186 protein-coding genes, 7 tRNA genes, 5 pseudogenes and 1 riboswitch are annotated in these 217,324 nt (G+C 65.6%); of the genes and pseudogenes, 92 read left to right on the top strand and 106 right to left on the bottom strand.

Annotated features, from left to right (window positions below; all coding sequences use genetic code 11):
- From aspA to AC1DDH_RS11825, 3 genes and pseudogenes are all read left to right on the top strand, one after another.
- Positions 1-342, top strand: a pseudogene (aspA, locus tag AC1DDH_RS11835) (aspartate ammonia-lyase); the annotation flags it as partial.
- A 150-nt stretch (positions 343-492) separates the two neighbouring features.
- The gene (locus tag AC1DDH_RS11830; RefSeq protein WP_476858237.1) at positions 493-1,794 is read left to right on the top strand and encodes a dicarboxylate/amino acid:cation symporter; all 1,302 of its coding nucleotides are present in this window, start codon (positions 493-495) and stop codon (positions 1,792-1,794) included.
- A gap of 69 nt (positions 1,795-1,863) precedes the next feature.
- Positions 1,864-2,157 carry a winged helix-turn-helix domain-containing protein gene (locus tag AC1DDH_RS11825; RefSeq protein ID WP_374208328.1) on the top strand — a complete coding sequence of 98 codons (294 nt, stop codon included), beginning with the start codon at positions 1,864-1,866 and terminating at the stop codon, positions 2,155-2,157.
- A gap of 461 nt (positions 2,158-2,618) precedes the next feature.
- Here AC1DDH_RS11825 and AC1DDH_RS11820 read toward each other — a convergent pair whose 3' ends face one another.
- The 3 genes from AC1DDH_RS11820 to AC1DDH_RS11810 all read right to left on the bottom strand — a co-directional run bounded on the left by AC1DDH_RS11820 (position 2,619) and on the right by AC1DDH_RS11810 (position 6,876).
- Entirely contained in the window at positions 2,619-5,243 is a 2,625-nt protein-coding gene (locus AC1DDH_RS11820; RefSeq protein WP_476860507.1) for a GH32 C-terminal domain-containing protein, read from the bottom strand.
- 286 nt (positions 5,244-5,529) lie between these two features.
- Entirely contained in the window at positions 5,530-5,823 is a 294-nt protein-coding gene (locus AC1DDH_RS11815) for a putative quinol monooxygenase (RefSeq protein ID WP_028275207.1), read from the bottom strand.
- Between the two features lie 54 nt (positions 5,824-5,877).
- The gene (locus AC1DDH_RS11810) at positions 5,878-6,876 is read right to left on the bottom strand and encodes a LacI family DNA-binding transcriptional regulator (protein ID WP_476850951.1); all 999 of its coding nucleotides are present in this window, start codon (positions 6,874-6,876) and stop codon (positions 5,878-5,880) included.
- A 164-nt stretch (positions 6,877-7,040) separates the two neighbouring features.
- On the opposite strand from AC1DDH_RS11810, the gene AC1DDH_RS11805 reads away from it, so the two are divergent.
- From AC1DDH_RS11805 to AC1DDH_RS11790, 4 genes are all read left to right on the top strand, one after another.
- On the top strand, positions 7,041-8,159 hold the full coding sequence (locus tag AC1DDH_RS11805) for a substrate-binding domain-containing protein (protein WP_223917292.1): 1,119 nt from the start codon (positions 7,041-7,043) through the stop codon (positions 8,157-8,159).
- 114 nt (positions 8,160-8,273) lie between these two features.
- Entirely contained in the window at positions 8,274-9,320 is a 1,047-nt protein-coding gene (locus tag AC1DDH_RS11800) for an ABC transporter permease (protein WP_476850804.1), read from the top strand.
- Complete coding sequence (locus AC1DDH_RS11795) at positions 9,317-10,111, top strand: ATP-binding cassette domain-containing protein (RefSeq protein ID WP_230011630.1); 795 nt, start codon at positions 9,317-9,319, stop codon at positions 10,109-10,111. The genes AC1DDH_RS11800 and AC1DDH_RS11795 overlap by 4 nt, the downstream gene beginning before the upstream one ends.
- Before the next feature lie 121 nt (positions 10,112-10,232).
- Positions 10,233-11,192, top strand: coding sequence for a carbohydrate kinase family protein (locus AC1DDH_RS11790; RefSeq protein WP_476955485.1), 960 nt, complete (start codon positions 10,233-10,235; stop codon positions 11,190-11,192).
- A gap of 939 nt (positions 11,193-12,131) precedes the next feature.
- Here AC1DDH_RS11790 and mmuM read toward each other — a convergent pair.
- On the bottom strand, positions 12,132-13,136 hold the full coding sequence (gene mmuM / locus AC1DDH_RS11785) for a homocysteine S-methyltransferase (RefSeq protein ID WP_476955484.1): 1,005 nt from the start codon (positions 13,134-13,136) through the stop codon (positions 12,132-12,134).
- A gap of 336 nt (positions 13,137-13,472) precedes the next feature.
- Between mmuM and AC1DDH_RS11780 the strand changes: the two genes are divergently transcribed.
- Genes AC1DDH_RS11780 through AC1DDH_RS11770 form a run of 3 tightly spaced genes read left to right on the top strand, consistent with a single transcriptional unit; the run spans position 13,473 to position 15,468 of the window.
- Entirely contained in the window at positions 13,473-13,910 is a 438-nt protein-coding gene (locus AC1DDH_RS11780) for a hypothetical protein (protein WP_476955483.1), read from the top strand.
- The gene (locus AC1DDH_RS11775) at positions 13,907-14,659 is read left to right on the top strand and encodes a cyclase family protein (protein ID WP_476932013.1); all 753 of its coding nucleotides are present in this window, start codon (positions 13,907-13,909) and stop codon (positions 14,657-14,659) included. The genes AC1DDH_RS11780 and AC1DDH_RS11775 overlap by 4 nt, the downstream gene beginning before the upstream one ends.
- Before the next feature lie 32 nt (positions 14,660-14,691).
- Positions 14,692-15,468: an IclR family transcriptional regulator gene (locus tag AC1DDH_RS11770; RefSeq protein ID WP_476955482.1), complete on the top strand. Its 777-nt coding sequence runs from the start codon at positions 14,692-14,694 to the stop codon at positions 15,466-15,468.
- Here AC1DDH_RS11770 and AC1DDH_RS11765 read toward each other — a convergent pair.
- The 3 genes from AC1DDH_RS11765 to AC1DDH_RS11755 form a co-directional block, all read right to left on the bottom strand.
- Positions 15,465-16,265, bottom strand: coding sequence for an IclR family transcriptional regulator (locus AC1DDH_RS11765; RefSeq protein ID WP_476955481.1), 801 nt, complete (start codon positions 16,263-16,265; stop codon positions 15,465-15,467). The genes AC1DDH_RS11770 and AC1DDH_RS11765 overlap by 4 nt on opposite strands.
- Positions 16,266-16,302: 37 nt before the next feature.
- Positions 16,303-17,466: an alanine racemase gene (alr, locus tag AC1DDH_RS11760; protein ID WP_476872152.1), complete on the bottom strand. Its 1,164-nt coding sequence runs from the start codon at positions 17,464-17,466 to the stop codon at positions 16,303-16,305.
- An 81-nt stretch (positions 17,467-17,547) separates the two neighbouring features.
- Positions 17,548-18,987: an amino acid permease gene (locus tag AC1DDH_RS11755; RefSeq protein ID WP_476850812.1), complete on the bottom strand. Its 1,440-nt coding sequence runs from the start codon at positions 18,985-18,987 to the stop codon at positions 17,548-17,550.
- A gap of 301 nt (positions 18,988-19,288) precedes the next feature.
- On the opposite strand from AC1DDH_RS11755, the gene AC1DDH_RS11750 reads away from it, so the two are divergent.
- The 3 genes and pseudogenes from AC1DDH_RS11750 to AC1DDH_RS11740 all read left to right on the top strand — a co-directional run.
- Positions 19,289-20,341, top strand: a complete 1,053-nt coding sequence (locus tag AC1DDH_RS11750) for a homoserine dehydrogenase (protein ID WP_476860515.1) — start codon at positions 19,289-19,291, stop codon at positions 20,339-20,341.
- Complete coding sequence (locus AC1DDH_RS11745; protein ID WP_476872153.1) at positions 20,334-21,746, top strand: aldehyde dehydrogenase family protein; 1,413 nt, start codon at positions 20,334-20,336, stop codon at positions 21,744-21,746. Before AC1DDH_RS11750 ends, AC1DDH_RS11745 begins: the two co-directional genes overlap by 8 nt.
- Positions 21,747-21,851: 105 nt before the next feature.
- A pseudogene (locus AC1DDH_RS11740) lies at positions 21,852-21,956 on the top strand (lyase family protein); the annotation flags it as partial.
- Positions 21,957-21,966: 10 nt separating this feature from the next.
- On the opposite strand, the gene AC1DDH_RS11735 reads toward AC1DDH_RS11740, so the two are convergent.
- A complete protein-coding gene (locus AC1DDH_RS11735; RefSeq protein WP_476850815.1) occupies positions 21,967-22,434 on the bottom strand; it encodes an Lrp/AsnC family transcriptional regulator in 468 nt (155 codons plus the stop codon).
- Positions 22,435-22,508: 74 nt separating this feature from the next.
- Between AC1DDH_RS11735 and AC1DDH_RS11730 the strand changes: the two genes are divergently transcribed.
- Positions 22,509-23,270: an HAD hydrolase-like protein gene (locus AC1DDH_RS11730; protein WP_476850816.1), complete on the top strand. Its 762-nt coding sequence runs from the start codon at positions 22,509-22,511 to the stop codon at positions 23,268-23,270.
- 134 nt (positions 23,271-23,404) lie between these two features.
- On the opposite strand, the gene AC1DDH_RS11725 is transcribed toward AC1DDH_RS11730, so the two are convergent.
- Positions 23,405-24,928, bottom strand: coding sequence for a glycoside hydrolase family 43 protein (locus tag AC1DDH_RS11725; RefSeq protein WP_476955480.1), 1,524 nt, complete (start codon positions 24,926-24,928; stop codon positions 23,405-23,407).
- A 297-nt stretch (positions 24,929-25,225) separates the two neighbouring features.
- On the opposite strand from AC1DDH_RS11725, the gene AC1DDH_RS11720 reads away from it, so the two are divergent.
- The 3 genes from AC1DDH_RS11720 (at position 25,226) to AC1DDH_RS11710 (ending at position 26,995) form a co-directional block, all read left to right on the top strand.
- A complete protein-coding gene (locus AC1DDH_RS11720) occupies positions 25,226-25,675 on the top strand; it encodes a hypothetical protein (RefSeq protein WP_476955479.1) in 450 nt (149 codons plus the stop codon).
- A gap of 317 nt (positions 25,676-25,992) precedes the next feature.
- Positions 25,993-26,532 carry a hypothetical protein gene (locus AC1DDH_RS11715; RefSeq protein WP_476955478.1) on the top strand — a complete coding sequence of 180 codons (540 nt, stop codon included), beginning with the start codon at positions 25,993-25,995 and terminating at the stop codon, positions 26,530-26,532.
- A complete protein-coding gene (locus tag AC1DDH_RS11710; RefSeq protein ID WP_476955477.1) occupies positions 26,525-26,995 on the top strand; it encodes a hypothetical protein in 471 nt (156 codons plus the stop codon). Before AC1DDH_RS11715 ends, AC1DDH_RS11710 begins: the two co-directional genes overlap by 8 nt.
- A gap of 358 nt (positions 26,996-27,353) precedes the next feature.
- Here the strand turns inward: AC1DDH_RS11710 and AC1DDH_RS11705 are convergent, their stop codons facing one another.
- The 4 genes from AC1DDH_RS11705 to AC1DDH_RS11690 form a co-directional block, all read right to left on the bottom strand.
- Complete coding sequence (locus AC1DDH_RS11705) at positions 27,354-28,043, bottom strand: nucleoside/nucleotide kinase family protein (RefSeq protein ID WP_476955476.1); 690 nt, start codon at positions 28,041-28,043, stop codon at positions 27,354-27,356.
- 752 nt (positions 28,044-28,795) lie between these two features.
- Positions 28,796-30,034, bottom strand: a complete 1,239-nt coding sequence (locus AC1DDH_RS11700) for an NAD(P)/FAD-dependent oxidoreductase (protein WP_476955475.1) — start codon at positions 30,032-30,034, stop codon at positions 28,796-28,798.
- 15 nt (positions 30,035-30,049) lie between these two features.
- A complete protein-coding gene (locus AC1DDH_RS11695) occupies positions 30,050-30,373 on the bottom strand; it encodes a 2Fe-2S iron-sulfur cluster-binding protein (RefSeq protein WP_476858214.1) in 324 nt (107 codons plus the stop codon).
- A gap of 27 nt (positions 30,374-30,400) precedes the next feature.
- Positions 30,401-31,696: a cytochrome P450 gene (locus tag AC1DDH_RS11690; RefSeq protein ID WP_476955474.1), complete on the bottom strand. Its 1,296-nt coding sequence runs from the start codon at positions 31,694-31,696 to the stop codon at positions 30,401-30,403.
- Positions 31,697-31,839: 143 nt separating this feature from the next.
- On the opposite strand from AC1DDH_RS11690, the gene AC1DDH_RS11685 reads away from it, so the two are divergent.
- Positions 31,840-32,754 carry a LysR substrate-binding domain-containing protein gene (locus AC1DDH_RS11685; RefSeq protein ID WP_230009662.1) on the top strand — a complete coding sequence of 305 codons (915 nt, stop codon included), beginning with the start codon at positions 31,840-31,842 and terminating at the stop codon, positions 32,752-32,754.
- Positions 32,755-33,495: 741 nt separating this feature from the next.
- Here AC1DDH_RS11685 and hxlA read toward each other — a convergent pair.
- The 10 genes from hxlA to AC1DDH_RS11635 all read right to left on the bottom strand — a co-directional run bounded on the left by hxlA (position 33,496) and on the right by AC1DDH_RS11635 (position 44,519).
- Entirely contained in the window at positions 33,496-34,119 is a 624-nt protein-coding gene (hxlA, locus tag AC1DDH_RS11680) for a 3-hexulose-6-phosphate synthase (protein ID WP_459384524.1), read from the bottom strand.
- A gap of 111 nt (positions 34,120-34,230) precedes the next feature.
- Positions 34,231-34,821 carry a 6-phospho-3-hexuloisomerase gene (gene hxlB / locus AC1DDH_RS11675; protein WP_476955473.1) on the bottom strand — a complete coding sequence of 197 codons (591 nt, stop codon included), beginning with the start codon at positions 34,819-34,821 and terminating at the stop codon, positions 34,231-34,233.
- A gap of 141 nt (positions 34,822-34,962) precedes the next feature.
- Positions 34,963-36,933 (bottom strand): acetoacetate--CoA ligase, encoded by a 1,971-nt coding sequence (locus tag AC1DDH_RS11670; protein WP_476955472.1) that lies wholly within the window; start codon positions 36,931-36,933, stop codon positions 34,963-34,965.
- Positions 36,930-37,538, bottom strand: a complete 609-nt coding sequence (locus AC1DDH_RS11665) for a cupin domain-containing protein (protein WP_476858218.1) — start codon at positions 37,536-37,538, stop codon at positions 36,930-36,932. Before AC1DDH_RS11665 ends, AC1DDH_RS11670 begins: the two co-directional genes overlap by 4 nt.
- Positions 37,538-38,554: a fumarylacetoacetate hydrolase family protein gene (locus AC1DDH_RS11660; protein WP_476858219.1), complete on the bottom strand. Its 1,017-nt coding sequence runs from the start codon at positions 38,552-38,554 to the stop codon at positions 37,538-37,540. Before AC1DDH_RS11660 ends, AC1DDH_RS11665 begins: the two co-directional genes overlap by 1 nt.
- Before the next feature lie 89 nt (positions 38,555-38,643).
- Positions 38,644-39,495 carry an ABC transporter substrate-binding protein gene (locus AC1DDH_RS11655; RefSeq protein WP_476858220.1) on the bottom strand — a complete coding sequence of 284 codons (852 nt, stop codon included), beginning with the start codon at positions 39,493-39,495 and terminating at the stop codon, positions 38,644-38,646.
- On the bottom strand, positions 39,492-40,523 hold the full coding sequence (locus tag AC1DDH_RS11650; protein WP_476955471.1) for a fumarylacetoacetate hydrolase family protein: 1,032 nt from the start codon (positions 40,521-40,523) through the stop codon (positions 39,492-39,494). Before AC1DDH_RS11650 ends, AC1DDH_RS11655 begins: the two co-directional genes overlap by 4 nt.
- A 30-nt stretch (positions 40,524-40,553) precedes the next feature.
- Positions 40,554-41,492, bottom strand: coding sequence for a VOC family protein (locus AC1DDH_RS11645; RefSeq protein WP_364744927.1), 939 nt, complete (start codon positions 41,490-41,492; stop codon positions 40,554-40,556).
- Positions 41,493-41,533: 41 nt separating this feature from the next.
- Entirely contained in the window at positions 41,534-43,036 is a 1,503-nt protein-coding gene (locus AC1DDH_RS11640) for a bifunctional 3-(3-hydroxy-phenyl)propionate/3-hydroxycinnamic acid hydroxylase (RefSeq protein ID WP_476858222.1), read from the bottom strand.
- A 106-nt stretch (positions 43,037-43,142) separates the two neighbouring features.
- The gene (locus AC1DDH_RS11635) at positions 43,143-44,519 is read right to left on the bottom strand and encodes an aldehyde dehydrogenase family protein (protein ID WP_476858223.1); all 1,377 of its coding nucleotides are present in this window, start codon (positions 44,517-44,519) and stop codon (positions 43,143-43,145) included.
- Between the two features lie 144 nt (positions 44,520-44,663).
- On the opposite strand from AC1DDH_RS11635, the gene AC1DDH_RS11630 reads away from it, so the two are divergent.
- Positions 44,664-45,677, top strand: coding sequence for an ornithine cyclodeaminase family protein (locus AC1DDH_RS11630; RefSeq protein ID WP_476955470.1), 1,014 nt, complete (start codon positions 44,664-44,666; stop codon positions 45,675-45,677).
- A 27-nt stretch (positions 45,678-45,704) separates the two neighbouring features.
- The gene (locus AC1DDH_RS11625) at positions 45,705-46,724 is read left to right on the top strand and encodes a dihydrodipicolinate synthase family protein (RefSeq protein WP_476955469.1); all 1,020 of its coding nucleotides are present in this window, start codon (positions 45,705-45,707) and stop codon (positions 46,722-46,724) included.
- A 564-nt stretch (positions 46,725-47,288) separates the two neighbouring features.
- Here AC1DDH_RS11625 and AC1DDH_RS11620 read toward each other — a convergent pair.
- Positions 47,289-48,548, bottom strand: coding sequence for a substrate-binding domain-containing protein (locus AC1DDH_RS11620; protein ID WP_476946721.1), 1,260 nt, complete (start codon positions 48,546-48,548; stop codon positions 47,289-47,291).
- Positions 48,549-48,674: 126 nt separating this feature from the next.
- On the opposite strand from AC1DDH_RS11620, the gene AC1DDH_RS11615 reads away from it, so the two are divergent.
- Genes AC1DDH_RS11615 through AC1DDH_RS11605 form a run of 3 tightly spaced genes read left to right on the top strand, consistent with a single transcriptional unit; the run spans position 48,675 to position 52,164 of the window.
- Positions 48,675-50,183 (top strand): sugar ABC transporter ATP-binding protein, encoded by a 1,509-nt coding sequence (locus AC1DDH_RS11615; protein WP_476955468.1) that lies wholly within the window; start codon positions 48,675-48,677, stop codon positions 50,181-50,183.
- On the top strand, positions 50,180-51,139 hold the full coding sequence (locus AC1DDH_RS11610; protein WP_476955467.1) for an ABC transporter permease: 960 nt from the start codon (positions 50,180-50,182) through the stop codon (positions 51,137-51,139). The genes AC1DDH_RS11615 and AC1DDH_RS11610 overlap by 4 nt, the downstream gene beginning before the upstream one ends.
- Positions 51,136-52,164 carry an ABC transporter permease gene (locus AC1DDH_RS11605; RefSeq protein ID WP_476955466.1) on the top strand — a complete coding sequence of 343 codons (1,029 nt, stop codon included), beginning with the start codon at positions 51,136-51,138 and terminating at the stop codon, positions 52,162-52,164. The genes AC1DDH_RS11610 and AC1DDH_RS11605 overlap by 4 nt, the downstream gene beginning before the upstream one ends.
- Positions 52,165-52,174: 10 nt before the next feature.
- Here the strand turns inward: AC1DDH_RS11605 and AC1DDH_RS11600 are convergent, their stop codons facing one another.
- On the bottom strand, positions 52,175-52,552 hold the full coding sequence (locus tag AC1DDH_RS11600) for a hypothetical protein (protein WP_476955465.1): 378 nt from the start codon (positions 52,550-52,552) through the stop codon (positions 52,175-52,177).
- A gap of 603 nt (positions 52,553-53,155) precedes the next feature.
- Here AC1DDH_RS11600 and AC1DDH_RS11595 point away from each other — a divergent pair.
- The gene (locus AC1DDH_RS11595; RefSeq protein WP_476868219.1) at positions 53,156-54,475 is read left to right on the top strand and encodes an NADH:flavin oxidoreductase; all 1,320 of its coding nucleotides are present in this window, start codon (positions 53,156-53,158) and stop codon (positions 54,473-54,475) included.
- Between the two features lie 142 nt (positions 54,476-54,617).
- On the opposite strand, the gene AC1DDH_RS11590 is transcribed toward AC1DDH_RS11595, so the two are convergent.
- The 3 genes from AC1DDH_RS11590 to AC1DDH_RS11580 all read right to left on the bottom strand — a co-directional run bounded on the left by AC1DDH_RS11590 (position 54,618) and on the right by AC1DDH_RS11580 (position 57,173).
- Positions 54,618-55,031 (bottom strand): hotdog fold thioesterase, encoded by a 414-nt coding sequence (locus AC1DDH_RS11590; RefSeq protein ID WP_476868218.1) that lies wholly within the window; start codon positions 55,029-55,031, stop codon positions 54,618-54,620.
- Positions 55,028-56,248, bottom strand: a complete 1,221-nt coding sequence (locus tag AC1DDH_RS11585) for an acetyl-CoA C-acyltransferase (protein ID WP_476955464.1) — start codon at positions 56,246-56,248, stop codon at positions 55,028-55,030. The genes AC1DDH_RS11590 and AC1DDH_RS11585 overlap by 4 nt, the downstream gene beginning before the upstream one ends.
- A 346-nt stretch (positions 56,249-56,594) precedes the next feature.
- Entirely contained in the window at positions 56,595-57,173 is a 579-nt protein-coding gene (locus AC1DDH_RS11580; RefSeq protein WP_476955463.1) for a TetR/AcrR family transcriptional regulator, read from the bottom strand.
- Positions 57,174-57,482: 309 nt separating this feature from the next.
- On the opposite strand from AC1DDH_RS11580, the gene AC1DDH_RS11575 reads away from it, so the two are divergent.
- Positions 57,483-58,457 (top strand): helix-turn-helix domain-containing protein, encoded by a 975-nt coding sequence (locus AC1DDH_RS11575; protein WP_476955462.1) that lies wholly within the window; start codon positions 57,483-57,485, stop codon positions 58,455-58,457.
- A gap of 27 nt (positions 58,458-58,484) precedes the next feature.
- Here AC1DDH_RS11575 and AC1DDH_RS11570 read toward each other — a convergent pair whose 3' ends face one another.
- Positions 58,485-60,101 carry an FAD-binding oxidoreductase gene (locus tag AC1DDH_RS11570; RefSeq protein WP_476955461.1) on the bottom strand — a complete coding sequence of 539 codons (1,617 nt, stop codon included), beginning with the start codon at positions 60,099-60,101 and terminating at the stop codon, positions 58,485-58,487.
- A gap of 213 nt (positions 60,102-60,314) precedes the next feature.
- Between AC1DDH_RS11570 and AC1DDH_RS11565 the strand changes: the two genes are divergently transcribed.
- From AC1DDH_RS11565 to AC1DDH_RS11515, 11 genes and pseudogenes are all read left to right on the top strand, one after another.
- Positions 60,315-61,091, top strand: coding sequence for an SDR family NAD(P)-dependent oxidoreductase (locus AC1DDH_RS11565; protein ID WP_476955460.1), 777 nt, complete (start codon positions 60,315-60,317; stop codon positions 61,089-61,091).
- A 1,019-nt stretch (positions 61,092-62,110) separates the two neighbouring features.
- The gene (locus AC1DDH_RS11560; protein ID WP_476860278.1) at positions 62,111-63,160 is read left to right on the top strand and encodes a LacI family DNA-binding transcriptional regulator; all 1,050 of its coding nucleotides are present in this window, start codon (positions 62,111-62,113) and stop codon (positions 63,158-63,160) included.
- A gap of 36 nt (positions 63,161-63,196) precedes the next feature.
- Positions 63,197-64,873 carry an ABC transporter substrate-binding protein gene (locus AC1DDH_RS11555; RefSeq protein WP_476948610.1) on the top strand — a complete coding sequence of 559 codons (1,677 nt, stop codon included), beginning with the start codon at positions 63,197-63,199 and terminating at the stop codon, positions 64,871-64,873.
- A 139-nt stretch (positions 64,874-65,012) separates the two neighbouring features.
- On the top strand, positions 65,013-65,990 hold the full coding sequence (locus tag AC1DDH_RS11550) for an ABC transporter permease (protein ID WP_364746433.1): 978 nt from the start codon (positions 65,013-65,015) through the stop codon (positions 65,988-65,990).
- A gap of 12 nt (positions 65,991-66,002) precedes the next feature.
- Positions 66,003-66,941 (top strand): ABC transporter permease, encoded by a 939-nt coding sequence (locus AC1DDH_RS11545; RefSeq protein ID WP_476858057.1) that lies wholly within the window; start codon positions 66,003-66,005, stop codon positions 66,939-66,941.
- Positions 66,942-66,944: 3 nt separating this feature from the next.
- Positions 66,945-67,982: an ABC transporter ATP-binding protein gene (locus AC1DDH_RS11540; protein WP_476955459.1), complete on the top strand. Its 1,038-nt coding sequence runs from the start codon at positions 66,945-66,947 to the stop codon at positions 67,980-67,982.
- Positions 67,979-68,929, top strand: coding sequence for an ATP-binding cassette domain-containing protein (locus AC1DDH_RS11535; RefSeq protein ID WP_476860275.1), 951 nt, complete (start codon positions 67,979-67,981; stop codon positions 68,927-68,929). The genes AC1DDH_RS11540 and AC1DDH_RS11535 overlap by 4 nt, the downstream gene beginning before the upstream one ends.
- A gap of 245 nt (positions 68,930-69,174) precedes the next feature.
- Positions 69,175-69,396 (top strand): annotated as a pseudogene (locus tag AC1DDH_RS11530) (PfkB family carbohydrate kinase); the annotation flags it as partial.
- Between the two features lie 100 nt (positions 69,397-69,496).
- Entirely contained in the window at positions 69,497-71,002 is a 1,506-nt protein-coding gene (locus tag AC1DDH_RS11525; protein ID WP_476858054.1) for a glycoside hydrolase family 32 protein, read from the top strand.
- Positions 71,003-71,073: 71 nt separating this feature from the next.
- Positions 71,074-72,072 carry an aldo/keto reductase family protein gene (locus AC1DDH_RS11520; protein ID WP_476858053.1) on the top strand — a complete coding sequence of 333 codons (999 nt, stop codon included), beginning with the start codon at positions 71,074-71,076 and terminating at the stop codon, positions 72,070-72,072.
- Between the two features lie 400 nt (positions 72,073-72,472).
- Positions 72,473-72,679: pseudogene (locus AC1DDH_RS11515) on the top strand (transposase); the annotation flags it as partial.
- 50 nt (positions 72,680-72,729) lie between these two features.
- On the opposite strand, the gene AC1DDH_RS11510 reads toward AC1DDH_RS11515, so the two are convergent.
- The 3 genes from AC1DDH_RS11510 to AC1DDH_RS11500 all read right to left on the bottom strand — a co-directional run bounded on the left by AC1DDH_RS11510 (position 72,730) and on the right by AC1DDH_RS11500 (position 75,667).
- On the bottom strand, positions 72,730-72,966 hold the full coding sequence (locus AC1DDH_RS11510) for a hypothetical protein (RefSeq protein ID WP_230012749.1): 237 nt from the start codon (positions 72,964-72,966) through the stop codon (positions 72,730-72,732).
- Between the two features lie 360 nt (positions 72,967-73,326).
- Positions 73,327-74,757 (bottom strand): APC family permease, encoded by a 1,431-nt coding sequence (locus AC1DDH_RS11505; protein ID WP_476955458.1) that lies wholly within the window; start codon positions 74,755-74,757, stop codon positions 73,327-73,329.
- A complete protein-coding gene (locus tag AC1DDH_RS11500) occupies positions 74,747-75,667 on the bottom strand; it encodes a carbon-nitrogen hydrolase family protein (RefSeq protein WP_476858051.1) in 921 nt (306 codons plus the stop codon). Before AC1DDH_RS11500 ends, AC1DDH_RS11505 begins: the two co-directional genes overlap by 11 nt.
- 115 nt (positions 75,668-75,782) lie before the next feature.
- Between AC1DDH_RS11500 and AC1DDH_RS11495 the strand changes: the two genes are divergently transcribed.
- Positions 75,783-76,400 carry a TetR/AcrR family transcriptional regulator gene (locus AC1DDH_RS11495; protein WP_476860271.1) on the top strand — a complete coding sequence of 206 codons (618 nt, stop codon included), beginning with the start codon at positions 75,783-75,785 and terminating at the stop codon, positions 76,398-76,400.
- Positions 76,401-76,502: 102 nt separating this feature from the next.
- The gene (locus AC1DDH_RS11490; RefSeq protein WP_476858049.1) at positions 76,503-76,667 is read left to right on the top strand and encodes a hypothetical protein; all 165 of its coding nucleotides are present in this window, start codon (positions 76,503-76,505) and stop codon (positions 76,665-76,667) included.
- Positions 76,668-76,918: 251 nt separating this feature from the next.
- Here the strand turns inward: AC1DDH_RS11490 and AC1DDH_RS11485 are convergent, their stop codons facing one another.
- The gene (locus tag AC1DDH_RS11485) at positions 76,919-77,806 is read right to left on the bottom strand and encodes a LysR family transcriptional regulator (protein ID WP_476860270.1); all 888 of its coding nucleotides are present in this window, start codon (positions 77,804-77,806) and stop codon (positions 76,919-76,921) included.
- Positions 77,807-78,038: 232 nt separating this feature from the next.
- Here AC1DDH_RS11485 and AC1DDH_RS11480 point away from each other — a divergent pair, with 232 nt between their 5' ends.
- From AC1DDH_RS11480 to AC1DDH_RS11430, 11 genes are all read left to right on the top strand, one after another.
- Positions 78,039-79,505 (top strand): ABC transporter substrate-binding protein, encoded by a 1,467-nt coding sequence (locus AC1DDH_RS11480; RefSeq protein WP_476858047.1) that lies wholly within the window; start codon positions 78,039-78,041, stop codon positions 79,503-79,505.
- A 97-nt stretch (positions 79,506-79,602) separates the two neighbouring features.
- On the top strand, positions 79,603-80,619 hold the full coding sequence (locus AC1DDH_RS11475; protein ID WP_476858046.1) for an ABC transporter permease: 1,017 nt from the start codon (positions 79,603-79,605) through the stop codon (positions 80,617-80,619).
- The gene (locus AC1DDH_RS11470) at positions 80,616-81,530 is read left to right on the top strand and encodes an ABC transporter permease (RefSeq protein WP_476860268.1); all 915 of its coding nucleotides are present in this window, start codon (positions 80,616-80,618) and stop codon (positions 81,528-81,530) included. Before AC1DDH_RS11475 ends, AC1DDH_RS11470 begins: the two co-directional genes overlap by 4 nt.
- On the top strand, positions 81,527-82,477 hold the full coding sequence (locus tag AC1DDH_RS11465; protein ID WP_476860267.1) for an ABC transporter ATP-binding protein: 951 nt from the start codon (positions 81,527-81,529) through the stop codon (positions 82,475-82,477). The genes AC1DDH_RS11470 and AC1DDH_RS11465 overlap by 4 nt, the downstream gene beginning before the upstream one ends.
- Positions 82,474-83,298 (top strand): ABC transporter ATP-binding protein, encoded by an 825-nt coding sequence (locus AC1DDH_RS11460; protein WP_476858043.1) that lies wholly within the window; start codon positions 82,474-82,476, stop codon positions 83,296-83,298. Before AC1DDH_RS11465 ends, AC1DDH_RS11460 begins: the two co-directional genes overlap by 4 nt.
- Positions 83,299-83,300: 2 nt before the next feature.
- Positions 83,301-84,512: a serine hydrolase domain-containing protein gene (locus AC1DDH_RS11455; RefSeq protein ID WP_476955457.1), complete on the top strand. Its 1,212-nt coding sequence runs from the start codon at positions 83,301-83,303 to the stop codon at positions 84,510-84,512.
- Between the two features lie 408 nt (positions 84,513-84,920).
- Positions 84,921-85,064, top strand: coding sequence for a hypothetical protein (locus AC1DDH_RS11450; protein ID WP_230008577.1), 144 nt, complete (start codon positions 84,921-84,923; stop codon positions 85,062-85,064).
- A gap of 2 nt (positions 85,065-85,066) precedes the next feature.
- Positions 85,067-86,032, top strand: a complete 966-nt coding sequence (locus AC1DDH_RS11445) for an SDR family NAD(P)-dependent oxidoreductase (protein ID WP_308288904.1) — start codon at positions 85,067-85,069, stop codon at positions 86,030-86,032.
- Between the two features lie 18 nt (positions 86,033-86,050).
- Positions 86,051-86,344 (top strand): aminotransferase class I/II-fold pyridoxal phosphate-dependent enzyme, encoded by a 294-nt coding sequence (locus AC1DDH_RS11440; protein WP_308288903.1) that lies wholly within the window; start codon positions 86,051-86,053, stop codon positions 86,342-86,344.
- 1,218 nt (positions 86,345-87,562) lie between these two features.
- Positions 87,563-87,715: a hypothetical protein gene (locus tag AC1DDH_RS11435; protein WP_230008575.1), complete on the top strand. Its 153-nt coding sequence runs from the start codon at positions 87,563-87,565 to the stop codon at positions 87,713-87,715.
- A 270-nt stretch (positions 87,716-87,985) separates the two neighbouring features.
- Positions 87,986-88,312 (top strand): hypothetical protein, encoded by a 327-nt coding sequence (locus tag AC1DDH_RS11430; RefSeq protein WP_230008574.1) that lies wholly within the window; start codon positions 87,986-87,988, stop codon positions 88,310-88,312.
- Between the two features lie 162 nt (positions 88,313-88,474).
- On the opposite strand, the gene AC1DDH_RS11425 is transcribed toward AC1DDH_RS11430, so the two are convergent.
- Positions 88,475-88,777 (bottom strand): DUF4193 domain-containing protein, encoded by a 303-nt coding sequence (locus AC1DDH_RS11425; RefSeq protein ID WP_476858068.1) that lies wholly within the window; start codon positions 88,775-88,777, stop codon positions 88,475-88,477.
- Positions 88,778-89,267: 490 nt separating this feature from the next.
- Here AC1DDH_RS11425 and AC1DDH_RS11420 point away from each other — a divergent pair, with 490 nt between their 5' ends.
- Positions 89,268-91,187 (top strand): transketolase, encoded by a 1,920-nt coding sequence (locus AC1DDH_RS11420; protein ID WP_476955456.1) that lies wholly within the window; start codon positions 89,268-89,270, stop codon positions 91,185-91,187.
- A 45-nt stretch (positions 91,188-91,232) separates the two neighbouring features.
- Positions 91,233-91,493 (top strand): annotated as a pseudogene (locus AC1DDH_RS11415) (putative quinol monooxygenase); the annotation flags it as partial.
- Positions 91,494-92,301: 808 nt separating this feature from the next.
- Here the strand turns inward: AC1DDH_RS11415 and AC1DDH_RS11410 are convergent.
- The 3 genes from AC1DDH_RS11410 to AC1DDH_RS11400 all read right to left on the bottom strand — a co-directional run bounded on the left by AC1DDH_RS11410 (position 92,302) and on the right by AC1DDH_RS11400 (position 94,482).
- The gene (locus AC1DDH_RS11410; protein ID WP_476955455.1) at positions 92,302-92,901 is read right to left on the bottom strand and encodes a DUF1254 domain-containing protein; all 600 of its coding nucleotides are present in this window, start codon (positions 92,899-92,901) and stop codon (positions 92,302-92,304) included.
- Positions 92,898-93,503, bottom strand: coding sequence for a DUF1214 domain-containing protein (locus tag AC1DDH_RS11405; RefSeq protein ID WP_476955454.1), 606 nt, complete (start codon positions 93,501-93,503; stop codon positions 92,898-92,900). Before AC1DDH_RS11405 ends, AC1DDH_RS11410 begins: the two co-directional genes overlap by 4 nt.
- 897 nt (positions 93,504-94,400) lie before the next feature.
- A tRNA-Leu gene (locus AC1DDH_RS11400) sits at positions 94,401-94,482 on the bottom strand.
- Between the two features lie 205 nt (positions 94,483-94,687).
- Between AC1DDH_RS11400 and AC1DDH_RS11395 the strand changes: the two genes are divergently transcribed.
- Positions 94,688-95,293 carry an ANTAR domain-containing response regulator gene (locus tag AC1DDH_RS11395; protein ID WP_018772478.1) on the top strand — a complete coding sequence of 202 codons (606 nt, stop codon included), beginning with the start codon at positions 94,688-94,690 and terminating at the stop codon, positions 95,291-95,293.
- Between the two features lie 122 nt (positions 95,294-95,415).
- Here AC1DDH_RS11395 and pyk read toward each other — a convergent pair whose 3' ends face one another.
- The 11 genes from pyk to hisI all read right to left on the bottom strand — a co-directional run bounded on the left by pyk (position 95,416) and on the right by hisI (position 111,004).
- Positions 95,416-96,918 (bottom strand): pyruvate kinase, encoded by a 1,503-nt coding sequence (pyk, locus tag AC1DDH_RS11390; protein ID WP_043436173.1) that lies wholly within the window; start codon positions 96,916-96,918, stop codon positions 95,416-95,418.
- 69 nt (positions 96,919-96,987) lie between these two features.
- Entirely contained in the window at positions 96,988-98,445 is a 1,458-nt protein-coding gene (locus AC1DDH_RS11385) for a glutamate synthase subunit beta (protein WP_028277049.1), read from the bottom strand.
- Positions 98,438-103,054: a glutamate synthase large subunit gene (gene gltB / locus AC1DDH_RS11380; protein WP_476955453.1), complete on the bottom strand. Its 4,617-nt coding sequence runs from the start codon at positions 103,052-103,054 to the stop codon at positions 98,438-98,440. Before gltB ends, AC1DDH_RS11385 begins: the two co-directional genes overlap by 8 nt.
- Positions 103,055-103,322: 268 nt before the next feature.
- Complete coding sequence (gene lgt / locus AC1DDH_RS11375) at positions 103,323-104,633, bottom strand: prolipoprotein diacylglyceryl transferase (RefSeq protein ID WP_476955452.1); 1,311 nt, start codon at positions 104,631-104,633, stop codon at positions 103,323-103,325.
- 3 nt (positions 104,634-104,636) lie between these two features.
- Positions 104,637-105,458, bottom strand: coding sequence for a tryptophan synthase subunit alpha (gene trpA, locus AC1DDH_RS11370; RefSeq protein WP_476955451.1), 822 nt, complete (start codon positions 105,456-105,458; stop codon positions 104,637-104,639).
- Entirely contained in the window at positions 105,455-106,819 is a 1,365-nt protein-coding gene (gene trpB / locus AC1DDH_RS11365) for a tryptophan synthase subunit beta (RefSeq protein ID WP_476955450.1), read from the bottom strand. Before trpB ends, trpA begins: the two co-directional genes overlap by 4 nt.
- Positions 106,820-106,946: 127 nt before the next feature.
- Entirely contained in the window at positions 106,947-107,765 is an 819-nt protein-coding gene (gene trpC, locus AC1DDH_RS11360; RefSeq protein ID WP_476955449.1) for an indole-3-glycerol phosphate synthase TrpC, read from the bottom strand.
- A gap of 2 nt (positions 107,766-107,767) precedes the next feature.
- Positions 107,768-108,055, bottom strand: coding sequence for an HGxxPAAW family protein (locus tag AC1DDH_RS11355; protein WP_476851523.1), 288 nt, complete (start codon positions 108,053-108,055; stop codon positions 107,768-107,770).
- Between the two features lie 113 nt (positions 108,056-108,168).
- Positions 108,169-108,861, bottom strand: a complete 693-nt coding sequence (locus tag AC1DDH_RS11350) for a Trp biosynthesis-associated membrane protein (protein ID WP_476955448.1) — start codon at positions 108,859-108,861, stop codon at positions 108,169-108,171.
- Positions 108,861-110,438 (bottom strand): anthranilate synthase component I, encoded by a 1,578-nt coding sequence (locus AC1DDH_RS11345; RefSeq protein ID WP_476870626.1) that lies wholly within the window; start codon positions 110,436-110,438, stop codon positions 108,861-108,863. Before AC1DDH_RS11345 ends, AC1DDH_RS11350 begins: the two co-directional genes overlap by 1 nt.
- A 122-nt stretch (positions 110,439-110,560) precedes the next feature.
- The gene (gene hisI / locus AC1DDH_RS11340) at positions 110,561-111,004 is read right to left on the bottom strand and encodes a phosphoribosyl-AMP cyclohydrolase (RefSeq protein WP_476857172.1); all 444 of its coding nucleotides are present in this window, start codon (positions 111,002-111,004) and stop codon (positions 110,561-110,563) included.
- 177 nt (positions 111,005-111,181) lie between these two features.
- Here hisI and AC1DDH_RS11335 point away from each other — a divergent pair, with 177 nt between their 5' ends.
- Positions 111,182-111,826: a TIGR03085 family metal-binding protein gene (locus AC1DDH_RS11335; RefSeq protein ID WP_028277041.1), complete on the top strand. Its 645-nt coding sequence runs from the start codon at positions 111,182-111,184 to the stop codon at positions 111,824-111,826.
- Positions 111,827-111,933: 107 nt separating this feature from the next.
- On the opposite strand, the gene hisF is transcribed toward AC1DDH_RS11335, so the two are convergent.
- The 15 genes from hisF to AC1DDH_RS11260 form a co-directional block, all read right to left on the bottom strand.
- Positions 111,934-112,710 carry an imidazole glycerol phosphate synthase subunit HisF gene (hisF, locus tag AC1DDH_RS11330; protein WP_026536975.1) on the bottom strand — a complete coding sequence of 259 codons (777 nt, stop codon included), beginning with the start codon at positions 112,708-112,710 and terminating at the stop codon, positions 111,934-111,936.
- 86 nt (positions 112,711-112,796) lie between these two features.
- Positions 112,797-113,639 (bottom strand): ATP phosphoribosyltransferase, encoded by an 843-nt coding sequence (gene hisG, locus AC1DDH_RS11325; RefSeq protein WP_028277039.1) that lies wholly within the window; start codon positions 113,637-113,639, stop codon positions 112,797-112,799.
- A 104-nt stretch (positions 113,640-113,743) separates the two neighbouring features.
- Positions 113,744-114,007, bottom strand: a complete 264-nt coding sequence (locus AC1DDH_RS11320; RefSeq protein ID WP_018772463.1) for a phosphoribosyl-ATP diphosphatase — start codon at positions 114,005-114,007, stop codon at positions 113,744-113,746.
- 166 nt (positions 114,008-114,173) lie between these two features.
- Entirely contained in the window at positions 114,174-114,659 is a 486-nt protein-coding gene (gene ribH / locus AC1DDH_RS11315; RefSeq protein ID WP_018772462.1) for a 6,7-dimethyl-8-ribityllumazine synthase, read from the bottom strand.
- A gap of 45 nt (positions 114,660-114,704) precedes the next feature.
- Positions 114,705-115,367 (bottom strand): GTP cyclohydrolase II, encoded by a 663-nt coding sequence (ribA, locus tag AC1DDH_RS11310; RefSeq protein WP_476873133.1) that lies wholly within the window; start codon positions 115,365-115,367, stop codon positions 114,705-114,707.
- 46 nt (positions 115,368-115,413) lie between these two features.
- Positions 115,414-116,127, bottom strand: coding sequence for a 3,4-dihydroxy-2-butanone-4-phosphate synthase (gene ribB, locus AC1DDH_RS11305; RefSeq protein WP_476955447.1), 714 nt, complete (start codon positions 116,125-116,127; stop codon positions 115,414-115,416).
- Entirely contained in the window at positions 116,124-116,810 is a 687-nt protein-coding gene (locus tag AC1DDH_RS11300; RefSeq protein WP_230008401.1) for a riboflavin synthase, read from the bottom strand. Before AC1DDH_RS11300 ends, ribB begins: the two co-directional genes overlap by 4 nt.
- A complete protein-coding gene (gene ribD / locus AC1DDH_RS11295) occupies positions 116,810-117,907 on the bottom strand; it encodes a bifunctional diaminohydroxyphosphoribosylaminopyrimidine deaminase/5-amino-6-(5-phosphoribosylamino)uracil reductase RibD (RefSeq protein WP_476955486.1) in 1,098 nt (365 codons plus the stop codon). Before ribD ends, AC1DDH_RS11300 begins: the two co-directional genes overlap by 1 nt.
- A gap of 86 nt (positions 117,908-117,993) precedes the next feature.
- Positions 117,994-118,692 carry a nicotinamide riboside transporter PnuC gene (gene pnuC / locus AC1DDH_RS11290; protein ID WP_476955446.1) on the bottom strand — a complete coding sequence of 233 codons (699 nt, stop codon included), beginning with the start codon at positions 118,690-118,692 and terminating at the stop codon, positions 117,994-117,996.
- A gap of 94 nt (positions 118,693-118,786) precedes the next feature.
- Positions 118,787-118,937, bottom strand: a riboswitch (FMN riboswitch).
- A 106-nt stretch (positions 118,938-119,043) separates the two neighbouring features.
- Positions 119,044-119,700 (bottom strand): ribulose-phosphate 3-epimerase, encoded by a 657-nt coding sequence (gene rpe / locus AC1DDH_RS11285; RefSeq protein WP_476860255.1) that lies wholly within the window; start codon positions 119,698-119,700, stop codon positions 119,044-119,046.
- 66 nt (positions 119,701-119,766) lie between these two features.
- On the bottom strand, positions 119,767-121,365 hold the full coding sequence (locus AC1DDH_RS11280) for an RsmB/NOP family class I SAM-dependent RNA methyltransferase (protein WP_476860254.1): 1,599 nt from the start codon (positions 121,363-121,365) through the stop codon (positions 119,767-119,769).
- Positions 121,362-122,282 carry a methionyl-tRNA formyltransferase gene (gene fmt / locus AC1DDH_RS11275; RefSeq protein WP_476857165.1) on the bottom strand — a complete coding sequence of 307 codons (921 nt, stop codon included), beginning with the start codon at positions 122,280-122,282 and terminating at the stop codon, positions 121,362-121,364. The genes AC1DDH_RS11280 and fmt overlap by 4 nt, the downstream gene beginning before the upstream one ends.
- On the bottom strand, positions 122,279-122,851 hold the full coding sequence (def, locus tag AC1DDH_RS11270; protein ID WP_230011447.1) for a peptide deformylase: 573 nt from the start codon (positions 122,849-122,851) through the stop codon (positions 122,279-122,281). Before def ends, fmt begins: the two co-directional genes overlap by 4 nt.
- A gap of 121 nt (positions 122,852-122,972) precedes the next feature.
- Positions 122,973-123,818 carry a cytochrome gene (locus AC1DDH_RS11265; protein WP_476851510.1) on the bottom strand — a complete coding sequence of 282 codons (846 nt, stop codon included), beginning with the start codon at positions 123,816-123,818 and terminating at the stop codon, positions 122,973-122,975.
- Positions 123,819-123,904: 86 nt separating this feature from the next.
- Positions 123,905-123,976: transfer RNA gene (locus tag AC1DDH_RS11260), tRNA-Val, on the bottom strand.
- Between the two features lie 380 nt (positions 123,977-124,356).
- On the opposite strand from AC1DDH_RS11260, the gene AC1DDH_RS11255 reads away from it, so the two are divergent.
- From AC1DDH_RS11255 to AC1DDH_RS11230, 6 genes are all read left to right on the top strand, one after another.
- Positions 124,357-124,429 (top strand) — tRNA-Gly (locus AC1DDH_RS11255).
- Positions 124,430-124,475: 46 nt separating this feature from the next.
- Positions 124,476-124,546: transfer RNA gene (locus AC1DDH_RS11250), tRNA-Cys, on the top strand.
- 39 nt (positions 124,547-124,585) lie between these two features.
- A tRNA-Val gene (locus tag AC1DDH_RS11245) sits at positions 124,586-124,660 on the top strand.
- Between the two features lie 56 nt (positions 124,661-124,716).
- Positions 124,717-124,789: transfer RNA gene (locus AC1DDH_RS11240), tRNA-Gly, on the top strand.
- A gap of 38 nt (positions 124,790-124,827) precedes the next feature.
- Positions 124,828-124,902, top strand: a tRNA-Val gene (locus AC1DDH_RS11235).
- A gap of 234 nt (positions 124,903-125,136) precedes the next feature.
- Positions 125,137-125,406 carry an antitoxin gene (locus AC1DDH_RS11230; protein ID WP_028277028.1) on the top strand — a complete coding sequence of 90 codons (270 nt, stop codon included), beginning with the start codon at positions 125,137-125,139 and terminating at the stop codon, positions 125,404-125,406.
- Positions 125,407-125,580: 174 nt separating this feature from the next.
- Here AC1DDH_RS11230 and zapE read toward each other — a convergent pair whose 3' ends face one another.
- The gene (gene zapE, locus AC1DDH_RS11225) at positions 125,581-126,618 is read right to left on the bottom strand and encodes a cell division protein ZapE (protein ID WP_476851509.1); all 1,038 of its coding nucleotides are present in this window, start codon (positions 126,616-126,618) and stop codon (positions 125,581-125,583) included.
- 226 nt (positions 126,619-126,844) lie between these two features.
- Here zapE and AC1DDH_RS11220 point away from each other — a divergent pair, with 226 nt between their 5' ends.
- From AC1DDH_RS11220 to ybaK, 3 genes are all read left to right on the top strand, one after another.
- Positions 126,845-127,762 (top strand): sulfurtransferase, encoded by a 918-nt coding sequence (locus AC1DDH_RS11220; protein WP_476860253.1) that lies wholly within the window; start codon positions 126,845-126,847, stop codon positions 127,760-127,762.
- 70 nt (positions 127,763-127,832) lie between these two features.
- Entirely contained in the window at positions 127,833-128,306 is a 474-nt protein-coding gene (locus AC1DDH_RS11215; protein WP_476860252.1) for a SufE family protein, read from the top strand.
- A gap of 27 nt (positions 128,307-128,333) precedes the next feature.
- The gene (gene ybaK / locus AC1DDH_RS11210; RefSeq protein WP_476851506.1) at positions 128,334-128,831 is read left to right on the top strand and encodes a Cys-tRNA(Pro) deacylase; all 498 of its coding nucleotides are present in this window, start codon (positions 128,334-128,336) and stop codon (positions 128,829-128,831) included.
- 75 nt (positions 128,832-128,906) lie between these two features.
- On the opposite strand, the gene AC1DDH_RS11205 is transcribed toward ybaK, so the two are convergent.
- Positions 128,907-130,274, bottom strand: a complete 1,368-nt coding sequence (locus tag AC1DDH_RS11205; protein WP_476870620.1) for an alpha/beta hydrolase family protein — start codon at positions 130,272-130,274, stop codon at positions 128,907-128,909.
- Between the two features lie 137 nt (positions 130,275-130,411).
- Between AC1DDH_RS11205 and AC1DDH_RS11200 the strand changes: the two genes are divergently transcribed.
- From AC1DDH_RS11200 to AC1DDH_RS11160, 9 genes are all read left to right on the top strand, one after another.
- A complete protein-coding gene (locus AC1DDH_RS11200; RefSeq protein WP_230007972.1) occupies positions 130,412-130,900 on the top strand; it encodes a hypothetical protein in 489 nt (162 codons plus the stop codon).
- A gap of 14 nt (positions 130,901-130,914) precedes the next feature.
- Positions 130,915-131,427, top strand: a complete 513-nt coding sequence (gene msrB / locus AC1DDH_RS11195; protein ID WP_476870619.1) for a peptide-methionine (R)-S-oxide reductase MsrB — start codon at positions 130,915-130,917, stop codon at positions 131,425-131,427.
- A gap of 164 nt (positions 131,428-131,591) precedes the next feature.
- Positions 131,592-133,022, top strand: coding sequence for a DUF6421 family protein (locus AC1DDH_RS11190; RefSeq protein ID WP_476955445.1), 1,431 nt, complete (start codon positions 131,592-131,594; stop codon positions 133,020-133,022).
- On the top strand, positions 133,019-133,807 hold the full coding sequence (locus AC1DDH_RS11185; RefSeq protein WP_476955444.1) for an SDR family oxidoreductase: 789 nt from the start codon (positions 133,019-133,021) through the stop codon (positions 133,805-133,807). The genes AC1DDH_RS11190 and AC1DDH_RS11185 overlap by 4 nt, the downstream gene beginning before the upstream one ends.
- A gap of 141 nt (positions 133,808-133,948) precedes the next feature.
- A complete protein-coding gene (locus AC1DDH_RS11180; RefSeq protein WP_028277018.1) occupies positions 133,949-135,037 on the top strand; it encodes a threonine aldolase family protein in 1,089 nt (362 codons plus the stop codon).
- A 72-nt stretch (positions 135,038-135,109) separates the two neighbouring features.
- Complete coding sequence (locus AC1DDH_RS11175; RefSeq protein ID WP_018772438.1) at positions 135,110-135,757, top strand: DUF3000 domain-containing protein; 648 nt, start codon at positions 135,110-135,112, stop codon at positions 135,755-135,757.
- Positions 135,758-135,818: 61 nt separating this feature from the next.
- Positions 135,819-137,177 carry an HRDC domain-containing protein gene (locus AC1DDH_RS11170; protein ID WP_243179289.1) on the top strand — a complete coding sequence of 453 codons (1,359 nt, stop codon included), beginning with the start codon at positions 135,819-135,821 and terminating at the stop codon, positions 137,175-137,177.
- Positions 137,178-137,325: 148 nt separating this feature from the next.
- The gene (locus AC1DDH_RS11165) at positions 137,326-138,663 is read left to right on the top strand and encodes a thiolase family protein (protein WP_476955443.1); all 1,338 of its coding nucleotides are present in this window, start codon (positions 137,326-137,328) and stop codon (positions 138,661-138,663) included.
- Positions 138,660-140,855, top strand: coding sequence for a 3-hydroxyacyl-CoA dehydrogenase NAD-binding domain-containing protein (locus AC1DDH_RS11160; protein WP_476851498.1), 2,196 nt, complete (start codon positions 138,660-138,662; stop codon positions 140,853-140,855). The genes AC1DDH_RS11165 and AC1DDH_RS11160 overlap by 4 nt, the downstream gene beginning before the upstream one ends.
- A gap of 158 nt (positions 140,856-141,013) precedes the next feature.
- On the opposite strand, the gene AC1DDH_RS11155 is transcribed toward AC1DDH_RS11160, so the two are convergent.
- The 11 genes from AC1DDH_RS11155 to AC1DDH_RS11105 form a co-directional block, all read right to left on the bottom strand.
- Positions 141,014-142,663, bottom strand: a complete 1,650-nt coding sequence (locus tag AC1DDH_RS11155) for an ABC transporter ATP-binding protein (protein WP_476886934.1) — start codon at positions 142,661-142,663, stop codon at positions 141,014-141,016.
- A complete protein-coding gene (locus AC1DDH_RS11150; protein WP_476886935.1) occupies positions 142,660-143,418 on the bottom strand; it encodes an energy-coupling factor transporter transmembrane component T in 759 nt (252 codons plus the stop codon). The genes AC1DDH_RS11155 and AC1DDH_RS11150 overlap by 4 nt, the downstream gene beginning before the upstream one ends.
- Positions 143,419-143,496: 78 nt before the next feature.
- The gene (locus AC1DDH_RS11145; RefSeq protein ID WP_476886936.1) at positions 143,497-144,318 is read right to left on the bottom strand and encodes an ECF transporter S component; all 822 of its coding nucleotides are present in this window, start codon (positions 144,316-144,318) and stop codon (positions 143,497-143,499) included.
- 144 nt (positions 144,319-144,462) lie between these two features.
- Positions 144,463-145,491 carry a nucleoside hydrolase gene (locus AC1DDH_RS11140; RefSeq protein ID WP_230009738.1) on the bottom strand — a complete coding sequence of 343 codons (1,029 nt, stop codon included), beginning with the start codon at positions 145,489-145,491 and terminating at the stop codon, positions 144,463-144,465.
- A 128-nt stretch (positions 145,492-145,619) separates the two neighbouring features.
- Entirely contained in the window at positions 145,620-146,597 is a 978-nt protein-coding gene (locus AC1DDH_RS11135) for an aldo/keto reductase (protein ID WP_476886937.1), read from the bottom strand.
- 71 nt (positions 146,598-146,668) lie between these two features.
- A complete protein-coding gene (locus tag AC1DDH_RS11130) occupies positions 146,669-146,887 on the bottom strand; it encodes a helix-hairpin-helix domain-containing protein (protein WP_026537002.1) in 219 nt (72 codons plus the stop codon).
- Between the two features lie 66 nt (positions 146,888-146,953).
- Positions 146,954-147,511 (bottom strand): hypothetical protein, encoded by a 558-nt coding sequence (locus tag AC1DDH_RS11125; RefSeq protein WP_476886938.1) that lies wholly within the window; start codon positions 147,509-147,511, stop codon positions 146,954-146,956.
- Between the two features lie 74 nt (positions 147,512-147,585).
- A complete protein-coding gene (gene dxs, locus AC1DDH_RS11120) occupies positions 147,586-149,559 on the bottom strand; it encodes a 1-deoxy-D-xylulose-5-phosphate synthase (protein WP_476860243.1) in 1,974 nt (657 codons plus the stop codon).
- Positions 149,560-149,779: 220 nt separating this feature from the next.
- Positions 149,780-152,593, bottom strand: coding sequence for an aconitate hydratase (locus AC1DDH_RS11115; protein ID WP_476886939.1), 2,814 nt, complete (start codon positions 152,591-152,593; stop codon positions 149,780-149,782).
- Between the two features lie 208 nt (positions 152,594-152,801).
- Positions 152,802-154,214, bottom strand: a complete 1,413-nt coding sequence (locus tag AC1DDH_RS11110) for a class I SAM-dependent RNA methyltransferase (RefSeq protein ID WP_476886940.1) — start codon at positions 154,212-154,214, stop codon at positions 152,802-152,804.
- Complete coding sequence (locus AC1DDH_RS11105) at positions 154,211-156,187, bottom strand: APC family permease (protein ID WP_476851489.1); 1,977 nt, start codon at positions 156,185-156,187, stop codon at positions 154,211-154,213. The genes AC1DDH_RS11110 and AC1DDH_RS11105 overlap by 4 nt, the downstream gene beginning before the upstream one ends.
- 154 nt (positions 156,188-156,341) lie before the next feature.
- On the opposite strand from AC1DDH_RS11105, the gene AC1DDH_RS11100 reads away from it, so the two are divergent.
- The gene (locus AC1DDH_RS11100) at positions 156,342-157,013 is read left to right on the top strand and encodes a potassium channel family protein (protein WP_079553719.1); all 672 of its coding nucleotides are present in this window, start codon (positions 156,342-156,344) and stop codon (positions 157,011-157,013) included.
- Positions 157,014-157,757: a potassium channel family protein gene (locus AC1DDH_RS11095; protein ID WP_018772421.1), complete on the top strand. Its 744-nt coding sequence runs from the start codon at positions 157,014-157,016 to the stop codon at positions 157,755-157,757. It begins immediately after the preceding gene.
- 83 nt (positions 157,758-157,840) lie between these two features.
- Here the strand turns inward: AC1DDH_RS11095 and AC1DDH_RS11090 are convergent, their stop codons facing one another.
- The 4 genes from AC1DDH_RS11090 to dut all read right to left on the bottom strand — a co-directional run bounded on the left by AC1DDH_RS11090 (position 157,841) and on the right by dut (position 160,581).
- Positions 157,841-158,674, bottom strand: coding sequence for a DUF3159 domain-containing protein (locus AC1DDH_RS11090; protein ID WP_476886941.1), 834 nt, complete (start codon positions 158,672-158,674; stop codon positions 157,841-157,843).
- Entirely contained in the window at positions 158,671-159,141 is a 471-nt protein-coding gene (locus tag AC1DDH_RS11085) for a hypothetical protein (protein ID WP_476850470.1), read from the bottom strand. The genes AC1DDH_RS11090 and AC1DDH_RS11085 overlap by 4 nt, the downstream gene beginning before the upstream one ends.
- The gene (locus AC1DDH_RS11080; protein WP_476886942.1) at positions 159,134-159,880 is read right to left on the bottom strand and encodes a DUF3710 domain-containing protein; all 747 of its coding nucleotides are present in this window, start codon (positions 159,878-159,880) and stop codon (positions 159,134-159,136) included. Before AC1DDH_RS11080 ends, AC1DDH_RS11085 begins: the two co-directional genes overlap by 8 nt.
- Positions 159,881-160,062: 182 nt before the next feature.
- The gene (gene dut / locus AC1DDH_RS11075) at positions 160,063-160,581 is read right to left on the bottom strand and encodes a dUTP diphosphatase (protein ID WP_230010969.1); all 519 of its coding nucleotides are present in this window, start codon (positions 160,579-160,581) and stop codon (positions 160,063-160,065) included.
- Between the two features lie 183 nt (positions 160,582-160,764).
- On the opposite strand from dut, the gene AC1DDH_RS11070 reads away from it, so the two are divergent.
- Positions 160,765-161,250, top strand: a complete 486-nt coding sequence (locus AC1DDH_RS11070) for a DUF3093 domain-containing protein (RefSeq protein WP_223917074.1) — start codon at positions 160,765-160,767, stop codon at positions 161,248-161,250.
- 117 nt (positions 161,251-161,367) lie between these two features.
- Here the strand turns inward: AC1DDH_RS11070 and AC1DDH_RS11065 are convergent, their stop codons facing one another.
- Complete coding sequence (locus AC1DDH_RS11065; RefSeq protein ID WP_018772415.1) at positions 161,368-161,667, bottom strand: DUF4193 domain-containing protein; 300 nt, start codon at positions 161,665-161,667, stop codon at positions 161,368-161,370.
- Positions 161,668-161,999: 332 nt separating this feature from the next.
- Here AC1DDH_RS11065 and sepH point away from each other — a divergent pair, with 332 nt between their 5' ends.
- Entirely contained in the window at positions 162,000-163,427 is a 1,428-nt protein-coding gene (gene sepH, locus AC1DDH_RS11060; RefSeq protein ID WP_476886943.1) for a septation protein SepH, read from the top strand.
- 121 nt (positions 163,428-163,548) lie between these two features.
- Here sepH and AC1DDH_RS11055 read toward each other — a convergent pair whose 3' ends face one another.
- From AC1DDH_RS11055 to AC1DDH_RS11045, 3 genes are all read right to left on the bottom strand, one after another.
- The gene (locus AC1DDH_RS11055) at positions 163,549-164,775 is read right to left on the bottom strand and encodes an alkaline phosphatase family protein (protein WP_476850477.1); all 1,227 of its coding nucleotides are present in this window, start codon (positions 164,773-164,775) and stop codon (positions 163,549-163,551) included.
- A gap of 67 nt (positions 164,776-164,842) precedes the next feature.
- A complete protein-coding gene (locus AC1DDH_RS11050; protein WP_223917079.1) occupies positions 164,843-165,586 on the bottom strand; it encodes a DUF5998 family protein in 744 nt (247 codons plus the stop codon).
- 80 nt (positions 165,587-165,666) lie between these two features.
- Positions 165,667-168,378, bottom strand: coding sequence for a bifunctional acetate--CoA ligase family protein/GNAT family N-acetyltransferase (locus tag AC1DDH_RS11045; protein ID WP_476886944.1), 2,712 nt, complete (start codon positions 168,376-168,378; stop codon positions 165,667-165,669).
- A 67-nt stretch (positions 168,379-168,445) separates the two neighbouring features.
- Between AC1DDH_RS11045 and AC1DDH_RS11040 the strand changes: the two genes are divergently transcribed.
- Positions 168,446-170,986 carry a DNA gyrase/topoisomerase IV subunit A gene (locus AC1DDH_RS11040; protein ID WP_476886945.1) on the top strand — a complete coding sequence of 847 codons (2,541 nt, stop codon included), beginning with the start codon at positions 168,446-168,448 and terminating at the stop codon, positions 170,984-170,986.
- A 120-nt stretch (positions 170,987-171,106) separates the two neighbouring features.
- On the opposite strand, the gene AC1DDH_RS11035 is transcribed toward AC1DDH_RS11040, so the two are convergent.
- Complete coding sequence (locus AC1DDH_RS11035) at positions 171,107-171,490, bottom strand: VOC family protein (RefSeq protein WP_223917085.1); 384 nt, start codon at positions 171,488-171,490, stop codon at positions 171,107-171,109.
- Between the two features lie 263 nt (positions 171,491-171,753).
- On the opposite strand from AC1DDH_RS11035, the gene AC1DDH_RS11030 reads away from it, so the two are divergent.
- From AC1DDH_RS11030 to AC1DDH_RS11010, 5 genes are all read left to right on the top strand, one after another.
- Positions 171,754-171,993, top strand: a complete 240-nt coding sequence (locus tag AC1DDH_RS11030) for an SHOCT domain-containing protein (protein WP_476948104.1) — start codon at positions 171,754-171,756, stop codon at positions 171,991-171,993.
- Positions 171,994-172,001: 8 nt separating this feature from the next.
- Positions 172,002-173,447: a multicopper oxidase family protein gene (locus AC1DDH_RS11025; RefSeq protein ID WP_476886946.1), complete on the top strand. Its 1,446-nt coding sequence runs from the start codon at positions 172,002-172,004 to the stop codon at positions 173,445-173,447.
- A gap of 99 nt (positions 173,448-173,546) precedes the next feature.
- Entirely contained in the window at positions 173,547-174,077 is a 531-nt protein-coding gene (locus tag AC1DDH_RS11020; RefSeq protein ID WP_476955442.1) for a hypothetical protein, read from the top strand.
- Between the two features lie 131 nt (positions 174,078-174,208).
- Positions 174,209-174,832, top strand: a complete 624-nt coding sequence (locus AC1DDH_RS11015; protein WP_476859814.1) for a DUF305 domain-containing protein — start codon at positions 174,209-174,211, stop codon at positions 174,830-174,832.
- A gap of 175 nt (positions 174,833-175,007) precedes the next feature.
- On the top strand, positions 175,008-175,526 hold the full coding sequence (locus AC1DDH_RS11010) for a DinB family protein (RefSeq protein ID WP_476850461.1): 519 nt from the start codon (positions 175,008-175,010) through the stop codon (positions 175,524-175,526).
- Between the two features lie 65 nt (positions 175,527-175,591).
- On the opposite strand, the gene AC1DDH_RS11005 is transcribed toward AC1DDH_RS11010, so the two are convergent.
- The 4 genes from AC1DDH_RS11005 to AC1DDH_RS10990 form a co-directional block, all read right to left on the bottom strand.
- A complete protein-coding gene (locus AC1DDH_RS11005; protein WP_476955441.1) occupies positions 175,592-176,668 on the bottom strand; it encodes a GNAT family N-acetyltransferase in 1,077 nt (358 codons plus the stop codon).
- 21 nt (positions 176,669-176,689) lie between these two features.
- The gene (gene cydD, locus AC1DDH_RS11000) at positions 176,690-180,325 is read right to left on the bottom strand and encodes a thiol reductant ABC exporter subunit CydD (RefSeq protein ID WP_476955440.1); all 3,636 of its coding nucleotides are present in this window, start codon (positions 180,323-180,325) and stop codon (positions 176,690-176,692) included.
- 8 nt (positions 180,326-180,333) lie between these two features.
- Positions 180,334-181,383 carry a cytochrome d ubiquinol oxidase subunit II gene (gene cydB / locus AC1DDH_RS10995; RefSeq protein ID WP_476955439.1) on the bottom strand — a complete coding sequence of 350 codons (1,050 nt, stop codon included), beginning with the start codon at positions 181,381-181,383 and terminating at the stop codon, positions 180,334-180,336.
- 62 nt (positions 181,384-181,445) lie between these two features.
- A complete protein-coding gene (locus AC1DDH_RS10990) occupies positions 181,446-183,041 on the bottom strand; it encodes a cytochrome ubiquinol oxidase subunit I (RefSeq protein WP_476955438.1) in 1,596 nt (531 codons plus the stop codon).
- 319 nt (positions 183,042-183,360) lie between these two features.
- On the opposite strand from AC1DDH_RS10990, the gene AC1DDH_RS10985 reads away from it, so the two are divergent.
- Both AC1DDH_RS10985 and AC1DDH_RS10980 read left to right on the top strand, forming a co-directional pair.
- Positions 183,361-183,747: a BlaI/MecI/CopY family transcriptional regulator gene (locus tag AC1DDH_RS10985; RefSeq protein ID WP_018772400.1), complete on the top strand. Its 387-nt coding sequence runs from the start codon at positions 183,361-183,363 to the stop codon at positions 183,745-183,747.
- 6 nt (positions 183,748-183,753) lie between these two features.
- Positions 183,754-184,743: a M56 family metallopeptidase gene (locus tag AC1DDH_RS10980; protein ID WP_223917105.1), complete on the top strand. Its 990-nt coding sequence runs from the start codon at positions 183,754-183,756 to the stop codon at positions 184,741-184,743.
- Between the two features lie 103 nt (positions 184,744-184,846).
- Here the strand turns inward: AC1DDH_RS10980 and AC1DDH_RS10975 are convergent, their stop codons facing one another.
- Positions 184,847-186,373 carry a M28 family peptidase gene (locus AC1DDH_RS10975; RefSeq protein WP_476955437.1) on the bottom strand — a complete coding sequence of 509 codons (1,527 nt, stop codon included), beginning with the start codon at positions 186,371-186,373 and terminating at the stop codon, positions 184,847-184,849.
- A gap of 169 nt (positions 186,374-186,542) precedes the next feature.
- A complete protein-coding gene (locus AC1DDH_RS10970; RefSeq protein WP_018772397.1) occupies positions 186,543-188,651 on the bottom strand; it encodes a DNA gyrase/topoisomerase IV subunit B in 2,109 nt (702 codons plus the stop codon).
- A 250-nt stretch (positions 188,652-188,901) separates the two neighbouring features.
- Between AC1DDH_RS10970 and AC1DDH_RS10965 the strand changes: the two genes are divergently transcribed.
- The gene (locus tag AC1DDH_RS10965; protein WP_026266251.1) at positions 188,902-189,123 is read left to right on the top strand and encodes a DUF7455 domain-containing protein; all 222 of its coding nucleotides are present in this window, start codon (positions 188,902-188,904) and stop codon (positions 189,121-189,123) included.
- Between the two features lie 257 nt (positions 189,124-189,380).
- Here AC1DDH_RS10965 and AC1DDH_RS10960 read toward each other — a convergent pair whose 3' ends face one another.
- The 7 genes from AC1DDH_RS10960 to AC1DDH_RS10930 form a co-directional block, all read right to left on the bottom strand.
- A complete protein-coding gene (locus AC1DDH_RS10960; protein WP_018772396.1) occupies positions 189,381-190,718 on the bottom strand; it encodes an RNA polymerase sigma factor in 1,338 nt (445 codons plus the stop codon).
- Between the two features lie 284 nt (positions 190,719-191,002).
- Positions 191,003-192,502 (bottom strand): DUF4192 family protein, encoded by a 1,500-nt coding sequence (locus tag AC1DDH_RS10955; RefSeq protein ID WP_476955436.1) that lies wholly within the window; start codon positions 192,500-192,502, stop codon positions 191,003-191,005.
- Between the two features lie 175 nt (positions 192,503-192,677).
- Complete coding sequence (locus tag AC1DDH_RS10950; RefSeq protein ID WP_476955435.1) at positions 192,678-193,556, bottom strand: hypothetical protein; 879 nt, start codon at positions 193,554-193,556, stop codon at positions 192,678-192,680.
- Between the two features lie 90 nt (positions 193,557-193,646).
- On the bottom strand, positions 193,647-194,303 hold the full coding sequence (locus tag AC1DDH_RS10945; protein WP_476859821.1) for a response regulator: 657 nt from the start codon (positions 194,301-194,303) through the stop codon (positions 193,647-193,649).
- The gene (locus tag AC1DDH_RS10940; protein WP_476870602.1) at positions 194,300-195,559 is read right to left on the bottom strand and encodes a sensor histidine kinase; all 1,260 of its coding nucleotides are present in this window, start codon (positions 195,557-195,559) and stop codon (positions 194,300-194,302) included. Before AC1DDH_RS10940 ends, AC1DDH_RS10945 begins: the two co-directional genes overlap by 4 nt.
- A gap of 114 nt (positions 195,560-195,673) precedes the next feature.
- Positions 195,674-197,005 carry an MFS transporter gene (locus AC1DDH_RS10935; protein WP_476955434.1) on the bottom strand — a complete coding sequence of 444 codons (1,332 nt, stop codon included), beginning with the start codon at positions 197,003-197,005 and terminating at the stop codon, positions 195,674-195,676.
- A gap of 34 nt (positions 197,006-197,039) precedes the next feature.
- The gene (locus AC1DDH_RS10930) at positions 197,040-197,978 is read right to left on the bottom strand and encodes a proteasome assembly chaperone family protein (protein ID WP_476850450.1); all 939 of its coding nucleotides are present in this window, start codon (positions 197,976-197,978) and stop codon (positions 197,040-197,042) included.
- 375 nt (positions 197,979-198,353) lie between these two features.
- On the opposite strand from AC1DDH_RS10930, the gene AC1DDH_RS10925 reads away from it, so the two are divergent.
- From AC1DDH_RS10925 to AC1DDH_RS10910, 4 genes are all read left to right on the top strand, one after another.
- The gene (locus AC1DDH_RS10925) at positions 198,354-199,880 is read left to right on the top strand and encodes a leucyl aminopeptidase (RefSeq protein WP_476955433.1); all 1,527 of its coding nucleotides are present in this window, start codon (positions 198,354-198,356) and stop codon (positions 199,878-199,880) included.
- Between the two features lie 267 nt (positions 199,881-200,147).
- Positions 200,148-201,533: a dihydrolipoyl dehydrogenase gene (gene lpdA, locus AC1DDH_RS10920; protein WP_018772391.1), complete on the top strand. Its 1,386-nt coding sequence runs from the start codon at positions 200,148-200,150 to the stop codon at positions 201,531-201,533.
- A gap of 126 nt (positions 201,534-201,659) precedes the next feature.
- Positions 201,660-203,420 carry a 2-oxoglutarate dehydrogenase, E2 component, dihydrolipoamide succinyltransferase gene (sucB, locus tag AC1DDH_RS10915; protein WP_476955432.1) on the top strand — a complete coding sequence of 587 codons (1,761 nt, stop codon included), beginning with the start codon at positions 201,660-201,662 and terminating at the stop codon, positions 203,418-203,420.
- A gap of 152 nt (positions 203,421-203,572) precedes the next feature.
- Entirely contained in the window at positions 203,573-203,923 is a 351-nt protein-coding gene (locus tag AC1DDH_RS10910) for a hypothetical protein (protein WP_018772389.1), read from the top strand.
- A gap of 89 nt (positions 203,924-204,012) precedes the next feature.
- On the opposite strand, the gene AC1DDH_RS10905 is transcribed toward AC1DDH_RS10910, so the two are convergent.
- Positions 204,013-204,396, bottom strand: coding sequence for a VOC family protein (locus AC1DDH_RS10905; protein WP_230011753.1), 384 nt, complete (start codon positions 204,394-204,396; stop codon positions 204,013-204,015).
- 134 nt (positions 204,397-204,530) lie between these two features.
- On the opposite strand from AC1DDH_RS10905, the gene AC1DDH_RS10900 reads away from it, so the two are divergent.
- Entirely contained in the window at positions 204,531-204,959 is a 429-nt protein-coding gene (locus AC1DDH_RS10900) for an OsmC family protein (RefSeq protein ID WP_476955431.1), read from the top strand.
- 108 nt (positions 204,960-205,067) lie between these two features.
- Here AC1DDH_RS10900 and AC1DDH_RS10895 read toward each other — a convergent pair whose 3' ends face one another.
- Complete coding sequence (locus AC1DDH_RS10895) at positions 205,068-208,661, bottom strand: S41 family peptidase (protein WP_476870597.1); 3,594 nt, start codon at positions 208,659-208,661, stop codon at positions 205,068-205,070.
- Positions 208,662-208,735: 74 nt separating this feature from the next.
- On the opposite strand from AC1DDH_RS10895, the gene AC1DDH_RS10890 reads away from it, so the two are divergent.
- The gene (locus AC1DDH_RS10890) at positions 208,736-209,629 is read left to right on the top strand and encodes a TIGR01777 family oxidoreductase (protein ID WP_476870596.1); all 894 of its coding nucleotides are present in this window, start codon (positions 208,736-208,738) and stop codon (positions 209,627-209,629) included.
- 9 nt (positions 209,630-209,638) lie between these two features.
- Here AC1DDH_RS10890 and AC1DDH_RS10885 read toward each other — a convergent pair whose 3' ends face one another.
- From AC1DDH_RS10885 to AC1DDH_RS10860, 6 genes are all read right to left on the bottom strand, one after another.
- The gene (locus AC1DDH_RS10885; RefSeq protein WP_476955430.1) at positions 209,639-210,985 is read right to left on the bottom strand and encodes a M20/M25/M40 family metallo-hydrolase; all 1,347 of its coding nucleotides are present in this window, start codon (positions 210,983-210,985) and stop codon (positions 209,639-209,641) included.
- A gap of 3 nt (positions 210,986-210,988) precedes the next feature.
- Positions 210,989-211,435 carry a hypothetical protein gene (locus AC1DDH_RS10880; protein WP_476870594.1) on the bottom strand — a complete coding sequence of 149 codons (447 nt, stop codon included), beginning with the start codon at positions 211,433-211,435 and terminating at the stop codon, positions 210,989-210,991.
- Positions 211,432-211,728 (bottom strand): hypothetical protein, encoded by a 297-nt coding sequence (locus tag AC1DDH_RS10875; RefSeq protein ID WP_476955429.1) that lies wholly within the window; start codon positions 211,726-211,728, stop codon positions 211,432-211,434. Before AC1DDH_RS10875 ends, AC1DDH_RS10880 begins: the two co-directional genes overlap by 4 nt.
- 6 nt (positions 211,729-211,734) lie before the next feature.
- Positions 211,735-212,874 (bottom strand): APC family permease, encoded by a 1,140-nt coding sequence (locus AC1DDH_RS10870; protein ID WP_476955428.1) that lies wholly within the window; start codon positions 212,872-212,874, stop codon positions 211,735-211,737.
- Between the two features lie 195 nt (positions 212,875-213,069).
- The gene (locus AC1DDH_RS10865; RefSeq protein WP_476955427.1) at positions 213,070-214,329 is read right to left on the bottom strand and encodes an APC family permease; all 1,260 of its coding nucleotides are present in this window, start codon (positions 214,327-214,329) and stop codon (positions 213,070-213,072) included.
- Between the two features lie 106 nt (positions 214,330-214,435).
- Positions 214,436-216,061, bottom strand: a complete 1,626-nt coding sequence (locus AC1DDH_RS10860; protein WP_476870592.1) for a serine/threonine-protein kinase — start codon at positions 216,059-216,061, stop codon at positions 214,436-214,438.
- 107 nt (positions 216,062-216,168) lie between these two features.
- Between AC1DDH_RS10860 and lipB the strand changes: the two genes are divergently transcribed.
- Together lipB and AC1DDH_RS10850 are read left to right on the top strand one after the other, a co-directional pair.
- Positions 216,169-216,837 (top strand): lipoyl(octanoyl) transferase LipB, encoded by a 669-nt coding sequence (gene lipB, locus AC1DDH_RS10855; RefSeq protein ID WP_230007918.1) that lies wholly within the window; start codon positions 216,169-216,171, stop codon positions 216,835-216,837.
- The coding region (locus AC1DDH_RS10850) for a lipoyl synthase (RefSeq protein ID WP_476955426.1) at positions 216,834-217,324 on the top strand (491 nt) is incomplete at its 3' end. The genes lipB and AC1DDH_RS10850, both read left to right, overlap by 4 nt.

The following is a 217,324-nucleotide window of genomic DNA, read 5'->3' as shown; positions in this document are numbered from 1 at the left end:
GAGGCCGGCCAGCTCCAGCTCAACGCCTTCGAACCCATCATCGTCCACAGCCTCCACAAGAGCATCTCCCACCTCGAAGCCGCGTGCCGCACCCTCACGGCCCGCTGCGTCCGGGGCATCACCGCCAACACCGAACACCTTCGCCTCACAGTGGAACAATCCATCGGCCTCGTCACCGCCCTGAACCCGCAACTGGGCTACGCCACAGCCACGGCCATCGCCCAGGAAGCCCTCGCCACCGGCAAGGGCGTCGCGGAACTAGTGCTCGAACACGGCCTGCTCACCGACGAGCAGCTCACCGAGCTCCTCAGCCCGCACCGCCTGGCCAACCTCACCCAATAGCCTCCGCAGACCGACGACCCCGCCCGACCAGGGAGCAAGGGGCACGCCGTCGTGCCCAAAATCCCGACCGACTACAGAGAAAACGGAACTCGATGACGAGGACCGTTCCAGCACCGGGCCACCAACCCGGCCTCTACCCAAGGACTGACTATGAAAAACAAATCAACGATGTGGATCCTGGCAGCGCTCCTGTTCGGAATCCTCAGCGGTCTGCTCTTCCACTGGCTGCTGCCGGTGGACACACGCGAATCCGTCGTGGCGGTCCTCGACACCGTGACGCACATGTTCCTGAACCTCATCAAAATGATCATTGCCCCTCTGATCTTCGCCACCCTCGTCTCCGGCATCGCAGGAGCAGCCAAATCCGCCGGGGTGGGCAAGCTCTTTGGCCGCTCAATGATCTGGTTCCTGACCGCCTCCGTCCTGGTGGGCGCGTTCGGCTTCATCACGGCCCATGTACTCAACGTCGGTGACGGGCTCCACCTGATGCCGGGAGGCGACGCGGGGATGGAAACGAAGCCCCTCGATTACCAAGCGTTCATCACCCACATCATCCCCACGAGCGTCTTCGCCGCACTGACCGAAAACAACCCCCTTCAGATCCTCGTATTCGGCGCCCTCTTCGGCATCGCCCTGCTGAACCTCCGGAAGAAGGGCCGCTCCTCCATAGCCGATGCCATCGACGAACTGATGGGCGTCATGCTGAAGGTCACCGGGTATGTGATGCTGGCGGCACCCGTCGGCGTTTTCGCCGGCATCGCAGCGGCCTTCACCTCCCAAGGTCTCGATGCGTTTGCCACCTACGCGTCGTTCATCGGCGGGTTCTATGTGTCTCTCTCGGCCCTGTGGGTCATCATGGTCGGCGTCGCCGTCGCCTTCCTCGGACGGGCCGCCTTCCGACTGGTACGGATAGTGCGCGAACCCATGGTCATCGCGTTCGCCACCTCCAGCAGTGAAGCCGCCCTGCCCAAGCTCATTGAAGGCCTGACCAAGTTCGGCATCGAGAAGCGCACCACCGGTTTCGTGCTGCCCCTGGGTTACTCGTTCAACGTGGACGGTTCCATGATGTACATGACCTTCGCGTCGGTCTTCCTGATCAACGCCTACGGCATCGACATGGACCTTGGCCAGCAGATCGCGATGACCGCAATGCTCCTGCTCAGCAGCAAGGGCATGGCCGGCGTTCCACGCGGGTCACTCGTCGTCGTAGCCGCCGTGGTCCCTGCCTTCGGCATCCCGGCCGCCGGAATTGGTGTCCTGCTGGTGATCGACCAACTCCTGGACATGGGACGCACCGCCACCAACATCTTGGGAAATGCCATCGCCACCGCGGTCATCGGCCGGAACCACGACAAGTCCACGTCCCTCCTCGAAGCGTCACGCCCGGAAGCCTCCCAGGATGCGCAGGTCACTGAAGATAGCAGGGAGTTTGAGCGTGTTCCGATGCACTAACCGGATCCCGCTCGGCCAAATTTTCAAACCTGCGAACCTACCCTCACACCGGATGAAAGGCCATGGCCAATGACCGCTGACTTTGACCTCCAGAGCCCGATGGACGTGCACCGCATTCAGCGGACGAAAAGAGCGAGAAACACTCCGATCAGATCAAAAATCATCGACTACCTGGCAAGCCATGGGGCAAGCAAAGTAGCTGACATCAGCGACGGCATCGCGTCCTCGCGCGGCGCAGTCAGATATCATCTGGCAGCGCTGGAGAGCGCTTCGATCGTCCGTTCCAACATTTCCCCCGGTGCCAGGAGTCGTTTCACGCCCTTCTACGGTCTCGCCCCTGGAAAGACGGAGCCCGCCTCCTAGCCGGACAGCGCTGACTGCAACTCTTGCGGACGACGGCGGGACCTCCCGCCGTCGTCCGCCGTGTCCTTACGGCCGGAATCTCATGTCCTCGCCCCCAACCAACCTCGCAGTTTGGGCGGGCGCCACGTCCTGGGCGAACACCCGGACGCCCCCGGCGAAGACTGGCACCTTCCCAACGACCCGAAACCCGCAGCACCAAGAACTGGTTGACGCTATATACCGCCAAGCCGGACAGCAGCACACCAAGCTTCGCTCCGTCCCGGCACTGCTCCTGCTCGCCATGGCACTCACCAACCCCGCAGTGCGTGAACTCCTCCAAATGAGCGCGCTGCTCTGGGGCTTTCCCTTGATGTTTCGGCCGCCGGGGTATAGACGAGCTGAAGGGATTGTGCCCGTGGCAATACCGGGCGCAATCCCTTCAGTTCCAGCTCCTTGGGGAGCCCGTCAGGCGGCGGGTGGGGTCACTTCTTTTCAGCCAGGAACATTGCCCTTTCAAGCGGTGTCACGGTGAGTGATTTGAGTTGGGCGGTACCGCCTTCTGCAAAGAGGGCCATCTTGTCGGCTCCGGCGTTGGGGAATACCTGGTCGGTGATGGTCCGCAGACCGTTCTGGGCGAAGACCTCTACTGAGGAGCGGTCGAGGTAGATCCGCATGGTGATGTTGCCGTCCTTGTCCAGGGTGACGGGGGCGTCCTCGATGGAAGCGAAGGCCGGGTGGAACGCGGTGTTGCCGGAGTTAGTGCGGTCAACGAAGAGCTTCCCGGTCGTGGCGTCGTAGCCGATGACGGTGGATGCGGCTCCATCGCCCAGTACGGTGATGCCGGATTTCTTGGCCGAGCCCGGCGCGAAGGCGATGTCGACTCGTTGGACCTGGCCCGATGCTGAAGCCGACAACTGGTGTGTCCCGGCGGGAATCGGTCCGCCCTTCTTATCCTGATAGGAGACCTTCCCGCCCAACTGTTCCACTTGCTTGACAGCGCTTTGGGTGAGGCGAGGGCCGTCAGGAGTCGTGGTCAGGTTGACCTCGCGGGGAAGTGCCATGGCGCTGCGCCAGGGGCTGGTGGGGATGTCATTGGCGTAGTCCCAGTTGTTCATCCAGCCGAGCATGACCCGCTTGTTATCGGGCATGTTGCCGAAGGACACGGAGGCGTAGTAGTCGCGTCCGTAGTCCAGCCAGTCATAGGTCTCCAGGGCCGACTGTGCCGGTTTCGAGGAGAGCATGAAGTCGTCCGCGAGAATGTGGCCCCAACCGAATCGGTTATTGTCGACCACTTTGATATGTGCCTGTTGGCCAACGAATTCTTTGACATTCCATGATGCCCAGTCGAGCTTTTCACTGTCGTTTCCGGTGGCCGTGCGGACCACTTGTCCGTTGACCACGAGGTTTACCGATTCCTCGTCAGACCGGGGAACGGCCGGGCCGTCAGTCAGCATGACGTGGTCAAGGGTCAGGTGTCCCCACCCGCCGGTGGCCTGGTCAACTACACGCAACTGTGCATTCTGTCCCGCGAACTCGGCGACATCCCAGCCTTTCCAGTTCAGGATTCCGGAATTGTCTCCTGCGAGGGAGCGGACCACCTTGCCGTTGACGAGCAACTGGGCGGCCAGGATCTGTCCGGAGTCCGCGGAGCGGTTGCCGCCGCCGACCAGCATGCTCATGAAATTCTTGGTGATGGGGAATTCCGGTGATGTCAGGGTGCCCTGCCGGTCATCGCCCGGTGCGGTGCCGGTCTCGAAGGTGTTGATCCGTTTGGCCCCGAGGTAGAAGTCCCCGCCGCTGGTGGAGGGCTGGAAGTTGGGGGTGAGGTCGCCGGTCCCGGTCCAGCCGGTGTCGGCCAGCGATGTCCCGGCGGGAACCTCGAAGCCGTCAAACTTGAGCTCCCCTTCGGGCGGGGTGTTGTCCAGCTTGTCGGAGACGCGGGGGTGCTTGCCACCGCCCACGAGGAAGTTCAGGTAGTCGTCGGTCACGGTGAAGTTAGGTGACTGCATGGACCCGAGCGGCCAGTCGCCGTCGTTGAAGGAGTTGATCAGGCCACTGCCGTCAAAGCCGGTCACGGGGCTCTGGCCGGGAAGGGCTCCGTTTGCCGGAGTGCTGCCGAATGGGCCGTTCTTCCAGTTTCCTGGCTCGTTGTTGACGGTCCAGCCGTTGTAAGTTCCGTCGTTGAATCCGGCCAGGACCTTCCCGGGAGGGGGCGTGGCCACGGGTTTGGTGGTTTCGGAGGTGAAGGTGGTGCCGTCGAAGTTGCCCACGAAGTACTGGCCAGCGGAGCCGCCGGCCACGCCTCCGGGGTTGATGTTGACGACCATGACCCATTTAACGTTCTTCGGGTCGCCGTCCACGGCGAGGGGAAACAGGTCGGGGCATTCCCACTGCCCGCCGGTGGCATTGGCTGGTCCGAATTCACTCAGGGCGGTCCAGTCCTTGAGATTGGCGGACTTGTAGAGGACGACCTTGTGATCCTGGGCTTCGACCGCGGTCATGAGCCAGTAGCCTCCGCCGCCGGGTTTGTTGTACCAGGAGACCTTAGGGTCACGGAAGTTGGCGGAGTTTCGGTTCAGTACAGGATTGCCGGAGTACTTGGTCCAGGTCTGGCCGTCATCGAGGCTGTAGGCCAGGGACTGCGCCTGCAGGCCGCGGTGGGGCGAGGCGTCCTTGTAGGCGCTGGTGAAGATCGCGATCAGCGGTGGGTTCTCTTTCGTACCGAAACCGGTCGTGTTGTCCTTGTCCACGACGACGCTGCCGGAGAAGATGTCCTGCTCTGCATCGGTGGAGATCGCCAGCGGCTGCTCCTGCCAGTGAACAAGGTCCTTCGATGTGGCGTGGCCCCAGGACATGTTCCCCCAGGTGTTACCGGAGGGGTTGTGCTGGTAGTACATGTGGTAGACGCCCTTGTAGAAGACGAGCCCGTTGGGGTCGTTCATCCAGTTCTTTGCCGGCGTGTAGTGAATGGCCGGCCGGTAGGGTTCGTCCCCGGGGCCCGTCGCGGCCGACGCCGGCAGGGAACCTGCCAGTGCCGCGGCCAGCGTCAGTCCCGCGAGCGTCAGTGCAGAAACGGCATGCGTCCTGCGGGTGGTCGTGTTCTTCATTCGTTTGATTCGCCCTTCGTTGCGCGCGTCGTCGGTAGACAACGTTGTCAGTGCGAAGGACACTAAGTGATGTCCGTCAGACAAGTCAACGGTTTTGGCGGCGCGGGAATGAGGCCGCCCGCCGCGCGGCTGAGCCGGGCGAAGCGATGGGCGGGCAGCAGAAAATTCCCTCCCAGCGGCAGGGCTGGAAGGGTTATTTCCGGCAGGCGGCTCCGTTCAGCCGTCTCCGCGGGTCCTGGACGCAGCAGCTCCCGCCGACCGTGGATCGGCTGGATTTGGCTGAGGGCTATTCCAGCGGCAGAAGCCAGGTCAGTTCCGAGGCGTCGCCTTCGATATGGCGGGCCAGTTCCTCGTTGAATCTGGCGCCGTAATCGGCGCCGATGTGTTCCTGGAACGCGGCTTCATCGCGGTAGACCTCAAAGACAAAGTACTCCCGGGGGTTCTCTTCCCGGGTGCAGGGAAGGAACAGCTCGTTGCCCGGTTCACGGCGCACATGCCGGGTCAGTTCGAGCATCATTTCAGCAACGCGGGCTTCGCTGCCGGGCTTGACGGTGAACTCGGCATACAGGGTCTTGGTCATCATGATCCCTTTCAGGTCGATGGGTTCGAAATATAGTTCAGGAGGCCACCCCTGTCAGGCCGGAGGGCGCAGCTCACCGGAACCTCGTTGTATGAGCTCAGACGGGACAACATAGGTATGCGGGGGCTGCTGGTCGCCATCGATCCTGGCCAGGAGCCGCTCTGCTGCCAGCTTCCCGATCCGCTCGGGGTGCTGGGCGATGACTGTCACGCCGGGATCCATCATGTCGGCAAGCGTGAAGTCATCGAACCCTATCAAGGCCACGCGTTTGCTCAGCCCGAGCTCTCCGAGAGCGCGCATGGCGCCGAACGTGATGAGGTTCTGGCTGGAGAAGATCGCCGTCGGTGGTTCGGCAGCGGTGAGAAGTTCCAACGTGGCCAATCTGGCCGATTCCTCATCGTGCAGGTTTTCACGGACGGGAATCGTGGAGGTGGGAATTCCCTGCCGGCCGATCTCCTCAATGAACCCCCGCCGGCGTTCCCGGGCGGTCTGGATGTCTGTGCGGTCCCCCAAATAGGCGAGCCTGGTGTGGCCGCGGCTGATCAGGTGAGCGGCTGCCCTCGCGGAGCCTGCGGCGTTGTCGGTCACGACGGCGTCTGCTTCCACTCCTACCGGTTCACGGTCGATGAAGACCAAAGGCAGGTCACGGGAATGCTCCGGGATCACATACGCCTGGCTCCTGGCGATGGGCGTGAGGATGAGCCCGTCGACACGCCGCCCAAGAAATGCCGCCACGATGTCCTGCTCCCGCTGGGGGTCATCGTCCAGGCTCGCCGCAAAGACCGCGATTCCCCTGGCCCCAAGAGCATCTTCTATTGCCCGGTTGATCTCACCGCTGAACGGGTTGGAAACACTCGGCAGCAACAGCCCGACCGAGAGCGTCCTTCTGCCCGCGCGGCGCAGGCTGCCGGCCGCCATGTCCAGTTGGTAGTTAAGTTGCCGGGAAGCGCTGAGCACCTTGTCGCGGGTGGCTTCCGATACGCCAGGTTCGTCATTGATCACCCGCGAGACGGTCTTAATTCCTACGCCGGCAAGTGCAGCCACATGGCGCATCGTCGGGCGGCTGGCGGAAAGGGCCGGCTGGCCACGATTGGACATCGTTGTCAAAAAAATCGCTCCTTCTCATTGCATCTATTGACTCTCCGGTGTGATGCTGATTACATCGTACATGACATCGTTGTCGAGGCCAGTGAGGGCCTCAAACACCAGGAGATTCAATGTTGAGTTCCAAAGCACCCCGTTCAACGGCCACCCGCCTGTTCGCTGCAGGAGCAGTGCTGACTCTGGGAGCGCTCAGTCTTTCTGCCTGTGGTGGCAGTTCCCCGTCCACCTCATCAACCGGTAGCTCGTCAGGGGACAAGGTCGGTGTCTCCCTGATCGTGAAGACGACGACCAACCCGTTCTTCGTCGCCATGGAGGACGGGGCGAAGAAGGCGGCCGAGGCCGGCGGCGTGGACCTTAAGCTCGCTGCGGGCAAGGCTGACGGCGACGAGGACACCCAGATCCAGGCCATTGAGAACGCGATCTCCAAGGGTGACAAGGGCATCCTGATCACCCCCAACGGCCCCTCCGTAGTGGACGCCCTGAAGAAGGCCAAGGACGCCGGGCTCTTCGTCATCGCTCTGGACACCCCGCCGGATCCCGCCGACGCAGCCGACATCACGTTCGCCACTGACAACTTCGCCGCCGGGGAGCTGATCGGCAAATGGACCGCAGCTCAGCTGGACGGGAAAAAAGCGACGATTGCCCTCGTCGATCTCTTTGATGACAAGGTCGTCTCGGTTGACTACAACCGGGACCAGGGCTTCCTGACCGGCCTCGGTATCGACACCGCGGATAAAAAGAAGAACGGCGACGAAGCCAAGACCGGCAAGTACACCGGCGGCAAGGGCGGCGACTACGAGATCGTCGGTAGCCAGGCCTCCCAGGGCGCCGAAGACGGCGGACGCACCGCCATGGAAACCCTCCTGGCCAAGAACCCGAACATCAACGTCGTCTACACCATCAACGAACCTGCGGCAGCGGGTGCCTTCGAGGCACTGAAGGCCGCCGGCAAGGAAAAGGACGTGCTGGTCGTCTCGGTGGACGGCGGTTGCACCGGCGTGAACAACGTCAAGTCCGGCGTCATCGGCGCCACGGCCCAGCAGTACCCGGTCAAGATGGCCGAACTGGGCGTCAAGGCCATCGTTGACCTCGCCAAGACCGGCCAGAAGCCGGCCAACTCACCGGGGCTGGACTTCTACAACACCGGCGTCGAGCTCGTCACAGACAAGCCTGCCGACGGCGTCAAGAGCATCACCACCACCCAAGCCTCCGACATCTGCTGGGGAAAGTAACCCACCCAGCTTCACTGCGGGGCGGGGACCCGGCGCCCGCTATCGGCCTCCCCGCCCCGCATCTCCCGAGCTAGGGCCTCCCCTAGCAACCATCACGGAAGATCAGGACCAATCGTGACCCAGCAACAGACCGCCGGCCCGCCCAGCGCCGGGCATGCCGACCTGGCGGAGGAATTCCTTGACCGCCAGACACCGCTCAGCCGGATACGCAATACCCTCCACCGCTACCCCGCCCTCAGTCCCGCCCTCGTACTTCTCATCGCGGTGGTGGTGTTCGGCCTCCTCAATGACAGGTTCCTGCGGGTTGAAAACCTCTCGCTGATTACCCAGCAGGTCTCCGTCGTCGGCACCCTGGCCATCGCCCAGACCCTCATCATCCTCACCGCTGGCATCGACCTCTCCGTCGGCGCCGTCATGATCCTCTCCTCCATGGTCATGGCCCAGCTCGCCGTCAACAACGGACTGCCCGCACCTGTTGCCCTGCTCGCAGGCCTGGTCGTAGGACTTGCCGCCGGAGCACTCAACGGATTCCTGGTCACCAGGTTCCGGCTCCCGCCGTTCATCGTCACCCTCGGCACGCTGAACATCTTCATCGCCCTGACACTGCTCTACTCCAACGGAGCGACCGTTCGCGGCTCGGCCATGCCTCCCCTGCTGACCTGGACCGGCACCACCTTCCCGCTCGGCCCCGTGCGGATCTCCACCGGCGTCGTCATGATGCTCCTGCTCTATGTCGCGGTCGCCTTCATCCTGGGCAAGACGGCCTGGGGCCGGCATGTCTACGCCGTGGGCGATGACAAGGAAGCCGCCCGCCTGGCTGGCATCCCCGTAAACCGGGTTCTCATGAGCGTCTACCTCGCCGCCGGCGCCGTCCTGGCCGCCGGCGCCTGGATCCAGATCGGGCGCACCAACGCCGCCAGCCCCAACGCCGGCGTAGACCTGAACCTGGACTCCATAACCGCCGTCGTGATCGGCGGAACCAGCCTCTTCGGCGGCCGCGGCTCCATCTGGGGTTCACTGCTTGGAGCGCTGATCGTGGGTGTCTTCCGCAACGGCCTCTCGCTCGCCGGGCTGGACGTGCTTTACCAGACGCTCGCCGTGGGCGTCCTGATCATTGTTGCTGTGTCCGTCGATCAGTGGATCCGAAAGGTCAAGTCATGACCACGACAGAATTTGAAGCCCCCCACGTAGCCACGCGCGAGCCCATCCTGCAGGCCCGGAACCTCGTCAAGACTTTCGGCCGTGTCGTGGGACTGGACGGGGTCAGTCTCGACCTCTACCCGGGCGAAGTCCTCGCGATCATCGGCGACAACGGCGCAGGCAAGTCAACCCTGATCAAATGCCTCACCGGAGCAGAAGTCCCAGACTCCGGCGAGCTCTTCATGTCAGGACAGCCCGTGCACTTCAAGCGGCCGCAGGACGCCAGGGTCCACGGCATCGAAACCGTGTACCAGAACCTCGCTGTCTCACCGGCCCTCGACGTCGCCTCGAACTTGTTCCTGGGTCGGGAGGAAAGGCGTGCGGGACTCCTCGGGAGCGTGTTCCGGATGCTTGACACCAAAGGTATGCGCCGGAAGGCCAAGGAAGAGCTGACCCGGTTGGGCATCTCCACCCTGCAGGACGTGACAGTGCCGGTGGAGAACCTCTCGGGCGGCCAGCGCCAGGCTGTCGCCGTGGCCCGCGCCGCAGCGTTCGGTTCAAAGGTCGTTGTGCTGGATGAACCGACGGCGGCACTTGGCGTCCGGGAATCGAACCAGGTGCTCCAGCTGGTCAGGGACCTTCGCGACCGCGGCCTGCCGGTCATCTTGATCAGCCACAACATGCCCCACGTCTTTGACGTAGCGGATAGGATCCACATCCAGCGCCTGGGCAAGTGCGCTGCCACCATCACTCCGCAATCACACACAATGACCGACGCAGTGGCGATCATGACCGGCGCAGCCACCGCCTGATGGCCGGCTAGTACCCTCCCGCTCTACCGGAGCTCCCTTCTCCGTCCGCGGACCTCCCCCAGGTCCGCGGACGGATCCATACCGGGAGTTCCCATCATCACCATCCCACGAGAGACAGACCATGGATTACCTCACAACAGCCCGGAACGACGCTCACCAGACGCTCGACGTCATGGTCATAGGCGAAGCGCTGATCGACGTGGTCACCACGTCGCACGACACGGTGGAGCACCCCGGCGGCTCACCGGCCAACGTGGCTTACGGACTTGGCCGCCTCGCCGTCACCACAGGTCTGCTCACGGCCATCGCCCCGGACGCGCGTGGGATTTCCATCGAAAACCACCTCAGCAGTGCAGGCGTCATACTTCTGCCCGGATCAAAATCCCTCACCAAAACGGCATCGGCCACAGCAACCCTTGGACCCGACGGCTCCGCTAAGTACGACTTCGACATCTCCTGGGACCTTGCCCCGACAGCCCCCGCCTACTTCCCAAAAATCCTGCACACCGGATCCATCGCCACTTTCCTTAATCCCGGTGCCCGCGCCGTGAAATCCCTGCTCGAACAAGCCCGCACACACTGCATGATCACCTATGACCCGAATATCCGTCCAGCCCTGCTCGGCAGCCACAGGGAAGCTTTGGCCACCTTCGAAGAGCTCGTGCCCCTAACCGACGTCGTCAAACTCAGCGACGAAGATGCCTACTGGCTGTACCCCCAAAAAAGCCTGGACGAAACCGCAGCACACATCCTCGGTCTGGGCGCCGGACTTACCGTCATCACCAAAGGCGCCGACGGCTCACAATTCACCACCCCCGCCGCTAACATCAGCATTCCCGCCGTGAAGTCCAAAGTTGCCGACACCATCGGCGCCGGGGACTCCTACATGTCCGCCCTGATCCTGGGTTTTCTCACCCGAGGAACCGAAGGTTTCGCCCCAGCTGTCTTGGAGCAGCTTGGACACACCGCAGCTGCAGCCGCGGCCATCACCGTGCAGCGCCCGGGAGCAAACCCCCCGACCCTGGAAGAACTCAACATCGCAATCGAAGCCCATTCCGGTGCCCAATACGGGGGTTCCTGAACCACCTAATCAAATGACGGTTGTCCCGGATACCGCTCCTTCAGCGCCACCCTCGCCCGCCTCCCAGACCGGAAAATCCTCTACTGACGCCGGGATTCCGGATTCGCTTATGCCCCGCCGGCCAAACTGTTCCGCTTAGGCAGCTCAAACGAAACGCAAAAACGGATACTTCGTGAATGGCAGTCCGACCAGGTCAGCTCCCCCGAGGCCCTAGGCAGACACCCCGTCGGCACCGGAACGAATCAAAAAGCACACGACGTCCGACGCCGGATATCTCCGACGACGGCGACCGGCGCCCTCGCCTCCGACCACTCACGCCCGGCCGCTCATCGCCCTCGATGCCACTGTCTGAAGACACGCCAGAGAAATAGAGACGAGCCGGGGTGGTGGTAGAGCACGCTCTGGCAGTCATGTCGAAAACCGCGAATCCAGGAATGGATGGGTATGACTGATCAACGGACCAGCACGGCCACGGAAGAAGGCCCCGGTCCCACACAAACACTGGACTCCCCCGGGAACATGCGAGGTCCGGCCCGATCCGACCCACATACGACTCGATCCGAAGGCGGAAGTGTGGACAATGTACACACACCGCAAATTCGCCGTTTCAGAGCGTTCCGGCCGCCAGCCACATCCCAGACCGCAGGGGCGCGGCCCTTCTTTGCGCGCCTCGGGCGCTGCGCAACTGCCCGTCAGACGTGTCCGCAAGCCGGTCCTGAAGCGCGACACGTTCCGTCCGCTCCCCCGCCGCGAGAACTTCCCTAGGTGTGAATCTGTGACTGTGGGCTGAGAATGGCGGGTTAATACACAGTTGGGATGGCGGTTTCGGTGCTCCGTGTGGAGAAGCATCGGTGCTGCTGCACAGATCCCGTTACATCGTTACTCAACAGGGGACATCGCCACTCAGGTTAACTGCGTAGAGGCCAAGTTCGTGACGCGTCAGAAGTTCCTTGCGCCAGCAGCACCAACCGGTCGATATCCAGGTTTGTAACTTTCTGACAGCGCCGTCACGGCGGCAATATCCTGGGGGGTCGTTCGACAGCACCCGCCAACGAGCCGGGCACCAAGTTCACGCCAGATTGGCGTTCCCTCCGCAAGGCTTGCGGGCTGTTTACTATCGGGGCCCGACGGGCTCGCCGCGGCCGGCCCCCACGTTTTGGTGACTGCGTCATAGCTTTCGCCCGAATTCGGATATGCGATCAGGGGCGTATCAGTGGCTCTGCCCAGGGCCTCCAGCGATGGGGAGACCAGCTCCAGCGGCACGCAGTTCACGCCGATAGCCGCCACGAGCGGCTCTGCCGTCAAGAGCCTTGCCGCCTGAGCCAGCGGCGTACCGTCGCTGATGTGGCCGCCATCCCGTAGCGTGAAGGAGAGCCAGGCTTCGACGTCGAACTCTTTTATGAGTGCCAACAGGGCCCCGGCCTCCGGCAATGAAGGCAGCGTCTCACAGGCAAGAAAGTCCGCTCCGGCCTCCACCAGCGCTGCGATTCGGGGCCGGTGGAACTCCAAAAACTCGTTTCGGCTGAGGACATAGTCGCCCCGGTATTCCGATCCATCGGCAAGGTACGCGCCGTAGGGCCCGACCGATCCTGCAACAAGCAGGGGGCCCGCATCCGGGTTTTCCGCCAGATACTCGCGGCGTGCCTCGTCGGCCAGGCGCACACTCAATGCCACCCGTTCCAAGGCCGCTTGCTCGCCGATGCCGCGGCGCGCGAATCCCAGGGGTGTGGCTTGATAGCTAGCCGTGATGGCGACAGTGGCTCCGGCGCGGAAGTAATCGTGGTGTACGCGCTTGACCAGTTCCGGTTGCTCCAGAAGGACTTTAGCCGACCACAAAGGGTCTTCCAGATCGCAGCCGTGCGCTTCAAGCTCGGTGGCGAGCGCACCGTCCACGGTCAGGTTCGCTCCGGCGTCGAGCATGCGGGAAAGGATGGTACTGGGCATCGTTCAGGGCTCCAAGCATTTCGGTTTGTTCTTTCCTGCGGGGCAGTTGCGGCGCCTCGTGGCCCGGCAATGCAAAGTAGCACAACGTGGAGTGCCAAAAAGAGCAGTGCAGCCCGGGGCTTGCAGGTGACGGTCAGCAGCCGCTTGCAGCAACCGGTGTTCCGTTGCTCAGTCACGCCCAAAGTCTGGCGGATGTGCCGAGTGAACGCGAACACCTCTCAAAATTGTGCGTAATAAGCATATATTCATGCTTGTAATGAACATCACTCTCTGCCAATATGGCATTCTGACACCTTTTGCGAACTGCCCAGGAAGAGGCTTCCCTTGAAAATTGCAATGAAATCAGTCCGCAAGCTGCGCGTGCATTGGCCTATAGCTTCGGAAACCTTCTCGCGGCTCGCCACGGGGGACGCAGAAGCGTTCAAAGATGAAGCCGGCATCGCGGCCCTGCTCCAGGCTTCGTCGGAATCCACCGACTTAGGGGATTTTGGCAACTACAGGCATGTATTTGAATCCGGCCTGGGTTTCGAGGGTTTCACCTGCACTGAAGGCGCCAACCCTACGTTGGGGCAGGTGGGGCAGCGGACAATTTCGCCTACCTTTGTCTTCACGACGTATTTCGATGCGGCGCTCCCTGACGCCGCCGTGGAACGCTTCCTGCAGCACATCGTGGATATCCATCCCTGGGAGGTACCGGTCATCGAACTGACCGGCCCGGTCAGCGTCTCCAGCACAGCCCTTCCCGCACTCTTTGAGAGCGAGGCCGCATCATGATTGAAGCCCCCACAGCTGGACTTTGGGACGGTCTGCAGGCGTTGCTGGCGGGCAGGTCATTCACCGACCTGACGCACGCCTTCCACCCCGGCCAGCCGCATTTCCCGGCCTTCCCCGACGAAATCAGGGAGGCGGTCTTCGACCTGGAGAAAGGCGACGGTTTCACCGCCCACCGGTATTCGATCATCGGCCAATGGGGTACGCACGTTGACCCTCCCTCGCATTTCATCCGCGGGGGACGGACCTTGGACCAGATTCCGGTGGAGGACATGGTCCTCCCACTGGTCATCCTCGACATCACCGCCCGGGCCACCGTAAATGCGGACGCCACTCCCACGATGGAGGACATTCAGGCATGGGAGCGCCGCAATGGTGCCATCGCGCCGGGGTCCTTTGTGGCGTTGCGGACAGGGTGGAGCCATCGTTGGCCCGACGCCGACGCCATGGCAAACAGGGACGATGAGGGTGTCAGCCACACACCTGGCTGGTCGCAGGAAGTCCTCTCCTTCCTGATCGAGGAGCGGTCGGTAACGGCCGTCGGCCATGAGCAGACGGACACAGACCCGGGGCGGGCTACGTCCCGCCAGGATTTCACCTTGGAGACCTATGTCCTGGCGCGGAACCGGTGGCAGATCGAGCTGATGGCGAACCTGGACGGACTTCCAGAAGCCGGCGCGATCCTCATTGCAAGCTGGCCTAAGCCACTGCAAGGCAGCGGCTTTCCAGCCCGTGTCTTCGCCATCCACTAAGACACGTTCGTGCAGTGACTAGAATCGGATCCATGTCTAAGACGTCCAGCATGGGCCGGGGAATCATGGCTGTCCTCGCTGTGGGCTCCCGCAACGCAGAAGGCCTGTCTGGCGGAACGGTCGCTGATATAGCAGCCGATCTGGGCAGGGACCGCAGCCAGGTTTCGCGCAGTCTCCGGACCGCCGAGCAGGAGGGGTTTCTGGCACGCGGAGACCATCGGTCCTACACAATGAACTGGTCGCTCCTGACAGACGCACAGCTGTTGACAGAGCAACGGCTGCAGACCGACGGCGTAACCGCTCTGGAAGGCTTGGCCGGTGAAACTAACGAAGGATGCTTCCTTGGAGTTATGAGCGGAAACAGTACTGTCACCATCGGTGAGCGTGTTCCGGCAAGTAGCAACATGGTCGGTTCGTGGCTGGGCCGGCCCTACCCGGCGTTTTGTAGCGATGCCGGCCAGGCCCTGCTGTGGGAAGCCTCGGACGCCGAGGTCCGAACCATTTTCTCCGGCGTACCTTTCGTGCGCCATGGCCCCAATACGCCGCTTGACGTCGAGGACTTCCTGTCACGACTGCGCGGGGCGCGGGCACGGGGGTACTCCATTGTCGACGAGGAAGCCGAACCAGGACTTTACTCGCTGGCCGTTCCGATACGCGACTTCAAGGGCGATGTGGTGGCAGCGCTTCAGGTCGTCGGCGCCAAGACACGCTTGGAGCCGCGCCTGGAGCTATGCGCCACGGCTCTCGTGTCCTGGGGAAAGTGGCTTGAGTCAACGCTGGGTCACGCGGCGCTGCAGAAACGGCTCTAGCTGGCAAGGCCCTTCCGGACCGCGTTGTCCCGGGGACGGCCCTCAAAGGACCCCAGCCGCTCGGCTGCTGCCGTAAGGGCCTCTGCAATGTCATTGGTGCTGGGTTTGATCTCGGCCCGGCTGCCGAGGACGCTGAGCGCGGCAAGAATCGATCCTTCAGCGTTGCGGACCGGAACGGCCAGTTCGTAGACTCCGTGCTCGAATTCTTCCTCCGCGACAATGAAGCCCCGCGCCCTGTCCCGGTCCATCAGTTCGGCGACTTCTTGCGGCGAATGGGCCGCCCCCGGACCGCCTACGCCGATAAAGTTGACATCCTGGAGAAGGACTTCCACGGCTGGCTGTTGGTCGTCCCACAGCAAGGCCCGTCCGGAGCCGGTGCACCACACGGGCGTCACCATGCCGGGTTTCACGAAGCTGCCGGGTACCGCATCGTTACTGGAGGCCCGCAGTAGAACGACCCGGAAGCCATCACGGACGGAAACTCTGGATCTAAGGCCGAAAGAAGCCACTAAAGCCTCAAGTTCGGTTTTTGATTCGCGGACCCAGCCGGTATTCAGCGCTGCGGCCAGGCTGAAAAAACGTGGACCGGTTCGGAAGGGACCGCGTTCGACTCGCTCCAGCAGTCCCAGCTCACACAATTCCTGCGTCAGCCGTGAGACGCGGCTTTGTTCCATATCCAGCTCGGATGCGAGCTGGGAAACGCCGAGAAGCCGCCTGCCCTGCTTCTCCCGGTCTGCGACCAGCCGAACTATTCGAAGTCCTTGGGCCATGGACGACGCTTCCGAGGAAGAATCCATGCTCCGTGCTCCTTCCGCCCGATGACTACGCCTATTCTCACATGTCTTCATTGTTGACCAGGACGCGGTTTCCTTGCGCCCACACAGTGTAGAGGTCAGCGAGTATCGCTGAATTCGCTGCTTCCAGTTCTGCGGGAGCGATTTCTGCCCGTCCCTGCCGCCCGAACAGCACGACTTCGTCTCCAGGGGAAACTCCCGCCACGTCGGTGACGTCGACAACCATGGAATTCATCGAAACGATGTCGACTATGGCAGCGCGCCGGCCGCGGACAAGTACGCTGCCTTGGCTGGCCAGTGCCCGCCGGTAGCCATCTCCGTAACCCGCTGTCACTGAAGCCAGCCTGGAGTTGCGGTCCAAGGTGTGGGTGAGCCCATAGCCGACCTTAGTGCCTGCTGCATAGCTATTAATGGACGCAATCCGGGCTTTGAAGGCCAAACACCGTTGGAAGTGCGCTGTTGAAGGTTCCGAATCGCCGTAGAGGACTGCCCCGGCACGGACCATGTCCAGCCACGAGCCGCGGACGTGCAGGGCGGCGTATGAATTGGCGCAGTGGAGCAGCACTTCATCCCGGGGAGTTCGGGTCAATTGAAGCAGTGTCAACGCCTGGCTTTGGAACCGCAGAAGAGTCGTTTCGATATGACCGTCGTCGTCCTTGGGAAAATGCGTCATGATCCCGGCCAGTTGAAGCCCCGGGTGGCTCACGATTCCTACCGCGGATGCCCGGCCAAGCGAGGATGAGACGTCGAGGCTGTGCCTGCTGATCCCGGAAGAGTTGATATCGAGGTGGATGCGGACCACCTTCCCAGCCACGGCAGCGATCTTGTGTATCTCCCACGCGCTCTGCGGGTCGGCGACAAGTTCCTCGATGTCGTGACGCAGGCCTGCTCTGATCTCCTGCGGCGCCGCGGCACGGACACGCAGGATCCGGCCCTCAAAACCGCAGCGGCGTGCAATGGCTGCCTCCTCGTTGCTTCCTACTCCGATGAATGGAACGCCCAGACGAACAAGGGACGGGAGTAAGAGGTCAGCTCCGTGCCCGTAGGCATGGGACTTAACCACTGCGCACAACAGTGCGCGGTCATCGATCATGGACAGGAGGGTCCGGACGTTTGATTCGAAAGCGGCGGCGTCAATCTCCAGCCAGCTGCCGGCGTCCTGGACCGAACTGCGCACGTGTTGCATCAGGCCTTGTGAGTTCATGGTTTATCCCTTGAACAGCCTCGTGGCCGGGAAAGAAAGACCCCGGCCACGAAGCTGAGAAGACGATGGTTGATGATGGCGTCAGGACAGCTGGTCTGCGCGCGCCTTACGTCCGTATTTGAAGTAGAAGAAGGCGTAGCAGGCACCAACAAAAGAGATTCCGAAATAGAGGGCTGCCACCTGATTCGGGTCAAAGGCGATGCCGATGAGCGATATTAGGCAGAGCGAAAAGGCCAGGATGGGCACCAGCGGGAACAGCGGGGCCTTGTAGGCAAGGGCGGCGACATCGCCGCCGTTCTTGACAAAGGATCTCCTGTGGAAGAAGTGCGAGGCGGTGATGGACATCCAGACCCCGACGACGGCGAAACCTGCCACTGAAACGAGAGCCAGGTAGACCGTTTCGGGCGCAACGACGCTGCTGATGAGCGACGCAAGGCCTCCGAGCATGCTGACTGAAAGCGCGATTAGGGGGATACCGCCCCGGGTCAGTTTCTTCAGCGCCCGGGGGGCATGCCCCTCGTCGGCAAGGGAGTAGAGCATCCGTGCGCAGGAGAAGAGGCCGCTGTTTCCGGCGGAGAGGAGGGCGGTGATGATGACGAAGTTCATGATGTCGGCGGCAAAAGGAATGCCTATGGATGAGAAGACAGTCACGAACGGGCTTTCATCCAGGCCTACCTGATCAAAAGGGATGGTAGCTGCGATGACAGCGATTGCCCCGACGAAGAAGATCAGCAGGCGGATCACTGTGCTGCGCATCGCTTTGGGGATGCTGGTGGCGGGGTCAGCTGTTTCGCCCGCTGCCACACCGATGAGTTCCGAGCCGGAGAAGGCGTAGAACACTGCAAGTGCAGTGACGAGGACGCCGCTGAAACCGTTGGGGAAGAGGCCGCTGGAGGTGTTGAAATTCTCAAACATGAACGGGTGGCTGCCTCCCTCACTGAGCGGGTGGATGCCGAACAACGCCGCGCCACCAAGAACGATGAGAACCACGATGGCGCCGACTTTGACGATGGCAAACCAGAACTCGGACTCGCCGAAGAACTTCGAGGAAACTGCATTGAATCCGAAGAGGACCGAGGCGAAGATGACGCACCAGACCCAGACGTCAACATCCGGGAACCAGCGCTGCATGAGGAGACCGGAGGCAGTGAACTCCGATCCGATGGCCACTGCCCAGCAGAGCCAGTAGAGCCAGGCCGTGGCGAACCCTGTGGCCGGCCCGATCGACCTCGCCGCGTAAATGTGGAAGGCGCCTGAGACCGGATACGCGATGGCAAGCTCGCCGAGGCAGGCCATAACCAGGTACACAACGAAGGCGCCGATCAGATAGGCGATGACCGCGCCGAGCGGTCCGGCCTGGGAAATGGTGTAGCCCGAGCTCAGGAACAGCCCTGAGCCGATCACCCCGCCCATGGCGATCATGACCAGATGGCGTGCCCCCATGGACCGCCGGAGCCCGGAGTCGGTCGACGGGGGCAACGTGGGTTGTGTGTCTAGCTGGACAGGTGATGAGGGTTCCATGGTTTCTCCCCGGTGAGTGGATAGGTCTGATGCGAAAGATGCGCACATCGCCCCGGCTTGGGGGACAGGGCGCCTCGGGCTGTGCAGTGGCGGTAGTGATGAAAGTAACACGAAAACGGCCTTTGGGTCATTAAAAACATTTCAACATGCTTATGTTGCACCTAAGTTACTTCGAGGCGCTCCTGCCGAATCGGCGTACAGATGGTCAGTTCGCCCTGTTGTTCGGTCACAATGACATGCGCTGACGGACATGGAATGCGGTGAGCATTGGAGGACCGATGTATCTGACTTAGGGAGCACCATGACCACCTATGACATTGCGCTGATCGGCTTCGGCGGCGTCAACAGGACGCTGGCCGAACTGGTCGCAACACGCGGTGACACACTTCGTTCCGAGCTGGGCTTCGGCCTGCGTGTCGTCGCCATCACCGACCTGCGTCTCGGTTCGCTGGTCCAGCCCGAGGGGATCGACCTCGGCATCGCACTCAATTTGGACGGTGGAAGCGAAACCTTCGCCGCCCATGGCGGGTCCGCGGACACCAATAACGAATCAGTTATCCGTGACTGCACCGCCGACATCATCTGCGAGGCCACGTTCACGAATCCCGACGACGGCGAGCCGGCAGTTTCGCACGTACGCTGGGCCCTCGAATCCGGCAAGAGCGTTTGCACGACGAACAAGGGCCCGGTTGCCCTCCGCGGCGCCGAACTGACCGCCCTGGCCGAACAGAACGGCGTGCACTTCGAATTCGAGGGTGCCGTCATGAGCGGCACTCCTGTCATCCGCCTGGCCAAGAAAATGTTCGCGGGGCTGAAGCTGAACGGGTTCGAAGGCATCCTCAACGGCACCAGCAACTATGTGCTCGGGCGGATGGAATCCGGACTGGACTTCGAAGAGGCCATCAGCGAGGCACAGGAACGCGGCTACGCCGAAGCCAATCCCGCAGCAGACATCGAGGGATACGATGTTCAGCTCAAGGTACTGATCCTCGCCAACGAGCTGCTCGACGCAGGCATCGAACTAAAGGACGTTCAGCGGGCGGGGATTTCGACAGTGACGCCGGAGAATATCCAGAAGGCAACCCGCGAGGGACGCCGCTGGAAGCTCGTGGGTTCAGCGCGGCGGAACCCGGACGGGTCAGTGACCGCAGGCGTCTCCCCCGTAGCGCTCCCCCTCGGCCATGGGCTGGCCGGCGTTTCCGGCGCAACCAATGCCGTGTCCTTCGACACCGACCTTCTGGGCCCGGTAACCGTCTCCGGACCGGGAGCCGGCCGTGTGGAGACCGCCTACGCCCTGCTTTCTGACATCATCGCAATGCACGCAGCCAGGACGGAAGTAGCCGCAAATGTCTGAATCAACGCTGTGCTCGACGGAAACGGCGCTGCCGCAGTTCCGCGACGTGATGAGCCCTTACGACGGCAGAGTGGTCGGCGCGGTTTCGCTGACCGAGGCCACCGCCGGCAAAGCCGTGATCGAAACGGCCCGCGTCGGCGCCCGGAAGGCACGGGCACTGTCCCGCAACGCCCGCGGGAAGATACTGGACGGCGCCGCAACGGAGATCGAGCAGCGCAGCGAGGAGTTCGCGCAAACGATTGTGTCCGAGGCCGGGAAAACGATCCGCCAGGCACGGAAGGAAGTGATGCGCGCGGTCAACACGCTCCGCCTCTCCGCTACCGAAGCGCGCCGGAACGCGGGCGAAGTCATACCCTTTGACTCGTACGAGGGCTCAGAGGACCGCACCGGCTGGTACTCGCGCGAACCACTGGGCATCATTGCCGCGATCACTCCTTTCAACGACCCCCTCAACCTGGTGGCACACAAGATCGGCCCGGCAATCGCCGGAGGAAACGCCGTGATCCTCAAACCCTCTGCATTGACTCCCCTGTCAGCCCAGCTGCTCACGGACGCCCTCGTGAGCTCCGGCCTCCCGCCGGAAGCCCTCACGATTGTTCACGGCGACCGGGACGTGGCCGAAAAAATCATTCGGTCCCGGGACGTACGAATGGTGTCCTTCACCGGGGGGTTCTCCACTGGGGAGAGTATCGCCCGCACCGCAGGCCTGAAGAAGCTTTCCATGGATCTCGGCGGAAACGCACCCGTGATCGTCCTGGACGATGCCCACATCGAGAAGGCCGTGGAATCCTGCGTCTCCGGAGCGTTTTGGGCTGCCGGCCAGAACTGCGTGGGGGTGCAGCGGATCCTCGTAGCCGCCCCAGTGTACGGCGCGTTCCGCCAGCGCTTCCTGGAGGCAACGGCGCGGTTGGTTGCCGGGGATCCAATGGATGAACAGACGGATGTCGGACCCATGATCAGCCCCACAGCATTGCAGGAGCTCCAGTCCAAACTGGACGTGGCCCTCGACGCCGGCGCCGTCCTGCTCTCAGGCAACGTCACGGACGGCAATGTGCTTCAGCCGACCGTCCTGGAAGCCGTCCCGGCGGACAGCAGCCTGTGGAGGGAGGAGGTTTTCGGCCCTGTGGTCATGCTTCGTAAATTCAACACCTTCGAAGAGGCCATCGACGTCGCCAATGCCATCGAGTTCAGTCTTCATGCGGGCATATTCACCGACTCCCTGGCCAGGGCCATGGATGCGGCCCGCCAGCTCGAAGCAGGCGGCGTCATGATCAATGATTCCTCTGATTACCGGTTCGACGGCATGCCATTCGGCGGGGCTAAGTACGGGAGCATGGGCAGGGAGGGCGTCCATTTCGCGTATGAGGAGATGACCCAGCCCAAAGTCATCTGCATCAAGAACTGATCGAACTGGAGGGGCGCGGCCGAGGGCCCGCGCCCCTCCAGTTCCTCCGGGCAGCCGGCACAAAACTGCGCACCACCCAAACTTCCACACGGAGGACAGAAAACCATGGCCACCCGCATCGAGACGGATTCGCTCGGGAGCGTTCCTTTTCCGGCCACAGCCTATTGGGGAGCACACACCGCCCGGGCCTTGGAGAACTTCACCATCAGCGGGATCACTTTCACTCCGTGGCGCGGGCACCTCCGGCGCCCCGCCTGATGAAACTGGAAAGCGTCATGGCCGTCACCGTGTCCGTGACTCCGGGAATAGCAGCGATCTGCTCCCAGATCTCCTGCACCCTCTCCAGCGACCGGGCCTCGAGCCTCACCAGAAGATCAAAGTCACCGCTCACGACATCGCACAGAACCACCTCGGGAATCGACCGCAACACGGAGATGACGTCCGCCCCCCGAACCCGGTCCTTCCTGTAAACCATCAGGAAGGCGGACACCGGGCCCTGGCCCGGAGGTCCGGCAACAATCGTGTACCCCTGGATATACCCTTGCCGTTCCATCCGCTCGATCCGCTGGCGCACAGCGTTCCTCGAAAGGAGGACTTTGGTCGCCAGCTCTGCATGGCTCATGCGAGCGTTCTTCGTAAGCTCCGCAAGAATCCTCTGATCAATCTGATCAAGACTCACTCGATCCATGCCTGCCCTTCACCGCAATAATCCCCCGGACCCAACCGGAACGGAAACAACTTCAAGACCGAAAGCCTCGAAAAATGACACTTCATCAAGCCCGGCCGTCTCTCACTGGCATTAGCTGCATCTTGTTCGACATGGACGGCACGCTCCTGGATTCAGCACCGGGCGTTACAACAAGTGCTGCACAGGCATTGGCAGCTGTGGGCGCGCCGGTCCCCAGCATGGACATACTGCGCCGATTCGTTGGTCCGCCCATGATCGAGTCCTTCAGAACAGTCTCACAACTGGACGAAAAGACGGCCCAAAAGGCCCTCCAACATTATCGCAAAGCGTACGCCGATCATGGCGCCGAACAGTCCAGCCCCTACGACGGGATCATCGATCTACTCGAACGCCTACATTCGGCCGGCATTCCGATGGCCGTAGCCACATCCAAGGTTGAAGATCAAGCAAAAAGACTGGCACGAATGTTCGGAATTGATTGCCACTTCATCACCGTATGCGGAGCGTCAGATAGCGAGGGAAGAGCGAGCAAGGCAGACGTCATCGCCGAATTGCTGCTTCGGCTCCATTCCACAGGCGTAGACATCTCCAGTCCCGCAATGGTCGGAGACCGAAGCTACGACGTCGCGGGAGCAGCTATACACGGAATCCCCACAATATTCGCACTCTGGGGATACGGCGAGGCCGAGGAAGCCTCGCAGGCCGCCGCCGTTGCTGCCTCCCCTGCGGCCCTTCTGCCACTGATCCTGGAGAACCGCCGGCGGTCAGCCGCGCAGCATCCCTCGTGCGATGAGTCCACGAATGCGACCAGCAGTCATTCACATTCCACTGTTTGACGAGCCGTCGAAGCCGGCGTTTAGGGTTCGCACGCATTCCTCCCCGACTGTGGAGCTCCCGCACTGGCTGGGAGAGCGCAATCGTGCCTTAAATGGGGCCGGAGACTCTCAGGGATGGACGAACTCGAGCGGCGCTAATCGTGATGGTTGTATTCGAACCGTTCGATGATAATGCTGCCGCTGGTTGCCGCCAGTCCGACAACGCGGCCGGTGAACCCGCCGGCGACCTCTGTGGACAGATACCGGCCGTCCATCCGCGCGAGCGTCGTCAGCTCGCCGTGCTCTCGAAAGCCCAATGTGACTTCGTCCGGCCCAGTATTTATGCCCGGTTGGCCCGCCAAGGGTGACTCGTTGCATGCGATTTCCAGCTGAAATGGTCCAGGTGCTGGGTCGATTTCCGCTGTCGCTACCACCTGCTGAAGGGGTCCGATCTGGGCCACGACCCGGATTTGGCGTCCGGAGACTTCGATGCCATACCAATGGAAGTCGTCCATCCTCAGGAGGAACCTGACCGCCTTGTCACCCGAGAGAAGAACCGACGCGCGTGCACCCCAAACGTGTCCGAGGACCCTGGTTGCCAAGATGGGAACGCTGCCAGTCTGGCTCTGCCCGATAAGGAGACCTTCGGGGGTTTCGGCCGTAAACGAAGCCGGGTCCTGGCCGGGTGAAATCCACCGCGGGTGAAGGCTGTCGGAGGAGAAATCATCAATAAACGAAGACCCGACGACGGGAACCTGATAACGGTCCTCATCGAACCGCGGCCAACCCTGGTCCCAGGAGATACCCGCAACATAAGTTTCTCGACCCAGGACGTGAAAGCCAGGAACAACGCCACGGGGACGAACACCGAGATAGACCGCGGCCCAATCACCATCGACCGTTTCGACCAGGTCCGCGTGGCCGACACTCTGGACGGGCGCCGCCATGCTGCGATGACTGAGGATGGGGTTGTTCGGATGCGGTTCGAAAGGACCTGCGGGACTGCTGCCACGGCTGACAGAGACGGCATGACCGCGTTCAGTGCCGCCTTCGGCCAAAACCAGATACCAGCAGCCGCCCGCCTCATACAGGTGCGGCCCCTCCGGGTAGGCCAGCCCTGTTCCCTGCCACACCTTCCTGGGAGATTCCAAGAGGCGGCCAGCGTCGGGATCCAGCCGCGCCTGGACGATACCGGACTCATGCTCGCCGGGGCCGAACCCCACCCAGGTGAGGTAACAACTTCCGTCGCTGTCCCACGCGATATCCGGGTCGATGCCCAGCGTTCCCGGTATCTGTACCGGGTCGCTCCACGGGCCGGCAGCCTCCTTGGACCGCAACAGCAAATGACCGCCACCGAAGTCGCTCATGTTCGTGGTGACGAACCAGAATTCACCGTTGTGATGCCTGAGCGTTGAGCCGAAGATCCCGCCTGAAGGACGCCCGTCCCCAACAGCGAACTGGCTCCGCCGGGTGAGGATGTTCCCGATCTGATCCCAAGTTACGAGGTCCCGGCTGTGGAAAATCGGCGCTCCGGGGAAGTACTCAAAGCTCGACGTTGCCAGGAAATAGTCGAAGCCGACCCGACAGATTGTGGGGTCAGGGTGGAAACCCGGAATGACCGGTGTGATGGCTGCGGGAGATGCTACTTGCCGAACCTGCTCGACTGCAGTGTCAACCAATGGGGCTCCGTCCGTTGCTGGCATTGACTACCCGGTCTGCGGGGGTAGAGGAATTTCAACCCTAGGATGTCCCGCCTTGCAGTCCCACCTGGACTTTCACTGGTTGGAACACCTTCCCTGCCTCACACCCGCATCACAGCCGGGGACGCCACGTCATTCAGCGCTGCCGCTGCATGGTCCAGAGCGTTGCACCAATTGGCCACGATGCCTTCAAGGGACGCGACGGTACCTGCCCGGCTGCCTTTCGATCACATGGAAACGCCCCGGACCAGCGTGGTCCGGGGCGAAGCAGACGGAATGGAAGATGCCGTGGACGGGGCGATGCGTACCGGCCTGATGGTAGCCAGCCGAATCGGCGAGCAGCTTGCCAGAATGCGCGAACTGGAACAGCGCACCATCGCCGCAGCAGAGGAGGAGAACCCCCTATCCTTGCTGCGGTGGTCCACGTGCCCTAGCCTGTGCATGCAGGCCAACACGGGCATGGGTAACCCGGAGGGCGTGGCTGAAATTAGTGCGGTGCTGGCAGGACTGACGGCAGAAGAACTCGAGGAGATCACCGTCCTGGGGCCGAAGGGACATCTTGGCCGGCATCTGATAGCCGTCATCGACAGAGCTACCGGAGGCCCGGACGCCGGACGGGGGTTTTACGTGACGGACGGAACGGTCAACGGCAACGGTGGACAGTTCCACGTCCTCCACAGCGACCTGAGTGACCGCATCTTCCGAGTCGGGACAGGCCAAAGCTAAGCCGGCAGCCCCTTGAGCTATGGTGTGCCATTACTGTCCATTTACTGAGGCCTGGCCTGATTGACCCCAAGCCTGCCAAACGGAACCGTGCAGGCAAACTCCATTTCCGGCGTGGCGCCGGCCTGAATGTCTTTACCAGACTGTAATAATTCAATTTGTTTTACATATTGCTGCTGTAGCCGCGGTCCCATAGAGTCGGGCCATCAGCTGGTCGGGGCAGCGACGCGTCAGGCCAGCGATCATTGGGGGACTATTTCACTTCACTTCGCTGTGCGCCCTGATGTCAGCTAGCGGAGTACTGAAATTGGGGGATTCAATTGAAGAAGTTTCTTGGTGCGACACTAGCTGGCATTCTCGTAACGGGGCTGATGACCCTTGCATCTCCGGCCCAGGCTGCCCCGGACACAGGGGGGGTGGTTAGTCCACAGGGGCTATGTGACAGCTCGACGGTCTACAAGACGGTCACGTCCAAGCAAAACTACTATCAGGCCATCGGCCCGGTGTACCACGCCATTAACGGGACGAGCTATGCGAACACTGTCACGTTTACGAATACCTTGTCTGGCACGATAGGAGCGTCAGTGGGCGGTTATATTGAAGGCGGCGTGAGCGGTGGAATCGCGACTGCTAAGGCACAGGTGTCCGGCAGCATCACGGCCTCCGCTTCCTATACGACCTCAATGTCGGTCCAATACACCGTGCCGGCTTTGCGGACCGGCTACGCGCAAATCGGAACCAGCAAATGGAAGGTAAACATCCGCACTTGGAAATACAACACCAATTGCGTTAGTTCGACTATTGGGACGGGGACGCTGGATGCTCCCACCAGCATCGGGTGGAAGACTTGGAATGGCTGATAGATCAGCGGGGATGATGCTGGCCGGGGCCGGGCTTGCTGCAGTGTGCCTTGCCCTGGTGGGATGCGACGCCGTGCCGCCGCTGCCCCCCGGTACTGCCACAGCTACGGCAACTCCGTCGAGCACGCCGCCCGAGTCAGTAACTTCTCCGACGACCGTGAACCACCACGTTCCCAACGGCGAAAAAGTGGTCGGATCGCTGGACAACCAGACTGCAACGATGAGCCTTGGTCAATTCAGCGTGGAATCGAAGTTCATCAAGGTTTATTTGACGTGCTTTGGCCCGGGGGAAGTACTCATAAACGTCGATGGCGTAGGTAAGTTCCCGCTGCCCTGCAATCAAAACGATGTGGTTCCTTCGGAAAACCAATTCGAGGTCAGCCACCTCAAGTCCTATTCGGTAGGCATCGAATCGGCTGTGGGCCAGCGCTGGGCAGCGACCCTGGCCATACCAAAGGCGTAGCGTTGGGATCAGCCGTTGCGTGGAGGCGGCTGATCCCAAAGGCCGGTCACCGCAGGGAGATACTCGGATCATGACGCGACTTGAGTTCTGGACGGACTACGGTCCGGGACCGCTATGGACCGATGAAGGCAAACCCGTCGATTTGAACTCGGGTCTCGGTGATTCTGCTCGTGGCCGCAGATCGGCTGCACTCAACTGATTCCAACGCCGATATCGGAGATTATGACGAGCGGCCACTCAGAAGCGGCTACGACGGCAGGTTACGTGAAAACTATCGATGAGCCTCGTCGGGCACTTGTGTCCCAGGCAGGGAATAATGCCGGGGCGCAGTGAAGCCGGCGGCTCGGTTTCTGGCCGCTTATTCGTGGCCGGGCGCCGGGACGGTCGCGGGTGTGTGCTCGATGACGAGTGTGCTCCGCTGGCTTCCTGCTGCTACCAGGCGGGCATTGCGTTCGTCATTGCCGGTTGCACGCCATTCGGCGATGGCGGCGTCGTTGTCGAACCTCAGGTGCCGGGCGGTGAGCCGGCGCAGGCGTTCGCCCTGTTCGAGTTCGACGAACCAGGTTTCATCCAGGAGGGATGCGACCTCGCTCCATGGGGCCTCGTCAAAGAGCAGGTAGTTGCCCTCGGTGATGATCAGGCGTGTTTCCGGCGGGACGGCGATGGCCCCGGCGATCGCGTCGTTGACTTCGCGGCGGAACACCGGAGCGAAGATCTCCCGCGAGGTCTCTGAGCGCAGCCGGCGGAGCAACGCGACGAAGCCGGCACCGTCGAAGGTGTCCGGAGCGCCCTTGCGGTGCTCMAGCCCGCGGGCCACGAGCAGCGACTGCGCCAGGTGATATCCGTCCATRGGGACCAGGGCGACCTGCCGGGGATGGTCGGTGAGCAGGCGCTCCAGCAGCCATTCGSAGATGGTGGATTTTCCGGCMCCGGGCGCCCCGGCAATTCCGAGCAGGCACCGGCYKCGCCGCTGGAGCAGCGCTTCAGCCCGGGCGAGGAGCTGCTGCTGGCCTGATTCGTCCCAGCGCAGGTATGGAGGGGTGTTCATCGCTTCTCCTYTCCGGCTCTCGCCTGGACCAGGGCAGGAGGTCACCGGTGTTCTACGGCATCACGTTACATCGGCGTGGACAATGTCCACACAACCTTTGCCGCACAAACGCCCGCTCACCTCTCCCCGGCCAAGAAAAGGAACGAATCGAGGACCAGAAAATCTCCCAGAAACWTCCCTCAGGTCATGTCATCACCACAACTCCGGGAGATGAACAGGTACGAGGCCGACCACGTCCGGCACAAACAGCAAGGAAGGAGGCCCGAGTGATCCCAAGTCGCAGCAAGTCAGGCCGTTCCAGGCGCTACCGGCCATGAACGCGTAAGCAGCAACAGCGCTGTCCACGCCAAGACAAGGAGCCGCCAGACCAACCGCCACTAACAAAAATGGGCCCCTGCGGGGGCCCATAAAAGGAGATTTGTACACATTCAGAGGACCACAAGCCCCTGAACAGGGAAAACACGTGCCCGAGGTGGGACTCGAACTGCATTCCCTCCCCCGCAAACACTGGGAACTCCCGGAAACATGCGGAATCCGGCTCGATCCGACCCACGTACGCCCCGAGGCGAAGCCCAAAATGTGCACAATGTACACACCCCAATTTCATCGCTTCCAGCGCCCTTAGCCTGCACACCGTATCCCGGCACGGAGGGATACGGCTCTTCTTTGTGCTGACAAAATTCGTCGACCTTGAAATCGGAATGATCACCATGTTCACGGGGGATTTGTCGGGGCGGTGACGGGCATCCGTGTCAGGCGACTACTGGGACTAACGGGGTGCTTGCGACAGCCTTCAGGGTGAACCCCTCGGTTTCTGCCCGGTCGCGGGTGATGCCCGTGCCGGCGGCGAGTAGTTTGCGGGCGGCCATATGGTCCGCGGGCGCGTTGACCGATTCCACAGCCGTGAGGACGCCGTCCCTGAAGCAGAGGACGGAGAACTTAGCTGCCGCCTGATCACCCAGGACCAGCGTGTCGTCATCGGGTCGTGCGATCCCAGCCATCTGCAGCCGGTATGGGCCCTGTGTGGACCAGAACCAAGGCAGCTCCGTGTACGGGTGGTTAGCCCCTAGGACCGTGCGGGCGGCATGACGGGCCTGATCGGTGGCATTCTGGACCGACTCCAGACGCAGACGGACCTGGGCGTGTGCGCTGGGGAAACTGGCGCAGTCGCCGACCGCCAGAACGGCAGGGTCAGCTGTGCGCAGCGTTTCATCGACAACGATGCCGTTGCTGGTTTCGAGGCCGGCGTCCGAGGCCAGGGTGTCGTTGGGCTGAACGCCGATGCCCACGAGGACCAGATCAGCAGGATAGGAAGCCCCTGTGGTGGACACTGCGGCTCCGACGCGGCCATCCGCGCCGGGCTCGAAGCGGTCAATGCCTTCGCCGAGGCGCAGGTCGACGCCTTGTGAACGGTGGGCGGCTGCGAACCACTCACCCATGACGGGGGTCAGTGCACGTCCCATCGGGCGAGGCGCGAATTCCAGTACGGTCACGCCGCATCCGTGGGCCAGGGCGGCGGCGGCGAATTCCAGTCCGATGAATCCGGCACCGATGATGACGATATTGCGGGCGGTGGGCAGCGCCGTGTGCAGCGCTTCTGCATCTGTCAGGGTTTTCAGTCCATGGATGCCGGACAGGGATGCGCCCGGGCAGCTCAGCATCCTGTTTCGGGCACCGGTCGCGAAAACGAGGTGGTCGTAATCGAGTGAACCTTTGGTGAGCTTGACCTTCCGTTCCGCCCGGTCGATAGCGAGTGCCTGGGCGCCTTCATGGAGTGTGACGTTCTTGTCCACGAAAAAGGAAGCTCCGCGCAGCGGCAAGGGAGCTGGCTCCTGGCCCGGGGCCAGGTAGTCCTTGGACAGCGGCGGGCGCTGATAGGGCAGTCCGGATTCCTCGGCGATCACATGGATCTCGCCCCCGTACCCCTCGGTCCGCAATGTATCGGCGACCTGTAGGCCGGCCTGTCCGCCGCCAATGATGACAACGCTCATGTCATTGCCCCGCTTCTAGAGTTGGCCGGCAGGGATGTCGACGACAATCCCTGTGAGTTCTGCGTCGATTTTGATCTGGCAGCCCAGCCGTGAGCTGTCCATCCGCTCCGCGGTGGTGCAGTCGAGCATTTCGTCTTCGTCGTCGCTGATCTCGGGCAACGCCTCGGCATATTCCGGCCGCACGTAGACGTGGCATGTGGCGCACATGGCCTGCCCTCCGCATTCGCCGATGATGCCGTCAATGCCGTTGCTGACGGCGGCGCGCATCAGTGTTGTGCCTTCCTCGACCTGGAGGGTTTGCTGGGTGCCGTTTGGCTGGGTGTAGGTGACGGTGGGCATCGTTGCTCCTTGTATTCGGGGGTGCTCTTAGTTCCAGGTGACGGGAAGGCTGGTCAGGCCGCGGAAGACCCAGCCGTCCCAGCTCTCATTCCGCCGCTCGTCTACACGAAGCCCTGGGAAGCGCTTGTAGGCCATCGGTACGGCAATCTGACCGATGGAGGTCTTTGCGGCCCAGTGCCCGGCGCAGAGGTGGACGCCGCTGCCGAAAGCGAGGTGGGGGCGCTTTGGCCGGTGGATATCAAAGTCTGCTGCAGAGGCGCCGAAGTGGGCGGCGTCGTGGTTGGCGGATGCAACGACCACGCCGATCCCGGCGCCGGCGGGGATCCGGACCCCTTCGAGGACGGTTTCCCGGGTCGTTTGGCGCGGGTACATGCCGATCGGTGATTGCCACCTGACGGCTTCGTCAAACACGGACGCCCACAACGAGGGGTCGGCGAGGACCTGCGCCCGCTGTTCGTGGTGGCTGCTGAGGACCCAGACCATGTTGGTGACCATGTGTTGGGGCTCGTTCAATCCGCCGGAGATGGTCAGCTTGACATTCGCTGCAACGTTGGATGTTGGCAGCCCGCTGTTTGCGAACGCGGACACCATCGAGGCATCCGGATTCTGCCGGTAGTAGGGGATCAGTTCCCTGAGTAAAGCATCGGCCTCCGCGGTCGAAGCGTCACACCGGTCCCAGATCGACTGATCGTCCAGGACGTTGCCCATGCCCGCGATGAAGTCGTGGGACCAGCGGCGGACCTGCTCCACTGATACGTCCTTCAGCCCCAGCAGGTCGATGAGGTTCTGCGAGGCCACAGGGGCGGCATAGTCCCGGTTCAGGTCCGCCTCCTCTGGGCCAAGCTCGGCGACATTCTCAAGGTAGGTTTCGGCGTTGCGCTCAAAGACCGGGCCCCAGACTTCCTTGATGGACTTGGGACGAAGCACAGGATTTACCGGTGCCCGGTCTACTGAATGCTCCGGATCATCCTTGCGCAGCATCGGCTGGGCACCGATGGCCCGGGTCATCGTGGCGCCGGAAACGTTGGCGGTGAAGATCTCCTGATCCTGTTCCACCGTGTGGCAGCCGGCGTAGTTGGTGACGAGGAACTTGTTAACCTGCGGAACCCAGGCGACCGGCGACTCTGCCCGCAGCCGGGCATAGGTCGGGTAGGGATCCGATGCAAGTTCGGCCACGTCAACCCAGTCAGCCACGACGTAGTCGGCGGCGTCCTGCGAAGCGGTGGTGCGAGCTTGATCGCTGCAGCCGGGCACCGAGGCCGCGTCATCGCTTCGGGTCTCCGAGTTCCCGTGGTAGGGGCACTGTGCGGCTTGTGTCGTCATTGTTGTCTTACTCCTACTGGCACGTCGTTGTGTAGCCGGTCCTACTGGCACTTCCTTGTGTAATCAGTGTCACAGGCAATCTTTCTCTAGTAAACTGCGAATATCAGTAGAAGTATTTCGATTCTTTAGGAGAAGTGATATTCGTGCCGAAATTCACGTTTCGTCAGCTCGAACTCTTCGCCGCACTGCCGGAACACACCACCCTGGGATCCGCGGCGCAACAGCTCCACATCTCCGAATCCGCGCTCTCGCATGCCATCAGCGAGCTGGAGGCAGCGTTGGGGGAACAACTGTGCATCCGGAGGAAGGCCCGGGGCATGCACCTGACGCCGACCGGGCGCCACTTCGCGAAGCGGGCCGGGGAACTGCTTCGCGAGGCCAGCGCACTGGCAGACGGATTGGGTGAGATCCGCGGCGAGCTGAAGGGGCCGATGTCGCTGGGCTGCTATACGGGCCTGGCAAGCAACGTCCTTCCCGCCGTGCTTGAAGGCATGGCAAGCCTGCACCCCAAAGTCGAAATCAGCATCACGGTAGGAGACCACGCCGACCTGTTGCCGGCACTTGAAGATGGAACCCTGGACACGGCCATCGTCTACGACATTAGCTTGCCAGCGGACGTGGAGCGCAGGGTCATCTACAAGACCGAAGTCATGGCCGTTCTGGGGGCCAACGATTCACTTGCTGAAGAAGACGACGTGGATCTCGCTGATCTGGCGACCAAGCCACTCATCATGCTCAACACGGCCCCCAGCACGGAATATACGCAGTTGATGTTCGCTCAGCGTGGGCTCAAGCCAAACGTGGGTGCAGTAGTCCCGCAAATCGATCTTGTCCGGGCGATGGTCGGGCGGGGGCTCGGCTACAGCCTCTTGATGTCGCGGCCCAATCAAATCCCGGTTTCCAGCGAGGGCAAGGGACTCGTGACCCGGCACCTTCGCCCCCGCGCCGGCCAGACCTCCGTCGTTGCGGTCTGGCCAAAAGAAACGATGCTGACTGCCCGGGCACTGGCTGTCATCCAATATGCAGTCGAGGTCCTGGACGCCATTGAACCCGAATAGCGACCGCCGGGCGCAAGAAGACTCAAGACCGAGGGTCGGCGCCCGCCCCATTCCTGGACGGTTTCAGGGTGCGTTGCGTGCTGACTCTCGAGTGGACGCCTGGATAATGACCACGTAGTTCCGGAAGCAGGAACGCTCTCTTACCAGGCGGACCGCTCCCGGGATTCCCCGAACGGCACTTCTTCACTGAGTTCTAGGACGTACCGGCCTGCGTGATGGCGGGTGACCAAAATGCCGGCGGGCCGGCGGCTCAGAGCCACTTCGACGAGCGACGACTCAGCCTCGTTCAGTAACTTGTCGACAAGATTTGGGTCAGCAGTGGACACCTCGCGCCACCCTTCCGAATATTCCGGGAGAGAAGGGCTTTGATCGTGTACCGCGGATCTGGTCGGAGTCGGGTTGGGGAGTAACGTCAGATGGGACATAGTGTGACGCCATCCCCGCGCAGGAACAGCCTGCGGTCAGCCGTTCCGTTCTCGATCACCCAAATCAGATGCCCGCGATCTCCGACCGCGTCTACCCATCCGGCGTACTGGAGATCCCCCAGACACACCTCGACGCCGTCGCCTGGGCTCAGGTATTCCCATTGGTGGATGGGCCGCTGGGTGGGCCGTGGCTGAAGCGTGACTCCAGCATTCATCGCATACTCACTTTTTGTCCCTCCGGTTCCTTGTGAGTGGGTTGGATGCGGCGGCCGCACGTTTTGCACGTGCGGCCGCCGCAGGTGATGGAAAAGAAGCGTCAGATGATGGCGGCCTTCAGTTCTTTGGCGGCCAGGCTGGGATCCGCGGCTCCGTAGATTGAGCCGCCCGCTACGGCCACGTCCGCCCCTGCCCGCTGGACAGCGTTGATCGTCGAGAGGTTTACTCCTCCGGCTACTGAGAAGGGGATGCGCGCTTCTTCGCCGGCGGCCAGTAGCCCCTTGAGGTCATAGCCGGGCTGTGACTGCTCATCAAGGCCGGCGTGGAATTCCACGAACTTGGCGCCAAGGGCACGCGCTTCCTTGGCGCGGGAGACTTTATTGGATACCCCAATGAGGTCCACAACGATGCCTTTGCCGTGCGCGCGGGCGGCTTTCACGGCGCCGGCGATGGTCGAGTCGTCTGCACTGCCCAAGACTGATACCAGGTCGGCGCCGGCTTTGAAGGCGATGTCAGCCTCCAATTCTCCGGCGTCCATGGTCTTCATGTCAGCGAAAACGATCTTGTCGGGGTGGGCATTCTTGATGGCGGTGACAGCGGAGAGGCCTGCAGCCTTTATCAGGGGTGTTCCGAGTTCGATGATGTCCACGTATTCGGCTACTTTGGCGGCCAATTCGAGGGCGTCTTCGACGGTGAGGAGGTCCATTGCAACTTGGAGTTTCATGATCGGCTCTTTCTTTAGGAAATGTTGGGCAAAAGGAATTCAGGGGTGAGTTGTTGACGGGTGTTTCCGCTGCATCAGTCGTCGCCTCCGTCGTCGCCATCCTGAGTCCTGCTATTCGAGATTGGCGTGCCGGGTCCAGAGCTGTTCGGAAGAAATGCTGGTTTCCTCCCAGAGGGCTTGGAACACCGCTTCGGTGGCGAGGAATAGCACCTGTTCGAAGAGGCTTCCGGAATATTGCCGGGACGCACCCGATTGGTGGTCGCTTTTCTGCGGGGCCGGGATTACCACGAGCATGTCGGATACTGCAGCCAGTGGGGAGTTTGTGTTGGCAGTGAATGCGGCCACCTTTGCACCGGCCTTTGCCGCAGTTTCTGCCGCCTTCACCACGCTTGAGGTTGTTCCGGATCCAGAGGCCACCACCAGCAGATCCCCGGCGCGGATTGCAGGAGTGGTGGTGTCCCCTGCGATGTGGACCGTGAGGCCGAGATGCATCAGGCGCATAGCGGCCATCCTGAGAACCAGTCCACTGCGGCCTGCCCCTGCGACGAACACCCGGTTAACGGTGGTGAGATGGGTGGCCAGGTGAGCAAGTTCCTGTTCATTGATGCAGTCTGCCGTCTCTCCAACCTCGCCCCGGATCAGAGTGAAGCTGTGGCCGATGGCGCCCGCGGTTTTTTGACTGACAGGTGTTGCTGTTGGCATGGTTCCCAATGTCTCTCCTTTGACGGGGTGAGCCGTATTTAGCCAGCCGTTGAGTCGCTGGATGTTTTATCCTCGATACGTCCCGGCGCCCATCACCCATTACGGCGGGCCGAACCTGTCGGAAGCCGGTAGCGGCGCCGCCTACGGTGATATCGTCTGCCGTTCAAGGGCAAACCGGGCATATTCTTCCAACAGCACGGGATCATCCACCGACCCGAGATCCGCGACCGTTTCCAACCGCGCTCCTTGAAGAAGCCGCTTGATGGGGACTTCCAGCTTCTTTCCTGTGCGGGTATGCGGAATTCCGGACATGAAGACAATCTCGTCGGGCAGGTATCGGACGGAGAGGTTCTCACGGATTGATCTTGTGATCGCCTCTTGGGTCACGTCCGGGTTGGCGCCGTCGGCCAAATGGACGAACAGCGGCATGTAGTAGTCAGTGCCCAGTTCGGCACCGACCACCAGCGCCTCGGCGACTTCCGGCAGCGATTCGACCACCGTGTAGATGTCTGCCGAACCGAGCCGCAGCCCGTTGCGGTTGAGGGTCGAGTCGGAACGGCCGTGGATGAGGATGCCCCGGTGCGTGAACTCGATGTAGTCCCCGTGCCGCCACACCCCCGGATACATCGCGAAGTAGCTCTCGTGGTACCGGCTGCCGTCGTCTCCCCAGAAACTCAGCGGCATCGAGGGCATTGCCTTGGTCACCACCAGTTCGCCCTTTCCCCGGGTGGGATTGCCGGCTTCATCCCACGACTCCACGCGCACTCCGAGGGCCGGAGCCTGGATGTAACCGACATGGACCGGCAGTGTCGGAGATCCTCCCACGAAGATGGAGGCGATGTCGGTGCCACCACTCATCGAACTCAACCAGATGTCACCCACATTGCCGTAAACCCAGCGATAACCGTCGGCCGAAAGCGGCGATCCAGTGACCTGAAGGGATTTCAGGGCACCCAGGTCGTGGTCGCGCATCGGTAGCAGTGCGGCCTTCGCGCAGGAATGGACAAATCCAGCACCGACACCTAGGACCGCGACCTGCTCGGCAGCGGCAATCTGCCACACCCTGTCGATGGACGGGAAGGTGGGGTTTCCGTCGACGAGTACCGCCGTCGCCCCCACGCCCAGTGCGGAGACGAGTGCATTCCACAGCACCCAGCTCGTCGAGGCCACATTGAGATAGCGGTCCCCGGGCCCCAGGTCGGAGTGGATGAGGAGCATCTTCATTTCCTCAAGCAGCGCCCCGCCGTGGCCATGCACAATGCCCTTGGGAATGCCCGTTGTCCCGGAGGAGAATAGGACCCACAGGGGGTGGCTGAACTCGACGTCGTCAAAGACGAGCTCCGCCCATTCGGCCACGGCCTGTGCCCAGTCCACGGCCGGGGCCCTGGTTGGGACACTCGGGACGGAGGTATGCCGTCCCACCCAGATCACGTACTCGAGGGTGGGGAGCTGGGCGAAGATCTCCCCCAGCTCCGCGCGGCGGTCCCGGTCCTTCCCGCCAAGCATGTAGCCCGGGGCGGCGATGACGACCTTTGGACCGAGCTGGGCGAACCGCGAAACGATCGCACCCGGGCCGAACTCAGGGGCGCAGACGGACCAAATAGCACCGATAGTGGCAGTGGCGAGCAGCCCGACGACGGCTTCGGCAACATTCGGAAGGATTCCGACGACCCGGTCCCCGTGGCCCACCCCGCGGTCCCGAAGGTGCGCGGCGAGGGATGCCACCTCGCGCCTCAGCGCGTCCCAGGTGACCTCTTCGCGCGTCCCGTCCTCGGCGATGCCCACCAGCGCAATTCCTTCGTGGCCCTGCAGCAGGTGCCGGGCGAAATTGAGAGTGCGTCCCGGAAACCACCGCGTGTGCGGCATGGCGTCATTGGTGCAGACCGGTCCTGCCGTACCGCCGAACTCGACTCCCGCAAACCGGGCAAAGAGTTCCCAGAACTGTTCCGGCTCATCCACCGACCACTGCCAGAGCTCGTCGTAGCCTGCACTGACATCAATGCCTTGCCGGCCCAGGAAGGCGGCGAATTGCCCGATGCCGGTCTCCGCGCTGCGTTCGAGGTCGGGCTCCCAGATCACTTCGCCGTCTGCGGCGTGGGCGTTGAGGATCATGCGCTCTCCAAGGGCCGGGAAGCTTCCCTGCGTCGCTCGGCGATCTGGGATGCTGTGAGGGGCTCGGTTCCGATCAACACAAAAAGGACCCGGGCCGTGCGGTCGGTGCGATTGGACCACGCGTGGCTGGTGGCGCGTTGCACGGCCACGTCGCCGGCGCGCATGGTTGCCTCACCCTCGTCGACCAGCAGCGTGATCTCGCCCTCGAGCACGACAGCGTAGTCCAGCGAGTCGGTGCGATGGAACCAGAAGTGCTTGGAGCCGCTGTGCTCGGCGCCTGCTTCGGCCTCGTCGTGCCCGTCGAGCTCGCTAAAGATCACCGAACCCGCCTCGTCCGGATAGACGGCGTCCGGCGGGAAGTCTGCAATGCGCAGGATCGTCTCGCCGGCAGCGGGGAAGCTGGGAATCTCGGCGTCGGCCGCGGCCGGGTCCGCGTCGGTGACGTGGTCGATGCGTCCGGCCGCGGTCAGCCAGGGCACGGTGGCACCGAATCCCGGAATCACTTCCGAGGACCAGTGGTTGGGCGCGGCACCGTCCGAGAGGATGATGGCGCGTCCCTGGTCGTCGTGCCCGGTGACGATGCGGCGTACTGGGGGGCGGGTCATCAGACCACCCATTCTTCGTGCGGGTAGGTGCGCGGCTCGGGCCACCAGGGAGCCTTCTGGCGTTCGGTGGAGATCGGTGTGCGCAACGTGCCGACGCCTTCGAGCTCGAGTTCAATGACGTCGCCGGGCTTCAGGAACTTTCCGATTTCAACGCCGGCGCCGAAGCCCATCGTGCCCGATCCAATGATGTCGCCCGGCTGCAGGCGGTCGGAGATCGAGACGTAGGCCAGCAGCTCTGCGGGGGTGTAGACAAAGTCCTCGACCTTGGTGTCGGAGAGCACCTCCCCGTTGACGCGGACCTGGCCGCGCAGTCCCTCGATGGAATCGATTTCGTCCATGGTGGTGACCCAGGGGCCAATGCCGTAGCCGAAGTCCTTGCACTTCTGCGGGCCCATGCCGATCGCCATTTCCGCGCCTTGGATATCGCGTGCGCTGAAGTCGTTGAAGACGGTGATGCCAAAGAGGTGGTCCAGCGCCGTGTCCGGGGTCAGGTCGCTTCCGGACTTGCCCACGACGTAGCCGACCTCGAGTTCCCAGTCGAGGGCTTCGGTGAAGTCGGGGTAGGGCAGAACCTGGTTGTGGCCATAGGACATGGCCGTAGTGCCCTTGAAATACCCCGGACGCTCGTAGATCGACCTTGCCGGCTGTGCCTTGGCGACAATGCGGTGGAAGTTCTGGATGTGCTGCTCGAAGGTCAGCCCGTCGCGAATGACCGGGGCGTCGACCGCCGCCCGCCACGAGACCTCATCGATGGCAAGCGAAGCGTCGTCGGCCGCGGCAAGCGCAGCGTGTGCGGCGTCCAGGAATACGGCGCCTCCGCCGATTCCCGCCGCCAGGCTTCCGGGAAGCACCGCCAGGGCGAGAGCCCGGGCGCGCTCGGGCTCGGCAGCCTTGCGCTGCAGCGTCAAGGCATAGGCGCGGGCAAGGTCAATAACCCGGCCCTGCTCCGGCTGGGCCGCGACGAGTCGAATCTGCTCGCCGTCGGGCGTGGGCACTGCTATACGTCCCAGTTTCATGGTTGCTCCTTTGGACATCAAACATACGATACGTACAGTATCGCATTGGGTTGGTGGGGTTGCAATAGACAAGTTCGTGGGGGTGACGCTCAGTTACCGACCGTGGCGGCCCGGGTGGCCCTCAGGAGTGGTTCGCCGTCGCAGAGCTCCTCCAGCCCGATGTCCGGCGGAAGCATGCCCAGGCTTCGACGGATCCCGGTCAGCAGTCCAAGTCCGCGCTGATCCACCGCAAGCGTGCGGGCGCGCGCGCCCCAGGCCGCCGTGGCCGCCGCCTGGTAGCCGCAGCGTTCAAGCAACTCGATTCCCTCCGCGTCGGTCATCGACTCTCCGGCCGCCACCCCGCGCACCAAAGCGCCCAGGTAGCGTTCCAGCTCTGCGGAAGCGAGAAGCTCGGCGCGGACCACCAGGCCTTGGCCCGGCAGTTCCGGCAGCAGGGCATTGACGTCCACCACGCGCCGCATCCAGGCCTTTTCGGCCAGTTTGTCGAACGGCGGCCCGAGCAGGGTCGCGTCCACTTGGCCGCCGAGCAGCGCGTCCAAGCGTTCGCGAACGCCGCCCACCACCACGTAGTCGACCTCGACGCCGGCGTCCCGTAGCAGGTGCTTGGCGATGAGCGCGAAACCGTTGTCGGGGGCGTCCACGGCGAACCGGCACCCGGCCAGGTCCGCGAGGGATTCCACGTCACCGCCTGCATGGATGCCCAGCTGCGTGGTCTGCTCGACCTGGGCAACCAGGCGCACGTCGGCGCCGGCCCGGGTCCATTCGAACAGGTTGTCGATAGCCGTGACCACCATGTCCTGCTCCCCGGCAAGCAGGGCCCGCAGCTGCTCCGCGCTCGAGGGCGTCCGGGTGGGCAGCACCTCAACACCGCGCAGAAATCCCAGCTCGGCCGCCAGCAGATAGGACACCGGCGGAACGAAGTGGCTTTGACGCAGGATCACGGGGCGGCCCCGCCGGCCGCGGCGACCGCGTCCGGGCGATCCACATACCAGGGAGGCAACTGCCCGCTAGGCCCACGGACCGTTGAACGCTGGATGCCGAGACCAGAGATTTCCGCCTCCATCACGTCGCCGTCCCTCAGGTAACGGCCCCAATGCGAACCGTTGCCCGCAGGCGAACCGGTGATGAGGACATCGCCGGGCAGCAGCACGGCCACCGAGGAGGCGTAGGCGATCAGGCTCGGGATGTCGAAGAGCAGGTCATCGGCCAAGGCATCCTGCATCAACGTGCCGTTGAGGCTCAAGCGGATGCGGAGCTTCGCAGGATCCGGGACGAACCGCTTCGGCACCACGTAGGGGCCGGTGGGGAAGAACGTCGGCTGGTTCTTGGCACGGAACCAGTCGGTGCCCATCATCGCGATGTCGTTGCGCGGTACGAGCGTGCGCGCCGTGATGTCGTTGACGATCGTATACCCGGCCACGTAGTCGAAAGCGTCTTCGGCCCCGACCCGGTGCGCCCTGCGGCCGATGACCACGCCAAGCTCCAGTTCCCAGTCGACGTTTCCGCCGACATCCGGCAACTTCACGTCATCGTAGGCGCCGCAGACCGCCGAGGGGATCCCGGTCCAGACGTAGGGGTCGCCCGTCCGGCCGCGCTCGTCGATTTCGGCTGCGGCGTCGGCGGCCAGTTGCGCCGCATCGGCGCCTTCCTTGCCGAGCTTGTGGGCCACACTCATCTGCAGGACGTGCTCACGGTAGTTCGCCCCCGCGGCGATGATGGTGCCCACCGGCTGCACCGGCGGCAGCACCCGCAGCCCGTCGAGCGGGCGTGCGCCCGCCGCTGCCGGGGCGATGGCCTCGAGGGCGTCCAGGTGCGCATCCCAGTCAGCGAACAGGTCCCCGATCCGCCCGATTCCCGGCACCACTGTGCGCAGGTCAACGACGTCGTCGCCGAAGACCACACCGGGAAACTCCTCCCCGCCGTCCTCGAAAGTGCCCAGCATGAATCCGTTCACGCGTGCCTCTTCCATGAATCCTCCATTAGTCATTGTCTGCTGCCGCTATACCGGTGGGGCCACGTACAGGCCCTTGTCGCGGTCGTTGAACATTTCGCGGGCGATGAATTCGTCCATGTCGCCGCCGGTTCCCCATTGGTCGGAGGTCTCGGGGTCGCGCGTGTCAAAGATGCTTGGATGCCAGGTATCCTCATCCACCGAATCCAGCTCGGTGGTGTATTCCATGGTGTTCCCGTTGGGATCGTGGAAGTAGGTGAAGGTGTTGTCCCCGGCCTTGTGGCGGCCAGGGCCCCAGATTTTCTTGAACCCGGACCGCAGCAGCTTGCCGCTTCCGCGCATGTACTCGTCGATGCCGCGCAGCTCGAAGGACGCGTGCTGCAGCGAGGCATGCGGACCGCGGGAGATCGCTATGGAGTGGTGTTGTGCATTGCAGCGCATGAAGTAGAAGAGGTCGCCCATGTGCGGGTGGTTCAGGGTGTCGGAGAGACGGAAGCCCAGATGCTGTTCATACCAGGCGCGCATCTTTTCCGGTTCCGGGGAGTTGAGCACCACGTGGGAGAGCCGCACCGGGATCGCCTCGCGTTCCTCGATCTTGCGGTGCTTGCGCACCTCAACATCGGAGGAGACCTCGATGGTGCGTCCCTCCAAGTCGAAGAAGCGGAAGCCGTATCCCCCACCGAGGGTCTTGACGTCATCGGGTTCGCCAATGAGCTTCACGCCCTTGGCAATGAGGTCCGAGGCGAGCTGGTCCACCGAGGCCTTGTCCGCCGCGCCGAACGCGACCATGTCAAGGCGCTTCTCCTCGGCCTCGCGCACGCGGACCGAATACTGTTCCGGGGATCCCTCGGCGGCGAAGTAGGTCACGCCGCCGTCGTTCTCCATTTCGGTGAGGCCCCAGTGGTTCTTGTAGAACTCAACCTGCTTCTGGTAGTCGGGCACCGCGATGTCGAAGTGCCTCAGGTGTGTGATGGGGCTGAATGCCATGATGGTCTCCTGTGTTCTGTCCGTTTGACGCGGATGTGGGTTTAGATGCGTGCCGGCACGTTGTGGCCGGCCTGCGGAATGCTGCGGATGAGGCGCTCCAGGGCCTCGGGGGTGTCGCCGAGGCCCAGGATGTAGCGGTCCGGGCGAACGACGACCGCCTGGGCGCCGGCGGCGGCAAGGATCTGGCCGACCTTGGCCGGATCGAACAGGACCACGACGTCGGCATGTTCCTCAAGTAGTTCCCGCAGTGGGGCCGGGACCGCGGCATAGAGCTCGCGGGTTGTTGCCACCAGGAAACGGCTTCCCACCATGTCATCCAGGCGCACCCCGTCGGCGAGGATCGGCTGCATGCCGAGCCGGCCGGCGCGTTCGTCGGTGCCGCCGTCGTGCAGGCCAGGGCCCAGCGCGGGTGAGATCGGTGCGGATGCGGCGGGGTTTGCGCGGATGAAGGCGTCACGCTGCTTCGCGGTGTCGGCGTCGGTGGTTTGCATGAAGCCCGCCGCCCGGGTTGCCTGCTCGACCCAGAACCGTGCATGCGGCATGCGTTCACTCTCGTAGGTGTCAAGGAGGCTGTCGTCGGCCGCACCGCGCTTGACGGCATCGAGCTTCCACACCAGGTTGGCCACGTCGCGTATTCCGGCGCATAGGCCCTGACCAAAAAGCGGTGGCGCCTGGTGGGCTGCGTCCCCCGCCAGGAAGATGTTCCCGGCGCGCCACTGCCGTGCGATGCGGCCACGGAAGGTATAAATAGCGAGCCGGTCTGCAGTGAATCTGTCTGTCGGCAGCACGCCGTGGCTGATCTTTTCCACACCCGCAGGGGTGGCAATTTCCTCGGGGTCGTCCCCCGGCATCAACATGAACTCCATCCGCACCCGTTTGCCGGGGAGGCGGATCCACAGGGCGGGCCTTGTGTGATGACCCAGGAAGATCATGTCGGAAGACAGGCCGGGGCCCTCTTCCAAAATGCCGTCCGCGACAAGCCACTGTGCATCCTCGCCCAGCTTTTCGCACTCGATGCCCAGCGCCTGGCGGCTTGGTGAACGTGCCCCGTCCGCTGCGATGGCCCAGCGGGCGCGAATTAAGGATTCCGCGCCGTCGGAGCCACGCACCGCCACCTCGACGCCCGGTCCCTCATTGCGCACGGAGAGCACGCTGGTGCCTCGGCGGAGCTCGACGCCGGGAAGTTCTTCCACGACATCCCGCAGCAGGACCTCGATGTCCGGTTGGTGAAAGGTGAGATCGTCGTGCCAACCCTGGGTGCCAAACTGACCCGTGGGCAAGGACACCAGGACTTCCCGCTCCTCGTTCTCGATGTGGAAGGAGGACATCGGCAAAGTTACCTCGGCAAAGCGCTCGGCGACTCCCAGCGATTGGAGGGTGCGGAAGGTTTCACCATCAAAGTGCACGGCGCGGGCAGTTGGCCAAACCTGGACATCACGCTCCACCCCGATGGCGGTCAGACCTGCGCGCCCCAGCAAGGCCAGCGCAGTGACTCCTACAGGCCCTCCCCCGATCACTACCACGTCGACGTTGACGTTAGCCATCTTGCTCCTTCAAGTTCAGTACGTATCGTTTCGAATAAAAAGTAACATGCATCACTTAGCCGCACAAGGGCACGGGTGGGCTTGAATGCGCGTCTAGCCTTGCGACTCAGGCCTTCCAGACGGTCTTGAGGTTGCAGAACTCCCGGATGCCGTCCGCGGCGAGCTCACGCCCGAACCCGGAGCGCTTGATCCCGCCGAACGGAAGCTCCTGGTGCGAGACGGTCATGCCGTTGACGAACACCGCGCCGGCGTCAAGATTGGCCGTGAACCATTCCTCTTCCTGGGCGTCGCTGGTCCAGACCGCGCTGGAAAGCCCGAAGGTGGTCTGATTGGCGATCCGCAGGGCGTCCTCGCGGTCCGCCGCACGATAGAGCGAGGCGACGGGCCCAAAGGTCTCCTCCTGGATGATCCGCATCCCGTCGCTGAGCCCGGCGAGCACCGTGGGGGCGTAAAAGAAGCCGGGGCCCCCGGGAGTCACCCCGCCGGTCAGCACCTGGGCACCCAGGGCGCGGGCGTCCTCAACGAGCCCGGCCAGCTCATCGCGCCCTGACAGGGTGGCCAAGGGCCCTACCTGGGTCGCGGGATCCAGCGGGTCCCCGACGACAAGCTCCGACATCAGCTTCACGAATTCGGCGGCGAACGCGTCATAGACCTCGGTGTGCACGATGAAGCGCTTGCCGGCAATACAGGACTGGCCGTTGTTGCTGATCCGCGCACGCACGGCGGTCGCCGCCGCGGCCGAGACGTCCGCCGAGGGCATGACAATGAAAGGGTCCGACCCACCGAGCTCCAGCACGGCCTTCTTCACATGGTCCCCGGCAATGGAGGCAACGGAGCGCCCCGCCGGCTCGGAACCCGTCAAGGTGACCGCCTTGACCCTCGCATCGGCCAGGACGCCGGCCACCTCGGAGCCGCCGATCAGCAGAGTGCGGAAGGAGCCGCGCGGGAACCCTGCCCGCTCAAAGAGCGTGTCAAGGAAGAGCGCCGCCTGGGGCACGTTCGAGGCATGCTTGAGCAGGCCGGAGTTGCCCGCCATAAGCGCCGGGGCCGCAAACCGGATGACCTGCCAGAGGGGGTAGTTCCAGGGCATGACCGCCAGTACGGTGCCCAGCGGTTCGTAGCGAGTCCACGCGCGGGTTGCGCCGACAGTTGACGGGTCCGCCAGCGGGGCATCGGCCAGGAATTCCCCGGCATGCTCGGCGTAGAAACGCATGGCCTTGACGCACTTGTGCACCTCGGCAATCGATTGCGCAATCGGCTTGCCCATCTCGACGGTGATCAATTCGCCCAGGCCCTCCGCCTGACCCTCCAAGATGTCCGCCGCGGCGAGCATCCACTGCCCACGCTGGGCGAACGTGCTGCCGCGCAGGAGCCGCGCCGCTTCGGCGGCTTCCGCGATGCGATCCTGAACTTCCTCGGCCGAGTGCGGCTCAATGATCATTTCGGTCGAACCGGTGGTCGGGTTGACGGTTGCGATTGCCATGGTTGGGATCCTTTCCTGGAGACGTGTTCTCTGTCACGACTATATAGGATACGATTCGTATCGGATACTATTTGGGTCTACTCAGTAAATCCACCCACGCCCGCAGCCCGTGGACCGGCTGCCCGACATCCAAGGAGTGCCCCCGTGAGCACCAATGGCGAGTTACCGAACAATCTTCCGCTCTTTCTCACCGACGCCGACGTCGCCAGCCTTTCGGACTGGGCCGGGGCGATCGAAGCCATCCGCACCGCCTACAAGGCCCCCGACGACGAGGGCGGCACACCGGGAAGGATCTTCGCCCAGACACCTCGCGAATGGTTGCGGATCATGCCCTCGGTGCCGCCCAACGGCCAACTGTTCGGCGCAAAGTCAATCGCCGGGTCCTTCGCGGACGGCCTGCGCGTCAGCTATCTGATTTCACTCTTCGACAAGGACACCGCGGATCTGGTGGCTCTCGTGGACGGAAATCGCGTCACCGGCCTGCGCACCGCAGCGACCACTGCCGTGGGCACCTCCACGATCGTGCCGCAGCGGCCGCTGATCGTCGGTGTGATCGGCTCCGGCTTTGAGGCGCGTTCCCACCTGACAGCCTTTTCCCACCTGCTTGAGTTCGCCGACATCCGTGTGTTCAGTCCGACCCCTGCCAACCGCGAGGCCTTTGCACGCGAGTTCGACGGCACGTTCGGCGCACCCGCACGAGCTGTCGGCTCGGCCCGCGAGGCCGCGGAAGGCGCGGATCTCATCCTGTGCGCGGCACGCTCCCGCGACGAGTCCCCTACGCTGCTGGCCGAATGGGTCGGCCCGAACGCCGCGGTGGTCTCGATCGGTTCCACGACCCCCGCACAACGCGAGCTGCCCGCGGAGCTGATCGCCCGCGCCGCGGTCGTCGTGGTGGACACCCGTGACGAGGTCGTGCACGGCAGCGGGGACATGATCGCGGCCCGGGCACACGGCGTCGATGTCGATTCGCTCATTGTCACACTCAATGCCGTCCTGACCGGCGAAACCGCCATCGACGCGGAGCACGGGATCCGTATCTACAAGTCGACCGGTTCCGGCCTGCAGGACATCGTTGTTGCCGAGATGCTCGTTAACCGCGCCCGCGCCGAGGGCATCGGCACCGTCCTGCCCATCGGCATCGTCACCAGCCGCAAATAGACCCCACTGACAATAAAGGAGAACAACATGGTGGAATTCACCAAATCCGAAGCCCGCTCCTGGGCCCGGGAGAACTTCGTCGGCACCGTCGCGGTGACGCACCCGTCCTTCACCCCGGACTTCTCTGCCATCAACGAAAACGCGATCCGCCACGACATCCTCCTGCTCAAGGAACGTGGCTACAAGGGTTCCCTGCTGATCGCCGAAGCGAATATCACCCCGGAGGAGAACGCCCGAATCACAGCCATCGCCCGCGAAGCAGCCGGCCCGGACTTCGCCCTCTTCTTCCACGCAATCTTCGGCACCCTGGAAGAAAACATCCATGCAGCAAACCTGGCTACCAAGGCCGGCGCCGACCGCGCGCTGCTGGCCTACCCTTCATCGTTCTGGCCGACCTCGTACGACGAGGTGTTCGACTACACCAAGCGTTTCACCGACGAAACCGATCTGGCCACCATGCTGTTCCCGCTCCCCGCCTGGGGCTTCGAGCGCATCCACCCCGCAGGCATGAGCGTGGACTTCGTGCGCCGCGTCCTCGACGCGATGCCGAGCATCGTCGCCATCAAGGCCGAACAGGGCTACCCGGGCATCCCCGGAGTCATGGAGATGTACCACCACTTCCGCGATGAAGTAGTGATCTCCTGCCCCATCGAGGCCGAAATAATCCCCCTCATGTCGGTCTTGGACGTCCAGTTCTCCGGCACCGCGAACACGAACTGGATGGGAGACTACTACCCCAAGGCCTTCGAACTGGCGCGCACCGGCAAATGGGAAGAAGCTATGAAGCGCTACTGGGAGGTCCAGCCGGCCCGGGCCGCCAATATGGCTGTATCGTCCACTTCCACCCCGGGCACCAGCTCCATCAACCGCACCCAGTGGAAGTACCAGGAGTGGCTCTCCGGCTTCAACGGCGGCGCCCTGCGCCCGCCGGCAGTCAGACTTCCCGACCGCTTCATGAAGCAGCTGCGCGCAAGCCTGGAAGCCTCGGGACTGCCCGTCACCGATTCCCCGGACTCGGAATTCTTGCGCGGACGCGTCAGCCCCTAAGCGGCCGTCCGGCGGAGTGCCGGCATTGGAAAGCCCCTTGGACCACTGAACCGGCATGCTGGTTCAGTGTCCCAAGGGGCTTCTTTGCGCGTGAAAACGGCTTGAATGACCTTTGAATGACTAGATGCAGCACCGGAACCGATCCGGCGACCGCGGGCCACCCTTGACGAAATCAGAGGACGCAGGGAACGGGATCGTGCGTCGGCCGCCGAAACGGACTACAAACAGGCAAGCGGCCGGGGTCTGCAGGACGGACGGTTCTCGTGCGGCCGCGTACCCTGAATCCTGGCTTCCGCGCCGGCCGGCGCGTTCACCGTGCAGCCCAACAGCAGGCGAGGGCCCCTTCCGGGTGGATGTCGATTCGACATCCACCCGGCGGAAGAGGCCCTCGGTTCCGGTCCAGGACCGGTGATGAGTGTGCTCCTGCGTCGGCGTCAGGCCCCGGGATTATCCGAAAAACGCGTTGAGTCGTTCACCGGCCCGGCGTTGGTCCCGGCACCCGGCACCCGGACATCGGCAGGCCGGGTGGAGGATCATCGCTCGTGCTCATGACTCGCACCTCCCCTATGCGCCGGGGTTTGAGAAGAATGCGTTGAGCCGGTCGGTGGGCAGGTAGTCCGCCGGGTCGCCGGCCAGGTCTGTCAGGTCATTGTGGTCCCACGAGGGGTCCGCGACCTTGGCGAGGTTCTCCCGAGAGACGATCACCGAGGGTTCAACGATCTGGTTGATCTTCGGTCCCTCGCCCTTCAGGATGCGCAGGGCCACATCGACCACTGCCTCACCGGTGCGCACGGACGGGGTCGTGGTGCCGAAGTAGGGGTAGCCGGGGTTTGCCAGCGCCCAGGAGGAGAATCCCTGGCTGGACCCGTCGTCCGCGATCGGCGGCACCTCCATGCCCGATTCCACAAAGGCGTTGCGGATGCCGACGCCCATCGTTCCGGCCTGCAAGACGGCGTCAACCCCGGCAGGGTGGGTCGCAAGGAACTTCTGGACCTCCGCCTGGGCCGTGGCCGGCTGGAAGAAGCCGGTGACCGACCCGGCGACCTTGACCTCCGGGCAGTTAGCCAGGACGGCGTCGATGCCCAGGCCCGCGAAGGTCGAGACCGGGATGCCCGGGATGCCGTCGACGCGCAGGACGTTGCCCTTGCCCCCGATTGACGCCACGGTGCCGGCGGTGACCTGGGCGATAGCGAGCGGGGTATTCCTCGTCACACTCACGGCGTACTCGGAATCGATCGGCACCTGGGCGGCAACCAGCGGGATGCCGGCGTCATGGGCGGCCTTTGCCAAGCCCACGGACGGCTCCGGTGCGATGGCGGTGTAGATGATCACGTCCGGCTTGAGCGAGAGCGCTTCGTTGAACTGCTGAAGCTGCAGGGGCACGTTCGACGGGTCATCTGGGGCGAAGTCGCCGACGATCTTGACACCATTGGCCTTCAGGCTCGTGCGGATCGCCTCCGACATGGAGGCAATGAAGGGGCTGGCAGGTGGCATGCCCACGATCGCAGCCGTGAAACCCTCAGTCTTCTTCGACTTGTAGTCGGCCCATGCCGATTTCCGGATCTCGTAGGGGTAGAGGTTGTAGCCCGCGGCGATCTCCTTGGGCAAACCGGACAGCAGGCCGTTCGGATCGTTCGCCCTACCCGTAGGCAGCGACCCGCAGGTCCCGGCTGCCGCCGGCGACACCTTGGCGGGGGTTGCCCCTCCGGAGGAGCCCGGGGCCGCTGGCGCCGATGCCGAGCAGCCCGTCAGGACGAGGGCGCCAGCCCCCAGGATCGCGGCGCCGACCGTCGAGAAGCGGGGGAAAAAGGTCGTCTTCTTCATGGTTTATCTCCTGCCAAATAAAACGATTCGTATCGTATGGCATCAGGTTAGGCACATGCGGTACGATTCGTCTAGTTTCGAATATGACCTGAGACACATTTATCGGCCATTCAAAGGAGATTCGCCGTGAACAACCAACCATCCGGCCTGATGCTCGCCGGGGTGAGCAAGCGGTTCGGTGCCACGCGCGCCGTTATCGACGGTGACCTCCATCTCCGGCCGGGCGAGATCCACACGCTCCTGGGCGAAAACGGCTCAGGGAAGAGCACGCTCGTAAAGATCCTGGGTGGGGTGCACCGTCCTGACGCCGGCTCCGTCACATTGGACGGCGTCCCCGTCAACAGCCGATCGCCACGACAGGCCATGGACCTGGGGATTGCGGCGGTGTTCCAAGAGGTCCTCACCGCGGGGAGCCAGTCGGTCCTCGAGAATGTCTGGCTCGGGTCCCACGGGACGTTCCGTCGCCGGCTGGGCCGCGCCGAGCAGCGATCAATAGCGCAAGATGTCCTCTCGCGTATCGCCGGCGAGGTACCCCTCGATCTTCCCGCCGGCCAACTCTCGCTCTCCGAGCGGCAGTCCATCTGCATTGCGCGGGCGCTCGTGCGAAAGCCCAAGGTGCTCATCCTTGATGAGTCAACGGCTTCCCTGGACGTTAGGTCCCGTGATCGGCTCTTCGTCGAGCTGCGCCGACTCGCGGCCGGGGGGACCGCCATCCTGTTCATCTCGCACCGGATGGACGAGGTCGCGGAGATTTCGGACAGGGTCACCGTTCTGCGGTCCGGCCGGAGCGTGTCCACCGTGGACCGTTCGGACCTGTCCGTCGACCGGTTGATCTCGGACATGACCGGAAACTCCGGCCACAACGAGACCCGGCGGCAGCCACACGACCCCGGGGACGTCATCCTTCGGGGATCCGCCGTCCGTCTGGCACCGGCCTCGGCACCCATCGACTTCGAGCTGCGCGCCGGTGAGGTCGTGGGTCTCGCCGGGCTTGAAGGCCACGGACAGGACCAGTTCATCAAGCGCCTGGCCGGCGTGGCTGCCGGGCCGGGCAGGGTTGTTCGCCTCCCGCCCGAGGGCGCCGCAGACCTTACCGAGCGGAACGGGGATGCCTTGGGGGTCGCGTACCTGCCTCGGGAGCGTCGCGGTGAGTCACTGTTCGAGTCCATGTCGATCCGGGAGAACTTCGCACTCCCGACCCTGGGGGAGGACCGTCGCTGCGGGTTGCTGGACACCCGCAGCATCGCCAGGCGGTTCGATGCGTTCGCTCGGTCCTTGTCACTGCGCTTCGGCGCCGCGCAAGATGCAATTTCAACCCTGTCCGGCGGCAACCAGCAGAAGGTGCTGCTGGCCCGCTGGCTTGCCACGGACCCCAGGGTCCTGCTGCTTAACGACCCCACGCGAGGGGTCGACATCGGGACCAAGCGGGAGATCTACGCAATCCTGGACCGGCTCAGTGCCGAAGGCATGAGCGTCGTGGTCCTCTCCAGCGAGGTCGACGAACTCGTCGACCTCGCAGACCGCGTCCTGGTTTTCCGCGACCAATCAGTGTTTGCCGAGATCCCCCATTCCGAGCTTTCCACCGAGTCCATCGTCGCCGCATACTTCGGCCAGAAATCAGAGGTGCATACATGAACCGCGTCCTCCCCCTGTTCCAGCGCTGGCCTTTCGCCTTTGCCCTGCTGCTCGCACTGGTGCTGCTGGTGTTGAACCTGATCGTCTCACCGTCCTTCCTCTCCCCCGCGCGTCTCCCCGGCACCCTGGCAACGCTGGCGCCGTTCGTGCTGGTGGGATTCGCCTCCACGCCCTCGATCCTCGCCGGTGGCATTGACATTTCGGTCGGTCCCCTGGCCACCTTCAGCAACTGCCTGTTCGTCGCCATCCTCATTCCCGCGGGGCTGGGCAACTGGCATCTCGCGGCACCCATCATCCTGGCGGTGGCCGCCGGAATCGGAGCCCTGAACGGAATCCTGGTCGCCGTCGTGCGCCTGCATCCGGTGGTCGCAACCACCGGGATGCTGTTCCTGCTCGTTGGCCTGTCGCTGACCATCGCCCAGAATCCGGTGGCCGCCCCGAATAATTGGACGGAGGTCTTCGCCGGGGGCATCGGCATCGTCCCGGGCGCTCTCCTGACCATCGGCGTCGCCGGGCTGATTTGGTTCGCCCTGCGCCGCACGGCCTTCGTCAGCAATCTCCTCGCGACCGGCGAGAGTGATGTTTCAGCCTACGGTTCTGGCGTGAACATCAAGGCAATCCGGATCCTGGCCTATACCCTCGGCGGCCTCTTCGCCGGAATCGCGGGAATCGCCCTGACGGCTATCGTGCAGTCATCGCAGTCTTCGCTCGCCTCCACCTATGCCCTGCTGGGGCTCGCCGCGACCGTGCTGGGCGGAACGAGCCTGGCCGGCGGCCGCGGCGGGCTGTTGGGTGCCCTCTTCGGGGCGGTCTCCATCTATCTGCTGCAACAGTTGCTCACGGCCTCGGGCGTGGCACCCAGCCTCATCCAATTTGCCTACGGCGCCGTCCTCGTCGTTGGCGTCGTGCTGGGCGCGACGCTGCTGGCCCCCCGCTTGAAGAGGAACGCATCATGAGCAGTGACACCCTGTCCCCCGCACCAAAAACCCAGGCACCGACGGTCCGGCCCAGACCCTGGACCAGGTTCAGGGCCTGGGTCTTCGAGGTACCGGCCCTGCAGGTCCTTGTCGTGCTGGCCCTGGCGGCCTGGCTGGTGATCACCATACCGGCAATCGCAAACCCCAGGTCAATCACCTCGATACTGGTCATCACGTCCCTGCTGGCCCTGGCAGCCATGGGCCAGACGCTTGTGGTGATCCTGGGCGGGCTTGACCTGGCGGCCCCGGGTTACATCCTTTTCGGTACATTCATGGCGGCGAACGTCGCGGGTAAGCTCGGGGTCCCTGCGGTCGTAGCCCTGCTGATCACAGTCGTGGTCTGCGGCGGCGTCGGCGCCCTGATCGGCTGGATCTGCCACCGCTTCGCGGTCCAGCCACTGGTCGTCACGCTGGGCACCGGCGCGGCCATCACGGGCGCGACCCTGTTCCTCGCCGACGGCGACTATTCCTCCGCCCCGCCGGAGGCGCTGCGTTCCCTGGCCAGCCTAAGGGGGACCACCCTTGGCCTGCCATTCCCCCCGATCATCCTGATCGTGCTTCTCTGCGGGGTGGGAATGTGGCTTTTCCTCAATCGCACCGCGGCGGGACGTCGCTTCTACGCGACGGGAATCAATTTCCGGGCCGCTCAATTGGCAAGGGTCCGGACCGCTGCCGTGTGGACCATGGTCTTTGCAGCCTCCGGAGCCCTGGCCGGGGTTGCCGGCATCTTCATCGCATCCTTCGGCGCGGGATGGTCGCAAACCATCGGGGAACCCTACCTGTTCTCCGGCCTGGCCGCGGTCCTCGTCGGCGGCTCGATCTTCGGCTCGATTCGCGGCAGCTACACCCGGACGCTGCTGGGCGCACTCACGCTCACCCTCTTGTCAACGATCATCGTCAGCAATGGGCTGACGGAAGCCCAGAGCCGCATCGTCTTCGGGGTCATCATCCTTGCTGTGGTGTCGCTCTACGGTCGGGAACGCCACGTCCGCGACAGGTTCTGAGTTCCGGCGCTCATCCACTTCCCGGGCAGCCTGCTCCCGAAGCTCGAGCTTCGGAAGCATCTGGATCACCGAGCTTGTGCGCGACCGTAATCTCGATGACGTGCTGACGGTAGTTGGCGCCCGCTGCCAGTAATTGCCCCATGGGGCTGACCGGCGGCAGGATCTGCAGCCCAGCCAACGGCACTGCGGCTGCCTCAGCGCGCCGCTGCTGGTCTTCGGCGAACAGGCTGAGGGCATTATAATTCTGCTGCCAGCCTTGCAGAAGGGTGGCCGCATCGACGACTCCGGAGAGCACTTTGGAGATGTCATAGACGGCCTCATCTATAACAAGCCCGGGGAAGGTCGACATGCCATCGTGAAAAGTGCCGATCGCGAAGTGGACGGTCATCAGTTTTTGCCGTCTATTGAGGACGCTCCGCCTACAGCCGTCAACAAGCGGCCCCTATCTGGGCAAGACTCAGTTGAACGGTCGCCCCGCTCATGACACGCGTCGAGGTCGATTTATGTTAGAAGGCATATGGGCGTAGATATCAGCTGATCCGAGCAGCAGCCCATCCCGGTTGAAGGTTAGAGTCCGACCTGCCATGTACGAGGATTCCATGCAGGTAATTCGATGTAGTCTCCATGCCGTCAGAATCCCCCTGGCCGATGCAGCGCTCCTCATGTAGCGGGTGATGCGGTCCGCTTCCCTGTCGAGGCCGGCCCGATGGTACCCACGGGCCGGTCGCACACCGCGACAAAGATGAGCGAGAACTTATGCATGCCTGTGAATGGCCCAGCGCGACGGAATTCATGTTCCACGAGGGCTCGTGAATGGCCCGTTAGAAAGCTTCATCGAGACACGTGTCCGCACATACAGGTATCGCGAACCAAGCCCTTTCGGGCCATCCATATGAAATACGGCACAAGCGCGATACGATACGACACGACTCGAACGTGATAAAGGATGAATGGCTTCATCCAGATTCCATTGACAATCCAAGGAGAACAAATGTCCGCCGAGACCTCCACCGTCGCCGAGGTGCTTTCCAGCCCCTGGAAAATCGACGGCCTGACCATCAAGAACCGCTATGTGCTCAGCCCCATGGCGGTGCTGCAGCCGACGAAGGACGGCCATCCCAGCGACCAGACGATTGCGTTCCTCACCACTCGGGCGCGCGGCGGCGCAGGGCTACTGATCATCGGTGGCGGCGTGGCCACAGAGCGCGGGAACCAGGAGGCACCATTCCAGCCCCTGATGCGCTTCGACGGCGACGAATTCATTCCGGGCCTGAAGCGCATGGTCGACGCCGTGCACGAGCAAAATGTACCCATCTTCGCCCAGATCTTCCCCAGTTTCGGCGCCATGGGCGTGCCCGGCGAGGGACGGCCCACGCGGGCTGCGAGCCCAAAGCCCGTCCGCATGGCCGCACCCCGCCTGCCGCACGGTTTCTACATTCCCGGCGGCAGAACGAACCCGACACCGGAGGAGATCACCAAGGCGGAAATCCTTGAGGTCCAGGAGCAAACCGTCGCCGCGGTGCGGCGTGCCAAGGCGGCCGGCTTCGACGGCATCGAACTGGGCGCACACATGCGCTACCTCTATTCCTCCTTCCTCTCACCGCGCACCAACTGGAGGACGGATGAATACGGCGGCAGCGCCGAGAACCGCGCCCGCATCCTTGTCGACACAATTCGGGCGATTCGCGCCGAGGTCGGAACCGAATATCCGGTGGGCTTGAGGATGAGCACCAACGACCACCTTCCCGATGGCCAGGGGCCCGAAGGCTTCGCGGAGGTCGCCGCGATCATTGAGAAGGAAGGGGTGGGATATATCGCCCTGAGCGATGCGAACTACGAGTCGATGGACAACAACGTCACTTCCGAATCGGGCGCAATCCTGGAGCACGGAGAGCCACAGGCGTTCCGCGCCGCCATGCCCGAGGTTCCATTGCTTCTCAGTAGCACCTATGACCCTCAACAGTGTGCAGACGCCATCACCGCCGGGTTCGCGGACGGAATCATGCTGGCCCGGCAGATGCTGGCCGATCCGGAATTCCCCAACAAGGTCCTGCAGGGACGACAGGATGAGATTGTGTGGTGTGATCACGACAACTCTTGCCTGCGCCGCCTGATCTTCAACGTGCCGGTGCGGTGCCACAAGAACCCGGCAATGGGACGCGAAGCGGTTCTCGCGGGGGCAAAGGAACCCGTATCGATTGTGCTCAAGCGTCCGGTGGAGAGCCTGCTGATCGCCGCGACCGGTTCTCCGGTCCTCATGGGCATCGCCGACAAGCTGGCGACCGCCGGCGCGAAGGCCTCTAAGAGCTGACGCCTTCGCCGCGCGTCGGCCCCCGCCCGCCATGGGGCCGACGCGGCAGCCTTGGTACAAAGACGTGCGTGTGCCCGGGCTCCGACTTGGAGCCCGGGCACACATGCATTTTGACCTATGTAACGGCAGCTTTTCAGAAACCTCAGTCCGCCGCGCGCAGGGCCCTGCCGGTTCCGCGGTAGATGGCCACGGTCCGGTCCCCCGCCCTCACCATGACATCCACAATCATCCGGCGGCCCTCGTGAAAGGTCACTTCGGCGGACGCAACCAACTCCTCGGCGATGCGGGCCGGGGAAATGTAGGAGATGGAAGCCTCGGCGGTCGCGATTCCGGTGCCGAACGTGTTCGCGGCCATGGCGAACGCCGTGTCTGCCAGCGCGAAGACCAATCCACCATGGGCAATTCCGTGCCCGTTGGCCATCTCTGGCGTGACCGTCAGGATTGCCGTGGCGCGGCCCTCGCTGGCACGCAGCACCTGGATGCCGAGGCCTTCCAGGCTCCGGTCCGCGGCCAGCATCGAGCGTGCCGGGTCGGCAATGAGCGTTGACTGGTTCATGAGAGCCTCTCCACTACCATCGCCATGCCTTGGCCACCGCCCACGCAGAGCGTGGCCAGGCCGAGCGATCCATCCATGGTTTGCAGTCCATTGATGAGGGTTCCGACCAGCCGCGCGCCGGTCGCCCCGAACGGGTGGCCCAGGGCGATCGCACCGCCAAACGGGTTGACCCGCTCCGGATCCGCGCCCAGCTTCCGGACCACGGGAACCACCTGGGCAGCGAAGGCCTCGTTCAACTCCACGATGTCAATGTCACCAATCGAGAGGCCCAGGCGATCAAGAAGGCGGTTGGATGCGTCCACCGGGCCCAGTCCCATGATCTCCGGTGAAAGGCCGCTGGCGGCACTGCCCAAGACGCGGGCCAGCGGCTTCATTCCGAGTTCACCGGCACGCCTGGCGCTCATGACAACCAAGGCAGATGCGCCGTCGTTGAGCGGGCTGGCGTTTCCTGCCGTGACTGTTCCGGATTCGTGGAACACGGGCTTGAGGCCGGAGAGTGCCTCCCAGGTTGTTCCCGGCCGCGGGCCGTCGTCGGCAGTCACCACGGTGCCGGCAGCCGTGGTCACCGGCGCGATCTCGCGCGCGAAGTACCCGGAGCCGATCGCCCGTTCAGCGCGGAGCTGGGACTCCAGAGCCCATTCGTCCTGGTCGCGACGCGTGGTTCCGGTTTGGCGTGACACGAACTCGGCGGTTTTGCCCATGGAGAGGTACACGTCGGGCAGCTGCCCGTGCTCGCGGGGGTCGACCCACGGCTGACCGGATTCAAAGACGTCGTCGGCCCGCCGTGCCGCGTCCGCGAAGTCGGGGTGCGGATTTTCCACCACGGGAGGAGTCGAGCTGGTCGATTCGACGCCCGCCACCAGAAACGCTTCCCCGTCGCCGGCCCGCACGGCCTGGGCCGCCATCGCGGTGGCCTGCAACGAGGAGGCGCAGAAGCGGTTCACGGTGACCGCCGGGACGCTATCCATTCCCGCCAGCACCATGACCCGGCGTCCGATATTGTCGCCCTGCGCGCCCTGCGGGACCGCGCAACCCACGTAGGCATCGGCAAACTCGGCGGGGTCCATCTGCGGAATCGCCGAGAGCGCTCCCCGGATTGCTGCCAGCGCGAGGTCTTCGGGTCGCTCCCCGGCCAGCGAGCCCTTGCGGGCCCGGCCAATCGGTGTCCTGCGGTAGGCGACGACAACCGCGTCATTTGGAGCAATGGCGGTGTTCAAGATGATGTTTCCCTTCTTTGTGGTCCGCATGTACGTCCGGCCGGCCCTAAGTGCCGGCAAGTGCGGCACAGACCGGGACGCATTCGCAACAGGCGCGGACCAAGCTGGTGCATCCAGTATCTCCCGAATATATACGATCCGTATCGTACAGCACAAGGTCCACATCCCACCTGGAACTTGCCGAGACGTGGACCGGAATGACCGAAGCGCGCCCTACCGGTAGCGAAGATGTTAGATGGAGGCGCGAGGAGTCCTTGCGACCCGAAAGGTTGCCCAGTCAGTTCTTTGGCCACAGAGATCATCAGGGCCCATATGCCCGGACGGAACTATGGAGGTCTTGAGGCCGCTATCGTGCGGCGAGCCCTTCGAGGGCCGCCTGCATGATGGAGTCGGTGGCCTCGGCGTCAAGGGGGCCCGATTGGAACAACAGTCGGAAGTAAATGGGGGCATATAGCAGCTCCGTGACGACCGGGGCATCGAGATCTTTGCGCATCGACCCCTCGCTTATGGCTCGCTCGACCAGCGACGTAACGACCAGCGCGCGCGGCGTCCAGAAATGTTTCTTGAATTCAGCCATCGCCACCTCGTCCTGCTGGCACTCACCGATGAGTTGCGCCACGAGCCGCCCCTCATTGCCCGCGTAGACCTCTGCAAGGGAGGCCATATGCTCCCGAAGTGCGTCGATCGCGGGAACGTCCTGGCGCACAGGAGTCCGCGCGACGTGGTTGTCCAAGAAAGTATCGATAACCACGGCAACTTTGCTCGACCACCACCTGTAGATGGTGGTCTTGCTGACGCCGGCCTCGCGGGCAATGCGCTCGATCGAGAGCTTTTGCACCGTAAATCCGGCGGGCCCTGAATCTTCGAGCAACTTCATGGTCGCTTCCAAAATCGAGCGACGACTTTCTTCACTTCTGACTGCCATGGGTCAACCATACGTGCAATGTAATTCAATACGAAACGTACACGATCAAATTCGTCCGAATTAAACGCTCCGGCAGCGTGCCACAGGTGCGATTGGCTGCACGCTAAAGGGTGACCTGCGCCCGCGCGCAAGATGAAGCGGCCTCATTGCATTGCATTGTAACCCACCTTACAATCAGTACGAAACGGATCGAATCTTCTAAGGAGATGCCATGACTGCATCTTTTGCCGGCGACGGCCGCCGCTCCCTACTCGGCATGTGCTTGCCTGCACCGCAGATCTGTCACGGAACCTCATCCGAGGTGGACCGATGACTTCCGTATTGGACACCCGGTCGGTTCCTCCGGCCGAGCGGCGCGACTACTGGTCGGCGGGAATCGCCGAACGCTTCTTCCCCATGCACGTTGAATCGGTCGGGGCGCCCTCCTTCGAGGCCCGCTTGGCCAGTGGCCAGGTCGGGCCGGTCAGGGTCCAGTCCATCCAAGGGCTTGCGCACCGGGTGGCACGCACGCAGCGGATGATCGCCACCGCCGATCCGGAGTGCATCTTGCTGTATCTAATGACCAGAGGCACGATCCATATCGAACAGGACGATCGCAACTGCGCTCTTCGCCCCGGTGACATTGCGTGCCAGGATACGTCGCGGCCTTCCACTTTTGAGGGCCGCGATGGTTTCGAGGTGCTCGTATTCAGCATTCCCAAATGGTTCATAGGGTCGCAGGCCGAGGGCATCGCCCGGCGTTCCGCGACGCGGGTGGATTCGGGCCAGGGACGGCTCACTGGGCCGGCAACCCCGTTCCTCGCACAGCTCGCACGAACCACAACGAGCGGCGGCGGACTCTCGAGCCGTGATGGGGAAGGCGCTGCACAGATGCTACTCCCCTTGCTTCGCAGCATGTACGGCGCGCAGGAGATTTCCGACCCGCGCTCCCGCCCGGAGGCACTGCTCGCCCGGATGCAGCGGTATGTGATGGACCACCTGCACGACCCGGAACTCGGACCAGAGCGGATTGCGCAGGCCCATTACGTGTCCACGCGCTACGTCCACAAGATCTTTGCAGCCTCCGGCACCGGAGTGTCGGCCTGGATCCGCGAACGCCGGTTCGAGGGTGCCGTTGGCGAGTTGAGGCGCTCCCCGGAAACGACGATCGCGACGGTCGCGACGAGGTGGGGATACCGCCATCCGGCAAGCTTCAGCAGAGCCTTCCGCGAGGTCCACGGCTGTGCCCCACGGGACGCCAGGCACCTGCCGGAGCCGGTGGGGAAGACCCCGCCCGTTTGTTAGGGCGGGGGCTCCCCCGAAGATGCGCCATCAGGCCTGGGGGAAACCGGCCTCCCGCAGGCGGGTGCCCCAGATTCCCGACTTGCCCGGGGCGATGATCCCGTTCGGGTCAAGGGTGTCCTTGATCGTCTCGTTGAAACGCCGCAGCGCGTGGTCGTTGAAACCGAACTGGTCGGCCGCGAGATCCATAAAGGACAGGTGCGCCCGGTATTCGCCGTAGCCGCGCTTGCCGGCCTCGGCGACCATCCGCTTGGCCAGGGCATACGCCTTGGCGACCTGCTCAGGGTTCTTCGTGTCGAAGGGGATCACGTTGATGAACGTGGTCGACCTGGCGTTGATCGGGAGCATGCCACCGAGGAAATCAAGGCCCACCTCGGCGCACATCTCGGCCATCAGCTTCTGCGCGGCGATCGCGTGCTGGGCCGTGAGCGGGATGACCGGCGAGAAGTCGACGTGGCCGCCCTCCTCGCCGCCTGACCATCCGGCCATCTTGTAGAGATCCTGACTCGGCACCCCAATCTGCACCCGCTCGTGCGGGTTGGGCAGCGTCTCCCAGGCGTCTGCCCCGTGCTTCTGGCCCATGATATCCACGCTCGGAATCTGCAGGAAGCGCGCCTTGAGCTTCTCGAAGTTGTGGTCGACCACCGGTTCGTCGCCGTAGAGGGCGAAGCGCATCATCCAGCGGCCCAGTCCCATCTCCTTGGCGATCTTGTCGATGATCTCCTCCGGCATCGGGCCCTCACCGGTGTACCACTCGGCGCGTGTGGTGAGCATCGAGGCCATGCACAGGGTGTTCGACAGCTGCGGGCGCATGTCGATGGTGCCGGCCAGCATGAGCTCGCGCAGCGCATCGACCACGGCGGGCATCTGCGCCTCATCCCAGACGCGCAGCCACAGCGGCATGTATAGCTCTGGCTTCGGCATCAGCCAGTAGCCCATCTTCGTGACAATGCCGTAGTTCGACTGCATGAACATTTCGGTCGACGTCGGACCGAGGCCGCGCTTGTACAGCGGCCAGGTCGGGTTGTTATCCATTGCACCCGAGCCGGTGCGCATGAGGTCGCCGTTCGGGAGCACCACCTCGAAGCCGCAATGTGAGGCTTGGTCGATCGAGTACGGCATGTAGGTGAGCCCGTGCTCGAGCGTGTTCGAGACGACGCCTCCCCAGCCGATGTCCACAATGGAGGCGACGAGGTTGTGTCCGCCGGCCTTAATCGCTTCGTGCAGGTCGTACCAGCTCACGCCAGGCTCCACTATCGCGTAGCCGAGCTCCTCGTTGATCTCCAGGACGCGGTTCATGTTCCGGAACGAGAGCATCACCGAGCCGCGCACCTGGGGCGCGGCTCCCCCGTAGCCGTTGTTCTTGCCGCGGCTGATGGGCCACAAAGGGATGCGATACTCGTTGGCGATCCGAACGACTGCCTGGACGTCCTCTGTACTCGTTGGGCTGACGACTGCGGACGGGAGATTCGTGGCGGAGCCGGGAACCTGGAAGGGATCCTGGAAATCTTCCAGCGACTCGGCGTCGCTTGCGACCTTGTCTTCGCCAATCGCGGCGGCGAACGCCGCGAGTGCCTTTTCGAGGTCGAACTCGGTGACGCCGGGTGGAAGCGGGCGCGTCGACGTATCGGGGGTGATACTCATCATTCATCATCTCCTTTGATGCGGTGTGTCGTGCGTAACACGTGCTGCTCATCCTGCGCCACCTGATGCCGGGGTGGGGAGATTTCGGACCCATGGTGCAGTCCGTGCACAGAAGTGTGCACGAACTGCACCATCACCCCGCTCCGGCCTCCGGTCCCCTGCGCGCTGTGGTTCCATGGGCTCACTACATCGGACGAGATGAATGGAGAAGGAACCATGGCTGGTGGTCGTCTGGAAGGAAAAGTCGTTCTGCTGACAGGCATCGGGGGCGGAATGGGCCGGGTTACCGCCCGGCTATTCGCCCGCGAGGGCGCCACGGTCGTCGGTTGCGACCTCCATGCCGACGGAGCCGCAGAGACGGTCCGCCTGGTGGAAGCCGACGGAGGCGCGATCGAATCAAGCGCACCGATGGACCTGGGCAACCGGGAAAACATCGATCGCTGGGTCGGCGGCGCAATCGAACGCCATGGCCGCATCGACGTCCTCTACAACAACGCCAGCATGCCGAAATTCGCGCCGTTCGCACAGATGAGCGACGAGGATTACCGGTTCACCATCCAGAACGAGCTGGACCTGGTGTGGCATGCCAGCCAAAGCGCCTGGCCGCACCTTGCCGCCGTCGGCGGTGCGATCGTGAACATCGGTTCTGGAGCCGGGATCCTGGGTGCCCGGGCCCTGCCGCAGGCCGCCCATGCTGCCGCGAAAGGGGCCGTCATCGCTCTCACTCGGCAGCTCGCGGCCGAGGGTGTCGCCGTCGGCGTTCGCGTCAATTGCGTAAGTCCTGGTGTCATGGCGACGCCGCCGGTACTCGCGATGTTTGAGGAATTCGGCGAGAACGCACCGGTCGCCCCGATTATAGAGCGCACGATTGACTGCAAGCCCGGGGACCCACTCGCCGTCGCGTATGCAGGCCTCTACCTCGCCTCCGAGGAAGCGAAATGGGTCACGGGATCCCACCTGGTGGTAGACGGCGGAGCCAGCGCGATGATGTAGATCCGAGCGAGGCCGAAAGGGTCGTCATCGGCCAATCCGCGTCGCTGGCTCGATTCCGGAGGCAGTTTTGCGTGCCCGGCGGCGACGGAAACAACGGTAGGAATGGCAATTTTGCCTCCGAAGCTCCTCGAGCTCACGTCTCTGCGCCGTGCCTCCCGCATCGGAGGGGCGGGCACGAAGTTTGACCAGGAGTGTCATTGTGGCGGCACAGTCCACAGGGCCGCAACCTGCAGACAGTCATCGGACTCAGTTGGGAGTGCCGAATGGACGAGCCAACTGTGCACGTCCGCTACTTGAGAAGAGTCATGTAGCCGCAGCCTCACCCTGCCATGAAGAGTCAAGAACACAGATCCACCAGCCGACCCAAGGGAGGAGTCACCGGCCACAGCAATCGCCCACCAACAAAAATAGGCCCCCAAAGGGGCCCATCAGTGAACAGTTTGTACACATTCAGCGGCCCACAAGCCCCTGAACAGGGAAAACACGTGCCCGAGGTGGGACTCGAACTACATTCCAGCCCTAGCAAACACTGGGAACTCCCGGAAACATGCGGAATCCGGCCCGATCCGGCACCAGTACGAACCGATCCGAAGCCCAAAGTGTGTACTTTGTACACACCCCAAATTGGCCAATTCCACGGATCAGGACGAAGCCTCACCCTAGCTCCTTCGACCGCGGGGAGAGCCCGCTTATGGCCGATATCGAGTCGCGTCAAGGCTAGGCCGCCGGCTGAAATTCGAGTTCAGCCCAGTCGACCCGGACGGGTCGGGAGCCAAGGGCGGCGGATATCCGGCCCGCCACTTGTCTCGCGGGATTCGATTATCTAGTGCGATTTTCTCTCGTTCACCCAGAAGATCCGACAGGGCGCCGACAACCCTCCGCACGCTGCTTGACACTCCAACCCAACGCGGGATATGTCCTATCTCACATCTACTTACGCGCGTTAGTAACGCGCATCAGTAGATTTAGCTAGACTCTCATCCAAAGTTCAGCCCGTATTACTAGACATCGGACGGTCAATGAAGACGAACCCTCGGCAGGCCAAAGTGACAATGCAGGATGTCGCGAACCATGTCGGAGTCTCTCGGACGACGGTTTCCTTTGTCCTAAACGGCGGAACGGGAAACGGAATTCCACAAGAAACCCGTGACCGCGTCCACCGGGCCGTGACCGAACTGGGCTACCGCCCGAACGCTGGAGCCCGAGCGCTGGCAGCCAAACACACCAAGCTCTACGGGCTGATCACGGAAATTGTTACGGCGCCTTATGCCGCCGACATCGTCCGAGGCGCCGAGGAACAGGCCGCGCGGGAGGGTAAAACACTACTGATCGCCAGCACCGACGGCAGCAGTGACGCCGACCGGCAGGCAATCGAAACGATGCTCGAGCACCGTGTCGAGGGTCTGATCTATGCAACAAGCTGGCATAGGGGCGTCCGGCTGCCGGCTGTCGCAGACGAGGTGCCGACGGTCCTGGTTCACTGCTTTGACGAAGCGGCCACCCTCCATTCCGTCATTCCTGACGAGGCTCAGGGCGGCTACGCCGCCACTATGAGGCTCATCGGGGCCGGACACGACCGGATAGGGCTCATCAACCTTGATCCCGTAATTCCAGCAGCCATCGGCCGCCGGGCCGGTTACATCCGCGCTCTGGACCAGGCAGGTATGGGCCTGGATGAGAAGTTGATCATCAACGAGGACGGCGAGGCAGACCAGGGCTACCGTGCGGCATCCTCCCTCCTTGACAGCGCGGTGCCGCCTACGGCCATCTTCTGCGCCACTGACCGTATGGCCATGGGCGCATACGACGCCATCAAAGAACGAGGGTTTCGTATTGGGGAAGATATCTCCGTGGTTGGCTTCGACAACCAGGAAGTTATCGCCAGCTACCTGCGACCCAGCCTGACGACTGTCGCACTGCCATTCCGGCAAATGGGGGCAACCGGCGTCGCGCTGCTGGCCAAACTGGCAGCGAACCGCGATCTAACACCGCTCCAACACATTGTCGAATGCCCTCTGGTGGAGCGTACATCCGTGCGCCTGCCCCTCCTGACGTCCACCACCCGCTAACCCCATCTCCCTTTCACTGACGAAACGAGCTCCCTCATGCCCAAAATCAACCCCAAAAGATCACTGACCGTTGTTGCAGCCACACTTGCGATCGGCGCCCTGACTCTCACCGGATGCAGCGCCGGAAACACAGCTGGAAGCACAGCAAACGGCGGAAGCGCCTCCAGCGGGCTCCTGACCATCCCCCGGGAGGACACCGCAACGTTCACCAGCAACTTCAACCCGTTCTCCCCGAAGGCGCTGCCTATGACGCAGCAGTCGGTCTTCGAGCCACTGCTGATCGTCAACCCCGTCAAGGGCGAACCCGTGCCCTGGCTCGGCGCTTCGTGGAAGGCAGACGAAGACGGCAAGGGAGCGACGTTCACCCTCCGCGACGGGGTCAAATGGTCGGACGGACGGCCACTGACGGCCGATGACGTGGTGTACACCTTTGAGCTCCAGAAAAAGATCCAAGGCGGGTTCGACTACTTGGCCAAGGTCTCAGCCGTAGATGCGCACACTGTACGCTTCGATTTCAACAAGCCCTACGCGCCCGGACTTTACGAAGTCGGCCAGCAGGTCATCGCCCCTAAGCATGTCTGGTCCCAGATCGCGGACCCGGCAAAAGCCACTAACGACAATCCGGTCGGCACGGGTCCTTACACGCAGGTCTCCCATTTCCAGGCACAGTCATTCGAGCTCGATAAGAATCCCAACTACTGGCAGCCGGAAAAGCAGCAGCTGACCGGCATCAGGATGCTGGCCTTCGCCGGCAACTCCGGTGCCAACCTCGCCCTGCAGAATGGCGATGTGGATTGGAGCGACCAGTTCATCCCCAACGTCCAGAAAACCTTTATCGACAAGGATCCGGCCCACCGCCACTTCTGGTACCCCACCATAGGTGGCACCATCAACTGGCAGCTCAACACCACCAAGGCTCCCTTTAACGATTCCGTCGTCCGCAAAGCACTCAGCATGGCCGTGGACCGCGATCAGGTGACCGGCCTGGGCATGGCGGGCTACACCCATCCGGCCGACTGCACCGGCCTCAGCGACGCCTACAATAGCTGGCGCGACCAGAGCATCGTCGACAAATGTGACTGGACCAAGCTGAACGTGGACAAAGCCAACCAGATGCTCGATGACGCCGGTTACAAAAAGGGAGCCGACGGCATCCGCACCCTCAAGGACGGCAAACCGTTCCAGTTCAAGTTCTCTGTCGGCTCGGCATCTTCGGACTGGCTCTCCGTCGGCCAGATCATCTCCAAGAACATGGAAAAACTCGGCGTTAAGGTCGAAGTCAGCTCCCCTGACTGGTCCCAGGTCGTCTCCTCCTACACCGACGGATCCTTCGACAGCGGCATCGTCTGGAGTAGTGCCGGCGCGTCCCCGTACGAGTTCTACCGCGGCGTAATGTCCCAGAAGGTGGTTGTACCGGCAGGGCAAAAGGCGAACGAAAACTACCACCGCTTTGGCGACGCGGAAGCGACCGCAACCCTGGACAAGATGGCGGCAACGGCAGACCCGGCAGCACAGAAGACCCTCGTCGGCACCCTGGAGGCCCGCTTCAACGACGCGGCCCCGGTGATCCCGCTGTTTTCCGGCCCGGCGTGGGGCGCCTACACCGACCAGCGATTCACGGGCTGGCCCAGCAGCGATAACCCGTATGCGACCCTTTCGGTCCGCTCCGCCACCACCGTGCTGGTTCTGACCTCGCTCAAGCCGGCGCAGTAGCCATCTCGTGGCTGTCCGGGGCAACCGGCCCCGGACAGCCACCAAGTCCGCCGCACATGCGGCCCCCGCACCGTTACCACCTGCCGGACCCGGACCGATCCCCGGGCGGCGCAACAATCATCAAGAAAGAAGCGGAATCATGGTATTCCTCCTCCGCCGTCTGGGGTTCTACGTCATCGCCTTCTGGGCCTGCATCACCCTGAATTTCTTCCTCCCCAGGCTGATGCCCGGGGACCCTGTCAGTCGAATGTTCTCCCAGGTACAGTCCCAGATGCGCCCCGACCAGGTGGATGCGCTCCGGCGGCTCTTCGGCCTGGACGACCGGCCGCTATGGGAGCAGTATCTGGCGTACATCGGCAACATCTTCCGCGGGGACATGGGCATCTCGCTCTCCCGGTTCCCCACCCCCGTTTCGGAAGTGATCGCATCACAAATCGGATGGACCCTCCTGCTCGGCGGCACCGCCCTGGTTATTGCCGTCATTCTGGGCAATCTCCTCGGCGTTCTGGCAGCATGGCGGCGCGGAAAGTTCCTGGATTCCGTCTTTCCCCCGCTGCTGATTTTCGTCGGATCATTTCCCTACTTCTGGCTGGCCATGGCCGCTCTATATCTGTTCGGGATAACCCTCGGGTGGCTGCCTCTGAACCATGCCTTCTCCACAGGCCTCAACCCGTCGTTTTCCCTCGAATACATCGGCGACGTAGCCGCGCATCTCGTCCTCCCGGCCCTGACCATCGTTCTGGTCTCCATCGGCGGGTGGATGCTGGGGATGCGTAACACGATGATCGCCACCACCGCCGAGGACTACATCACGATGGCCCGGGCCAAGGGACTCCGCCCGGCACGGATCATGTTCCAGTACGCGGCCCGCAACGCCATGCTGCCTTCGGTGACGTCGTTCGGCATGTCCCTTGGCTTCGTCGTCGGCGGCGCTCTCCTTACCGAAACCGTGTTCGCGTACCCGGGCATTGGCTACCAGCTTCTGACCTCTGTCCAGGCGCTGGACTACCCGCTGACCCAAGGCATCTTCCTCACCATTACCGCAGCCGTGCTGGCAGCTAACTTCCTGGTCGACATCATTTACGTACGACTGGACCCCCGGGTCCGGGTCAGCTAGAAACAGGTCCCCATGTCACTTACAGACTCAACACCCACCACGATCACCACGGCCGGCAACCCCACCGTTCAACTACCTGAACCCCCCGCCCCCGGGCGCCTGGTTCATGGAGGATTCGTCCACGGCATCCTCACGAACAAGAAGGCCCTCTTCGGACTGGCCATCCTAGTGATATTTGCCCTCTTGGCACTGCTGGCGCCTCTCCTGGCACCGGGTAACCCCTCCGACTTCGGCTCCGAAGCATCTCTGGCGCCATCCGCGGACCACCTCCTCGGAACCACCTCCAAAGGCCAGGACGTGCTCGCCCTCACCCTGTGGGGATCGCGAAGCTCCCTGGCGGTCGGATTCACCGTAGGCCTGGCGGCGACCTTCATCGGCTGTCTCGTCGGCATAGCCTCCGCGTATTTCGGCAAAGCCATCGACGAACTGCTCTCGCTGTTGACCAATGTATTTCTGCTCATCCCCGGGCTACCGCTTCTGGTGGTTCTCGCCGCATTTCTGCCGCCGGGACCCGTCACCGTCGTCACTGTGCTGGTCATCACGGGCTGGGCAGGTAGCGCCCGGGTGCTCCGCTCCCAAGCTCTGTCCCTGCGCAGCAAGGACTTTGTCGCTTCGGCCGTCGTGACCGGTGAGAAAGCGTGGCGCATCATGTTCCGGGAAATCTTGCCCAACATGGCCTCCATCGTGATGAGCACCCTGCTGGGCTGCGTCATCTACGGCATCGGGGCCCAGGCGGGCCTTGAGTTCCTGGGGCTCGGCGATACCGGGTCCGTCAGCTGGGGAACCAACCTCTATTGGGCCAACAACGACGGTGCGCTCATGACCGGCGACTGGTGGGTGCTCCTGCCCTCCGGTGTCGCCATCGCCGTCGTCGCATTTGCCCTGGCCATGATCAACTACGCCGTTGATGAAATTACCAACCCTCGCCTGCGCGTGGAAAAGAAAGGCTGACAGATGGAAACCCTGACTGAACGGGACCGGGGAAACATCGGCCGTGCCGCCGTCGGCCCCGTGCTGAGTGTGAAGAACCTGCAGGTTCAATACACGGCGGAAAGCGGAAACGTCACCGCCGTGGATGGTGTCAGCTTCGACATCGGCGCCGGAGAAGTGTTCGGGCTCGCCGGTGAATCAGGTTGCGGCAAGTCGACCATCGCAAACGCGATCATGCGTCTCCTGCAGACCCCGGCAAAAATCACGGGCGGTTCCATCGAGCTCGCTGGAAGGAATCTCCTGGACCTGGGCGAGGAAGAACTGCGACGCACCCGCTGGCGCGACGTCTCCATGGTCTTCCAAAGCGCGATGAACTCCCTGAACCCCGTCATGACAATCGGAGATCAGATCGTCGATGTCTTCACCACCCACGAAAAGATGCCCAAGAAAGCCGCCCGCGAACGCGCCGCAGAGCTTCTGAAACTTGTCGACATCAGCCCCGACCGGCTCAAGTCCTACCCGCACCAGCTCTCCGGCGGAATGCGCCAGCGGGCAGTGATCGCGATAGCACTGGCACTTAATCCCTCCCTCCTCATCATGGATGAACCCACCACTGCCCTGGACGTGGTCGTTCAGCAGGAAATCATGCACCAGATCAAAGAACTTCAGCAGCGGCTGGGTTTTTCCATTCTGTTCATCACCCACGACATCTCGCTCATGGTCGAGCTCTCCCACCGCATGGCTGTGATGTATGCAGGAAAGCTGGTCGAAGTGGCTCCCTCGAAGCAAATGCTGGACAACCCTCTCCACCCCTACACGAACGCCCTGATGGGAGCGTTTCCTCCGCTGACCGGACCGAGAGTGGAGTTGATAGGTATCCCGGACGCCCCGCCGAACATGGCCCATCCCCCCACCGGATGCAGCTTCCACCCCCGGTGCCCGCTTGCTATCGACTCCTGCCGCACCATCGAACCGCCGCTTCTTCCCGGAGCCGAAAACCACGAGGCAGCCTGTCTGCTCGTACCCGGATATGTCGTCCCCCGCGAAAGGTCACGCCGATGAGCCCCGCACACAGCACCTCGTCCCGCCCAGGAACGGCGACCGAGCCACTGGTTCAGGTACGCAACCTGAGCAAGGACTATCAGCTTGGAAGTTTCCCGTTCCGTTCGACGGTACGTGCGGTCAACGACGTCTCCTTTGACATCAACCGCGGCGAGATTGTGGCACTCGTCGGGGAATCCGGCAGCGGAAAGAGCACCATCGCCCGGATCCTTGCCCGCCTCGAGCAGCCCACAGGTGGCCAGCTCATCCTCGACGGACAAGACATTTTTTCCACCGAACGCCGCCGGGCGTCGATGAAGTACCGCAGCAAGGTCCAAATGGTCTTCCAGGATCCCTTCGGATCCCTCAACCCGGCGCACCGCATCGAGCACTTCCTGACGCGTCCCCTGCAGCTGCACGGAGAAAACGACAGCCCGCGGGCCCTCAAACTCAAGTTGCGTGAACTAATGGCAACAGTCGGTCTGGGCGAGCAGATGCTGGACCGATACCCCCATCAGCTGTCCGGCGGACAGCGGCAGCGCGTCGCCATCGCCAGAGCCCTGGCCGTGGAACCCGAAATCATACTGGCCGACGAACCCACCTCGATGCTCGACGTCTCGGTCCGCATCGGAATTCTCAATCTGATGCGCAAACTCCGCGATGAACGGGGCGTGTCCATGCTCTACATCACCCACGACCTCGCATCCGCACGCTACATCGCAGACACAACCATGGTGATGTGCGCCGGGGACCTGGTCGAGGGTGGCGAGAGCATCGAGCTGATGGCCGCCCCCCATCACCCGTACACACAATTGCTGCTCTCCGCCGTACCCGACGCCCGCAGAACCCAGACCGTTCGCCCACCGAAGAGGGACGCCACAGGGCGGAACGCTGCCCGGGGCACCGGCGAGCGGGTCACCCTGACCAAATCCCATTGGGCGCTGAAAGTGCCGGAATCCGCCCACTGACGGCCCCAAATCCGCCGTCCGAGAGGCCGCTTTACCCGCGGAATCAGACCCGCACAGCTCCATTGGCTGCCGAAAACCAGAAAGAATCCCATGATGAACCCCTCTGCTGCACTGTCCGCCCTACCCGAGGTGGTCGTTGTCGGCGAAGCACTTGTCGATGTGGTCCACACGGGGAACGGCGTCACCGAGCACCCGGGGGGCTCCCCCGCCAACGTGGCCTACCGACTCGCCCGTCTCGATGTTTCAGCGTCCCATCCGTGGCAACCGTTGTCGCGGACACCATCGGGGCAGGAGATGCCTACATGGCGGCCCTCATCCTGGGGCTTCTGACCAGAGGACGCGAGGGCCTGGCTCCGCCCGTTCTCGAACAGATCGCCCGCATGGCATCCATGGCAGCCGCCATTACGGTGGGCCGTCCAGGGGCGGACCTGCCCTCCTTGGCAGAAATGCGGGCCCCGGTCAGCTGACCACCACTTTCCGTCTCCAACACCGCGGCCAATCTGACGATCACGTCAGATCCTGGCCCTTTCCTTGCCCCATCCCGAAATTGAAACGAGTGCACCTCCCATGACGGCTGTGACCACCACACACCCGGAAGCCTTCCGGCCCGCCCTGCATTACACGGCCCGAAACACCTGGCTCAATGATCCCAACGGACTGATCTACCATCAGGGCCTCTACCACCTCTACTACCAAAACAACCCCTTCGGAAACACCTGGGGAAACATGTCCTGGGGCCACGCCACGTCGGAGAACCTCACCGACTGGACCGAACAGCCTGTCGCGATTGCCTGCGACGAGCAGGAGGACATCTTCTCCGGCAGCATCGTGTTCGACAGCCAAAACTGCAGCGGGTTCGGCACCGAATCGGCGCCCCCGCTGGTGGCCATTTACACCAGCGCCTACAAGGAAGCCTCGCCGCTGCACGGCGTCCAGGCCCAGTCGCTGGCCTACAGTCTGGATGGCGGCTTCACCTGGAAAAAATACGCGGGCAATCCCGTGCTCAGTCGCAACTCGGCCAACTTCCGTGACCCCAAGGTTTTTCGCTATGACGGCGGGGCCGGCTCCTACTGGGTGATGGCGGCCGTCGAAGCCCACGACTACAAAGTAGTCCTCCACAAGTCCGATGACCTGAAAACCTGGGAACACCTTAGCGATTTCGGCCCCGTCAACGCCACAGGCGGAATCTGGGAATGCCCGGACTTGTTTGCTTTGCCGGTGGACGGCAATCCACTGGAGATGAAATGGGTTCTGACGGTGAATCTGAATCCCGGCGGCCCGAACGGCGGTTCAGCCGGGCAATACTTCACAGGAGACTTCGACGGCGTCCAATTCACCTCCGACTCCATCATCACCAGCGGGGAGCAGGACCCCGACCGCCTTCAGGAGTACAACTGGCTGGACTGGGGACGGGACTATTATGCCGCCGTCTCCTTCAGTGACGCCCCCGACGGCAGGCGGATCATGATCGGCTGGATGAACAACTGGGACTATGCCAATCAGATCCCGACTTCACCCTGGCGGAGCCCCATGTCTCTGCCCCGGGAACTCTCCCTGGCCACAGTTGGCGGCCGCACCAGATTAGTCCAGAACGTCGTAGAGGAAGCCGTATGCAGCGATCAGGAGCCGGCTGTTCAGGACGGCCCCGTCCATCTGGCCGGGGAAACACGCCCGATCCCAGCCGCCACGGGCACGGTTCAGCTCATTGAAGCCGAGTTCACGGCCGGGACGGCCGAAGAATTCGGCCTCGTCGTTCGCGGGAGCGGCACGGAAGGAACCCGAATCGGCATCAACCCCGCCCAGGGCCGCCTCATCCTCGACCGGACGGCCTCTGGTGACACCGGCTTCCACGGTGGATTCGCCTCCGTCGACACCGCCCCCATCAGCGCCCGGGACGGCCGATACAGCCTGAAGATCTACGTCGACCACTGCTCCGTCGAGGTCTTCGCCCAACACGGCGAACTGGTGCTTACGGACCTGATCTTCCCGGACGAAACAAGCACCCGAGTTTCCATCTACGCCCACGGCGGCTCCGCCACATTCGAGAGCCTGAGGATCACGCCCCTGGTATAGGCCGGCGTCCCACACGACGCAGCCGCACACTGCAATACGGCCGCAGCAAACCAGATATGAAAGGCACCAGCATGGAATACCGCAAACTTGGTTCATCCGGGATGTACATCAGCGAACTGGCCTACGGAAACTGGGTCACCCACGGTGAGCAGATCGACCAGGACGCCGCCACGGCCTGCGTCCGGCAGGCCCTGGATCTGGGCATCACCACTTTCGACACCGCCGACGCCTACGCCGGCACCCGGGCAGAAAACACGCTCGGTGAAGCGCTAGCCGGTGTGCGGCGCGAAAGCGTCGAGATCTTCACCAAGGTCTACTTCCCCACCGGCGAGGGCCGGAACGACCGCGGGCTGTCCCGCAAGCACATCATGGAATCCATCAACGGCTCCCTGAAGCGGCTGCAGACCGACTACGTGGACCTCTACCAGGCCCACCGCTACGACTACGAGACGCCGCTGGAAGAGACCATGCAGGCCTTCGCCGACGTCGTCAGGCAAGGAAAAGCCCTGTACATCGGCGTCTCCGAATGGACCGTGGACGAAATCCGCGCCGGCGCCGCCCTCGCCCGGGAACTGGGCATCCACCTCATCTCCAACCAGCCCCAGTACTCCCTGCTCTGGCGGGTCATCGAAAAAGAAGTCGTCCCCACCTGCGAGGAGCTGGGCCTGGGACAGATCTGCTGGTCACCCATGGCCCAGGGCGTCCTGACCGGAAAATACGTCCCCGGCCAAGAAGCCCCGGCAGCATCCCGCTTCACAGGCGGGAACGGCAAGCTCAAGTCAGACAACCGCTACCTGACCGACGACATCCTCACCCGAGTCCAGCAGCTCAAACCGCTCGCCGCGGACGCCGGCCTGTCCATGCCCGCACTCGCCGTCGCCTGGGTACTGCAAAACCCCAACGTCTCAGCAGCCATCGTCGGAGCCTCACGCCCGGACCAGCTCAAAGACACCGCAACCGCAGCCGGAGTGAAACTGGACCCCGCCCTGCTGGCACAGGTCGACCACATCCTGGACCCCGTCATTGAACGGGACCCCGCAAAAGTGGAGTCTTTCACAGCCCGCCCATGACCGCGCGGGTAGCAAATGGCGTGCGCCTCTGGGAGCACGTCATCGACGAGCGAGACGTAGAAGTTGAGCTTGCCAGCGTATTCGGGCTGGAACTTGCCGTCCTGAGCTCAACGACGACGTAGCCCGTTAACCGCATCAACAATGCAATTCACAGCTGATGCTCGGCACCGCTCCCCGTCAGGAACGGGGCATTTTGTGCAGACACTGTCTGCACAATCGTTCTGCTCAACTGTTCTGCCGGCCTGGCAAAGGTAACTGAGCCTGTCACTACCGGAGTCTGTGAGTCCGTCCTGCGGCCGATAGCGAATACTACGCCATGGACGGGCTGATCGTTACTGGTAATTACGCAGCCTCTCCCCTGCCACGCATTGCTCGACGAAAGGTCCATTATCGGCATTGCACGAACGCCATTGAATCCGTCAACGCCCCCTACCGGCGCGCGATCCGGGCCAGGGGCCATTTCCCCATCGAGCAGGCGGCCTTGAAGTGCCTGTATCTGGCGACCAGGGCGCTGGACCCGAAGGGCAAAGGCAGGGCACGATGGGCCACACGGTGGAAGCCGGCACTGAACGCCTTTGCCATCTTCTTCGAAGGAAGAATCAATTGAATGCCAACCGCGGATCCACCGTTAAACGGACACTCCCGGCGTCCCCACTTTTAGGGCTTGTTGCTGTTGGGCAGGTCCCGTTCCACTGTTACTCCGTAGGGAACGTCAGCGCTGAGGTTCACTGTGTAATTGTCAGGTCCGTGGCGGGTGACGAGAATGCCCTGCCATCCTTCAGTCATCGAGTGGTCACGGGCCATCTCTACAGCCGTGTTGATACTGTCTGCGATTTCCGTCGGGGATAGGCCTGTGATGTGGAAGTAGCGGTCGGCCTCGATCGTGGTGATCATTGGACTCCTGATTTGCTCTTTATATCGTCTTTGATTTGATGCTCATGATGTGGGCACGTAGCGAATCGGCTCTTGGGGACGAAGAAATGGTTTTCAGTGATGGCCGACTCGCCCGATCGGATTGCTCGTGACCGGGGGTTTGCCCCCGAACTTGCACTGCATCCCGGGTTGCGGTTCGCGGCCCGGGATGCAGTGGGTTGTCACTCGGAACGGTACGGACTTTGGAGAGCACCCCATCGTGACAAGGGAACGGTGGCAAATGAAGCTGACAAGGTCCCGCTTCTTGAGATCGCGTACGCCACACACAGGGACGGGCCTGGAGGCTGGTGTCCGGGCCCGTCCTTATGGCTCCTCGGGGTTTTAGATTTCGGTGCGCGGCGCCTGGGTGGCATTCTGCTTGGCTGACCGCGTGTCGTCAGTGTTTGGGTGCTGAGCCTCCTTGGTGGGTTCGTCCGGCTGGCCGTCGCGGTCGTGGAGACGCATCTCTGGTGGTTCCTTGCGGAATCCTTTAGTGAGGAAGGTTAGATAAACAACGCCCAGACCGATCCAGCAGAGGCCGATGGTGATGGCGATGGGACTGAGCTGGGTTAGAAGGTAGATGTCGACGGCGGCGCCCAGTATTGGTAGGACGATGAAGCCAATGACCGAAAGCTTTTTGCCTTGCCGGCGGTTTCGAATGAAGTAGGCGATGACGCAGAGGTTGACGGCTGTGAATGCCAGGAAGGCCCCGAAATTGATGAAGGAGGTTGCGGTTTCCAAGGAGATGTTCAGTGCCAGCATGGCCACGGCACCGACGAGGACCAGGTTGAAGATGGGCGTTTTGGTTCGGGGGTGGAGGCGTCCGAAGAGCCTGCGGGGTAGGACTCCGTCGCGGCCCATGACGTAGAGGAGTCGGCTGGTGCTGGCCTGGATGGCGAGGCCCGATGCGAACCCGCCGATGATGAAGAGCATGTTGGTGATGTTGGCGTAGAACTGCCCGCCGACGAGGACCTGCATGGAGTATGCTGCGGTCGCTGCGTGCTCGAAGTCTCCGCCTGGGTGAACGAGCTGCATGATGTAGGAGACCACGACGAAGATTATTCCGCCGACGAGGACGGTCAGGAGGATCGCGCGGGGAATGTTGCGCTGGGCGTTTTTGGTTTCTTCGCTGAGTGTGCTGACGGCGTCGAATCCCAGGAAGGCGTAGGCCGCGATAGCGGCTGCGGCAGCGACGCCGCCGACCGTCGTGGCATTGTTCCAGAAGGGGTCTGTGAACGACGCGGGTGGGTTTCCGCCGAGGTAGGCCAGGCAGTAGGCGATGAAGATCCCGATGAGGGTAACAACCAGAAGGGTCAGCGTTTTATTGACACGGTCAGCGAGCACGATGCCCGTGGCGTTGATGATCGTTGTCAGTCCTGCGTTGAGAGCGAGCCAGGCCCAGACGGGGATGCCGGGAAACTGCGCTGCAAGGTAGAACGATTGGAACAGCCAGGCCACGGTGGGAAGGAAGAGGTAGTCGAGGAGGATTGCCCACCCGACGAGGAAACCGACACGGGAATCGAGGAGCCGTCGTGCATACACGTAGGCCGATCCCGAGTTCGGAAAGATCTTTGCCATTTTCGCGTAGCTCAGGGCCGTCAGCAGCATCGCGACGGTGGCGAGGGCGAATGCTGTCGGGGCTGTTCCGTCGCTGGTGGAGGAGATGATACCGAAGATCGTCATTACGATTCCCGGAGCCATATAGGCCAAGCCGAACACGACGACCGACAGCAGGGACAGCTTGGGGGTAAGTTTAATGTTCTCAGCGGACATGGGGAGTTCCTTGGGCTGGGGCAGTGCTGAGGTTGGTCAGGGTTGACTGGGCGTTGGTCTGCCGCCACAGGCGGGGATCAAGCTGGCCGGCGTAGAGCGGCAATGGAATTGCGTCGTCGTTTTCAGCGAACTGGTCCCAGGGGCGGGTGACGCCCGCTGTGCCATATTGGCGGACGTTCCCTACTTGGTCCAGGTCGATGACATCGACCAATGTCGCGTCTTCGGGCCCGGTTGCCGAAATTCGCACGCGGCCTTCAGGGTCAACCAGAAGACTACGTCCGACCCCGTGGGGGCCCGCGGCGTTCACACTGGCGACGAAGTTCTGGTTCACGATTGCGTTGGCCTGGCTGATAACAACTTCCTGCACACGATCGTTGGTCGGGGTCTGGACAACATTGAGGACGAGTTCTGCCCCCATCCAGGCCAGGTGCCTGCTGTGTTCGGGGAACCAGGCGTCGTAGCAAATCGACAACCCGACGCGGCCGTAGCCGGTCATGTCGAAAACCACGAAGTCCTTACCGGAACAAACGGTCTCATAGGGCTTCCAGGGAAAGATCTTTCGGTACGCGGCTACTGCTTTTCCTTGTGGAGAGTAGACAACGGCGGTGTTGTAGATATGCCCGTCCGTACCACGTTCAAGCACGCTGCCAGGCAAAAGCCAGATCCCAAGGTCTCCTGCGAGCTCAGCAAGGGTACGGCCGCGTGGGCCATCAAGAGGTTCTGCCGAGGCGTCCATGTAGGCCTGCCGGTCCACAAACCCGGCAGAATCTACCGTGTTCAAGTGAAGCTCCGGGTAAACGAAAAGGTCGGCGACGGCATGCGCTTTGACCCTTCGCTCGAGACCAGCAGCAAAATCAGTCAAGGTCTCGGCGGGTGATTGCACAAGAGCCAGAGGGAGAAGTCGAGTCATGACGGTAGCATTCCTAGCGTGGGAGATTTCATTAACTAAAGATTAATTAAAGAATAATTAACGAACCTGGGTGTGTCAAGGGTCACTTCGAGGCCAGTGTGAAAGCATGGTGAGCATGGCAAGACCACGGAATCAGACAGCCCGCCGGGATCAACTCGTAGCAGCAGCAGGACGAGTCCTGCTGGACAGAGGGTCATCAGCGGCCCGCCTTTCCGACATTGCCAACGAAGCGGGCGTCACCCCGGCTGCGGTGCTGTACTACTACCGGGACGTCGACGAGCTCTTCAGCGAGGTCTTCCATCAAGGAGTTACGGAGTACTGTGACCGCCGGGAGGCCCGCATCCAAGCCGAAAGAGACCCTGAAGCGCAACTGAGGGCCTGCATCCACTCGGGCGTACCTTGGCCCGGGGAAAGCGAAACCGCTTCCCGGATCCTCGTGGAACTCATCCCAGTTTATCTGCGCAACGAGGCAGCCGCTCGGCAGCAGATGGCGTTCGTGGAGCGTCAAACGAACCTTTACAAAGGGATCCTGGAACGAGGCGCGCAGGAGGATGCCTTCACCCTCTCAGCGCCAGCCGGATTCTTGGCCCGGAGCTTCGTAGCCCTCGAGGACGGCCTCGTTATGGATGTACTCCTCGGCGACCTGACGCCGGAAGACGAGTACGAATTCCTGATCAGCTACGCGACGAACATGGTCAAAGCCAAGACCGGCAACAACTTGCAGCTCAGCTGACTCCCCGAGCAACAGCGGACACACGCAAGTTGACGGGCGCCACTCATCGGGCGCGCACCCCGGTGCGTCGGTATGCTCCGGCGATGCAGTCCTCGAAGGTCGTTGACCCCAAAGGATGTCGCGGTATCCGGACCGACGTGGGCCCAGATCCGCGAATCGCTGGGGATCACAAAACAGGCCGCCCACGGCTTCTACCGCCGGAAGATCGAAGAACAGGAGAAGTACCTGCCGAGTTTCACGACGCGGCAGCTGCGCGTGCGGTCCTGAAAGAAGTCCAGGAAGACTAGCCAGGCTCTCGCACCCAGCCTCCTGCGCGCGAAGAGTGCCTGGTTCGATCACTCCCCCAGTTCGCGATAGGTCCGGTATCGGCATTTTCCAGGGAGCGGAAGTAGCTTCGAGAGCTCCTGTCGATGGCCACTGCCCCTGGAGCCACGCCCCGCGAATCCCGTGAGCCCTTAGCAATCAGGGTTCGGGGGCCGGTCAACCACCAGGGCCGAGAGTTGAGGATTGCATCCCTTCTATATTCGAGCGGCGGGGTACAGCTCCGAGGTGAAACGTGAAAGGTTCTGCAGGCACTCCCTTATGGCAGGCGCGGCGAAATGCAGCGGATTCCAGACGCCGAAGAGAGTGAACACGAGGTCCTTTCCCCGATGAGTGATGGGCATAGCGTGCACCCCAAAACTCGGATCATCCGAGAGTACGCAGATGCCTTTGCCGGCGGCTGCCAAGGCTTGGCCGATCCGGGCGGAGCGTACTTCAAATCCGGTCGTGTAGGTCAGGCGCTCAGTGCTAACAGCATCGTCGAACATTGTGCGGACACCAAAATCGGCTGTCATGGTTATGAGAGGCCATTGGACGAGTTCCTGGAGGCTGATTTTCTCCCTCCCGGCAAGGGGGTGTTTGGCGTTGCACTGGGCCCAAAGGAACGCCCTGCCAACTACAACCGATTTGAGCTCGGATGGTGGTGGCTTTGTTCCCAGAGCTAAGTCAGCCTTACCCTCCTGCAGCGCATGGTAGACAAACTCGGGGGTCGCCTCGACAACATTGGTCAGGACTCCATCGGGCCCCTGCGAAACAATGAAAGGGGCGATGATGTCGGCGATGGTGGCAGAGGCTGCCGCTATCGTAAGCCGTTGCACCGAACCTCCGGCCATCGCCCGTGCGGATGATTTGGCCTGGGCGGCGCGGGTGACCAGGTCCTTGGCGATGGGCAGAAACGCAGTGCCCGCCGCGGTCAGCGACAATTTTGCTCCTGATCTATCGAAGAGGGTGAGTCCCAGGTCCTGCTCCAAGGAGCGAAGCTGCCGGGATAAGGATGGTTGGGCCACCCTCAAAGAGCGTGACGCAGCATTGATTGATCCTTCATCAACGATGCTCAGGAAATATGTCAGGTGCCTCAAGTCCACTATGCCTCCAAGGTATGAGTTTTACTCATCATAGGCATTTCCCAGGCATAGTCGCGCTTAGTTAGACTCGTCACACTTTCCTCCCTTCTTCAAGGAGTCTCTGTTGGCACTCTCATTTCCACACCCGGCTCGGACTGTGCTTGTCACGGCCACAGCCGCCGTCGTTGCCCTTAGCGCGGCGGGATGCAGTCCTGCCGCACCCAAAGCTTCTTCCGGCCCCGACGTTTTCTCTGTGGCCGCATCTGCAGCCATTACTACGTGGGATCCGGTTCGTTCGTTTTCCACCGAAGCCCTCTACATGGGCAACATATACGAACCCCTGCTTTGGAAGAACCCTGCAGGTTCCGCAGAAGCGTATTCCCCGGCAATAGCCGAGTCCTGGAGCGCCAGTGCCGACGGAAAATCCTGGACATTCAAGATCCGCTCCGGAGCCACCTTCCACGACGGCGAGCCGATCAATGCCGCGGCGGTCAAAGCCAGCATCGACGCTGCCAGGGACCATGCAGCCGCATCCTTCATCTGGGCACCGGTGGAGAGCGTTACCGCCCCGGACGACTCCACTGTCACGCTGCAGCTGAAGTACGCTGCGCCGATGGACCTCGTCGCCTCCTCGACCTACGGCGCCTGGATCGTTGCCCCGAAGGCCCTGGCCGCATCCGCCAAGAATGACAAGTACTTCGAGGCCGGAATCGACGCGGGCTCCGGCCCCTACACCATCGACTCCTACAAGCCCGGCTCTAAGGTCGTGCTGAAGAAGTACGACGGCTACTGGAACAAAAAGGCTGCATCGCACGTCGACTTTGTCGACATCTCTATCACCCCGGATGCAGTCACGGCCCAGCAGATGCTGACCGCAGGTGAGGTGGACTACGCGACCAACATTCCCTTGGAAAACGTCAAGACCCTGGCCAGCGATCCGAAGTTCACGGTGAAAGACTTCAACTCACCGTTCAACTTCCTGGCCATGTTTAACACGAGCCGCGCACCACTCAACGACCCGGAGGTCCGCCGCGCGCTCAGCTACGCGATTCCGTACAAAGAGATCATTGACATCGGCGGGCAGGGCTACGGCACGCAGTCCCACGGCCCTGCTCCCAGCGGCATCTTCCCCTACAGCCAGGACGTCCCGCAGTACTCCCAGGACTTGGAAAAGGCCAAGCAACTATTGGCCTCAGCTGGTCATGCCGACGGCATGAACCTCAAACTCACCTACGCCTCCGAGAATCCCGCGGAAGCACGGTTCGTGCCGCTGATCAAGGACGCCTTCGCCAAAATCGGTGTGAAGCTGGACGTGAAAGCCGAACTTTTCAACCAGCAATGGGACAGCGCAAAGGCTGATCCTCAGAGCGCCCAGGACATCTTTGTACTTAACTACTGGCCGACTTACAGCGACGCCGGCAGCGACAATCTCACGACGCTGTTCCATTCCAGCGAAAAGCCATCCTTCAACCTGAGCTATTGGAAGTCCCCGGAGTACGACAATTTGGTTGACAAGGCGGCAACCTTGACGGGAACGGACAGGGACGCAGCCCAGGGCATTTATAAGGAAGCCATGGACCTCCTCTATAGGGAAGCACCTGCCGCATTCCTCTACGATGCGCGCACAGTCTCAGTCGTTCCGGCCGGGTTGGAAGTTCCCCCCTACAACGAAAATTACCCGTTCACGGCCTTCTTCGCCCCCATCAAACGCGCCGCCTAAACGATACGACGCAGGCAGGGGCCCGGGCTGCACCAACAAAGCCCGGGCCCTTGCCCTGCCCGCCCATCCCGCCACACCAATCAAGAAAAGGAGAACCATGTTGCGTTTCGTCGCCCGGCGGCTCATCACCTCGGTGCTGGTTCTCGCCGTGCTTACCGCGATCGTCTTCATCCTTGCCCGCATCGTTCCCAGCGACCCGGCCGTCATCTACGCCGGCCCGAAGGCGCCCCCAGCCGAGCTGGACAGGGTCCGGGAGCACCTCGGCTTTAACCGTCCGATCCTCGAACAGTACTTCGACTACGTCGCAAAGCTGATCACCGGGGACTGGGGCCAGTCTCTGGCCACAAAACGCCCCGTGTTGGATGAGCTGTTCACCCGCCTCCCAGCCACATTGGAACTCATCGGGTTTGCCATGGTTCTTGCTGTTTCGGCAGGGGTCATCTTGGGCGTTGTTGCCTCCCGCCGTCCCGGCGGATTCATCGACGGAGCAATCCGTTTCCTCTCCATCGGAGGGATTTCCGTGCCCGCCTTCTGGCTCGGACTGCTCCTTCAACTGTTGTTCGTTGGGGGGCTGGGCATACTTCCGGCCACTGGGCAATTCAGCAACTCCATCAAATACTCCAACCCCATCTCTCACGTGACCGGGCTTCCCCTGTTAGACAGCATGATCACCGGCAACGGCGTGGCCTTCACCGATGGGTTGCAGCACGTGATACTGCCGGCCCTCACCTTGGCCGCATATCCCCTCGGACTCGTTGCACGAATGACCAGGGCCGCCATGCTCGATGTCATGAACCAGGATTACATCTTCACCGCCAGGGCCTACGGTCTGAGGGAGACCGCCATCCGTTGGCGCCTGGCCCTGAAAAATGCTCTACCACCAGTCCTGTCTATCGCCGGAATGGCTGCCGCCTACGCCCTGACCGGAACATTCTTCGTCGAAGCTGTCTTCAACTGGCCAGGAATTGGGCAGTTCGCTACATCTTCCATGCTTGCAGTGGACTACCCAGCCATCATAGCAATTACGCTCATGGGCGCCACAGCATACCTGCTGGCCAACCTTCTGGTGGACATCCTGCAATCCCGAATCGACCCCAGAGTGAGCATGTCATGAGCCCCACGACCCAAATCTCCGCCCCGACCCGTTCCGGGCCGGCCGGAGAACAGGCCACCCTCAAACCGATCAAACTACTTAAACAGACCCTGGGCCGTGACCGTTTGGCCGCTGTTGGCGCGATGATCATAGTCCTTGTCGTAATCCTTGCTGTTTTTGGGCAATGGCTGGCACCTTTCCCTGATCAGGGCATGGGGGCGACCAATGCCTCCGACCGAAACCTCGCTCCCAACGCCTTGAACTGGCTCGGCACCGATCAACTCGGTCGTGACGTCCTCAGCCGCATCATCATGGGCGCGAACCCGGCGCTGACCATCTCTGCCGTCGTTGTCGCGGCCGCGGCCCTCATCGGCATTCCCCTCGGCGCTGTCGCCGGATATCGCGGTGGCTGGCTCGACGAAGCCTTGATGCGTGTGACCGAGGTCTTCCAGGCCTTCCCGCCTCTGCTCCTGGCCATGGTGACCGTTGCGATCCTTGGGCCCAGCCTCACCAACGCCGGCATCGCCTTGGCCATCAGCTGGTGGCCCTGGTATGCGCGCCTTGTACGAGCGGAAGCAAAATCCCTTCGGGAACGCTCCTATGTCGAAGCAGCCCGCGCCATGGGCATTCCGCAACTGCTCATCATCAGCCGCCATGTACTTCGCAACTGCATGACGCCCATCCTCGTCCAAGCCACCGTCGACATCGGCACTGTGATCCTGGCCGCCGGGTCCCTGGCATTCATCGGCCTTGGAACGCAACCGCCCCTGCCAGACTGGGGCCTGATGGTCGCCGAAGGGCGCGGGCTCATATTCAGTTCCTGGTGGATAGCCACCTTTCCGGGGCTGGCCATCTTTCTGGCCGTCCTGGGATTCAACCTCCTCGGAGATTCGCTGCGCGACCTCCTTGACCCCAGGCAGGTAAAGCGATGACACATGTACTTAGCATCCGCGACCTCAACGTCGAATTCACCGACCGGGGAAAGCTTACCAACCGCCCCGTCCGCGGGATAGACCTCGATGTTTCCGCCGGTGAAATCCTCGGCCTGGTGGGGGAAACGGGGTGCGGCAAGTCCCTGACAGGACTCGCAGCCTTGGGGATCCTTCCACGCGGTGCACGGCGCACGGGGCAAGTGACCATCGGCAACGATCCCTTACAGGCCTCGTCAGAACCAGGTGGCTCGGCGGCCATCGTATTCCAGAACCCCGGGACTGCCTTCAACCCCGTCTTCACGCTTGGCCGCCAACTCAGCGATGTCCTGGCCCGGCACCGGCATATCTCGAGGGCCGAAGGCAAAGCTGAAATCATACGTCACCTAAGCCTGGTCGGCCTTCCGGACCCTGAACGGGTCTACCGCAGCTATCCGCACCAATTGTCCGGCGGGATGCTGCAGCGGGCCATGATTGCCATGGCTCTGCTACGCCAGCCCCGGCTGTTGATCCTGGATGAGCCCACAACGGCTCTTGACGTTACTGTTGCCCGGCAAATTTTGGTCCTCATTGACGAACTCCGACACAAGTTCGGGTTCGGTGTGCTGCTCATCAGCCACAACCTTGGCATCATCCGCGATGTCTGTGACCGCGTGGCGGTCCTTTACGCAGGCAGGGTGATCGAAACCGGACCTGTGGAAGCGGTCATGAACAATCCACGCCACCCATATACCCGCGGCCTCTTGGGCGCCCTCCCAGCAGGGCGAACCCACGGCCAGCGACTGAACGCTATTTCTGGAACAGTGCCGGGAAACCTCCTATCCCTCACCGGGTGCGCCTTCAGAAACCGTTGCTCACATGCAGTCACCGACTGCTCGCTCACCGACCCGCTGCTCACCGAGACCGGGCCACACCAGGCAGTCGCCTGCCTCCAGGAAGGCGAACTATGACCAACGTTCTCACGCTCGAAAACATCGTCAAAACGTTCCCGCACCACAGACGAGTCTTCACCGCAGTCGACGACGTCTCCCTCAGCATCAAGGAAGGTACGGTCTACGGCCTTGTCGGAGAGTCCGGCTCCGGCAAAAGTACCCTCGCCCGCTGCGCCATGCAGCTGATGCGCCCAACATCCGGGCGAGCTGTCTTTGAAGGACATGACCTCGGCAAACTCGGACCCAAGGCACTGCGGACCATCCGTTCCCGGATGGGAATAGTACTTCAGAATCCAGTGGCATCATTGAATCCACGAATGACTATCGGCGCTTCAGTGGCAGAGCCCCTCCGGACCCACACTGCCCTGACAGGGCAGGCCCTCCAAGCAAGAATAAACAATCTGCTGGACGAGGTCGGGCTGGGAGCCGGGCACGCCCATCGGCTCCCGCACCAGCTCTCCGGAGGACAGTGCCAACGCGTCGGCATCGCACGCGCCCTGGCCACCTCTCCCCGTCTCCTGATCCTGGACGAACCCACCAGCGCCCTTGATGTTTCCGTCCAAGCCCAGATTCTGAACCTGCTCCAGGACCTGCAGCAACAAAAAGGGCTCACATATCTGCTCATCTCCCACGACCTGGACGTCGTCCGCTATCTCAGCGATGAGGTGGCTGTCATGAAGACCGGAAAGATCGTAGAAAGCGGACCAGCCGAACGGATCTTCACAGATCCACAGCACGACTACACCCGCAGACTCCTCGAGGCAGCCCCAGGGCGCGGCCGGCCCGAATTGGCAGACTCCCACGCCCTCCCCACCCTCACCACGCAAGGCAGCGACTAGACATGCTAGAGACAACAGCAAATGGTTCCCTTCTGACCAGCCCCGGCAAGATCGACCGCTATGCCGGCCAGGACTTCAATGAGCACGTCACCCTGGACAACTGGCAGGAAAGCCCATTCAATCGCTGGGGCTTCGCTCACATCAGCGAACTCATCACTACCACAACGATCCGTCGAGGCAGAGCATCCGAGCCCTCTACTGGAAGTGAGTCAGCCACACCGGAACACGCGGAGAGGTGGCACAGCGTTGAGGAGTTCCTGGAATCCACGCACACAGATGCCATCGTCGTACTTCAACACGGGAAACTGGTCCTGGAACGCTATTTTGGCTCTTTCCAGCCGCACGACCGGCACGTCCTGATGTCTGTTTCCAAATCCGTCTGCGCGCTTACCATGGGTATTTTGGTGGGCCGGGGACTCATAGACACGCAACAGCCTGTCCACCACTACGTCCCGCCGCTGAAGGGAAGCGCCTACGGGAACGCGACGGTCCGCCAAGTACTCGACATGACCGCCGCAGTCCGGTACAGCGAGAACTACCTGGACGCGGCCGCTGAAGTCCAGCAGCAGGATAGGATCGCCGGCTGGCGCCCCAAGCTCGAAACAGACCCAGAGGACACTTACGAATTCCTCACGCTCCTCCAAGCTGTCGGAGAACACGGCCGATCATTTCAGTACTGCTCAGCCGGTACAGACGTGCTGGCATGGATCATCGAGAACGTCACCGGCAAGCGATACGCCGAAGTCGTCTCCGACGAACTGTGGTCCCAGCTTGGGACACTCGATGATGCACTCATCACCACTGATTCCGGTGGTTTCGCATTTGCGAACGGAGGAATCGCCTGTACCGCACGAGACTTGGCCAAGATCGGACAGCTCATGCTGGACGAGGGGAAAGCCAACGGGCAAACGGTCGTCCCATCATGGTGGATCAACGACACGATGCGCGGCGGAGACCCGCAACTGGCCAGAGGAACCGGCTACCAGAAAGTCCACCCCAACGGCTCCTACCGGAACCAGTGGTGGGTCCCCGGAGATAGCCGAGGCACGGTCTACGCTGCAGGCATCCACGGCCAATTCATTTGGATTGACCCCGTCAGCGACACGGTAATAGCGAAGTTTTCCTCTTGCCCGCAGCCGGTTGCACTCGAACTCAGCCGGGCACACGCCGCGGGCTTCAGGCAATTGATCAGCATCCTGGAATACACGAGCTGATTGAGGCGACCCCTCGGAGCGCAGGTCCTCAGCAATCCCCACTAAATAAAGGTCAAAGGATAAAAATCGCCTCCACGGGTAATCCGAAGCAGATCGCCGAAGCAGACCGCCGCCCGGCGGCCGTGCACCCAATTGCCGGCCTTCCGCTGCCCATCACAGAGCCAAACCGACTGCTGCAAATCCCGGTTTCCCACTCTGTTCGTTGCCTGCCCCTGTACTTCAGGGTTCGATTCCTTCTCCTGACAACGAACTACAACGGCTCAGACGCCACCTGACACTCCTAGCGGTCCTCCCCCTTTCCCCGACACATGGGCCCTTATCGGCACCGTGTAACAAAGGAGTGGTCATTCTCACCGGACGTGGCCTCGGGTTCCAGCGAAACCTGGGCAGCAGGTAGACGAACCCAAAGTGGTACGCGTCTTTGTCCTCGAGGACGGGCGCAACGCAGACAACTTCGGCGGCCTGGTGGCGGCCATTCCTCCCGAACACCTGACACTGGCCGCCCAGGCACTGGAAATTACCCGCAGCGGTACAAACACGGCCTCTTCCTGACGGTGAGCAGGGACCAGCCTGCCCACTCCAAACACAGTCGACAGTGCGCGCGTACTCGTAGCAGTCAACTGCGGCCATCGCATCTAAGGAATCAAAACCTGTACCCCGGAAGAGCACCAAACGATAGGGAATGCTTGGAAAGCGGAGGCGAAGACATCTGGCACGCACGAAATGTGCCTACGAGAGGATTCAAAGTGCTATCGCAATCAACTTCCAACGCCCGCCTAGCGGGCAAAGTCGCGTTGGTCACAGGCGCTACTTCCGGTATCGGGGAAACAATCGCCCGCAGACTGGTAGCCGAAGGAGCCCAGGTGCTGGCAACCGGGCGGTCAATCGAGCGAGGGCGACGACTTGAAGCGGCACTCGGTTCCCATCTGCACTTCTATTCCACGGACATCAAAGACGAAGAATCAGGCAATGCCCTTACCTCCGCAGCAGTTTCACGCTTTGGTCGACTCGACGTGCTGGTCAACAACGCCGCGGTCGATCATACGGGAGACCTTCTGTTAGTTCCCGACAAGGAGATCCGAGAAGTCTTCGAAGTCAACACTTTCGCTGCCATCCGCCTTCTGCAAGCGGCCGCCCGAACCATGCAGGACACTGGCGGATCGATCATCAACATCACTTCACGTTTGGCCTCAATCGGAGTGCCCACCATGGGGATTTACAGCGCCAGCAAGGGAGCAATGCTGGCGCTGACGAAGGCTGCAGCCGTGGACCTAGCCCCCTACAACATCCGAGTAAACGCCGTTGCCCCAGGCATGACAAAGACACCGCTATACGACGAGTGGCTGGAAACGCATGCAGATCCAGCAGCGGCCGAAGCAAGGGTTGTTGACCAAATCCCCCTTAAACGGCTTGCACTTCCAAGCGACGTGGCCGGAGCCGTGGCATATCTGGCCTCGGATGAAGCCTCTTACATCACCGGCACCTCGTTGCCCATAGACGGCGGATACACAGCTCAATAGCCGCCACAAGAAAAGAGGATGACATGTCAACGCCTTCAGTCTCCGCCATTAACATTCCCTGGGCCGACGGCACTAGCCACGTGGACCAATCCAGAGGGCGGCTTCTTCCTATGGGTCACCTTCAACAACGCGATTGACACTTCAAAACTGTTCGAGGTTGCAGTTGCCCAAGGCGTAGCCTTCATCCCGGGTCGCGCCTTCTCGGTTTCCGGAAGTTTCGGCAATGCACTTCGACTTTGCTGCGCATCGCAAACCCCAGAAAGGATTGAGGTAGGGCACGCGCGCCTGGCAACGGTTCTCAAAGAACTCTGACGTTCCAGAGCAACGTGCTGGCGGACCGTATGAGGAACCATGCCGCCAGCAGCGCCGTCGTGGGCACGGACGCCGGAGCTGCGAGGTGACGGGGCCAAACTGGTGAAAAATGAGGACGAGCCCGCCGGCATTGGAACTCCAAGGCAGCCGAAGAGATTTCCCCAAGCCTGTTCGCTCCAATAACCACGTCAACCCACGGTCAGGGACAGCTGAACAATCGTGATGTCAGAAAGGAACACAATGAGGGCCCTTGCCAGGAAGGGAGCATTGCGCAGTGGCGCAAGCTATTTCTCCACGACCCACTGGGCGGCGCAGCACTATCGTGCCCAGGAATACAGCGTGGCCCTCTTGGGCGTGATGTACCCGTGTGCGGTCCAACACTGCCACGACGGCCCAGAACATTTGGAGCCCACGCTGCCACCCGAGATCCCCATCCGTCGACGGAGCACCGACCTCATCTTTTACTACCCCATCCATACCGATGTAGGCCGGATTTCTCAGCCAACCGGCGAACAAACACCGGTACCAGCACGCCACGAAAAGCCCGCCGGCGCGAAGCACGCAAGCCGTAGGGCTTCCATCGACGCCGTAGTCCGCGACCTGGCGGTGCTTCTCCTCCGGAAACCACCCCAGTAAAACCGCCGCTGCATTTCCATGATCTAAGCGTGAGAAGGCTGCTCACCACGATTGATTCCCTTCGCCCACCGAGGACCAGGCCTTTTAGGAGTCCGATATCACCGATTACTCATGCCGCACATATGCAGCACGCCCTGTCAGGGTTAGCTACACCCCAGACTGACGTCAGGCGGCCAACCAAATATTGTCAGATTAGGGTCCAGCGGGCGTTTTCTGCACCCCACCGGTTACCGGTCTTGGATCTCAATCTGACAGAAGGAGGCGGAAACGCAGCGCCGGCGCAGCTGGATATCGCTGCCATCAACCACGAATTGGCACTGCTCTTCCCGTCCGTTGCTGTCAACGGACCGGATCCCGGCAGCCAGCAGTGCTCCAAGAACTGATGCATCGGCTGCCTCCGGGCATTCGCCGCGAGTTCCGCTCCTACCTGGCCGGGGCAGGCCTTGACGGGCCGCACTAGTGGACAGGGACGTCGCCGAGGCGATGACCGCCCCTTACCGCTGGCTCGCCCGCCGCATCGGCCCCGAGGCCTAGCCCTCACCGCTGCGAGGATGGGGGCCGCCGGCCGAGGTCCATGAGGCAATGACCGAACTCGACCGGGTCCGGGACTGGATCGTCAAAGGCAACCGCGAGGACCAGACCGTGCCCGGGCTCCTGCTGCGTGAAGGCGCCCAGCAGCTCGGCCTGATCCGCAAGATCAAAGGCAGGCTCGTCCGCGGCGAAGAGGCTGGGTGATGACCCGCGCAGTTGTGGCTGTTCCTCGCCCGAGCCATTGGCCGGACCTGCTTGGGCACCTCAGGCCGCACCTCAAGCTGTCCTCGCCGCCCGGAACTTGGACGGAAGCGCCCGTGCACTGCCCCGGAGTCCTTAATGGCCGTGCGCGCCGCGGTCGTCCCTCCGCACGGTTGCGCCCTGTTCAGGTTGATCTGTTGTTATCCAGGTCACATTGCGTCTATCGTTGTCGAGGGCCACAGCGCGGTGGCCCGTTTTAGAGCGGAGAAGTGTGTGAACGAGAAGCTGCGGGTGCTGGTCCGTGTGGACCTCGATGGCGCCAAGGCCCACGTCAAGGTCCAGGGCCACGTGACGGTTCAGAACCTCAATGGCCTCTACGGCGTGGTCCAGCGCGCCAGCTCGCTCGCCTCAGGACTGTCGCTGGAACTCGATGTGACGCGCGCACAGACTGACTCCGACGCCATGGGAGAGCTTCGTGCGTGCGCAAAGTCGCATCACCTGCCGGTGCACGTCGACCCTCGCCAGCACGACTACCAGATCAGCCTCCTGACGCAGAACACCGCGGTGTCCGCGGCCCTGTCGCCAGTCCTGGCAGCCTGACCTGCAGCACTGGCTACTGGGGCTGGCCGTGCCCTTGGCTCACAGCCTGGCCTGCGTGCCTGAATCTGATGTCAGCGCAGGGCGCGCGGAGCATGGGTGCGAGAGAGCGCGTTGAACTTGAAGCATCGCTCCTTTGCGCGACCGGATAGCTTGCGGCATGTCTTATCCCGCGCACTCGATGCAGTACGGGTGGCCGTCCCGTTCTCGCGCGAGCTGGGACCGGTGCCGGACCAGGAAGCAGGAGTAGCAGGTGAACTCGTCCTTGGCCTGGGGAATGACCTGGACGATGAGTTCCTCGGCAACGAACTCCCCGCCGGGGGTCATGGCCTCATCCAGTGCGTCGGTCTCGTCCAGTTCGCGGATGACGCTGCGGGCATCTGGTGCGCTGGCGGACTGCAGCGCTTCCAGGGACCTGTCCTGGGATTCCTTGACGTCGGAACGTACTTCGTCGTAATCAGTAGCCACTGAGGTGTTTCTCTTTCTGGTGTTCTTCTCTGACGGAACTGCAACATACACCATCGCCCGGGTATTCCCTTTGCCGGGAGACTGGCCGACCGGGTCCGGGCGCCCGGCGGAACGCCGGTTGGCGGAGAGGATGCCGATGGCTTCGCTGCGCCGGTCACGTTGGAGTCCATCGCCGATCAGGCCGGCGTAGAAGTTGGGTTTGACGGTGTTACGGGCAGCAGCGCAAGACCGGGGTGCCCCGGCATTGAGCTTGCCGGTCGCAGGCTCGATGGCGCAGTGGCCGGCCATCTGCACTCCGGGTGGCCCTGCCTGACCGCATGGCGGTAGGGGTGGCAGCGCGGGGTCCAGTCGGGGGGATCGATGTGCGTGGGTGCACCGGTGCATCCGGACCGGCAGTGCCCGCCGGTGTTGGGCGGAGAGTCTTGACTTACTCTCCCTCCGGCGAGACCCTGCAGGGATCCGGCAAGTTCCATCGACGAAGGACACCGCCATGCCCGCGGCAAACCACGAAAACGTCGGCGAGGACCTCTCACAGGTCGCTGAACTCGCTGCGCAGCTCCGGGTGGATTCCATCCGGTCCAGCACGTCCGCCGGATCCGGCCATCCGACGTCGAGCATGTCGGCCGCAGACTTGCTGGCTGTCCTGGTCAGCCGTCATCTGCGCTACGACTGGGACAACCCGGATCTGGACACGAACGATCACCTGATCTTCTCCAAAGGCCATGCCTCTCCCCTGCTGTATTCGGTCTTCAAGGCCGTCGGCGTCGTCTCCGATGATGAGCTCATGACCGGCTACCGCCGGTTCGGCCAGCGCCTGCAGGGACATCCGACGCCGGCACTGCCATGGGTAGATTTCGCGACGGGCTCGCTGGGGCAGGGACTTCCGGACGGCGTCGGAGTGGCCCTCGCCGGGAAATACCTGGATCGGCTCCCCTACCGGGTGTGGGTGCTGTGTGGCGACAGCGAAATGGCGGAAGGCTCCATTTGGGAAGCCCTGGACAAGGCCTCCCACTATGGCCTGACCAACCTGGTCACCGTCGTCGACGTAAACCGGCTGGGACAGCGGGGCGAGACCGAACTCGGCTGGGACATGGAGTCCTATGCCCGCCGGGTCCAGGCTTTCGGCGCCCAGGCCATCGTCATCGACGGCCACGATCTCAGCGCCATCGACGAGGCTTTTTCCACTGCGGCAGAAGCACCTGAAGGCAAGCCCGTTGTCATCCTCGCCAAGACCATCAAGGCCAAAGGCTTCGCCGAGATCGAAGACAGCCCGGATTGGCATGGAAAACCCTTACCGCCCGACATGGCCGAGAAGGCTATTGCAGAACTCGGCGGTCCAAGGACCCTGACATTGCGGTGCCCTCTTCCGGAAGAAGGGTCAAAGGCACGCATCGACGCTCCCGGCGCAACCTTCCCCAGCTACACAGTGGGCGAGAAGGTCGCTACGCGAAAGGCTTACGGCGACGCTTTGGCAGCACTCGGCGGCATCGATCCCGCCGTTGTTGCCCTGGACGGCGAGGTCAGCAATTCCACCCATGCGGACCAATTCGCGAAGGCATTTCCCGGCCGGTTCTTCGAGATGTACATCGCCGAGCAGCAGCTCATCGCCGCCGCCACGGGACTGAGCAGCCGGGGATATAAAGCCTTCGCCTCGACTTTCGCGGCCTTCCTCACCCGCGCCTACGACTTCATCCGCATGGGGTCCATCTCGAGCGCCGATCTTCGCCTGTGCGGTTCGCACTCCGGCGTCGAGATTGGCGCCGATGGTCCATCCCAGATGGCGCTGGAGGACCTGGCGATGTTCCGGGCCGTGCATGGTTCGACCGTCCTGTACCCTGCGGACGCGACCAGCACGGCCGCCCTGGTGCAGCGCATGGCGGAAACTTCCGGCATCAGCTATCTCCGGACCACCCGCGGCACCTACCCCGTCCTGTACAGCGCCTCCGAGCAGTTCCCGGTCGGCGGTTCCAAGCTCCTGCGGTCCTCCGGCAACGACGACGTTACCCTCGTCGGGGCAGGGGTCACCCTTCATGAAGCGCTTAAGGCAGCAGACATCCTCGACGCGGACGGAATCCGGGCCCGCGTCGTTGACTGTTACTCCCTCAAGCCCATAGACGCAGAAACACTGCTCACCGCCGCCGGCGAGACACAGGGCCGCGTCATCATCGCCGAAGACCACCGCATCGAGGGAGGCCTGGGATCAGCGGTCAAGGATGCCCTGCTCACGGCACCGCCGAGTGACCTGTCCATCACGCACCTCGCCGTGCACGGCATGCCCGGGTCCGGAACCGGGCAGGAGCTCCTCGCCTGGGCAGGCATCGACGCCGAACATATCGCCGAGGCCGCCCGGCGCCTGGTCGGGCCAAACGCGCGCCGGTCGTCATGGCGCGGCTCCCCGGGACCCACATAGACCCACGACAGGCCTCTCTCCCCGACTCTCGGCACCAAGCCGGGCGCGCGCGATGGCCTCATAGAACTCCTCACCAGGCGAGCCGACGGGCTTGCGAAACTGGGTTGCCTCCTCTACGAAGTAGGGATTAACGACGCCCAACCTGACACGGTGTTCGTTGCCGAGTTGTGGATATCCGAGAGCGCCCACCGGGCCTCCTTGAAACTGGACTCGGTCCGGAGCAGCATTGCCGAAGCGATGCCGCTGCTGTCAGGATCGATGAGCAGCCAGGGTTTCGAAGTCGTCGGATCTCCACTGCACGATTGAGGTTCCGCTTACGAATACCGCTTCCTAACCAAAACAACTCCCCCGTAAGCCGCTTCTCCACCGCGAGGAATCCGGAACAGTAATGGTCGCGCTATTGACTCGTCCTGAGGAGCCACAGCACACGGCCCTTCGGGCAGCCTTGTGAAGGCTTCCCAATACGCACGCCGCTAAAACGCCGGCACGGGATTTCGGTGCTCCTGGCGACGCGGCTGTTGTGATCGTTCAAGGGTGTCGCGAAGGATGGCGGGCCGCCGCTGGTGCGTGACTGCGGTGGTTGGCCCTAAGCGGCGGACCGCCCGGAATTTCCAGGTTCGATGACTCTGGGAACATGAGTTACCGGACGACTGTATTGGGGGATCCAGCCGCCCGGGCTCACTGCAAGGTTACTCCGTTTCGTCGGTGAATAGGGCGAAGATGGTCTGCCCAACGTCGCTACCGTGCAGCCCCAGCAGTTAGGCGTCGAAGTACGTCCGGACTGTCGGGTCTTGTGAAAGAGAGGCGACCACTGATGCGGCGATGTCCCGGAGTTTGACGTTTGTGCAAGGGCTGCCCCCTGCCGCAGCTTACGCGCCGCTGCCAAGTCCCGATCACTGTTGGGCCACGGACCATGGCAGCCCTGGCGCTTGGCAGACCCTGGATCTGCCTCGCCGTGCTAGGCCCGCCCCCAAAGTGTCCGTTGAGGGATCCCTCGACGGGCGCCTTGTGGGTGGCGAGTTCGGAGCCGTGGGGATCGGTTTTCGCGAATGCTCACGCTCCTTTTGCTGGCGTGAGCTGGATCAGCTTCGCGAGTTCGTACGCCGTGTGGCGGTCATCTTCGTTGGCGACGAAGACCCGACCGATCAGCAGGGCGGCGTGGTGGGGCACGTCGATCCGTGTCATGCCGTGTGGCGTATCCTCGCCATTTGGGTTCGCAGAGGAGGAAGTCGCCGATAGCGGTTCCAGTGGTGCGTTTGCCCACGTAGGCAAAGTTGGCGCCGCTGGTCGGGTCGGTGAACTGCACGCTGTAATAGCGTTGTTCCATCTCGGGCACGTGCAGCACTTGTGGTCCGGCGTTGACATCCAACCAGCCGCCAAAGTACAGGACGTCGTCGGTGCCGGTCGCGATGACACTGCCGTACAAAGCGGACTGAGACGGGCTCTCCGGCACGGCATAAATCGTGTTCACAGGGATCGGTCCGCCACCCAGCCCGCGCCGGACAAATATTCGTTTGAAGCCGCCCACTGTGATCCGCGGCCAGAAGTAGATGAAGACGAACGTACCGATCACCCAGATGGCCACAGTTGTCGCCACCAGCAGAATGATCGAGCCCAAGCCGCCGGCCGCGATTCGCCGGTAGGTGACCCACGCGAAGATTGCCAGGATGGCGATCGTCACCGGAGTGGCGTATTTCAGGATCAGGCGATTCATGACTGCACCTGGACGAGCGGCGGAACCTCGTACCCGCCGTCTACGATGGCCGGTCCGGGTAGATAGGCGCGGAGCATGAGCTTGAACCGGCCGGGCGGTGTCGCTACCCAGTTCTGCGCCGCACCCGATGGCTGATTCGGTTGGAGCAGAATGTCGACTGAGCCGTCGGCGTTCGTCACGAGACCAGAGTGATCGTTCACGCTTGCCCGCCCGGTTGGGGCGTTGACCATATAGCCGACGGTGTCCGTCGCGGTAAGCGACCAGAAGGCATCATTCGGTGGAAGCTGACCTACCGAGAAATGAAGGCGATACGCATGCTCCCCACTGAGACGCTTCCCCGCGTCATCGCTGGTCGTTGTCCAGTAGGCGGCCTCTTCGAACACGTTGACAACCGGGAGCGCCTTCTTCAAGGCCGCACGAACGAGTAGTCCGTTGCCTGGATGGCCAGCATTGCGAATCGCGCTCCAGCCATTGACGGTCTTCGTCTCCGTCTTCGCCACGGCGTTCAAGACCAGGACGGTGGTCAGGTACGCGAAGGTTAGGCCCATGATCAGACCCTGCACTATGCCGGAACCCGCGACCCAGGCAAGGAAGCCGCTCACGATGACATCCGCATCACAGCACGACAACGGTAACCACCGCGTCGACGATGACGCCAATGGTCCGCCCACCCTCCAACGAACTGGGATGCCAGCCCGGGTTGGACTCGTTTGGTCGGAACCAAGGCTTCCGCGCTTTAACATCCATGAGTGAAACCTAGCCTGATTCCCACCGCATGAGAGACCAAAGGGCCAGGGCTACGCACGCGTCGTTAGGGCCTCCAGCAACCATGCGACCCGCGCCCGTTAGCCGGTCCCCCACCGCGACACCGTCCGCCCGCACTGGCGCTGCGAGAAATCAGATACAGATACTGGAAACTTGGATTCGCGCATGCCCCGCCCGCAAAACTGTCCCGCTCAGGTTGGACAATCGCGACAGTTGCACCCCTGCCCGCGCAGATCATCGGGCTACGCCCGGATCTCCACCATCGAACAGGACCTGACAGCGCCACGCAATGCGCTTTTTGGCTGGGTGTCCCCAGGGGGCCCGATCTATTTCGACAATGGCTGACCGACAGGAAAAAGAAACGGCCAGGACCAAGCGAAAGCCGTGGCGGCTGTTCGAGCCGGCGACGCCCCTTGTCGTCACCAAACGCGATAGGTTGGCCCGGCTCCTGCCCGCTGCTCGAGAACATTGCCGAGGACACAACGAAAATTTCCCAGGAGTTCTGGCTGCCGACAGGGATGACCATAGAGTTTTTGATCCCGAAGTCGCAGCAGGTCATGCAGTTCCAAGCGCTCCCGGCCATGAAGGTGTAAGCAGCAACACCGCTGTCCAAGGCAAGAGGATGAGCCGCCAGACCGCAACGGGCATCAACAAAAATGGGCCCCCGCAGGGGCCCATAAAAGGAGATTTGTACACATTCAGAGGCTCACAAGCCCCTGAACAGGGAAAACACGTGCCCGAGGTGGGACTCGAACCCACACACCTTTCGATACCGCATTTTGAGTGCGGCGCGTCTGCCAATTCCGCCACTCGGGCGCGGAGTACACCGGTGTAACAATCAGCCTGCCACAGTGCTGTGAGCAACGCGATCGCTTCCAGTGCGCGAAATTACTCTACATGCAGATAGGCTGAATTCCAGAATCGCGCCAGTGACGCCGCATCGAACCAAACCGGTCCAAGTACATTGGCGGACAAAACCTATGATGGTTGAGTTCCCGCCGTACCTTTCCAAGGAGTTCCCGTGTCAGAACAGACGGAGTCAACCCCCACTTCCCAGCCGGCGCGCCGCGTTGTCGTCGCCGAGGATGAGACCCTCATCCGCCTGGACATCATCGAGATCCTGCGGGGCGAAGGCTACGACGTCGTCGGTGAGGCGGACAACGGCGAAAAGGCCGTCCAGCTTGCCGAGGAGCTCAAGCCCGACCTGGTCCTGATGGACGTCAAGATGCCGGTCATGGACGGCATCTCGGCCGCCGAGAAGATCGTCAAGGCCCGGATCGCCCCCGTGGTCCTGCTCACCGCGTTCAGCCAGAAAGAACTCGTGGAGCGCGCCCGCGACGCCGGCGCCATGGCGTACGTGGTCAAGCCGTTCACCCCGGCGGACCTCATCCCGGCTTTGGAGATCGCACTGTCCCGCCACGAGGAAATCAAGGCCCTCGAGAGCGAGGTCACCGATCTGCAGGAGCAGTTCGCCACCCGCAAGCTCGTGGAGCGCGCCAAGAGCCTCCTGACCACCAAGATGGGCCTGACGGAACCGGAAGCCTTCCGCTGGATCCAGAAGACCTCGATGGACCGCCGCCTCAGCATGCGCGAGGTGGCCGAAACCATCATCAACCAGGTCAACTAGCGGCCGGCGGTTCCGGCCGCGCTCCGCGGCCGCCAGCCGCGCACTCGAAGCACCAAGCACCAAAAAGGGAGGATCCCCGCCAGCCGGCGGGGATCCTCCCTTTTGCATTCAAGCTTTCAGAACTAGGCCTGGACCCGGTTCTTCTTCTTCTTTTCCGGCCACGGGCCGAGCTTGTCCTTGGCCACGGCCGCTTCGCCCTGGCCGCCGATGTCAGCGAGGTCGCCCACCTTGTGGACCTTCAGCAGGTTCGTCGAACCGGCCTTTCCGGGAGGCGAACCGGCGGCGATGACCACCAGGTCGCCGTCCTCGACGACGTCTAGTTCCAGCAGGCTGCGGTCAACCTGGGCCGTCATCTCGTCGGTGTGGCCCACCATCGGGACCAGGACCGGCTGGATCCCCCACGTCAGTGCGAGTTGGTTCCAGACGTGCTCCACCGGGGTGAAGGCGAAGACCGGCTTGATGGGGCGCAGCCGGGAGAGGCGGCGTGCAGAGTCACCGGACTGGGTGAAGGTACAGATGTACTTCGCATCCAGCTGGTCGGCGATCTCGACGGCGGCCCGGGTGATGGCGCCGCCGCGGGTCTTGGGCTTGGTGCCGAGCGGGGGGACGCGCTCGAGGCCGTGGACCTCGGTGGACTCGATGATCCGGGCCATGACCTTGACGGTCTCGATCGGGTACTTGCCCACGCTGGTCTCGCCGGAGAGCATGACCGCGTCGGCGCCGTCGAGCACCGCGTTGGCGCAGTCGGAGGCCTCGGCGCGCGTCGGGCGCGGGTTGTCGATCATGGACTCGAGGACCTGGGTGGCTACGATGACCGGCTTCGCCCAGCGGCGTGCCAGTTCAACGGCGCGCTTTTGCACGATCGGTACTTCCTCGAGGGGAAGTTCCACACCGAGGTCGCCACGGGCCACCATGATGGCGTCGAACGCGTCGATGATCTCGGGGAGCTGCTCCACGGCCTGCGGCTTCTCGATCTTGGCGATCACCGGCACGCGGCGACCTTCCTCGTCCATGATCTCGTGGACGCGGACGATGTCCGAGGCATCCCGGACGAAGGACAGGGCAACCATGTCCACGCCGCGGCGCATGGCCCAGCGCAGATCGTCCTCGTCCTTTTCACTCAGCGCCGGCACGTTGACAGCAACGCCGGGCAGGTTGATGCCCTTGTTGTTGGAGACCCAGCCGCCGACAATCACCTGGGCGACCACCTTGACGTCGTCGACGTCGATCGCGCGGAGGGCGACCTTGCCGTCGTCGATCAGCAGGGCATCACCGGGGTTGACGTCCTCTGTCAGGCTCTTGAGGGTCGTGGAGCAGATGTCCTTGGTGCCGGGAACGTCCTCGGTGGTGATCGTGAACGTGTCACCGACCTCCAGGAGGTGGGGACCGTCGACGAAACGTCCGAGGCGGATCTTCGGGCCCTGCAGGTCAGCCATGATGGCCACGGCCTTGCCGAGCTGTCCCGCAGCCTTGCGGACGTTCTCGTACGTGTTGTCGTGCACGGAGTAATCGCCGTGGCTCATATTCATGCGTGCCACGTCAACGCCGGCTTCCAGCACGGCCAGCGTGTTGTCAAAGCTTGCGATTGCCGGTCCGAAAGTGGCCACGATTTTAGCGCGTCTCATATACCTACCCTACTGGTGTGTTGCATGGATTAAGTTGAAGTGCGGATGAATCCCGGAGGTCCTGTGGGACTACAGAACAGCCATCGCACGGTCGGTCGGCGCCACGGGTGCCGGCAGAATGGTGCTGCCCATCAGGAACTTGTCCACCGCGGCCGCGCAGGCGCGCCCTTCGGCGATGGCCCAAACGATGAGCGACTGGCCGCGGCCGGCGTCGCCCGCGACGAAGATGCCTTCAGTGTTGGTCATGTAGTAACCGTCGCGTGCCACGTTGCCGCGCCCGTCAAAGTCGGCCTGGACCTGGTCGGTGATCCCGGCCGGCTCGGCGCCGGTGAAGCCCAGGGACAGGAAGACGAGGTCCGCCGGAATGATCCGCTCGGTGCCGGCCTTCGGCAGGCGCTTGCCGTCGACGAATTCCGTCTCCGCCACCTTGACGCCCGTGAGTTTGCCGTTTTCCCCGACGAACTCCACGGTAGAGGCGAGGTAGGTGCGTTCGCCGCCTTCCTCGTGCGCGCTGGCGACCTCGAACAAGGTGGGGAACGTCGGCCAGGGCTGGTGGCCGGCCCGCTCGACGGGCGGCTGCTTGCCGATCGCCAGGGTGGTCACGGACGCGGCCTGGTGACGGTGCGCGGTGCCGAGGCAGTCGGCGCCGGTGTCGCCGCCGCCGAGGATAACCACGTGCTTGCCCGCGGCATTGATCTGGTTCTCCACGGTCTCCCCGGCCACCACCCGGTTGGCCGGCACGAGGTAATCCATGGCGTAGTGGACGCCGTCGAGATCGCGGCCCGGGATCGGCAGGTCACGCGGGACGGTGGCCCCGGTGGCGATGACGACGGCGTCGTACCGGCGGCGCAGCTGCTCCCACGTCACGTCGGTGCCGACGGCCACCCCGGTGCGGAACCGGGTGCCTTCGGCCTTCATCTGCTCCAGCCGGCGGTCCACCTGCTCTTTTTCCATCTTGAAGTCGGGGATCCCGTAGCGCAGGAGGCCGCCGATCTTGTCGTCGCGCTCGTACACGGCCACAGTGTGGCCCACCCGGGTCAGCTGCTGGGCGACGGCGAGCCCGGCGGGGCCGGACCCGACGACTGCGACCGTCTTGCCGGTCAGTCGCGCGGGCGGCAGGGGGTTGACCCAGCCGTTCTCGAAGGCCTGGTCCACGATGGACACCTCGACCTGCTTGATGGTCACCGCGGGCTGGTTGATGCCGAGTACGCAGGACGCCTCGCAGGGGGCAGGGCACAACCGGCCCGTGAATTCGGGGAAGTTGTTGGTGGCGTGCAGCCGCTCCATCGCTTCCTCGCCCTTGTCCCGCCAGACGAGGTCGTTCCATTCCGGAATGAGGTTGCCCAGCGGGCAGCCCTGGTGGCAGAACGGGACGCCGCAGTCCATGCAGCGGCCGGCCTGGCTCTTGAGGACACCCTTTTCCTGGGCCTCATAGACCTCTTTCCAGTCCATGATGCGGACCGGGACGGGACGGCGCGGCTGGGTTTCACGCTGACGTACTTTCAGAAATCCGCGTGGATCAGCCACCGGTCACCTCCAGGATTCGAGACCAAACTTCTTCGCCGTCGGGGTCCAGGCCCTCTTCGATGGCGTCAAGACGGGTTTGCAGGACGGCCGCGTAGTCGCGCGGCAGCACCTTGGTTATGCGGGCTGCGGTGTCATCGAAGTTCTCGAGGAGCCGTGCCGCGAGCAGCGACTCGGTTTCCTCGAGGTGCTTGACGAGCAGCCCGTGGACGATGTCGCGGTCCTCGGCGTCGAGCTCGCGCAGCTGCAGCTCGCCTGACTCGAGGGCCTGCTTGTTGACGCGCTCGGTCTGCAGGTCCAGCACGTAGGCCGTGCCCCCGGACATGCCGGCGCCGAAGTTGCGTCCGGTGCGGCCGATGATGAGCGTCTGGCCGCCGGTCATGTACTCGCAGCCGTGGTCCCCGATGCCTTCGACCACCGCGGTGGCGCCGGAGTTGCGGACCAGGAAGCGTTCGCCGACCTGGCCGCGGAGGAACAGCTCACCGCTTGTGGCGCCGTAGCCGATCACGTTGCCCGCGATCACGTTGCGCTCGGCCGGGAACACGTTGGTGCGGTCCGGCCGGACGATGATGCGGCCGCCGGAGAGTCCCTTGCCGACGTAGTCGTTGGAGTCGCCGAACATGCGCAGCGTGATGCCGGTCGGCAGGAACGCCCCGAGCGACTGGCCCGCGGTGCCATTGAGCGTGATGTCAATGGTGTCCGTGGCCAGGACGTCGGTGCTGAAGGTCTTCGTCACGACGTGGCCGAGCATGGTGCCGACGGAGCGGTCCGTGTTGATGACGTTCACGGAGATCTTCACCGGTGTGCGGTCGCTCAGCGCTTCGGCCGCCATGGCGATCAGGCGCTGGTCGAAGTGCTTGTCGAGTTCGTGGTTTTGGCCGGTGAGGTTGCGCAGCGGCGCGTCGTTGTCGAACTCGAGCCCGTGCAGGATCGGATCAAGGTCCAGCCCTTCGGCCTTCCAGTGGTTGATCGCGTCGCGGGAGTCGAGCATCTCGGCGTGGCCGATCGCTTCCTCGATGCTGCGGAAACCCAGCTCGGCGAGGATTTCGCGGACTTCCTCGGCAAGGAATTCGAAGAAGTTCACCACGAATTCGGGCTTGCCGTTGAACCGGGAGCGCAGCTCGGGGTTCTGGGTTGCGACGCCCACCGGGCAGGTGTCCAGGTGGCAGACGCGCATCATAATGCAGCCGGAGACCACCAGCGGGGCGGTGGCGAAACCAAACTCCTCGCCGCCGAGCAGCGCGGCGATGACGACGTCGCGGCCGGTCTTGAGCTGGCCGTCGACCTGCACCACCACACGGTCACGCAGGCCGTTGAGCATAAGCGTCTGCTGCGTCTCGGCGAGGCCGAGTTCCCACGGGACACCGGCGTGCTTGAGCGAGTTCAGCGGCGAGGCGCCGGTACCGCCGTCGTGCCCGGAGACCAGCACGACGTCGGCCTTCGCCTTGGTGACGCCGGCCGCCACGGTGCCGATCCCGACCTCGGAGACGAGTTTGACGTGCACCCGGGCCGAGGGGTTGGCGCGCTTGGCGTCATAGATCAGCTGCGCGAGGTCCTCGATCGAGTAGATGTCGTGGTGCGGGGGCGGCGAAATGAGGCCGACGCCGGGCGTCGAGTGCCGCGTGCGGGCCACCCAGGGGTAGACCTTCTGCGCCATCAGCTGGCCGCCTTCGCCGGGCTTGGCACCCTGGGCCATCTTGATCTGGATGTCGTCCGCGTTGGACAGGTACAGGCTGGTGACGCCGAAGCGGCCGGAGGCGATCTGCTTGACCGCGGAACGGCGGGTGGGATCGAGCAGCCGGTCCACGTCCTCGCCGCCTTCACCGGTGTTGGACTTGCCGCCCAGCCGGTTCATGGCGATCGCGAGGGTCTCGTGGGCTTCCTTGGAGATGGAGCCGTAGCTCATGGCGCCGGTGGAGAACCGCTTGACGATGCTGGAAACCGGTTCGACTTCCTCAAGCGGCACCGCGGGACGCGAACCGGCCTTGAACTTCAGCAGACCGCGCAGGGTCATGAGGTTCTCGGACTGGTCGTCAACGCCGCGGGTGTAGGCCTTGAAGATGTCGTAGCGGCGTTCACGCGTGGCGTGCTGGAGCCGGAAGACGGTCTCGGGGTTGAACAGGTGGGGTTCGCCGTCGCGGCGCCACTGGTATTCGCCGCCGCCGAGCAGGGGCTGGTGCGGCAGTTCGATGCCGTTCTCGGGGTAGGCCATGCGGTGCCGGGCCAGGACTTCGGCGGCAATGACGTCGAGGCCGACGCCGCCGAGCTGGGAGTGCGTGCCGGAGAAGTACTCGTCCACGAGGTCCTGGCCGAGGCCGAGGGCTTCGAAGGTCTGGGCACCGGTGTAGGAGGCCACGGTGGAGATGCCCATCTTGGACATGATCTTCAGGACGCCCTTGCCCAGGCCCTTGATCAGGTTGTAGACGCCGTCCTGCGGGGTGACCCCCACGACGTCGCCGGAGGCGATGAGCTGTTCCACGGATTCCATGGCCAGGTACGGGTTCACGGCGGAGGCGCCGTAGCCGATGAGCACCGCGACGTGGTGGGTCTCGCGGACGTCGCCGGCCTCCACCACGAGCGCGGTTTTGGTGCGGTTGGCGCTGCGCAGCAGGTGGTGGTGCACGGCGCTGACCAGCAGCAGGGACGGGATCGGGGCCCACTGGGCGTTCGAGTCGCGGTCCGAGAGCACCACGTACTGGACGCCGCGGTTGATGGCGCCGGAGACCTGCTCGCAGATTTCGGTGAGCCGGGCCCGGAGGGAGTTCTCGCCGCCTTCGGGGCGGTAGAGTCCGCGGACCTTCATGGCGACCTTGCCGCCGTCGGCGCTCTCGATGTTCGCGATCTTGGCGAGCTGGTCGTTGTTGATCACGGGGAACGGCAGCGAGACCTGCGGCTGCCGGACCTGCTTGGTGTCCAGCAGGTTGCCGTTCGGGCCGATTGCGCACGTCAGGGACGTGACGAGCTCTTCACGGATGGCGTCCAGCGGCGGGTTGGTGACCTGCGCGAAGGACTGCACAAAGTAGTCGAAGAGCAGCCGCGGGCGCTTGGACAGCACGGCCACCGGGGTGTCCGAGCCCATGGCACCGAGCGGTTCGGCGCCGGTGCGGGCCATCGGGCCCAGCAGGATTTTCAGTTCCTCGGTGGTGTAGCCGAAGGTGCGCTGGCGGATGTTGACCGAGGCGGCGGTGTGCACGACGTGCTCGCGTTCGGGCAGGTTCTTGAGGTCAATCAGGTTGTCCTTGACCCATTCGGCCCAGGGGTTCGCCGCGGCAACCTCGGCCTTGACCTCGGCGTCGTCGATGATCCGGCCGGCCCCGGTGTCCACCAGGAACATCTTGCCCGGCGAGACGCGGCCCTTCTTGACCACCTTGGAGGGTTCGACGTCGATCACGCCGACTTCGGAGGCGAAGACGATCAGGCCGTCCTCGGTGATCCAGTACCGGCCCGGGCGCAGGCCGTTGCGGTCCAGCGTGGCGCCGACCAGGTTGCCGTCCGTGAAGGAGACGGCCGCCGGGCCATCCCACGGCTCCATGAGCATCGAGTGGTATTCGTAGAAGGCGCGGCGGGCCGGATCCATGGTGGCGTGGTTTTCCCACGCCTCCGGGATCATCATCATGATCGAGTGCGTGATGGGCCGGCCGGAGAGCCAGAGCAGTTCGGCGACCTCGTCGAAGGAGGCCGAGTCCGAGGCGCCCGGGGTGCAGATCGGGAACAGCTCTTCGGGTGAGTCCCCCAGCAGCGGGCTGGCGAGCTGGGACTGGCGGGCCCGCATCCAGTTGCGGTTGCCCTTGACGGTGTTGATTTCGCCGTTGTGCGCGATGGTGCGGAACGGCTGGGCCAGCGGCCAGGACGGGAAGGTGTTGGTGGAGAAGCGCGAGTGGACGATCGCGAGCTTGGTCTTGAAGCGCTTGTCCGACAGGTCCGGGTAGAACGGCTCGAGCTGCGCGGTGGTGAGCATGCCCTTGTAGACGATGGTCCGGGAGGAGAGCGACGGGAAGTACACGCCAAACTTGTTCTGGGCGCGCTTGCGGATCCGCCAGGCGCGGGAATCGAGCTCGTTGCGCTCGAGGGTTTCCCCGGTGCTGGAGGCGAAGAACGGCTGGGAGAAGTACGGCATGCAGGCCCGGGCCATGGCCCCGACCAGGTCGGCCACGATCGGGACTTCACGCCAGCCCAGGACGGTCAGGCCCTCGTCCGCGGCGAGGCCTTCGATGCCGGCGCGGGCGGCGTCCGATTCGCGCTGCTCGGCGGGCAGGAACGCGGTTCCCACGATGTACTGGCCGGGGGCCGGAAGTTCGAAGTCCGTGACTGCGCGGAAGAATTCGTCCGGCACCTGCATCAGGAGGCCGGCGCCGTCGCCGGTACCTTCATCGGCGCCCACGGCACCGCGGTGCTCGAGGTTGCGCAGGGCGGTCAGGGCGGCGTCGACGATGTCGTAGCCAGGCTCACCGCGGAGCGTGGCGATGATGGCCAGGCCGCAGGCGTCCTTCTCGTTTTCCGGGTTGTAGAGTCCGGCAGCGGCCGGAATCGCCGCGAAGCGGCTGAAGGGTGACGCGGCAGCCGAGGGCTGGTCCGGATCGGACCAGCTGGGGCTGTGAAGAGTTTGGGTCATTGGAGACGTCCTTCCTCCTGATCGTGCGTATGGGAGGGACAACATTGGCCCCACTCGGCACGCCAGTGTGTGACGGGCGCAACAGAGTGTTTTTCTAACTGGAATTGTAGGCCAGCCCGGCCTCCTGTACTAACAGTTACGCAGGTGCTGGCCCGGGCTTGCATAGACAGCTTCGATCTGCTGTCCACGGCAAGCCCTCTTGCCACGACGCTGTGGAGTCGGGTCCGGTGAGCGGTGGCTCCGGTCAACCCGAAGTGCCGGCGCTGAGCTACTTGGTGCCCTCAGCCTCCGGCGCGGTTCCAGTTCCCTGGCGGCCGGAAACTCCGGCTGCCGGAGCTCCATTGGCGGGCGCGGTGCCGCCCGTGGAGTCCCTGCCCGCATCCTCGGATGCGCGAACTGGTCCGCTTTGGTTATTCCGGAGATTAGCACGGGATTCACTATCTGAGACAGCGGCGTCCGAATGGCGGATGGTTGCCGCGTCTGCGGGAACGGTGGCGTGGACGGCGCGTTCGGCGCCGGTGGCGTCGGCGGTGCGGTCAGCGCTGGTGGCGCGGTCAGCGCTGTCGGCGCCGGTCGCGTCGGCGACCGGCTTTGACTCTGCCGACTTTGCCTCCGCCGACTTTTCCTCAGCTGGCGTAGTCTCCACCGGCTGGGTCCCTGCCGGCGTAGTCTCCACGGGCGCGCGGCCGGGGAGGAACGGGGTGTCCGGCTCGGAGCGCTTGCGCAGGCCGAGGAGGATGAAGGCGAGCAGGGCTCCGGCGAAGACGATGATGCTGGTCCAGACATTGAGCCTGGTGGTGAGCCCGAAGAGGGTGATCTGTTCGGCGTCGTCGATCCGCATGGCCTCGATCCAGACGCGGCCCAGGGTGTAGTACATGGCGTAGACGCAGAAGAGGCGGCCGCGGCGGAAGCTGAATTTGCGGTCGAGTGCCAGCAGGATCAGCACGCCGGCCAGGTTCCACAGCGACTCGTAGAGGAACGTCGGGTGGAAGAGCGTGTCCGTCGGCATGCCGGCGGGGAAGTTCGGGTTGTTGGGATCGATCTGCAGCCCCCACGGAAGCGTGGTGGGGCCGCCGAAGAGTTCCTGGTTGAAGTAGTTGCCCCACCGGCCAATGGCCTGGGCCAGCAGCAGTCCGGGGGCCGCGGCGTCCATGAAGGCGCTCAGCTTCACCCCGGCACGCCGGCACCCGATCCAGGCGCCCACGGCGCCGAGCACGACGGCGCCCCAGATGCCCAGGCCGCCGCGCTGGATCTGCGGAATCAGGGACAGGTCCCCTGTGCCGTCGAATCCCGGGCCGAAGTAGGCGTCCGGAGAGGAGAACACGTGGTACAGCCGTCCGCCGATAATGCCGAACGGGATGGCCCAGATGGCGATATCCCAGACGCTGCCCTCGGGGGCGCCGCGGCGTGCCCAGCGGACCGAGGTCAGCCACAGGCCGGCAATAATGCCGGCGAGGATGCACAGGGCGTAGGCGTGGATGCGCAGGGACCCCCACGGCAGCGGGATGTCGAATCCGGACCAGGTGGGGCTCGGAATGCTCGCGGGAATCATCGCCGCCGCGTGGAGGACTGACTGCATTGCTTAGGCTTCTTCCTTGGTAAGGCCGGTGCTGAGGTCTTTCGTCAAGGAGGCTACCGCATCCACGCCGCCGTCCCGGATCGCCGCGACGAGCGCGGTGCCGACAATCACGCCGTCGGCGTACTCGGCGATCTCGCGGACATGGCTGGCGGTGGAGACGCCGAGGCCCACGCAGACGCGCTCGGCGCCCGCGGCGTGCGCGGCGGCGACGACGTCCTTGGCCGCTGAGCTGACCGAGGTCCGGGCGCCGGTGACGCCCATGATGGAGACGGCGTAGACGAAGCCGCGGCTCGCGTCGACCGTGCGTTTCATGCGTTCGGGCGAGGACGAGGGAGCCACGAGGAACACCCGGTCCAGGCCGTACTTGTCCGAGGCCGCCATCCATTCGGCGGCCTCGTCCGGAATGAGGTCGGGCGTGATGAGCCCGGCTCCCCCGGCCTCGGCCAGGCGGCGGGAGAACTCGTCCACGCCCATCCGGACCACGGGGTTCCAGTAGGTCATGACCAGCACGGCGGCGTCGGTCTTGCTCGTAATGCCGCGGACGACGTCGAAGACCTCCCGGACGTGGAAGCCCTTCGCGAGGGCCTCCGTCGTGGCAGCCTGGATGACCTGGCCGTCCATGACCGGGTCCGAGTACGGGATGCCGATCTCGATGAGGTCGGCGCCGTTCTCGGCCAGGGCAATGCCGGCGGCAATGGTGTCTTCAACGCTCGGGTAGCCGGCGGGCAGGTAGCCGATCAGGGCCGCCCGGCCCTGGGCGCGGGCGCGGTCAATGGCCGCGGCCGACTTGCTGGCGTGCTGGGTGCCGTCCTGGCTGGTGCTCACAGCTGTTCCCCCTCTTTGGCGATTTCGGCTTCAGGTGAATCCTTGTCCAGCAGGTCGAACCATTCCGCGGCCGTGGCCACGTCCTTGTCGCCGCGGCCGGAGAGGTTCACGATCACGATTTTCTCTGAGACGCCTGATGCCTTGCCTGCGGCCGCGTCCGCGGCGAGGCGCTGCCCCACCTTGATGGCGCCGGCGAGGGCGTGGGCGGACTCGATGGCGGGGATGATGCCCTCGGTGCGGCACAGGAGGCGGAAGGCCTCCATGGCTTCGCTGTCCGTGATGGGCTCGTAGCTGACCCGGCCAATGTCCGCGAGGTAGGAGTGCTCGGGGCCGACGCCGGGGTAGTCCAGGCCCGCCGAGATCGAGTGCGACTCGATGGTCTGGCCGTCGTCGTCCTGCATGAGGTAGGAGCGGGCGCCGTGCAGCACGCCGGGCTTGCCGAGGGTGATGGTGGCTGCGTGGCGTCCGGTTTCGACGCCCTCGCCGCCGGCCTCGAAGCCGTAGATCTTGACCGAGGGGTCATCGAGGAAGCCGTGGAAGATGCCGATTGCGTTGGAGCCGCCGCCGATGCAGGCGCAGACGGCATCCGGCAGCCGGCCCGTCTGGTCCAGGATCTGGGCGCGGGCTTCCTCGCCGATGACTTCGTGGAAGTAGCGGACCATCGCCGGGAACGGGTGTGCTCCGGCGGCGGTGCCCAGCAGGTAGTGCGTGTTGCCCACGTTGGCCACCCAGTCGCGCAGGGCCTCGTTGATGGCGTCCTTGAGCGTCTGGGATCCGTTGGTGACCGGGATGACCGTGGCCCCAAGGAGCTCCATGCGGGCCACGTTGAGGGATTGCCTGCGGCAGTCCTCGGCGCCCATGTAGACCACGCATTCCAGGCCCAGCAGGGCTGCGGCCGTGGCGCTGGCGACGCCGTGCTGGCCGGCGCCGGTTTCGGCGATGACGCGGGTTTTGCCCATCCGCTTGGCGAGCAGCGCCTGGCCCAGGACGTTGTTGATCTTGTGCGAGCCGGTGTGGTTGAGGTCTTCGCGCTTGAGGAAGATCCGCACCCCGCCGGCGTGCTCGGCGAAGCGCTTGGCCTCGGTCAGCAGCGACGGCCGGCCTGAGTAGTTCTTGTTCAGTTCGGCGATCTGGGCTGTGAACTCCGGATCGGCCTTGGCCTTCTCGAAGGTGTCCTCGAGCTCGTCCAGGGCCGCGATGAGCGACTCTGGCATCCACCGGCCGCCGTAGTTCCCGAAGTAGGGCCCCGGGGCGTGGCGCAGGGACGGTTCGCCCTGCGCGGGATGCTCCGCGGGGCGGCCGCCCTGCAGGAACGCGTCCACGGCACTTTCGTCAGAGCCGGCTGCTGGTGCATCGACCATCAGTCTCACCATCCTGTTCCACTGCTAGCTTTGGGGATCTGCTGATGAGATCCGCTCATTGGTCCGGGCAAAATTGCGGGCCCGGCACCGCTCACGGTCCGGACGGAGGCGCCAGGACCGGCCGGCCTCAGGCGCGCGCGGCGATTGCCGTCGCGCCGGCAGCCATGAATTCGGCGATCCGCTCGTGGGGCGTCGCGTCACTGACCAGCGCCTCGCCGACCAGGACCGCGTTGGCTCCGCGGGCCGCGTAGTGCTTGACGTCCTCGACGTCGCGCACACCGGACTCGGCGACCACGAGCGCACCGGCGGGAATGCCGCCGGTCAGCGCCGCGAAGACGGAACGGTCGACGTCGAGCGTCTTGAGGTTGCGTACGTTGACGCCGATGATCCGGGCCTCCGCGGCGACTGCGCGCTCGATTTCCTCCGCCGTATGGGTCTCGACCAGCACGTTCATGCCGAGCTCGCGGCTGAGGGCCGTGAACTCACGCAGCTGGGCGTCCGAGAGCGACGCCACGATCAGCAGGATCAGGTCGGCGCCGTGCGCCCGGGCCTCCCAGATCTGGTACTCGTCAACCATGAAGTCCTTGCGCAGCAGCGGAATGTCCACGGCGGCCCGGACGGCGTCGAGATCGGCCAGGGAGCCGCCGAAGCGGCGCTCCTCGGTCAGGACGCTGATCACGGCGGCCCCGCCGTCGGCGTACTGCGCGGCGAGGGACGCGGGATCGGCGATGTCCGCGAGCTGGCCCTTGGACGGGCTGCGGCGCTTGACCTCGGCAATCACCTTGAGCTGCTCCCGGCTGCTTGAGGTCCCGCCGAGGGCGGCCCAGGCGTCACGGGCGGGCGCCGCCGCGGCGGCACGCTCTTTCAGCTCCGCGAGCGTAACCAGACGCTGGCGCGCCTGCATATCCTCCCTGACACCGGCATTGATGTCGTCGAGAACGCTCACGCTCAGTGGCCGGAGTTCTTCAGCTTGCTGCCGCCGACGCCGTAGCCGGCCTTGCGCATGGCCCAGCCGGCGAGCAGGCCGACCACCATGACCGCCGCACCCGCGACAAAGATCGGGGTGTTGGCGATGACGAAGGCGATGGACGCAATGAGGGCGCCGATCAGCATCACGATCACGCAGGTCCACGCGGCCGGGCTGTTGCCGTGACCCTGGGGTTCGCTGTGGTCGACGTCGTCGTAGACGCCCTTCGGCGCAGCGGACGTGGATGCGGAAACAGTGGCTTTGCTCATTGAAATCTCCTCAGGATGAATACTGCTTACATTCTGCCATTTTTTGCTGTGTTATTTGGCCGCGTTGCTGTCGCGTTACCGGTCGCGTTGCCGGTCGCGCCCGCGGCATCGGCTCAGGTGGGGTCGTCACCGCGGGACAGCCGGTCCCAGCTGTCAATCTCGTCCGCGGGGGCGGCCGGCGCATTACCGCCAGCTGCAGTGCCGCCGGCGGCGGGCCCGGCGGCGGCCGCGTCATATTTGGTGCGGGTCTTCCAGTAGCGGCCGGCCGGCACGATCGCGAGGGCGCTGAGTCCCAGCAGGGCTCCGGCGACGACGGCGAGGACGGGGAACACTGTTACGTCCACCTGTACGCTGCTGCCGCTGATTCCGGTGGCGGCCGCGATCGATCCCTGCGCCGCGGCCAGCGGGTCCGCCAGCACGACGGCTGCCGCGGCGACGATGCCCGCGGCCGCGAGGAGGATGATCGCCGTGATCACCCAGCGGGCCACGCGGCCGGCGATGGAGGCCGCGAGGCCGCCGGCGAGGGCCACAAGCGCCAGGGCTGTCACGGTGGTGGCAGCCTTGCTGCCCTGGACCTGCAGGCCGTCCTGGCTGGCCACGGCCGCGCCGAGCTGCGTGGGATCGAGGTGCACGGTGAGCCAGGTCTGGGTGGTGGTCCCGAACACGGCAAGGGCCAGGGCAGCGATCACCAGGACCAGGGTGGACTTGCGGGCCCAGCCCGGGACGGCGGCCCGCGCGGTGCTCTTCACGGTGCTCTTCACGGTGTTCTTGGCGGTGTTCTTGGCGGTGGCTTCCGGCTCCCCCATCAGGACTCGGCTCCCGTGTCGGGCGCTGCGTCAGTGACTGCGTCAACGGTGATGTTGTGCAGCGACCTGGCCGTGTGCACGGCGCGCAGCGGGGCGGCGGCCTTGTTCACGGTTTCCTGGGCCTCGGTCGGGTTCACCGAATCTGCGACGATCCCGCCGCCGGCCTGGACGTACGCGCGTCCTTCCCGGAGCAGGGCCGACCGGATGGCGATCGCCATGTCCATGTCCCCGGCGAAGTCCAGGTACCCCACCACGCCGCCATAGATGCCGCGCCGGTGCGGTTCAAGTTCGTCCAGCAGGCGCAGGGCCCGCGGCTTCGGGGCGCCGGAGAGGGTGCCGGCCGGGAACGTGGCCTTGAGCACGTCGTAGGCCTTGGCTGCCGGGGCGAGCTCTCCGACCACGGTGGAGACCAAGTGCATGATGTGGCTGAAGCGCTCCACTTCCATGAATTGCGTGACGTCGACGGATCCTGCCACGCAGACCTTCGAGAGGTCGTTGCGGGACAGGTCGACCAGCATCAGGTGCTCGGCGCGTTCTTTCTCGTCCGCCAGCAGTTCCTCGGCCAGGGCCTTGTCCGCCTCGACCGTCTTGCCGCGCGGGCGTGAGCCGGCGATGGGGTGGGTGATGACTTCGTCCCCGGTCACGGTGACGAGGGCCTCCGGCGAGGAGCCGACGATCGTGTATTCGCGGCCGGCGGCGTCCTCGAAGCTGAAGAGGTACATGTAGGGGCTGGGGTTGGTGTTCCGCAGGACCCGGTAGACGTCGAGGGGGTCGGCGCCGCACTCCATTTCGAAGCGGCGGGAGATCACCACCTGGAAGACCTCACCGTCCACGATCGCCTCCTTCCCGCGGTCCAGGGCGGCCAGGTACTCGGTTTCGTCCCAGCGCTCCTGCACACTGGACGCGAAATCCAGGGCGGCCGTCTCCAGCACGGAGACCGGCTGCTCCACGGGGCGGCTGATCTTTTCGAGCAGGGCTTTGACGCGGGCGACGGCGTCATGCCAGGCGTCGTCGACCCGTTCGGTGCTGTTGTCGAAGTTGATGGCGTTGGCGATCAGCAGGACGGTGCCGTCCATGTTGTCGTGGACGGCCATGTCGGTGACCAGGTTGAGGGCCATTTCCGGCAGTTGGAGGTCGTCCTCCGGCGGGCTGGTCAGTTTCTCCCAGTGCCGGACGGTTTCCCAGCCCAGGAACCCGACCAGGCCCGAGGTGAACGGCGGGAGGCCGTCGAAGCGCTCGGTCCGCAGCGCCGCGACGGTGTCCCGGATGGCGTCCACGGGGTTGCCGTCCAGGGGCACACCGACCGGGGGCTCGCCCAGCCAGTGCGCGCTGCCGTCCTTGGTGGTCAGGGTGGCCCGGGAGCGGGAGCCGATGAAGGAATAGCGCGACCAGGCGCCGCCGACCGCCGCCGATTCCATCAGGAACGTTCCGGGCTGGCCATGGGCGAGCTTGCGGTAGAGCCCGATCGGGGTTTCGGCGTCAGCCAGCACCTTGAGCCGGACGGGGATGACACGGCTGTGGCCTGCGAGTTCGCGGAACTCTTCGAGGCCGGGGCTGATGATTCCAAGGTCCTGCATGGCTGTGCTTTCCGCCTGTTCTTTAGGTGGACCTGCGACCGGATCCGGTCATGGGATCCTGCCTGGGGTCCGGTTCGTGAAGCTGTGGAAGCGCCGGGGCGCTCTGCCGGTGTGCCGGGCGCCTAGCCTCCGTGGCCAACGACGGCGTCGAGCTCGCGGCCGTCGAAGCACGTCCGGGTTCCGGTGTGGCAGGCCGCGCCGACCTGGTCGACCCGCACCAGCAGCGCATCGCCGTCGCAGTCCATGGCGAGCGACTTGACCCATTGCACGTGCCCGGAGGTGTCTCCCTTGCGCCAGTACTCCTGGCGGGAGCGCGAAAAGAACGTCACGCGCCCGCTGGTCAGGGTGCGGTGCAGCGCCTCGTCGTCCATCCAGCCCAGCATCAGCACCTCGTGGGTGTCGAATTGCTGGACGATGGCGGCCACCAGGCCGGCGCTGTCGCGCTTGAGCGCGTCCGCCAGGCCGGCCGGGAGGGGGCTGCCGCTGACGGGACTGCGATCGACGGCGCTGCCGTTAATGGCGCTGCCGTTGGTGGGGCTGGGGGCGGAGGCGGGCTGCTCAGACATCAGATCAAGTCTAGTGCCTCCGGGCCGGTCGCCGGCCTGCGGACAGGTCCCGCCGCTTAATACTGGCGCGCCAATCGGCCCGGCGCCGCGGTCCGGCCCTGCATCATGCGGCCGGGCGCGGTCGCGGCGGCGATTCCTGTGCCCACGCACGGCCGTCTCGTGCTAGTTTCACAAGTGATGCATTTCGTCGAACCGTCCCGAGAAGTCCTGGCCGAAACCCTGCTGGCGGCCGGCCCTGATGCCGCCACGCTCTGCACAGGTTGGCTCACCCGCGATCTTGCCGCGCACCTGTACCTGCGCGAGCGGAAAATCGCCGTCGGACTGGGCCTGCTGATCAAGCGCCTGTCCAAGGCCTCGGACCAGGCGACGGCCGAACTGGCGGGCACCCTGAAGACCACCGAGGACTACGCCAAGCTGGTCAACGACTTCCGGGCCGGTCCCCCGGCGCTGTCCCCGCTGCGGATCAAGGCGCTGGACGAAAGCTCCAACCTGATCGAGTACTTTGTGCACACAGAGGACGTCCGCCGCGCCGTGGACCGCTGGGCCCCGCGCGCCCTGGACCAGGCCTACTCGGACGCGCTGTGGGACGAGCTCGTCAAGCGGGCCGCGATCCTGTACCGCGGCGTGGATCTGGGCATCGTGCTGGTGAGCCCCTCGGGTCCGCGGCATGTCGCCAAACGCGCCCCCGTGTCCGTGGCCATCGTCGGCGAACCGGGCGAGCTGCTCATGCACGCCCACGGCCGGACCCGCCACGCCCTCGTGACCTTCGAAGGCCAGCCGGACGCCGTCGCGCTCCTGCAGTCCGCCGAAGTCGGCCTCTAATCCCCACCCGCTCCCTAAAAAAATAAAGCAACGCGGGGTCACTTACGGCCCATAATCCCGTCCGGGATGGGCGGTAAGTGACCCCGCGTTGCTTTAAGCGGTGGGGACTAGCGGACTTCGAAGCCTGCGTCGCGGATCGCGGCCTTGACCTGCGCGATCATGTCCAGCGGGCCGAAGTGGAAGACCGAGGCCGCCAGGACGGCGTCGGCGCCCGCTGCCACGGCCGGCGGGAAGTGCTCCGGCTTGCCGGCGCCGCCGGAGGCGATGAGCGGGACCTTGACCCCCGCCCGCGCCAGGCGGATGAGTTCCAGATCGAAGCCGTCCTTGGTGCCGTCGGCGTCGATCGAGTTGAGCAGGATTTCACCCACTCCGCGGTCGGCCGCTTCGCGCGCCCAGGCGATCGCGTCGATTCCGGTCCCCTGCCGTCCGCCGTGCGTAGTGACCTCGAAGCCTGACGGCGTAGGCTGCGAGCCCGGACGGGTGCGCCTCGCGTCGAGGGAGAGCACCAGGACCTGGGAACCAAAGTGCCGGGTGATCTCGTCGATCACGTCCGGCCGGGCCACGGCTGCGGTGTTGATCGCAGCCTTGTCCGCGCCGCAGCGCAGGAGCTTGTCCACCTCGGCCACGCCGCGGACGCCGCCGCCGACCGTCAGCGGAATGAAGACTTCCTCGGCGGTGCGGCGGACGACGTCGAACGTGGTCTCCCGGTTGCCGGAGGACGCCGTGACGTCAAGGAAGGTCAGCTCGTCGGCCCCGCTGTTGTCGTAGCGGTGCGCCAGTTCCACCGGGTCCCCGGCGTCGCGGAGGCCCTCAAAGTTGATGCCCTTGACCACGCGGCCGGCATCGACGTCGAGGCACGGGATGACGCGCACGGCAACAGTCATGACTTCTCCTAGGTATTGACGGAGGTTTATTGACGGAGGTTTATTGACGGAGGGGAATTGCTGGTGGAACTCGGCGGGTGTGGCGCCTAGATGCGGCAGGCGTGGATGCTGCTGACCAGGATGGCGCGGGCGCCGAGGTCGTAGAGCTCGTCCATGATCCGGTTGGTTTCCCGCTTGGGCACCATCGAGCGGACGGCCACCCAGTCCGAATCTCGCAGCGGCGACACGGTGGGCGACTCCAGGCCGGGGGTGAGCCCGGCGGCCTGCTCGACGAGTTCCTTGCGGATGTCGTAGTCCATCAGCACGTACTGCCGGGCCACGAGGACGCCCTGGAGCCGGCGGATCAGGACCTCCGTGGCAGGATTCTGCTCGCCCTTGCGGCCAATCAGCACGGACTCCGAATTCAGGATCGGCTCGCCGAAAATCTCCATGCCGGCGGCCTTGAGCGTGGTGCCGGTCTCGACGACGTCGGCAATCGCGTCGGCGACGCCGAGTCGGACGGAGGATTCAACGGCGCCGTCAAGGCGGACCACCTTGGCGTTGATGCCGCGCGCGGCCAGGTAGCCGCGCAGCAGTCCGTCGTAGCTCGTGGCCAGGCGTTTGCCCTCGAGCTCGGCGACCGTGGTGAAGTCGCCGACCGGGCCGGCGAAGCGGAACGTGGAAGCGGCGAAGCCTAGCGGCAGCAGCTCCTCAGCCTCGACCTCCGCGTCGAGCAGCAGGTCGCGGCCGGTGATGCCGACGTCGAGCGTTCCCTGGCCCACGTACACAGCAATGTCGCGCGGGCGCAGGAAGAAGAACTCAATGTCGTTGTCCGGGTCCACCATGACAAGCTCGCGGGTGTCGCGGCGCTGGCGGTAGCCTGCCTCGGCCAGCATGGCCGCGGCAGCTTCGGACAGGGATCCCTTGTTCGGGACGGCAACTCTAAGCATGGGAAAAGTCTCTCTTGGGTGTGGAAGTCTCTGTTGGGGCACATCGGCCACGCGGTGCACGGGATCCGCCAGCGAAGTCATGGCGGTGTCCGGTGCGGGCGCGGCTACAGATGCTTGTAGACGTCTTCCAGGGTGAGTCCTTTGGCGAGCATCAGAACCTGCAGGTGGTAGAGCAGCTGGGAAATTTCCTCGGCGGCGGCCTCATCGGATTCATACTCCGCAGCCATCCAAACCTCGGCTGCTTCCTCCACGACCTTCTTGCCGATGCCGTGGACTCCGGAATCCAGTTCGGCGACGGTGCGGGAGCCCTCCGGGCGGACGGCTGCCTTTTCACTCAGTTCTGCGAACAGCGACTCGAAATTCTTCACGCCCCCAAGCCTACTTGCTCCCGGCGCGGGAACGCCCGCCGGGGCGTTGCATGACGGCGGAGATGTGAGGCACTGCATATCCAGCACGGCCAGCGAGGCCAGCAGACTCTGCCGGCGCGAGCGGCCAGGGAGGCGCCCGCACCGGCTTTGGCTGCAGCCTGGCGGCTCAGCCGAACTGCTTGAGGGTCACTGCCGTGGCCAGGGCAGCGGTAACGGCCTCGTGACCCTTGTCCTCGGTGGATCCCGGCAAGCCTGCCCGGTCGATCCCCTGCTGCTCGGTATCGCACGTCAGCACGCCGAAGCCCACGGGAACCCCGGTGCGGACGCTGACCTCGGTCAGGCCCAGGGTGGCCGCCTCGCAGACATATTCGAAGTGCGGAGTGCCGCCCCGGATGACGACGCCGAGCGCCACGACGGCGTCGAAGTGCGGTGCCAGCCGGGCGGCCGCGACCGGGAGCTCAAACGTGCCCGGCACGCGCAGGACGGTCGGCTCATTGATGCCGGCGTCCTTCGCGGCGCGCAGGGCGCCGTCGAGCAGTCCGTCCATGATCTGGGTATGCCAGCTCGCGGCCACAATGGCCAGCTTGAGCCGTGAGGTTTCTTCCGGCTTGAAGGTGCTGAGGTCGATCTGGGGGGCGCCGTGGCCGCTCATAGGGTATTCCTTGCTGTTGAGTCTGGTGGTCGTGTTGCTGCCCGGTCAGTCCTGGTCGTGCTCGAATCCGGACAGGCCGGCGGCCGGAGCCGGTTCAACGTCCAGGACCAGGCGGTGGTCCATCCGGTCCTTCTTCGTCTGCAGGTAGCGGATGTTCTGCTCCCGGGAGGGGACCTCCGTGGGGACCATCTCCACCACCTTGACGCCTGCCTGCGCGAGCCGGTCCTGCTTGTCCGGGTTGTTGCTCAGCAGCCGGATCTCGTGAAGCCCCATCTCCGCGAGGATCTGGGCCGCGGCCTTGTAGCAGCGCGCGTCGACCGGCAGCCCGAGCTGTTCGTTGGCCTCCACGGTGTCAAAACCGGCCTCCTGCAGGGCGTAGGCCTTCATCTTGTTCGCCAGGCCGATCCCGCGGCCCTCCTGGCCGCGCAGGTACAGCAGGGTGCCGCCGAGTTCGTTGATCAGCTCGAGCGCATAGGCCAGCTGCTCGCCGCAGTCGCAGCGGTAGGAGCCAAACACATCGCCGGTGAGGCACTCCGAATGGAGGCGGACCAGCGGTGGCTGGCCGTCAACCGGCGCCATCGGTGAACTGACGGCCAGGTGCTCCGCGCCGGTGGCGAGGTCGGTCCAGGCCTGTGCCACGAAGTCGCCGAAGGCGGTGGGCAGCTGGACGATGGGTCCTGCGCTGACCGGATGCGGTTGACGGGCCATGGCCGTCTCTTCTCGGGTCTCCGAAGTCGTCACTGTTTCTCCTCCATCAGACAGGGTCCGCTGCGTGGCTGCCGTGCTGTTCCGCTTCAAGATACGCCACCAGATCCGCAATCGAAATCAGGGGGCAGCCATGCTCGATGGCGAAGCCGCGCAATCCGTCCAGCCGCATCATTTCTCCGTTGTCGTACACCAGCTCTGCTATCACGCCCACGGGCTCCAGGCCCGCGAGCCGGCACAGGTCCACGGCCGCTTCGGTGTGGCCGGGACGTTCCCGCACTCCCCCCTTAACGGCGCGGAGGGGAAAAACATGCCCGGGACGGGTCAAGGAATTTGGCCGGCTTTGCGGGTCGGCCAGGATCCGGGCCGTCAGGGCGCGGTCCGTGGCGGAAATTCCGGTGCTGACGCCCACGGCGGCGTCGCAGGACACGGTGTAGGCGGTGCCCTTCGCGTCTTCGTTGATTGCCACCATTGGCGGCAGCGCCAGGGCGTCGGCCCTGTCGGCGTCGAGCGGTACGCAGATCACGCCGGAGCTGTAGCGGACTGTCCAGCCCATCAGCGCGGGGGTGGCGTGCTCGGCGGCGAAAATGATGTCGCCTTCGTTCTCGCGGTCCTCGTTGTCCACCACCAGGACGGGCCGCCCGGCTGCCATGGCGCTGATGGCGTCCTCGATCGGATCGAGGCCTGCACGCCCGGTGCCGGCAGCGGCGGCGCGGAGCACCGCGGCCACATCATGGCCGGGCTGGTCCGTGACCCGGCTCATTTCGCGGCCCCGTCCGTGAGGGCGGCTTCTCCGGCGGAACCTTCGGCTGCCCTGTGCGCGGCGGGTGACGAACCGCCGGCAAAGGACAGCAGGCGTTCGGTGTACTTCGCCAGGACGTCGACTTCGAGGTTTACATGGCCGCCGGGTGTCTTCTGGCCCAGGCCGGTCTCGGCCAGGGTGGTCGGGATGAGCCCTACTTCAAACCAGGGCGCCGGATCGTTGGCCGGGCTGACTGCCGTGACGGTGAGGGAGACGCCGTCGACGGCGATGGATCCCTTTTCGGCGATGTACCGGGCCAGCCCGGCCGGCACCGCGAACCGCAGCCGGTCCCAGTTGCCAAGCCCCTCGCGCTCCACGAGCTGGCCGACGCCGTCGACGTGGCCCTGGACCACGTGGCCGTCCAACCGTCCCCCGGCGGGGACGCAGCGTTCCAGGTTGACGGGATCGCCCGCAGTGAGTTCTCCGATCGTGCTGCGGACCAAGGTCTCGCCCATAACGTCAACGCTGAAGTCTCTGCCGTCGATCTGCGTGGCGGTGAGGCAGACGCCGTTGACCGCTATGGAACCGCCCAGGGCGAGACCGTCCGTGGTGCCGGGTGCGTGGAGCCGTACGGTGGCGCTGCTGTCCCCGTTGCGCTCAATGGACAGCACCTTTCCCTGCTCGGCGATAATTCCGGTAAACATCAATTGCCTCCTGCGGCGGTGTCCGCGCCGGTGCGGTGCGGGGTGGTATCGGATGAAGTAGGGCTGGCGGCCGGGTCAGCCTCATCGGCCGGGGCGGCCGGGCGTAGATGGAGCCGGAGGTCGCGGCCGAGGACCTGGACGGCGCCGCCGGATGCCGGGTCCCATTCCCAGCGCTGGGCATCGGCCAGGGTCGTGATGCCGAGGTCGTCCAGGGCGGCAGTGCCGGAGCCAAGCAGTGTGGGCGCCAGGTAGACGATGAGTTCGTCGACCAGGCCGGCGGCCAGGAACGCGCTCAGGATCCGGGAGCCGCCCTCCACCATGAGGTGCCGGACGCCGTGTGCGAACAGCTCGTCGAGGGCCTCGCGCGGGTCGCGGGTGGCCAGGTGCAGGACGTTGCCGTCGGCTCCGTGGATGGCGGCGTCGTCGGGAATGCCCCGGTACCCCATCACGGCGCGGAGCGGCTGTTTGCCCTCTGCTTCGCCGTCGCCGTTCCGGGCGGTGAGCCGGGGGTTGTCGATCAGGACCGTCTGGGTGCCCACCAGGATGGCGTCTATCCGGCCGCGCAGGGCGTGGTTGTCGGCGAGCGATTCCGGGCTGGATATCCATTGGCTGGTGCCGTCGCTGGCGGCGATGCGGCTGTCGAGGGTCTGGGCGATATGCAGGGTGACGAACGGCCGTTTGGCGGCGACGGCGTCGAACCAGCGCCGGTTCAGGTCCAGCGCCGCCTCGGCGGCCAGCCCGGAGCGAACGCGGACGCCCGCGGCCCGGAGCGTCACGGCGCCGCCGGCCGCCGGGTCGTGGGGATCGTCGACGGCGTAGATGACGTCGGTGATGCCGGCATCGATGATCGCCTGCGCGCACGGGCCGGTGCGCCCACAGTGGTTGCAGGGCTCCAGCGTCACCACGATTGCCGCGCCACGGAGGTCCCGGCCCGACGCCTTCGCCTGGCCGATGGCGTCAGCCTCGGCGTGGGCAGTCCCGGCTCCGCGGTGGTAACCGGTGGCGAGGTGCGTTCCGTCGGCCCCGACGACGACGGCGCCGACGAGCGGGTTGGCGCCCCGCGGGCCCTGCGCCGCGGCGGCCAGGGCAGCCTGCATCGCAGCATTCTCGGCAGCGTTGAACGCGGCAGCGCCGGACGGGGCGGCGCTGAATCCGGCGCTCACGCCGGCGGTGTTGAGGGCACTCACTTGGCCACCACGGGGTCGGGGAAGACGGTTTCGACCGTGACCGGCCGGTTCGCCAGCTTGGAGGCACGCCACCAGACAAAGAACCCGGCCAGGGTGAAGAAGCCGTAGAAGAGGTACATGACGGCGCTGGCGTAGTAGCCGGCGCTGAACAGCAGTGGCACACCGACGATGTCCACCGCCACCCAGATGAGCCAGAACTCCGTCCAGCCCCGCGCCATGCCGTATGTCGCGAGCAGCGAGCCCATGAACGTCCACGCGTCTGCCCAGACCGGCGGGTAGGAGCCGAGGGAGTCGAAGACCGGGGTAAGCGCCACGGTGCCGGCCACGAGGCTGAGGGCCAGAATCACCCGGGTCTGGTTGCCGGCCCAGCGCGGCGCGACGGCAGTCCCGCCGGTGCCGGCCTTCCTGCCCTGCTGCCAGCGGTACCAGCCGTAGAGGGCGACGCCGATGAACATGACCTGGCGTCCGGCCTGGCCCCACAGCGTGGCCGGCGTGGCGGAACCGAAGACGTTGCCCAGGAAGACCGTCAGGAGCAGCAAGTTGCCGGCGATGCCGACGGGCCATGCCCAGACCCGGCGGCGCATGCCGCCGACGGCGCTGGCGAGGCCAAAGATGTTGCCTAGCACTTCACGAAGAATCAGGACAGATCCGCCTACGGGGATCTGCGCTTCGAAGAGCCATCGCAAGGGGTCCATGTGTGTGTCGTTCCTTCCCTCAAGAACCGCGATGGCTCCGGGGGTATACGACAGCGCAATTATGCGGCGCCGTTGGGGCGCCGCAGTAACAGCTGTACGTGCTTCTCTCATCCAGACTTTAACTGTCGGTACCGGAATTTCACCGGTTCAACCGTCTGCCGGCTTCCTCCCGAGAGAGGGCGCTGGCGCGCGGGTCGCGGACTGTCACCGCCGGTTCGGACTTTCACCGACCCCGGAGCACGTATGTGTGTTGTTATTCTGACACAACTGCGGCCCTGCCCGGGCTATTCCCCGGATGCCGATGTTACGCCCGGCGTCATCTTCGCAGCAGTTCCCTGCCGGGACCGCGCGTCAGCGGGACCCCGCCGCCCGGAGCCTTTCGACAGCCTCCGCCGGATCCGCGGCGCCGTAGACGGCTGACCCCGCAACAAAGACGTTCGCCCCCGCCTCTGCCGCGCGCACGATCGTCTCCTCGGTGATGCCGCCATCCACCTGCAGTGCCACCGCGACGCCGGAGCCGTCAATGGCAGCGCGGGCCCGCCGGATCTTGGGCAGCGTCAGGTCCAGGAAAGACTGCCCACCGAAGCCTGGCTCCACCGTCATGATCAACAGCAGGTCCAGTTCCGGGAGCATGTCCAGATAGGGCTCCACGGGAGTGCCCGGACGCAGCGCCATGCCGGCTTTGGACCCACGGGCGCGCAGTTCCCGCGCGAGTTTGATCGGCGCGATCGAGGCTTCGGCGTGGAACGTCACCGAGGCCACCCCGGCGTCGGCGAAGCCCGGCGCCCAGCGGTCCGCGTCGGCGATCATCAGGTGGGCGTCCAGCGGCACCGGGCTGACGGCCTGGATGCGCTGCACCACGGGCAGCCCAATGGTCAGGTTGGGCACGAAATGATTGTCCATGACGTCCACATGCACGGCATCGGCATTGCTGATACGGCGCAGTTCGGCCTCAAGGTTGACGAAGTCAGCCGAAAGGATGCTCGGGTTGATGCAGCACTGGGCCATGGATTTCCTTCTCGTTCGTACTTTGCTGGTTCGTTTTTGGTGGCAGTGCCCCAGTATCAGCGAAACTCAGGCCAACTTGCGAATCAGCGCCAGGAACATGGCGTCCGTCTGGTGCACGTGCGGCCAGAGCTGGGCGGTGAGCTCGTGCCCGGCCTCGAGGTGGCCCGTGAGGCTGACGCCGTCCAGCACGGCGCCTGCGTCGAGGAGCTCGAGGTCCTCGCGCTTGCGCAGGGCATCACTCACGACGGCGGTGGTCTCTGCCGGGTGCGGCGAACACGTCACGTACGCCACCACGCCGCCGGGCTTGACGGCGTCGATCGCGGAGTTGAGCAGCTGGCGCTGCAGCGGGCCAAGGTCCACGAGGTCCTTGGGCGTGCGCCGCCAGCGCGACTCCGGACGCCGGCGCAGGGCGCCCAGGCCGGTGCACGGGACATCCACCAGGACGCGGTCGAACGACTCCGGCTGCTCGGCGCCAATGTCGCGGCCGTCCCCGGTCCTGACCTCCCAAGCCTCCCGCGGGACCGCGGACAGGGCCTGCCGCACGAGTTTGGCACGGTGCGGGGCGGATTCGTTGGCCAGCAGGTGGGCGCCCCGCTGCCGGGCGAGGGCTCCGAGCAGGGCGGCTTTGCCGCCGGGACCGGCACAGAGATCCAGCCAGCGCTCCCCCGCGCCCCCGCCGTCCGTCCCCGCTTCGCCGCCAGAATTTGTGCCGGGGTCTGCGCTGTTGTTGCCGGGCCCGGCGCCGGGGGTTGTGCCGAGATCGACGGCGGCCATGGCGCGGGCCACGAGCTGCGAACCGACGTCCTGGACACGGGTGCTTCCGTCACGGACCGAGGCGAGGCGGCCGAGGTCCCCGCCGCTGGAAAGCGCGGATCCCTCGACGAGCTCGCCCGGGGTGGCCCCGCCTTCCAGGGCCTCGTCGAGGCTGCCGACGCCGGGCAGCGCCACAAGGTTCACCACGGGCGCGGCATTGTCGGCTTCGAGGAGCGCGTCAATCTCAGAAACCGCCCGGCCGTGGGCCACGAGCGACTGGCGGAGCGCGCGGACGATCCACTCCGGGTGGGCGTAGCGGATGGACGCGATCTTGGTGGCATCCGTCTCGGTGCTCAGCAGCAGGTCGAGCCACTCGTCGAGGGTGCGGGCGGAGACTTTGCGCAGGACGGCGTTGATCAGTGCCGAGGGCCCGGCCCCGATCACGGCGCGAGCCAGCCCCACCGTCTGGTCCAGGGCGGCGTGAGCGGGCACGCGCATGGCGAGCAGCTGGTGCACCCCGATCCGCAGGGCATCCAGGATCGCGGGATCCAGCTCCTCCAGCGGACGGTCCACGCACCGGGCCAGGATGGCGTCGTACGTGCCCTGGCCGCGGAGGGCGCCATAGCTGAGCTCGGTGGCGAAACCGGCGTCGCGCTTGTCCAGCCCGTGGTGCCGGATCCGGGCCGGGAGCACCAGGTTCGCGTAGGCGTCCTCGGCGGCCACCGCGCGGAGCACTTCAAAGGCAACTAGCCGGGCCGGATCGGCGCGGCGGGTCCGCTGGGACGGGGCGCTCTCGGTGAAGCCGCGCTGCGGGCCGCGGTTGCGTTCCCGGCCCTGGGCGTTCCGCCTGCTGCCGCCCCCGGCGCCCTGGCCACTGCCTCGGCTGTTGCCGTTGGTCCCGGAACCGCTCATTCGAATACCACGCTTTCAAGTGTTGCCTGCCCACGCGCCCAATCAGCGGCGGCCATCATTTTCTTGCCCGCGGGTTGCACCCGCGTCAATTCCACCGGGTGCGATCCCGTACCGACGAGAACCCGTTTCCCGTCCAATGCCAGCTGTCCGGGCCGAAGCGCCGCCGAGTCCGCTGCCGGCAGCACTGGCTCCAGTTTGATCCGCTGGCCCTCCAGCAGGGTCCAGGCGCCCGGCTCCGGCGTGACGCCGCGGGCACGGCGGCCGATCGCCAGGGCGGGCTGCTGCCAGTCGAGCCGGCCGTCTTCGAGACTGAGTTTCGGTGCCAGGCTGACGTCGCCCTGCTGCGGGAGCGCGACGGCCTTGCCGGCGTCGATGGCGGACAGCGTTTGGGCCAGCAGAACCGCGCCGCTGTGGGAGAGGCGTTCGAGCAGGGCCCCGGCGGTATCGGCGGGGTGCACGGTCTCGGTGAGGGTCCCGAAGACCGGACCGGTGTCCAGCCCCTCCTCCAGGCGGAAGGTGACGGCACCCGTGACGTCGTCGCCGGCGATGACGGCGCGCTGCACGGGAGCTGCGCCGCGCCAGGCCGGCAGCAGGGAGAAGTGCAGGTTCACCCAGCCGTGGCGGGGGACAGCGAGAGCCGCAGGGGGAATCAGCCCGCCATAGGCCACGATCGCCGCGACGTCCGGTGCTGCGGCGGCAATGCGGGCGGTGACCCCGGCATCGACTTTGGCGGCGTGGATGATCTCAATGCCGAGCTCGGCGGCCCTGGCGGCCACGGGCGACGGCGTCAGGACGCGTTTGCGTCCCAGCGGTGCGTCCGGGCGGGTGAGGACAGCGACGACGTCGAACCCGGCGGCAACAAGGGCGTCGAGCGACGGCACGGCGACAGCGGGGGTCCCGGCGAAGAGAACCCTCACGGGGTGATTCCGAAGCTGGACCCGCCAAAGCTCGTCCCGACGCTCTTCGCGCGCTTGGTGGTTGTCTGTTCCGTGATGGCGTCGTAGTTGGCATTGCGGATGGCGCGCAGGGCGGCCTTTCGGTCTTCGCCCTCGAGCCGGTCGGTATAGAGAATGCCGTCCAGGTGGTCGGTCTCGTGCTGGAAGCAGCGCGCCAGCATGTCTTCGCCCTCCACGGTGACGGGGTTGCCGTGCAGGTCCACGCCGGTCACCCGGGTTTGGCGGTACCGGCGGACGGGGAAGCCCAGGCCCGGGATGGACAGGCATCCCTCGACCTGGTCCGGCTGGAAGTCCTCGCTGTTTTCCAGCACGGGGTTGACGATGTGACCCTCGACGCCGCCGATCCGGTAGGTGAAGACGCGCAGGCTCACACCGACCTGGGGCGCGGCCAGGCCGGCGCCCTCGACATCCTCCATGGTTTCGGTCATGTCGGCGACGAGCTTTGCCAGTTCAGGCCCGAATTCCGTAACGGGATCGGCGACTGTGCGCAGCACAGGATCTCCGATGATGCGGATATTCAAAATGGCCATGTGCAGTCTGTCCTCACGGTGGGCGGCTAGGGGTCCAGTCCAGTTTAGTTGCAGCTGCCCGGCTTCTGTTCGGCGCGTCTGGTCGGTGCTTCTTGTCGGTGCTTCCGGTCGGCGCTACTTGTCAGCGCTTCACGGGCGGCGCCAGCGGGAGCAGTGCTGCTCCGGCGGTTGCCGTGTCGGCGGACATCTCCCACACGCGGCGCAGCGCACAGAATTTCCACCAGTGATGCTTCAGGACCTCGGGGTTGGCCCGCTGCGGACGGACCTCGGTCTCGCCGACCGCCACGGCCAGGAGGATCGGGGACTCGCCGTGCTGCCAGGCCTCCCACTCCCCCGCGACGGGATCCACGAGGCTTTCCTCCGCCTTCATGCCCGCCACGAGCTGCATGACCACCTTGTCATCAAGCGGTTTGACGGTGCCGTCCCGGCTGGTGCCCTTGGTCTTGTAGTCGATAAGACAGGTCCGGCCGTTGATCCGTGCGACGAGGTCCAGGGTGCCGGCATAGCCGACCGTCTTGTTCCACACCGTAATTTCCGGGGCGATGGGCTCAACCTGGAAGAGCTCCCACCATTCGTCGAAGCGTGCCGCGAAGGCTTCCTCGCCGTTGGCGGCCAGCGCCTCCCGTGTTTCCTTCATCTGGTGCGGCCGGCCGAGCGCACGCAGCGCAACCTGCTCGCAATAGTTGTGGACCCGGTCGCCGCGTTTGGCGGCATCGTCCCGGTACGACTCCGCCGCCTTGGCGGCCCGGCTGACCGCCTGCCGCAGTTTGGCCGGGCTCCCCAGGATGCCGGGGAGCTCGGGATCCTGGGCCAGACTGTTGGCGCCCATGTACCCGAACCAGCCGTCCAGGCCGTGTGGCTGCTGGCCGATCACCGTGGTGATGGAAGGGACAGAGAACTGAGCCGACGTGGAGCGGGCGTACATGCGGCCATGGTCCGTGGCGTGGGCGAGGAGTGGAGCGGTCATATGAAGACTCTTTCACGGGGGTCAGACAACGATGAAAAGCAAAATGGCCCGCCCCGCTGAGTCAGCGGAACAGACCATTTCGTTAGTGGGCGATACTGGGTTCGAACCAGTGACCTCTTCGGTGTGAACGAAGCGCGCTACCACTGCGCCAATCGCCCTAACGACATTGAATGCTAGCCCACCCGGGCGGATTTTAGAAATCGGCCCGGGGGAACCTGGCCGCGGCGGGAATGCGGCCCAATACTCCCGCGCAACAGGCCCCGTGCACGGGCAGTTCCACCAGCCCTCCACCGGCCGTTCCAGTCGTCCCCCTCAGAAGGCCCGCTCAGTAGTCCCGGCGCCACTTAGGGCCACGGCTGAACAATGACGCTAATTACAGCGCTGTAATTAGCAAAATCCCCTAGAACTCGGGGAAGTAGGGCCATGGAACCCGGGCCAATGGGTCTCGATTTGTAGATTCCCAGAACCTCCTATAGAGTTCTTACTCGTTGGAACGCGAGGAAATGCCGAATGCGGCAAGGAAATGCACACCAACAATGCGGACGTAGCTCAGCTGGTAGAGCACCACCTTGCCAAGGTGGATGTCGCGAGTTCGAATCTCGTCGTCCGCTCGCAGGACACTGTCACGGCAAAGGTTCTTCGGAATCCTGTCTACACGGTGGGTTGGCCGAGAGGCGAGGCAGCGGCCTGCAAAGCCGTATACACGGGTTCGAATCCCGTACCCACCTCGGTGAAAACCCTGGTTTCCGGTTTCGATCGGATGCAAGGGGCGATTGGCGCAGCGGTAGCGCGCTTCCCTGACACGGAAGAGGTCACTGGTTCGATCCCAGTATCGCCCACCAGAGCAAGGCAACTTGCTTGATGCAGTACCACCGGCCCAGCCGGCATGGACTAAAATGCGGACGTAGCTCAGCTGGTAGAGCACCACCTTGCCAAGGTGGATGTCGCGAGTTCGAATCTCGTCGTCCGCTCTCTTCATTACAACTCCACTCCGGATCCTTCCGGTTGCGGGCGATTGGCGCAGCGGTAGCGCGCTTCCCTGACACGGAAGAGGTCACTGGTTCGATCCCAGTATCGCCCACCACAAGAGCAGCTCCCCCGGAGCTGCTCTTTTTTGTGCACTGCGGGTTTGTGCACTGCGGGTTTGTGCACTGAGGGTTTGTGCACTGCGGATTGGTGCAGTCCGGGCCCTTCTACCCTGTGCACCTGGCCTTCCATCTTTTATCCTCTGGGCGGACACCCTTGGCACCCCCGCCACCTCCCGCTAGGGTAGAAAACGCAAGGAGCGATCTGGCTCCGCGACCGAAGGGAGGTGCCCGTGGGTTTACTTGACGATCTAAAGGGCAAGGCTCAGCAAGTTATTGGTGGCAACGAAGAAGCCATCAAGGACGGCATCGAAAAGGCAGGCGACTTCGTCGACTCCAAGACCGGCGGAAAGCACGCCGGCACGATCGATGCCGTGCAGCGTGGCGCTTCCGACTTCGTGGACAAGGCGAACGACCGGCCGAATTCGGCCCCGGTCGCCGATCAGACTCCCGCAGCCGGTGAGCCCCCCGTAGCCGGGGAACCCCGCCAGCCAGGCCTCTGACCCAGATCCGTCAGCGAGGTGCCGGTCCCGCCGAGAGGCGGCGCCGGCACCTCCGGCATTTAAGGGCGACTCCAACCGGGCAACGCGGGGTCAGTTACGGCCCATCCGGTGCATCCGGATGGGCCGTAACTGACCCCGCGTTGGATTTGGCGTTGTAGTTGGAGGGGCTGGCGGCTAGGACGGTTCGTGGTTTTGGCCCTCGCGGGCCAGCGCGGTCAGCCTGGAGACGGCGCGGAAGTACTTCTTCATGTACCCGCCGGTCATCATTTCCTCGGTGAAGAGCTGGTCGAACGGCACACCGCTGGCAAGGATGGGCACGTCCTTGTCGTACAGCCGGTCAGCCAGCACCACGAAGCGCAGCGCAACGGCCTGCTCGGTAATCGTGTGCACGTTCTTCCAGACCACGCCCTCGATCCCCTCCAGCAGCTGGCGGTAACGGCTCGGGTGCACGCCGGCCAGGTGGTTGATCAAGGTGCTGAACTCATCGCGGGCCACGGTCTTGCCGTCGAACTCGGCATGCATGTGGTGGGTCAGGTCATCATTGCGCAGCGGCGACGGCGCGGCCGGCAGGCCACGGTGGCGGAAGTCCTCGCCGTCGATCCGCACGACGTCGAACTGGTCCGCCAGCACCTGGATTTCGCGGGCAAAGTCGACGGCGGCGAAGCGCCCGTCCCCGAGGGACCCCGGCAGCGTGTTCGATGTGGCGGCAAGCTTCACGCCGGCGTCGGCGAGTTCGCGCATGAGCCGGGACATGAGCACAGTGTCGCCCGGATCATCGAGCTCAAATTCATCGATGCAGACCAGCTTGTAGTGGCTCAGGGCCTCAACGGTCTTGCGGAAGGACAGCGCACCGACGAGGTTGGTGTATTCGACGAACGTGCCGAAGGCCTTGGGCCCGGGGGCGGCGTGCCACAGCGATGCCAGCAAGTGGGTCTTGCCCACACCGAATCCGCCGTCGAGGTAGATCCCGGCCCGCGAAGTGTCCTTCTTGCCGAAGAGCCGCTTGAACAGCCCGTCGCCGTCGCGTGCGCCCACGCCCGCCGCAAAATGCTGCAGGGCATGGACCGCCTGGGCCTGGCTGGGCTGGGCGGGATCGGGCCGGTAGCTGGAAAACGACACCTCACCGAACCGCGGCGACGGATAGAACCCATTGAGGAGTTCATCCACGGAAACTGCCGGTGTGCGGGCGGCGAGCTGTTCGATCTGTACCAAGGTGGTCCGTTCTGCTGGTCTCTTGTCCCCAGCAAGAATACCGGCAAAGCCTGGCCGGCCCGCGTGCGCGGCTGTGGACCCGCGGCCGGCGTGAGGAAGACCACATTTCCCCGTGTGAACCCGGTGGAGCATTCCCACCGGCCCGTGACTAGTGTTGTAACAGGCCCGGCGCGGCGCACGCTTTCGGCGCCCGGCCTCCTGACCGTTCAAGTGAAAGGCCATCGCAATGACCTACCCCGTTGAGCAGAACGAGAAATTCGCCGCTTACGCCCACCCTGACCGCCTGGTGTCCACGGAATGGCTGGCCACGGCGATCGAGGACGGCGCCCTCGACGGCGGCAATCTCGTGGTGGTCGAATCCGACGAAGACGTCCTGCTGTACGAGACCGGGCACATTCCGGGAGCCGTGAAAATCGACTGGCACACGGACCTGAACGACGAGGTGACCCGCGACTACGTCGACGGTGAAGCCTTCGCCGCGCTGGCCGCGTCCAAGGGCATCTCCCGGGACAGCACGGTGGTTATTTACGGCGACAAGTCGAACTGGTGGGCCGCGTACGCCCTGTGGGTGTTCACGCTCTTCGGCCACGAGGACGTCCGGCTCCTGGACGGCGGCCGGGACAAGTGGATCGCGGAAGGCCGGGCACTCTCCACCGTCACGACCGTCGCCACCCCCGCCGACTACCCCGTCGTGGAGCGGGACGACGCCCCGATCCGCGCCTTCAAGGATGACGTCCTGGGGCACTTCGGCAAGCCGCTGATCGACGTCCGCTCGACCGAGGAGTATACCGGCCAGCGCACCCACATGCCCGCCTACCCGGAAGAGGGCGCGCTGCGCGGCGGCCACATCCCCACGGCGGCCTCCATCCCCTGGGCCCGCGCGGCGGCCGGCGACGGCACATACCGGAACCGCGGCGAGCTCGAGGCCCTCTACCTCGGCGAGGCCGGATTGAACGAAGGCGACGACGTCGTGGCGTACTGCCGGATCGGCGAGCGGTCCAGCCACACCTGGTTTGCGCTGAAGTACCTGTTGGGCTTTGAGACCGTGCGGAACTACGACGGCTCCTGGACCGAATGGGGCAACGCCGTGCGCGTCCCGATCGTCAAGGGTGCCGAACGCGGCGCGGTTCCGGCCGGCCGTTAGCCGTGGTGACCGTGGAGCGGGACCGGTCCCGACAGGGACACAATCGGCGCGCCTGCGTAAGCTGGGAGTGATGAATACTTCAGCCCTCCCCGCCGCACTGGCGGAAATTGTCGACGATTTCCAGGCCCTGACCGAAGCAGAGCGGCTGCAGCTGCTCCTTGAGTTCTCACAGGGGCTTCCGGAACTTCCGGAGCGGCTCCGGGATCACCCGGAGCTGCTCGAGCAGGTAGTGGAGTGCCAGACGCCGCTGTTCCTCACCGTCGAGACGGAACAGGCCGATGGCGACGCGCCTGAGCGCGTCCGGCTCTACTTCAAGGCACCCAAGGAGGCCCCGACCACCCGCGGCTTCGCCGGAGTGCTCCACGAAGGACTCGACGGGCTCAGCGCCGCGGAAATCCTGGCCGTCCCCGACGACATGCCCGAACTGTTGGGCCTGACCCGCGCCATCACTCCGCTGCGCATGCGCGGAATGACGGCCATGCTGGGCCGGATCAAGCGCAAGGTCGTCGCCTCCGGAGACCGCCAGCCGTCGGCGCAGTCCTGACCTTCGGCGCCCGGACAGCCAGAGAACATGGCCCGCAAGCACGCGTCGCAGGGAACTCCGGCCACCGCGGCACTCGCGGCCGCCGGGGTTCCCTTTGTGGCCCACCCCTACACCCATGACCCCGCGGCGGCCAGTTATGGCCTGGAAGCGGCGGAAGTGCTCGGCGTCGACCCTGACCGGGTCTTCAAGACCCTGATGGTCGACGTCGACGGCCGGCTCGCCGTCGGCGTCGTGCCGGTCAGCGGCAGCCTGGACCTCAAGGCGATGGCCGCGGCTTTGGGCGGCAAGAAAGCGGAGATGGCCGATCCGGCCGCGGCGCAGCGGCGGACCGGATATGTTCTCGGCGGCATCTCACCGCTCGGCCAGCGCCAGTCCTCCCCCACGGTGGTGGATGAGAGCGCACTGGCGCTGGAGACCATCCTCGTTTCGGGTGGACGGCGCGGCCTGGACATCGAGCTGGATCCGGCCGAGCTCATTCGGCTCACGGCTGCCCGCACCGCCAGGATCGGGACCCGGCGCGACTGACCCGGCCCCAGGTGTCGAGACGGCACGTCACGGCAATTTTCGCGCACAACACTGCCGTGATCTGTCAATGATCTGTCAATTGAATGCGGCATTGCCGGCCGGAGGCTCCTGGTCGCCGGGGTTGGCGCGGGGCGCCAGCTGCTGCCGGAGCCAGGCCGAGACCTGCCGCTCCCAGCGCTCCGGGTCCACGTTCCATTCCTTGGTATGCAGGGCCTTGTCGAAGGGCTCGAAGGTGACCATCTCGGGGTTTTTCTCGGCCAGCGCCGCTGAGGGCCCGTACGGTACGTACTCGTCGTCCACGCTGTGCACAATGAGGGTCGGCGTCCTCAGCTCCACGGCCCGCGAGACCCAGTCCATCGCTTTGAGGTCGACGGGCGCGGCCAGCCCGGTCAGCCGCCGGCCCAGGCGGTGGCTGAGCATGAGTTGTCCGTAGCGGCCCACGGACGACGGAATCCGGTTCAGCTCCGCGTGGTGGGCCAGCACGTTGACCCAGTTGATCACCGGCGCGTCCAGGACCATGGCCCGGATCAAGTGGCGGTGCCGGGAAAGGTCAGCGGTCTGGAGGCATATCGCGCCGCCCATCGACCAGCCGAACAAAACCACCTCGCGGGCGCCCTGCTGTACGGCGTAGCCGATGGCGGCCTCGACGTCGCGCCATTCGGTGGAGCCCAGGCCGTACCGCCCGTCGCTGGCTGACGGGGCCAGGCCGTCGTTGCGGTAGGAGATCAGAAGACTGGACATGCCCAGTTCCCTGGCGGTCCGGACGGCCCGCAGCCCTTCCTGCCGGGTGGCCCCGCGCCCGTGCACCATGATCGCCCACACGTCGGGGGCCACATCCTCCGCCACGGCCGGCGCGGCGCGGACGAGCCAGGCCGGCGCGGTCCCGGCGTCGACGTCGATCAGCACGTCCTCCACCGGAAACCCCAGGGCGGCCGGATCCGGAAAGGCCGCGCCGCTCCACCAGCCGCGCCGGGCGGTGGCCATGTCCCCGCTGTAGACGTGCTCGACCTCGCGCAGCACGGTGCGTTCGGCCGGGGAGTAGGACAGGATCCGGCCGATCCGCGCATGCCCGCGGCCGCCGTCGAAGAAGAAACCGTACACCCCGTCCACCGTGGCGTCCGGGGTGGCGGCGAAAATGACCCGCAGCGCCCGCCCCTCGCGGATGACGGCCAGCACTTCCTGGTCCTCTGCCCGGAACCGGGCCGGGGTGATGACGCGGCGGGCGAAGTAGAGGGCGAGGGCGGAGGAGCCGGCGGCGAGCACGCCCGCAGCGGCGCTGCCGCCGATGATGCCCCCCACCGCCCACTTGGCGCTGCCGGACGTCACGCCGCCGGGGGCCGGCGCGACGGGGAGTGCTGTTCTGCGGGCAGAGGCCCGCCGGGCAGCGGCCTGGCGGGCAGCGGTCTGGCGGAGGTCCGGGCGGAGGCGCAGGGAGGATGCCATGGCACCATTCTTACTGAAGCGCAGCCCAACCACGGCATTGGCGGGATTTCAGGCGCACGGCCGGGCCGGTCCAGACACGCCAGGGTCCCGCGGGACACAACGATGCAGGTCAACACGAGCGCGACTAGGCTGGGGTCATGAGTGATCCAATCGTCATTTTGACAGAAGAGCCCCTCGGTGCGGATGACCGCGTCAATATTGAAACCCTGATTGCCGGCGGTGATGCGCCCCTGCTGATCCTGGTGCCGGCCAACACCGAGCGACACCTGGTGGTGGATTTCCTGGAAAACCTTTCCATGCTTGAAATCGCCAAGGCCTTCCGTGAACTGACGGCACACTCGGATCCCGCCGAAGAGCGGGCCGAAGCAGCCGACACCCTGGCCGCCTCGCTGGCCGCGCTGGCCGGTCTGGGCGGCGGCGTCTCGGGCGAAGTCGTCGAGGGCAAGGCCGTTGACGGCCTGGTTGCCAAGGTCAAGGAACTCAGCGCCGGACAGGCTGTGGTCATCACCCGCCCGCACGCCGTGGCCGACACGTTCCACACCGACTGGGCCACCAAGGCACAGGACAAGCTGGGGCTGCCCGTCCTGCATCTGTACGCCGGTTCGGGATTTATCGGGGACTCCTGAGCGTTATTGAGGCTATGAGTATCTTTAACAGGCCTAAATCCATGCCCTCGGCAGTGCCCGCCACCGACCCCACAGCCGACCCCGCCGCCACGGCCCTTGACCAGACTCCGACCGGAACGCCCGTCGAAAAGACGGACGCCCAGTGGCGCGAGGAACTGACGCCCGAGGAGTACCGCGTGCTCCGCCAGGCAGGCACCGAGCGGCCGTACACCGGCGAATACTGGGACACCCACACCCGCGGTGTCTACAAATGCAGGGCCTGCGGCACCGAACTCTTCACCAGCAACGAAAAGTTCGACTCGCACTGCGGCTGGCCGTCCTTCTGGGCGCCGCTCGCCGAGGGCACCGTTCGCTACATCCATGACCGCACCATGGGCATGGACCGGGTGGAAGTCCGCTGCAGCACCTGTGATTCCCACCTGGGGCACGTGTTCGACGGCGAGGGCTACGGCACCCCCACGGACCAGCGCTTCTGCATCAACTCGGTTTCCCTGAAGCTGGTTCCCGCGGACGACGCCGGGCAGTAGCCCGCAGCCCTGCCTCTCCTTCCGCTGGAACGGCTTTTCAGAATCACTTGCCACAGACTTTCTTATGCTCGAGGCAATTTTGCATTAGAGTCTCTGCTTGCTTGCTACGCTCGATTTAGATCCAGCGACACGCTCCACAGCAAACAGAAAGGCGACCGTCGACGATGACCACGACCGCTCTTACCGCCCCCGCCCCGATCACCGCCGGCAACCAGGAATGGCTGCGGCTCAAGGCTGCCGCCACCGCCCTGCGCGGCCTCCAGGTCCAGGACGGATCCGTGCCGGATGCCGAAGCCCACGAAGCCGCGGCCGGCCACGTCGCAACCATCACCGCGGCGGTCGCGGCCCTGGCCCCGTCCTTCCCGCACGACGCGAACTACCTGGAACTGCTGGTCACCGACTTTGACCGCTGGGCCGATGGCGGCTTTGGGGTCCCGGACTTCCTGGATTCCCTGCAGGCGTTCCAGCCGCAGCAGCACCGGGTCAACGGACTCCAGCACCTGGTCGTGTTCCCGATGTACACCCAGAACGGCAGCAGCAGCCGCCTCGTCGAGGCCGTGCTGATCGAGGTCATCTGGCCGGAATTCATCGGCGGCCTGGAAACCGGCGAATACTCCAACAAGCTCTTCGTCCCGATCCGGTTCCTCGACTTCACCGCGGGCTACGACACCAACTCCGCAGTCCTGTTCCCCGAGACCGTCGCGGTCCGCGAGACCCCGACGTTTACGTGGGGCGCGATCTTCGCCGACCGCGAGGCCGCACGCTTCCGCCGCGTCCTGCGCGCCGCCGCCGAGATCACCTCCCTGCAGCTGCCCGAGGACGCCGCCGGGCTCCTGGAGGACCAGCAGCTGACGCAGGAAACCTTTGTCATGTGGGACCTGATCCACGACCGCACCCACATGCGCGGCGACCTGCCCTTCGACCCGTTCATGATCAAGCAGCGCATGCCGTTCTTCCTCTACTCACTGGAGGAACTGCGCTGCGACCTCACCGCCTTCCGCGAATCCGTGAAGATCGAGAAGGACGAGGACGCTGACCCGGAGGCCCGCCGGCACGCCAAGCTGGTCCAGTACGCCGTGATCTTCGACCGCATCTTCCGCTTCGCCATCACCGGCACGCGCGTGCGGAACTACGACGGCCTTGGCGGCCAGCTGCTCTTCGCCTGGATGCACCAGCACCACGTCCTGCACTGGACCGACAGCAAACTCAGCATCGACTGGGACGAGGCTGCCGACGTCGTGGTTGAACTCGGCGCGAAGATCGAGGAACTGTACTGGCGCTCGATCGACCGCCCCAAGATGGCCCACTGGCTCGCCGCCTACGAGCTCATCTCTGGCACGGTCACGCCTAACCCGGCCTCGGTCTGGGCCAAGGGTCCCGACGCCCTCCCCCTGGACGGTCCGCCCCGCGGCCTCACGGACCAGGTCCTCGACGACGAGTTCCCGCTCTCCATGTTCTACGAGGCGCTGGAGAAGAAGATGCGGCCCGTCATCGAATCCACTGCCGGCATCACCGGGTCGTCAGACATCAGCACAGATACCGGCACTGACACGGGATCAGAGTCCGGCGGCACCCAGGCCCTGAACGCCGGATGAGTGCCGGACGCACTTTGAACGTGCTGGTCACGGGGGGCAGCGGGCCGTCGGGAATCGCGACGGCCCGCGCCCTGCGCGGCGCCGGCCACAGGGTCTTCACGGTCGGATCGGATGCCGCGCGCATCGAGGCAGCCGCCGCCGAGGCCGGCGACGGCGTCACGCCGCTCGCCTGCGACCTCGCCAGCCTGGCCGACGTCCGCGCCCTGCGGGAAAGCATTGCCGGCCTGGCCGGACGCGTCGACGGCGTTATCCACCTGGTGGGCGGCTGGCGCGGCGCGAAAGGCATCACCGACCAGAGCGACGACGACTGGGACTTCCTGGAGCGCAACGCCGTCACGACCCTGCGGAACGTTACGCGCGTCTTCTTCGACGACCTCGCTGCCTCTGAGGCAGGACGCTTCGCCATGGTGTCCTCCACGGCGGTAAGCGCCCCGACGGCGGCGGGGGCGAGCTACGCCGCGGCCAAGGCGGCTGCCGAGGCCTGGACGCTGGCGGTCGCTGACGGCTTCCGCCGGGTCCACGCCGCGGGCAATGCCACCGGCACCGGCACTCCCGGGCAGGACAGCGCGCAACAGGACAACGCCGGACAGGAGAGCGCCGCGCTGCGGAGCGCCGCCGTCATTTTCGTGGTGAAAGCCCTTGTTGACGCTCAAATGCGGGCCAAGGCCCCGGACCGCAAGTTCCCGGGCTTCACGGACGTGGCTGACCTGGCGGCTGCCGCAGCGGGACTCTTCAACGCTCCTGCCGGCGACCTGAACGGCCAGCGGCTGCTGCTCAGCCGCTGAACATCCCTGATTCCGCGGCGCTGACTCCGGGGCCCTGATCCAGGGCCCCAGCGTCTGTGGCACAGGGTCTGGGCCCCGATCCAGGGCCCCGGGCTTAGCCCGGGCGGCCCGACCTCTTAGACTGAAAGCGTGAGCAAAACGATGACCAGCACAGTTGAAACTGTCCCTGCCGGCACTGCGGTGCGGCTCCACGATCCCTCCGTCCGCGGTTTCGCCTCGGACAACTATTCCGGCGTGCACCCGGAAGTTCTTGCGGCCCTGGCCGCCGCCAACGAAGGCCACCAGGTCTCCTACGGCGAGGACGATTACACCGCGCGCCTGCAGCAGCTGATGGAAGAGCACTTCGGCGAAGGCATCGAGTGCTTCCCGGTGTTCAACGGCACGGGAGCCAACGTCCTGTCCCTGCAGTCGCTGCTCCCGCGCTGGGGTGCGGTCATTTGCGCTTCCACCGCCCACATCAACATGGACGAAAACGGCGCACCGGAGCGGATCGGCGGCATCAAGCTGCTGCAGGTCCCCACCACCGACGGCAAGCTCACCCCCGCACTGATCGACCAGGAAGCCTGGGGCTGGGGCGATGAGCACCGCGCCCAGCCGCTGGCCGTGTCCATCACCCAGACCACCGAGCTCGGTACCTGCTACACCCCGGACGAGGTCCGGGCCATCGCTGAGCATGTCCACGCAAAGGGCATGAAGCTGCACATGGACGGTGCCCGGTTGGCCAACGCCGCCGCCCACCTGGGGGTCCCGCTGCGGGCCTTTACCCGTGACGCCGGCGTGGACATCCTCTCCTTCGGCGGCACGAAGAACGGCCTGCTGTTCGGCGAGGTTGTGGTCGCCCTGAACCCGGAGGCCGCACACGGCCTGGTCTACCTGCGCAAGATGAACATGCAGCTGGCCTCCAAGATGCGGTTTATGTCCGCCCAGTTCATTGCCCTCCTCGAGGGTGAGCTGTGGCTGCGCTCGGCCTCGCACGCCAACGCCATGGCCGCCCGGCTGCGCGCCGGCGTCGAGGCGATCCCCGGCGTCGAACTGACGCAGAAGACCGAGTCCAACGGCGTCTTCGCCGTCCTGCCTGCCGGTGTCGCGGACCGGCTGCGCAAGTCCTTCCGCTTCTACGACTGGAACGAGGCGGCCCGCGAGGTCCGCTGGATGTGCTCCTTCGACACCACCGAGGATGACGTTGATTCCTTCATTGCGGCCATCAAGCGCGAGCTCGCCGCTGCCTGAGCCGTGCAACGCTTCCCCTGCCCGGCGGCGAGCCTGCCGGGCAGGGCTCCGGCCGTTGCATAACCTTCCAAGGTGAGCTCCCTCGATCAGGTTCCGGCAGATTTCCTCTTCGCCCTGGGGACCCTTCGGCAGGCACGGTGCCGCAGCGAGCTGCACCTGGACGAAATTCCGGCCCCGTCCCGGCTGGCACCGTTCGCGGTGGCCCTGGGCGCGGAAGTGATCGGCCCGGGCGACTCCCCCGCCGGCGGACCGGTCCACGGCCCGGCCGCCGCGGCCCTGGCACGGGCGTCCGGCAGCGACGACGTCGAGCTGGCCACTGGCCGCTTCATTCTGCTCCACGATCCCGACGGCTCTGCCGTATGGGACGGGGAATTCCGGATCGTCACCTACATCCGCGCCCAGCTGGAACCCGAGATGGGCAACGACGAACTCCTGGGGTCCGTGGCGTGGACCTGGCTGGTCGAAGCGCTGGAGAACCATCAGGCCCCCTACCGCTCCGCCGGCGGCACCGCCACCCGGGTGCTCTCGGAGAGCTTTGGAACGTTGTCGGACCGGCCGAATTCAATCGACATTGAGCTCCGGGCCTCCTGGACCCCGGCCACCCCGGACATCACCTCGCACCTGGAGGCGTGGTCGGACATGGTCTGCACCTTCGCCGGACTGCCGCCGCTGCCCGAGGGCGTCACGGCCCTTCCCCGCCGCCCCCGCGGACACGCATGAGGCCCCTGTTCGGCCGCGGTCACGGCCCTATACGCCATGTTGTCGGTAAACTGTAGAGACCATGACCCCTCAGAATCCGGAAATCAGCACGGCCGGCGCCAGTCGCACCACGGCCGAGGCTGCTGACACCACAGCCCACATCACCGTGGAAGGCTTCGACAGCCTGGTCCCTGAAGTGATCGACCTCGACATTCCCCGCGACGGCGTGCCGCTGGTCATTGAAACCCAGTCCGGACTCGAACGCTGCGCCGCGGCCCTCGCCGCCGGCCACGGCCCTGCGGGCGTGGACGCGGAGCGCGCCTCGGGGTTCCGCTACGGCCAGCGCGCCTTCCTGGTCCAGATCCGGCGCGAAGGCTCCGGAACCTGGCTGATCGATCCCGAACCTTTCGGGGACCTCAGCATCATCAATGACGCCTTGCGCGGCGTCGAATGGATCCTGCACGCCGCCAGCCAGGACCTGCCCTGCCTGTCCGAACTCGGCATGTGGCCGGACAAACTCTTCGACACCGAGCTCGCCGCCCGCCTGGCCGGGCTGCCCCGGGTGGGCCTCGCCGCCGTCATCGAACAGCTCCTGGGCTTCGGCCTGGCGAAGGAACACTCCGCCGCCGACTGGTCCACCCGCCCGCTGCCGGAACCGTGGCTGCGCTACGCCGCGCTCGACGTCGAAGTCCTGACCGAGCTGCGCGAGGAACTGATTGAGCTGCTCGTGGCGGACGAGAAGCTGGAATACGCCGAGCAGGAATTCGCCGCCATCCTCGAAGCCGGACAGGCCCCGCCGCGCGTTGATCCGTGGCGCAAGACGTCCGGACTGCACCAGATCCGGGACCGCCGCCAACTGGCCGCAGTCCGGGAGCTGTGGCTGGAACGCGATTCCCTGGCCCAGAAACGTGACGTCGCCCCTGGCCGGCTGATCCCCGACTCCGCGCTCGTCGCCGCGGCCAAAGCGATGCCGTCCACGGTTCCCCAGCTCCTGGGCACCAAGGGCTTCCACGGCCGCGCCGCACAGCGGGAAGCCCCCCGCTGGCTGCGCTGCATCGGCGTGGCCCGGGCCCTGGAGGACCTGCCGCCGCTGCACCTGCCCACCAACGCTCCCCCGCCCCCGCGCGTCTGGGCGGACCGGGACCCGGAGGCGGCCGCCAGGCTCGCCACCGCCCGTCCAAAACTCCAGGCCAGGGCCGAGGAACTGAACCTGCCGGTGGAGAACCTGCTGACCCCGGACTATCTTCGGCGGGTCGCCTGGCGTCCACCGGCAGAATGCAGCGAGGAAGGCGTGGCCGAGGAACTGGCGAACCTCGGGGCGCGCCAGTGGCAGATCGAAATCACGGCTCCGCTCATTGCCGAGGCCTTCCTGCACCCCGAGCCGCTGCCCGCAAAGGAACCCAAGGCCGCCGCGGAGGCGCCGTCGGGTTCCACGGTCTAGCGGCTCCTTCCGGGGCCGCTCATCTCCTCCTTGCCAGCTATGTTACTGGCGAGTAACATAATGCATGATGTCGCTCGGAACCCTCCTGCCTGTGGCAACCCCTGCCACAGGCACGGTTCCGGCACCATGTCTCAATGAGGAGTACGCCGTGAGCCAAGCCCGCACCAGCGGAAAACCCAGCAGCGCAAACCCGAGCAGCGGAAGAAACAGGACCGTGCGCGACGTCGTCTTTGTCGACGGCGTCCGCACCCCGTTCGGCCGCGCCGGCGACAAGGGCATCTACGCGGGCACCCGCGCCGACGACCTCGTGGTCAAGTGCATCCGCGAACTGATGCGCCGCAACCCTTCGCTTCCGGCGGACCGGGTCGACGAGGTCGCGATCGCCGCCACCACCCAGACGGGCGACCAGGGTCTGACCATCGGCCGCACCGCCGCCCTGCTGGCCGGACTCCCCCGCACCGTGCCCGGCTTCGCGATCGACCGCATGTGCGCCGGCGCCATGACCGCCGTCACCACGACGGCGAGCGGCATCGGCTTCGGCGCGTACGACGTCGTGATCGCCGGCGGCGTGGAACACATGGGCAACCACCCGATGGGCGCCGGCGCCGACCCCAACCCGCGCTTCATGTCCGAACGGATCGTGGACCCGGCCGCGCTGTACATGGGCAACACGGCCGAGAACCTGCACGACCGTTTCCCGGCCATCACCAAGGACCGCACCGACGCCTACGCCGTCGCCTCGCAGGACAAGCTCGCCGCAGCTTACGCCAACGGCCAGATCCAGCCCGACCTCGTACCCGTCGCCACGATGAAGCCGGGCCAGGGCTGGACCGTCAACACCGTGGACGAACCCCCGCGCCCCGGGACCTCGCTCGGGGACCTGTCCACGCTTAGGACGCCGTTCCGCGCCCACGGCCGGGTCACGGCGGGCAACGCCGCGGGCCTGAACGACGGCGCCACCGCAGCCCTGCTGGCCTCCGCCGATGCCGCCGAGGAACTCGGGCTGCCGGTCAGGATGCGCCTGGTGAGCTATGCCTTCGCCGGCGTCGAACCCGAGGTCATGGGCATCGGCCCGGTCCCGGCCACCGAGAAGGCACTCAAGAACGCCGGACTCGGCATCGGGGACATCGGGCTCTTCGAAATCAATGAGGCCTTCGCCGTCCAGGTCCTGAGCTTCCTGGACCATTTCGGGATCGCCGACGACGACCCCCGCGTCAACCGCTATGGCGGCGCGATCGCCGTCGGGCACCCGCTGGCGTCCTCGGGGGTCAGGCTGATGAACCAGCTGGCCCGGCAGTTCGAGGAGGACCCCTCGGTCCGCTTTGGCATGACCACGATGTGCATCGGCCTGGGCATGGGCGCCACCGTAATCTGGGAGAACCCGCATCACGCGGATTACGGCACCGAAACACACAGCACTGAAACACACGGCACCGCAGCACAGCACGCAGAGACCACGACCACCGAGACTGGAGCCACAGCATGAGCGCCGCTGACTTCCGCAAGCTTGCAGACCTCTTCCCGCACGAGACGGTCACCCACTCCTACGTCCAGGACATCGAACTGCCGCCCGTCGACGGTGGGGAGACGACTGACGGCAAAAGCCCCGGCATCTTCGCGCTGGTCACCCTCGACAACGGCCTGGACCACTCCAAGCCCACCACCCTCGGACCCAACACCCTGATCGAACTCGGCACGGTCCTGGAAGGACTGAAGGAACGCGCCGCCCGGGGCGAGATTGCCGGCGTCGGCGTCACCGGCAAGCCGTACTTCCTCGTGGCCGGCGCCGACCTCTCCACGGTCAAGTCCGTCAGCGGACGCGAACAGGGCCTGTGGATGGCCCAGCTCGGCCACGACGTCTACGCCACCCTCGCGAACCTCGGCGTGCCGAGCTTCGCATTCATCAACGGACTGGCCCTGGGCGGCGGCCTGGAGATCGCGCTGCAGTCCACCTACCGCACGGTCTCTACCGGCGCCGGCGCTCTGGCCCTTCCCGAGGCGTTCATCGGACTCATCCCTGGCTGGGGCGGGGTCCACATCCTGCCGCGGCTGATCGGGCCGGAGAACGCCCTCAAGGTCATGATCGAAAACCCGCTGAGCAACAACCGCACGCTCACCGGGCCGCAGGCCTACCAGCTGGGCATGGCGGACGCGATGTTCGAGCCGGCCGACTTCGTGGAACAGTCCCTGGCGTGGGCCGCGAAAGTCATTGCCGGTGCCGTGGCGCCGGAGCGGGCGAACGCCGTGGACCCGTCCGCTCCGGAGGTCGCCGCCCGCTGGGCGGCCGCCGTCGCCAAGGGCCGCGCCTTCGTGGAGGCCAAGACCTCCAACGCTTCCCCGGCGCCCGCCAAGGTCCTGGACGTCATGGAGGCCAACCGCACCCTGACCCAGGCGCAGTCCGCTGAGCTCGAATGCGAGACGCTCGCCGACCTCATGCAGACCGACGAGTTCCGCTCCACGGTGTACGCCTTCCTGGACCTCGTGCAGCGCCGCTCCAAGCGTCCAGCCGGCGCCCCGGACCGCAAGCTTGCGCGCCCGGTGACGAAGATCGGCGTCGTCGGTGCCGGCCTGATGGCCAGCCAGCTCGCCCTGCTCTTCGCCCGCCAGCTCAAAGTGCCCGTGGTCCTCACGGACATCGACCAGGCCCGCGTGGACAAGGGCGTGGGTTACGTCCACGCCGAGGTGGAGAAGCTGCTGGCGAAGGGCCGGATCAGCCCCGACGCCGCCAACCGCACCCGCGCGCTCGTCACGGGATCAGTTTCGAAGGAGGCCTTCGCCGACGCCGACTTCGTCATTGAGGCCGTCTTCGAGGAACTCAACGTCAAGAAGCAGGTCTTCAAGGAAGTCGAGGCGATCGTCTCGGAAGAGTGCATCCTCGCGACCAACACGTCCTCGCTGTCCGTCACCGCGATGGCGGAGGACCTTGAGCACCCCGAGCGCCTGGTCGGCTTCCACTTCTTCAATCCGGTGGCCGTGATGCCGCTGCTGGAGATCGTGCGGGCACCGAAGACCGACGACGCCGTGCTGGCCACCGCGTTCGAGCTCGCCAAGGGGCTCAAGAAGTCGGCGGTGCTGGTCAGGGATGCCGCCGCGTTTGTGGTCAACCGCGTCCTGCTGCGCCTCATGGGTGAAGTCACCGCGGCCTTCGACGAGGGCACCCCCGCCGACGTGGCCGATAACGCGCTGCGGCCGATGGGCCTGCCCATGACGCCCTTTGTGCTCGGCGCCATGGTGGGCCTGCCCGTGGCGCAGCATGTCCAGGAATCGCTGCACACGGCGTTCGGGGACCGCTTCAGGGTCTCGGCGAACCTGCAGGTGCTGATCGACAACGGTGTGACGTCCATTTGGGCCGTGCAGAACGGCACACCGGTGCCGGGCCCGGACGGCAAGCCGTTCATACCGGCCGAAACCCTGGCGCTGATGTCCTTTGGCAGCACCCCGTCCACCGGCGAGGAGGTGCTGCGCCGGACGCAGGACGCCCTGGCGGAGGAAATCGGGCTGATGCTCGAGGAAGGCGTTGTGGCCGGTCCCGAGGACATTGACCTCTGCATGATCCTCGGCGCGGGCTGGCCGATGTTCCTGGGCGGGATCACCCCGTATCTGGACCGGGTGGGCGCCTCGGAACGGGTCAACGGCAAGAAGTTCCTGGCCCCGGGCGTGGCGTCAGAGCCGGCCTAAAGCCAGGCTTCACCGCTCGCTTTTGTTGGCGCCGCCGCCCGGACTTTGGTCCGGGCGGCGGCGCTGCTTTCGGGAGAGTGGCCGGGCATCCCGGCGGCGCCATGACGTGGGCAGCCTCGATGTCTGCGTTGGATTCCGTGCCTACCCCGCGGCCCCAGTCAGATTTCCCGCAGGCTCCCGCCGCTGAGTTCCAGGACGCGGTGCGCGTTCCTCCGTGCGTAGTCCAGGTCGTGGGTGACCATGACGACGGCGGCGCCCCGCGCGGCGGCGCGGTCGACGGCGCCCTGCAGCGCCTCGAGGCCGTGCCGGTCCAGCCCGACGGTCGGTTCGTCCAGGGCCACCACCGCCGGTTCGCGGGCCAGGACCGTGGCCAGGGCGAGCAGCCGCTGCCGGGAGGCGGACAGCTCGGCCGGGTGTGCCTCCTCGGTACCGGACAGGCCCACCGCGGCCAGCGCGGCCCGGGCCTTGCCCTCGGCGCCGGCCTTTCCGGACAGTTGCCGGAGTCCGAACGCGGCTTCCCGCAGGACGGTGCGTTCGAAAAGCTGGTCCCGGGGGTGCTGGAACAACAGGCCCACGGAGGCCGCGACCTTTCCCACCGGCTCGCCGGCAATGCTGCGCCCGCAGACCAGCACGTCCCCGGCCGAGGGCCGGAGCAGTCCATTGAAGTGGCGCAGCAGTGTCGACTTGCCGGCGCCGTTGAGCCCGGTCACGGCGATGATCTCGCCCGGGCGCACGGCGAAATCCACGTCCCGGAGGACCCGGTCCTGCGCGCCGGTGCCGTGCCGACGCGGGTCCCGAGCGTAGCCGAACCCAACCCCGCGCAGTTCCAGCGATGCCGGGCCGGGACCGGGCGCCGCGGCAGGCACCGGCCCGGGATGGCGGGCGCCGGCGGCGACGCCGGACCCACTGGCCCCCAGGACGCCGGACCCCAGGACGCCGGACCCAATACCGCTCGGCCCAATGCCGCCGGGCCCGCCTACGCCAATCACTCCGGCGCGCTCCAGTTCGGCCGAGCCCGCCAGCTGCGCCGGCGTCCCGGCAGCGGTGACCGTCCCGGCAGCGGTGACCGTCCCGGCAGCGGTGACCCTCCTGCCGTCGGGCCCGGTCTGAGCGTCAAGAATCGTCCAGTGCGTGGCTTCCCCGGCGAGCCCGTCGGCTGCCTGGCTCAGGAGGACGACGCCGGTCCCGGCGCCGCAGAGGCCGCGGACCAGGGCCTCGACTTGCGCGGCTCCGGCCGCGTCCAGCGATGCCAGCGGCTCGTCCAGGATGAGCACGTCCGGTTCCATGATGACGGCGCAGCCCACGGCGAGCCGGCGCAGCTCCCCGCCGGAGAGCGTGGCCGGGTCCCGGTCCAGCAGGTGAGAGAGTCCGGTGCGGGCGGCGGTGCGCTCCACCGCGCGGAGCATGTCCTCCCGGGCCGTCGCGCGGTTTTCCAGGCCGAAGGCCAGCTCCTCCGCGACCGTGGCGCGCACCGAGGAGAGCATCGCCGCGGCGTCCTGCGGAACGAAGGCCACGCGGCGCGACCACTCGGCGGGGTTGATCCGGGGGTCCTCGGGCACGCCGCGGAATTCCAGCACCGTGCCGCCAAGATCCAGGCTGCCGCGGAATTGTCCGGCGTGACCGGCCCGGAGCCAGCCGGCCAACAGTTTGCCCAGCGTGGATTTTCCGCTCCCGGACCCGCCCAGGACGGCGGTCAGGGAACCCGACGTGACCGAGAGTGCGGCATCCCTCAGCACCGGGGTGTCATCGCCGTGGAACGTGAACGCCTCGATCCGGATCTGAAGCGCCGTGCGGGTGGTGGCCGTCATGACACCGCCCCGGCAGGCCAGGAGGCCACAATCCGCCCGGCGACGGCGGCCGCCGCGAATACCAGTGCGGCTGCCCGGCATAGCCGCTGGGCGGGCGGGTCGGCGACTTCGCGGTAGCTGGTCCGGGGCCCCGGGCTGCCGAAGCCGCGGGCGTCGAGCGCCTGGGCGCGGCTTCCGGCGTCGTCAATCAGGGCCAGGACCAGCGGCACCATCTGCAGACGGAGGGTGCCGAGGCGGGACAGCAGGCCGCGTCCGACCACCATCCCGCGGGTTTCCTGGGCCTGCCGGATCCGGTCCAGGCGGCCCGCGACGGCGGGCAGGAGGGTGAGCGTGGAAGCCAGGACGAAGCCGAACTGCGGTGGGATCCTGCGCCCGGCGAGGGCGGAGACGAGGTCGGGGACGCTCACGGTGAAGGAAAAGAGCAGGAATACCAGCACGCAGGCCGTGGTCCGGGTTCCCAGCTCAAGCGCGAAGCCCAGACCCTCGGCCGTGACCCTCGCCGGACCCCACTGGGCCAGCACGGTCTGGCCCTCAGGGAAGAAGAGGCCGTGCAGCACCAGCAGGGACAGGCACAGAGGCGTCAGGATCACGGCTCCTGCGGTCAGGACGCGCCCCGCAATGCCATGGCGGGCGGCAAGGATCACCGCGGCGAGGGCCACGGCGACAGACAGCGGCCAAAAGGCGGCCGCCGTCGTGACGACGGCGGCGCATACGGCGAGGGTCAGCGCGGTGAAGGGGTGCAGTCGCGGTGTCATGGTCGCTGTGTCAGTGTCTCAGGGTCAATGTCGCTGTGGCAGTGTCGCAGGGTCGGGGTGTCCCAGCCGCAGCGGGGCTCAGGCGTCCGGCGCTGCCGGGGCCTTGCCGGCGAGTACCCGGTAGCGCCGCACGAAGGGGAACTGGAAGGTGGCGCGGCGGGGCAGGGCGTAGGCGAGCAGCGCCGCGATGGTGAAAACGATCGCCTTGTCCATGGGGTCGGAAATCAGTGCCTGCTTGGTGATGGCGGCCAGGAGGGTGTCCCCCATGGCGCGGAAGGCGCTGACGATCGCCCCGGTACCCAGCCCTGACGTGCCGCCAAAGACGAACGCGGCGATCGGGGCGGAGACGACGCCGGCCAGGATGCCGGTGACGAAGCCGGCGACGGGGGCGAGGTAGAAGCGGCGGAACAGCCCGCCGCGCGCGGCCATGCCGGCGAGGAATCCGATCAGGGCGGCACCGGCGGCGAACGGCAGAACGGTGGGGTTGAAGAAGGACCAGACGATGCTGCTCAGCGCGCCCGTGGCGGCACCCGCTGCGGGTCCGGCGAGGACGGCGATCAGGACGGTGCCGATCGCATCAATGTAGAACGGCAGGCCCGTGCTGCCCATCAGCTGTCCGAGGACCACGTTCAGGACCAGCGCCACCGGGATGAGGACCACGGTGGAGGTGGGCAGCGCCGGCAGGACGGCCACAATCAGCAGCACAGCGCCGAGCAGGAAGCCGCCGAGGGCAAAGAGGGCCGAGAAGCTGGCCGGGCCGTTGGCAATGTCAGCGGGCTGGGTCAGCACCAGGAAGATGTAGGTGGCGGCGATCGCGGCGGCGCCGGCGATTTCGAGCAGGCGGCGCCTGCGGCCGGCCGCCTGTCCAGGGGCAATGATGGTGAGGGCTGGCTGTGACATGCGGGGTGTTCCTTTGGCTGGGTGCAACAAGTTCCGCCTCATGTCACCTCGGCGCAGCTACCATCCTAGCGAGCGGCGACCATTCTAGCGATCTGCAGACCCGTCCGGGCACTCCCCGCATTGGCTCAACCGTACTGTCCGGTTTCAGGCCACCGGCGCCCGGGGGCCCACCGCGCGCGCAAGGGCGCCGATCGAGGAAATCAGTTCGTCGAAGCACTGCCCGGGGTTGTTGTCAGAGACGATCCTGACGTTCGGCGCCAACCCCCACAGCCCGCGGAAATCGGCCACCGTGGTGCCGATCAGCAGGGGCGAATCCGTTTCGACGTCGACCGTGGCCAGCCGGGTGGCGAACGGTGTGCGCCCCGCTGCAGCGCAGGCCGCGAAGGCGTCGTGCACGTGCGCCACATAGCCTTGGTCATAGAGGCGGTGAAATTCCATGTAGAAGCGCAGGGCGTCGGACAGGCAAGCGACGAGGGGGTTCCCGGACTGGCTCCGCTGGCCTTCGGACTGCTCCGGGAGGACGAGTTCGGGCTCCGGTGCACCGGCGGCCTCGCCAAGTCGGCGCAGGTGCTCCGGGTGCATCTCGATCCGCTCGGTCATTTCCAGGGCACACAAGATCGGCAGTTTGTCCTCGGGCAGGCCCCGGTAGGCGGCAAACACCTCCTTGGCGGCATGCGGATCCACCGAGGTGTTCCATTCGGCCGTCGGGGTGGTGTTGCCCTGGTAGTAGAAGCTGCCGCCCATGATCACAAGTCCCTTGAGCAGCCGGGGAAGTTCCGGTTCCCGGCGCAGGGCCAGAGCGAAGTTGGTCAGCGGTCCGGTGATCAGGCCGGTGAGTTCCCCCGGGTGCGCCCGCACCTCCTCGACCCAGACGTCGACGGCGTGCCGCGCCGAGATCTGCTGGCGCGGCGGCGGCAGCTCGGCATAGCCGATGCCCTGCGGCCCGTGGGTCTCCTCGGTGGTGACCAGCGGGATCTCCAGCGGGACCTCGGCGCCGATGGCCACCTCGATGCCCTCGCGGCCGCAGAGCTCCAGCAGGGCCAGGTTGTTCAGCGCCACCTGACGGGCCCCGACGTTCCCGGCGGTGCACGTGATCGCCTGGACGTGGACCTCGGGCCGGGACAGCAGGTAGACCAGGGCCAGGGCGTCGTCGATCCCAGTGTCGACGTCCATCAGGATCGAATGCGTCACGGCAGGTACCGCCGCCCGGGCGCTTGCAGCACTGTTCAGACCAGCACTGTTCAGACCAGCACTGTTCATACGATCAGTGTTCAGACCTGGACCGTTCAGAACTGGACCGTTCAGAACAGCGCCACCTTGGGCGTGCGCGGGAAGAGGTCGTCCAGCTCGGCGAGGTCGGCCTGGCTGGGTTTCCAGGCCACGGCGGCGGCGTTCTGGCGCACCTGCTCCGGCGTGGTGGCGCCGGCGATGACGCTGCTGACGGACGGCTGGGCGGCCAGCCAGGAGAAGGCCACCTGGACTTCGTTGAGCCCGCGGTCGGCGGCGAACTTGCCGAAGGCACCCAGCTGTTCCCAGTCGGCGTCGTGGACCAGGTTGGTGCGGGTGTGGCTGAGCCGGCTTCCCTCGGGGGCCCGGCCGGCGGAGTATTTGCCGGTCAGCAGGCCGTTGGCGAGCGGGAAGTACGGCAGGACGCCCAGGCCGTAGGCCTCGGCCGCCGGGGTCACCTCGCGTTCGGCGCGCCGGTCCAGCAGATTGTAGTGGTTCTGGCTGGAGATGAAGCGGGCTCCCCCGCGGGCGCGTGCCACGTACTCAGCCTCGGCGATCTGCCAGCCGGCCCGGTTGGAGTGGCCGATGTAGCGAACCTTGCCGCTGGTGACGAGGTCATCGAGGGCCGAGAGCGTCTCGTCGATGGGCGTGAGCGGGTCCGGGGTGTGGAACTGGTAGAGGTCGATCCAGTCCGTGCCGAGCCGGCGCAGCGAGGCCTCCGCCGCCTTGATGATGTAGCGGCGGGATCCGCGCGCACCAAAGTCCTCGCCGTTGGCGCCGCGCATGTCCATGCCGAACTTCGTGCCGATGACCGCATCGTCGCGGCGGGAACCGAGGGCCTTGCCGAGCATTGACTCGCTGAGGCCGGGCTCGCGGCCGTAGGCGTCCGCGACGTCAAAGAAGGTGATCCCGGCGTCGAGCGCCGCATGCACGACGGCGTCGGTGCCTTCCTGCGATTCGGTCACGGTCCCGGACCGGCCCAGGTTGTTGCATCCAAGTCCCACGACAGAGACGGACAGTCCGGAATTTCCAACGCGGCGGTATTCAGTCATGGTTTTAGCCTATATCGCCCCGGCGGGTGCCCCGGCCAGGCCGCCGCGGGCGGCGGAGAAGCGGGACCCCGCTACCCTGCCGGCAGCTTCAGCCCGTGCTCGTCCATGGCGTCCTGGAGCTGCGCGAGGGTGCGAGGGCAGACGCCCGGCATCCCGGCAAGCCGGCGCCGGCCAAGCTGCACGAGGTGTTCGAGGGTCTCGACCCCCGCGTGCGCGAGCGACTTTCGCGCCGGCGCCGCGAGTCCCGCGGGCAGCGGGGTGCAGCCTGGTTTCGAGGGTTTGCGCGTCATTGCGTTGCCTTTCAGTCCGTGCCCCCAAACTGGTGTGAGCCGTGCCCGGCTCCTTGCCCGTGCTGCCTACAGCGTGAAGCCGTTTGCCGGCTTCGGCGAGTGCTTGAGCTTGAAAGTATCCTCGCCAAACGGCGCGGCGCCAATGCTCAGTTTGGTGAAGTCGAGGTCTTCGCCGCGGACGCAGACCTTGATGGCGTTAACCGTCTTATTCACGTCCGGGGTGAGGCAGAAGATGTTGAGCCGGGCGTCGGAAAATTCGCTGCGGTCCACGATCCCCAGGCCCCGCCAGGCCAGATGGCTGATCAGGGCGTCTTTGGCTTTTTCCTCGAGGTACCGGTCGCGGCTGGTCCCCTCCTTGGTCTTGAGCGCGTACTGGGCCACTACCCAGGACTGTTCCTCCGCCGGAATTTCGGCGTAGCCGTCCTCGGCGCACTGCGCCGCGAAGGCGTCCATGAGGCGCTCCGCGGCCTCCGCGTCCGCGACGTCCGTCTCGTCCGTCTTGCTCTGGTGTCCGACGACGCCGTGGTTCATCACGAACTGGCTGTAGTCCTCATCAAACCAGGCCTCCCTGAAGTGCAGGGTGCCCTCTTCGTCGCGCTTGTAAACTCTGATAATTCCACTCATATGCCAGTTCCTTCCTGGGCCGTCCGGCGCCGGATTCAGTGGCGCCCACGGGTAGTGCTCAACGGATGTGCTGGCTACAGCTGCGGGATGCTGCCGGTGCTGGGGTGTTCCTGGCCGGGCAAGGGGCGCGCAAACGGCACCTTGGTGCCCAGGACCTGGGCGACGACGTCGTGCGTGATCTGCTGGGCGGTCAAGCCCACGCGTTCGAGCACCTGGCTGCGCGTGCCGTGATCGAGGAACTCGACCGGCAGGCCGACCTCGTTGAGGGCAGTGTCCACGCCCGCGGTACGCATCTCCTGGCGGATCCGGGAGCCGACGCCGCCGGCCCGCACACCGTCCTCAATGCAAATGACCAGGCGGTGGCGCGCGGCGAGATCGATGATGGACTGCCGGACCGGGAGGACCCAGCGGGGATCCACCACCGTGGAGCTGATGCCCTGGGCACCGAGCCGGCCGGAGACGTCCAGCGCGAGTTCTGACATGGCGCCCACGCTGACGATCAGGACGTCGTTCTCGCTCGAGCCCGCGGGCCGGCGGGCCAGCACGTCCACGCCGTCCTCCAGGCGTTCGACCGCATCGACTTCGGGGCCGACGTTGCCCTTGGAGTAGCGGAGCACGCTCGGGGCGTCTTCAATGGCCACAGCCTCGCGCAGTTCCTCCCGCAGCCGGGTGGCGTCGCGCGGCGCCGCGAGGTGCAGCCCGGGGACGATCTGGACCATGGCCATGTCCCACATGCCGTGATGGCTTGCGCCGTCGGGTCCGGTGACGCCGGCCCGGTCCAGCACGATCGTGACGCCGGCTTTGTGCAGGGCGACATCCATCAGCAGCTGGTCGAAGGCGCGGTTCAGGAACGTCGCGTAGACCGCGACCACCGGGTGCAGTCCCCCGAACGCCATGCCGGCAGCCGAGGTGAGGGCGTGCTGCTCGGCGATGCCGACGTCGAACACGCGCTCCGGGTGCCGGGCGGCGAACTTGTGCAGCCCGACCGGAATCAGCATGGCACCAGTAATCCCGACGATGTCCTGGCGCTCGTCGGCGATGTCGGCGATCTCGTCGGCGAACACCGCGGTCCAGGACTTCGCGCCACCGGCTTCGGTGGGTGCGCCGGTCTCCGGATCGATGATCCCCACGGCATGGAACTGGTCCGCTTCATGGGCGCGGGCCGGGGCGTATCCGTGGCCCTTTTCCGTCATGGCGTGCACGATCACGGGGCCGGCATAGTTCTTGGCGGTGGACAGGGCGTTTTCCAAGGCCTGGAGGTCGTGGCCGTCGACGGGACCGATGTACTTCATGCCGAGGTCCTCGAACATGCCCTGCGGGGCCCACCAGTCCTTGATGCCCTTCTTCATGGCATGCAGGCTCTTGTACGTGAACTGCCCCGCGGGGCCGCCCTTCTGCAGTTTGCGCTTCCACCACTCGAGCGTGCCTTCATAGGAGGGGGCGGCCCGGAGGGAATCGATGGTGGGGCGAAGGGACGCCAGGTAGTCGGCGAACCCGCCGACCGTCGGGGCGTACGAGCGGCCGTTGTCGTTGACCACAATCACGACACGGCGTTTCTTGTCCGCCGCGATGTTGTTGATCGCCTCCCAGGCCATGCCGCCGGTCAGGGCGCCGTCGCCCACCACCGCGACGACGAAGCGGTCGCCGTCGCCGGTCAGCTGCCGGGCGCGCGAGATGCCGTCGGCCCAGGACAGCGAGGAGGACGCGTGCGAGCTTTCGACGATGTCGTGCTCGGATTCGCCACGGTCCGGGTAGCCGGACATGCCGCCCTGCTGGCGGAGCGTGCTGAAATCCTGCCGTCCGGTGAGGAGCTTGTGCACGTAGGACTGGTGCCCTGTGTCGAAGACAATGCTGTCGCGGGGGGAATCGAAGATCCGGTGCACCGCGATGGTGAGCTCGACGACGCCGAGGTTCGGGCCCAGGTGCCCTCCCGTCCGGGAGACGTTGCCGATCAGGAAATCCCTGACCTCGGCTGCCAGCTGATCCAGCTGCGCCCCGGACAACTTACTCAGGTCCTGCGGATTCCGGATGGTGTCCAAGATTCCCAACGGCCCCTCCTTCGGGTGGTAGACATGCCTTTTAACTCTAACGCCTCCGGGCGGGCCGCCGCGCCGGAGGCCAGCACCGGTGCCCTGCACGCTTCACGCTCTCCGCTCCCCCGCTCCAGATCCAGCACCCGCGGCCGAAACCGGGAACGCAAAGGCCCCGGCCGGTCAGTGACCGGCCGGGGCCTTTGCATGCGTTACCGGAGCGTGCCCGGCAGCTCCGCTAGTGCGCGGAGATCTGGCGCAGGACGTACTGCAGGATGCCGCCGTTGCGGTAGTAGTCCGCCTCGCCCGGGGTATCGATGCGCAGCACGGCGTCGAAGGACGTGACGGAACCGTCTTCAGCGGTGGCCGTGACCTTGAGGGTCTTCGGCGTGGTGCCGTCGTTCAGGGCGGTGACGCCCTCAACTGCGTAGGTTTCCGTACCGGTCAGGCCCAGGCTGGCGGCGTTCTGGCCGGCCGGGTACTGCAGCGGGAGGACACCCATGCCGATCAGGTTGGAGCGGTGGATGCGCTCGTAGCTCTCGGCAACGACAGCCTTGACGCCCAGGAGCGCGGTGCCCTTGGCGGCCCAGTCACGGGACGAACCCGAGCCGTACTCCTTGCCTGCCAGGACCACCAGCGCGGTGCCGGCAGCCTGGTAGTTCTGTGCAGCGTCGTAGACGTAGGCCTGCGGGCCGTCGGCCTGGGTGAAGTCGCGGGTGAAGCCGCCCTCCACGCCGTCCAGGAGCTGGTTCTTGATGCGGATGTTCGCGAACGTGCCGCGGATCATGACCTCGTGGTTGCCACGGCGTGAGCCGTAGGAGTTGAAGTCCTTGCGCTCCACACCGTTGGCCAGCAGGTACTGGCCGGCCGGGGTGTCCGACTTGAAGGAACCGGCCGGGGAGATGTGGTCCGTGGTGACGGAGTCGCCGAGCTTGAGCAGCACGCGCGCACCGGTGATGTTCTGGACCGGCTCCGGCTGGGCCTTCATGCCCTCGAAGTACGGGGGCTTACGGACGTACGTGGACTTCTCGTCCCAGGCGAAGGTGTCGCCGGCGGGGGTGTCGAGCGCCTTCCAGCGATCGTCACCCTCAAAGACGCCTTCGTAGCCGCGGGCAAACATTTCCTTGTCGATCGAGGAATCGATGACCTGCTGGACCTCAACCGGGTTCGGCCAGATGTCCTTCAGGAAGACGTCGTTGCCGGCCTCGTCCTGGCCCAGGGCGTCGTTGTCGAAGTCGAAGTCCATGGTGCCGGCAAGGGCGTAGGCGATGACCAGCGGCGGGGAGGCCAGGTAGTTCATCTTTACGTCCGGGTTGATCCGGCCTTCGAAGTTGCGGTTGCCGGACAGCACGGCGGTGACGGAGAGATCGTTGGCCTGGATGGCCTCGGAGATCTCGGCGTCGAGCGGACCGGAGTTGCCGATGCAGGTGGCGCAGCCGTAGCCCACGATGTAGAAGCCGAGCTTCTCCAGGTAAGGGGTCAGGCCCGACTTGTTGTAGTAGTCGGTGACTACCTTGGAGCCGGGAGCCACGGAGGTCTTGACCCACGGCTTGGACGTCAGGCCCTTGTCGACGGCGTTGCGGGCCAGCAGTGCGGCGGCCAGCATCACGGACGGGTTGGACGTGTTGGTGCAGGAGGTGATCGAGGCGATCGACACTGCGCCGTGGTCCAGCTCGAACTCGCGTCCGTCCGCGGTCTTGACGCTGACCGTGTTGGACGGGCGGCCGTTGGACTTCGGGCCATGCGCGTGCGGGGCCACGTCACTCAGGTGCGACGCTGAGGCGGTGAACGAGGGCGAGTCCGAAGCCGGGAAGCTTTCGTCGATCGCTTCGTCCAGGCTTCCGCCGGCCAGGTCTTCCTTCACGTAGTTGCGCAGGTCCTCGCGGAACTGGGCCTTGGACTCGGTGAGGATGATGCGGTCCTGCGGGCGCTTCGGGCCGGAGATCGACGGAACAACCGTCGACAGGTCCAGCTCGAGGTACTCGGAGAACTTGATCTCGCGGGAGGGATCGTGCCAGAGGCCCTGTTCCTTCGCGTAGGACTCCACGAGGGCGACGTTCTCGTCGGACCGGCCGGTGAGGCGCAGGTAGTCGAGGGTGACGTCGTCGATCGGGAACATCGCGGCGGTGGAGCCGAACTCCGGGCTCATGTTGCCGATCGTTGCACGGTTGGCCAGCGGCACAGCCGCGACGCCTTCACCGTAGAACTCGACGAACTTGCCGACCACACCGTGCTTGCGCAGCTGCTCGGTGATGGTCAGGACGACGTCGGTGGCGGTGGCGCCGGCCGGGATGGAGCCGGTGAGCTTGAAGCCCACGACGCGCGGGATGAGCATGGACACGGGCTGGCCGAGCATGGCAGCCTCGGCCTCGATGCCGCCAACGCCCCAGCCCAGCACGCCCAGGCCGTTGACCATGGTGGTGTGCGAGTCAGTGCCGACGCAGGTGTCCGGGTAAGCGCGGACAACGCCGTCGACTTCACGGGTCATAACGGTGCGGGCCAGGTACTCGATGTTGACCTGGTGCACAATGCCGGTGCCCGGCGGGACGACCTTGAAGTCGTCAAATGCAGTCTGGCCCCAGCGCAGGAACTGGTAACGCTCACCGTTGCGCTGGTATTCGATCTCCATGTTGCGCTCCAGTGCGCCGGAGTTGCCGAAGGCGTCAATCTGGACCGAGTGGTCAATGACCATTTCGGCCGGCGCCAAGGGGTTGACCCGCTTCGGGTCGCCGCCGAGCTCCTTGACGGCCTCACGCATGGTGGCGAGGTCAACGACGCAGGGCACGCCGGTGAAGTCCTGCATGATCACACGCGCCGGCGTGAACTGGATCTCGGTGTCGGGCTCGGCGCTGGGATCCCAGCCTGCCAGCGCACGGACGTGGTCGGCCGTGATGTTGGCACCGTCCTCGGTCCTCAACAGGTTTTCAAGCAATACCTTGAGGCTGAACGGAAGGTTCTCTGCACCTTCGACGGAGTTCAACCGGAAAATTTCATATTCGGTTCCGGCTACATTAAGTTTGCCTTTTGAACCGAAACTGTCCACAATGCTCATTCGCAGGACTCCTCTCGCAACAGTTTCATCTTTGTCGCGCCGCAGGACCCTTGCTAGTTAGGGCGGCCTAACTAATACAGGCATCAGTACAACGCGGTACGCAATGCAGGTAAGAAACGCAGGGAACGGCCGTTACATCAACACCAGTCAAATTAAAAGCAGCGGTGATGGAGCGCGACGACGGACTACTACGCCCATCCTAGTGGCATCACGGTTGAGGAGTCAGCAACGCCACAGTCTCCATGTGGTGGGTGTGCGGGTACAGGTCGAAGGCTCGCAGCCCGGCCAGGCCCCAGCCGCCCTGCCGGAAATAGCCCAGGTCGCGGGCGAACGAGGCCGGATCGCAGGAGACGTAGGCTACGGCCCGGGGACCGGCGTCGATCAGCTGTTTGACTACCGCCTTACCGGCACCTGCGCGTGGCGGGTCCAGGATCAGGGCGTCGAAGTTGCGCGGTTTCTGCCGCAGCACGCGCTCCACACGGCCCTGGACGATCTCGACCTGGGCGGCGTCGTGCAGGTTCTTGCGTGCATCGCGGCTGGTTCCGGGTGCTCCCTCGACCGAGAGCACGGATCCGGTCACGCCCACGGCATCAGCCAGCGGTGCCGTGAACAGCCCGGCCCCGGCGTACAGGTCCGCCACCACCGAGCCCGGCGCGAGGTAGCCGCCGTCGTGCAGGAAGTTGGTGACGGCGCCGACGAGTGTCTCCGGGGCATCCCGGTGGATCTGCCAGAAGCCGTCGCCGGTAACCCGGTACTCGTGGCCCGCGGCCGACTCCTGGACGTAGGTGCGGCCGCGCAGCTGCAGCACCTCGCCGGTGGCCGGGTCCAGGCTGGCGACCGAGACGTCGTCGGGCAGCTGGGCCAGGATGCCGCTGAGCCGCTTGGACCGGGTGCCCGGGGCTGGCACCAGCAGCACCAGCGGCCGGGAGCCGTTCGCCGGGGCGGCAACCTCGATCCGGTCGATGCCCTGCAGGTCGATGTCCCAGAGCCGGAGCGCGTTGATTCCGTCCACGGCCAGCGGCATCTCGCGCACGGGCAGGATGGCATCGGAGCGGTGGGCGTGCATGCCGAGCTTGCCGGCCTGTGTCACGGCGAAGCCGGCGCGCGTGCGCCAGCCCAGGCCGGACGCGGCGGACTCCCCCGCACTGCCGGCATCCTCCGGCGCGCCTGCGCCGGCGCCTGCCGCCTCGCCGACGGCCTCGACTGTGATCTGCTCCGCCGGCGCAAGTTCGACGCCGGCCAGCCGCTTGAGTTGTTCGGCCAGGACCTCGGCCTTGAGGCTGCGCTGGCGCGCCAGGGAGATGTGGCCGAGTTCGGCGCCGCCGACGGGCGGGTGCCGGTGCGACCAGGAACGTGCGGAATCGGCGAGATCCCAGAAGTGCGGCACTCTGTCCGGGGAGGCCTCCAGGACCTCCACCACATCGGCGCGCCAGAATTTCGCGGCCGGGCCGTCGTCGGTGAGCCGGACGCGGACCTTTTCGCCGGGAATCCCGTGCCGGACGAAGATGACGCGTCCCTCGTGCCGGGCCACACAGTGGCCGCCGTGGGCGACGGGTCCGACGTCGAGCGTCAGCTCGGTGCGGGTCTCGGTGTGGGTGTGCGTCCGGGTGTCGGGGGTCATTGGATATCCTGCAGTTTCTTGGCTTCTTCGGACGATTTCAGCTGCCACGGCACACTGCACACCATGACCCCGGGCTCGAAGTGCAGCCGGGTTTTGATGCGCAGCGCGGTCTGGTTGTGGACCAGTTGCTCCCACCATTTGCCCACGACGTACTCCGGGATGTAGACCACGATCAGGTCGCGCGGCGAATCCCGGCGCATGCTCTTGATGTAGTCCATGATCGGAGTCACCGTTTCGCGGAACGGGCTGGCAAGGACGGTCAGCGGCACAGGGATTTCGAGCTTCTCCCAGTCCGCAACAGTCGCCTCGGTCTCCTCGGAGCTGATGTCCACGGTAATGGCGTCCAGCCGCGACGGGCGGGAGGCCCGGGCGTAGGCGAGGGCGCGCAACACCGGCTTGCGCACGTGCGAGACGAGCAGCACGGCGTGCACCCGGGTGGGCAGCGCGCGCGGCGAGGAGTCCTCGTCCACGGCGAGTTCCTTGGCCACGTTGTCATAATGCGCCCGGATGCTCCACATGATCAGGAACAGCACGAACATGGCCAGCAGCGCGATCCAGGCGCCCTGCGAGAACTTGGTGATCAGGACAATCACCAAGACCAGGGCGGTCATGCAAAAGCCCACCGTGTTTATGGTCCGGGACTTGATGATGCGCAACCGCACGGCAGGTTCCTTGGAAAGCTTCAGCTCCCGTCCCCAGTGCCGGATCATGCCCAGCTGGCTCATCGTGAAGGAGATGAAGACGCCCACGATGTAGAGCTGGATGAGCTTTGTGACGTCGGCGTTGAAGGCGATGATCAGCACCAGGGCGCCGGCCGCCAGGGCCAGGACACCGTTGCTGAAGGCCAGCCGGTCGCCACGGGTCCGCAGCTGGCGCGGCAGGTAGCCGTCCTGTGCCAGGATCGAGCCGAGCACCGGAAAACCGTTGAACGCCGTGTTGGAGGCGAACACGAGGATGACGCCGGTGGCGGCCACCACGATGTAGAACGGGATGGACCCCTCGCCGAAAACTGTCTGCGCGATCTGGCTGATGGCCGGGTTCTGGATGTACCCCTCTTCCAGCGGTTTGCCGTTCAGGAGGAATTCCGTCGCCGGGTCCAGCACGATGTGCACCTTGGTGGCGTTGGCCAGGTAGATGATGCCCGCCAGCATGGCGGAGGCAATCACGCCAAGCAGGAGCAGTGTGGTGGCCGCGTTCTTGCTCTTGGGCTTCTGGAAGTTGGGCACACCATTGCTGATGGCCTCGACGCCGGTCAGCGCCGCCGCGCCGGAGGAGAAGGCACGCAGCAGCAGGAACGCGCCGGCCAGGCCGACAAGTCCCTCATCGAAGCCCGGCTCCGGCACAATCTCGAACGCCGCCGACGGTGCCTGCCCCAGCTGGCCTGTCGCGGCCTGGAAGATCCCGACGGCGGTCATGCCCAGGATGGAGGCCATGAAGATGTAGGTCGGGACGGCGAAGACACTGCCCGCCTCTTTGATGCCGCGCAGGTTCACCAGGGCCAGGATGATGACGCCGATCGTGGCAATCGCCGCCTGCTGTCCGTGCAGCGAGGGCACGGCGGTGGTCAGGTACGTCGCGGCCGAGGACATGGACACGGCCACGGTCAGCACATAGTCGACCAGCAGCGCCGAGGCCACGGTGAGGCCGGCAAATTTGCCGAGGTTGACGTTGGCGATCTCGTAGTCGCCGCCGCCGGAGGGGTAGGCGTGGACGTTCTGGCGGTAGGAGGCCACCACGGTCAGGAGCACCACCATGACGGCGAGGCCCACCCACGGGGCGACGGCGACCGCGCTCACGCCGGCGATGGCCAGGGTCAGGAGGATTTCGTCAGGGGCATAGGCCACGGAGGACAATGCATCCGAGGCGAAAATGGGCAGCGCGATCCGCTTCGGCAAGAGCGTGTGGGCCAGACGGTCGTTCCGGAAGGGCTTGCCTACCAGCACCCGCTTCACGGCATTGAAAATTGTCAGCACCACACAAAGCTAGTCTGATTCGGACGCGATGTCATGACGGCGAAGTCGGCGTGCGCAAGGGCGCCAGCCGGCGCCCCGTGCCCGTGGCCTTCCGGGACCGCGTGGCCGGTAGAGTTTTACGCAGTATCAGACGCAGAACCAAGAGGAGGCCCATGTGGCGCACTTCGTGATCATGGGTTGTGGCCGTGTCGGGGCAACCCTGGCACACACGCTCGAGGACGCCGGGCATTCGGTGGCCATCATCGACCAGGATGACCGCGCCTTCCGGCGGCTCCGCACAGGATTTTCCGGACGGAAGGTCACGGGGGTCGGGTTCGACCGCGAGACGATGAAGCGCGCCGGCGTCGAGGAGGCCTATGCCTTCGCGGCGGTTTCCAGCGGCGACAACTCCAACATCCTCGCCACCCGGGTGGCGCGGGAGACCTTCCACGTGCCCCATGTGGTGGCCAGGATCTATGACCCGGGCCGCGCCGAAATCTACCAGCGCCTCGGCATTCCCACGGTCGCCGCGGTCCGCTGGAGCGCCGACCAGGTGCTGCGCCGCATCCTGCCCGAACAGCACATCGCCGGTGACTTCCGGGAGCCCTCGGGCCGGCTGGTGCTCGCGGAGGTTGACCTCAACCCCGACTGGATCGGGCACCCGATCTCCTCGATCGAGAAGGCGGCCGGCATCCGGATCGCGTATCTGACCCGGTTCGGTGAGGGCATGCTGCCCGCTGCCGCCACGTCTTATCAGGACGGCGACACTGTCCACGCCATGCTGAACGTGGACCGGAGTTCCGAGATCGGCCACATTCTCGCCAAATCCCCCGCCAAGGAGTCCTGAGTGAAAGTCGTCATCGTCGGTGCCGGAAGCGTCGGGTCCTCGATCGCCCGCGAGTTGTTGGCCCATAAGCACGAAATCCTGCTGATCGACGAGAAGCCGGAGGTGATCGGCCGGAGCGGGCTGCGCGGAGCCCACTGGCTGGTCGGTGATGCCTGCGAGCTGAGCACGCTGCAGGACGCCAAACTCGAGGACGCCGACGTCGTGGTCTCCGCCACCGGTGACGACAAGGTCAACCTGGTGGTCTCGCTGCTGGCGAAGACGGAATTCGGTGTCGGGCGTACCGTCGGCCGGGTCAACAACCCCAAGAACGACTGGATGTTCGACGACTCCTGGGGCGTCGACGTCGCGGTCAACACCCCGCAGCTGATGACCGCGCTGGTGGAGGAGGCGGTGGAGATCGGCGACCTGGTGCGGCTGCTGACACTGCAGACCGGGGTGTCCTCGCTGGTGGAGTTCACGGTCCCGCACGACTCGCATGTGATCGGGCTGACCGTGGGCGATGTCCAGTGGCCCGAGGACGCCACCCTCGTCGCGATCCTGCGGGACCAGGCGCCCATCACGCCGAGCCGCGACGACGTGATCGACGGCGGCGACGAACTGTTCTTTGTCACCACGATCGCGGCCGAGGACGACCTCCGCGCCCTGCTGGCGCCCGAATCCCCGCTGGAGGACCAGCACCCGGTGACCTCGGACCAGCACGGCCACGGCACCCAGCCGGCCGGGGACGACGGCTTCGACGGCTAGAGCAGTTCCGCTCCCAATAGTTGCGCTATCAGATATGGCCGTTCCCGAAGTCTGGGAACGGCCATATCTGATAGCGCAACGGGTCAGTTGGCCTCTGGGGCTGCGGCGGGCACCGGGGCCGGCCGGGTGATCAGCCAGGCAATCCAGATGCCGAGGATGTACAGCGGGGCGCCCATGATGAGCCTGGTGGTGGCGAGGGCGGCGAGGCCCTGCTCGCCCATGAAGTAGAGCGGAACCTGCACCACGAGCCGCAGGACCAGCACGGCAACGATCACCCAGGTGCCGATGCTGTACGCCCTGATCCGTTTCGGGTCCTTGCGCCATTCCAGGCCCTCGTTGCGGATGAAGCCGAAGAGCAGGCCGGCGATCGGCCAGCGCACGGCCACAGAGATCGACATTGCCAGGATGTAGCCGACGTTGGTGAAGAACCCCAGGACGTAGAAGTTCTCTGCTTTGCCGGTCGAGGTGGCCAGCCAGGCGGAGAGGCCGACGCCGATGAAGCCGGCCAGAGCCTGCGTCAGTGGTTTGCGCTGAACCAGCCGGGCCACGGTGAAGACGGCGGCCACCGCCAGAGAGGCCGTGACGGCCATGGCCAGGTTTTCCCGGTCGATGGTGAAGGCAATCAGGAAGACCAGGCCCGGGAGGATGCTCTCGGCGATGCCCTGGATGCCGCCGGCGCTTTTCAGCACGTCGATGTTGCCGTTGCTCGACCGGTGCAGGCCGGCCTTGGCCGCGTAGTCCCCGGCAAGCTGGGCGACGGTGGGCGCGGCGGTTGTGGGCTGGGCGGTTGTGGGCTCGGAGGTCACGGGTGCGGAAATGTCCCGGCCGCCGTCCGCGGATTCCGCCGGCTCGTGCCGGTCGGTGTCTTGTTGAGGCCGCTCCGGGCGGTCCCGCTCGGGGTGTTCGGGCAAGGTCATTGCTCCTCCTGGCGGGAGAGTATTTCGTAGCGTGGGTTGAAGATCGTGGGCAGCCCGTCGCGGATGGTGACCATGCCCTCGAGCCGGAGCTCCGTTCCGGCGTCGACGCCAGGGATCCGGCGCCGGCCCAGCCATACAACGCGCAGCCGCTCCTTGGGACCGGCCGGCCGCTGGCGCTGAGCGCCGGGGCGCACCCGGTGGGTGGACACGCCGCTGGCCGGCAGGGTGCTGGCCGGCAGGCTGCTGGCCGTCCCGGCACCGGAGCCGGCTTTGACACCGAATCCCGGGAAACGGCTGACGGGCGCAGGAACGTCGTGATCGATCAGGATCGCAATGAAGGAGGCCACCTGGTTGGCGGGCACGTACGTGACGGACTCGATGAAGCCGTGGCACAGCACCCGCCCGCGGTCCGGCAAGTCCCGGACGGACATGGCGGCGGTGGATTTTTTGCCGGCGGCATCAGCCAATCTGGGTTATCTCCGGTCCGCGTTCGGGCTGTTCGAATTCCGGGGCCGCCTGCGGCGACGGTGCAGCGGCGGTGTCCTTGGGCAGGCGCAGCTGCAGCAGGTCACGCGGCGGCATGGGGTTCTCGCCGCGGACCACGACGATCTTCCGGAAGAGCCCCTCCAGCCCGGCCGCCGCGTCGCGGTCAAGGGCTGCCTCGCCGCCGAAGACTCCGCGGAGGAACCAGCGCGGGCCATCGACGCCGATGAAGCGGGCCACGCGGTAGCCCTGGCTGCCGTCCGCGCCGCCGGCGGGAAGCTTCGCCACGAGTTCGGTGCCGAAGCTGCCCTCGACTTCCTCGACCTGGCCGCCCTGGCTGCCGACCGACTGCCCGATCTGCTCACGGATTTCATCCCACAGGCCCTCGGAGCGAGGGGCGGCGAAGGCCTGCAGCTGAAGGCTCGAGCCCTCCAGGTCCATGGTGACGGCGACGACGCGCTGGCTCGCCTCTTCAACCTCCAAGCGGAGCTGGAGTCCCTCGCGGGGCGCGATCAGCAGCGCACCGAGGTCCACGTACCCGTCCTGGTCGTCGATTTCCGCGACGTCGAAGGGCCCCGTCGCGGCCCGGCCGGCGGTTTCGGCAACGTTCCCGGCCGGTGTCGCGGGGGCGTCACCAGCAGCTTCTGTGGCCACAGCGTTCTGGTCCGTATCGGCCCCGGTCGGCTGCTCCTGTTTGGCTTTCCTGCCGCGCCCAAAAACCATGGGGTGTCTCCTTCAGTTGTGATCCTGTACCGCCGCCCGGCGCCGTCCTGGCGCCTGTCCGCGTGGCCGCCCGCTACCCCGCGGCCGGCTCCTTATTTCGTGCATCATTGCCTGCATGTGCTGCAGTGCCTGCGGCACTGCTTAAACGCAGTTGACTCCCGTGGTGTTGCCGGGGCCTGCGCTCAGGCCGGTCCGCCGAAACCGCCGGTGGAGCCGAAGCCTCCCCCGCCGCGGACGGAGCCGTCGAGCTCCTCGACCGGGAGGAACCTGGCGTACTCCACGCGCTGAATGACCATTTGTGCAATTCTATCGCCGCGGCGGAGCTCAATCGCCTCGTCCCGGTCCGTATTGAGCAGTGTCACCGCGATTTCACCGCGGTAGCCGGCGTCCACTGTCCCCGGGGCGTTCACCACCGTGAGTCCGTGCTTGGTGGCGAGGCCGGACCGGGGGTGGATCAGCGCAACGAATCCATCCGGGAGCGCAATCGAGACGCCTGTCGGGACGAGGCGGCGCTCCCCCGGCGCGAGGACGACGTCCTCGCGGGCGCGAAGGTCAGCGCCAGCGTCGCCCGGGTGCGCGTACGACGGCGGCTCGAGCCCGTCGTCGAGCATTTTCAGTTGTACCGTCAAGGTGGGCGTTCCGTAGGCTGCGTCGCTGGCCGTCGGTGCGGCACTGGCGACGGCGGTGTTTTCTTCAGTCACAGTCCCTCACTCTAACGCCCGCAAGGAACATCGTCCTAGCCGCCGCTGGCCTGCCCGGGCACGCCGCCCGCGGGACTGGTGCGCGGTGGATGCGGGTTGATCCGGGTTGTTCCGGGTTGATCCAGGGCTGGAGCCGGGCGGGGCCGAGGTGAAATAGCCCGGGAAAGATGAAAAGCTGTGCTTATGCCCGAATCCAGCGCAGCCGCGCCTGCCCCGAAGAGCGCCCCGCGCGACTCCACTGCCCTTTACTCCGAGAAGCTTTGGCCGAACTTCTGGATCTGGCTGGTCGCGGCGGGGTTCTCCAGCGCCGGGATCCTCATGCTGGCGCCCATCAGCATCTGGGCCGGTATCACCGCAGCGATCGTGCTCTTCGTCATCATCTCCGTGCTGCTGGTCCTGTCCACGCCGTCAATCACGGTCACGAGGACCACCCTGAAGGTGGGCAGGGCCACGATTGAACGCGGATTCCTGGGCAAGGCCACGGCGTTCCGGGGCAAAGAAGCGACGGCGGAGCGGGGCACCCGGCTCAATGGGCTGGCGTTCCTGTGTATCCGCGGCTGGGTGGATCCGGTGGTCCGGATCGAGATCGAGGACCCCTCGGACCGCACGCCGTACTGGCTGGCGTCCAGCCGCCACCCGGAGCAACTGATCGCCGCGCTCAACGCTTAGTTCCCACCGCCCCCTGCACGGCTCTCCCCAAGTCCCGGAGGGCACCTCACGTCGCCTCCTCCCCGGTCCCGAAATGCGGGCCCGGGATCGGGGGTCCTGGTCAGGGCTGCCGCGTGCCTAGCCCTCGCAATCCTTGCAGTACTTAAGGCCGTCCTTTTCGCGGGCAATCTGCGAACGGTGGCGGACGAGGAAGCAGGAGGCACACGTGAATTCGTCAGCCTGGGCGGGCAGGACCCGGACCAGCAGTTCCTCCCCGGACAGGTCTGCGCCGGGAAGTTCGTAGCCTTCGGCGAGGTCGGACTCATCTTCATCCACCACGGCGGAAGGCTTCTCCGTACGCCGCGCCTTCAGAGCCTCAATCGAATCCTCGCTGAGGTCTTCTTCGGTCTTACGCGGCGCATCGTAATCAGTCGCCATTATTTGTTGCTCACACTCCGCATTCGTTCGATTGATTTGCCGTTCCTGGGTGGCCCGCCGGGATGGTAACCCTGGGCTCCGGGAACGGTTCACCGTTGTAACGCCGGACATGCGGTTTTTGTGCCCGGTGTCGGGTCATTTTTGCTTAAGCGCCTCCCGAATGCCAGAGCCCACCGGTCTCCTCGCCCCGATCTCTCCCGCAGACCGGCAAAATCCGGCGGAAAGTCGCGTAAAGTCGCGGAAAATCACGGCGCGCCTGCCGTCCTAACCCGAAATGCGTCCGGCTGGTGGCAGAGTTTCGATTGTTAGTAATGCCAGGGTGGAGGATTTGTATGCAGGATCTACGGCTTGTAGGCGTCCACGACGACGGAGAGCATCTCCTGTTGAGTGGCACCGGCGGCGAGATGTTCCAGCTGCCGATCGATGAAGCACTTCGGGTGGCAGCCAGCCGGGCGTCGGCGAAGACCGCGTCCAGCGCGGCCGCACCCCCTATTGCCATGTCACCGCGCGACATCCAGACCAGGATTCGCAACGGGGCCACCGCCGCCGAAGTGGCGGAACTGTCCGGAATTCCGCTGGAGAAGGTCCAGCGCTACGAGGGCCCGGTCCTGGCCGAACGCGAGTACATCGCGCAGCAGGCCCGCAAGGTGGAGGTAGCCTCCCCCGCCCCGGGCCACGACGCCTACCGGTCGGTGTTCGGTGAAAACCCGGCGTCCCTCAGCGACATGGTCGAGCACCGGCTCAGGGCCTACGGAGTCGAGCCCTCAACACTGGAGTGGGATTCCTGGCGACGTCCCGACGGCAGCTGGAACGTGGTGGCCCGCTTCGAGCCCAAGCCCGGCGGCCCGGCCGGAATCGGCGAGGAGCCGCCGGCCCTGTGGACCTTCCACCCCGCCCGGAAGACCCTGCAAAACGCCAACCGCTGGGCCCAGCAGCTGAGCGAACTTGAGCCGCTCGAAGGCCCCGTGCCGACCCGGCGCCTTACGGCCGTCTCCGACCGGCCCTTCGACTTTGAAACCGATGCCGAGGCCGCGGCCCGCACAGCGACCGGCCAGCACAGCATTATTCACCAGATGCTGCTCCAGCAGGACAGGATCCACCAGGAACAAGACGCCGACGGGCTGCTGGACATGCTGCGTTCCCGCCGCGGCCAGCGGATCGGCGTGGACGAGGACGCGGACGACGCCCTTGCCACGCTCCTGACCACCGGCGTCCCCGCGGCCCACCCCCGTCCCTCGGAGGTCCCGGAAACACCCGGGCTTCCGGCAACTGTGGAGCCGGATGCCATCCCCGAATCGGCTGCGGAGAACGATCCCGCCCCGGCCGAGACCAATCCAGCCCTCATCACCCCCGGTCTGCCGGACGTTCCGGCAGTGGAGGCGGCCGCCCCGTCGGAAACCGACCCCTTCACGCGACGGCGCGACGGCAGGCCCTCGATGCTCTCGCGGCTGAGCCTCGCACCGCGCCTCCCGGAGGAGGACGATGCCCTGAAACTGCACGACGGCGTCAGCACCGAGACCCGGGAAGTCACCATCGCGGCCTCGCAACTGCGCCCGGCCCCTAAGAGCGGCCCGACGGCGAGCCCGGGCCTGGATGAATTGATCGGAGGCGGAACGTCCCGGCGGCAGCACCGCGAGTCCCACGCCGCTGCCCGGAACGAAGCCGGAACGGACCAGCCCGAGCGCCAGCCGGCCAAGCCGAAGCGCTCCAGCGTTCCGAGCTGGGACGAAATCGTCTTCGGAACCCGCAACGACCAATAAGAGCCGGGCGCGCGTTTCCGGCAGGGATTTCAGTCCCGAATTTCAGGCAGGAAATTCAGGCAGGAATTTCCGTCCCGATTTTCAGGCAGGGATTTCAGTCCCGAATTTCAGGCTGGGAACGTCAGCCGCGGGGCGCTTTTTTACCGTCGGCCTGGAAATAGAGCAGCGGGACTTCACGCTCAGCTTTCGTCAGGGAACCGTGCTGGCCCACGACCTCAAGGGCAGTGGGCCGGACCCTGCGTGTATCGTAAAGCGCCAGCGCGTCCCGGGCCGCGATCATGACGTCGCCAATCCGCAAGGCGGCCTCGGCCCTCACGTCGCCGAACAGGCCGCCCGCGATCGCTTCCTCACGGGTAAAGGCCCATATTCTGTCCCCGAAACGGGACCGCCAGTTGGCCAGCAGGCGGCCGCGGGCGGCGTCGTCCGTCCTATCCTCTAGGTAGAGGTGGACCATGCGCGGCTCTCCGGCGGTGTGCCGCACCCCGGCGAGCAGCGCCGGCTCCGCGGAGTAGTCGATCCGCTGCGATTCGGGCACGTCCACCATTCCGTGGTCCGCCGTCAGCAGCACCGTGGTGCCGGCCGGCAGGGTGGCGTTGAGCCGGCGCACCGTGGCATCAAGTTCTTCCAGCTGGTGCTCCCACTGGGCTGACTGGCAGCCGTGGCGGTGCCCGGCCTTGTCGAGCTCATTGACATAGAAGTACATCAGCGAGGGACCGGCGCCGGCCATGGCCTCGGCGGCCGCTTCGGTCCGGGCGTGCGACGTGGTTCCGGTGAGGAAGCGGCCTCCGCGGAGCGCGGCCTCGGTCATGGCCGAGGTGCTGAACTGCGGCAGGCTGACCGTCGTCACATCGACGTGTTCCGCGGCCCGTTCGAAAACGGTGGGGAACGGCTGCCACGTCCGCGGGTCCACGCCGGCGTCCCAGTTGCCCAGCATGTTCACTACCCGGTCCTGATCCGGATCCAGGACGTCATAGCCCACCATGCCGTGCTGGCCCGCCGACAGTCCGGTGCCGAAGCTGGCGAGGGATGCCGCGGTGGTGGACGGGAACGCCGAGTCCAGCGACACGGGCACCTGGCCCTGGCCGGCCTGCTGGACCGCACGCAGGAACGGGGTGTGGGCGCTCTTCTGCTTCAACAGGTTCCGGCCCAGCCCGTCGGCCAGCACCACACACACGCGTTTGGCAGCCGGAAGGTTCAGTTTGTTCTCAAACCCCGGGACTCCCAGGCTGGCGGCGGCGCTGGTGAGCACCTCGGCGATGGAACGATGTCCGAACGCCGGGGCGGGCGGGAGCGGGGACGGACCAGCACCGGCGGCCAGCGGAACGGCCGCGGCGGCGCCGGCGGCCAGGGAGGGAGCCAATACCGGGACTGGCAGCTGATCTTCGGCGGGCTCAGGCTGACGGAAATGGGCCATGTCAGCGCTGGTGGCCGCGGCTGAGGCGGTTTCCGAACACGCCCATCCGCGGTCGGGGCGGCAGCCCGGGCCCGTTGTGCGGGACCGGCGCCGCGGAGCCGGTGTTCACAGCGCGGAGGGCGCGGGCGAAGAGCTTGGCGTCTTGTACGGCCTGCAGGCCGTCCGCTTCGGCGCTGATGCGCAGGACGATGTCTTCCTGGGCAATGGTGCCGCTGTAGCCGTGATCGGCCTCGCACTGCGGGTCCCCGCAGCTGGCCGGACCCATGTCGAGGCGCTGGCCGCCGGACCATGCAATGGACAACGTCAGCTCGCGGACAGGGTCGGAAGGCTTGTAGTCCTGCGGCTGGGCGTAGACATAGCTCAAGACCACGGAGCGGATCTGGGTGACGGGAACGGACTCGGTGGACACCTGGGCGACGGTCTGTTCGCCGGCCTCGTCGAGCTGCTGGTCGTCGACATGGGTGATGACCAACATGTCGTCGGTCAACACCAGGACGGTGATGTGGCGGCGGACCTCGGCCCGGTCGAAGTGTGTCTCGAGATGTACGAGGTGGGCCACGCAATCGCGGCCATCCAGGGCATCGGCGACGACGTCGGCCACGAGCCGGGGGTAGAAACCGGCCTGCTGGAGGGCCCCTTCCAGGCTCTGGCCCTGCGCACTGTGGTCATGGAGGCCGTGGTGGTGCGCGGTCTGGCGTGCGGGGGCGGTCGCCAGGGGCTTGGGTGCTGGAGGCTGGGTGCTCATAGTCTCCATTTTCACAGATCAGCATGGGACTTGCTAACTGCCGGGCCCTGGACGCGGGCTGCAGCCGGGGAGGTTAGACCCTAACTGCGCATCGCCCGGCGCGCACTGTCGGTCCGCTGGGCGGCGTTCGCGATCCTGACATCGGCGGCCAGGATCGAGGCACCATCGGGCCCGGCGAGGACGGGATTGAAATGCACCAGCGCGATCTCCGGATGGTTGTCCTTCAGCCTGGTGAGGCGGGCGGCGAGGTCCTCGAGTGCCGCGACGTCGACGGCGGGCAGGCCCTGGTAGCCGAAAAGCTTCCGCGACGCACGGGGCGCCCGGACGAAGTCGTGGACGTCGGAGCCGGAGAGCGGCGGCACGCGGTGGGCCCAGTCGTCGAGCAGGTTCACGGCGTCTCCGGCCAGGCCGAAGGAGATCACCGGCCCCAGCAGCGGGTCTTCGATGGCCCGGAAAGTGCAGGCCTGCCCCACGGGTACCATGGTCTGCACTTCCAGGGACGGCGAGCCGTACCGCTCGAGCGACTTGCGCATCTCCAGCACGTTGCGCCGCAACGAATCGGCGTCCTGGATGTCCAGCCGCACACCTCCCAGGTCCAGCCGGTGCCGCAGTGCCGGGTCCGTGGTCTTCAAGGCCACAGGCCAGCCGAGCTGCCCGGCCGCGGCCACGGCCTCCTCCGCCGTCTCGAACCCGACGGACGGGACCAGCCGGATGCCGTAGTGGCCCAGCAGCCGGGCGGCCGTGTCCTGGTCCAGCCGGACGAGCTGCTCGCCGCCCACATCGCGCAGCAGCAGCTCCAGGTCCGCCCGGGCGGCCTCCGGGTGGCACCCTTCGGGCTCCACGAACAGTCCCTGGTCCCGGTCCAGCCACTGGGCGTAGCGCACGACGGCGGCAAGGGCCGCGACCGCCGCACCCGGGTTGGAGTAGCACGGGACCGGCGGAGCGGGCGCGGGCTGGTGCTGCTGTTCAGGTTCGGCGCCGACCATTCCCTCCACATAGATGGAGGGATCAAGGATTCCGCTAAAGGCGGCAACCACCGGCTTGCCGGCCGCCGCGGAGCATTCGGCCAGCACTCCGGCGATCTTTTCGACGGTGAGACCGTGCGCCGGCAGCAGCGCGACCACCGCGGCGTACACCGTGTCTGCGGTCAGGGTTTCCTGCAGGCTCCGGCGCAGGGCCGGCAGCGCCCGGGACATGCCCGCGTCCAGGTCCACGTCTGTCACGATCCGTTCCACGCCGAGCCCCTGGCGGGCGGCACTGTCTGCTACCACCTTGCCAAGGGCGCGCGAGTTGCTGAAGACGGCGATTCCGGGGCCCCCGGGCAGCGGCTGGCTCGAGACGATCTGGGCGACGTCCATGAGCTCTTCGATGGTCTCGACCCGGATCACCCCGGCCTGCCGCATCATGGCATCCAGCGCTTCCGAGGGAGCCTGGGTGGTGCGGACGGAGTGCCCGGGCGGCAGGTTCAGGCCCATGGCGTCGGACTTGGCCACAATCACCGGCTTGGTGCGGGCCAGCCGGCGGGCCAGCCGGGAGAACTTGCGCGGGTTGCCGATCGATTCCAGGTACAGGCCCACCGCCGTGGTGTCGGCGTCGTCTTCCCAGTACTGCATCATGTCGTTGCCGGAGACGTCGGCGCGGTTGCCGGCCGAGAGGAAGGTCGAGATGCCAACCCGGCGCCGGCTGGAGGCCGCGTAGAGCGAGACGCCGATCGCGGCCGACTGGCTGAACAGCCCCAACCCGCCGCGACGGGCCAGGGCCGGTGCCATCGAGGCGTTGAGGGACACGGCCGGGTTGGTGTTGACGATGCCCAGGGACGCCGGGCCGATCACGCGCATGCCGTTTTCTCGAGCCTGCCGCACCAGTTCGCGCTGGCGCGCCAGGCCGCGTTCGCCGTCGTCCGCGTACCCCGCGGTGGCCACCACGATTCCCTTGACCCCGGCGGCCGCGCATTCCTGGACCACCTTGGGGACCTCGTCGTACGGGACCGCGATGATGGCGAGCGTGACCGGGCCGGGAACCTCGGAGAGCCGGGCGAAGGAGAGCATGCCGGCCAGTTCCAGGGCCTCCGGGTTGATCGCATAGACCGGGCCGCTGAAGCCGCCTTCGATCACGTGCTCGAGCAGCTGGTAGCCCACGGTGCCCCATTTGCGGCTGGCTCCGATCACGGCCACGGACGCCGGAGCGAGCAGTTCCTGGATGCTGCGGGCCTCGGCGCGGTGCTCGCGGGATTCCATCACGGCGCGGGATTTGTCGGTGGGGTCGATGTTGAACTCGAGGCTGACCACGCCGTCGTCGAAGTGACGTTTGACGTCGTAGCCGGCGTCGGAGAAGACCATGAGCATCTTGCGGTTCTCCGGAAGCACCTCGGCGCTGAACTTGCGGATCCCGTTCTCGCGGGCCGCCGCGGCGAGGTGTTCGAGCAGGATCGAGCCGATGCCACGGCCCTGGTGGGCGTCGGCGATGTTGAAGGCGACCTCGGCCTCGGCCGGGTCATCGAGCCGGTCGTAACGGCCGATGCCCAGGATTTCGCCGCCGATGGTGATCACCAGGGCCACCCGGTCCTTGTAGTCCACCTCGGTGAAGCGCTTGAGTTCCTTGCTGGAAAGCTTGGACTTGAAGGCGAAGAAGCGCATGTAGATGGACTTCTGGGACTGGCCCACGTGGAAGGCCTGGACCGCATCTGCATCGGAGGGGTGGATGGGGCGCACATGCGCCGTGCCGCCGTCGCGCAGGACAACATCGGCTTCCCAATATTCCGGATATACGCCGTCCGCCGGCTGATCCACCATAGGCTTAGCCTAGTCATAAACTTACGCAGTACCCGTTCAGCACCCCTCAGAAGGATCCACCAGCCTTATGGCACGCCGCCAAACCACGCCCCCGGCAGGGGAACCCAGCCACGATTCCGCAGGAAAATTCGTTGAGAACATCGTCGATATCGATGTCACGTCCGAGATGGAAGGCTCATTCCTCGAATACGCCTATTCGGTGATCTATTCGCGGGCCCTTCCCGACGCCCGCGACGGCCTGAAGCCCGTCCAGCGGCGGATCCTCTACATGATGTCCGACATGGGGCTGCGCCCGGACCGCGGCCACGTCAAGAGCGCCCGCGTGGTGGGCGAGGTCATGGGCAAGCTGCACCCGCACGGTGACGCCGCGATCTACGACGCCATGGTGCGGATGGCCCAGGACTTTTCCCTGCGGCTGCCGCTGATCGACGGACACGGTAACTTTGGCTCGCTCGACGACGGCCCGGCGGCCCCCCGCTACACGGAAGCCCGGCTGGCGGCCGCGGCCCTGACCCTCACCGACCACCTCGACGAGGACGTCGTCGATTTCGTTCCCAACTACGACAACCAGCTGACCCAGCCGGACGTGCTGCCGGCCGCGTTCCCCAACCTGCTGGTCAACGGCGCGACGGGCATCGCCGTCGGCATGGCCACCAATATGGCCCCGCACAACCTGGTGGAGGTCATCGCCGCGGCCCGGCACCTGATCGACAACCCGGACGCCACGCTCGAGGACATCATGAGGTTCGTCCCCGGCCCGGACCTGCCCACCGGTGGCCGGATTGTGGGCCTGGACGGCATCCGCGACGCCTATGCCACCGGCCGCGGCTCCTTCAAGACCCGGGCAAAGGTGGACATCGAGCAGCTCTCGGCCCGCCGCACCGGCCTGGTGGTCACGGAACTGCCTTACATGGTGGGCCCGGAGAAGGTGATCGAGAAGATCAAGGATGCCGTCAACGGCAAGAAGCTCACCGGCATCAGCGACGTCGTGGACCTCACCGACCGCAAGCACGGCCTGCGCCTGGTCATTGAGCTCAAGAACGGCTTCAATCCCACTGCCGTGCTCCAGCAGCTCTACCGCTACACCCCGATGGAAGACTCCTTCGGCATCAACAATGTGACGCTCGTCGACGGCCAGCCGCAGACCCTCGGGCTGCTCCAGCTGCTCTCGGTCTACGTGGACCACCGGATCAATGTGGTCCGGCGCCGCACCGCCTTCCGGCTGGGCAAGAAGAAGGACCGCCTGCACCTGGTCGAGGGCCTCCTGGTCGCGATCGTGGACATTGACGAGGTCATCCAGATCATCCGGTCCTCCGACGAGGTGGCCGAGGCCCGTACCCGGCTGATGTCCATCTACGATCTCTCCGAGATCCAGGCCAACTTCATCCTGGAACTGCGGCTGCGGCAGCTGACCAAATATTCGCGGGTCGAGCTGGAGAAGGAGCAAGAGGAGCTCCGCCGGGAGATCGCGGAGCTTGAAGCGATCCTGGGCTCCCCCGCGCTGCTCCGTGCCCTGGTGTCCGACGAACTCGGCGAGATCGCGGAGAAGTACGGCACACCGCGCCGGACCGTCCTGCTGGAATCCGAGGCCGTCTCCCCCACCGTCGCCGCGGCACTGGGCGCAGCCGCCGGGGCCAAGGGCAAGGCCGCACCGCTGGCCCTTGAGATCGCGGACGATCCTTGCTGGGCCATCCTCACCGTGTCCGGGCAGATTGCCCGCACCGCCAACCAGGACAGCCTGGCCGAGGCCGGACCGCGGACCCGGCATGACGTCTTCTCCTCCGTGGTCAAAACCACCGCCCGCGGCGAGATCGCCGCCGTGACCTCGCAGGGCCGCATGCTGCGCCTGCAGGTCATGGACATGCCTGTGCTGCCGCCAACCTCGGGTACCCCCAACATGGCCGGCGGGGTAGCGGCCAAGGATTTCATCACTCTGCTCAAGGGGGAATCGCTGGTGGCCTTCGCGCCGCTGGACCAGGTTCTGGCAATCGGAACCGCCCAGGGCGTGGTCAAACGGGTGCAGCCGGACTATCCGCTGAACCGCGAAGACTGGGAAGCGATCGCGCTCAAGGACAAGGACACCGTGGTGGGCGTTGCCCCCGCCGGGTCCGACGACGACGACCTCGTCTTCATCACGCGCCAGGCCCAACTGCTGCGTTTCAGTGCCTCCGCCGTCCGCCCGCAGGGCCGGACCGCCGGCGGCATGGCCGGGATCAAGCTGGCCGCCGGGGACCGGGTGATGTTCTTCGGGACCGCCAGCCCCGCTGACGCCGCCGCCGTCGTCGTGACCATCGCGGGGACGGAAGGCGCGCTGCCGGGCACAGCCCCCGGGGCCGCGAAGGTCACCGCCCTGGCCGAGTACCCGGTCAAGGGCCGGGCGACTGCCGGGGTGCGGGCACACCGTTTCCTCAAGGGCGAGGACACGCTGCTGCTCGGCTGGGCTGGGCACGGGCCGGCCAAGGCGTCCTCCCTGGCAGGTGTGGCGCGCTCACTCCCCGGCGAGCATGGCCGCCGCGACGGCTCCGGCATTCCGCTGTCCCAGGCGATCGACGCCATTGGACCCAGCATGGCGTGGTCAGAGGACCCGGAAGCCGGCAACGACACGTAGGACCGCGGACGAACGAAATCCGGCCGGCGGCGCTGTCGCGCTCCGGCCGGGATTCGTGATCCGGCGTTGCCTCCGGCGATCTCAGTCCCGGAAGCCTTGCCCGCATCCTGTGGGCCGGCGCTAGGGCATGTGGTTGAGGCTCAGGATGTTGCCCTCCGTGTCCAGGAACCACGCGGCCGAGCTTCCGTCCGGAGTGGTGGCGATGCCGTCCTCCGTTTTTAGGCCCGGGAAGTCGTATTCCTCGAAGACGACTCCCTTGGCCCGGAGTTCCGCAACGGCACCCGGAAGGTCATCGACCACCCAGCCGATCTGCGTGTTCTTGGCCGTTCCGGCATTGGGCGTCTGGTACAGGAGGAACCCGGTACCGCCGCCGCACTTGTACTGCAGGTTGTCCTCGGCATCCGCGTTCTCGGGTTCGAGTCCGAGCTTATCGCGGTAGAAATCCCGTGCACGGGCGATGTCCGCTGCCGGTAGCACTGCGCCGACTTGCTTGTCCTTGAGCATGGCTATTCTCTTTCCAGGCCCGCCCCCCGGAAGGAATGATACTCCTCCACATCCCCCACGTACCTGAGAAACCGCGACGCCGATTTCCTTGGCCGGCGGGGCACGGCCGGGCATGCGCGCACTCGATATCCGTGAGTGCGTGTAGCTCGAGGCTCCCGGACGGGGAGGCCTTCGGACTCTACCGGGCAGCCGGGGTCGGCCCAAGAATCGGAATAGCAATGGTCTGAGGCGAAAGGGCACCGGTCTTGATGTGGGGCTACGGCATGAATATGGCCTGGATGTGGATGTGGGGCATACTCCTGCTCATCGGCATAGCGCTGCTGGTACTGGTCGCCGTGCGCATGTTTGCCGGAGGCGGCAGTCACAGCGGGATGCAGGGACCGCAGGGGCCCTACCCGGGCAGGAGCCGGGCCCGGCAGATCCTCGATGAACGCTTTGCCCGGGGTGAACTGACGGCGGAGCAATACCGCGAGCAGCTAAAGGTTCTCGGCGAGGACCAATAGTGCTCCCAATGAGCCGCCGGAACGCGCTCCTGCTGGGCGGCCTCGGCACGGCAGCCGTAGCCGCCGGCGGAGCCGGGCTCTGGTGGACGGTCAGTTCCCGGTTCGCGTCCGTCGCGGGCGGAGACTTCACCGAGCCGAAGCAGCTGCGCAGCAGCAACGGACAGTTGCAGGTCCGGCTCGAAGCGTCAGCTGGCTCAGTGCAGCTCGGCGGCCAGCAGGCCTCGGCGCTTGGCTACAACGGCGGAATCCCCGGCCCAACCCTGCGTTTGAGGGGTGGGGACGTGTTCGCCGTCGAGCTGGTCAACAGCATGGACGTCCCGACAAACCTGCACGTCCACGGACTCCACGTTTCACCCCAGGGCAACGGAGACAACGTTTTCAACGTCGTCGAGCCCGGCCACTCGTTCCGCTACGATTACCGGCTCCCTGCGGATCACCCGCCCGGCGTGTACTGGTACCACCCCCACCATCACGGCATGGTCGCCGATCAGATTTTCGCCGGCCTGTTCGGTGCGATCATCGTCGAGGACGCACAGCCCGTGGACGTCAGCCGCGAGCGGGTGATGGTCGTCTCTGACATCACCCTGGACGGCTCCGGAACCGTCGCCGGCCCCTCGCCCATGGACCGAATGCTCGGCCGGGAAGGTGAACTTGTCCTGGTCAACGGCCAAAGCAACCCGAAACTTTCCGCCCGGCCGGGCGAGCGTGAGCGGTGGCGGATCGTGAACACCTGCGTGGCCCGCTACCTGCAGCTGCGCCTGGACGGGCAGCAGATGCAGCTCCTCGGCATGGATTCCGGCCGCTTCCCCACACCCCGGAACGTGGACGAGGTGCTGCTGGCGCCGGGCAACCGTGCAGATGTCCTGGTCACAGCTGTCGAGGGCGACGCCACTCTCGGTGCCGTCTACTACAACCGTGGCGGCATGGCCGGCGTGATGGGACCGGCAGGGCCAGCCCCCAACGGCGCGCAGGGCATAGGGGACCTCGTGCTGGCGACCCTCTCGGTCTCCGGCGCCCCGGCCGCTCCTCCTCCGGCGGTGCCGGCCCGGCCCGCAGCGGCAGACCTGAGGACCGCGGCCGTTGCCGCTCGCCGGCAGCTGACCTTCGCCGTCGGCGGTATGGGGATGGGAATGACTTTCACCATCAACGGCCGTGAATTCAACGCAAGCCGGACGGACACCACCGTGGCCGCGCAGACGGTGGAGGAGTGGACCCTGATCAATCCCAGCCCGATGGACCATCCTTTCCACCTGCACGTCTGGCCGATGCAGATCATCGAAGAACAGAGGCAGGCGCCGGGCCAGCCCGTCTGGCGTGACGTCGTCAACATACCCGCCAACGGACAGGTGCAGGTCCGGATCCACTTCAAGGATTTCACCGGCCGCTCCGTGTACCACTGCCACATCCTGGACCACGAGGACCAAGGAATGATGGGCGTCATCGAAGTCCGCTAGCCCAGCGGGAGCAAGTATCCCGACGACGGCCCGGCCAATGCGCAGCCTGTAGCCTTAACCTGGCTACCGTCCAACACTGCCAACCGGAGGGAGAATGCCATGGCCGCAGCTTTCATGGGCCATGCCGCAACCGCCCTTCGCCGCGGATTCCTGCTAGTGGGCCTGCTGGCGGTCATGGCTGGATTCCTCGGGATGCACATCATGACCGGAATGCATGGCGCTCATGCCATGACCGCGGTGACATCCTCCGCGGAAACGGCGGGGTCGTCTTCCCGGCCGGAGACCAACCTCGCACCTCATCCGGCCGCCCATGCCCTGCAAGAGCGCACCATGGGCCATGACTCCGTGGCTCCGCGCCCTGCGACCCCAGCCGGTCCCGACCTGACGGCCGACAGCCGGGCCGCTGCCCCAGCGGCTTCGTGCGTATGCCAATCGAACTGCGCCGACGCTGCGTCAATGCACTCGGTCTGTGTGCCCTCGGCGGCAATGACGTCCCTGGCCGCGCCCCCGCCTGGCACGGCACCGGCCTCAATGCACAACCCGGACACGCACGCCGACGCCGCCGTCTGGGCCTACTGCTATCTCCCCGCAAGTCCTTCACCGGGCGATCTGTCCATCAGCCGGACGTAAGACGGGATCGCGCCGTGTCGTGCCCGGCGTCCCTACTTACCCGACACGCTCCATCCCGTTCTTCCAGCGGCGCGGGCGTGTCATCCGCAGGCGTGCCACGACGCCGATTGATGATTGAAGGACTTGACCCCATGAAGAAAACCCTGACCATTTCTGCCACAATTTCTGCCTTCGGCATTTCCGCCGCCATCGCCCTTGCCGGCTGCGCCGGCACCTCCGGAAGCACACCCACTAACACCATGCCGGGCATGGTCAGCGGCGGCATGGGCATGGCATCCAGCTCAGCCCCCGCAACCGCAGGCCACAACGCGGCAGACACCATGTTCACCCAAGGGATGATTCCGCACCACGCCCAGGCCGTGGAAATGAGCGACATGATGCTCAGGAAACAGGGCATGGACGCGCGGATCACCGCACTCGCCACCAAGATCAAGGCCGCACAGGCACCCGAAATCGCGCAGATGACGGGCTGGCTCAAGACCTGGAACGAACCCACCCAGATGGCGTCCGGCCATGGCATGGGCGACGGGATGATGGGCGACGACGACCTCAAGACGCTCGACGCCGCCCAGGGCAACGACGCGGCCAAGCTGTTCCTGGCCCAGATGATCGCCCACCACGAGGGCGCGGTGATGATGGCCAAGACTGAAAGCAGCCAAGGCAAGAACTCGGACGCCATCAGCCTCAGCAAGGCAATCGTGACCGCCCAGGAAGCTGAAATCCAGGAGATGAAGGACCTGCTGGCCAGCCTCTAGCAGCGTCCCGGCCCCGGTCCGTCTTCGGACCGGGGCCGTCAACTGGGCGGCCACGGCCGACGTCGTCAAAGCATCGGCCGACGGCGGTGCTGCTTTGGCCTCGTACCTGGGTGCCGCACCGGCTGCAGCGACGGGTCGGGATGCCCGGCGGAACAAATGCACCTACACTGCTGGAATGCCTATCATTCCGGATTCCAAGGACTGGACTTGGGTCCTGTCGCGGCCCTGCCCCGAGTGCGGTTTCGATGCCTCCGCCGCGACCCCGGCCACGGCGCCGGGGATCGTCATCAGCATGCTCCCGCGGTGGCGTGCAGCCCTCCGACGTCCGGACGCGACGGAACGGCCCAACGAGGCAGCGTGGTCCGTCCTCGAGTATGGCTGCCACGTCCGGGACGTCTTCACGCTTTTCGATCACCGCCTGTCCCTCATGTTGTCCGAGGACGATGCCCGGTTCGATGACTGGGACCAGGACAAGACGGCAATCGAGCAGGACTACGCCAACGCCGATCCAGCCCAGGTCGGCGTCGAGTTGACGGCCGAGGGCGAGCAGATTGCAGCGTCCTTCGCACGGGTAACGGAGGAGGATTGGGTCCGCTTGGGGACCCGGAGCAACGGCTCAGTGTTCACTGTCCTGACCTTCGCGCAGTATTTCCTGCACGACGTCGTCCACCATCTCCACGACGTGGACGGCTAACGCGAAGAACCAGCGCGCGGACGGCCGGCGGGCAGGCGCAGGTCTGCGGTTCCCCGAGGCGGCCCCTACGGCGCTGCCGGCTGAAGCTCCTTGTCCCACGCCATGCTCCGGTTGACGGCCACATAGCCCATCTTGATGTAGAGCGCGAGGGCCCCGGTCGGGTTCTCCGAGTCGACATCCAGCGAGGCCACGTCCATGCCCGCGGCCGCGAAGCGGCGCATGGCATCGGCCAAAAGCACCTGCGCGATGCCCCGGCCACGGTACTCCCGCCGGACGCCGAGGAGCTCCGTGTAGCCTTCGCGGAAGCCGCGGGTCAGGGCGGCCCCGACGTCGTGGGTGGCCAACTGGTACCCGGCCACCGTGCCGGTAGAACGGTCCAGCACGACGCCGCTCAGGTCCGGCCGGGCCTGCGGATCATTCACCACAAAGCCCCAACCCTCCTGGTCGCGGGGCTCGCTGCCCCAGTGGTCCCGGAATGCCGCGTTGTGCGCCAGCCGCACCGGTTCATGCAACTCCGGCCCAAAAGTGACGAGCTCCAGTCCGGGGTCCAGGGAGGATTCAGGCACAGCCTGGTTCAGTGGCCGGTGCATCTCGTTGTAATAGCGGACAACGCCGTAGCCGGAACCGGCGAACAAGGCGGCCTGGTGCTGGTGCTGCTGCTCGGTATGGAGCCGCAGTCTCGGGCGCGGGACGTCCCCGGTCCCCCCGGCATCGCCGGCCGCCAAAGCTGTGCCGGCATCCCCAACAGTTCCGGCCGGCCGTGCGTCCTCGGCAAAGCGGTCCCTGGTCCGCTGTTCCATCCAGCCCAGCAGCGAGGTGCCGATCCCGCTCCCCTGCCACTCGGGGTCAACGCAGCCGGAGCCGTTCGCCTTGTCACCGTCGCGGTTCTTGGTGATCCGGCCGTAAGCCCGGGCAACGCCCTCCGGATCGAAGCCGATGATGGTGTTTGCCGTTGCCGGGTTATTTTTCGACTCCAGGATCTGTTCCAGATCCGCCTGGCGCTCGAACCAGACGGGTTGCTCGACGGCGGCCGTGCGGGCAATCAGCCCGGCCCACGCGTCGAGGTAGCGGCGCTCCGCCGGCCGCCAGGACAGCCGGGGATCGAGTGCGGGCCGGGGGTGGAGCTCGCCGTTGCGGTTCATGGCAACAGGCTAATAGGCGGGTTACCCGCGCGCCAGCACGGCTGCCGCCGCTGGACCCTCGCCCGCGGCGCCCACGGCGGCAGCCGCGGCTGCGGCGTCCAGGTCCAGCCTGGTGTCCGCGGCGTCGATATCGTCCGGGTTGTGGGTGACCAGGACAACGGTCCGGTCGCGCAGCCCGTCGCGCAATTCGGCGAGCATGAGCCTGCCTGACTCCGCATCGAGGTGCGCCGTCGGTTCATCGAGCAGGATGACGTCGGCCCCGGTCATGAGCGTGCGCGCAACGGCCAGGCGCGTACGCTCTCCGCCGCTGAGGAAGGCCCCGCCCGGGCCGATCCGGGTGTCCAGGCCGGCCTCAAGCCGGGCCAGCATCGGGCCGAGTCCGACGGCGTCGAGGGAAGCCCGCATTTGCTCGTCCCCGTTGGCCACCACGGCGCCGCCGGGTCCACGCTGCGCACTGTCCGTCCTGGCGGGAGCTGGCTCCGGCCGCGCCAGGAGAAGGTTGCCGCGGATGGTCGAATCGAACAGGTGTGCCTCCTGCGGGCACCAGGCGGCGCGTCCGCTCAGGTACAGGTGGCCGCCGGCCGCCGGCAGGAACCCCAGGACCGTGGCCAGCAGGGTCGATTTGCCGGAGCCGGAGGCGCCGGTGACGGCCAGCCAGCGCCCGGGGCCGGCCTCGGCCGTGAGTCCGCTGAAGACATTTCCGCCGCCAGGCCACGCGGCAGCGAGGTCCACGAGTTCAATCCCTGGCCGGCCGCCGGGGCGCGAAGCCACGGGCACCAGTCCGCCCGTTGGGGCGCCGCCGTCCGCGTCACTGTCCGCCCCGGCCTCCAGGACTCCCGCCGCGCTGATCCGCCGCATCACGGCGCGCAGCGCGGGATACTGTCGCACGGCCGTGGTGATGGCCGCGTAAGGGTCCACCAGGGCCAGCTGCACGAGGACGACGACGGCAACAGTCTCCGGTTTGACCGCGCCGCTCAGGGCGAGCGGGGCGGCCAGCACTGCGCTGGCCAGGGCGGCCCCGGCACAGGCCAGGACGGTCAGGGCCTGGCCGAGACCCTCCGCCCATGCCGACCGTTGTGAGGCTGCCGTCGCGGCCCGGTCCGCCCGGCCAATCGCATTGAGCACGGGGGCGCTGACGCCGTTCGCGTGCAGTTCCGCGCGGGCGTCCAGGGCTGCGGCAACGTGACGGAGCACGCCGGAACGGAGGCTTTGTTCGGTGCCGGCAGACATGCGGTCGGCGGCCAACGCCAGGGCGGGGGCAACGACGATGCTCAGCAGCGCTGCCGCGGCCACGGCAGGCAGCGCAGCGGGAAGCAGCAGTCCGATCCCGGCCACTGCGGCCGCGGCGACAGCGACGGCGGTCACGGGCGGCAGCACGACGCGGGGCAAAAGCTCGCGGACCGTGTCGACGTCGTCCACCACCGTGCCGAGTACGTTGCCGCCCTGCAGGAGCCGGCGCAGGGACAGCGCCCGGCGGCTCAGCGACTCCCAGAGCCGGCCCCGGAGCCGGGTCAAGGCGGCGAACACGGCATCGTGCAGCAGCAACCGCTCGGAGTACCGCAGGCACGCCCGGCCGACGCCGAAAAACCTCACGCCGACGATCGCGGTGAGCAGGTACAGGATGGGCGGCTGTTCACTGGCCCGGATGATGAGCCAGCCGGACAGCCCCGCGAGGGCGACGGCGAACAGGGCCGCCAACGTGCCTACGGCTCCGGCGGCGGCGAACCGGCCCTTGACCGGGGCCAGCAGGAGACGCAGCTGGGCAGGGACCGAACCGGACGGGCCGGCCGCGCCGGAGCCGATTGAGCTGACCGAACCGGCGGCCGCGGCAGGAGCGGGGCCGGTTTCGGGGCGGCCCGGGGCCGGATCCGGGGTCGGGGTTGGGTCCGGGGTCTGGCTTTGGCCCGGCGCCGCGGCGTCCACGAGGAAGGGCGCCCGGGTGGCCGCCGCCTGCACGCCCGGCTCTCCCCCGGCGGATGCCGGCAGTGGCGGGACGAGGGCCGGAAGTTCACCGCCGTGGTGGCCGCCGGCTCCCGGCGTAACCGCGACGAGAGTGTCGGCAAGGTCCCGGGTGTGCCGGTCGTGCGCAACGAGCAGCACGGTGACCTTTCCCCGGAGCCCGGCGAGGGCCCGATTGACCAGTGTGGCCGATCCCCGGTCCAGATGGGCGGTGGGTTCATCCAGGAGCAGTACGCGGGCGCCGGCCTCGATCCTCGCCAGCCCGCGGGCCAGAGCAACCCGCCTCAGCTCCCCCGGGCTCAGCTCGGCCGGGTGCTTGGCCGCCAGGTGCCCCGCGCCCACGGCTGCCAGGCACCGCTGCGCTGCCGCATCGGCTTCCGCGCCCGCCTCGGTGCCGGCCGTGGCGGCGTCGGCTTCGTCGGCGGGAACGCCGAGATACAGGCGGATCTCGTCCAGCACCGTGGAAGCCAACATGACGGGATGCTGTGGCACCCAGGCGAGATCCGCCGTCGTGAATCCTCCGAGGCGTCCGGACACGGCGGTCCCTGCATCCGTCCCGATGGTCCCGGCGAGGACTCCGAGCACGGTGCTCTTGCCGGCGCCGCTGGCACCGTCGAGTGCCGTGATCTGGCCGGCGGCGGCGGTGAAGCTCAACGGTCCGACGGCGGCGTCCGTGCGTCCGCCGAAGCGGACGGTCAGTCCGTCCACGGTGACGGCGGGCGGGCCGGCAGCAGGAACGGAGGCCGGCGTCGGATCCAGGGGCGCAGCTCCGGGATCCGCGAGGACCGCTGTGGTTTCGGCGAGCGCTGCCCGGCCGTCGTCGCTGGCGTGGTGTGCGGTGCCGAGCTCCCGGAGCGGAAGGTAGCAGTCGGGAGCGAGGATGAGCGCAAGCAGCCCTGCCTCAAGCGCCATGTCGCCGTTGACCAGGCGGACGCCGATGAACACGGCGACGACCGCCACGGAAATCGTCGAGATGAGCTCGAGGGCCAGGGCGGAAAGAAAGGCCGTGCGCAAAGTCCCCATGGTCCGGGAACGATATTCCTCGGACATGTCCTCCAGCGCCTGGCGCTGGGCGGAGGCCCGGCCCAGGCCCACGAGGACGGGCAGGCCTTTGGCGAGCTCGAGCATGTGCCCGGAGAGCCGTGCCAGCGCGGACTGGGCGTCCCTGACACGTTCCTCGGTGTACCGCCCGATCAGGATCATGAACAGCGGCACCAGCGGCACCGTCAGCACGATCACCACGGCGCTGACCCAGTCGGCGAACAGGATGCGGGCGCCCAGCAGCAGCGGAATGGCCGCGCAGTTCACCAGCGCGGGCAGGAACTGGGTGTAGTAGCTATCCAGGGCGTCCAGCCCCCGGGTGGCCAGCACGGCGAGGCCGCCGTCGGCGGGCCCGGCAGACCGCGTGCCGTTCCTGAGCGCCTGCTCCAGCAGTTGCGAGCGCAGCTCCTCCTTCACTCCGAGCGCCGCCCGGCGTGAGGCCACGGACTGGCCCCACACCGTCAGTGAGCGCAGCACCGCCCCCGCGGCGCCCAGAACCAGCTGGTCTGCCCAGGCGGTGTCATGAGCGGCGAGCCCGGCGAGCATCGATGCCACAGCCTGCGCCATGAGCACGAGCGAGAGGGCTTTCAGGGCGGCAAGCAGTCCCAGCAGGTAGAGGGCGGAACGGGTCGAGGGGCCGGCGGGGAACGGTCTCATCTGGGAAGTTAGTCCTTCGGTGCCAGCGCTTTGGCGGCGATCGCGGGAAGGAAGCTGTGCGCCTCCGGGATATGCACTGCGCTCACCCGGCGCCGGAACACCCAGTACGTCCAGGCCTGGTACGCCAGGACCAGCGGCAGCCCGATGCAGGCCACGATGCTCATCAGGCCCAGGGTGTAGTCCGAGGACGAGGCGTTGGAGACGGTGAGATTGAACGCGGGATCCAGCGTGGACGGAAGGACCACGGGGAAGGCGGCACCGAAGATGGAGGCGCTGCCGAGCAGGAGGAATGCACCCAGCGACATGAAGGCACGGCCTTCGGCACCCTTGCGGGCGAAATTCCACGCCAGGACCGCGGCGACGACGGCGCCGACCACGGCGGCGATGGTCCAGGCCTCGCCGCTGAGGAGCTGGAGGCTCACCGCCCAGCCGGCCATGGGCAGCAGCAGCACGGGCAGCAGCCGGACGAACCAGGCCCGCGCCCGGTGGCGTACCTCGCCGTCGGTCTTCAGGGCCAGGAACCCGAGACCGTGCAGGAGGGAAAAACCGACGACGGCGAGCCCGCCGAGCACGGCGTAGCCGCTGAACCAGGCAAACGGGCCGCCCTCTCGGTCGCCGTTGGCGTTCAGCGGCAGTCCCGTGGTGGTCAGGGCCAGTGCGGCGCCGACGCCGAAGGCCGCGACGAACGACCCTGCCGAGATGGCCCAGTCCCAGCGGGCGCGCCACCGGGGGTTGTCCACCTTGCCGCGGTATTCGAAGGCGACCGCCCGGAAAATGAGCGCCACGAGGACCAGCAGGAGTGGCAGGTACAGGGCGGAGAACAGCGAGGCGTACCAGAGCGGGAACGCCGCGAAGGTGGCGCCGCCGGCGGTCAGGAGCCAGACTTCGTTGCCGTCCCAGACCGGGCCGATCGTGTTGATCAGGACGCGGCGTTCCGTGTTGTTCCGGGCGAATCCCTTCATCAGCATGCCGACGCCGAGGTCGAAGCCCTCGAGGAAGAGATAGCCCGTCCACAGCACCGCGATGGCAACGAACCAGATGGTGGGTAGCAGTTCCATGCTGAGAATCCTCTGCGTATTTTTCGTGTGGGTTGCTGGGTGGTGGGTTGCCGGGCGGGCGCCTAGTAGGCGAACGCCAGGACGTCGTCGTCGGGTTTGCCGGGACCGCCCTGGGGGGTGTTGTCCTCGTTTTCGTCAACGGGGGCGTGGACAAGTTCCGGCATGGCCGAGGCCACGCCGCCGCGGATGTACTTGACCAGGAGCTTGACCTCCACCACCAGCAGCACAGCATAGATGGAGGTCAGGACCACGAGGGAGGTCAGGATCTCTCCGGCCGAGACTCCCGGTGAGACGGCCGCGGCGGTGAACATGAAGACCTGGTCGATGCCGCTGGGGTCCGGGTTGGGGGCGACGACGAACGGCTGGCGGCCCATCTCGGTAAAGATCCAGCCCGCCGCGTTGGCACCAAACGGTGCGAGGATCCCGAACACCGCCAGGCGCATGAGGCCGCGGGAGGCCGGCACGGTTCCCTTGCGGGTTGCCCACAGTGCCAGGAGGGCGGCGAGGGCGGCCACGCCGCCGAAGCCGATCATCATCCGGAAGCCCCAGTAGGTGACTTCCATGACGGGCACGTACTGGATTTGCTGTCCGGCGCGGTCCCCGTAGATGGGGTTGTCCGGCAGGGTGGTGCCGTACTTGGCCTGGTACTCGCCCAGCAGGCTGTTGACGCCCTTGACCTCCGTGGTGAAGTCGCCCTTGGCCAGGAAGGACAGGATGCCGGGGACCTCGATCACGGCCACGATGTCATCGCAGTTCTTGGCGCCGAGGTTGCCGACGCTGAGGACCGAGAAGCCGGTGCCATCATGGCAGGCAGCCTCGGCGGCGGCCATCTTCATGGGCTGCTGCTCGAACATGAGCTTGCCCTGAAGATCTCCGGTGACGGCGGTGCCCGCGAAGGAAATCATGGCGACGACGGCGCCGATCCTCAGCGAGCGGATCCAGACGGTGTGGTCACTGCGGTCCCGGCCGAGGATGCCGGCGGCTTCGCCGGGGATCACCTTGCCGTCGCCCCCGATGGTGTCGATGCCGTCGTGGCGGCGGCGCCACAGGTGGTACCAGGCAATGCCGAGCAGGAACCCGCCGGCGACGGCGAGGGCGCCGAAGAGAGTGTGGGGCACGGCCACCAGGGCCGTGTTGTTGGTGAAGACGGCCCACGCGTCGGTCATGACGGGCCGGCCGTTGACCATTTCGACGCCGACGGGGTGTTGCATCCAGCTGTTGGCCACGATGATGAAGTAGGCCGAGAAGACGGAACCAATGACGGCGATCCAGAGGCAGGCCAGGTGGACGGCGGGCTTGAGCTGTTTCCAGCCGAAGATCCACAGGCCCAGGAAGGTTGACTCGACGAAGAACGCCAACAGCGCTTCCAGGGCCAGCGGGGCGCCAAAGACGTCACCGACAAAGCGGCTGTACTCGCTCCAGGCCATGCCGAACTGGAACTCCTGCACGATGCCGGTGGCCACGCCCATGATGAAGTTGATCAGGAAGAGCTTGCCCCAGAACTTGGTCATGCGCAGATATTCCGGCTTGCCGGTGCGGTACCAGAGCGTCTGGATCACAGCCACCACCAGCCCGAGGCCGATCGTGAGCGGCACCATCATGAAGTGGTAGACCGTGGTGATTCCGAATTGCCAGCGTGCGATTTCCAAGGCGTCCAAGGCAGTCCCTACTTTTGGCTAGGTCCGAGCAACTTCTACGTGGCGTAGAAGTAATTCTTCTACAGAGTGTAGAACACATCGTCGCTTCCCCGTAACTCAGACTCCCACGGCACGTCACGGCCTGCAATGGAACAAAGACCCTCTCCCGCCGCCGCGGGCCGGCGGGGCGACACGCCGGGCGGCCGTGTTCTACTTCATGTAGAAAGAATGCGCAAAACGCGGTAAATTTGTAAACGAAGTATTCACACACACCGCCCCGGCAGGCACCAGCAGTTTCCCAGCATGACGCCGGCGCGGCAGGCATAGAAGGATGTACGCAATGGCAAGTCTCGGTGAACTGGAACGGGCAGTGATGGACCTGCTCTGGGCAGGCCAAGAAGCTGCGACAGCCAACACGCTGCGGGACCTCCTCGCACAAAGCACCCAGCCCCAGGACGGCAGCGCCGGACACGTGGGCAAAGACCTCGCGGTCACCACGGTGCTGACCGTACTCTCGCGCCTTGAGCGGAAGGGTCTGGTGGAACGCGAACGCGGTACCCGCCCGCACCGCTACCAGGCCGTCTCGAGCCGTGCGGACCACACCGCGGAACTCATGCACGAGGTCCTCGGCTCCGCTCCGGACCGCGAAGCCGTCCTGGCCCGGTTCATTGGTTCCGTCACGGATAACGAGGCAGAAACCCTGCGCAAGCTTTTGGGCCGCAGCTAGCGCCCGATGTTCTGGACCTCATATTTTCTGGCGGTCCTGGCGATAGCATTGGCGTGGCCGGTGCCTGTCCTCCTCTCCCGTGCCCAGTGGCCGGCCCGCTCCCCCTTCACGGCGATGCTGTTGTGGCAGGCGATCGCGCTGGCCGGTGGCCTGTCCATGATCGGCGCCATGCTGGTTTACGGGCTCGAGCCGGTCGGGGACAACCTGCTCTCCGGCCTGCGGGCGCTGGCTGGCATGGTCTTCCACAATGCCCCCACCACGGAACTGGGTTTCTGGCACATCTTTGCGCTCTCGGCCGCGGCCCTGCTGACGGCGCACCTGGTATTTACCCTGCTGCTGACCTACTACAAGATCCAGCGCCAGCGCCGCCGCCACCGCGAGCTGCTGGACCTCCTGGCGTCTCCGTCCTCCGACGGCCCGGGGACGATGGTCCTGAACGTGGACTCGCCGGTGGCGTACTGCCTGCCCGGCGGCGCACGGTCCGTGACGGTTCTCTCCGACGGCCTCATGGCCGCCCTGGAGCCCGATGAGTTGCGTGCCGTGCTGATTCACGAGAACGCCCACCTGAGCCAGCGCCACCACCTCCTGCTGTGGGCCTTCGCCGCGTGGCGCCAGGCGCTGCCGTGGCTGCCCACCACCCGGCTGGCGCAGGAGTCGGTCAACTCCCTGATCGAGATGCTGGCCGACGACGTCGCGCTCAAGACGGAGAGCAAGGCGACCCTGATCAGGGCGATTGCCATTGTGGCCAGCGGGTCCCCGGCCACCCCCGCGGTGCGCCTGGCGTTCGGCGAGCCCGGCGTGGCCGACGGCGACCCCAGCCAGCCCGGCGCCACCGGAGGCAGCGGCTCGGCGGGCACGACGGCGTCACGCGTCAGCCGCCTGCTCTCGCCGCAGCCGCCGTTGTCGGAACCGCTGCGCGCCGCTGTCCTGGCCTGCTGTGTGCTGCTCCTGGCAGTGCCGACGGCCCTGCTGCTGGTCCCCGGCCTGCTCGGCTAAGTCCGGCCCCCTGCCAGTCTTATCATCCGGCCCCCACGCCGGACCGCCCCGCCACAGGAGCGGCGGAGCGGCCGGTTTCGCGCCAGGATAGCCATCTGCGCCGCTATTTCAGCAGCTTGCTGGCCTTGAATTGGAGGTCGACGTTGCCGGACCCGTTGCCCTTGGACGTTCCATTGATCGCCGATGTGGTCATGGCGAAGGTCAGTGTCGAATGGGCGATCGCGTCGGCCATTTGCTCCAGCACAGTGGTGTTGACGTTGGCGAGAGTGTCGCAAGCCTGGTGGTAGCAGGCGTCATGAGCCACGTTCGGTGTCCCGCCGAACACTGCCGCTTCCGCCGCCGTCTTAAGGTCTTCCGCGCCGGTGAACAGGCCACCCGCCGGAATCCCGTTGTTGATGAATCCGGAGTAGTCCGAGCGCCCGTCGAACTGGGTCGGCGCAGTAGGCAGGTTCTGGGACTTGAAGTAGTCCAGGAAGACCTTCTCTACGAGCCCGGAGCCATTGGGGCCCTTCGTGCCGAAGGAGGAGCCGTCGCCGTCGTAGACGAACCGCACAAAGTTCGGCGAGCCGACCATGTCGAAGTTGAGGTTGACCGCGTGCGCCTTGATCTGGCTCGCCGTCAGCTGGGATGTGTAGAAGTCGGAGCCGACAAGTCCGGGCTCCTCCCCTCCCCAGAAGGCGAAGCGGACCCTGTTCACGGGGGTCTGGCCCGACGTCTTCAGCTGGATCGCCGTCTCGAGGATGGAGGCTGTCCCGGTGCCGTTGTCGTTGATGCCCGGCCCTTCCGGCACGGAATCCAGGTGAGCCCCCACCAGGACGGTGCGGTCCGCGCGTCCGCCGGTGTCGGCCAGGATGTTGAACGAGGTCAGCTTGGTGACGGTGGAGTTCACGGCGAGGTGCATGCTGACGCCGTTCAGCCCGGCGAGTTCGGCGCCGGTGGCGAAGCTGGTGCTGACCACCGGGATACCTGCCTGAGGCGCGTCCAGCGTGCCGCCGAAGAGGGCAAAGCGCTCGTCCGCCGGGTCCGCATTGCCCTGGTTGAAGATGATGACGCCGGCCGCCCCGGCCGCGGCGGCGTTGTCCGCCTTGATCCGGAAGGTGCAGGTGCCGCGCTGGATCAGGGCGATGTTGCCCGCCGTGAACCCGCCGAAGTCGGCTGCCTCGCAGCCGCTGGTGGAGGCCCGGTCGCCGGCCAGGTTGATGTCGACGGCGCTCAGCGGGGCCGTGACGTTGCCGGAACCGGAATAGTTCATATCGAGGAAGCCGTCCGGGGCGTCATAGGCGTAGGTCCGCGGGGATGGCGAGAGGCGCTCCATCGACGCCGAGACGGTGTCGTAGCGCTCGTAGGGGAAGGTTTGGCGGACCGGGGTGTAGCCGGCGGCCCACAACTTGCGCTCGATGTACCGGGCGGAGGCTTCGTATCCCGGAGTGCTGGCAGCCCGCGTGCCACCGTTGGCGTCCGCGACGGCCTGGAGGGCCGCGAGGTGTTTCATGATGTTTGTTGCCGACACGGCAGCGCGCAGGGGTGCCGTGTTTGTTCCGTTGTCAGCGAGTGCGGGCGGCGCAAGGCTGGCCGCCAGTCCGATCGAGGCGGCGATGGCCGCACGGCGGATATTCCGGCGTTGCTTCATAGGGTTCTCCTGGATTCGGCTGCGGAATCCAATCCGGGCGTCCTTGCCCGCAAGGGTGAGATGAAGCTATCGGAAGCACCTTGGGCAAAGGTTGAGAGAACCAGACGCCGGCGAAGCAGCCGCGACGGCACAGATTTCCGTCGCCGGGCCCGTCCCCGCCGGCGGAACGTCAGGCGTCGATGCGCTCCCGGTCCAGATTGGCGGCGCCTGCAATGATGAAGTCCTTGCGCGGCGCCACGTCCGAGCCCATGAGGAGGTCGAAAGTCTCTTCGGCCTGCTTGGCGTTCTCGATCCCGACCTTGCGGAGCGTCCGGTGTCGCGGGTCCATGGTGGTTTCGGCCAGCTGTTCGGCATCCATTTCGCCCAGCCCCTTGTACCGCTGGATCGGCTCCTTGTAGCGCTTGCCCTCTTTGGCGAGCCGCGCCAGCAGGACATGGAGCTCAGCCTCGGAGTAGGTGTAGATCATCTCGTTGGCCTTCTGGCCGGCGTTGACGACCTCCACCCGGTGCAGCGGCGGGACGGCGGCGAAGACGCGCCCCTCGTCGATCATCGGACGCATGTAGCGGAAGAAGAGCGTCAGGAGCAGGGTCCGGATGTGGGCGCCGTCGACGTCGGCGTCGGTCATCAGAATCACTTTGCCGTACCGGGCGGCGCTGATGTCGAACGTGCGGCCGGAACCGGCCCCCACCACCTGAATCAGGGCAGCGCACTCGGCGTTGGAGAGCATGTCCCCCACCGAGGCCTTCTGGACGTTGAGGATTTTGCCGCGGATCGGCAGGAGCGCCTGGAAGTCGGAGGACCGCGCCAGCTTGGCGGTGCCGAGCGCGGAGTCACCTTCGACGATGAACAGTTCGGAGCGTCCGACGTCGTCGGTGCGGCAATCGGCGAGCTTGGTGGGCATGGAGGAGGTTTCCAGCGCATTCTTGCGGCGCTGGGTTTCCTTGTGGACGCGCGCCGAGATGCGGGACTTCATCTCGCTGACGATCTTTTCCAGCAGCAGCGCGGACTGGGCCTTGTCGTTGCGGTTGGCGGAGGTCAGCTTCGCGGTGATCTCCTGTTCCACCACCTTGGCCACAATGGCCCGGACGGCGGAGGTGCCCAGGATTTCCTTGGTCTGGCCCTCGAACTGCGGTTCGGCCAGCCGGACGGTCAGGACCGCGGTCAGGCCGGCGAAGATGTCGTCCTTTTCAATCTTGTCGTTGCCGGCCTTGAGCTTGCGGGCGTTGGTCTCCACGGCCTTGCGGAAGGTCTTGAGCAGGGCCTGCTCGAAGCCGGACTGGTGGGTGCCGCCCTTGGGCGTGGAAATGATGTTGACGAAGGTCCGGACCGTGCTGTCGTAGCCAATCCCCCAGCGCAGCGCGACGTCGACCTCACAGTCGCGTTCGACCTCCGCGAGCTGGCTGTGGCCCTTTTCGTCGAGGACGGGGACGGTTTCCTTGAATTTCCCGGCACCGTGGAGGCGCCAGATATCCGTGACGGCGGGGTCGGCGGCGAGGAAGTCGACAAATTCGGAGATGCCGCCGTCGTGGTGGAAGACCTCTTCATGCGGGCCCGATTCTCCGGGCGTGCCGGCAATCCTGCGTTCATCCCGGACCGTGAGCTTCAGTCCGGGGACCAGGAACGAGGTCTGGCGGGCACGCGCGGCGAGGTCATCGTAGGAGAATTTGGCGTCGGGCGTGAATATCTGCCGGTCCGCCCAGTAGCGGATCCGGGTTCCGGTCACGCCGCGCTTGGCCTTGCCCACGACATCGAGCACAGAGCCGTCGATGAAGGGTTCGAACAGGGTCGCGGGGTCCGGCTTGGTGCCCGGATCCTTGAACCGGCCCGGTTCCCCCCGGCGGAAGGACATCTTGTACGTCTTGCCGCCTCGGTCCACTTCGACGTCGAGGCGGGCCGAGAGCGCGTTGACCACCGAGGCGCCCACGCCATGCAAGCCGCCGGAAGCGGTGTAGGAGCCGCCGCCGAACTTTCCGCCGGCGTGCAGTTTGGTGAAGACGACTTCGACGCCGGTCAGCCCGGTTTTCGGTTCGACGTCCACGGGGATGCCGCGGCCGTCGTCGTGGATCTCGACTGAGTTGTCCGCGTGGAGGATGATCTTGATGTCGTGGCCGAAGCCGGCGAGGGCCTCGTCGACGGAGTTGTCGATGATTTCCCAGAGGCAGTGCATGAGGCCGCGGGAGTCCGTGGAGCCGATGTACATGCCCGGGCGCTTACGGACTGCCTCGAGGCCCTCCAGCACGGAGAGGTGCCGGGCGGTGTAATCAGAACTGGGTGCCACGGGTCGTGAACTCCTTAAAGGATCGGGACAGCCACCGCAGCGTGCGCAGGCGGCAGTCACAGAATTTGACGCACTTCCTAGGTTAGTCGGACTCCGGGTGATCGACGGTCTGCCACTCCCCGCGGGGGCTCTCCGGCCACCCGCCGTTACTGAGACGTGATACGCGGACAGCGAAAGTAGGCCATCCGTGCCATGGTTTGGCCACGAATGCTGGTTATATAGGTATACCGATCTACTAAGGAGGCCGAACATGACAACAGCAGTTGCGGACCGCACACTGACCGCCGCAGACCGGTGCGATCGTTGCGGAGCACAGGCATATGTCCGAGTTGTTCTCGGTGCCTCCGGCGGTGAGCTTCTTTTCTGCGGCCACCACGCACGCGCCGTAGAACCGACCCTCAAGCCGCTCAGTTCAGACTGGCATGATGAGACTGACCGCCTTCACCAGAAGGCCCCGGTTCCGGTCGACTAGACCGCACCGGTTTCAGCCCGGCACCCTGCAGGGTTCCGGGCGACCTGAGACCACTGCATCAGGGCCCCTCCATACCGGAGGGGCCCTGATTCGTTAAGTGCTGTTTCGTCAGGTGCCGGGTCGGTTAAGTGCCGTGCACCCGGCTGCGGCGGCAAAAAGCAATGCGGGGTCCCTTCCTGCCCGTTCCTCCGGTGAGGATGGGCGGGAAGAGACCCCGCATTGCTGAGAACCTTTACCCGGTCTGCGACCAGTGGCGCTTAGTCCAGGTAGTCGCGCAGGACCTGTGAGCGCGACGGGTGCCGCAGCTTGGACATGGTCTTGGATTCGATCTGGCGGATGCGCTCACGTGTCACACCGTAGACCTTGCCGATTTCGTCTAAAGTCTTCGGCTGGCCGTCGGTAAGGCCGAAGCGCATCGCTACCACGCCGGCTTCGCGCTCGGAGAGCGTATCCAGCACCGAGTGCAGCTGTTCCTGCAGCAGGGTGAAACTCACGGCATCCGCGGGAACCACGGCTTCGGAGTCCTCGATGAGGTCGCCGAATTCGGAGTCGCCGTCCTCGCCAAGCGGGGTGTGCAGCGAGATGGGCTCGCGGCCGTACTTCTGGACCTCCACGACCTTTTCCGGGGTCATGTCGAGTTCGAGGGCCAGCTCCTCCGGGGTGGGTTCGCGGCCGAGGTCCTGCAGCATCTGGCGCTGGACTCGGGCCAGCTTGTTGATGACTTCCACCATGTGCACCGGGATGCGGATGGTGCGGGCCTGGTCAGCCATGGCGCGGGTGATCGCCTGGCGGATCCACCAGGTGGCGTAGGTGGAGAACTTGAAGCCCTTGGTGTAGTCGAATTTCTCCACCGCACGGATCAGGCCCAGGTTGCCTTCCTGGATCAGGTCCAGGAACAGCATGCCGCGCCCGGTGTAGCGCTTGGCCAGCGAGACGACGAGGCGGAGGTTGGCCTCCAGCAGGTGGTTCTTGGCGCGCTTGCCGTCGTGGATGACGAATTCGAGCTCGCGCTTGAGTTTCGGGTCCATGGTGCCGTCGTCGGCTGCGATCTTTTCTTCAGCGAAGAGACCGGCCTCGATCCGCAGGGCCAGGTCTACTTCCTGTTCGGCATTCAGCAGGGCGACCTTGCCGATCTGCTTCAGGTAGTCCTTGACGGGGTCGGCGGTGGCGCCGGCAGACATAACCTGCTGCACCGGAGCGTCGTCGTCGTCGGCGTCGGAGTAGACGAAGCCGGAGCCGGTGGTGGCCGCGGCCTTGCCGGCGACTTCCTCGCCTTCTACTTCGTCGCCGAGCTCGGCGGCGTCGGGCGTGATGTCGTCGAGATCCTCTTCGGCGTCGACGTCATCGTCAGACGTACTGGCAGAGTTGCCGGCGGCTTCTGCCGCGGCTTTGGCGCCGGGCTTGGGCCCGCGCTTCTTGGGCTCAGGCTTGGCGACTCCGGTTACGGTGTCGCCACCCTCTGCGGAAGCGGCGTCCTTGACAGCCTTGTTGGCTGCGCGCGTGGCGGCGCGCTTGGCGTTGGTCGCCGCCTTCTTCTCCTCAGGGGACAATTCGGCCTGGTCGGCGGGTTCCTTCTTCGCGGAAGACGGGGTCACTGAAAACCTTTCTAGCTGCGGTCTGCGGAATCACCATACGGGCAACACCACTATGACCCTGTCAAGTCCGTGTTCAACATCAGGTGCAACCACGACCAGCAGAGCCACTTAGTAGAACTGCTGGCGCGGCCTTAATGTTCCCTGTTTCCAAGGAACATTTAGGGCACTTGATACACGGACCCAACCGGGTCTCGGCAACCATTGTCTCACGGTTTTCAGGCCGGGTGCCTTTCGCGACGCCGGGTCGACGATATCGCGGCGGCTTCGCCCGCCGCGTCAGGACCTCATGCCGCGTCCGGGGCAAACTTCTGCCAGGCCGCCTCCCGCCTGGCAGCCCAGCCGCAAAGGGTGCCGCGCCGGCCAAGCTCTGCCAGCAGTTCCGCGAGCCTGTACCCCGGCTGGCCCTGCAAGGCCTGCCGGTAGAGCGCGTCGGCGTAGGAGCCGCGGCCACGGCACCATTCGATCCAGCCCCGCGCCGTCACGGCGGCTGCCGTTGCCTCCCCGTCACCAAGACGGCCAAGCCGTTCCAGGACCCGCTCGAGCCCGACCATCAGGGTCCAGTCCGGAACCGACGGCGCCAGTCCGAGCAGGACTTCCCCGTAACCGGGAACAGCCCCGGCTGCAGGCACGGCGCCGCCGGCGGACCCGCCGCTGCCGGGTGCCACCGGCAGGGGTATCCGCGGAGCGGACTTGGACCGGGAAGTGCGGCCGGACATTGGACCCGGCAGGGGGCTGGGCGTGGGTCGGAGCCGTGAGGCGGGCGTGTTATCGGGGAAAGCGGCGGACCCGGGGTCCGGGTCGAAGATACCGAAGTCCTCGGCGCCGCGTTCGGCCGCAGACCGTCCGGCGGCCGCCATCACCAGGACCGCATCCCGCCATGACGGAATGCACAGGCTGGCCCGCAGGTAGCCGGCGAGTTCCGGTGAGAGCTGAAGCGGCCGGCCAATGGTCCAGGGATCGGGCGTCCCGGAGCCGGTGGTTCCGGCGTCGGTCCCGGCGTCGGTCCCGGCGTCGGTCCCGGAGCCGGTGGTTCCGGGGTCGGGGACGGCACCCCTAGCCACGTCACCCGCGGTGGGGACAGGAAGGTGCTCCTGGCCAATGGCGGCCTGCATGGCCATCATCCAGACGTCGAGGACCTGGTCGAATTGGGCCCGGTCCCGCCGTCGAGGAGAGAATTGCTCCGCCCAGCCGCACTCGGCAAGGCTCACCGCGGGGTCCACCGGCAGCGGCGCCGGGGTGGTCCCCTGGGCGCCGGGGACCGCGCCGACGCTGCTGCCGCGGTAGACCATCTCGGCGTTGAGCCTGCTGTTCCTGATCTGTTCGACCGGACGGCCGGGCATCCCACAGCATTCCGGATCGCTGCAGTCTGCGTTGCGCCAGAACTCAGTACCGATAATCCAGGCGTCCCTCACGGGCAATCCGGCTGCCTCAAGGGCAAGCTCGAGTTCTTTGAGCAGGTCCGCCCACGCATGGCCGTCGCCGGCGCTGTCCGTCTGCGTGTCGGCGCCGGCCTCAGCGTCAGTGAAGAAGGCCAGCAGCGAACCGTCAGCCGCGTCGTCCGCCTGCAGATAGGCCACGACATTCCGGGCAAAACCGGCCAGCATGTCCCTCCGGCCTGAGCCGCCTCCGGGCACGGGGAGGTCGACCCGCAAGGTGGCTCCGAGGCGTTTGCCCTGCAAGGTCATGGCCACGAGGCTGTCTTCCGGCCAGTAACCGAGGGAGTGCGGGATGAAGCCCAGAATGTCTTCGGGGCCGGTAATTCTCAGGTGATCGGGAGCTGTCATAAGTCCAGCTTCGCGGCGGCTGCGTCCCCGGCGACAGTACCGGGTTGCGCTATGTGGATAACCGCGACGAAGTCGGAACCACTATGGCGGAACCAGCGCCAACGGGCGGTGTCCTCCCCCCGCCCCCCGAATGCTGACAGGACGCCGGCCTTTCGCCAAACCGCACTAAACCGCACTATTTCGATGCAGTGGCCTCCACCGTTGCCGCGTTCGCGTCCGCGGCGCGGCGAATCTCTTTGACCTTCGCGATCTGCGGGGCGAGTTCCTGCATGCGGGTTGTCAGGTATTTGTCCAGGACTTTGTCCAGGGCAGCGTGGAACCCGGTCTTGTCCCGGCAGACGGCGTCGGTCACGGCGATTCTGAACTCTTCCTGGCCGCCCGCAGTTTTACCGGCATCGGCGGCCTGCCCCGGGTTAGAAAACGAGGCGTAAGGGGTTTCCTTCATGCAGGCCGCCCAGTCAGCGACTGCTTTGGTAATGCCCGAGTCGCCGGAGGCGGACAGGGCGGCCGGGAAAAACCAGTTGGAGGCGATGCCGGTGGCGAGCATGTAGTTTTCCGCGCTGCCGTAGATCTGTGTCATGGCTTCGCCGCGGCATCCGCCGGAGGACGTTCCCATACCGTCCACCGTGGTCATTGACGCGGTGTCCCCGGGCACGGTGAGTGCCTTGGTGAAGGCTGGATTGGCGAAGAGTTTGCCGTCTGCGGACCCGGGAGCCGGCTCGTGAGGTCCCTGCGGTCGGGTGCTGGCGTAGCCGCTGGCTTTGGCGGCGTCGACCGTGAGCCGTTTGAATCCGATGGCTCCGTTGAGGTCCATAGTCGTCTCGGAGGCGGGCGGTGTGTAGTCGAAGCCGGCCTTGGCCATGCAGCGGCGGACAGCCTCCTGCATGCCCTTTTCGGCTATCGGATCTGTTGAGGCGTAGGCCTCTGCCTGGCGGATGATCCCTGGGACGGGCTCCGGGGACGCGGTGACCGACGCGGCCGGGATGGCGGCCGCGGCCAGGGCGGCGCCGGTGCCTACGATCAGCACGGCAGCGCCGAAGATCTTCTTTTTCATGGTGGCTCCTTCGGTTGTTTTGGGCAAAGCGGTGGCTGTCCTTCCCGTATTGGGACGGCGTCGGAGGGTGGGGCGGTGCTGCTGTGAGGGCTAGTTGAGGACGTTGTTTTCGTAAGCGAAGGCGACGAGCTGGATGCGGTTCTTCAGCTTCAGTTTCGCCAGGATGCTGCCGACGTGGGATTTCACAGTGGCTTCGCTGAGTACCAGTGAGGCCGCGATTTCGGCGTTTCCCAGCCCTTTGGCGGTAAGGAGAAACACGTCGCGCTCCCTTCCGGACAGGTCTGCCAGCGCGGCGTCGTTCCCGGAAGAGGGCGTGGTGTAGTCGCGTAGCAGTTCGTTGGTGATGGCCGGAGCGATGACTGAGTGCCCCGAGTGAACCGTTCGGATGGCGGCCAGCAGGAAGTCCGGTGTGGTGTCTTTGGTCAGGAAACCGGCGGCGCCGGCCTGGATGGCTCGGACGACGGCTTCGTCATGCTGGATCGTGGTCAGCACGATGATTTTGGTGGCAGTTCCAGTGGACTTTTCCAGGATCGTCCTTGTGGCCGTGATGCCGTCCATGACAGGCATGCGGATGTCCATGAGGAGCACATCAGGGGAGGTCTCCTGCACGAGTTCGACGGCGGCCTCTCCGTTGACGGCTTCGCCGACAAGGTCCATGTCCGCCTGGCTGCGCAGAATCATTTTGAGCCCGGCGCTGAACAGCGGCTGGTCATCGGCCAGGGCAATCCGGATCGGTGTGGTCGTCATGGTTGTGCTCCCTCCAATGAGCGCAGGCGGGGCCCGTTGGAGGCGGCCGCTGCCTGCTGCCTAGGTCCGGCCGACGGGAGGAAGGCCAGTACTTCGAAGGTCTCTTCGCCGCGGACTGTTTCCACCCATCCGCCGGCGGCTGCGGCGCGGGCTTTCATTCCTGCTATCCCGCGGCCCGATGGGGTGGCCTTTGTCGTCGCGGCCGGGCTGGTGATCAGCGAGGAGTTGATGCGGAGCTCAAGGGATCCTGCCGTCCACACCAGGTGCAGGTGCGTACCCTGGCTCCGGTCTCCGTGCTTGAAGGCGTTTGTGAGGCTTTCCTGCGCCAGGCGGTAGACCGTTAGCTGCTGGGCGGCGGTCATGTCCCATGGCTGGCCCGTCGTTTCGATCGTGACCGCCATGCCGCTGGAGCTCAGACGGTCGGCAAGAATCACCAGGTCTTCAATTTTGTGAGTCGGTTGGTTGCTGAGCTCCGTGGAGAAGCCTTCGATGAGCCGGCGCGTTTCGACAAGGGCGGTCCTCGCCGATTCGGCGATGACCTTGGATGCTTCTTCCACGGTTTCCGGTTCTGTGCGGTGGATGAAGCGTATTCCGTCGGCCTGGGCCACGATGACTGTCAGTGAATGTGCCAGGACGTCGTGGAGCTCCCCGGCGATTCTGTTGCGTTCTTGTTCGATGGCGAGTTCGGTCGCGGTCTCCCGCAGCCGTGTTTCCGCCGCGAGCTGCGCCCTTCGGCTCCTCGAGGCGTTGTTTACTGCCACACCGACGGCCCAGGCGGCGAGGTTCAGGGCGGCGAAGGCTCCAAAGATCAGAAAGGCGTAGGTGAGAGTTCGCAGTAATCCCCTGCCGTAGATCGGGCTGGCGAAGATGATGTTGATCCAGGTCTGGTCGGTGAACCAGTTGACGGTGATGATGCCGGCAAATACGACAGCAGCAACGGGGAGGACCCACCGGTTCCGGGCTTTCCAGCCGATGACGGCGACGAAGATGACCACCGGAACGACAGCGTAGCTCAGCACGCCCGAGAGAAAGACCAACGGGAAAACCTTCAGGCTCTGCAGGGCCAAGGCGGCGAAAACCAGCCCCACGGCAGCGGCCGGCAGGACCTCGGCCACAGCGACGCCGGTCAGGAGCGCCAACAGAAGGGCGCTGTTCTGGTCGAAATGTCGCTCCTCCAGGATAAAGAGAGTCCCCAGAAGCAGCACGGACGTGGCCGGTGCCGCGAGGAGCCTCAGAGACTGGATCGGTTTGAACATGCCTTCACCCTAAGCTGGCGTCCACATCTCCAACGCTCGTTCTGAGTTAGTTCAACCCCGATAATGAACAACTTCAGCCATACGGATGACCGATCAGCCCGGCCCACCACATATTCAGGGCGTGCGGCGGCGCTCCGCGACCAGCCTGCGCTGCTCGGCCAGGGACTTGAGCAGGGGTGGAACCATGACTCCCTGGGCCGCCATTTGGCGCCGGACCTTCCGCCGGGTCACCACGATGGCTCCTGCTCCCCCGGCCAGCAGCAGGAACTGCACGCTCAGGGCCACGCGGAACGGATCCAGGCCGTAGAGCTCCCCCTGCGAGAACCCGGTGGCATGCAGGACGTCGAGCACCAGCCCGATCAGGTAAATGGACACGAGCGCGGCGATGAAGCCACCCACGTTGACGATCCCGGTGGCGGTGCCGAGCCGGTGGGCCGGGTTGAAGGTCCGGGCGAAATCGAAGCCGATCATGGAACCGGGGCCGCCGACGGCGAGGGTCACCACCAGCGCTGCCAAGAGCCAGAGCGGCGCGCGTCCCGGCACCAGCAGAACTGCCGCCCAGGCGGCAGCGGTGCATCCGGAAATGAGCAGCACCATAGTGGAGCGCCGCAGCGGATGCCGGGCAACGAATCTGCCCATCAGCGGTCCGGCGGCGATGGCGCCGGCGACGTACAGCGCCATAAGGGCCGAGACCGTGCCGCGGTCCAGCCCCTCGGCGGAAATCAGGAAAGGGTAGCCCCACGTCATGGCAAAAACCGTGCCACTGAACTGGACGGTGAAGTGGCTCCACAGCCCCAGCCGGGTCCCGGGTTGCCGCCAGGCGTGACCCAGCGAAATGCCGGTGGCGCGCAGCCCCTGGGACTGTGCCGGTGCGGAGTGCCCGGGCGGAAGGTCCTGGAGCAGGATCAGCACCAGCACGACGGCGAGGCCGGACATCGCGGCGAGCGTCAGGAAGGCCGGCGTCCACCCCGCGGAGTGCAGGATCATGGCGAACGGCACCACGCTGAAGAGCTGGCCGAGCTGGCCGGACATGCCGGTCAACTGCGTCAGGAGCGGGACGCGCCCCGGGGCAAACCAGAGCGGGATAAGCCGGATGACGGAAATAAACGTCATGGCGTCACCGGCGCCCACCAGGACGCGTCCCAGGACTCCGCCGGGTATGTTGTCGGCAAACGCCAGCTGAAGCTGGCCGAGTCCCATCAGGACACCACCGCCCGCCAGCATCGCGCGGGAGCCGAACCGGTCCACCAGAATCCCCACGGGAATCTGCAGCGCCGCATAAACCAGCAGCTGCAGCACCGTGAAGAAGGAGATCTCCGCGGCGCTGGCGTGGAAGCGTTCCGTTGCCTCCAGGCCGACCACACCGAAAGAGGTCCGTTGGCTGACCGCCACGAGATAGGCGAAGATCCCGACGATCCAGATCAGCCAGGCGCGGGGAGAGGTCACTCCCCCATTATGCCCGGTTCATGATAAATAGTATTTATTCGCCGGGTTCTTTACGGGCCAGGTACGCCTCGACGGCGGCACCAAGGGCGTCGGCATTGGGGAGCTGGTCGTTCTCATCAGCCAGCAGCGACCTCCGGACCGTCCCCTCGGCCTTTTCGTCGTACCGGGTCTCCAGCCGTGAGACCACCTGCTGGACCTCCTCGGATGCCTCGATCTGCTCGGCTATCTGCCGGCCCACCTCGCGTCCCGCCTCGCGCAAACGATCGGTCGGCAGCATGAGCGACGTTGCCGCGCCCAGGTACTCGAGCCCGGCCACGGCGGCCGTGGGGTACTCGGCTTCGGCCAGGTAGTGCGGCACATGGATCACATAGCCGGCGATGTTCCGGCCGGCCTCCGTCAGCCGCAGCTCCAGGATGTGGCCCACCGCGGCCGGCACCTCCACCGTGGGCTTCCAGACCGAGATTCCCTCGATCAGCTCCGGCCGGTTGCCGTGCACGGTCACACCGACCGGCCGGGTATGGGGCACGGGCATCGGGATCGAATGGATCCAGGTGACGAGGTTGACGTCGAGCTCTTCGACGAGGCCGACGACGGCGCGAGCGAAGCGCTCCCATTGCAGGTCCGGCTCGAACCCCGCGAGGAGCAGGAACGGGCTGCCCAGTCCGTCGACCAGCCGGTAGAGGGCCAGGCTCGGTGCCTGGTAGTCCTGCAGGTGGTCCTCGACGAAGCTGACCTGCGGGCGCCGGGACCTGTAGTCGATCAGCTGGTCGGCGTCGAACTCGGCGATCATCTCGGTATCGAGCGTGTCCAGCAGTTCAGCGGTGATCTGCCGGACCACGTGGCCCGCGTCGGCGAAGCCGGTGAACCCCATGACGAGGTTGAGTCCGCGCAGTTCGGTGCTGGAGAACAGCGCGTCATCACGGATATAGAGCGACTGGGGATCCAGCAAAGAGCCGGAAATCCGTTCAATCACGGCGTGTTCCTTTCACGATGGCGGCGGTGGGAGAAGTGGGGCGCAATCCGCCATTCGGGCGGTGCCTGGCAGAACGGCCAGTCAGGCGGATCCTGCCGGCCAGTCCCATGGAGCACTCACCGCTCCGCAGCGTCTCTACCAATACAACGCCCCGGCGCCCGGGCTAATTCCTGCCCGGGGTGTGCTCCAGCTCTCATTCGATTGAATTTCCGCACGGTCGAGAGACTACGATCGGTGATGGCCCTAGGGCTTGTTTTGCAGACACCGGGTTGCGTCCCAGACCGACGGCGCCCCGGGATCCGTGGCAGGACGCCAAACATGCAGTTCCTGCCGAATATCACCGAGAACCATCACAGAGAATTGAGGACTGTCCTCGTGGTCAAGAATAGTGAAGTCAAACTTAGTGCAGTCGCAGGGGATTTGAAGAAGTCCCCCAGCGATGCCCTCGTCATCGGCGTCGGACAGGGTCCTGACGGCCCCGTTCTGCTCGACAATCCGCTGACGGCCAAGGCCGCGGAGGCCCTGGCGGAATCACTGAGCGTTCTTGGCATCACCGGCGCGGCGGACCAGGCTCACCGGCTGCCCGGCCTGCCCGAGGCGGGAGCGACCATCCTGCTGCTCGCCGGCGTCGGCAAGCTTTCGGCCACGCAGCCGCTCTCCGAGGAGGCACTGCGCCGCGCCGCTGGCTCGGCCGTCCGCCAGCTGGCCGGCGTCGCCACCGTCACCCTGGCCCTGCCCACGACCACCCTGGCCGAGGTCGCGGCGGTCGCCGAGGGCGCCGCGATGGGCGCCTACTCCTATGCAGAGTTCCGGTCCTCCAAGGACGGGCTCAAGGACCCGGTGAAGAACGTCATCATCCGCACCGACTTCGCCACGGACAAGGCGCTGGCGCCGGTCCTGAACCGGGCATCCCTGATCGGCACGGCCGTGAACGCGACCCGCACGCTGGTCAACCAGCCGCCGAGCCACCTCTACCCCGAGTCCTTTGCCGACGCCGCCAAGGAACTGTCCAAGGGCCTGCCGGTGAAGGTGACCGTCTGGGACGAGAAGCGTCTTGAGAAGGAGGGATTCGGCGGCATCCTCGGCGTCGGCAAGGGCTCCACCCGGCAGCCGCGCCTCGTAAAGGTCGAATACGCCCCGGCGAAGGCCACGGCCAAGATCGCCCTCGTGGGCAAGGGCATCACCTTTGACACGGGCGGCATCTCCATCAAGCCGGCCCTGGGCATGGGCGACATGAAGTCCGACATGGCGGGTGCCGCCGTCGTCCTCAACACCGTCCTGGCCCTCGCGGGCCTCGGGCTGCCCGTCAAGGCGACCGCGTGGCTCTGCATCGCCGAGAACATGCCCTCCGGCGCTGCACAGCGCCCGGCGGACGTTCTGACGATGTTCGGCGGCAAGACCGTCGAGGTCCTCAACACCGACGCCGAGGGTCGCCTGGTCATGGCCGATGGCATCGTCGCCGCCAGCCAGGAATTCCCGGATGCCATCATCGACGTCGCAACCCTCACCGGCGCCCAGCTCATTGCTCTGGGCGACCGCACGGCCGGCGTGATGGGTTCCGACTCCCTTACCGGCGCCATCAAGACCGCCGCGGACCGGGCCGGCGAGCTCGTCTGGCCCATGCCGCTGCCGGAAGAACTCCGGGCCAGCCTCGACTCCCAGGTCGCCGACATCGCCAACATTGGCGAACGCCACGGCGGCATGATGACGGCGGCCGTCTTCCTGCGCGAGTTCGTTGGCAAGGGCAAGGACGGGGAACAGATCCCGTGGGCGCACATCGACATCGCCGGCCCGTCGTTTAATAACGGCAGCCCCTACGGCTACAACCACAAACAGGGCACGGGCTGCACCGTCCGCACCTTGGTGGCCTACGTCGAGGACATCCTCACCAAGACCGTCTAGCGCGCATCGCGGCTTTGTGGCCGGGGCGGCGATGCCTTCCCGGCCACAAAGGCGCGTGACACTGGACACAAGCGCTCCACAAACGCCATGGCAAGGTGGAGCATGTATTAGTGGTTCGCTAAGGTAAACCTTGTTTCCCAGAAGCAGACCCCAATGTAGTAGTCACAAATGAAAGGGAACCGGCCGGCTGGCACAATCACAGCAGACAGGTTCCAAGACCAGATGATGCGTACTCTCGTGTCATCGTTCACGCGAGGGAGCGTTTTAGTGGCCGATCAGGCAACTGCGCAAGAATTCGACATCCTGGTACTCGGCGGCGGCAGCGGCGGCTACGCCACCGCACTGCGTGCTGTCCAGCTTGGCCTCACCGTCGGCCTCATCGAAAAGGGCAAGCTCGGCGGCACGTGCCTCCACAACGGCTGTATCCCCACCAAGGCCCTGCTGCACTCGGCAGAGCTGGCGGACCACGCCCGCGACTCGGCCAAGTACGGCGTCAACGTGACCCTTGACAGCATCGACATCACGGCTGTCAACGCTTACAAGGACGGCATCATTGCCGGCAAGTTCAAGGGCCTGCAGGGTCTGATCAAGGGCAAGAAGGGCATCACCGTCATTGAGGGTGAAGGCAAGCTTCAGGGCACCGACACCGTCGTCGTGAACGGCACCGCGTACAAGGGCAAGAACATTGTCCTCGCGACCGGCTCTTACTCCCGCACCCTGCCGGGCCTGGAAATCGGCGGCAAGGTCATCACCTCCGACGAAGCCCTCACCATGGATTACATCCCTAAGAGCGCGATCATCCTGGGCGGCGGCGTAATCGGCGTCGAGTTCGCCTCGGTCTGGAAGTCCTTCGGCGTCGACGTCACGATCGTCGAAGGCCTCCCGTCGCTGGTTCCGAACGAGGACGCCACGATCGTCAAGGCCTTCGAGCGCGCCTTCAAGAAGCGCGGCATCAAGTTCTCCACCGGTGTCTTCTTCCAGGGCGTCGAGCAGAACGACGACGGCGTCAAGGTCACCCTCGTGGACGGCAAGACCTTCGAGGCCGACCTCCTGCTTGTTGCTGTGGGCCGCGGCCCCGTCACGGCGAACCTCGGCTACGAAGAGGCCGGGATCACGATCGACCGCGGCTTCGTCATCACCAACGAGCGCCTGCACACCGGCGTCGGCAACATCTTCGCCGTCGGCGACATCGTCCCCGGCGTGCAGCTGGCGCACCGCGGCTACCAGCAGGGCATCTTCGTCGCCGAAGAGATCGCCGGCCTGAAGCCGGTCATCGTCGAGGACGTCAACATCCCCAAGGTCACCTACTCCGAACCCGAGATCGCCACCGTCGGCTACAGCGAGAAGGCCGCCAAGGAGAAGTTCGGCGAGGACCAGATCCAGACCCAGGAATACAACCTGGCCGGCAACGGCAAGAGCTCCATCCTGGGCACGTCCGGCCTGGTCAAGCTGGTCCGCCAGAAGGACGGCCCCGTGGTCGGCGTCCACATGATCGGCGCCCGCATGGGCGAGCAGATCGGTGAAGCACAGCTGATCGTGAACTGGGAAGCCTACCCGGAGGACGTGGCCCAGCTGGTCCACGCCCACCCCACCCAGAACGAATCCCTGGGCGAGGCGCATCTGGCGCTGGCGGGCAAGCCCCTCCACGGCTAGCAGCTCCGCCCGCACCATCGCATGAACTCAGAGCCTGGTGCACCCGGCCCGAAAAGCCGGGTGCACTAAGCTCGACCAAGGCAGCAATCATCCGCACTAAAGATCAATAAGGAGAACGGGGACGACATGTCTGAATCCGTTAACTTGCCCGCCCTCGGTGAGAGCGTCACCGAAGGAACCGTCACCCGCTGGCTCAAGCAGGTCGGTGACCGGGTAGAGGTGGACGAGCCGCTGCTCGAAGTCTCCACCGACAAAGTCGACACCGAGATCCCCTCTCCGATCGCCGGCGTGATCGAGGAAATCCTCGTCGCCGAGGACGAGACCGCTGAAGTTGGCGCCCCGCTGGTCCGCATCGGCTCCGGCGAGGCCGCCCCCGCAGAGGCTCCGGCCGCAGCCGCCGAAGAGGCACCGGCTCCCGCCGCAGCTGCGCCGGCCGCAGAAGAGGCTCCCGCGGAGGCTCCGGCCGCCGAGGCCCCTGCCGCCGCTCCGGATTCTGCTCCAGCGGGGGAAGGACACGACGTCACGCTGCCTGCCCTGGGTGAAAGCGTCACCGAAGGCACTGTGACCCGCTGGCTGAAGAGCATCGGCGACAACGTAGAGGTCGACGAGCCGCTGCTCGAGGTTTCCACCGACAAGGTCGACACCGAAATCCCGTCGCCGGTTGCCGGAACGCTTCTGGAAATCCGCGTCAACGAGGACGAGACGGCCGAGGTCGGCTCCGTCCTGGCCGTCATCGGTTCCGGCGCAGCGGCACCGGCCGCACCCGGGCCCGCCGCGGCCCCCAAGCAGGAAGCAGCACCGGAAGCTCCCAAGCAGGAAGCGCCGGCCGCCCCCGCACCGGCAGCAGCACCGGAGGCTCCCAAGCAGGAAGCTCCCGCAGCGGCTGCTCCGTCAGCTCCCGCCGCTCCGGCAGCTCCCGCGCCCGCGGCAGCAGCTGCCGCACCGGCAGAGTCCGGCTACGTCACTCCCCTGGTCCGCAAGCTGGCCAACCAGCAGGGTGTCGACATCGCGGCCCTCACCGGCACCGGCGTCGGCGGCCGCATCCGCAAGCAGGACGTGCTGGCAGCTGCCGAGGCAAAGGCAGCACCGGCCGCCTCCGCACCTGCGGCAGCCCCCGCCGCATCTGCGCCGGCAGCCGCGGCATCCGCAGGTGCAGTGTCCTCGCTGCGCGGCACCGTGCAGAAGGCCCCGCGCATCCGCCAGGTTATTGCCCGCCGCATGCGCGAGTCGCTGGACATCTCCACCCAGCTGACCCAGGTCCATGAGGTCGACATGACCAAGGTTGCCAAGCTGCGCGCCAAGGCCAAGAACTCCTTCCAGGCACAGAACGGCTCCAAGCTGACCTTCCTGCCCTTCATCGCCAAGGCTGTTGCCGAGGCCCTGAAGCAGCACCCGAAGGTCAACGCCTCCTACGATGAGGACAAGCAGGAGATCACCTACCACAACGCCGAGCACCTGGCGATTGCGGTGGACACCGACAAGGGCCTGCTGGTTCCGGTCATCTCGGACGCCGGCAACCTGAACCTGGCCGGCCTGGCCGGCAAGATTGCCGACGTCGCCGACCGCACCCGCAACGGCAAGATCGGCCCGGACGAGCTTTCCGGCGGCACCTTCAGCATCACCAACATCGGTTCGGTGGGTGCCCTGTTCGACACCCCGATCATCAACCAGCCGCAGGTTGCCATCCTCGGCACCGGCGCGATCGTCAAGCGGGCCGTAGTGGTCGCCGACGAGAACGGCGATGACTCGCTGGCCATCCGTTCGATGATGTACCTCTCCCTGACGTACGATCACCGTCTGGTCGACGGCGCCGACGCGGGACGCTTCCTGCAGACGCTGAAGGCACGCCTTGAGGAAGGCGCCTTCGAGGCCGACCTCGGACTCTAGGGTCTAAAAGCGCACACCGACGGCGACGGCGGTGCGGGTTCCGGTGGGAAACCACCGGGCGCCCGTGCCGCCGTCGCCGTTTTTGCTGTTCCGCCCCGGGGCCGCGGCGGGTCCTACTACGGTGCGTAGAAGACTCTGGCTACACTGATGCCATGAACATCGTCTATAACGTCATGGTCTTCCTGCACATCATCGGCGCCGCCATGATTGTCGGCATCTGGATCGGCCAGATGAAGAAGCCCACCGTCCACCCGCGCCAGTTCGACGGCGCGATGCTGCAGCTGATCACGGGCATCATCATGATGGGGCTGATCCCGGCCCTGGACATGAACGCCAACTACGCCAAGCTCGGGGTCAAGCTTGTCATCGCCCTGATCGTCGGCGTCCTGGCCTTCATTGGCCGCCGCAAATACAAGAAGGGCGAGCCGATCAGCAAGGGCCTCGCGAACAGCGTTGGCGGCCTGGCACTGCTCAACGTCGCGATCGCGACCCTGTGGCAGTAACCGGCTGACTGCACAGGCCATGACGGCGCCGCTCCCCCCGCCGGGGTGCGGCGCCGCCGTCGTTTAACTGCCGCCGTTAAACCGGCTTGTCAGTCGCCGGCGATGCAGAATTCGTTGCCCTCGGGATCCTGCATGACATCCCAGTGGAAGTCGCCGATGTCATTGCCCTCCACGAACCCGGCACCGAGGGACTCGGCGCGGGCGCGCAACGCCGCAGGGTCGGGCCCATGGATGTCCAGGTGCAGGCGCCGCCTGCCCTCCGTGGGGTCCTGGACCTGCTGGAAGGCCAGCTGCGGGGCTCCGGTGCCGGCGGGTTCCAGCCAGACGAACTGCTCGAAGCGCGAGGAGACCGCCGTGCCCAACAAGTCGGCCCAGAACTGCGCCAGGCGCCCGGCGTCGACGGCGTTGACCATAATCGTGGCGATACGCGCCACGGGCGCCCCTGGCACCTGCGCATCTTCGGTAAGTTCCATGACGACACTGTACGGGTCACAATCCTCTGACAGCGGAACCCCCGTGCGGCGGCCGCACAGAATCCCTAGGATTGATCACGGCAGGCTCCGGCACCAGCCGGACCCCTGATTCACAACGACGTCGAGGAGTGGACATGGCTACAACACGCACCGCACACACTGTATGGAATGGCGACCTGATGACAGGCGCCGGCAACACCACCCTGGACAGCTCCGGGCTGGGCAACTTCGACGTCACCTGGAAGGCGCGCGCCGAGGCCGCCGAGGGCAAGACCAGCCCCGAGGAGCTCATTGCGGCAGCGCACTCCGCGTGCTTCTCGATGGCCTTCAGCAACGCCCTGGCCCAGGCCGGCCACACGGCCGAGGAGATCAACACCAAGGCCGACGTGACCTTCCAGCCCGGTACCGGGATCACAGGCAGCCACCTCACCCTGGCCGCGCGTGTCCCCGGCATTTCCGTCGACGATTTCCAGCGGCTGGCCGAGGAAGCCAAGACCGGCTGCCCCGTCTCCGCTGCCCTGACCGGCATCGAGATCACCCTGGACGCCACCCTGGCCTCCTAGGCCGGCCGCAGTAAGACGAAGGCCCCCGCCGCCCTGGATGTCCAGGGTGGCGGGGGCCTTGCCATCTGTCCTGCGCGGACCGTCTGTGCGGGCCGCGCCCGGGAGCGCCTAGGCCTGGCCGGCCTGCCGGCGCGCAGGCAGCGGTGCGGGCCGGACCCGGCGGTAACCCTCGCGCAGCGGCGGACGGTCCGTGGGCAGTTCCTGGATCATTTCCTTCAGCGCCCCGATGCCGTACTCCAGCTGCGGGTCGGTTCCGGCGGCGTAGGCGTGCGGCGGGAAGGTCACCTCGATATCCGGGGTGACGCCGAAGTTTTCCACGCCCCAGCCAACGCCACCGGCGAACCAGGTGGCGTAGCGCGGCTGGGTGACGCCGGTGCCGTCGGCCAGCGCGAAGCGGTTGTCGATCCCGACGACTCCGCCCCAGGTGCGGGTGCCAATGACGGGCCCGATCCCCCGCAGCTTGGAGACCTGCGTGATGATGTCGCCATCGGAGCCCGCGAACTCATCGGTGAGAATGATGACCGGCCCGCGGGGAGCGTGGTGCGGGTACGTCCGCGGCTTTTCCCCGCGCGGCATGCTCCAGCCGGTGACCTTGCGCCCGATGAGTTCGGCCACGAGCTGAGAGGTGTGGCCGCCGCGGTTGCGCCGGACATCGACGATCAGTCCGTCCAGGGCCGTTTCGGTGTCGAGGTCGCGGTGGAGTTGTGCCCAGCCGTTGGCCATCATGTCCGGGATGTGCAGGTAGCCGAACGTCCCGTTCGAGGCTTCCCGGACAGTTCGCCGGTTGCCGGAGACCCATTCCTGGTAGCGCAGGCGCTCCTCGTCCTTGACCGGGACCACGGCCACGCGGCGCTGGGCGCCCGCGGCCGCACCATGGCCGGCGCCATTGCGCAGGGTAAGTTCCACGGCGCGGCCGGCCGCGCCGACCAGCTGCATTGCCGGGGTCCGCGTTTGGGTCAGTTCGACGCCGTCGATCGCCAGCAGGACGTCGCCCGGCTTGGCGTCGGCGCCGGGACGGGTCAGCGGCGAAGTGGCCAGCGGGTCAGAGGACTCCCCCGCCAGAATGCGGGTGATTTCCCACCCCTCGCCGGTGAACCCCAGGTCCGCGCCGAGGCGGCCCTGCGGGCTGCTGCCGTTCTCGACAGCGGCCACGGGCCGGACGTAGGCGTGGGAGGTGCCGAGCTCGCCGTGCAACTCCCACAGCAGGTCCACCAGGTCGTCATGGGAGCCGAGGCGTTCCACCACCGGGCGGTAGCGGGCGTGGACGGACTCCCAGTCCTGGCCGGCCATGTCCTCGGTCCAGAAGAAGTCGCGCTGGAGCCGCCATGCCTCGTCAAAGGCCTGGCCCCACACACTGAGTGGGTCCAGCTGCACCCGGATCCGGCCAAGGTCCACCTTGACCAGCTGGCCGGAGTCCTCATCGGCCTTGGCGGCGGCCGGCGCCACGCGGATCTGCTTGTCCTGGATGAACACGATCTTTTCGCCGTCGCCGGAGAGCCGGTAGCTGTCCAGGGCCTCAACGATCGTGGCGGTGCGGCGCTTGGCCAGGTCGTAGCGGACCAGGCTCGGCGCCGCGCCCTTGTCCTCGAGGCTGGCCCGGCCCTCACCGGTGGTGCCGGCGAGCTCGCTGTCCAGCCAGAGCAGGCCGCCGGCGACGGCGGTGAGTCCGGCGTAGTTGCCTTGCGGCACCGGGACCCCGATGACGCGGTGGGCCAGGCCCTCGGCGTCGACCCGCACGGACGGCACGGGTTTTGCCGCCGGCTGGGGCCCGGACGCAGCACCCGCTGTTCCGGCGGCACCTGCCTCGGCGTCGGCGTCGGCGTGGAGGTCGACGCTCGGGCCGAAGGGCGAAGGTGTGTCGGCGGCGAGGGCGACGAGGTACGGCTTGATCGGGCTCGGGAAGGACAGATCGAAGGAGTGCCCGTCGTAGACCGGGTCGAAACTGCGGTTGGAGAGGAAGGCGAGGTATTTGCCATCCGGGGTGAACGACGGCGACTCGTCGCGGAACCGGCCGTCGGTGACGTCAATGATCGCAGCTCCAGTGCCGCCGTCGATCCGGGTGATCCGGAGCCGGCTGCGGGACCCGAAGGACGTGACCGGCTCGGACCAGCCGAGCCACGCGGAGTCCGGGGACCAGGTGAATCCCTCAATGCTGCCCTCGCCGATGCTGCTCAGCTGGGATATCGTGCCCGTGCGGGTGTCGGCAAGGTAGATATCACCGAACGCCGTGCCGACGGCGAGCCAGCGCCCGTCCGGGCTGGCTTCGATGGCGCTGGTCCGGCTGGGCTTGGGGAAGTCGATCCGCGTCAGCTCATCGGAGGCAGGCGCGGCCTCCACGGCGGCGCCCGCACCGGCCCGGTCGGGCTCGGAGCCGGAGATGGAGCCGGCTGCGTCTGCTGCAGCCGGGTCCGGGACCGCTGCGACCGGGCCGGACACGGAACCGTTTGCAGCGGCGGGGATTGATCCTGCGCCGGTCAGCGCGGCGGCGGACACCGGCTTCGGCAACTGCATGCCTGCGTCCTCGGCGGAAGCAGCGGGCCGGGCCGTTGACTCGGCAGCGGACTGCACGGCCGGCTGCGGGGCCTTCGATGCTGCCGCAGCCGCTCCGGCCAGGGGCGCCGCAATGGCTTTCAGGTACAGGGCCTCGACGCCGTCGTGGTCGGCGACATAGGCGATCCGGCCCTCGCCGAAGGGCCGCGGCAGCCGTGCCCGGACGCCCGGGGTGGCCTCGAGGACGCGGGAAGGGCCGTCCTTGTGCCGCAGCCAGTGGACGGTTCCGTGGGATTCGACGGCACTGGACGCGCCCGTGCGGTCCGGTACGACGTCGCCAAGGTGCTTCGAGGGCTTCAGCGGGGCGGGCCGGCGCGCCTGCGAGGCGGAACCGAGCACAATGTCGAGCTTGACGGCCTCGGCGTCGAGGCTGGGCAGCAGCCAGAGCTCACCGGCCGATTCGAAGATCACGCGTTCGCCGTCGGTCGCGGCGTGGCGGACATAGAAGTCCTCGTGGTCCGTGTGGCGCCGCAGGTCGCTGCCGTTGGGCAGGACGGAATAGAGGTTTCCGTAACCCTCGTGGTCGGACAGGAACGCGATCCGCCCCTTGACCCACAGCGGGTCCGTGAGGTTTCCGTCCAGCGCGGCAGCGAGCCGGACGAATTCACCGTTTCCGTCTGCGTCGATCCACAGCTTGCCGGCGGCGCCGCCGCGGTAGCGCTTCCACCAGGCCGGCTCACGCGAGAGGACACTGGCGAGCACCACAGGGCGTTCATCGCCAACGACGGGGCCGAAGGCCACCGACTCGACCGGGCCGAACGGGAGTTCCTGCGCCCAGCCGCCGGTCACGGGGAGGCTGTAGGCGTGGGTGTGACGGCTGTCGGACTGGCGGAACGCGCTGGTCACCAGGACGTCGCCGTCGGGGGTGAAACCCTTGACCCGGGTGGAAGGGTGGCCGAAGTAGCTCAACTGGCTGTAGCCGCCGCCGTCGACGTTGGCCGTGACGACTTCCGGGGCAGTCCCTTGGACGACGGTCCAGACCAGACGCTTGCCGTCGGGCGTGAAGCGCGGGTTGCGGGCCGGCAATTGCAGGGAGGATACGCGCCAGGCGCGGCCCCCGCCCACGGGTGCAATCCAGACGTCGTCCTCGGCCACAAAGGTGACCAGATCGCCGTGCAGATGCGGGAAACGGAAGTAACTCGAGGGGGTCATCGTTCGATCATAGCCACAACGGTCCTTACGGCCCGGGAGGTTTCGCGGCCGTGCCGGGCATGGTGAGATGGATCATGCGAATCCTTATTGCCGGGGCCTCCGGGCTGATCGGAACTGCCCTTTCGGGTGCACTGCGCAGCGAGGGGCACGACGTCGTCGCCCTGGTCAGGCGTGCCCCTGCGTCCCCAGCCGAGTTCCAGTGGGACCCGGCTGCCGGCCGGATCGACGACACCGCACTGAAGGGCGCGGACGCGGTGGTCAACCTCTCCGGCGCCGGAATCGGCGACCGGCCCTGGACCAAGGCACGGGTCAACGAGCTCCGCGCCTCCCGGCTGGGGGCTACCCGGACCCTCGCGGCCGCCATGGCGCGCACCGACGCGCCGCCCGCCGTGTTCCTGAGCCAGTCGGCCTCCGGTTACTACGGCAACGCCGGTACGGCGGTGCTGCGCGAGAACGCGCCGGCCGGCACCGGCACCCTGTCCCGGATCTGCGTCGACTGGGAGGCCGCGGCGCATGAGGCGCCTGCCGGAGTCCGGGTGGTCACGCCCCGCACCGGTGTCGTCCTGAGCCGTTCCGGCGGCGCACTGGGCCGGCTGTTGCCGCTGCTGCGCCTGGGTGTCGGCGGCCCGCTCGGCGATGGCCGGCAGTTCTGGCCGTGGATCACTCTGCCGGATGTGACCGCCGCCTTTTCCTTCCTTCTCTCGGCGCCCGTGTCCGGGCCGGTCAACGTCTGCGCCCCCGAAGCCGCAGATGTGAATTCCCTGATCACGCAACTGGCCAGGGCCCTGCACCGGCCGGCGGCGCTGCGGGTACCCGCCCCGGTGCTGCGGCTGGTGATGGGCGATCTCGCCGAAGAACTGCTGCTCGCGAGCCAGCGGCTGGAGCCGGCCGTCCTGGCGGAGAACAGCTTCGCCTGGAAGCACCCGTCCCTCGCCGGGGCCGCCGCCTGGGTGGCAGGGCGCGGCTAGCCGCAGCTACTAGCCGTGCAGCGTCGCGTACCTCTGGAGGAAGAGGGCCAGGGACTCTGCCAGGGCCCTGATCTCGCCCGGATCGACGCTCTCATTCGGTGCATGGATCAGGGCGAGTGGCTCCTCGACGCCGAGCAGGATGATCTCCGCGTCCGGGTAGGTGTCGGCGAAGACGTTGCAGAGCGGGATCGATCCCCCTTGCCCCAGGGTTGTCATGGGCGTGCCGTAGGCCTGGGACATCGCGGCGCTCATGGCTTCAAAGGCCGGTCCGCCGACTGCCGCCTGGAATGGCGACCCGATGGCCTCGAGGTCCACCGTGACGGGGACATCCCAGGGCGCGGCCGCCTTGAGGTGGCTGACCAACGCCGTGTGGGCGTCGGCGGCCGCCATGCCCGGCGGGACGCGCAGGTTCAGGCGTGCCGCGGCCCGCGGCACAATCGCCGCCGTCGAGCCGGTCACCGCCGGGCAGTCGATGCCGAGCACGGTGACCGCGGGCCGCGCCCAGAGCATGTGGGACACGGTGCCGTCCCCCAGCAAGGACACTCCCTCCAGGACGCCGGCGTCGGTGCGGAACTGCCCTGGCGGATAGGGCGCACCGGTCCAGGTCTGGGCGTTGTCCAATCCCATGACCGTCGTGTTGCCTTGCCGGTCCCGCAGTGATGCCAGCATGGCGATCAGTGCGGCGAGCGCGTCGGGGGCAGCACCGCCAAACATGCCGGAGTGGAGCTCTGACGCCATCGCCTCCACTGTCACCACGACATTGACCATCCCGCGCAGAGTTACGGTCGCGGCGGGGTGGCCCACGGCGGCGTTGCCGGTGTCGCAGACCAGGATGGTGTCGGCACGGAGCAGGTCCGGGTGGCCGGCGACGAACGCCTCGAGCCCGCCGGTGCCCTGTTCCTCCGACCCCTCGACCACCAGCAACAGGTTCACCGGTACGTCACTGCCGAGTGCCCTCAGTGCGAGCAGGTGGGCGAGGATGTTGCCCTTGCAATCGGCGGCGCCGCGGCCGTACCAGCGGCCGTCCACTTCAGTGAGCTCGAAGGGCGGGGTCCGCCATGCCGAGTCATCGAGGGGTGGCTGGACGTCGTAGTGCGCGTAGAGGAGCACGGTGGGCGCGTCCGGATCGGGTCCGGGCCTGGAGCCCACCACCGCGTCGGAGCCGTCCGGGGTCCGTTCGAGGTGCACATCCGTAAATCCGAGTCCGGCGAACTTGTCCAGCACCCATTGGGCAGCCTTGGCACACTCCTCGACGGGAAACTGCCGCGCATCCGCCACCGACCGGATGGCCACAAACTCGGCGAGCTCCTCCCGTGCCGGACCCATCAGATCGGTGATGCGGGCGCGCAGGTCCACGGCTCACGCACCACCCGTGTGGTACGTCTTGAGGTCGTCGATGAACTCCTGGAACTCAGCGAGCTGGTCCGGGCAATAGACCTTGATAATCGCGAGCTCGCCGACGGCGATCCGGGCGTTCCCGATCACCGGCCTGTATCCCGGCCCGGTTGCCCCGTTCGCCAGCTGGCTCAAGAAGGTGGCCCGGCTCAACGCGCTGTTCGGGTTCGCGCAAACGGCACCGCCGTCGTCACCGAGCACCCGAGCTATCTGCTCGCGCGAGGGTGCCGTCCCGCCGGCTGATTCGATCGCCGCGATCAGTTGGTCGGCCTTCGCCAGGGATTGTTGTGTCTCCCTCGCCGACCGGAAATTCAGCAATGCGACGACGGCGAACACCACCAGCAGGATCATGGCAACTATGTAAACGACCGAGCGGCTGCGCCTGGTCGAGGACTCCTGATGCGTGCTCATGACCTAGGTGCCTCCGTCTGAGCGTCTTGCTCCGGCAGCTTCCACGAGGGTTTGCGGAACCTGTAAAAGAGGAACGGCACGAGCAGGCCCAGTCCCAGCGCGCCGCCGGCGACGATCAGGAAATAGACGGCCGGATCGCCGTTGCCAAACTGCGAAGGCGGGACGAACCCGACGAGCAGGGCGGCCAGGGAGGCGGTAAAACCGACGCCGCAGAGCCCAACCAGCATTGGCGCCCGGAAGCCACGCGCGTGGTCCGGGTCGTTGCGGCGCAGCCGGACGGCGGCCACGAACATCAGCAGCTACATGATCAGGTAGACCTGCGTGGTGATCACCGAGAAGATCCAGTACGCGCTGGAAACATCCGGGATCAGCGCGTAGCCAAGCGCGATCACGGTGGTGACGAGCCCCTGGACCACCAGGAGGTTCTGCTGGATGCCGTTCTTGTTCAGTTTCTGCAGGAACGGCGGGAGGTATCCTTCCTCACGCGAGATCAGCAGCAGGCCCTTGGACGGACCGGCCAGCCAGGTCAGCATGCCGCCGAGGGAGGCGGCCACCAGCATGATCCCGAGGATCGGTGTCAGCGCCTGGAGGTTGAAGGAGGCCAGCACCGCGTCAAAGGCCTGCATGACACCGGCTGTGAGGGAGAGTTCATCGGCCGGAACGATCCAACTGATCGCCAGCGCCGGCAGGATGAAGATCAGCAGTACCAGTCCCATGGCCAGGAACATCGACTTCGGATACTCCTTACCCGGGTCCTTCAGCGAGGACACGTGCACAGCGTTCATCTCCATGCCGCTGTAGGACAGGAAGTTATTCACGATCAGCACCAGGCTGGCCAGCCCGGCCCATTCGGGGAAGAAATTCGCCGCGGTCATCGGAGCGGCGGACGGATTGCCCTGGCCGAGGAAGACCACACCCAGGATGACTAGCAGGGCGCCCGGGATCAGGGTGCCGATGATCAGGCCACCGCTGGCCAGGCCCGCCACACCCTTCGTGCCGCGGGATGAGACGTACACGCCGGCCCAGTAGAACACCACGATCACCAAGGCCGTCCACACGCCGCTGCTGGCCAGCGCCGGGTTGAAGACGTAGGCGAGCGTGCTCGCGACGAATCCCAGCAGGGTTGGATAGTAGAAAATCGTCATCGCGAACTGGCACCAGACCGCCAGGAAGCCCATCGGTTTGGAGATTCCGGACGATACCCAGTTGTAGATGCCGCCCTTCCATCCGGAGGCCAGCTCGGCCGACACGAGGGAGGTCGGGAGGAGGAAGACGATCGCGGGAACCACGTAGAGGAAGACTGAGGCGAGGCCGTAGACGGCCATGGTCGGGGCCGCACGGAGACTGGCCACCGAACTCGTGGTCATCAATGCCATGGCCACCCAGGAGATCCACACGGCCGGTGGTGCCTTCGGCCGGGTCACTGCCTGTTCGCTCACGTGAGCCACACCCTCCAGTGCCCCGTGGTCTGCGCCACGGGCCAGGCGGAGCTAAACCGCCTGGGGCGAGTACTCGTCGGCTTGAACATGCCCACTGCCCCCCTTATCACAGAAAGTGCTCGGTGCCTACAGCATGGACCTAGGAATTAGCAGGGAATAGTCCCCAACTCCCCTATACGTCAGATCGCCGGGGTGCTAATTTGCGCGGTTTCGGGCGCGCTTCCACAGCAAATCGGTGATCAGCGCCAGTGCAAGGATGACCACCAGCGCGGCGGCGGTGGCGGGTTCATTGACGAGCGTGGTTGTGCAGAACACGACGAACGTTCCCAAGGTCGCAATCAGGGCGATGATAAGCACCAAAAGCTTTGCCCCTGTCTCCCGGTACACCTTGAAGTGGGCCATCGTGACCGCGGAGAAAATGAGCAAGGCCACCGCACTTCCAAGCGACGCGATGCTGTTGAGGTTGAACGCCACCACCATCACCGCCGCGAGGCCGGCCATGACCAGCAGCCCAACCGGCACCTGCCTGCGGCCCACGGAGCGGCCGAAGACCGGTGGAAACTGTCCCACCGAGGCGAGATGCCGGGTCATCCCCACGGAAGGATAGAGGCTGGCGTTCACCGCCCCGGAAGTGGAGAGCAGGGCGGTGATCACCATCAGCACATAGCCGAACTGGCCCAGCGTCGGCTTGGCGGCCTCGGCCAGCGCAGTGGCGCCGTAGGCGACGACCTCGTCGGCGGTCAGGGTCCCGAAAACTCCCAGCGAGACGGCGACGTACACCGTCGTGGCGATCGCCAGCGCCAGATACATGGCGCGGGGCAGTTGACGGGACGGGTCAGGCAGATCCTTCGCGGTAAAGGTGATGACGCCGAACCCGAGGAAGGCGAAGAACGTCAACGCCACGCTCGCGATGATCTCGCGGACGCCCGGGTAGCCGGCCGGATCCAGGAGCGCTGGGTTCCAGTTCGCGATCGTGACAATCGCGAACACGGACAGGATGGCCAGCACCATCTTCACGATCACCGACTGGACTCTTGCGACCGCCGTGGAACCGACCGCGTTCAGGACGGTCATGACCAGGATGAGCGCGACCGCGAACACTTTGGCCCAGCCTGGGTCGCGACCGGTCAGGACTGCACTGGCATATCCACCGAAGGACGACGCCACCATTGCCCCCACGATCGCGCCGGTCACGTAGAACAGCCACGAAACGATGCCTGTAGCGTGCCCCTCCCCGAACCCCCGGGCCAGGTAGGCCAGCATGCCCCCGCCCGATGGGTAAGTCGCGCCGAGCTTCGCGAACGAGTACCCCTGTAGGCCGGCGATGGCGCCCGCCACCAGAAAGGACACCCACACAGCCGAGCCGGCGACAGCGCCGGCTGCGCCCAGCAGCGCGAAGATTCCCGCGCCCACCATGGAACCCACCCCGATGAACGCTGCTTGAATGACGGTCATCTGCTTCTTCGGAACCGTGGTCGACATGGCGTCCCTCTCCGGCGTCAGGCTCTCGCTAGCAGCCGTCTCGGTGGGAGGTTACCACCGCGCCCTGAAGCGTGGAACCCTAGCCGGCTCCGGGCCCCGGAGGTAGCACGTCCTGGATCCGCCAGCGCCCGTCGACGGGCACCAGGACCAGGTGAAGCTGCTGTGCGGAGGCGGCGGGTACTTCGGCCACCGTGGCGCCGTTCCCATCGATTTCCCGGTAAGCAGAAGGCTCTGTGGTGATGGCCACCACTGCCCGGGCGGGGCTGCTCTCCGCGGTGGTCTCGATCCGGGTCAGGGAGGTCGAGAATCCGGCCAGGACGTGGCCGGAGGCGCTGAGCTGCGCTTTGATGCGGCCGTCCGAGGCGGCGGCCGCCGAGTCCGGGGCGTTGACGGCATCGAGCAGTCTGAAGTCGCCGGAGCTCAGTGCCAGTGAACGGAGCCGGGCCAGGCCGCGGACCGCCTCCACCGGGTCGGCGGAGGCCAGGAGTGCCTCAAGATCGGGAAGGATGGCGGTGGCCCCGCCGTCGGCGGTGGGGGGCGGCGGCCCGCCAACCGGCCCCTCCGACGGCGCCGCCGGTCCCTCGCGGCCCACGGGACTTCCTGTCTGCACCGGCGCATCGTGGCCGGACACAAACCCTGGAAACAGCCCGGCGACGGCGTCGGAGGCCGGCCCGCCACCGGCCAGCAGCCAGGTGCCGGCCAGCAGGACTGCAGCGGCGAGAGCGGGCAGCAGCGCCCGCTGCGCGGGGGTCCGCCGGAATCCGCGGTGGAGTCCGGCTTTCCGGATAGCGCCTGGGCGCCGGCCCGGGCCAGACTGCACAGCCTTGCGCGTGAGCAGTTGGGGGATGACGGTGGGGTGCACGGAGACCGACAGATCGACGGGCTCCGCCCGGGCGCTGCGGTAGACCAGAGCGGCAAACTCCGCCGCCGGGGGACGCTCCCGGCGCTCCCCGCCCAGCCCCGCTTCGAGGGCGGCAACCAACGCTGCCGGCACCTCCGGGACCAGCAGGCTCAGCGGTGGACGATGCGGGCCGGGCTCGGGGGCCCGTCCGGTGAGGCAATACCAGCCCAGGGCGGCCAGGGAGTAAATGTCGCGTTCGGGCTGCAGCCCGGCCCGCACAGCGTCCGACGGGGCGGGATCCTGGAATCCTGCTGTGCCCTCTTCGGCGACCGGAGCGGCGTCGGCCACCATTCGCGCGACGCCGAGATCGGCCAGCAGCGGTTTGCCGTCAGCCGTGAAGAGCACGTTGCCGGGGGCCACATCACCGTGGGTGAAGCCTTGGCCGTGAAGGTATGCCAGGGCCTGCGCGATGGGAGTCAGGACCGTCACCGTTTCGCCGGGACCCAGGCGTCCCCGGCTTCCCACGAGCGTCGCCAGCGAGCCGCCGGGTGCGTAGTCCAGCGCAAGCCCGAGGCCGCTGCCGCCAGAGTCGTGAACCGGCAGGCGCACCACTGCGTGCACGCGAAGCAGGTGGCTGTGTGCCAGGGCGGAGAGGATCCGGACTTCGCGCCGCATGACGTCCCCGGCCTCGGATTCTTCCGGTGCGGCGCGGTCGGCATCGAAGCATTTCAGGGCGAACTCGCGGCCCGTTGACTGTTCGGTCACCAGCCAGACCGTGGCGCTGCCGCCGCGCCCCAGCAGCCGTCCGACGTCGTAACCGGGAACCTGGGGGGCCGCACCGGCGGCCGGCGGGAGATCTTCCATACCCAAGGAATAGTCGATTGCGCGGAATCGTGCAGAAGTTATCCACAGGCATGAGAGCTTAAGCACACAAACGGGAGGTGGGTGCGGCGGGGTCTAAGCTTGATGCCATGACTCTTGAGTTCAAACAGCTGGGTCTCGCCCCGGACTTCGTCGATTACACGCGCGGATGGGACATCCAGCGCGAATTGCATGAAAAGGTCCTCGCGGGCACCGCGCCCAGCACTGTACTGCTGCTCGAACACGCCGCGGTTTACACCGCAGGCAAGCGCACCGAAGACCACGAACGGCCCTTTGACGGAACTCCCGTTGTGGCCGTGGACCGCGGCGGCAAGCTGACGTGGCACGGCCCCGGCCAGCTCATTGGCTACCCCATCATCAAACTGAAGAACAAGGCTGGCATCCGCGACTACGTGGAGCGGCTGGAAGCGGTCATCATCGCCGTCCTGGCGGACTACGGCATCGCCGCCGTCCGGATCAAGGGCCGCGCTGGCGTGTGGATCGAACAGGACGAAAAGGGTCCGGACCGCAAGATCGCGGCCATCGGCATCCGCGTCCACGAAGGTGTCACCATGCATGGCTTCGCGATCAACTGCAACAACGATCTCGCCCCCTACGGCCAGATCATCGCCTGCGGGATCAGCGACGCCGGAGTCACCACGATCGCCCAGGAACTTGGCAGGGACGTCACCCCGGCGGACCTCATGTCGCGGATCACCGAAGAACTGCGCAAGAATGAACAAGCCCTAGTTGCAACCCCAGAAGGAGCTCTACTGTGACACTGGCACCAGAAGGCCGGAAGATGCTGCGCATTGAGCAGCGAAACGCGGCCACACCGGTGGAACGGAAGCCGGAATGGATCAAGGCCAAGGTCCAGATGGGCCCGGAGTTCGTCCAGCTCAAAAACCTCGTCAAGAAGGAAGGCCTCCACACCGTGTGTGAAGAGGCCGGCTGCCCCAACATCTTCGAATGCTGGGAAGACAAGGAAGCCACCTTCCTGATCGGCGGCTCCGAATGCACCCGGCGCTGCGACTTCTGCCAGATCGACACCGGCAAGCCCTCGCCCGTGGACATGTTCGAGCCCACCAAGGTGGCCCGCTCGGTCCAGGCCATGGCGCTGCGCTACGCCACCGTCACCGGCGTGGCCCGCGACGACCTCGCCGACGAGGGCGTCTGGCTCTACGCCGAGACGGTCCGCAAGATCCACGAACTGAACCCGGGCACCGGCGTCGAACTGCTGATCCCCGATTTCTCCGGCAAGCCCGA

This window comes from Arthrobacter sp. 10T425 (genome assembly GCF_056393985.1).
Note: the sequence above shows the minus strand (reverse complement) of the source record. Positions and strands in the feature narration are given on the sequence as shown.

Bases quoted from the DNA above. Each gene is read 5' to 3' on its own strand.
- AC1DDH_RS11830 (WP_476858237.1), top strand. From the start codon at position 493: ATGAAAAACAAATCAACGATGTGGATCCTGGCAGCGCTCCTGTTCGGA.
- AC1DDH_RS11825 (WP_374208328.1), top strand. From the start codon at position 1,864: ATGACCGCTGACTTTGACCTCCAGAGCCCGATGGACGTGCACCGCATT.
- AC1DDH_RS11820 (WP_476860507.1), bottom strand. From the start codon at position 5,243: ATGAAGAACACGACCACCCGCAGGACGCATGCCGTTTCTGCACTGACG.
- AC1DDH_RS11815 (WP_028275207.1), bottom strand. From the start codon at position 5,823: ATGACCAAGACCCTGTATGCCGAGTTCACCGTCAAGCCCGGCAGCGAA.
- AC1DDH_RS11810 (WP_476850951.1), bottom strand. From the start codon at position 6,876: ATGCGCCATGTGGCTGCACTTGCCGGCGTAGGAATTAAGACCGTCTCG.
- AC1DDH_RS11805 (WP_223917292.1), top strand. From the start codon at position 7,041: ATGTTGAGTTCCAAAGCACCCCGTTCAACGGCCACCCGCCTGTTCGCT.
- AC1DDH_RS11795 (WP_230011630.1), top strand. From the start codon at position 9,317: ATGACCACGACAGAATTTGAAGCCCCCCACGTAGCCACGCGCGAGCCC.
- AC1DDH_RS11790 (WP_476955485.1), top strand. From the start codon at position 10,233: ATGGATTACCTCACAACAGCCCGGAACGACGCTCACCAGACGCTCGAC.
- mmuM (WP_476955484.1), bottom strand. From the start codon at position 13,136: ATGCCCAGTACCATCCTTTCCCGCATGCTCGACGCCGGAGCGAACCTG.
- AC1DDH_RS11780 (WP_476955483.1), top strand. From the start codon at position 13,473: ATGAAATCAGTCCGCAAGCTGCGCGTGCATTGGCCTATAGCTTCGGAA.
- AC1DDH_RS11775 (WP_476932013.1), top strand. From the start codon at position 13,907: ATGATTGAAGCCCCCACAGCTGGACTTTGGGACGGTCTGCAGGCGTTG.
- AC1DDH_RS11770 (WP_476955482.1), top strand. From the start codon at position 14,692: ATGTCTAAGACGTCCAGCATGGGCCGGGGAATCATGGCTGTCCTCGCT.
- AC1DDH_RS11765 (WP_476955481.1), bottom strand. From the start codon at position 16,265: ATGGATTCTTCCTCGGAAGCGTCGTCCATGGCCCAAGGACTTCGAATA.
- alr (WP_476872152.1), bottom strand. From the start codon at position 17,466: ATGAACTCACAAGGCCTGATGCAACACGTGCGCAGTTCGGTCCAGGAC.
- AC1DDH_RS11755 (WP_476850812.1), bottom strand. From the start codon at position 18,987: ATGGAACCCTCATCACCTGTCCAGCTAGACACACAACCCACGTTGCCC.
- AC1DDH_RS11750 (WP_476860515.1), top strand. From the start codon at position 19,289: ATGACCACCTATGACATTGCGCTGATCGGCTTCGGCGGCGTCAACAGG.
- AC1DDH_RS11745 (WP_476872153.1), top strand. From the start codon at position 20,334: ATGTCTGAATCAACGCTGTGCTCGACGGAAACGGCGCTGCCGCAGTTC.
- AC1DDH_RS11735 (WP_476850815.1), bottom strand. From the start codon at position 22,434: ATGGATCGAGTGAGTCTTGATCAGATTGATCAGAGGATTCTTGCGGAG.
- AC1DDH_RS11730 (WP_476850816.1), top strand. From the start codon at position 22,509: ATGACACTTCATCAAGCCCGGCCGTCTCTCACTGGCATTAGCTGCATC.
- AC1DDH_RS11720 (WP_476955479.1), top strand. From the start codon at position 25,226: ATGGAAGATGCCGTGGACGGGGCGATGCGTACCGGCCTGATGGTAGCC.
- AC1DDH_RS11710 (WP_476955477.1), top strand. From the start codon at position 26,525: ATGGCTGATAGATCAGCGGGGATGATGCTGGCCGGGGCCGGGCTTGCT.
- AC1DDH_RS11700 (WP_476955475.1), bottom strand. From the start codon at position 30,034: ATGAGCGTTGTCATCATTGGCGGCGGACAGGCCGGCCTACAGGTCGCC.
- AC1DDH_RS11695 (WP_476858214.1), bottom strand. From the start codon at position 30,373: ATGCCCACCGTCACCTACACCCAGCCAAACGGCACCCAGCAAACCCTC.
- AC1DDH_RS11690 (WP_476955474.1), bottom strand. From the start codon at position 31,696: ATGACGACACAAGCCGCACAGTGCCCCTACCACGGGAACTCGGAGACC.
- hxlA (WP_459384524.1), bottom strand. From the start codon at position 34,119: ATGAAACTCCAAGTTGCAATGGACCTCCTCACCGTCGAAGACGCCCTC.
- hxlB (WP_476955473.1), bottom strand. From the start codon at position 34,821: ATGCCAACAGCAACACCTGTCAGTCAAAAAACCGCGGGCGCCATCGGC.
- AC1DDH_RS11670 (WP_476955472.1), bottom strand. From the start codon at position 36,933: ATGATCCTCAACGCCCACGCCGCAGACGGCGAAGTGATCTGGGAGCCC.
- AC1DDH_RS11665 (WP_476858218.1), bottom strand. From the start codon at position 37,538: ATGACCCGCCCCCCAGTACGCCGCATCGTCACCGGGCACGACGACCAG.
- AC1DDH_RS11660 (WP_476858219.1), bottom strand. From the start codon at position 38,554: ATGAAACTGGGACGTATAGCAGTGCCCACGCCCGACGGCGAGCAGATT.
- AC1DDH_RS11650 (WP_476955471.1), bottom strand. From the start codon at position 40,523: ATGGAAGAGGCACGCGTGAACGGATTCATGCTGGGCACTTTCGAGGAC.
- AC1DDH_RS11645 (WP_364744927.1), bottom strand. From the start codon at position 41,492: ATGGCATTCAGCCCCATCACACACCTGAGGCACTTCGACATCGCGGTG.
- AC1DDH_RS11640 (WP_476858222.1), bottom strand. From the start codon at position 43,036: ATGGCTAACGTCAACGTCGACGTGGTAGTGATCGGGGGAGGGCCTGTA.
- AC1DDH_RS11635 (WP_476858223.1), bottom strand. From the start codon at position 44,519: ATGGCAATCGCAACCGTCAACCCGACCACCGGTTCGACCGAAATGATC.
- AC1DDH_RS11625 (WP_476955469.1), top strand. From the start codon at position 45,705: ATGGTGGAATTCACCAAATCCGAAGCCCGCTCCTGGGCCCGGGAGAAC.
- AC1DDH_RS11620 (WP_476946721.1), bottom strand. From the start codon at position 48,548: ATGAAGAAGACGACCTTTTTCCCCCGCTTCTCGACGGTCGGCGCCGCG.
- AC1DDH_RS11610 (WP_476955467.1), top strand. From the start codon at position 50,180: ATGAACCGCGTCCTCCCCCTGTTCCAGCGCTGGCCTTTCGCCTTTGCC.
- AC1DDH_RS11605 (WP_476955466.1), top strand. From the start codon at position 51,136: ATGAGCAGTGACACCCTGTCCCCCGCACCAAAAACCCAGGCACCGACG.
- AC1DDH_RS11600 (WP_476955465.1), bottom strand. From the start codon at position 52,552: ATGACCGTCCACTTCGCGATCGGCACTTTTCACGATGGCATGTCGACC.
- AC1DDH_RS11595 (WP_476868219.1), top strand. From the start codon at position 53,156: ATGTCCGCCGAGACCTCCACCGTCGCCGAGGTGCTTTCCAGCCCCTGG.
- AC1DDH_RS11590 (WP_476868218.1), bottom strand. From the start codon at position 55,031: ATGAACCAGTCAACGCTCATTGCCGACCCGGCACGCTCGATGCTGGCC.
- AC1DDH_RS11580 (WP_476955463.1), bottom strand. From the start codon at position 57,173: ATGGCAGTCAGAAGTGAAGAAAGTCGTCGCTCGATTTTGGAAGCGACC.
- AC1DDH_RS11575 (WP_476955462.1), top strand. From the start codon at position 57,483: ATGACTTCCGTATTGGACACCCGGTCGGTTCCTCCGGCCGAGCGGCGC.
- AC1DDH_RS11570 (WP_476955461.1), bottom strand. From the start codon at position 60,101: ATGATGAGTATCACCCCCGATACGTCGACGCGCCCGCTTCCACCCGGC.
- AC1DDH_RS11565 (WP_476955460.1), top strand. From the start codon at position 60,315: ATGGCTGGTGGTCGTCTGGAAGGAAAAGTCGTTCTGCTGACAGGCATC.
- AC1DDH_RS11560 (WP_476860278.1), top strand. From the start codon at position 62,111: ATGAAGACGAACCCTCGGCAGGCCAAAGTGACAATGCAGGATGTCGCG.
- AC1DDH_RS11555 (WP_476948610.1), top strand. From the start codon at position 63,197: ATGCCCAAAATCAACCCCAAAAGATCACTGACCGTTGTTGCAGCCACA.
- AC1DDH_RS11550 (WP_364746433.1), top strand. From the start codon at position 65,013: ATGGTATTCCTCCTCCGCCGTCTGGGGTTCTACGTCATCGCCTTCTGG.
- AC1DDH_RS11545 (WP_476858057.1), top strand. From the start codon at position 66,003: ATGTCACTTACAGACTCAACACCCACCACGATCACCACGGCCGGCAAC.
- AC1DDH_RS11540 (WP_476955459.1), top strand. From the start codon at position 66,945: ATGGAAACCCTGACTGAACGGGACCGGGGAAACATCGGCCGTGCCGCC.
- AC1DDH_RS11535 (WP_476860275.1), top strand. From the start codon at position 67,979: ATGAGCCCCGCACACAGCACCTCGTCCCGCCCAGGAACGGCGACCGAG.
- AC1DDH_RS11525 (WP_476858054.1), top strand. From the start codon at position 69,497: ATGACGGCTGTGACCACCACACACCCGGAAGCCTTCCGGCCCGCCCTG.
- AC1DDH_RS11520 (WP_476858053.1), top strand. From the start codon at position 71,074: ATGGAATACCGCAAACTTGGTTCATCCGGGATGTACATCAGCGAACTG.
- AC1DDH_RS11510 (WP_230012749.1), bottom strand. From the start codon at position 72,966: ATGATCACCACGATCGAGGCCGACCGCTACTTCCACATCACAGGCCTA.
- AC1DDH_RS11505 (WP_476955458.1), bottom strand. From the start codon at position 74,757: ATGTCCGCTGAGAACATTAAACTTACCCCCAAGCTGTCCCTGCTGTCG.
- AC1DDH_RS11500 (WP_476858051.1), bottom strand. From the start codon at position 75,667: ATGACTCGACTTCTCCCTCTGGCTCTTGTGCAATCACCCGCCGAGACC.
- AC1DDH_RS11495 (WP_476860271.1), top strand. From the start codon at position 75,783: ATGGCAAGACCACGGAATCAGACAGCCCGCCGGGATCAACTCGTAGCA.
- AC1DDH_RS11475 (WP_476858046.1), top strand. From the start codon at position 79,603: ATGTTGCGTTTCGTCGCCCGGCGGCTCATCACCTCGGTGCTGGTTCTC.
- AC1DDH_RS11470 (WP_476860268.1), top strand. From the start codon at position 80,616: ATGAGCCCCACGACCCAAATCTCCGCCCCGACCCGTTCCGGGCCGGCC.
- AC1DDH_RS11465 (WP_476860267.1), top strand. From the start codon at position 81,527: ATGACACATGTACTTAGCATCCGCGACCTCAACGTCGAATTCACCGAC.
- AC1DDH_RS11460 (WP_476858043.1), top strand. From the start codon at position 82,474: ATGACCAACGTTCTCACGCTCGAAAACATCGTCAAAACGTTCCCGCAC.
- AC1DDH_RS11455 (WP_476955457.1), top strand. From the start codon at position 83,301: ATGCTAGAGACAACAGCAAATGGTTCCCTTCTGACCAGCCCCGGCAAG.
- AC1DDH_RS11440 (WP_308288903.1), top strand. From the start codon at position 86,051: ATGACATGTCAACGCCTTCAGTCTCCGCCATTAACATTCCCTGGGCCG.
- AC1DDH_RS11435 (WP_230008575.1), top strand. From the start codon at position 87,563: ATGACCGAACTCGACCGGGTCCGGGACTGGATCGTCAAAGGCAACCGC.
- AC1DDH_RS11420 (WP_476955456.1), top strand. From the start codon at position 89,268: ATGCCCGCGGCAAACCACGAAAACGTCGGCGAGGACCTCTCACAGGTC.
- AC1DDH_RS11410 (WP_476955455.1), bottom strand. From the start codon at position 92,901: ATGAATCGCCTGATCCTGAAATACGCCACTCCGGTGACGATCGCCATC.
- pyk (WP_043436173.1), bottom strand. From the start codon at position 96,918: ATGAGACGCGCTAAAATCGTGGCCACTTTCGGACCGGCAATCGCAAGC.
- gltB (WP_476955453.1), bottom strand. From the start codon at position 103,054: ATGACCCAAACTCTTCACAGCCCCAGCTGGTCCGATCCGGACCAGCCC.
- lgt (WP_476955452.1), bottom strand. From the start codon at position 104,633: ATGCAGTCAGTCCTCCACGCGGCGGCGATGATTCCCGCGAGCATTCCG.
- trpB (WP_476955450.1), bottom strand. From the start codon at position 106,819: ATGGTCGATGCACCAGCAGCCGGCTCTGACGAAAGTGCCGTGGACGCG.
- AC1DDH_RS11355 (WP_476851523.1), bottom strand. From the start codon at position 108,055: ATGAGCAAAGCCACTGTTTCCGCATCCACGTCCGCTGCGCCGAAGGGC.
- AC1DDH_RS11350 (WP_476955448.1), bottom strand. From the start codon at position 108,861: ATGGGGGAGCCGGAAGCCACCGCCAAGAACACCGCCAAGAACACCGTG.
- AC1DDH_RS11345 (WP_476870626.1), bottom strand. From the start codon at position 110,438: ATGCAGGACCTTGGAATCATCAGCCCCGGCCTCGAAGAGTTCCGCGAA.
- hisI (WP_476857172.1), bottom strand. From the start codon at position 111,004: ATGTCTGAGCAGCCCGCCTCCGCCCCCAGCCCCACCAACGGCAGCGCC.
- AC1DDH_RS11335 (WP_028277041.1), top strand. From the start codon at position 111,182: ATGCATTTCGTCGAACCGTCCCGAGAAGTCCTGGCCGAAACCCTGCTG.
- hisF (WP_026536975.1), bottom strand. From the start codon at position 112,710: ATGACTGTTGCCGTGCGCGTCATCCCGTGCCTCGACGTCGATGCCGGC.
- hisG (WP_028277039.1), bottom strand. From the start codon at position 113,639: ATGCTTAGAGTTGCCGTCCCGAACAAGGGATCCCTGTCCGAAGCTGCC.
- ribH (WP_018772462.1), bottom strand. From the start codon at position 114,659: ATGAGCGGCCACGGCGCCCCCCAGATCGACCTCAGCACCTTCAAGCCG.
- ribA (WP_476873133.1), bottom strand. From the start codon at position 115,367: ATGGCCCGTCAACCGCATCCGGTCAGCGCAGGACCCATCGTCCAGCTG.
- ribB (WP_476955447.1), bottom strand. From the start codon at position 116,127: ATGAGCCGGGTCACGGACCAGCCCGGCCATGATGTGGCCGCGGTGCTC.
- AC1DDH_RS11300 (WP_230008401.1), bottom strand. From the start codon at position 116,810: ATGTTTACCGGAATTATCGCCGAGCAGGGAAAGGTGCTGTCCATTGAG.
- ribD (WP_476955486.1), bottom strand. From the start codon at position 117,907: ATGCAGGCTGCCCTGGCCGCCGCGGCGCAGGGCCCGCGGGGCGCCAAC.
- pnuC (WP_476955446.1), bottom strand. From the start codon at position 118,692: ATGGACCCCTTGCGATGGCTCTTCGAAGCGCAGATCCCCGTAGGCGGA.
- rpe (WP_476860255.1), bottom strand. From the start codon at position 119,700: ATGGCCCAGTGCTGCATCAACCCGAGCATCCTTTCGGCTGACTTCGTC.
- AC1DDH_RS11280 (WP_476860254.1), bottom strand. From the start codon at position 121,365: ATGAGCGGTTCCGGGACCAACGGCAACAGCCGAGGCAGTGGCCAGGGC.
- def (WP_230011447.1), bottom strand. From the start codon at position 122,851: ATGGCCATTTTGAATATCCGCATCATCGGAGATCCTGTGCTGCGCACA.
- AC1DDH_RS11265 (WP_476851510.1), bottom strand. From the start codon at position 123,818: ATGACCGCTCCACTCCTCGCCCACGCCACGGACCATGGCCGCATGTAC.
- AC1DDH_RS11220 (WP_476860253.1), top strand. From the start codon at position 126,845: ATGACCTACCCCGTTGAGCAGAACGAGAAATTCGCCGCTTACGCCCAC.
- AC1DDH_RS11215 (WP_476860252.1), top strand. From the start codon at position 127,833: ATGAATACTTCAGCCCTCCCCGCCGCACTGGCGGAAATTGTCGACGAT.
- ybaK (WP_476851506.1), top strand. From the start codon at position 128,334: ATGGCCCGCAAGCACGCGTCGCAGGGAACTCCGGCCACCGCGGCACTC.
- AC1DDH_RS11205 (WP_476870620.1), bottom strand. From the start codon at position 130,274: ATGGCATCCTCCCTGCGCCTCCGCCCGGACCTCCGCCAGACCGCTGCC.
- AC1DDH_RS11200 (WP_230007972.1), top strand. From the start codon at position 130,412: ATGAGTGATCCAATCGTCATTTTGACAGAAGAGCCCCTCGGTGCGGAT.
- msrB (WP_476870619.1), top strand. From the start codon at position 130,915: ATGAGTATCTTTAACAGGCCTAAATCCATGCCCTCGGCAGTGCCCGCC.
- AC1DDH_RS11190 (WP_476955445.1), top strand. From the start codon at position 131,592: ATGACCACGACCGCTCTTACCGCCCCCGCCCCGATCACCGCCGGCAAC.
- AC1DDH_RS11185 (WP_476955444.1), top strand. From the start codon at position 133,019: ATGAGTGCCGGACGCACTTTGAACGTGCTGGTCACGGGGGGCAGCGGG.
- AC1DDH_RS11180 (WP_028277018.1), top strand. From the start codon at position 133,949: ATGACCAGCACAGTTGAAACTGTCCCTGCCGGCACTGCGGTGCGGCTC.
- AC1DDH_RS11170 (WP_243179289.1), top strand. From the start codon at position 135,819: ATGACCCCTCAGAATCCGGAAATCAGCACGGCCGGCGCCAGTCGCACC.
- AC1DDH_RS11160 (WP_476851498.1), top strand. From the start codon at position 138,660: ATGAGCGCCGCTGACTTCCGCAAGCTTGCAGACCTCTTCCCGCACGAG.
- AC1DDH_RS11155 (WP_476886934.1), bottom strand. From the start codon at position 142,663: ATGACGGCCACCACCCGCACGGCGCTTCAGATCCGGATCGAGGCGTTC.
- AC1DDH_RS11150 (WP_476886935.1), bottom strand. From the start codon at position 143,418: ATGACACCGCGACTGCACCCCTTCACCGCGCTGACCCTCGCCGTATGC.
- AC1DDH_RS11145 (WP_476886936.1), bottom strand. From the start codon at position 144,318: ATGTCACAGCCAGCCCTCACCATCATTGCCCCTGGACAGGCGGCCGGC.
- AC1DDH_RS11140 (WP_230009738.1), bottom strand. From the start codon at position 145,491: ATGGACGTCGACACTGGGATCGACGACGCCCTGGCCCTGGTCTACCTG.
- AC1DDH_RS11135 (WP_476886937.1), bottom strand. From the start codon at position 146,597: ATGACTGAATACCGCCGCGTTGGAAATTCCGGACTGTCCGTCTCTGTC.
- AC1DDH_RS11130 (WP_026537002.1), bottom strand. From the start codon at position 146,887: ATGACGCGCAAACCCTCGAAACCAGGCTGCACCCCGCTGCCCGCGGGA.
- AC1DDH_RS11125 (WP_476886938.1), bottom strand. From the start codon at position 147,511: ATGAGTGGAATTATCAGAGTTTACAAGCGCGACGAAGAGGGCACCCTG.
- AC1DDH_RS11115 (WP_476886939.1), bottom strand. From the start codon at position 152,593: ATGAGCATTGTGGACAGTTTCGGTTCAAAAGGCAAACTTAATGTAGCC.
- AC1DDH_RS11110 (WP_476886940.1), bottom strand. From the start codon at position 154,214: ATGACCCCCGACACCCGGACGCACACCCACACCGAGACCCGCACCGAG.
- AC1DDH_RS11090 (WP_476886941.1), bottom strand. From the start codon at position 158,674: ATGACCTTGCCCGAACACCCCGAGCGGGACCGCCCGGAGCGGCCTCAA.
- AC1DDH_RS11080 (WP_476886942.1), bottom strand. From the start codon at position 159,880: ATGGTTTTTGGGCGCGGCAGGAAAGCCAAACAGGAGCAGCCGACCGGG.
- AC1DDH_RS11070 (WP_223917074.1), top strand. From the start codon at position 160,765: ATGCCCGAATCCAGCGCAGCCGCGCCTGCCCCGAAGAGCGCCCCGCGC.
- AC1DDH_RS11065 (WP_018772415.1), bottom strand. From the start codon at position 161,667: ATGGCGACTGATTACGATGCGCCGCGTAAGACCGAAGAAGACCTCAGC.
- sepH (WP_476886943.1), top strand. From the start codon at position 162,000: ATGCAGGATCTACGGCTTGTAGGCGTCCACGACGACGGAGAGCATCTC.
- AC1DDH_RS11050 (WP_223917079.1), bottom strand. From the start codon at position 165,586: ATGAGCACCCAGCCTCCAGCACCCAAGCCCCTGGCGACCGCCCCCGCA.
- AC1DDH_RS11045 (WP_476886944.1), bottom strand. From the start codon at position 168,378: ATGGTGGATCAGCCGGCGGACGGCGTATATCCGGAATATTGGGAAGCC.
- AC1DDH_RS11040 (WP_476886945.1), top strand. From the start codon at position 168,446: ATGGCACGCCGCCAAACCACGCCCCCGGCAGGGGAACCCAGCCACGAT.
- AC1DDH_RS11035 (WP_223917085.1), bottom strand. From the start codon at position 171,490: ATGCTCAAGGACAAGCAAGTCGGCGCAGTGCTACCGGCAGCGGACATC.
- AC1DDH_RS11030 (WP_476948104.1), top strand. From the start codon at position 171,754: ATGAATATGGCCTGGATGTGGATGTGGGGCATACTCCTGCTCATCGGC.
- AC1DDH_RS11025 (WP_476886946.1), top strand. From the start codon at position 172,002: ATGAGCCGCCGGAACGCGCTCCTGCTGGGCGGCCTCGGCACGGCAGCC.
- AC1DDH_RS11020 (WP_476955442.1), top strand. From the start codon at position 173,547: ATGGCCGCAGCTTTCATGGGCCATGCCGCAACCGCCCTTCGCCGCGGA.
- AC1DDH_RS11015 (WP_476859814.1), top strand. From the start codon at position 174,209: ATGAAGAAAACCCTGACCATTTCTGCCACAATTTCTGCCTTCGGCATT.
- AC1DDH_RS11010 (WP_476850461.1), top strand. From the start codon at position 175,008: ATGCCTATCATTCCGGATTCCAAGGACTGGACTTGGGTCCTGTCGCGG.
- AC1DDH_RS11005 (WP_476955441.1), bottom strand. From the start codon at position 176,668: ATGAACCGCAACGGCGAGCTCCACCCCCGGCCCGCACTCGATCCCCGG.
- cydD (WP_476955440.1), bottom strand. From the start codon at position 180,325: ATGAGACCGTTCCCCGCCGGCCCCTCGACCCGTTCCGCCCTCTACCTG.
- cydB (WP_476955439.1), bottom strand. From the start codon at position 181,383: ATGGAACTGCTACCCACCATCTGGTTCGTTGCCATCGCGGTGCTGTGG.
- AC1DDH_RS10985 (WP_018772400.1), top strand. From the start codon at position 183,361: ATGGCAAGTCTCGGTGAACTGGAACGGGCAGTGATGGACCTGCTCTGG.
- AC1DDH_RS10980 (WP_223917105.1), top strand. From the start codon at position 183,754: ATGTTCTGGACCTCATATTTTCTGGCGGTCCTGGCGATAGCATTGGCG.
- AC1DDH_RS10975 (WP_476955437.1), bottom strand. From the start codon at position 186,373: ATGAAGCAACGCCGGAATATCCGCCGTGCGGCCATCGCCGCCTCGATC.
- AC1DDH_RS10965 (WP_026266251.1), top strand. From the start codon at position 188,902: ATGACAACAGCAGTTGCGGACCGCACACTGACCGCCGCAGACCGGTGC.
- AC1DDH_RS10955 (WP_476955436.1), bottom strand. From the start codon at position 192,502: ATGACAGCTCCCGATCACCTGAGAATTACCGGCCCCGAAGACATTCTG.
- AC1DDH_RS10950 (WP_476955435.1), bottom strand. From the start codon at position 193,556: ATGAAAAAGAAGATCTTCGGCGCTGCCGTGCTGATCGTAGGCACCGGC.
- AC1DDH_RS10945 (WP_476859821.1), bottom strand. From the start codon at position 194,303: ATGACGACCACACCGATCCGGATTGCCCTGGCCGATGACCAGCCGCTG.
- AC1DDH_RS10940 (WP_476870602.1), bottom strand. From the start codon at position 195,559: ATGTTCAAACCGATCCAGTCTCTGAGGCTCCTCGCGGCACCGGCCACG.
- sucB (WP_476955432.1), top strand. From the start codon at position 201,660: ATGTCTGAATCCGTTAACTTGCCCGCCCTCGGTGAGAGCGTCACCGAA.
- AC1DDH_RS10910 (WP_018772389.1), top strand. From the start codon at position 203,573: ATGAACATCGTCTATAACGTCATGGTCTTCCTGCACATCATCGGCGCC.
- AC1DDH_RS10905 (WP_230011753.1), bottom strand. From the start codon at position 204,396: ATGGAACTTACCGAAGATGCGCAGGTGCCAGGGGCGCCCGTGGCGCGT.
- AC1DDH_RS10900 (WP_476955431.1), top strand. From the start codon at position 204,531: ATGGCTACAACACGCACCGCACACACTGTATGGAATGGCGACCTGATG.
- AC1DDH_RS10895 (WP_476870597.1), bottom strand. From the start codon at position 208,661: ATGACCCCCTCGAGTTACTTCCGTTTCCCGCATCTGCACGGCGATCTG.
- AC1DDH_RS10890 (WP_476870596.1), top strand. From the start codon at position 208,736: ATGCGAATCCTTATTGCCGGGGCCTCCGGGCTGATCGGAACTGCCCTT.
- AC1DDH_RS10880 (WP_476870594.1), bottom strand. From the start codon at position 211,435: ATGAGCACGCATCAGGAGTCCTCGACCAGGCGCAGCCGCTCGGTCGTT.
- AC1DDH_RS10875 (WP_476955429.1), bottom strand. From the start codon at position 211,728: ATGTTCGTGGCCGCCGTCCGGCTGCGCCGCAACGACCCGGACCACGCG.
- AC1DDH_RS10865 (WP_476955427.1), bottom strand. From the start codon at position 214,329: ATGACCGTCATTCAAGCAGCGTTCATCGGGGTGGGTTCCATGGTGGGC.
- AC1DDH_RS10860 (WP_476870592.1), bottom strand. From the start codon at position 216,061: ATGGAAGATCTCCCGCCGGCCGCCGGTGCGGCCCCCCAGGTTCCCGGT.
- lipB (WP_230007918.1), top strand. From the start codon at position 216,169: ATGACTCTTGAGTTCAAACAGCTGGGTCTCGCCCCGGACTTCGTCGAT.